The sequence below is a fragment of the Cupriavidus sp. WGlv3 genome, assembly GCF_023952475.1.
Taxonomy (GTDB): Bacteria; Pseudomonadota; Gammaproteobacteria; order Burkholderiales; family Burkholderiaceae; genus Cupriavidus; species Cupriavidus phytorum.
In genome coordinates, this window is sequence record NZ_JALHRX010000006.1 from 1 (window position 1) to 226,444 (window position 226,444).

Below are 226,444 nucleotides of genomic sequence, written 5' to 3' on the forward strand. Positions count from 1 at the left end.
GACGCGGATCCAGCGGCTGCTGCGGTCGTCGGCGCGCTCGCCGCGCTGCCAGTGGAAGCGCACGCGGATCTCGCCGGCGGGGCTGGCGTGGTGTTCGGCGTTGCCATCCGCCTGGGACTGGCCGTCAGGACCGACGACGATCGCGCTATGCACCCCCAGCGGACTGGACCGGCTGTAAAGACGCGGACAATCGACGTCGAGTACGCAGGCACGCCAGGGACGTCGGGCGTCGATGGCGCGGAAGATAGCCGCGTAGCCCTGTTCGCGTGCTGCCGTCTGCAGCGCTTGCGAGGGAGCCAGGCGCACGGGCTCGTGATCCGGCAGCACGCCCAGCAGGCCGGGCGTTGCCTCTGCAGCGTCCGGTGCGGCCGGGGGTGTGTCGAAACACAAGGCCGCCTCGAGCGGCCCCATGCGATCCGCCAGTGCGGCACGCGTGTCGGCCGCCAGGTTGTTGATGCCGCAGTGCTCCACCGCATCTAGCAGCAGCGGATACCCTGCCGCATCGTCTTCCGGCAGCGGCAGGTGCGGGCAGCCAGTGACAGTCAGGCGCATGCCGCTGCGCAGCGTGCGCACGGATGCCCGGCCGGTGAACAGCAGTGCGCGGGCCTCGACGGCTTCGATCACCTGCTCGGCAACACGCTGCGCGCTCGCGGCGTCCGGCGCCAACGACAGGCTGACGGACAGGTACGGATCCGGGCTGACCGCCCGCCCCGCATTGCCAACATAACGTGCCGGCGCGTGGCCGCGGATCGCACGCTTGGCCTCTGGGTCCCATGCCGTCACGGCCACGCCGCCCACAGTCGCGCGGGTCTCGCACGCCAGCTGCTGGATGGCATCGGCCGATTCCTGGCTGTGCGCGCGATGGAAGCGGATGCCGCCACCTGCCGCGGATTCTTCGTCTTCCGGCAATTGCGCGCTGTCGGCAAAGATCACCACGGCATGCCCGCTGGGCGCTTCCTCATCTTCCACGACGGTATAGCCCAGGCCGGCCTCGGCCAGCAGGCGCGACAGGAAGTGGTAGTCGGTCTCGCGGAACTGCGCGACGTGGGCACGCTCGCCGATGGCGGCGATGCGCGCCTCGGCGCCGGCCGCGTAGCGCCAGTGCGCGTGCGGCGCATAGGGCTGCAGCACGGTCTCGATGATGCTGTCGAGCTTGCGGTTCTGGAACACCTGGCTGTTGCGCTGCTGCGTGGTCAGCCACAGCCACGGCACCACGGTCAGGCGATAACGCGCCAGGCTGCCGTCGGCGCCGAGCTTCTCGGCCTGCCGGACCAGGCCGGTGCGGCGCGACTGGCCGCCGCCGGCGAGCGTGGTCAGCAGCGTGACACGTTGGCCAAGCAGGCTGTCCAGTGCGACATCGGCGTTGGCACTGACCGCGACGATGCGCGACTCGGCCAGCGCGGATACGCCGTCGCGGCCGATCCAGGCCTCGACGGCGAGTTCGCCCAGCGCGCCTTCACCTTCCAGCGCATACAGGCGGTGCGCCGCGCTGAAAAGATGTTGGTAAAGAGTGGTTACATCCATTCGCTGTCCGTTCGTGCAGCCGCAACTGCTTCAGGGGCCGACATGCCCGCGGGTCTACCGTTGCCGGTGCCCGCCTTGATTGCAAGCACGGTGTGGCGCATGCCGGGCCGCCACACCGATTCTCTGTAATGCGAACGAACCCGTCGCGGAGATCAGTTGCGCGCCTTGGTGGTAGAGCGCGTGCTCGCCGTCGCCGTGCTGATCGGCTTGCCCTCGGGTTGGGACAGTAGCGCCGCCAGGACTTCGGCGTCTGGGTCAGCCGTTGTGGCGGAGGATTTGCGACGGGTTGTTTTCGACTTGGCCGAGGTGTTGGCCTTGGCGACGGTCTTCTTGTCCTTGCTGTTCGCAGCGGTACTGGCGGTGCCCTTTTCCACCGGCGTCGTCGTCTTCGACGTTGCAGTCTTTTTGGTATTTTTGCTGACTTCAGCGGTCTTGGGCCTGGTCCCGGCTGGCTGGGTACCGAGGGATGTCAGCGCGGCCAGCGTGGTCGCGCCCGCGACGGCACCTGCGGCAACCGCTGCGCCTTCGACCTTGCCGAGCCGATCCAGCGCAGGGTCACTGTTATCGGCATCGACGATGGTTGCGGCCTGCGGCTGGGAATTCTCGGCAACTGATTGGGCGGACTCCGCCAACGCGGCGGAAGTGACCGGCGCCGATGCGGGCGCATTGTCGACCAGCGTCTGCCCGCCGGGCGCAGCTACGCCGGCGGCAGGCTGGGCCGGGACTGCCGGATTGCCCGCCTGGATCGATACGGGCGCATCGGCGCCCGGGTCCAGCCACAGCCAGCCGGCCACAGCCGTCGCGGCAACAGCGACCAGGCCCGCTCCCAGGTAGCGCCCAGTTGGCTTCCTGGCCGGAGCCTTGGCCGCCATCGGCACGCGGCCTTCCAGGCTGGCCAGGATGCGGGTCTGCCCGGCGGCGTCGGCGTCAGGCTCGCTGCCGAAGAGCGTTGGTGGCGCTGACGGCTTCACATCGTCGCTATTGCTCATCTGTCATCAAGAAATTTGAAATAAAATGCGCGGCGGACGCTACCGGCCGGATTTACAATTACCGGCCCGTTGTGTCATATATGGCAGATTCGATCATTTTGGCCTTAGACTCCCGGATTCTACGGCTGGGATCGTTGAAAGACAAACCCGATACGGGGGACATCACCCCGGATTGAGATCAAATCGAATACAGATGTAAAAAATACTGAATATGCTCGGCTCCCTTGCGGAGGCTTCGCCGCCGGGGCGCAGCCCAGCCCGGTCAAGCAGGTAAGCATGGTCTTTGTCGCACTGGTCCTCTATTTCGTGTTGATGGTCGCCGCTGCTGCCGTGCTGCTTCTTCCCGCAGTACGGCAGCGCTGCTTTGCGATGGCGCGCTCGCAGTGGCGCCGCCTGAGCACCGGTGCGGCATCGGCGGGTTCGCAATCGGCCAGTTCGATCCGCCACTCCGTGGGCAGCGCCACCACGACACTGGTTTCAGTCCGTGACTTCCTGGCCAAGCGCCGCGCGCTGGTGCTGGCTGCCGCGGGGGTGGTGACTTTGCCTCCGGTGCTGGCGCTGGCGTTGCGTCACCGGCAGGTCTTCCAGTTCGAGGACGATGACGGTGTGCGCGAACCGGATCCGCAGATCGCCGCACTGCTCAATGGCGAGCGGCTGGTGCCGCCGCCACCGCTGCCGCCAGAGGTGTTCACCACACGCGAAGTGGAGCTGATCCGCCCGGCGATCCGCGAGGCCAGCCGGGATTGGGAGCAGCTGGATGCCGAATTCAGGCAGCGGCTGCTGCTGGTCTACAAGATCATGCGCGACGAGCACGGCTATGAAATGGCGCTGCTGGAGGGCTACCGCAGCCCGGAACGGCAGGCCAAGCTGGCGGCGATGGGCAGCCACGTGACGCAGGCCGGCGCCTACCACAGCTACCACCAGTTCGGGCTGGCCGCGGACAGTGCCTTCTACCGCGACGGCAAGCTGGTGATCAGCGAGAAGGACCCGTGGGCCATGCGCGGCTACGAGCTGTATGGCCGCGCCGCCGAGTCAGCCGGCCTGGTCTGGGGCGGCCGCTGGAAGATGATGGATCTCGGGCACGTCGAGCTGCGTCGTCCGGGTGTGCTGGGCAAGCGGCCGGCACAGCAATAGCGGCACGCTCGTCCCGCATGGCGGGGCTGGCAGGAACATGGATACAGGACCGGCAGCGGTTGGCCGGCGCAATTTGGGGAGAGCGTAGTGGCACGTCCTTTCATTCTGCTGGGCGACAAGACCGACCACGGCGGCGTGGTGATCACCGCCTCGGGCAACACCAGCACCAACGGCAAGGGCATTGCGTGCGTAGGGGATCGTGTCACCTGCCCTCGCTCAGGCCATGGCGGCACCACCGTCATCGTCACCGGCGACCCCAACGTGATCATCGACGGCCGTGCCGCCGCGCGGCACGGCGACAAGACCGCTTGTGGCGCAACCTTGCTGTCCAGCCAGGGCGTGACCGGCAGCGCATGACGTCCCGGCAACGAACGGCCGTTTCAAACGCCCTTCCGCCGCTTCTCGACACGAAACCATGTTTCCAAGACTGATCAAGTCCACGCTGATCCTGTTCGCGGTGTTCGCCGTGGTGTGGGTCGCGACCATTGCCTGGTGGCAGTCGATCAACCGCATGCCGACCACCACGGATATCGTCACGCACCTGGCGCTGATGCCGGCGGGCATGGTGGCCGCCTACCTGGTCATCAAGCGGGCCCTGGACGGGATCCGTACCAATGTCGCGGGCGCCAGCCAAACACCCGCCACTGCGGCGCCCGGAGAAGCCGGCAATGCCATGGAGGGGGCGCAGGCGGAGCCCAACGATCCCACCCGCACGTGGCGTGCGGCGCTGCTTGCCACCGCCGTGCGCACGCCCGCCGGCAACGCACCCGATGCGCTGGCGGAGGCCGCCAAGGCCGGCAACCGGCCCGGCCTGGTTGCGCTGGATGGCTTGCCCGCGCCTGTCTTTGCTGCCCAGGTCGAGTCACTCGATATCGAAAGCCTGCGCACGGAATTCATCGCGCGCACGCCTGATCTGGTCTGGGACGACGAGGCCCTGCGCGCACTCGCGCTGGCGGCCGAGGTCACCGACGAGCTGGCCATGCAGGCGGCCGTCTACGCGCCAGCCGGCCACGACCAGGCCGTGCCGGACAGCACCGCGCCGCTGGTGGCCACCCTGCTGCTGCCGCGTGGCTGGCCGGAACCGCGCCAGGCCGCGGCAGGCGACTGGTTGCGCGAGCGCTTGTCCCAATACTGGCCAGCCGCGCGACTCACGCTCGAAGCCACGGCCGCGCGCGGCGACGGCGATGCCCTGCTGCTGCTGGATCGCGCCACCCAGGCCGTCAACCGCCCGGTCGACGGCCAGCCGGCGCTACGCATGCTGGTGGCCGCCGATTCCCTGATCGGCGCCAATGCCGTCGAAGCGCTGGAACAGGAAGACCAGCTCTTCAGTGCGCGCTGCCCGCATGGCCGGACCCCGGGCGAGGCCGCCGCCGGCGTGCTGCTGGGCGCGCACCACTCTGCCGCCGGCGCGGCCACGACCGGCACGGACGAGGATGCCGACGCCGAAGCCGACAGCGCACCGATTCTCGTTACGCGCACGGCAATGGCCCGCCTGGAAGCGCCTACGGCAGACCGCGGCCAGCCCCGGCTCGAGGCACTGGCCCAGGCTGTCACCCAGGCGCTCGAGACCATTGCCGGCAAGGCCGAAGCCGTGCCCCAGGATGCAGCAGACACCGCGCCGCAGTCCGAAGAAGCTCCGGCGGCCGTGGCAACCATCGTCACAGACACCGGCGTCCACCCGGTGCGCACGGTCGAGATCGCCCAGGTCGTCAGCACCCGTTTCCCCACACTGGACCCCGTTGCCGACCTGCTGGCGCTTGGCCTGCCGTGCGGCTACGCCGGCGCCGCCAGTGCGCTGCTGCCAGTGGTCGTAGCCCATCAGCTGGCGCTCGACGGCGGCCGGCCCGTGCTGGCACTGAGCGCCGGCGACGCGCAGCAGCGTGGCGCCGTCGCAATCCTGCCGGCGTGATCCATCGCCTGACCTGAACCGCGCCCCCGAATCCCGTATTGCTCCCGAGCCAAAGGCAACATGCATCGCATCCTTAACTTCCTGACCCACACACGCACGCTGTCGGTATTCGGCGTGGTCGTGCTGACCGTCTTCCTGTTGCTGATGGCGCAGACTTTAGAAATCGGGCTGGCCTGGGTCGCCATCGTCCTGGGTGTGTTGTTGCTGGCCTGGCTGGCCACCTACCTGTGGAAGCGTTGGCGCGCGCGCCGGGCCAGCGGCAAGCTCGAAGGCATCCTCGAGCAGCAGGCCGACATGGCCGCCAAGGCCGCGCCACCCGACAAACGCGACGAAGTAGAGGCGCTGCGCACGCGCCTCGCCAGCGCCGTGAAGACCATCAAGACCTCCAAGCTGGGCCAGATGTCGGGTAGCGAGGCGCTCTACGAGCTGCCCTGGTACATCGTGATCGGCAACCCGGCGGCGGGCAAGAGCACGGCCGTGCTGAACTCCGGCCTGCAGTTTCCGTTCGCGGACAAGAACAGCGCCGTGATCCACGGCATTGGCGGCACGCGCAACTGCGACTGGTTCTTCACCACCGAAGGCATCCTGCTCGATACCGCGGGCCGCTATGCCGTGCATGAGGAAGACCGGCGCGAATGGCTGGGCTTCCTGGACCTGCTCAAGCGCTACCGGCCCAAGGCGCCGATCAACGGCATCGTGGTCACGGTCAGCATTCCGGAACTGACGCAGAACCGGCCCGAGTTCGCCATCAACCTGGCCAAGAACCTGCGCCAGCGCGTGCAGGAACTGACCGAGCGGCTCGAAGTATTCGCGCCGGTCTACGTGATGTTCACCAAGGCCGACCTGATCACCGGCTTTACCGAATTCTTCGGCGACAACGAGAAGCAGGAGCGCGACCGCGTCTGGGGCGCCACCCTGCCCTTCGCACCCGAAGAGCGCCGCGACGTCGCCTCAGTATTCGACCAGCGCTTCGACGAACTGTGCGACGGCCTGAAGGAGATCAGCGTGGCGCAGATCGCGCAGCACCGCAACGGCAAGCTGTCGCCGGGGCTGCTGAGCTTTCCGCTGGAGTTTGCCTCGGTCAAGCCCACGCTGCGGGCCTTCCTGGTCACGCTGTTCGACGAGAACCCGTTCCAGTACAAACCCGTGTTCCGCGGCTTCTACTTCACCAGCGCGGTGCAGGAGGCCAGCACCACCAGCGTCTCGGCCGAGCGCATCGCGCGCCGTTTCGGGCTGAAGCTGGAAGGCGTGGCCGGCAACCGCGAGGTGTTCTCGAAGAACGGCTTCTTCCTGCGCGACCTGTTCTCGAAGGTGATCTTCGCCGACCGCCGCACCGTGCGCCAGTTCGCCAGCCCCGCCAAGACGCGGCTGCGCTTTGCCACGTTCTTCGGGCTGGTGCTGGTGCTGGGCCTGCTGCTGGGCGGCTGGACCTGGTCGTTCCTCGGCAACCGGCAGCTGACCGCCAACGTGCAGGCGGACCTGGACAAGATCGTCAAGATGCAGCAGAACCGTGTCGACCTGCAGGCGCGGCTGGAAGCGCTGGACATCCTGCAGGACCGCATCGAGCAGCTGGAACGCTTCCGCGCCGACCATCCGCTGGCGCTGTCGCTGGGCCTGTACCAGGGCGACACGCTGCAGCACAAGCTGCTGGACGAGTACTACAACGGCCTGCGCCAGGTGATGCTGAAACCGGTCGGTGGCGCCATCGAGACCTTCCTGGCTGAAGTCAACGCCCATCCCGAGCAGCTTGCGCCGATGGTGCGGCCGCCGGAAACCGGCGCAGTGGCCGCAACGTCGCTGGCGTCGGCAGCACCGGCTTCCGCACCCGCTGCCACCGCCACCACCGCCGCGACAACCGCCGCCGCGCCCGCCGCTGGCAAGCGCTACACCGACGCCTCCCCCACCAACGTGGAAGACGCGTACAACGCGCTCAAGACCTACCTGATGCTGGCCGACAAGCGCCACGTCGAGGTCGCGCACCTGACTGACCAGATGACCCGCTTCTGGCGCGGCTGGCTCGAAGACAACCGCGGCAACATGTCGCGCGAGCAGCTGATCCGTTCGGCGGAGCGCAACCTGTCGTTCTTCCTGGCCCGCGTCAACGACGACAACTGGCCGCTGCTCGAAGGCAACCTGTCGCTGATCGACCAGTCCCGCGAGAACCTGCGCCGCGTGGTTCGCGGTATGCCAGCGCGCGAGCGCGCCTACGCCGAGATCAAGGCCCGCGCCTCCACCCGCTTTGCCCCGATGACCGTGGCCCGCATCGTCGGCGACACCGGCGCCTCCGTGGTCGCCGGCAGCTACGCCGTGCCCGGCACCTTCACGCGCGAGGCCTGGCTCGGCTACGTGCAGCCCGCTATCCGCGAGGCCGCGAGCAAGGAACTGCAGAGCAAGGACTGGGTGCTCAACGTCGCCGCGCGCGACGACCTGACCCTGGAAGGCAGCCCCGAGCAGATCCAGAAGACGCTGGTCACGATGTACAAGACCGAGTACGCACGGGAATGGCAGCGCTTCATGCAGGGGGTGACGATCCAGGACTTCGGCAGCTTCGAGCAGGCCGTGGCCAGCATGAACCTGCTGGGCGATCCGGCCAACTCGCCGATCCGCAAGGTGCTGGACACCGCTTATGAGCAGACCTCGTGGGACAACCCGTCGCTGCTCAATGCCGGCCTGAAGCAGGCCAAGTCCGGCATGCTCGACTGGTTCAAGCGCCTGATCTCGCGCGGCACGCCCTCGCAAGTCAGCGTCAATGTCGATGTCAGCGGCGCCAATACCGCGGCGGGCACCATTCCGATGGGCCCGGTCGGCAAGGAGTTCTCCGGCCTGGCGCGCATCGTCGTCATGCATGACAACAACTCGATGCTGCGCGGTTATATGGAGTCGCTGTCGAAGGTCCGCACGCGTTTCAACCAGCTCAAGAACCAGGGCGATCCCGGCCCCGGCGCGCGCCAGCTGATGCAGCAGACGCTGGACGGCAATGGCTCGGAGCTGGCCGATGCGCTGAAGTATGTCGACGAGCAGATGATGACCGGTCTCACCGACAGCCAGCGCCAGGCGCTGCGGCCGCTGCTGGTGCGCCCGCTGCTGCAGTCTTACGCCGTGGTGATCCGCCCGGCCAGCGTCGAGATCAACAAGGTCTGGAACGCACAGGTGTACCAGCCGTTCAGCCAGACCCTGGCGACCAAGTATCCGTTCGCATCGGATGCCAAGATCGAAGCCAGCGCGGCCGAGATCGGCCAGATCTTCGGGCCTGAGGGCGCCATCGCCAAGTTCACCACCGCCACCATCGGCCCGCTGTCGGTGCGCCGCGGCGACATGCTGGCCGCGCGCACCTGGGGCGACCTGGGCCTGACGCTGGCGCCGGAGTTCACCACCAACTTCACGCGCTGGGTGGCGCCGCTGACGGGCGGTGCCGCGGGCGGTGGTGGCGGCGCCACGGCCGCGGCGGCGCAGCAGACCGTGTTCCAGATCCTGCCGACGCCCGCGACAGGCACCACCGAGTACACCATCGAGATCGACGGGCAGCAGCTGCGCTATCGCAATACGCCGGCGCAGTGGGCCAACTTTGTCTGGCCTAACCCGCAGGGTTCGCCGGGCGCGAAGATCACGGCAACGACCTTCGACGGCCGCTCCGTCGAGCTGCTCAACGAGCCCGGCCGCTTCGGCCTGGAGCGCCTGATTGCGACCGCTGCACGCAAGCGCCGCCCCGATGGCGCCTTCGACCTGACCTGGAGCCGCGACAGCATCGCGGTCAGCGTGGCATTGCGCATCATCAGCAGCCCGCAGACCGCGGGCAACGCCAGCGCATCCGACTCTCCGCAGAGCCAGGGCCTGCGCGGCCTGCGCCTGCCAACCGCGATCGCCGACGCCAATGCGCCGCTCAATACCGCGACGCCGCCGGCCGCTTCACCGTCGACTTCGCCCGCGGCAGCGCCGTCCGCCCCGCCTGTCCCGAACCCGCAGGCCAGCACGCCGGGCAGCGCGCAGGCCTCGGCCCAAGTCAACCAAGGAGGTACGGCGCAATGAGCCAGCCGACCCAACTGCAGCTGTCCTATTTCGGCAAGCTCCCGTCCCGGGGCGACTTCGTCAAGAGTGCCAATAACACCCAGCTGCTCGATACGCTGGACCGCTGGCTTGCGCAAGGCATGGAACTACTGGCCGAAGACCCGGCCTGGAAGGCTTGCTATGACGCGTGGAAGCCGATGCACTTCGCCTTCCTGGGCTCGCAAAGCAAGCTCGCCATCGCGGGTGTGCTGATGGCCAGCAGCGACCTGTCGTCGCGGCGCTTCCCGTTCCTGACGGCAGCGGCGATGGAGGTGGAGCGTCCCCTGCAATTCATCGCCCGCAGCCCGCTGGCGCTGGCCCGCCTGTGGACGCGCGCCGGGCAGCAGATGCATGCGCTCGCACAGGCCCCCGATGCCACCGAAGGCCTGCAGCAGCTGGCCCAGTCCCAACTGGGCGTGGAAACCGGTGCCGGCGCGCAGACCCACGACGCCAGCTTTGCCGACTTCATCGACTTCCAGACCGTGGCCGGCCTGGAGCACATGCTGGCCGGCCAGGGCCAGCATGTACGGTTGCGCCGCACGCTGCTGGCGCTCGGCATCCTGCTGCAGCCGCTGATGTCGTCCGGCTCCTCGCACCTGGAAAAAGGCCTGACCCTGCCGCTGCCCGCCGACCCGCTCTATCGCAGCCTGGTTGCGAGCTTCTGGCTGGAACTGGTATCGCGCTTCCTGCACCGGGCGGATTTCGAACTGTCGATCTTCCTCGGGCAGATCGGCGGCAACGAGCGCCTGGTGATCGGCTTCAACGGCGCCTCGTCCCGCACGCTGCACGGCGTGATCTCGCCGCTGGCCTATGCCGAGCAGAACATCAATATCGATGACCCGGAATGGGTCGAGCAACACGTCAACGGAGACTACGGCATGGCCAAGTTCGTCAGCTACATGGACCAGCCGCAGCTGTCGCTGCGCCTGGCGCTCGACACCTTCCGTGAAGTCTTTGCCGGGGAATAAGCATGGGTGTCAATGCAGTACGCAACCGGATGGCCCACTTCAAGGCTGCCTCCGCCGCCGTTGGAACACGCACGCCCGCACTGGCGGCGGGCTTGCTGGCCGCGTTGGTCATGCTGCCCGGCCATGCCGCGCCCGGCGATCCCGGTACCACCGCCACGCCTGCCGCGTCGGCGGCCGCCCCTTCAGGCCGCGTCGTCGCAGGCGGCGCGGTCCCTGACGAAGCCACCAAGGCCAGTGTGCTGGCGCGCCTGCGCGAGCTGTATGGCAGCGCCAACGTGGTGGACCAGATCGAAGTCGGCAACGTCGTCTCGCCCCCGAACTGGTCGGCCAATGTGCAGAAGATCCTCTCGCCGCAAATCAAGCAGGTCAGTCGCGGCCAGCTGAGCATCGATGGCACGCAGGTATCCGTGCACGGCGACGTGCGCAACGAGGCCCAGCGCCAGCAGATCGCCAGCGACATGGCCACCGGCCTGGGCCAGAGCTATACGGTGAAGAACGGCCTGCGCGTGCCGGCCTCCGAACAGAACCTGCTTGACCAGACCCTGGCCAACCGGATCATCGAATTCGAAACGGGCGCCGCCACGCTGACGCCCAAGGGCCGCGCCATCCTCGATGAAATGGCCGCGGTGCTGCCGCGCCTGAGCGCGCGCAAGATCGAGATTGTAGGCCACACCGACAACTCCGGCAGCCGCGCGCTGAACCTGACGCTAAGCCAGGCACGCGCGGAGACGGTGAAGAACTACCTGATCGGCAAGGGCGGCGAGCCCGGCATGCTGACGGCGGTGGGTGTGGGTCCGGACCAGCCGGTGGCGCCTAATGACAAAGAGGAAGGACGGGCGAAGAACCGGCGGATCGAGTTCCGGGCGGGGCAGTAATCCGGCATTGCTGTGCGTCACGCCGGCGCATCGATACTGCCGGCGTGGCCTGGAATTACGCGTCGTGATCAGCCGAAGGATCCGAGGTAACGCCGAGCAGCTCCTCGATCTGCGACAGCGTGGCATCGTCCTTGACCACCGTGCGCAGCCACGCGTGCAGCGGCATGTCGCCCCACTTGGCAGCGCGCGCCGCCAGGTAAGCCACCGGGCTGTGCGGCTCCGTACGTCGGAAAAAATCCGCGACCTCGCGCAATTGGGCCAGCGCCTGGGCACGCGTGCGAATCGGGCCGGAGTGCACGGCGTCGGCAGCGCCGGCCGGCACGCTTGCATGTCCGCTCTGCGCCGGCGAGGACGATGCGTGGTTCGCCGCTGCGCCGGCGAGCCGTTCCACTGGTTTGCCGACAAAGCGCTCCACCAGCATACGCACCGCCTCCAGCGCCTCTCGCGCCTGCCGGAAGCTGGGCGCATGCTCGCCGGCCCGCTCGTCCAGCACATCGCCGAGGTGCTTCAGCGCCGCTTCGCAGGACACCAGGTCCGCATGCAGTGCCGTATAGAATGCCGCAGGCGTCTTCTTGCGCGCCGCCTCGAATTGCTCCTGGCGGGTCTTGCCCTGTGCCAGTTCGTCCGCCTGCTCCGGATCGCGACGAATCGCTTCCGCGAGGTGCGTCGCTACCTCCCAGTCGACGTAGGTATATTCACCCGCCGATTCATCGACCAGTGGAATCTCGCGAATCAACTGGCTCGACCGCCCCGCCAGCCACGTCACGCTGCCGGTACGGTAATCGACATCATCGGCTTCCATCACCGGATGCAGGTGATCCCAGTATTGGCCACAAAGCTCGGCCGTCAGCTGGTAGCCGTCGCGCAGCCCGGCAAAACCCCTCTCCTTTGACAGCGCCTCCGTCAACCACACCGCCAGGCGGAGATCCTTGGTCCGATCCTGCAGCAGCGAGGTGGCTATTCCGATCACCTCGCGCCAGTCTGCCTCCTTGATATCCGTCACCCAATCGCCCTGGTCCAACGAAGGATCGTCAGCGCGGCGCGCCTCCTGGATGCGGTCGAATTCGGCGGAAAACAGCAGGTCTTCGCCGCAGGGCTGGTCGCCAGGAAGCGGAGCAAGCAGGCGGTCGAATTGGAGGGATGCCATGGTGGTCAGTCAGCCTTGGGAACAAGAGGTAAGTGTACCGTTGGAGGTGCGGTAAGGCCATGGGCGTGGTGCCCAGAGCAGGCATTTGCGACGTACACTCTGCTGGATTCAATATTCCGCCTTGTGCGGTCCAGATCCGCAAAATCACCATTGCCGATGGTCCGCGCTTCCGCCAATGAAAAGTCTGCTTAGAAACCTGTTACTACATGCCACGCTGGTCCTGATCGTTTTACTCATTCCCGTGGCAGTGTATGAACTAGTCTCGCAATCCAGGTTTAGAAATGTGGAACTGTTGGCGTTTGGCGGCGTCGTGACCTACCCCGCATACATTGGACTGTGGATCCGGAAGCTTCGAAGTGAGCGGGCCAGGTTCATTCTGCTTCATTTGCTGCTGGTACTGGTGAGTGCATTCGTTGCGCTTATCGTTGGCGGAAACCAGCCTTCACTGGCCAGGATCGTGACTCCAGCAGCCGTGGCAGCCGCAACGCTGCCCGTTGCAGCTATTGCAGCGCTGCGCGGCGATCGGTGGCTCGCGGTTATGAGCCTGGGCAGTGCCGCCATATCGTTGCCTGTCGGCGCCATCCTATCGTGGGTCATATTCGTCAGTGCGGCGCTGTCCGGTATGCGCGGGGGCATGTAGCTGCTCTGCCGCTGATGACTTGTGCCGATCGGATCAAGCAGCGGCTAAGCCGCTCCCCGCACTCGGCATCGCGTTCCCGAGCCATCTTTACAGCCTGTTCGCGGTGTGCCAGCTACTCCTCGTCTTCATCAGGCCGCCGCTCTTGGCGTTACCGGCATAGGGCTTATCGCGCCATCGCGTCGTTGAGACCTTCGGCGGTTCCCCAGCGCATCATGAAGTCCACCTCATCGGCCTTAGCCAGCTTGCCCTTGGCGCGATACACCATTGCAGTCATCACAGCGCCTGCCTGCACGGGCCTCTCCTCTGGCTCTCCAATGCCAGAATCGCTCTCCCAAACCTTCGGGAATCGCGGCCAATAGCAAGTGGATTGCGCCAGAAACATGTACAGGGGCAGATAGAATGACACTTCCATCTCCAACCTGCATTGTGCTGCGCTTGGCATGCCGCAATAAGTGCTGTAGGCAGGTGGCAGATAGCGCGGCACCTGTCTGAACGACGTCGGGGCATTGGGTGGTATCACATCGATCGAAGGGCCTTCTTCCATATATTGGCGAATGTACTCCCACAGGCCTGCGACTCCTTCCGGGTAGTACGCGCTTGTCGCCGATTCGACAAAAATGACGTCCTCGCCTTCGGCTGCACCATCGTCTGCATTGAATGGCGGGTGGTAAAGAACCAGTGGCTGTGCCTGCTTGTAGCGGACTATTTTTGGCTCCATGCGCGCGGGGAAAGGCTTCAGCACGGCCTCTAGTCGATCCCATGCGAACACCTTGTCGCCGCCACAATAGCCGGGGCGTAATACGTAAACCTGGCGAGTCTTGCGGTTGAACCGGACACGCCCGCGCAACGGGCTGAAGAATGCTGTACGCGCACCCAGGCCAACGAACATCATGCAGACGAGAAACACGAAACCAGCCACAAACAACAACATGACCGTCCAGCCGCCGATCACCAACGGAAGCATCGCCGATTCATAGGGTTCGCTCCAGCCGAGGAAAAACACCCTACCAAACAGCAGAGGGTGAAGGGCTAGGCCATACCAAATCCAAAGCGTGAACAAACAACCAAGTAGTACCAGCAGCGCCCAGGACGTCACCATGCTTTGCACGCCGAAACCAGGGTTGGCGAGTTCCAGGTAAGCATCGTTCTGCGCATAGATGCAACGGCCAGGGACGAACACGCCCTCTGCAGCGCCGCTTTCATTGACGCGCCAACGACGCTGCCCGTTGATGTTCAATAGTCCCCGGCTTTCTGCGACGGATCGGCGCTTGGCGCGTGCGTATTCGTATTCACGACCGAACATAAAAATCCTTAAAAGTCCTTTCCTGCTTATCCGCCCTGCAATTCGGCTTGGGCATTCGCCAGTTGCTGCAAGGTGTCCTTTAAATTATCGTGAATAGGTGCTTTACGGTCCCTGTTGCGCAATTTGTTCAACGGATTGTCCTGCAGCCAGTTTACCCACGGCTCATCGCTCAGTGCCCAAATGGCAATGATGGCGACCACAGCAATCACAGCACCAATCAATCCGAATACTGCAGCTGCGGCCGCCCAACCAGCCGATATGCCGGCTGCCGCGCCGCCAGTCATAAGCGCCACGATACTTGCTCCGGACCCCGCTATGGTGAAAAGGGTTCCGACAGCACTGACAATTTGCGCCAACATCAACCCATATTCCTGCCGCTGCGCCGACTTGATTGCATCCATAGAGTCCAGAACCATGGAGATTACCGCGGCGGGAGCTAAGAACTTGAATGCCGTTACACGCAGGGATTTGAGATGCCGTAGTTGCAGGCCCTCGAACGTACTACGCATTCCTGGCGCCGTGAACAAGTCGTGAGCCTTGACACTCTTATAGATCGTTTCCTCATATGCCTTGGCCCGCCAATCCATGACGCTGCCAATGCCTTGCAAGATGCCACCGACCATGTCGGTCCCGCTTCGAGCATCCAATTTTGCGCCAAACTGAACCCCTTTGATGATACCTTGTGCAACGTCCAACACACCCGCCAGCGCCGAGGCGCGTACGTTGGGAACCGCCTTTGCGGCGTTCGCCGAAAGTCCTCTTCGGACTCGCACCGTTGCGGCGTTGGTCGCATTCCTTAACCGATCCTGGTCTGCGCGCGCCAACTGTACTGCGTAACGATCCGCAGTGCTGCCTACCGTCGCGACTGCGGTCAGCGAAAGAAGGCGCGTTAGTGCCGCTTCGGCCCGCGCCACAGGCATCCCCTGCACGGTCTGCACCATCTTCACACTCATCAGGCTGGCCACATGCGCCGGCCACGCCAACTTCTGCAGTCTGTCGCTCTGACTGATAGACGGAAACTCATCAAGGAAGGCTAAAGCCTTATCACCAAGCGCAACACGTGCTCCAAAAGGCTTGAGCAGGTTGGCTACCTTATCCGCCAGCGGGGTGGTCGGGTCGACGGCCGGGAGCGTTGCACCACTCTCGTCCATGATCGCTTGCATAGCGGCCTTCAACTTGGCATTCCCGCGCGTTAACACCAAAGACAACGGCTTTCCATCGACCAGCTGTGCGTTCTTGATCCATGCGTGGCCGGCCCGGTTGCTCTCCGTCCCCGCAAGCGCTTGGGCGAGTTGCTTTGATAGGGAAGCACCGCCGCCAGGAGAACCGATCCGGTCATCAGTTCCACTGTAGCAATTTGCAGCTGTAAGCAACGCCTGGCTGTTTAACCAAGCGACTTGGTCCTGACCGAGCTTGGATCGACGCTGCGCGTCCAGATCAACTTGCCGGCGCTGCTCCTCAAGGATCTCCTTCCCCTTAGCCTCGTCATAGTACTTGGCGAATTCTTCTTCTCCGGCAGCTGCTGCGCGCGCCCGATCGCGTGCCAACTGTTCCTCGCGTCGACGCAACATCATTTCCTGTTGTTGCCGCCGCGTTGCTTCGTCAGGATAGATCATCGGCGGCATACGCCGAATGACCTCCATGCGTTGTTTGATATCGGCCTCGGTGCGAGCCACGGTACCGTCCTTAATTAACTTTCGGAGGCTCTGGGCTGCGACTGCGGTCTGGCACACCCACTCATTATTGATGCTCTCGTGGAGGCCATTCGCGCTCCTAGCCTGCCAGGCGGTGTACGCCACTTGAGCTTCGGCCTGTAAATGCCCGAGCTCCTGTGTAATCCCGAGCGGGTCTTCGCAAGCAACGACCGCTCCTTTCCCAGACATCAGCATTTCACGCGTGGCCAGTAGCCGGGTCGCATGTGCTAAGCCATAGGTTGGCTGCTTGACGGTCATGGCCACGGTTTCCGTCGCTCCGGTATTGACGGAGTCGATCGAATAGACGGGCATCTCCACGTCTTCCAGATAGTCGCCCCAGCCTCGCTCTTTTGCATTGCTGCCCATCAGCCCGTACAGCAGCGGTTCGCACGCATCGCGGACTTCTAGTTTGTTGGAAAACGCTCCGTAGTCCAGCATATCCGCGTACAACTTCTCTGGCTCCGCAGTGTCCTTCTGCGCATGGTTACCTGAGAACCAGCCCTTTGCGTCGAAGCTCTGCATGTAAGTATCAAGCTTCGGCTCTACCTCGCGCTTGAGGTGCCTGGGATCCAGTAGATCCGGATGAAACATGTACCAGACTCTCGTGACCTCGCTTGGCTTGTCGATCCAGACCAAACTATTGTTTGCCTGGCGTGGCCCGCGGGCGCATGCGATTTTTACCCTCGCCGTGGCGGGTAGCATGACGTCGAACTTGTTCAGAAATCCTTGTGGATGTACGGCATAGCCCTCCCATTCCTTGCCGCCTGCTCGATCTATGCACAAATACAAGTAGCCCGCACGCAGCATCCGCAAATTGTAGACGGCGGTATCCAGCTTAATGCCTCCCGGTCTAGCTTGCAGCTGACCCTTTGGCGTATAGCGACGCAACAGATCCATCGCGGAAGTCTGCGAATGGTAGGCGACACCATACCGACCAAACAGGACCGGCAACCCTGTACGAGAGCAATTGGAACACGGCGTCTTGCAAGGCTGACTAGCGCTCATGGGGTAATCCTCTCCAGTACTGACTCACGAAGCAGACCGCCAAACGATGCTTGAGGGTCCGCCTCCATCCGCTGCAGGATTGCCGCCAGGTTTTCACGCAGTTCTGGTTGATCCCAATTCAGCGGCGCGGATCCTGTGCGAGCCTGCCAGCTCTCTTTCACAAAGACCTCAAGGTTCTTGCCAGTCAGACCCACAGCGATTCCTTGCGCCAGCATGCGATTCATCGTCGGTCCATCCGGTTGCAGCGCTACGTCGACCCCATCGGCTGCCAGCGACTGCCATACCTTCCCTGCGATAGGGGTCGCATCGGCCCAAGACCATTGCCGGTCATCGAGCAGGTGGCTAGAGCACATGGCGTATTCAGCCGACGCCGTGTGCGGCCTGACGATTTTTTGCCACGCCGGCACAGCGATTACTGGCGGGATCCCGTCTATCAGTTCATCGGGCTCCCATGGCTCCCACGGCTGCACCAATGACCACCAAGTGTCGATCGGCCCCATCCAAGCGGTTTGTTGCGCCGTGGAAAGGTGATTCCAGACACGCTGCATAACGCGCGGATCGTGATAGCGGAACAGACGCGCGGCCTCTTCCTTGCGCCGCATCTGGAAACCCAGCCTGAGCAAATGCGCTGCGGTGGCATGGCCAGAAACGCGGCTCAGTAGCAAACCACAGAACGGCTGCGGAACCATCCGCTGCCTCGCGGCGAACCAAGCCATTGCCAGCTGGCTCGTCAGCCAGTGCTGTGCCTTGGCTTCGGCGAGTGAGTCGGGCACTTCGCACTGCATGGTTCGCGGCACAGGAACCAGGCACGGCGCGCTATTTTCTCTACCTTCGAAAAATGGATCGGGCACAGCAACCCTGGCATCTGCATGCTCCGGGAAGTCAACCTCGAGAGCTTCGGCCGTGGGATTGTCTAGCCAGCTGTCGAGCAAGAACCACGCAATCGGTGCCTCACTGCTGTCATCGTTCGCTCGTGCTTCGCAATGTCCGGCGAATGCGCGTACCAGGGCAAGCGTCTGCAAGTACAACGAGGTTCCAGGCTGTGCGAGGTCGGATTGCATGAGTACTGGGTTGGTAACCGGTAGTGTTTTTTGATCAGCGTGCACGCAATTATCGAGAAACTGAAGCCAAGCCAAGATTAGCGGCCTCACCTTCCTGGATATCACATCCCTTCATTGTCCCCTTCGGCAATCCCGCCTGCGCCCCACCACCCCCCGGCCCCACAAACAAATGCTGCGCCCCCTTAAACGTAGTCGTCCCCGGCGCATGCACCTCAATCGTGTTCCCAAGCACCCGGATCTGCGCCCCAGCCGCATTCAACAGCACGTGCTCCTTCGCTTGCACATTGACCGCTCCCTGGGACGAGGACACCGTCACCAGCTTTTCGGCGGCAATGCGTCCCTGCCCCTGCAAGCTGGCAACACCCACCTTCCCGCTCGCCGCATGCATGGCAATCCCCGCTGCGGACTTACCCCCAGCCTTCCCATGCGTAAACAGACTCAGCCCATCCGCCACCGCCACCGAAAAATTCCCCCCCGCGGCCACATTGGCATCCTTTTGCGCCGCCACCGTCAGCTGCGTACCCGCGACCAGCACCGCATCGGCGGGCGTGGTTGCGGCAATGCCCTTGGGTGCTGACACCTGCAGGTGGGGCTCGTTATAGGCAGTGGCGCTGGCCTTGCCATCGGGCCCTGTTTCCGTATGGCGCAGCACTTCGGTGGTGTGCCTCAACTGGGCGATGGCCGGGAGTTCGGCTGGAGGCGGTTCGTCCGGCAAATCTGCCTTCTGCTTGCGCGCGACATCGGCCAGTGAGGTCAGCAGTTCGGTGCTGGCTTGCACCTGCGTTGCAGCGCCCTCGCTGTCGAGCAAGGGCACGCTTGTGCCGGCGCCGTGCGCGGTCAGCAGCATGCCAGCGCCGCCTCGCAAGGCGCCGCTGTCTGCCGTTTCCAGCGCGGCGCCGTGGCCCAGGGCTGACTGGCGAGCGTTGTCGCGTTGTTCAAGGTGGTGGCCCAGCGTCAGGGCCGAGGCCGCTTGCGTGGTGGATAGCAGGGTGCGGCTTTGTCCCGAGGTATCGTCGAAGACGAGCTGGTTGTAACCGCCGGTGCCGTCCTGGCTGTGGCCAAGGGCCTGGGTCTTGATGCCGGACAGCACCGCATTATGGGCGTGGCCTTGCTGGCCGTCCGGGTTGCCGTTGCCGTCCTGTTTGCCATCGGCGGTCTCGTTGCTGCCGGCGAACCACGCTGGTGCGTTGCCGGTAGCGTTGGCAGCGCCAGTCTGGTTCTGGTTGTACTGGGCGCTGGCCTGGCCGCGGCCGTTGTAGGCGGCGCCGATCACGACCGGGCGGTCGATGTCGCCGTGCTGGAATTCCACGACCACTTCCTGGCCGACACGCGGCAGTGCCACGCCGCCCCAGTTCGCGCCAGCAACCGGGGTCGCTACGCGCACCCAGGTGCCCAAACCGGCTTCGGCGCGGGCGTCGTCGTCGCCCGCGGGATGAGCCAGCCGGCTGGCCGAGCGGTCGCCGCGTTGCCAGTGGAACTGGACCTTTACCCGATGGTCGCGGTCGGTATGCACGGGACCGCCGGTGCCGATGACGATGGCGGTCTGTGCGCCGGTGACGGTGGGTCGCGGGTGTAGTTGCCGGCCTTGTCCGTCAAGCTGCTGCGGGCGGTATGGAAGCTTTGCCGGCACTACCGTAAATTGGTTGCGGTAGAACGGCACGTCCGCGGCGGCCGACGTACTTTCGGCTGGCGCCGCAGCAGGCTGGCCTGTCCCGAGCAATTGATCGATGACGCCGCGGAAGCGCTCGTTCAGGTTGTTGCGGGCCGCATGCGCCACCGCCAGGACGACAAAGCGGCGCTCGTCGTCTCCTTGCACGCGCTCGTAGTCGTAATGGCCGGTCAGCATGAAGCGGCTGGCGGGCGCCAGCGTGCGTACGCTGCCCTCGCCAGAGAACGACAGGCGTCGGACTTCCAGCGCCTCCACCAGTTGCCGTGCATGGCGCTGCGCCTGGTCGCCGTCTTCGAACCAGTATTGGCCGGGATAGTCGGTGTCCTGCAGGGCCGGGGCAGCGGAATTGCCCTCGGCCGGCGCACCGGCTTCGGCGCTGCGCACCGCCTTGGCGCGATAGTCCCAGCTGGCGACGGCCACGGCATTGGTCTGCAGCCTGCGCGAGCCTTGCCAGCGGTCGATCACGTCTTCGGCAGCGGTGGCATCGGCGCGGCCGAAGCGGATGCTGTCCTGTTCGTTGTCCTGGAAGACATCGTTCGCATCGGCAATCACCATGCGGTGCGTGCCGAGTGCCTCGCCGTCGGCGGCTTCATGTTCAAAGTAGTAGAACAAGCCTTCTTCGGCGAGCAGGCGCGTCACGAAATCGAAGTCGCTCTCTTCATACTGCGTGACGATGCTGCGGCGCGGATAGGCCGAGGCGTCGCGCAGCGCCCAGCGCCACGCCGGCACCAGCTTGCCCTGGCCGTTGTAGTCGCCGAACACGCTGTCCACCACGTCGACCACCGACATGTCCTGGAACAGGAAGCTGTCGCGGCGGTGGCGCAGGAAGGCCAGCCAGGGTTCCACCACCATCCGATAGCGCGCCAGCCCACCATTGGCGCCCACGCGCTCGAAGCGCGTGACGTGGCCATGGAAGGGCCGCAGCGTGGTGCGGCTGCGCTGGGTCAGCAGGTCGATGCGCACGGCCTGGCCCAGCAGGCTTTGCGCCTCGATGCCGGCGTTATCCGACACCGCCGTCAGTTCGATGCGGAACCCGCCGCCGTCCAGCTGCTCTGCCGCCTGCAGCTGCTCCGGCATCAGCGCGTCTTGCCCAAGGGGCGTCTGCAGGCGCAGCAAGCGGTTGGCCTGCGAGAAAGCGGCGCCAAGCAGTTTGGCCAGGTCGGTCGCTGAAACCATGAATTACTCCCGCGATGTCACGAGTCTGCGCATGCCGATATCAGCTGATGCGGTACTTGAACTCACCGTTCTTGCCCGTGGTGACCTTGATCTTGTCGACACCGCCGCCCTCTGCCATGCGCACCAGCACGGTTTGCGCGATCTCCGGAAGCAGCGTCCCGTTCAGGATATGGTCGACCGCACGCGCACCGGCATCGACTTCGGTGCAGCGCGCCAGCACCGCCTCGACCAGCGCGTTGTCCCACTGGAAATCCGCCTGGTGGTTGGCGGCCACACGGTCGCGGATGCGACCGAGCTTGAGCGTGATGATCTCCACCAGCACGTCGTCCGGAATCGGGTAGTACGGCACTACCTTGGTACGCCCCAGGAAGGCCGGCTTGAAGGCCTTGTACAGTGTCGGTCGCAGCATCTCGGCCAGGGCGTCGGCGTCAGGCAGTTCCTCTGCGGGCTTGTTCAGGCAGGCCTGCATGATCGCCGACGAGCCGACATTCGACGTCAGGATGATGATGGTGTTGCGGAAGTCGATGGGCCGCCCTTCGGCATCGTCCATCTCGCCCTTGTCGAACACCTGGAAGAACATCTCCAGCACATCCGGGTGGGCTTTCTCGATCTCGTCCAGCAGCACCACGCTGTAGGGGTTGCGGCGCACGGCCTCGGTCAGCACGCCGCCCTCCCCGTAACCGACATATCCCGGCGGCGATCCCTTCAGCCCCGACACGCTGTGCGCTTCCTGATACTCGCTCATATTGATGGTGATGAGCTTGCGTTCGCCACCGTAGAGGATGTCTGCCAGCGCCAGCGCGGTTTCGGTCTTGCCCACGCCGGACGGGCCGGCGAACAGGAACACGCCGCGCGGCTTGTTGGGATCTTCCAGGTTCGCGGTGGCGGTGCGCACGCGCTGGGCGATTGCATCCAGCGCATGGTCCTGGCCGATCACGCGCGCGGCCAGCAAGGGCTTCAGGTTCAGCACCGTGCGCAGCTCATCCTTGACCATGCGGCCAAGGGGAATCCCGGTCCATGCCGATACGATCTCCGAAACCACGTGCCCGTCCACCTGCAACGGCACCATCGGCGCTTCACCCTGGAGCGCACGAAGTTCCGCCAGCAGCTGGTCGAGTTCGTCGGGTTCCGCAGCCGCAGCGGCTGCCTTGCGGCTGGCCTTGCGCGGCATTGCCACCACATCGCTGTTGGCGGCCATGGCCGGCGCGGCTGCTTCCGTCTCCGCATCGTTGCCCTGCTCTCGTGCCGTGCGCAGTGACTGGATGCGCGCCACCAGCTCGCGCTCCTGCGCCAGGCGCGCATCGGCGGCGGCCACGCGTTGTTCCAGTTCGGCGCGCTGTGCTTCCAGCGTTGCCAGACGCTCCGCGTGCGCGGCGCCGGCGCGTTGCTCGCGCTGCAACGCGGCCAGCTCCACGGCCAGGCGCTCAAGCGCCTTGCGATCGTCCTCGATCGCGCCTGGCGTGGCGTTCTGCCCCAGCGCCACCTTGGCGCAAGCGGTATCGAGCACGCTGACCGCCTTGTCCGGCAGCTGGCGACCGCTGATGTAGCGATGCGACAGGCGCACCGCCTCGGTGATGGCTTCGTCCAGCACGCGCACGCCGAAATGGCGCTCCATCAGCGGGACCATGCCGCGCAGCATCGCCACGGCCAGCGTCTCACTGGGCTCGTCGACCTTGACCACCTGGAAGCGCCGCGCCAGGGCGGCGTCCTTCTCGAAGTACTTCTTGTACTCGCTCCAGGTGGTCGCGGCGATGGTTCGCAGCTCGCCGCGCGCGAGCGCCGGCTTGAGCAGGTTGGCGGCATCGTTCTGTCCGGCCTGGCCGCCCGCGCCGATGATGGTATGGGCTTCGTCGATAAACAGGATGATGGGCTGCGGGCTTTTGCGGACTTCCTCGATCACGTTCTTCAGGCGATTCTCGAATTCGCCTTTCACGCTGGCACCCGCCTGCAGCAGCCCCATGTCGAGCGTACGCACGGTCACGCCCTGCAACGGCGGCGGCACGTCGCCCAACGCAATACGCTGCGCAAGGCCTTCGACCACCGCGGTCTTGCCGACGCCGGCCTCGCCGGTCAGGATCGGGTTGTTCTGCCGGCGCCGCATCAGGATGTCGATGACCTGGCGGATCTCGGCATCGCGCCCGATCACCGGATCGATGCGGCCATCGCGCGCCGACTGGGTCAGGTCGACGGTGAACTGGCCGAGCGCCGGCGTCGCGGTCAGCGCGGGCGCCGCCGTGGCACCGCCGGCGCTTGCCGTGGTCCCGCTGCCATCGGCGATGTCCACCGCCTGTTCCCGCTCCTCGGAACCGGCGGTCAGCTTGTCGAAATCATGCTTGAGGCGATCCGCATCGAACTCGGCAAAGCGATGCGAGCCGCGTACCGCCAGCGGCGCCAGCGCCGGCTCCGTCAGCAAGGCCAGCAGCAGGTGGCCGGATCGGATGCGGGTGGTCTGGGAGTCGAGCGACGCAATCAGCCACGCATGTTCGAACAGCTTCGGCAGATAAGGCGAAAAGGCCGGCGTGCGCGTGTTGCCATCCTTGAAGCGCGCGATTTCCGCTTCCAGGTCGCGCTGCAGCGCCGAAGGATCGATGCCGCTGGCGCGCACGGCCACCGAGAAATCGCTGCGCGCGTTCTCCAGCAACGCCAGGAACAGGTGCTCCAGGTCGACCTCATAGTTGCCGCGCGCCATGCACAGCGACGCGGCGCGCTCCGCGGCCTGCCGGCAGCTTGCATTCAGTTTGGCGATCAACGTCTTGAGGGGAATGGCCATGGCGGCTTGGGCTCCGGTAGGTGTGAATCGCGTTGGTGGCGCGCGTTAGTAGCGAAATCGGGACGAAAGCAAAGCTGTACTCAATGCACGGGCGCAAGCGTGTAGCGCGCATCGCTGCGGTCCTGGCGCGCGGGCCTGGTGCTGAGGAAAGTATCCCAGCCAAGCCTGCCGCTACCTTCGGCGCCGAGCGCGCAGCCGGACACGTCGCTGGCGCGCAAGATCAAGCCGACTTCGTACTCCAGCGTCGCACCGCACAGCACCGTCACCATCTTGCGCAAGGCCAGGGCGCCTTCGGCACCCGGCAGGAAGTTGCGATACTGTTCGCGGCCCAGCGGCCCCATCCAGATCCGCACGCGCAGGTCCCGCTGCCAGACGCGGGCCCCGGCAAGGGCGGTGGCACCCAACAGGTTGTTGGTGCCGCCAAGCCGCGAATACTGTGACGGCGGCACCTGGTACCAGCCGCCGACGAACTGCTCCACGCGGACTTCAGCCTGGAAGTAGTCGGACAGCACCTGCTGCAAATAAGCGGCCGATACCGGCCGGTGGCGCGCGGCGGTGGCATACCCGGCCAGCGCTTCGTCATGCACGACCCCTGCCGTGGCTGACAGGCCGCGCCGCATGGACTTGTCGGCCATGCCGGCCAGCGACAGCAGCAGTGGCAGGTAGTGCCGGTTGCGGTCGACTTCGTGCTGGAACGGCAGCCGGTACTTTTTCCACGCCTGGTAGAACAGCGCCGTCGCGCGATTGGAAAAGATATCGAAGAAGGCGCGTGCGGCGCGGTCGCGGCGCAGGGTTTCGCGCTCCGCCACGATTTCGGTGTAGTGCAGCGGCAACGCGCCCTGCGCCCCCAGCATCCCGAAGAAGGTGGGCGTGATCGACACCTGGTCCAGCGCACCATCGGCCAGGGCCTGCGCAAAGGCCGCATCGCTATCCAGTTCACCATTCAGCGCGGTTGAGGCCTCGATGGACTGCAGCTCGCTCGGCGGGAATGACAGCGACAGGGTATTGCGGAAGGCGACGCGCGTGGCCAGCACCTGCTCAGGTGTGCCGGCACCTTCGCGCGCATAGTGGAGCTCGAGCAACCGCACCGCCTGGAAGAACTCGTAGCGGTAGGGTTGCCGCAGCAGCGTGCGGATTACACCAGGATCGATTCGCCGCTGCGGGGTGCGCATCTTGCCAGTTCCTTGCCGCCGCGGCGCGATACCGCGACCAGCTGCACAAAGCTGTTCAGGTGGACATAGAGGCCAAAGAAGTGATCCATGACCCGGATAAAGCGATGCAGGCCGGTGCCGACGAAGGCATCCTCGTCCAGCGTCAGCTGGATCTCGAGCCCGCGCACAAAGGTGGCGAACGGCTTGCCGGCCAGCCACTGCGTCGTCGGCTTGTAGTCGAGGCCGACGATGCCTTCTATCTGCCGCGCCGAGATTGCGCTGCGCGGCAGGTCATGCAGGCGCAGCATCTCCTTGAGCGTGGCCAGGCCGTTCTGCACCAGGGACAGGTGATTCAGCGCCAGCAGCGAAACCAGCCGCCACTGCGACGAGCGACCGCTGCTCAGCCGCATCGACGGCGTCGGCTTGCGCAGGAAGCTGATGCGGCGAGCGATCGAGCTACCCTCCATGGTCAGGTCGCCATCGGGCTGCCCGAACGCCAGCAGCGCGGGCAGGTCCCGGTTGGTGCAGGTCACGCTCAGGCTCAGCGTTTCCGTGCGTGGGCTGGCGGGATCGAAGTCCGAATCGACGATGGAGATTTCGGTCTCGAAGCCCGGGCTGCGTTCCGCTACCAGGGCATTGCGGCGGGCGATCCAGTAGTGGCCGGCGCTGCCCGGATCTTCGCCGTGGTGCAGAGAGTAGAACGGCCGGAACTCCACCACATCGTGACTGGCGGCGGTTTCACGCACCAGTTGCACCTGGTCGATCGAATAGATCTCGAAACCATGCGCGCGGCGGCTGTCGGCCACCACCGGATAAGCGGTGGCGGTATGCTCGATGCGGATCGGGTCGGCCTTTTGACGGAACAGGTTCACCACCGGCGTGCAGTGCAGGCGCAGGTGAGCCGCGCCAAGCCCTTCAAGCAGGCGTGCGGTGTTGCTGTCGCTGCGCACTTCGGTCAGTACCAGGTGCAGTGTCACGCGGCGCACGGGGCCACCGGGCAACAGCGCCCGCTGAACCGGATCCAGGTCGAGATCGAAGAAGTTGAATTTCTCGGCAAAGCCAAAATGCTCGCTCAGCAGGCGGTATGCCGGATGCGAGCGCGCGGGTGTGTCAATCAGCGCCTCGTCCGCGCCGAAACCCACTTCGCGCAGCGGCACCCGGTGCAGGCGCTTCCACACACCGGCGCGCTCTTCCACATACGCCGCGGCCACGTGCAGGAACAGTGCGTCGCCCAGGGCCGCCACGAATGACGGCTCGCCGTCCAGGTACACACGTACCGCCTGGCGGCCCAGCCCATCGAAGCCGCCCTGCTCGCCCAGGTACTCCAGTTCGATCGAAATCGCGCCCGTGGCGCCCTTGGGCAGGTTGACCGTCGACGGCGCGGACACCGCCCGCTCAAAGCCGGCCGCGGCAACCCGCAACGGCAGAAAGGTCACGTCATAGGCGGTTCGGAAACGGCACTCCACCTTGCGCACCGGGCGCGTCGTCAGCAACGTGCCGCGCGGCACCGTGACCGGCGCGCTCAACTGCGCGGCCATGCCGGCCACGTCGAAATGCGCAATCGAACAGGACGGAAACGGGCTCAGGTAGTGCGGGTACAGCACCTCCAGCAGCGCCTCGGTGAATTCGGGGTACTCGTCGTCGAGCTTCTTGCTGATGCGCGCGGACAGGAAGGCGAACGATTCGATCATTCGCTCGACGTGGGGGTCGTCGCAGCCATCGGCCGACATTGCCAGGCGCGCCGCAATCTTGGGATAGCGCTCGGCAAAGTCGCGCGAATACCGGCGCAGAAAGGCCAGTTCGCGTTCGTAATATGGCAGCAAGTCTTCCATTCTGTGTGGCCGGTGGTGACACTAGTAAGGCGGGTACGCAGCGATGAGGTCCGTGGCTCCGACGGCCAACCTGACGCGCCGCCGCGCTTCAGCCCCGCCCTCGGGTGACCGAGTACTGCAGCGTCGATGGCTGCAACATGGCATCGAAGCTGACCGGCTCGCGCGCTGGCCCCACCAGCAGCACCGCGCTGATGCCAAAGCACAGCACGCTGGTGGCCCGCTCGTTGACCGACAGCGCGACGTTGACGTTCTGCAAGCGCGGCTCATGGCGCTCGATCGCATTGCGCAACGACTGGCAGATGTACTGGCGGTCATCGAAGCTGGCCAGGCTCAGCCCCGCGAAGTCATTGAGCCCATAGGTCAGCAGCGACCGCCGGCATTCGGGCAAGCCGTTGAAATCGGCATCCTCATGGACGATGCGCGTGTTCAGCAGCGACTCGATGTCGCGGGCAACCGTTGCCTTCAGCTCCTCCAGCGACAATTGCCGCAGCGCGCTGGGCAGCGGCGCGTGCGGCTCGTCGTCGAAGAGCTTGTCGAGCAGGCTGGGCTCAAAGCCTTTCATGGGAGCGAACAAGCAAATGCCGCGGCAACGCTGCCGCGGCAAGGCTTGACTGCAGGAACGTCAAACCGAGTAGGTCTTGTCGTTCTTGGTCAGGCTCCAGGCGCCCTGCGAGTTGCCGCCCTGGTTGCCACCGATCTTCTGCTGCGTGTACTTCCACTGCACGGCAGCGTACTTCAGCGTGAAGCTGTCGCTCGGAATGCCCTCGGCAACCACGTTGGCCGCCACCGCGCCCAGGATGGCGTTCTTCAGCTTGATTTCCAGGTACTTGACCCGCTTGCCTTCACCGTCGGCACGCAGGAAGTCGATGGTGACCTCGTCGAACGTGGTGCCACCCGACACGTGCTGGTACAGCAGCGGGCTGACCACGTCCAGATCCTTGGTGAACACCATCTCGCCATGTTCGCAGCGCTCGGCGGTATGGCCGCCCGCGGTGGACGCGGTAGCCGAACGCGGCTGCGTGATGCTGTGCTTCCAGGTGTTGACCTCGATCCAGTCCTTGTGGTCCTTGTCTTGCGATTCGCCCTTGATTGCCGGGCTGCCGAACTTGACGTAGATATCCTTCATGGAAAGACCCTCGATGAAAATCGCTATTTAGGCTTCTTGCCAGTTTCCTGGCATTGCTAGGTACTGCGCCCGCATTCCCCCGCAGGGATCGCGGTCAGGAGTTTGCCGCTTTCGGCAAATCCGCAACCAGCCGCAGCGAGATCGAAAGTTCATCAAGCTGGAAGTGCGGGCGCAGGAAGGCGACGGAGCGGTAGGTGCCCGGCTTGCCCGGTACCTCCGACACCTGGATCGAGGCTTCCCGCAGGGGGAACTGAGCCTTCTGCTCCTGGCTGGCGTTATCGTCCAGCAGAACGTATTGGGAGATCCAGCGGTTCAGGAAGCTCTCCACGTTCTGCGCTGAAGCAAAGCTGCCGATCTTGTCGCGCATCATGGCCTTCAGGTAATGCGCCACGCGCGACACCGAGAAGATGTACTGCAGCTGAGCCGACAGCACGGCATTGGCGTTGGCGCTGTCGGTGTTGTACTTCTTCGGCTTCTGCACCGACTGGGCGGCGAAGAACGCGGCATAGTCCGAGTTCTTGCAGTGCACCAGCGGGATGAAGCCGAGGTCGCTCAGTTCCTTCTCGCGGCGGTCGGTGATAGCGATCTCGGTGGGGCACTTGAGTGCGATCTCGCCGTCGTCGGTCTTGAAGGTATGGGTCGGCAGGTCCTCGACCAGGCCGCCGCCTTCGACGCCGCGGATGGCTGCGCACCAGCCAAAATCCTCAAAGGCCGCGGTCAGCCGCGCGCCGAAGGCCCAGGCGGCGTTGCACCACAGGTACTTGCCATGGTCGGTGCCATCAACGTCCTCGACGAAATTGAAGCCCTCGACCGTGGTGCCGTCCTTCGGGTTGTACGGCAGGCGCCCCAGGAAGCGCGGCATGGTCAGGCCAACGTAGCGCGAATCCTCGGATTCGCGGAACGACTTCCACTTGGCATATTCGACGGTATCGAAGACCTTGGCCAGATCGCGCGGCTTGCCGAGATCGGCGAAGGTCTCCAGGCCGAGCAGTTCGGGCGACGCCGACGCAATGAACGGTGCGTGCGAGGCCGAGGCCACGTGCGACATCTGCTCGATGAAATACACGTCCTCGGGCTGGCGCGTAATCTCGTAGTCGCCGATAAGTGCGCCGAACGGTGCGCCGCCAAAGGTGCCGAACTCTTCTTCGTAGACCTTCTTGAACAGCGCGCTCTGGTCGAAGTCGATGGCGGTCTTGAAGTCACGCACCAGGTCGCGCTTGGTCGCGTTCAAGGCCTTGATCTTGATCATCGTGCCGGTCTGCGTCTCCTTGACCAGGTACGACAGGCCGCGCCACGTGCTCTCCAGCTTCTGGAACTCCGGCGCATGCATCACGGCGCTGAGCTGGGCCGAGATCAGGCGATCCAGTTCGGCCACGCGCGCATCCAGCGTCGCCGACAGGTTGTCAGACACCACCACGGTGCCGTCCAGCACCTGGCTGACCAGCTCGCCGATGATGTCCTTGGCGCGCGCATGCTCGGAATCCGACTTTGCCACCTTGCTTTGCTCGACGATCTCGTCGAGCAGGTTCAACGTGCCGACAGCCGCGCTGGGCTGGGCAACTGTAGCGGACTGGTTATCAAGCATCGTCGCCACCGTTCCTGGCATTGGCACCGAGCTTTTGCAGCGACTCGGTATTGGTCAGCACTTCCGAGAGCAGGTCTTCCAGCTTGTCGTTGCCTGCCAGTTTGTTGCGCAGGTCGGCCAGCTTGGAGCGGGCTTCAAGCAGCTTGCGCAGCGGCTCGATCTGCTCGACCACGGCTTCCGGATTGAAGTCTTCGAGGGAATGGAACTTCAGGTCCACGCCAAACTTGCCGCCTTCCTCGGAAAGCGTGTTCGGCACCTGGAACGCCGCGCGCGGCTCGATGCCGGCCATCACGTCGTCGAAGTTGTCGCGATCGATATTGACGAACTTGCGGTCGCGCAGCTTGGGCTGCGCCACTTCCGACTGGCCCGACAGGTCAGCCACCACGCCCACGACAAAGGGCAGTTCCTTCTGCTCGATGGCATCGCCCTTCTCGACGTCGTACGTCAGTTGCACACGCGGGGGACGCACCTTCTGCAGGCGCTTCTGGACACTTTCTTTCTTGGCCATCACTACTCTCCGATCTGGCGGAATCCGGTCTGGGAATCAGCGCAGGGCGCCGAACGGGTCTGCGCTGCCGCCGCCCGCAGCCGCGGGCTGTGCCGGCTGCGCCGCGGCGGCGGTCGGCTTGGCCGGCGCGGCACGGCGGCGCGGCACCGGCTTGGCCACGGGCGCGGCATTCTTGTCGCGGGGGAACAGCACTTGCTCGCCCAGGGTGTCGCGCAGCATCTGGGCCAGCAATTGGGCGTCGGAGCGGACGTCGCCAGCCAGGGCGCTGTCGGCGCGCAGTTCCTGCAGCGAGCGGCGCGCCACGCGCAGACCGCTGACCGCCAGCACGCTCTTGGCCTTGCGGTCGGTGGCGTCGCGCTGCAAAGCTTCTTCGGCCGCGACGATCGCCTGCGGATAGTGCTCGGCACCAAACTCGATTTGCGCCATGCGCGACCACGGTTCTTCGCGCGTCGGGTTGTTCTTGGCGATCTGCTCGAACAAGCTGATGGCCTGCTCGCGCTGTCCGCTTGCCAGGGCCGCTTCGGCCTCGGACATGCTCTGCTTGAACGACTCATCGCTCTGCGGCCCCGGGTTGGAGGTTGCGCAGCCGGCGAGCAGCACGGCGGTGCTGGCCAGCATCACCAGGGTGCGATGGATTCCTGACTTGGGCTTGTAGTCGTTCACGGCGAGTCTCTGTGAAAGTTCAAGATTGCGGCGGGGCGATTCGGGCCTGGCCCTGGCAGGATTCCGTCTGGGAAAAGTGCCAAATGCCAATAATGTCAGAACTGTGTTGAACCCGAATTGGCCGGAATAGTACACTCTGCCGCTTACGGCTGACAACAGATCGGCGGATATTGTCAGCATTAGTACTTTTTGGTAGTTCTCTACCGTTTTGTCGGATAAGTCTCCGTCTGCTGAATTAGATAGTTCTTACTTCTGTCATGCGACAAATTGAATTCAGTCGGGAGCCGTACAGCGAGCCCGCCGCTCACGCCCGGCGCCACCACGTCACAGGCCAGCGCGTCAGGCTGAGCGCGGGCCTGGCCGCGGCCGTTTGCATAGTGGCGCTGACAGGCTGCTCGGTCGGCGGCACTCTGCTGGCCGGCGCAGCCAGCGGCGCGCTGGAGGCTGTTGGCCTCAAGCCGTCCAACCTGCCGGAATCACAGAAGCCGCCCCGCGAAGTCCCGCTGAAGCTGTACGCCGGCAACAACCTCAATGCAGCAGCCGATAACCGGCCGGCCGCCATTGTGGTGCGGCTCTACAAGCTGAAAGATCCCACCAGCTTCCTGCAGGCGCCGTTCGATACCTTCATCGACCCGCAACGAGAGCAGAAGACACTCGGCGCTGACCTGGTACAAGTTAGAGAGATGACTCTAATTCCTGGCCAGCGCTATGAAATCGTGGAAAAGATCACGCGCGAGGCGGGCACCTTCGGCGTGGTGGCGCTGTTTCGCAGCCCTGCCCCGCAGCGCTGGAAGTTCGCGTTCGACAGCGCCAGAAGCGAAAAGTCCGGCGTGACCATCGGTCTGCACGCCTGCGCCATGACGCTGACCGTGGGCGATGCCATCACGCCGGCCGGCGCCGCGGCCAGCAGCAATCTGAACCTGGTCTCGGCAGCCGGCTGCCGCACCTGACGTAGCCGACAGGCACCAACAAGGACAACAAAGGCAAACGTGAGTTATTCCGCCAAGATTCTGTGGGGCGAAGGCCTCTTCCTGCGGCCCCAGCATTTCCAGCGGCAGGACGCATATCATGAGTCGCGCCTGCACGCCACCGCGCAAGTGATCCAGCCCTACGGCTGGGGCGTGCGCAATGCCAGTTTTGACACTGATGCGCTCGCCAGCGGGGTGCTACGCGTAACCGAGCTGTCGCTGTTTTTCCCCGACGGCGAGCTGTATTCCGCGCCCCAGGCCGACGAGCTGCCACCGCCGGTGGTACTTGACGCGATTCCCGCCGGCACTTCGGAACTGACCTTCTACCTGACGCTGCAGCCGCTGCACGACGCCGGCGGCAACTACCGCGACGACGTGGAAGGATCGCTGTCGTCCCGCTATGTCGGCCTGCAGACCGAAACGTCGGACCTGTTCACGGAAGCCGAGCCGGCCGCCATCACTTACCTGAAAAAGGCGGTGCGGCTGGTGGCCGAGTCCGAGCCGCGCGACCAGTTCATCTCCCTGCCGGTCGTGCGCATCCGGCGCGCCGCGACCGGCGGCTTTGAACTGGACGAGACTTTTGTCGCCCCCAGCCTGTCGATCAATGCGTCGGCCGTGCTGTACCTGCGCCTGCGGCGGCTGATCGATGCGCTGCAGGCCAAGGTCAATGCGCTGTACGGCTTCCATCGCGAACCCACCAAGAACATTATTGAGTTCCGCTCGGGCGATATCGCGTCGTTCTGGCTGCTGCACACTGCCAACGCCTCCTTCGCTGCGCTGGCGCACCTGTTCCACCATCCCGAACTGCATCCCGAGCGGTTGTTCCAGGAGATGCTGCGCCTGGCCGGCGCGCTGATGACCTTTTCGAAGAGCCACACGCTGGCCGATCTTCCGATCTATGACCACGACAGTCCGGGCCCGGTCTTTGCGCGGTTGGACAGCATCATCCGCGACCTGCTCGATACCGTCATCTCCACGCGCTACTTCTCGATCGCGCTGGACGAGACCCGTCCCTCGTTCCATCTGGGGCGCCTGGATTCCGGCAAGATCGACGACAAGACCAGTTTCTACCTGTCGGTCAGCGCGGACATGCCCGTGGCCGAACTGGTCGAGGCCATCCCCAGCCGCTTCAAGGTTGGCGCCCCGGACGATGTGGACAAGCTGGTGCTGTCGTCGATGCCGGGCGTGCCGTTGACCTACACGCCGCAGGTGCCGCCCGCGATCCCGGTGCGTCCGGGCGCTTGCTATTTCGCGATCGAGGCACGCGGCGCGATTTACGACCGCATGCTGCAGGCACAGACCATCACCATCTACACCCCGGCCGGCATCCGGGAACTCAAACTTGAACTGATAGCGGTGACCTCATGAGCGCTACCTCCACGCCTTCGCTGTTCGGCGCCTCGCCGGCCGGCCAGCCCTCTCCCGCCGCCGCAGGCTCGGCCGACGGCGCCATGCACGCCCGCACGCTGCTGGACCTGCTCTACGATGGCTTTTTCATGCTGTTCCTCCTGCGCAATGGCCAGCAGCCGGGCAGCGCCGAAGAGTTCCTGCAGAAGGTGCGCGACTTCCTCGATGATTTCGAGCGCGGCGCCAAGCGGCTCAACGTGGCGGCCGAAGACATCTTCGATGCCAAGTACGCGTTCTGCGCCGCCATCGACGAGACCATCCTGGCGTCGAACTTCAGCATCCGCAGCACGTGGGAGCGGCGGCCGCTGCAACTGGTACTGTTCGGCGAGCAACTGGCCGGCGAAGGCTTCTTCACCAAGCTGGAAGAACTGCGCGCGCACGGCGCGCCGCGCCTGCAGGCGCTGGAAGTCTTCCACATGTGCCTGCTGCTGGGGTTCCGCGGCAAGTACATCCTCGAAGGGCCCGAGAAACTGGCATACCTGACCGCGCGGCTTGGCGACGAGATCTCGGCGATCAAGGGCAAGCGCGCCGCCTTTGCGCCGCAATGGCCGATCCCGGACAAGATCTCGCACGCACTCAAGCGCGAAACCCCGCTGTGGATTTTCGGCGCGGTCTTTGCACTGATCGCACTGCTGGCCTTCCTGGGGCTGTCGACCACGCTGCGCTCGCAGACCAGCGACACGCTGCAGGGCTACTCGCAGGTGATCAAGCTGGGGCCGCGTTATTCGCACCTGACCATCTCGCTGCCTTGATGCCGCGTTGATGCCATCGAAGGCGGTCCTGCCGTATCCAGGCCCGCATGCCGAATCCTCTAGCGCGACCCTGCTCCGATGAAGCCCTTGTCCTCTTACCCGTCATCCGCGATGGCCGCCCTGTCCGGGCTGCTGGGCCAGCGCACGCGCCAGATCACGCTGGAGACGGCGCTTACCGCCGACGACCTGGTAGTGGAGCGCTTTGTCGCGCGCGAGGGTGTCTGCACACCGTTCCAGCTGCAGATCGATTGCCTTAGCCCGTCGGCACACCTGGACACCGCGCGCCTGGCCACCGAGGAAATCACGCTACGGCTGATGCTGGCCGACGGCACGCGCCGCGCCTGGCACGGCTATGTGCAGAGCTGCGCGGCCATCGGCGGCGACGGCGGCCTGGCTCGCTACCGGCTGACAGTGGGGACCTGGTTCGATCGCCTGCGCGCGCGCACCGATTGCTATGTTTACCAGGACAAGACCGCGCTGGAGATCGTCGAAGACGTGCTGGCCGACTACCCGCTGGCCCAATTCCGCACGGCGGTGAGCCAGCCGCTGCGCATGCGCTCGGTCTGCTGCCAGTACCGCGAAACCGATCTTGCCTTTGTCACGCGGCTGCTGGCGGAAGAAGGCCTGTCTTATCGCTTCGAGCATCAGCAGGACAACGCGGAGGCGTCTGGCCAGGACGACAAGGCCCAGTCCCGCCATTGCCTGGTGATCTTCGACAACCAGGCCGAACGCCCCGCCTGCGCGCAGCCCAGCATCCGCTTCCACCGCAGCGACGCCACCGAGCGCGAAGATGCCATCGACCATTGGTCGCTGCAGGCCGCCACTGGCACCAACGCCGTTACCGTCGCTTCATGGGACTACAAGTCCCTGGCCGCCACCGCCGGCGACGCCGGCAGCGAAAGCCTGGGCGAATGGCCGACGCTGGAGTCCTTCGAATCGCGCGGCACGTACCGCTTCCCCGACGCCGACGCCGCCCGCCGCGCCGCGCAGCTGCGCGCGCAAGCGCATGAAAGCCGCTACCTGCGCTACGAGGGAGAAGGCAGCGTCCGCGCCCTGGGCGCCGGTGAACGCTTCACGCTGACCGGGCACTTCGACACCGCCGCGAACGAATTCGTCACGCTGGCCGTGCGCCATGAAGCGGCCAACAACCTGGGGGCCGAGGTGGCGTTGCTGCTGGGCCTGTCCGACATCGAGGCGGGCAGCTACCGCAACCGCTTCGAAGCCGTGCGCGCCGATGCCCCGATCGTGCCGGTGTACTCGCCCAAGCCCACCGCACCGGAAGGACAGCCTGCCGTCGTCATCGCCGAAGGCGGGGCCCCGCTGACCACCGAGCGCGATCACCGCGTGCGCGTGCGCCTGCCCTGGCTGCGTGCGCCGATGGCCGACCCCAGAGCCGACACCGCCGCCGACCCGGCCCAGGACGACCTGAGCCAGGTCACCGCCTGGGTGCGCGTGGCCACGGCCGCGGCCGGCCCCAACTGGGGCGCGCATCACCTCCCCCGCGCCGGCACCGAGGTCATGCTGACCTACCTCGATGGCGACATCGACCGCCCAATGGTGGTGGCGCAACTGCACAACGAACAGGACGCCCTGCCCTGGCCCACCACCGATGCCCCGCTGAACACAGCGCTGTCCGGCTGGCATTCGCACAACCTTGGCGACGGCGGCTACAACCAGTGGATCGTCGACGACAACACCGGCCAGCTGCGCATGCGCCTGGCCAGTTCGGCCGCCGACACCCAGCTCAACCTTGGCTACGTCATCGCGCAGGCCCCCGCCAGCGGTGAACGCGGCGCCTGGCGCGGCACCGGCGCCGAACTGCGCACCGACGCCTGGGCCATCGTGCGCGCCGGCAACGGCTTGCTGCTGTCGACCACGGTCCAGGCCAGGGCCGCCGGCACCATGCTCGACATCCGCGAAGCCCGCGGACAAATCACCGCCGCCGAGCGTACCGCCCAGCGCCTGTCCGATGCCGCCACCTCGCAGCAGGCGCTGCCGCTGGGAGCCATCGCCGCTTTCGAACCGCTGACCAAGGCCATCGATCCGCAGCAGGACGGCAGCTATCCGGACCGCGTCAACGAGCAGGACGCCACGCGCCCGGATACCGGCACCGCTGCCGAGCACTTCGGGCAACCATGGCTCGTCGCGGAATCGCCCAGCTCGATTGCGCTGGCCACGCAGGCCACCACCAGCATCTTTGCCGGACGCCACCTGTTGGGACTGGCACAGGCAGACTGGCATGTCGGCGCCGGCAACACCGTCGCCGCGGCCGCGGCCAAGGGCGTGAGCCTGTTCAGCCAGCACAATGGGATTCGCGCCATTGCGGCTGGTGGACCGGTTTCCATCCAGGCCCACACCGATGCGCTGGCGGTGATGGCGGACAAGGCGGTGACGGTGACTTCATCGACCGACGGCATCGAGGTGCTGGCGCAGAAGAAAGTGGTGCTGCACGGTGGCTCGTCGCGGATCGTGCTGGACGGGAATGCGATTACGTTTGAGACACCGGGGTTGTTGTCGGTGAAGGGGGCTGGGCATCCGTTGGTGGGGGCTGGGGGGAGTCCGGCGGAGTTGGTGGCGCTGCCGGTGGGGGCGATGTCGCCCTCGACGCTAATGCTCGATCACCGATATCACGACGACGAAGGCCTTGCAGGCGCCCAATACTTTGCGAAGTTGGCTGACGGCTCTCAACGTCAGGGAACACTCGATGCGCAGGGACGCGCCGTCATTGAAGGCATTCCTCCGGGGCCCGTGCAGGTCAGCTTCGGCCCGATGCCAGGCGCCTTCGAACGCAAAGACAAGACACCGACGCCCAATCACGACCCTAATCCCACGGAAACGACGCTTGCCGGCTTGGTGGACAAATATCTGTCCACTCCGTCAGATGCGGAAGAGAAGTCCGTCTAGTTCACCACAGAAAGACGTACGTATGCCTCCAGTTGCTAATACAAGCCCGCCAGGCGGGCTCACATTGAGCCGCTTTCGTGCCATCTGTGCCGATGTCGGAAGCTGGACGTGGGGCACTGTCCAGGGCGCCTTCAATGAGAAGGCAAGCTTTTCGCAGATACTTGTCGATGCCGTCATCGGCATGATTCCACTGGTCGGCGATGTCACTGCTGTCCGCGATATCATCGCCGTCGTTATCGGGTTGGTCGACAAGCCGGAGAAGCGGGAAAGTACCTGGGAATGGGTGCTGCTGGTCGTGCTCATCGTTGCACTGATCCCCGTCTTTGGCGGCGTCGTCAAGGGCGTAGGCCGCATTCTGATCAAAGTGTGCAAGGAAGCCGCTGCCCTGAAGGGCGCTGCGCGAGCCGCGAAGCTGCTTGAAGGCGCCAATGAAATCATTGCCTTCCTGAATCGAATCGGCATCAAGAATGCCGAACGATGGCTGCTGAAGCTGCGCTTCGCTGACCATCAGGCTGCGATTCTGGAAAGGTTTGGCGCCCTGATGAACACACTTTATACCGTGCTTGGCAAGGCTAAGGCCAAGGGTGGTGCCATGCTGCCTTCAGGGTTGGCGCGGAGAGTTGATGCCTTGCGCCACGGCGTTACCCAGCTCAAGGCCAAGGGAAATGAGATGATCCCCAAGGCGATCAAGGAGTTGGATCAGTATCTGCGGGAGATTCAAGCCTACGTTCGCTCAGGGGGTGAGGCGACAAGCAGGAAGACGCTGCATGAAGTGGCGACTGGCGAGCGCATTGTTACTCGGGCGGATGAGGCGCGGCTGATTGAGGACGGAGCCCTGCCTGTGCGATCCGCTAAGGGCGGATGGAAGCAGAACGAGGCAGTCGTGCGCAACCCCGCAACTTGGAGGCACAAATATCAGCCCGCTGCCGGATATCCCAATCTGACCGAGCACAAGTCGCCCGACGGCAAGTTCTATCCAGCCATTCAGGCCTACAGTGGCAGGATGATAAATCGCGAATTGAAGAAAGGTGAAGAAGTCTTCCGGTTCTTTGGCCCCGGAGGCACCACCCATGGTCAGAAAATTGGTGACTCCTATCCGGGTGGTCGATGGTGGGGCCTCGGCTCCCCGCCGAAGACTGCCAGAGCGTGGCGTGAACAGGCAGCAGTACTGGATGAATTCAATCGTGACGGCTATCTTGTAGCCGCCAGGATCAACGGCAAGACTGGTCCCAAGGCGGTTGTCGGAACCGTCTCCGAGCAAACGGGCCAGAAGCTGGCAGGCCAGTACCTTCCTGGTGGCGCGACGCAAGCCTTCTTCGCTCTTGACAAATCTGTGACGGCACAGCTTGAGAGGATTGGCGCTGACGTAATGAAATCCGGCAGGCCGATCACTTGGACTGATGCTTCTAATGGCTTGATTTTCAGAATCTTGCCAACGGGATGGACGGATGCGAACGGTGTGTGGGGGTACTCGAGGAACCCTGGTGCGGGCACTGTACAAGCAGCACGGCTGGGCGCTCGTGAACGAGCAACCAAAGACAATCGGGAAGTTTTAGTAACGCCATGAGCAAAAATCGACATTGCAGGGTCTTGCTCCCCACCGACCACGAGCGCCGCCAGATATTTCACTGGATCAGGCAAATCAGTTCCTACACCGCATGGAAGAGAATTCTCGATTTCTATGAAACTTGGGCAGAAGCTGCCGAAAACTGCAGGCACCTGGCCAGTCTTAGTGGAAAGGAAGAATCCTCAAGTGTTGCCGAGTCGGATCACATAGAATGTCTGAAAGGTCTCGCCCATTGTGAGGACGGGGTACTGCGCCTCAGGCACGGCGACAAACGAATCTTCAAGTATGACGTAAACGGGGAATTCGCAATGGCGGGTCGTCCCCATGCCTATTGGGGCAACTACGTGGTTCGAATCGAATGGGGCGAGCATCCGGTCATTGATGATAATAACACCCCTGGATGGAGTCAATTCCGAACGGCACTCTATGCTCTGGCACAGGCATGGGGGGAATGCTCGGACATCCTTGAAAGCCGATGGGTGGATGAAGCAGCACCGCTCTCCTATGGCAACTGGACGCGGGATTATCTCCAGAAAATGCACTTCCCGACGGACCTACCGGAGATACCCGATCCAGAGGAAAATATTCTGGTACACACGGGGCGGACAATTCCCTGCTCCGGAATTTGGGAACCGGTTGACGCCCCGAAGACAAATAGCTTTACCCTATTTAGGAAGCCACAAAGACCCAAAGGACCGTTTCAAATTACAGGTTGCATGAACTACCTGCATGGGGGCTCACCTGCACCTCAGGCAAGTCAAGACACCGGCGATGACATTGTCCAGACAGCCGTTACATGGCGTCTGCTGTGGCGTGATACACGTTACGAAGATGGCTCCATCCCCGCAGAGGAGCAGGACTACGTCTTCCTGAGACCCGATCCGGCGGAATCCACGTCCAACATGACGTCATCCGCAACAGAGGATCCCTTCCTTTGGTCTGAAACCGGAAGCCCGGCACCGCATTCCGGCCGATGGCTGGCAGAGCACGATTTGCTGACGAGCATTACCGTTGAAGCGGGAGAGCAATTGCCAATGCACCAAGGCCGGGCAACACGTTGGTTGTTAGCGAAAGTGTAATGGCCGCTGGTCCGGGGTCAAACTCACCGAATTGCGATGGGTCTAGGATATCAAGGCGACAGACTGCACCCTGCCCCAGCTAGGGTGCAGCTGTTATTGGAACGGGTGCGGGCCTGCATAAATACTATAGATCAGAGCCGGGATATCCCGATTTAACAGCAAAATTAGATTCTGATGGAAACATGTCGGCAGTTGCCGCATATAGTGGTCGCATGGTAAACCGCAGCCTAAGGCAGGGTGAAAGCATTTTTCGCCTCTTCGGTCCTGAGAGTATGACTCACAACGTCAAGATTGGTAAGAGCTATCCTGGCGGAGCATGGTGGGGACTCGGCTCAGCACCTAAGAGCGCAAAGGAATGGCGGGAACGCGCCGCTGTGCTCGATGAATTTAATCGTGATGGATATGTAGTAGTTGGTCAGATTGGAGAAAAATCTGGACCCAAGGCTGTGGTCGGTACGGTGTCCGAACAGAGGGGAAAAGATCTTCCTCAATATCTACCCGGCGGCGCCACCCAAGCGTTCTTCTTTCTTGATAAATCTACGTTTAAAGTCATGCCAACCGGGTGGAAAGATGCAAACGGGATTTGAGGTTACATCAAAACCCTCGGACTTGGGGCGACACAAACTCTACGACTGGGAGCACGTGAGCGGGCAACGAAGGAAAATCGAGAAGTCGCGATCAGCCAATGACTAGCTACAACAATCTTAATGCATCAGTGATGCTGCCTTCGGACCATGAGCGCAGGCAAATATTCTATTGGCTCAAGCAGGCCAGTTCCTATACTGCATGGAACCGGATTTACTCCTTTTACGAAGCCTGGTGTAATGCGGCGGAAACTGCCGACGCTTAGCTAGCAAGGTGGGAGTGGAAAACTCTACAAGAGTATCCGAATCACACTACCTTCGGATTCTCCACGGCTTTGCTCATTGCGAAGAGGCCGTATTGCGACTAAAGCGCGGCGATAGGCGAGTTTTCAAATACGATGCCAATGGGGAATTCGCAATGGCCAACCAATCTCTCTCACATTGGGTGAATTACCTGATGCGCATCGATTGGGGTGAACATCCACCGATTGATGAGGGCAATACGCCGGGATGGACTGCGTTTCACGATACTCTGACCGAACTTACCGATGCATGGGCAGAATGTGCCCCGGATATTCTCGAAAGCCAGAACCTCGATGACGCTGCATATACGGTGTACGGCGTCTGGCTACAGCAACATCTACCGACAAGGCATTTTCCTTCATTTCTACCAGAGGTTCCGGATCTAAAAGATCCAATTTTGGTGGCAACTGGTAAGCCGGTGCCGCATTCAGGAATCTGGGAGCCAGTCGAAGCACGAAAATCTCAGGTTCTGAGCCATTTTTTTTTTAGCGAAACCGTTACCGGGCCGCCTCTCGCAATCACGGGGTGCATGAACTATCTACACGGCGACTCTATTGCTCCTAAGGCAACGCTGGAAACGAAAGACGACAATCCAGAAGTCAATACGGTTTGGCGCCTGCTCTGGCGTGACAACCGCTATGAAGACGGTACTGTGCCCAATGAAGAGCACAATTATATATTTCTTAAGCCAGATACTCCTATCCGGCGCGAACAAAAGAAGGTCACCGACACATCCGATCCTCTTATCTGGGCCGAAACAGGGCAGCCAGCAACCAAATCCGGTAAATGGCTTGCTGAGCATGATTTGCAGATTAGCATTATGATGGAAGTGGGGGCGCCGCTACCAATGCACGAGGGAAAACCTATACGCTGGCTGTTCGCAAAGACATAATTGTGGGCAGATTGAGGCCGAGTTAAAGGAGCCTTGAATGCGGACTGAGACCAGGTGACCCGACCGGCAGTCAGGCATAGAAGGCGGGTCGACCACGGCGGGCACGGTGAATGACAAGAGCTGCCCGGGACTGACCGGTGCCATCGTGTCGATCGCCGACAAGCTCGATCCCGCCATGGATATCGTGATCAGCGGCCACACCCACCAGGACTATGTCTGCACCCGGCCGGACGGCAAGCTGCTGACGCAGACGGGCTTCTACGGCCGGCTGGCCACGGAAATCGATATCACCATCGATCCGGCCACGCGCCGGGTCGCTTCCAAGCTGGCGAACAACCGCGTGGCGGTCAACGATCTGGTGATCAAGGACAGCCAGGGCAAGCCGATCCCGCTGCCTGCCGGCTATACGGTGCTGCCGAAGGACAGCGTGGTCGATGCGATGGTCAGGCGTTACGTCGAACTGACGGCGCCGATCAAGAACGCGGTGGTGGGCGCCATCACCGCGAGCATCGATCGCACCCAGACTGCGGCGGGCGAGTCGGCACTGGGCGACCTGGTGGCGGATGCCTACCTGGCCGGCACGTCCGATGCGTCGTTCGGGCCGGCGGTGATCGCCTTCACCAATCCGGGCGGGCTGCGCCAGAACCTGACGTACGACACCGCCACCAATGGCCAGACCACGTTCGGGCAGCTCGATGCCGTGATGCCTTTCGGCAACAGCATGGTGACGATGGACCTGACCGGCGCGCAGATCCTGCGCCTGCTGGAACAGCAATGGGAGGCGCCTCAACCTGCGGGTGGTCGCGTGCTGCAGGTTTCCAGCGGCTTTACCTATACCTGGGACGCGAGCAAGCCGGCAGGCGCCGCCGCGGGACAGGGCAATCGCGTCGACCCGGCATCGCTACGGCTCAACGGCGTCGCCATCGACCCGGCCAAGCGCTACCGCGTCACGGTGAACAACTTCATGGCCTCCGGCGGCGACAATTTCACGGTGCTGACGCAAGGCGCGAACCAGCAAGCCGGGCCGGTCGATATCGATGTCTTCGAAAGAAATTTCAGGGCGAAATCCCCGGTCAGTCCGGGCGCACCGAACCGGATCACGCGCCTGAACTGAAGGAGCGAGCGGCGGGCCCGCGCCGCTACGACCGCGGCGCAGCAGCCGCCAGCCGCATCCAGCTGGCCACGGCACCGGCGCCGGCAAACGCCGCGCCCAACGCCAGCGCCAGACCCGGCCCGTGGTCGCCGGCGATGCCGAAGCACAATGCCACCAGCGCCGCCCCCGTGGCCTGCCCCAGCAGCCGGGCCGTGGCCACCACGCCGCTGGCGCCGCCGCTGCGCTCGCGCGGGGCGCTGGTCATCAGGGCCTTGAGATTGGGCGACTGGAAGAAGCCGAAGCCCGCACCGCAGACGCACATGCGGATGCCGATATCGAGCGCGCTGGGATCGGCCGGCAGCATCGCAAGCGACAGCATGCCGGCGCTGAGCACCGCCAGGCCCACGCCGCCGAGCACGGCCGGCGGATAGCGGTCAGACAGGCGCCCGGCCAGCGGCCCGATCAGCGCCACCACCACGGACCATGGCGTCAGCAGGAAGCCGGTCTCCACCGGCCCTCGACCCAGCACGTGCTGGAAGTAGAACGGCAGCGACACAAAGGCCAGGCCCTGCGCCGCGAACGAACACACCGCGGTCAGCGTCGACAGTGCGAACATCGGCCGCCGGAACAGGTCCACCGGCAGCATCGGCGCCGGATGGCCGCGCTCGCGCCACAGCAGCAGCCCGAACGCCACCACGAAGACCCCGGCCGCGGCCAGCGACAAGTGCAGCGGCGCGCGCTGCCCGCCCTCGCCCAGCGCGAGGATCAGCGCGGCGAAGGCAATCACGCTGAGCACCGCTGCCACACGATCGAAACCGTGCGTGCTGCGTGCCGTTTGCGGCAGCGAGCCGCGCCCGATCGCCAGCGCCAGCAGGCCGATAGGCAGGTTGACGGCAAACAGCCACGGCCACGTGCCGAACGACAGGATCACCGACGCCACCGTCGGCCCCACCGCGAACGAAACCCCGACCACCAGCGCATTCAGCCCCAGCCCGCGGCCAAGCCGGTGCGTGGGAAAGATCGCGCTGATCAGCGCCGTGTTGACGCTCATGATGGCCGCCGCGCCGATGCCCTGCAGCACGCGCGCTGCCGCCAGCGTCGGCAGCGACCATGCCAGCGCACACACCACGGACGCGGCCGTGAACAGCAGCACGCCGCCCAGGTAGATGCGGCGATGGCCGACCACGCCGCCCAGCGCGGCGAACGGCAGCAGCGTCGCCACCATCGCCAGCTGGTAGGCGTTAATCACCCACACCGAGGCCGCCGGGGTGGCGCGCAGGTCCGCCGCAATCGATGGCAACGCCGTATTGGCGATGGCGGTATCGAGCGTGGCGAGGGCGACGGCGATCAGGATGGCGGCCATGCCGCGACGCTCGCGCGAGGTCATGGCGTCGGCCGCGGAGGCGGTCTGGAGGGGGGCTGTGCTGGACACTGTCTTTACCGGTTGCCGCCAAGTCCGGGGTCGGCGGTGCGGGGGCGCACCGTTGGCGAATGGCGATCGTCAGGGCAAGACGATACGGGAAAACCCTTCACCCTGCTGAAGAGGCATTCATATGTATGCACATTTAAGTCTTCGACCCTCGATAGATTATGCTCAACATCTATTGAATAAATTATGCCCGTCATCTAAACTTCGCCAAAGCCTGATTCCCCACCGAGGTCCCAGATGGCACGCGCATCACGCGAGCAAACCGACAAGAATCGCGAGGCGATCGAACAAGCGTCGTCGCGGCTGTTCCGCGAGCGCGGCCTGAACGGGGTCAGCGTGGCGGAGCTGATGGCCGGCGCCGGCCTGACCCATGGCGGCTTCTACGGCCACTTTGCCTCGAAGGACGCGCTCGCTGCGCAGGCCTGCAAGCGCGCGTTCGAGGAGTCGACCGCGCGCTGGGAGCGCCGCCTCGCGCGCGCCGGCGGCGACCGCAAGGCCATGCTCGCCAACCTGGTCGAGCCCTACCTGACCGCCGCGCATTGCGCCAACCCAGGCGTCGGCTGCGCGGCCGCCGCGCTGGCCGTCGATGTCGCCCGCGAGCCCGCCGGCAAACCGGTGCGCCAGGCCTATGCCGAAGGGCTGCGAACCATGATCGATGACATGGCGCAGACCGTGGCGTCCGACGATCCGCAGCAACGCCACGACCAGGCGCTGGTGCGCATGGCGTTGCTGGTCGGCGCCCTCACGCTCGCGCGCGCCACCGAAGGCGATCCGCTCTCCGACGAGATGCTGAACGCAGTGCGAACCCATCTGCTGGACGGCAACGCCTAGTAGCGGACTTTTTCCCTGAAGATTGACCGACAACCCGCGGCCGAACGCAGCGGGATGCCCTGCCTTTGCCCTTTCCGACCCGCACCGAAACCGAGACCACGAGAGCCCCATGTTCGCCCAAGCCCTTTCCCGCCGGCTCGACCGGCGCGGCATCCACTACGCGTGGCTGATCGCCGCGCTGACCTTCCTGGTGATGCTCACCACCTCGGCCGCGCTTGGCCTCCCCGGGGCCTTCCTGCAGCCGCTGAGCCGGGAGATGGGCTGGAACACCGACCAGATCTCGTCGATCCTGGCGTTCCGCTTTGCGCTGTTCGGGCTGATGGCGCCGTTTTCGGCACTGCTGATGGACCGCTTCGGCGTGCGCAACGTGGTCTGTGCCGCGCTGGCGCTGATTGCCGGCGGCATGGCGCTGGCCACGGTGTCGACGGAGTTGTGGCAGCTTTTCGTGGCGTGGGGCCTGATGCTCGGCGTCGGCTCAGGGCTGACCGCGCTGGTGCTGGCCGCCGTGGTGGCCAACCGCTGGTTCAGCGCACGGCGCGGCCTGGTCATCGGCATCCTCACGGCCAGCGCCGCAACGGGGCAGCTGGCGTTCCTGCCGGTAGCCGCCTGGCTGATCGAGCATATGGGCTGGCGCGTGGCCGTGATGCCGGTGCTGGCGGCGTGCGCGGTGCTGGCATTGCTGGTGTTCGGGCTGATGCGCAGCCGCCCCGCCGATGTCGGCCTGGCCGCGTTCGGCGAAGTGCCGGCGACCGCGGCCGTGCCACCCACACCGCAGGCTGCTACGCCGTTCACGCTGAGCGGCCCGTTCCGTGTGCTGCGCGACGCGGCGCGCACCCAGGCCTTCTGGGTCTTGGCGGGTACCTTCTTCATCTGCGGCCTCAGCACCAACGGCCTGATCCAGACCCACTTCATCGCACTGTGCGGCGACTTCGGCATGGGTCCGGTGCCGGCGGCGTCGGCGCTGGCCATGATGGGCGCATTCGATTTTGTCGGCACCATCCTGTCGGGCTGGCTCTCCGACCGCTACGACAGCCGCAAGCTGCTGTTCTGGTACTACGCGCTGCGCGGCCTGTCGCTGTTCTGGCTGCCGCACTCCACCTTCACGCTGTACGGGCTGTCGATCTTTGCGATGTTCTACGGTCTCGACTGGATCGCCACCGTGCCGCCGACGGTCAAGCTGGCGGCCACGGCGTTCGGGCGCGAGCGCGCGCCGATGGTGTTCGGCTGGATCTTCGCGGCGCACCAGATCGGCGCGGCCGTGGCGGCGTTCGGTGCGGGGATGAGCCGTACGCTGCTGCTGACCTATACGCCGGCGCTGTATGCCGCGGGCGCGGCGTGCCTGGTGGCCGCGCTGATGGCGCTGATGGTCAGCCGCGCGCGTGCCGCGACGGCGGCAGAGGCGGTGCGCGCCTGATCCACCACCACATTGGGGCTCCGCAACGCATGCTTCACCCTGCAACCCCAAAGCACGGGCTCGGCCCCTTCAGCCCTTGCCCTTCCCCCTGGTCGCGGCCGCTTTCCCCTGGGACCGGCCGACGGTCCGTTTCGGCGCCGCCGCCGCCTTTGTCGCCTGGGCCGACTTCATCAAGTTGCTTTCGCTGGTGGTCACACCCACGATCCGGGCGAGCTGCCGGCTTACGCTAATGTAGGCGTGGCCCATGCGGGCATCGAAATACAACGCATCGCCCCGCGCCAGGTGCAGCTTCTCGCCGTTGTCGAAATGGATTTCGATCTCGCCGCTGAGCACATAGACAAACTCCTCGCCGGGATGGCGCGAGAAGTCACCGGGGCCCTCGATGCGGCGCGCATGCACGGTGCCGACCACCGGGCTCATCTGCTTGCCGACGGCCTCCGTGCCGAGGAATTCATAGGTCAGCGACGATCCCCGGTAGGTCACGCCCTCGCCGGCCCGGGTCACGACAGGTCCGCGGAACGGCGAAGTCTTCGCGCCGGCACCCGCGAACATCGAGCCCATGTCCATCTGCAGCGCCTGGCCCAGCGCAGCAAAATTCTCGTAGCCCAGGGCCAGTTGCCCACGCTCCGCGCGCGAGATGGTGGTGATCGACACGCCCGACAGTTCGGCGAGGTGCGCCAGCGTCCAGCCGAAGGCCTTGCGCGCCGAGCGCAGGCGCTTGCCAAAGGTCTCGCGGTCGAGCGTGTGCGACTCGCCGCCATCGATCCCGATGCCGCTGCCGCGTCCCGGGGCGGTGTGTGTTTTCAAGCCTGCGTCCTTTTTCAGTTGGACGGAATGCTAACAGAGGAGACCGCGCAAAGGCTCCTCCCCTGCCGCACACCTTAGCGCAAGATTTGCGTATCCGCAATTTGCATATCCGCAAATTCTTGCCTACACTCCCTCGCAATTCCGAATGCACGAGCGCCCCCGCAAGTGCGCTTTTTCGATCCGATCCATGTGCCCGACTGACGCCGTCTCACCCATTCCAGCCGACTACCTCATCATCGGAGGCGGCATCGCCGGTGCTTCCGTCGCGTACTGGCTCGCGCCGCATGGCCGGGTCATCGTGCTCGAGCGCGAGGCCCAGCCTGGCTACCACTCGACCGGCCGCTCCGCGGCGCTGTTCATGGAAAGCTACGGCACCACGCAGGTCCGCGCGCTGACGATGGCAAGCCGCGCCTTCCTGCAGGATCCGCCGCCGGGTTTTGCCTCGCACCCGCTGCTCACGCCGCGCGGCGCGCTCATGGTCGCCGGCCCCGGCGAACAGCATCTGCTTGACGCGCACTGGGACGTGGTGCGCGCCGTGGATCCCGACGCCCGCCTGCTGAGCGCCGCGCAAGCGTGCGAGCGCGTACCGGCGCTGCGCGCGGAGCAACTGCTCGGCGGCGTTTATGAGCCCGGAGCCGCGGACATGGATGTGGACGCGATCCACCAGGGCTACCTGCGCGGCATGCGCCAGGCCGGCGGCAAGCTGGTGTGCGATGCCGAAGTCACGGCCATGGCACGCGTGCGGGAGCACTGGCGCGTGGAGGCTGGCGGGACGGTATATGAGGCCCCGGTGGTCCTCAACGCCGCCGGCGCCTGGGCCGACGTCATCGCGCGGCTGGCCGGCGTGCAGCCGCTTGGGATTGAACCCCGCCGCCGCTCTGCCTTTGTCTTCGCGCCGCCCGCGGACATGGACACCAGCGGCTGGCCCATGGTCTTCGGCGCCGACGAGGACTGGTACATCAAGCCCGATGCCGGCATGCTGCTGGGCTCTCCGGCCAATGCCGACCCGGTCGAGCCACAGGACGTCCAGCCCGAGGAAATGGATATCGCGCTCGCCATCGACCGCATCGAGACCGCGACCTCGCTCAGGATCCGCCGTCCCGCGCGCACCTGGGCCGGGCTGCGCTCCTTCGTCGCCGACGGCGACCTGGTGGGCGGGTTCGACGACGCCGTGCCGGGCTTCTTCTGGGTGGCGGGCCAGGGCGGCTACGGCATCCAGACCTCGGCGGCCATGGGCGAGACCTGTGCCGCGCTGGCGCGCGGCCTGCCGGTGCCGGCGCATCCCGCGTCGTTCGGCCTGAGCGCCGAGATGCTTGGGCCCGCGCGCCTGCGCCGCCTGGCCGCTTCGGCCTGAATCGCGCTTTCCCCAACCGTTAATCCCCGACTGACCAGGAGCCAACCATCGTGCGTGTCTTCAGTGCCTCCCTCGCCACCGAAACCAACACCTTTGCGCCGATGCCCACCGGCCTGTCTTCCTTCAGGGATCGCGGCTACTTCGCGGCCGGCCAGCATCCTGACCAGATGACGTTTTTCTCAGGGCCGCTGTGGGCAGCACGGATTCGCGGCAAGGAGCGCGGCTGGCAGCTGTGCGAAGGCATGGTGGCCGGCGCGCAGCCCAGCGGCACCACCACCCGCCATGCCTACGAAACCCTGCGCGACGAACTGCTGGCCGACCTGCGCGCGGCGCTGCCGGTGGACATGGTGCTGCTCGGCCTGCACGGCGCGATGGTGGCCGATGGCTATGACGACTGCGAGGGCGACCTGCTGCAGCGTGTGCGCGCCATCGTCGGCCCCGAGGTGGTGATCGGCGCCGAGCTGGACCCGCACTGCCACCTGACGCCCGAGATGACAGCGTACGCCGACGTGCTGGTCGCCTTCAAGGAATACCCGCATACCGACGTACTGGAACGCGCGCTGGAACTCGTCGACCTGTGCGCGGCCACGGTGGAAGGCAAGGTTCGCCCGGTGGCGGCGGTGGTCGATTGCGAGATGATCGTCACGGTCCACACCTCGCGCGAGCCGGCGCGCGGCTTCATCGACCGCATCCAGTCGCTGGAAGGGCGCGACGGCGTGCTGTCGGTGTCGGTGGCGCATGGGTTTTCATGGGGCGATGTGCCGGAGATGGGCACCAAGGTGCTGGTTTACGCCGACGGCAACCAGGCCAGGGCCGATGCGCTGGCGCGGCAGCTGGCCGACGAACTGATCGCCATGCGCGACGGGCTCATGGTGCGCTACCCGGACATCGACACCTCGCTCGACGAGGCGCTGGCCTGCGACGGCGGCCCGGTGGTGCTGGCCGATGGCGCCGACAATCCCGGCGGCGGCGCGGCGAGCGACTCCACTTTTATCTTGCGCCGGATGATCGAACGCGGCATCGGCAATGCGGCGGTCGGCCCGATGTGGGACCCGATCGCGGTGCGCATCGCCTTCGATGCCGGCGTGGGTGCGCGCCTGCCGATGCGCATCGGCGGCAAGATCAGTCCGCTATCAGGCGACCCGCTGGACCTGGACTGCACGGTCAAGGCCCTGCTGCCCGACATGGTGATGACCGGACTGTCCGACACGCCGGTGCAGATGGGCCACTGCGCGCTGGTGGCAGCCAACGGCATCGACATCGTGCTGATCACGCTGCGCAACCAGGCCATGGGTACGGACATGTTCACCCAGCTGGGCTGTGACCTGGCGCGCAAGCAGATCATCGTGGTCAAGTCCTCGCAGCACTTCTATGCGTCCTTCTCCAAAGTGGCAAGTCACGTGATCTACGCAGGCGCCCCGGGTGCCGTCACGCTTGACCTCACGACCCTGCCCTATCGCAAGATCCAACGGCCCAAGTGGCCCCTGGACAGCGCCGCGGCCTGAGCGCCGGCCGCCTGACTGCGATCACGACAACAACGACAACGAAGAAAACGGAGACTGCACATGACACCAAACCGACCCCTGTCCGCCGCGCTCGCGGCGGGCGCCCTGGTCCTGGCAGGCGCCAGCCTGCCCGTGCTGGCGCAGACCAAGACGCTCAAGGTCGTGGCGCATGCCGACCTGAAGATCCTCGATCCGACCTTCACCACGGCCTACATCACGCGCAACTTCGGCTACATGGTCTACGACACGCTGTTCGCCCAGGATGCCAAGGGCAAACCGCAGCCGCAGATGGTCGAGAAATACAGCAGCTCGAAGGATGGCGCGCAGTGGAGCTTCACGCTGCGTCCCGGCCTGAAGTTCTCGGATGGCAGCGCGGTTACCTCGGCGGACGCAATCGCCTCGCTGCAGCGCTGGGGCGCGCGCGACAGCCTGGGCCGTGCCATGGGCGAAGCCGGCGCCGAATGGAAGGCGGTCGACACGCGCACGTTCACGCTGACGCTCAAAGCGCCCTTTGGCATGGTGCTGGATGCGCTGGCCAAGCCCTCTGGCTTTCCCCCGGTGATCCTGCCGGAGCGCCTGGCCAGGATGCCCGCTACCGCGCCCCTGCCCGAAGTGCTGGGCTCCGGCCCCTTCGTCTTCAAGCGCGACGAATGGGTGCCGGGCAACAAGGCGGTGTTCGTGCGCAACCCGCACTACGTGGCACGCAGCGAGCCCGCGAGCGGACTCGCCGGCAGCAAGCAGCCCCGCGTCGACCGCGTCGAATGGCTCTACCTGCCAGATGCCAACAGCGCGATCGCCGCGCTCAAGCGCGGCGAGGTCGACCTGATCGAACAGGTACCGCCGGACTACATCACCCCGCTGCGCGGCGACGCCAGCATCAAGATCGGCTCGGGTGGCGCCTACCAGGGCGTGCTGGTGATGAACCAGCTGCATCCGCCATTCAACAACCCGAAAGTGCGCCAGGCCTTCCTGCAGGCGGTGAGCCAGGAACGCTTCACCGCGGCCATGGGCTATCCGCTCGACATGCGCATCAACTACTGCGCCACCTTCTTCATCTGCGGCGGCCGCAACGATACCGCTGCCGGCGCCGAGCCGTACCGCAAGGCCGATCCGGCCCGTGCCAGGCAGCTGCTGGGCGCGGCGGGCTACAAGGGCGAAAAGGTGGTGCTGCTGGTGCCGACCGACGTTCCCCAGCTCAACGCTGAAGCCCTGATGGCGGCGCAGACCATGCGCAGCATGGGCATGAACGTCGACATGCAGAACATGGACTGGGCCTCAATCGGCGCGCGCCGCGCCAGGCGGGATGCGCCCGAGGCCGGGGGCTGGAACATGTACGTGACCGTCGCGGGCGAGTTCGATGCCGACTCCCCGATCACCAATGCCTACCTCGGCGCCGCCTGCGGCACCAGCCTGCCAGGCTGGCCCTGCGACAAGCCGCTCGACGAGCTGCGCACGGCCTGGATCCGCGAGACCGTGCCAGCGAAACGCAAGGAACTGCTCGATGCCTTCCAGAAGCGCGCCTATGAGGCCGTGCCCTATGTGAACGCCGGCCAGTACACGGCGGCCTTCGCGGCGCGTGCCAGCCTCAAGGGCATCGACAGGATGTGGGCCGGCATGCCCACGGTCTGGATGCTCGACAAATAACCACGAATCACGAACACCAGGAGAGATACGAGATGGGCTACCTGCTCCGACGCCTGGCCGCGACGCTGCCCGTGATGGCGGTGGTGGCCGTGGTGGTCTTCCTGCTGATCCACCTGTCGCCGGGCGATCCGGCGGCGCTGATCGCTGGCGACCTCGCCACCGTCGACGACATCGCCAGGCTGCGTGGCGTGCTGGGGCTGGACCAGCCGCTGTGGCGGCAATTCTTGCTGTGGCTCGGCCGGCTCGCCAGCGGCGACCTCGGCACCTCCATCTTTACCCAGGTGCCGGTGGCCCAGTTGCTGGCGCAGCGGCTGGAGCCAACCGTCTCCGTCGCCGCGCTGACCATGGTGCTGACCTTGCTCGTCGCGGTGCCGCTGGGAACGCTGGCCGCGTATCGCGCCGGCAGCTGGGTCGACCGGCTGGTGATGCTGTTCGCGGTGCTGGCATTCTCGCTGCCGGTGTTTCTGGTGGGCTACCTGCTGGTCTATGCCTTCGCCATCCAGTTGCCGTGGTTCCCGGTGCAGGGCTACGCGCGCCTGGCCGACGGCGCCGGTGCGTGGCTGCACAGCCTGGTGCTGCCTTGCGTCAACCTGGCGCTGGTCTATATCGCGCTGGTGACCCGCATGACCCGCGCCACCGTGCTGGAAGTCCTGCACGAGGACTACATCCGCACTGCGCGCGCCAAGGGCCTGGGCGTGCTGCCGGTGCTGGGCCACGCGCTGCGCAACGCGGCGATCCCGATCGCCACCACGGTCGGCATGGGCATCGCGCTGCTGATCGGCGGCGTGGTCGTGACCGAGACCGTATTTGCGATCCCGGGCGTCGGCCGCCTGGTGGTCGACTCGGTGCAGCGCCACGACTACCCGGTGATCCAGAGCGTGCTGCTGGTCTCCGCCGGGGTCTACGTGCTGATCAACCTGATGATCGACCTCAGCTACCGGCTGTTCGATCCACGCATCAAGTACTGATGGCTTTCGCCGCGAGACCTGCTGACATGACCCCCTCCCTGCCCGCGACCGAACCTGCCGTACCGGCACCCGACCATGCGCCCTTCGTGCTGCCGCGCTGGCACTGGGCGCGCAAGCACCCCACGCTGGTCCTGGGCGCGCTGCTGCTGGCGCTGATCGCCGCGCTCTCCATCGGCGCGCCCTGGATTGCCACCGTCGACCCGCAGGACATCGACCCGCTGGCGCGCATGCAGCCGCCCTCGGCCGAGCACTGGTTTGGCACCGACGCACTGGGCCGCGACGTGTTCAGCCGCACGGTCTGGGGCGGCCGCGTATCCATGATCGTGGGCCTGTCGGTCGGGCTGCTCGCAACCGTGTCCGGCGTGCTGCTGGGCCTGGTCGCGGGCTTCGTGCGCCGGGCAGACGCCCTGGTGATGCGCGTGATGGACGGCCTGATGGCAATCCCGGGCATCCTGCTGGCGATCGCGCTGATGGCCGTTACGCAGGCCAGCCTGTCCGCGGTGATCATCGCCATCACCATCCCCGAGATCCCGCGCGTGGTGCGGCTGGTGCGCTCGCTGGCGCTGACGCTGCGCGAGCAGCTCTACGTCGAGGCGGCGCATGCCGTCGGCACCCGCCTGCCGGTCATCCTGATGCGCCACGTGGTGCCCAACATGGTCGCGCCGCTGATCGTGCAGGCCACTTTCGTGGCCGCCACCGCCGTGCTGACCGAAGCCGCCCTGTCTTTCCTCGGCGTCGGCGTGCCCGCCCAGACGCCGAGCTGGGGCAACATGATGGCCGAAGGGCGCAATTTCGTGGCCGTGGCCTTCCACATCATCCTGTATCCGGGAATCCTGCTGGCCGCGACCGTGCTGGCCATCAACCTGCTTGGCGACGGCTTGCGCGACGCGCTCGATCCGCGCCTGGCGCGGCAACTCTGAATCCGGGAGCGCAACCATGACCATCACGATGTCGCGCACGATGTCCCATGTCAGGCTGGCCACGGGCGAGCCGCTGCTCGAAGTGGAAAACCTCCATACGCATTTCGACACGCTCACCGGGCCGGCCCGCTCGGTCAACGGCGTCTCGTACACCGTGCGCGCCGGCCAGACCCTGGGCGTGGTGGGCGAGTCAGGCTGCGGCAAGAGCGTGACGGCGCTGTCCATCATGCGGCTGCTGCCCACGCCACCGGCACGCATCCGCGGCGCGGTGCGGCTGCGCGGCACGGACCTGTTGCAGCTCAGCGAACGCGAGATGCGCCGCATCCGCGGCAATCGCGTCTCGATGATCTTCCAGGAGCCGATGACCTCGCTGAACCCGGTGCTGACGATTGGCCGCCAGATTGCCGAAACCGTGCAGCTGCACCAGGGCGCGAGCCGCGCCGACGCACTCAGACGCGCGGTGGAAATGCTGCGGCTGGTGCAGATCCCCGAGCCCGAACGCCGCGTCAACGAGCATCCACACCAGCTTTCGGGCGGCATGCGCCAGCGCGTGATGATCGCGCTGGCGCTGGCCTGCAATCCCGAGGTGCTGATCGCCGACGAACCCACCACGGCGCTCGACGTGACCATCCAGGCCCAGATCCTGGACCTGATCCGCCGCCTGCAGCAGGAACTGGGCATGGGCGTGGTGATGATCACGCACGACCTGGGCGTGGTGGCCGAATGCTGCGACCGCGTGATCGTGATGTACGCCGGGCGCAAAGTCGAGGAGGCCAGCGTCACCGAGCTGTTCGACTGCCCGCTGCACCCCTACACCCGCGCCCTGATGGCATCGATGCCGTCGATGAACACCAGCAGCCGGCGCCTGGCCGAAATCCCCGGCCTGGTGCCATCGCCACAGGAGGCGCGCCGCGGTTGTGACTTCGCGGCGCGCTGCGCGCATGCCGACGCGCGCTGCACGCGCGAAATTCCGCAACTCACGCGCCACGGCGGCGACCATGCAGTGGCCTGCTTCGCGGTCGAGGAAGACCGCCTCGCGTGCAACCCACCCGCCCAGGAAGCCATCGCATGAGCACGACCTCCGCCACGCCAACGCCCCTGCTCAAGGTCGACCGCCTCACGAAACACTACCTCGCATCGCGGCGCTGGCTGGCACCACCCAGGCCGCCGATCCAGGCGGTGGACGGCGTGTCCTTCACCGTGGAGCGCGGCGAGACGCTATCGCTGGTCGGCGAATCCGGCTGCGGCAAGACCACCACTGCCAAGTCGGTGCTGCGCCTGGTCGAGCCGACGTCAGGCTCGGTGCGGCTCGACGGCGAAGAACTGCTGGGCCTGCCGGCAAGCGTCATGCGCCAGCGCCGGCGCGACCTGCAGATCATCTTCCAGGACCCCTACGCCTCGCTCAGCCCGCGGCTGACGGCGGGCGAGATCGTCGGCGAACCGCTGCGCAATTTCGGCCAGCAGTCCCGGGCCGAGCGCAACGAGCGCGTGCAATGGCTGTTCAGCAAGGTCGGCCTGCGGCCTGAAGCCGTGCGCAAGTTCCCGCATGAGTTCTCCGGCGGGCAGCGCCAGCGGCTGGGCATCGCGCGCGCGTTGGCACTCAAGCCAAAGCTGATCGTCTGCGACGAACCGGTGTCGGCGCTCGACGTCTCGGTCCAGGCGCAAGTGGTCAACCTGCTGATGGACCTGCAGGCCGAATTTGGCATCGCCTACCTGTTCGTCGCGCACGACCTGGCCGTGGTGCGCCATATCAGCCACCGGGTCGCGGTGATGTACCTCGGCCAGATCGTCGAACTGGCCGACCGCGACACGCTGTTCGCCGCGCCGCGCCATCCCTATACGGAGATCCTGCTCTCCGCCGTGCCGGTGCCCGATCCGCGCATGCCCGCCCGGCGCCTGCTGCTGCAGGGCGATCCCCCCAGTCCGGCCAATCCGCCACCGGGCTGCCGCTTCCACACGCGCTGCCCGCATGCGCAAGCCCTCTGCAAGGAACAGGCCCCCATGCTTGCCGAACGGCCGTCTGCCACCGGCAGCCACCTGGTGGCCTGCCATTTCCGCTGACCACTACGCTCCAGTCCAGTAAAGGAATCCCATGTCCGACCCCATCGCTGCACACGCCCCGCACTATGACCTGCTGATTGCCGGCGGCACCGTGATCGACGGCAGCAAGGCACCCCGCTTCAGCGCCGATATCGGCGTGCGCGACGGCTGCATCGCGGCGATCGGCGACCTCGCCGGGCACACGGCCGACTGTGTGCTGGACGCAACCGGCCTGGTCGTCGCCCCTGGCTTTATCGACGCGCACACGCATGATGACCAGGCGGTGCTGTCGCAACCCACCATGCCGTTCAAGGTGTCGCAGGGCGTCACCACCGTGATCTCCGGCAACTGCGGCATCAGCGCCGCGCCGCTGCGTGCCGGCATGGACCTGCCGATGCCGCTGAGCCTGATCGACACACCGGCGGAAGGCCGCTTCACCACCTTTGCGGCCTATCTCGACGCGCTGCGCGCCGCGCCGAGTTCGGTCAACCTGGCCGCCATGGTCGGGCATTCGACCTTGCGCGCGGTCACCATGACGGCGCTGGACCGGCCAGCGGATGCCGCAGAGATCGCGGCCATGCAGGCGCTGGTCGAGGAGGCCATGCAAGCCGGCGCGATCGGCCTGTCGACCGGCACCTTCTACCCGCCCGCCGCCATGGCGACGGCCGAGGAGATCATCGAGGTCTGCCGGCCGCTCAGTGCCCGCAAGGCGCTCTATGTCACGCATATGCGCGACGAGTCCGACCATGTCATGGACTCGCTCGACGAGACCTTCCGCATCGGCCGCGAGCTCGGCGTGCCGGTGGTGGTATCGCACCACAAGGTGCAGAGGCAGGCCAATTTTGGCAAGAGCCAGGTGACCCTGCCTTATATCCGCGAGGCCATGAAGCACCAGTGCGTGTCACTCGACTGCTACCCGTACACGGCCGGCTCGACCATGATCCGCACCGATCGTGGCATGCTCGACGGCCGGGTGCTGATCGCCGCCAGCCAGCCGCACCCCGAATGCGCCGGCCGCGATCTTGACGACATCGCCAGGGAATGGGGCGTGCCCAAGGACGAAGCCGCGCGCCGCCTGCAGCCGGGCACCGCGATCTACTTTCAGATGGACGAGGACGACGTCCAGCGCATCCTTGCCTTTGACGAAACGATGATCGGCTCCGACGGCATCCCCGTCGGCGCCAGCCCGCACCCGCGCCTGTGGGGCACCTTCCCGCGCGTGCTGGGGCACTACTGCCGCGAGGTCGGCCTGTTTCCGCTGGAGACGGCGGTCTGGAAAATGACCGGGCTGACGGCGCGCAATTTCGGCCTGCACCGGCGCGGCACGCTCGCCGTGGGCAACCATGCCGACATCGTCATTTTCGACGCGGCCAGCGTGCGCGATGCCGCCAGCTACGAAACCCCCACCCGGCCAGCCGAAGGCATCGACACCGTGATCGTCAACGGCGCCATTACCTGGCGGCACGGCGCGCACAGCGGAGCACGCAACGGCCAGGTCATCACGCGGCCAGCAGATCCCGAAGCGGGAGACGCGGCGGCCGTCCAGAACCCGCATTAAGGGGCCTTGATATGGCGGACCAGGCACCCGCGTCATGGCCCGGCCCGAGGCCGGGCGCGAATCCGCCGGCGGATCAGAACTTCGGGATACGCAACGTCTTGCTGACCATCAGCGTGCCCGACAGCGCGAACAGCAGCACCAGCGGATGCAGCACGGCGGGGCCTAGCACCCATGCGCCGCCAGGCAGTTCGCCGCCCAGCTGGCCTTGCGACGCGCACCAAGTCAGCACGGCAGTCAGCAGCACGCTGGTCGGGATCGGCGTGCCTTCGAAGTACGCCACCTTGCCGCTGTCGCTGCCGGCCGCCAGCGATTCGGCGGTGACATTGAAGCGCGCCAGCCGGCTGACGCCACAGCAGACAAAGTAGATCAGCACCGCCAGGTCCCAGCCGCCGCGCATGCCGGCGGCAAAGGCCAGCGTGGCGGGGCCGACGCCGAACGAGATCACGTCGGCCAGTGAATCCAGTTCGCGCCCCAGCGCGGAATGCGCGTGGCGCCAGCGCGCGATGCGGCCGTCCAGCACGTCGAAGATAAAGGCCAGCGGCGCCAGCGCCGCCGCCGTATAGAAATGCGACAGCTGCTGGTCGGCCACGTAAAACATCGCAAAGAACACCGACCCCATGCCGCAGGCCGCGTTGCCGAGGGTGAAGACGTCGGCCAGCTGCAACTCACGCAGCATCGAGAAATGGCGGGGGCGTTCGGGCCGGGTGTTCATGGCGCGCGCTTACAGGACCTTGGACACGTGGTGCACGTTGGGCGGCGCGGCGAAGGTTTCCGCTACCAGCCCGCGCCATTGCTGGAACTCGGGCGATTCGCGGAACAGGACCATATGGTCGTCCACGGTTTCCCAGTCCACCACCAGCGTGTACTGGTCCGGCTGCTCGATCGAGCGGAACAACTGCACGCCGTGGCAGCCGTGCGAGCGCAGGAACAGCGGCGTGGCCTGGCTCACGCCTTGCTCGAACTGCTTGTCCATGCCGGGCTTGATGGTGATTTGCGCGATTTCCTTGATCATGTCGTCGTGGCGATGAGGTGGATGCCGGCGCCGGTCGGGTACCTGCGGGTCTCTACTACCTTAGCACGATCGCGGCGTCACATGCCTGCGGCAAGCATTCCGTTACAAGCGGGGGTTAGCATCGTCCACCTTGCCACGACCTGCCGAAACCGCCATGCGTCTGCCCCTGCCTGAATGCAGCATTGCGCTGTCCATCCTTTACCTCGCCTGGCTGATGGGCTTGCCCTCCGGCGCGGATGCTGCAATGCAGCCATGCGGCAGCCCAGCAACCGCGCTTGCCGACATCCGCAGCGCCGGCCAGGCTTCGCCGCTGGCGGGGCGCGTGATCGAAATACAGGCCATCGTCACGGCAGACTTCAGCGGCGACGGCGGCCTGCGCGGCTTCTTCCTGCAGACCGCGGACACGCAGCGCGTGCATCGGCCGGGTCTTTCGGAAGGGCTCTTTGTCTACGCACCGCGCGCCCGGGCCAATGTCGGCGACATGGTGCGTGTGTCCGGAAAGATCGAAGAAAAATTCGGACAAAAGCAACTGGTGCTGTCAGGCGCGCCCGTCGTCTGCGCGCGGGGGCTGTCCGTCACGCCGCCAACGCTGACGCTGCCGCTTGCCGGCGAATCCGACCTGGCCGCCCTGGAGGGCATGCTGGTGCGGCTGCCGCAGGTGCTGACCGTCAGCGATACCCATGAACTCGGCCGGTATGGCACCTTGGTGCTGAGCCATGGGCGCCCCATCGCGCCCACGCAACAGGCCCTGCCGGGACCGGCTGCGCAGCAATCCGCGGCGGCCAATGCCCGCAACCGGTTGTTACTTGACGATGGCTCGACGCGCCAGTTTCCCGCCGTGGTGCCCTACCCGCCCCCGCGCCTGTCAGCGGACCATCCGGTACGCGCAGGCGATACCGTCACTGGCGTGCAGGGCGTGCTGGAGCGACGCCACGGACAGTGGCGGCTGCAACCGGTGCATGGTGCCGGCGCACCGGTCTACCAGCGCGCCAACCCGCGCCCCGCGGCGCCGCCGCGGCATCCCGCCACCGCGCTGCGCGTGGCGGCCTTCAACCTGCAGAACTACTTCAATGGCGACGGCCACGGCGGGGGCTTCGATGCATCCGACAACCGCGGCGCGCAGGACAGCGCAGCGCTGGCACGGCAACAGGCCAAGCTGGTGGCCGCGCTACGCGGCCTGGACGCCGACGTGATCGGCCTGATGGAAGTCCAGAACAATGGCTATGGCCCGACCGGCGCGATCCGCCAGTTGGCCGCGCTGCTGGGCCCGGACTGGCGCGTGGCCGACCCAGGCACCCCTGCGCTTGGCGCCGATGCCATCGCGGTCGGGCTGCTGTACAACGCCCGCACCGCGCTGCCCGCCGGGCGGGTGGCCACCACATGGCTGGGCGAGCGCAGCCGCCAGCCGCTCGCGGCCACCTTCCGTGCCGCGGCGGGTGGCGCGCCGGTGACGGTGGTGGTCAACCATTTCAAATCCAAGAACTGTGTCGAAGCCGCCGGCGCGCAAACCGACCAGCGCGACGGCCAGGGCTGCTGGAACCCGGCACGCGTGCAGGCCGCCGACACCCTGGCCCGCTGGCTCGGCACCGCGCCGACCGGCGTCGCCGACGCGGGCGTGCTGGTGATCGGCGACCTGAACAGCTACGCGATGGAGGACCCGATAAGGCTACTGGCACGGCGCGGCTACGCCGACCTGGTCGCGCGCTTTGCCGGCCCGCACGCCTACAGCTACGTCTACGCGGCACAGGCCGGCTACCTGGACCACGTGCTCGCCGACGCTACCGCCGCGGCCCACGTCGTTGCCGTGCATGTATGGCATATCAATGCCGACGAGCCCGCGGCCTTCGCCTATGCCCCGGCCCCGGGCTCCGGCGCCGCCCCCGGCTTCTATGCGCCCGGCCCGTACCGCTCCTCCGATCACGACCCTTTGGTGGTCGATTTCGCCAGCAGCCCGCGCGCCAGGTAAAGCACCACCAGCAGGTTGGCCGCGGCCAGCGCGCCATGCAGCCAGCTGGGATGGACCAGGGCCTCGTACAGTTCCAGCGGGATATAGATGCCCCCCGACCACACCCCGAGCCAGTTGCCCCAGGCCAGCCCGCGCCACAGCCCGTAGGCCTCGGCAAAGCGCAGCAGCGCATAGGCCGCGGCGGATGCGCCGATGGCCCACAGGCGCGCATTGTCGGGATGTTCGAGCAGCGACAGGAAGATGGTGGGATAGCGGCTGGCCGGATTGACATGCCAGCGCTGGATGATGGCTTCGGCCAGGGCCTGGGCATCGCGATGCAGCAGTGCGGCCAGGCCCAGCCCGGCCACGATCACCAGCAGCCCCTTGGCGGCCTCGAACAACGCAATGCTCCTGAGGCCCAGTGCGCCCTGCTTTGCCATGCGGTATCTCCGGTCGATGCAAGATCTGCAAAGCCGGTATTGTGCAATATCGGCAAACGCAAGGGCTCGGCGCGCCGTGCGCGTGCCCGGCTACCGTTTCGACTTCTGGTAAGTGCCGATCAGTTCCGCCTTGGCCAGCATGTGGCCTTGCATCGCCCGCTCCAGGGTTGGCTTGTCCGGCTGGCCAATGTCCGGCAGCGCCACATCCAGCGCGTAGAGCTTGAAGACATAGCGGTGCCGGCCGATCGGCGGACACGGGCCGCCGTAGCCAGTGCGCTGCCAGTCGTTGAGCCCCTGGCGCGTGCCGGCCGGCAGCCCGGCGCTGGCGATATCGGCGGGAAGTGCGGCGGCATCGGCCGGCAGGTTGTAGAGCAGCCAGTGGACCCAGGTCATCTTCGGCGCGGCGGGATCAGGTGCGTCCGGATCGTCGACGATCAGCGCCAGGCTTGCCGTGCCTTGCGGCAGGCCGGTCCAGGCCAGCGGCGGAGAAATATCGGCGCCCTCGCAGGTGTGCTGTGCCGGGATCTCGCCGCCCGGGGCAAATGCGGTCGATTGCAGCTGGAACGGCATACGGGCCTCGCTGGATGCAATGAGGGATGGCTCCAACTTAGGCCGGATCGGTGCCCCGCGCAAGGCAGCACGCGGCGATGGCGGCGGCTCGGTTTCGAGCACGGCCTTGAGCCGGCGCAGGGCTTCGGTGGACTCCGCCTGCAACTGCTCCCGCAGCATCAGCCGGTTGATCAACGCAAACAGCAGCGTCGGCGAACGGTAGCGGAATTCGCGTTCAAAGCGTGTGCGTTCGGCCGCCGGCGTCAGCGAGGGGGTGATGGCAGGCGTCAGCCGGTAGGTGATGGTGCCGACGCGCTGCCCGCCGGCCACGCCCTCGATCGACCACGTGCGCGGCCGCTGGCTTTCGATCACTGTCCAGACCACCACGCCGCCGCGCTGCGCCGCCATGAAGGTCTCGGCGACGCGTTCGCCGCGCTCCAGCGGGTGGTCGGTGGCGCCAGCGACGCCGAGCGAGGCCGGATGCCACGCGGGCCAGTGCCGCGGCGTCGCGACATAGTCGAAGACCTGCGCCAGCGGGCGCGCGATCACCACCTCGACATGGACGGCGGTGCGGTCAGACCATGGCAGCGGCGCCAGCAGCAGGCCCACGGTGACTGCGGCAAAGATAAATCCCCAGAGCAGTTTCCTGTGTCGGAGCATGGCGGCGGGACCGGACGCAACCAGGACGCACCCGTGCATCCCTTGCGCATGGCGCGATGCTTACAGTGTAGTGACTGCCCGGCATCGCGCCAGTCCCGTGCGTGGCCTAGCGCGCCACCGGAGCGGCGGCGCCCTCGGCCGCGGGCGCGGGCGCCGCGGCCACGGTTTCCGGCAGGGGACCCCAGCCCCCGCCCAGCCGGCGCACCAGCGACACCGTGGCAGCCGCGCGCAGGCCGGCAACCTGGTTGGCCTCGCGCTGCGACTGCAGCACGGTGCGGTCGGCATCGATCACCGTCAGGTAGTCGACTGCGCCCGCGTCATAGCGGCTGCGCGAAATCCGCGCCGCGCGCCTGGCGCCACCGAGTGCGCTGTCCAGCGCGCCGGCCTGCTGGCTGAGCCAGCGTACGTCCGCGAGGCTGTCTTCCACCTCACGGAACGCCACCAGCACGGTCTGGCGGTAGCTTGCCACCGTTTCCTCGTGGGCGGCGCGGGCGCCGGCCAGGTTGGCACTGTTGCGGCCGCCGTCGAACACGGTCTGCGCGATGCTGGAGCCGATCAGCGGCCCAAGCATCCAGGTACGCGAGGACCACTTGAACAGGTTGGACAGGTCGGCCGATTCAAAGCCGAACAACCCGGTCAGCGTGATGCGCGGGAAAAACGCCGCCTTGGCCACGCCGATGCGCGCATTGGCCGCCGCCATCTGACGCTCGGCCGCGGCGATGTCCGGGCGCCGCTCCAGCAGCTCGGACGGCAGCCCGGCGGGGATCGCCACCGGTGCGGCATCGAACGGCTTTGCCGGCAGCGAGAACGCCGCCGGCGGCACGCCGGTCAGCACCGCCAGCGCATGCTCCTGGTTGGCGCGGCGGCGCTCGATGCCGGCCAGGTCCGCGCGCGCGGTGCCGAGTTCCGCCTCGGCACGGGCGGGGTCGAGGTCAGTAGTCTCGCCGGCGTCATAGCGCTTCTTCAGCAGCGACAGCGCATCCTCGCGCAGCCTGATGGTGGCGTTGAGCAGGTTGCGCTCGCTGTCCAGCGTGCGCAGCGCGAAATACGCCTGCGCCACGTCGGCCTGCAGCGCCAGCTGCACCGAGCGGTACAGGTCTTCCGCGGCCTCGCCTTCGGCGCGGGCGGCGTTGACGCTGGACGCGACGCGGCCGAACAGGTCCAGCTCATAGCTGGCGAAGGCGCGCGCCTTCAGCACCGTCTGCGGCGGCACGCGGGTGCCGTCGGGCAGGCCCTGCGAGGCCGCCGATGGCTGCGAGCGGGTCGGGTCCAGCCCCACGCTCAGCTGCGGATAGAGGTCCGCCTCGGTGGCACCGGTGAAGGCGCGCGCCTGCTTCAGGCGGGCCGCGGCGATGGCGAGGTCCTGGTTGGACTCGCCGGCGGCTGCGATCAGGCGGTCCAGTTCGGCGTCGCCGAAGATCTTCCACCATTCGCCGCGATGCTGGCCCTCGGCCGGCGTCGCGGTCTTCCATTGCGCGCCTTCGGCCTGGGCCGCCTCGGCTTCCTTGAAGGCCGGCACGGTGGCCGTCTCCGGCACCTTGTAGGTCGGCGCGAGCGAGCAGCCGGCCAGGATCAGCGCGGCGGCCAGCGTCGCCAGTTTCGGCAACCAGTAGTTTGTTGTCGACATTGCAGGGGCATTCATGTTGATCACCATTATTCAGCCGATGCGGTCAGGCGGGCGGAGCCCTGCTCCTGCGTCGCCGCGCGGCGCTGGCCACGCGTGGCCAGCAGTCGCAGCGCCACGTAGAACACCGGCGTCAGGAACAGCCCGAAGAAGGTCACGCCAAGCATGCCGGCGAACACCGCCACGCCCATCGCATGGCGCATCTCGGCGCCGGCGCCGGTGGAGATCACCAGCGGCACCACGCCCATGATGAACGCGAACGACGTCATCAGGATCGGGCGCAGGCGCAGGCGGCTGGCCTCGATCGCGGCCTGCACCACGGTGCGGCCGTGATGCTCCAGCTCGCGCGCAAACTCGACGATCAGGATCGCGTTCTTCGCTGACAAGCCCACCAGCACGATAAAGCCGATCTGCGTGAAGATGTTGTTGTCGCCCTGCGTCAGCCACACCCCGGTCATTGCCGCCAGCAGGCTCATCGGCACGATCAGGATCACCGCCAGCGGCAGCGTCAGGCTCTCGTACTGGGCAGCCAGCACCAGGAACACCAGCAGCACGCACAGCGGGAAGATCCAGATCCCGGCATTGCCGGCCAGGATGTCCTGGTAGGTCAGCTCGGTCCATTCGAACTTGATGCCCTTGGGCAGCGTTTCCGCGGCGATGCGCTCGGCGGCGGCCTGCGCCTGGCCCGACGAGAAGCCCGGCGCGGGCCCGCCGTTCATGTCGGCGGCGGTAAAGCCGTTGTAGCGCACCACGCTGTCCGGACCGAAGCCCTGCCTGACCTGCACCAGCGACGACAGCGGCACCATGTCGCCGGCGGCGTTGCGCGTCTTCAGCTGCAGGATGTCCTCGGCATGGGCGCGGAACGGCGCGTCGGCCTGCACCTTGACCTGGTAGGTCCGGCCGAACTTGTTGAAGTCATTGACGTACGCCGAGCCCAGGTAGGTCTGCAGCGTGTCGAACACATCCGTCACCGGCACGCCCAGCTGCTTGGCCTTGACGCGGTCCAGCCTGACGTCGAGCTGCGGCACGTTGACCTGGTAGTTGCTGAAGATGCCGGTCAGCTCGGGCGTGGCGCGCGCCTTGTTGGCGAACGCATTGGTGGCCTCGAACAGCGCGTCATAGCCCAGCGCGGCACGGTCCTCGATCATCAGCTTGAAGCCGCCGATGGTGCCCAGGCCCTGCACGGGCGGCGGCGGGAACACCGCGATGAAGGCGTCCTGGATCGCCGCGTACTTCTGGTTCAGATCGGCCGCGATGGCCGCGCCACCCAGCTCGGCGCTCTTGCGGTCCTCGAACGGCTTGAGCGTGGCGAACACGATGCCGGCGCTCGGGCTGTTGGTGAAGCCGTTGATCGACAGGCCCGGGAAGGCCACCGCGGATTCCACGCCCGGATGCTTGAGCGCGATGTCGCTCATCTTGCGGATCACGTCTTCGGTGCGGTCCAGCGTGGCACCGTCAGGCAGCTTGGCAAAGCCCACCAGGTACTGCTTGTCCTGCGCCGGCACGAAGCCCTTGGGCACCAGCTGGAACACGCCCCAGGTCAGCGCCAGCATCACCGCATAGACGCCGAACACCGAGCCCTTGCGGCGGATCACGCCCTTCACGCCGCGGCCGTAGCTCTCGGCGCTGCGGCCGAAGAACTTGTTGAAGCGCTTGAAGAAGCCGCCAAAGACGCGGTCCATCCAGCGCGACAGCCAGTCCTTGGGCGCGTCGTGGCTCTTGAGCAGCAGCGCCGACAGCGCCGGCGACAGCGTCAGCGAGTTGAACGCCGAGATGATGGTCGAGATCGAGATGGTCAGCGCGAACTGCTTGTAGAACTGCCCGGTCAGGCCGGTCATGAAGGCCAGCGGCACGAACACGGCGATCAGCGTCAGCGCGATGGCGATGATGGGGCCGCTGACCTCGCGCATGGCCTTGTAGGTGGCCTCCTTCGGCGTCAGCCCTTCCTCGATATTGCGCTCGACGTTCTCCACCACCACGATCGCGTCATCGACCACGATGCCGATCGCCAGCACCAGCCCGAACAAAGACAGCGCATTGATCGAAAAGCCGAACAGGTGCATCAGCCCGAAGGTACCGACGATCGACACCGGCACCGCCAGCAGCGGGATGATCGACGCGCGCCAGGTCTGCAGGAACAGGATCACCACCAGCACCACCAGTGCAATCGCCTCGAACAGCGTGTGCGTCACCGCCTCGATCGAATGGCGCACGAACTGCGTCGGGTCATAGACGATGCTGTAGTCGATGCCGTCGGGGAAGTTCTGCTTCAGCTCTTCCATGGTCTTGCGCACGTCATCCGAGATCTGGATGGCGTTGGAGCCCGGTGCCTGGAAGATCGGAATCGCCACCGCCGGCTTGTTGTCGAGCAGCGAGCGCAATGCGTATTCCGACGCGCCCAGCTCGATCCGGGCGACGTCCTTCAGGTAGGTCACGGCGCCGTCGGCGGAGGTGCGCACGACGATATCGCCGAACTCTTCCACCGTGCTCAGGCGGCCCTGCGCGTTGACCGACAGCTGCAGGTCTGCGCCCGGCAGCGACGGCGACTGGCCGATCACGCCGGCCGCCACCTGCACGTTCTGCTCGCGGATGGCCTTGATCACGTCGCCGGTGGCAAGCTGGCGCTCGGCCATCTTCTCCGGGTTGAGCCACACGCGCATGGCGTAGTCGCCCGAGCCGAACAGCTGCACCTGGCCCACGCCCTGCAGCCGCGCCAGCCGGTCCTTGACGTTGATCACCGCGTAGTTGCGCAGGTAGGTCATGTCATAGCGGTCGTTGGGCGAGACCAGGTGGACCACCATGGTCAGGTCCGGCGAGCTCTTGACCGTGGTGATGCCCAGCCGCCGCACGTCTTCCGGCAGCCGCGGCTCGGCCTGCGAGACGCGGTTCTGCACCAGCTGCTGGGCCTTGTCCGGGTCGGTGCCCAGCTTGAAGGTCACGGTCAGCGTGAGCAGGCCGTCGCTGTTGGACTGCGAAGACATGTACAGCATGTCCTCGACGCCGTTGATCTGCTCTTCCAGCGGCGACGCCACGGTTTCGGCGATCACCTTGGGGTTGGCGCCCGGATACTGCGCGCGCACCACCACCGACGGCGGCACCACTTCCGGGTACTCCGAGATCGGCAGCTTGAACATCGAGATGGCGCCGATCAGGAAGATCAGCACCGACAGCACCCCCGCGAAGATGGGGCGGTCGATAAAGAATTTTGAGAGATTCATGTTGGTCTCTGCTAAAAGCGCTCCCCTGGCGGCCCGCTCGTGGCGGGCACCATCAATAGCCTGGGGACGATGCAAAACTAGGGGCGCAGGGTGTGCGGGCTTAACTCACCGGCTTCACGTCCGCGTCGCCCTTCTCGCTCGCGGCCTGCTTGCGGTCGGGCGCTGCCGGGCGCGGTTCCAGTTCGCTGCGGTAGGCCATGGTCACCGCCTTGGGCTGCACCGTGTCGCCCGGCCGCACGCGCTGCAGCCCGTTGACGACGATGTTCTCGCCCGGCTTCAGCCCCTTGCGGATCACGCGCAGGCCTTCATAGTTGGGCCCCAGCTCGACTTCGCGGTAGACCAGCTTGTTGGCCTTGTCGACCACCAGCACGAACTTCTTGCCCTGATCGGTGCCGACCGCCCGGTCGTTGACCAGCACCGCCGCATGCGGCGCGCCGCCGCCCATCTTGACCTTGGCGTACAGGCCCGGCAGCAGGCGGCCGTCATCGTTATCGAACACCGCGCGCACGCGGATGGTGCCGCTGCGGGTATCGAGCCGGTTATCGACCGACTGGATCTTGCCCTGGTGCGGGTGGCCGTCTTCGTTGGCCAGGCCCAGGAAGACCGGCAGGTTGGCCTGTCCGCCGCCAGCGCCGGGAGCGGTGTAGCGCAGGTAGCTCTGCTCGTCGATCTCGAAGCTGGCATAGATCGGCGACACCGACACCACGGTGGTCAGCGGCGGCGTTGCCACGCCGGGCGCCACCAGGTTGCCGACCGTGATCTCGGCGCGCGACACGCGGCCGGACACCGGCGCGGTGATGCGGGTGTAGGCCAGGTTCAGACGCGCGGTTTCCAGCTGCGCCTGCGCGGCGCGCACGTTGGCGCCGGTTTCGCGCGCGGCATGGATGCGCTCGTCGAACTCGCGCCGCGAGATCGCGTTGTCGTCCAGCAGGCGCTGGGCGCGCTCGCCTTCGCTCTTGGCGTGGGCCGCGCGCACCTGCGCCGCGGCCAGCGCGGCCTCGGCGCGTGCCACCTCCGCGGCATAAGGCCGCGGGTCGATGGTGAAGAGCGGATCGCCCTTCTTCACCAGCGCGCCTTCGCGGAAGTGCACGGCGTCGATGGTGCCGCCCACGCGCGGGCGGATTTCGACCCGGTCCACCGCTTCCAGGCGGCCGGAGAATTCATCCCACTCGGTGATGGTCTGTCCGACCACCGCGGCCACCTCGATGGCCGGCGCCGGCGGCGGCGTGTTGGCGTGGGCTTCGCCGCTGTGCCACGGGCGCAGGATCGAACCGGCCACGCCGGCACCGAGCACCACGACGATGGCGAGGGCAATCAGGGTACGTCGCTTCTGCTGCTGCATTTCTCAAACTCCTGGATCGGGTTTTCTTCAACCGGAAAAGCAAATGGCCGAACGCCGCCTGCCGGTCCGCGCGGGCGGATCGGAACCATGGTCAAACTGATGGTCGGACTTGGGACCGCGCGCATCACGGCGCGCGCTGCGGTCCTGGCTCTGGCCGAAACAGAGCCGGCTGGCGGTTGTCTGGAGCGGCTCAGCCGGCGGGCCTGGCTCCAGGCCGGCTGGCGTTGGCGCCAGCGCAGCGTTCAGTCAAGGTGAGGTAGCGTCGGCCACGGCCAGACATCGCCGCAGGAACCGCGCCCCTTCGTCGACCCATGCCTGACAGCTGTCATGGGCCTCTTCCACGCCGTCGCCGCAGGCGCCGGGCATGATCATGGCTTGGGCGGGCACACCGGCCTTGCCCAGGCGCCCGGCGAAGGCTTCGCCTTCGGCACGCAGCGCGTCGTATTCGGCCACCTGCACCAGCGTGGGCGGCAGCCCGGCCAGGCGCGAGGCCAGCGCCGGCGCGGCATACGGATGCACCGTATCGGCCGGCGTCGGCAGGTAGTCGCGATAGTTGTCGGCCAGCCGGCGCAGCGTTTCCATCGGCACCGTGCCGCCGCCAAAGCCGGCGCAGGAGGCGTGCTGCAGGCACGGATCGGTCACCGGGCGGATCAGCCACTGGCCGCGCGGCTGGGCGGTACCGCGGTCGCGCAGCATCTGCGCCAGCGCGATCGCCAGGTTGCCGCCGGCTTCCTCGCCCACCAGCGCGAAGCGGGTCTTGTCGACCTTCAGGCGCCGGGCATTGCGCAACACCCATTGCACCGTGCTGTGCGCATCCTCGGGCGCTGCCGGGAACGGGTGGTCGGGCGCCAGCGAATACGCCGGCGTAACCACCACCGCGGGCACCGTCGTGGCCAGGTCCTGCACCAGGTGGCAGGCGTGCTCCAGGCCGCCGTCGACGAAGCCGCCGGCGTGCAGGTACACCAGCCACGGCAGCAGCGCGGCGCTGTCGATGCCCGGTGCCGGGTAGCCCGGCGGATAGCACACCCGCACCAGGATCTCGCGGCCGTCGCTGGTCACCGTGTGCTCGGCCACGCGCGCCTGTCCCGGCCCGGCTGCCGCGGGGGCATTGGCGGCGCTGGCGGCTGCGGAGCGTTGGCCTGGCTTCTGTGACATGGCATCGGCGCACGGCATGGACAATGCGCTTGAGTGTTGCGATGCAACGGATTATGGTGATTGACGAGGATGGGATAAAGCGAGAGATCGCCAATGCACTGTTCCGGGATTGGAATAATCGCAAACCGGCCTGTCATCTGTCTGCAAAATGAAATCCCCACGCATGACAAGGTCTTGGATTTTGTGATTCACTCCCGCTCTCGGCACGCGCGGCGGTTGGCCAGGCCGTTGCGCGCCCGGCCCGCGGGCAGGATTCTTGCGGCGCCGGACGCCTGACTGTACCCATGCCGGCATCGCGCCCAGCCAGCGCGCACCCAGTGCCAGCAGCCGGCAGACTCCCCATCACAATAACAAGACAGGCCGCGTGCGCCACGAGCGCCGGCGGCGCGCCGTTTCGGATCTATCGTCGGAACCTCATCATGGACCGTCTCGTATCAATGCAGGCATTCACCCGGGTCGTCGACGTCGGCAGCTTTGCGCGTGCCGCCGAATCGATGGACCTGCCCAAGGCCACGCTGACCCGCCTGATCCAGAACCTGGAGACCCACCTCGGCGTGAAGCTGCTGCACCGGACCACGCGCCGCATCAGCGTGACCAACGACGGCGCCGCGTACTACGAGCGTTGCGTGCGCATCCTGGCCGATGTCGAGGAGGCCGAGCAGTCGCTGACGCGCCAGAACAATTCGCCGCGCGGCACGCTGTCGGTCGACACCACCGCCGGGCTGGCGCAACTGGTGCTGGTGCCGCACCTGCATGAATTCTTCCAGGCCTATCCGGACCTGAAGCTGGAGCTGACCATCAACGGCAAGCCGATCGACCTGCTGCAGGAAGGCGTCGATGTGGTGCTGCGCGTCGGCATTCCGCTGGACGAAGCCATGGTGGCCCGCCGCATCGGCCACGTGCAGCTGGCGTTCTACGCCTCGCCGATCTACCTGAACCGCAGCGGCACGCCGCGCGACCTGGCCGAACTGGCACAGCACAAGGCGGTCAATTTCCTGTCCAACCGCACCGGCCGGGAAATGCCGTGGCCGCTGGCGCGCGGTACCGAGCGCGGCGAGGTGCTGCTGCCCTCCGCCATTTCCACCAATGACGCCGATGTCTACCTCGGCTGCGCGCTGGAAGGCCACGGCATCGCCCGCATCTCGCGCGCCATGGCCGAGCCCTATGTGGCCAGCGGCCGGCTGGTGGAGATCCTGCCCGACTGGCAGACCGATGAACTGCCAATCTCGGCGATGTACCCGCAGAACCGGCACCTGTCGGCCAAGGTGCGGGTGTTCGTGAACTGGGCTGCGGAGCTGTTCTCGCGTCATCCGCATTTTGGTGCGGCACAGCAGCCGCTGCCCGTGGCGGCCTGAATGTTTGCGTGGCCGATCTGCGTGACTAACATGCGCTGGCGCGATCCGCCAGCGGCGCGTATGCCCGGCGGCAGGTAGGACAAAACCGGAAATCGGTTCAGCGGCAGCCGACCTATACTGTTTCTTCCGAAATCACGACAAGAAGAGGATTCCGATGAAACAAGTGCTCCTCCCCCTGGCGGCGTGCATTGCCGCAACCATGGCACTGGCCGGTTGCGCCGGCTCCGGCATGCCTTCGTCGTCCGCGGCCCAGCCGTCCGCCACCGGCGCCACCAGCGGTGCCCGGGCTTCGGCCACGCTGCAGCCCAAGAGCGGCTCCAACACCGCGGGCACCGTTAGCTTCCAGCAGCAGCCCGGCGGCGTGATGATGACCGCCGCGATTACCGGGCTGCCGCCCAATTCGGTCCACGGCTTCCACGTCCACGAGAAGGGCGACTGCTCCGCGCCTGACGCGATGAGCGCGGGCGGCCATTTCAACCCGACCGGCAAGCCCCACGGGCAGATGACCATGCCGGACCACCATGCCGGCGACATGAACAACGTCACCGCCGATGCCAACGGCAACGTGCGCGTCAGCATGCTGCTGCCGTCGCTGTCGGTAGGCACCGGCGCCAACAGCGTGATCGGCCGCGCGGTGGTCGTGCATAAGGATCCGGACGACTACAAGACGCAGCCCACCGGCAATGCCGGCGGGCGCGTTGCCTGCGGCGTGGTGGCGGGGTCCTGAGCAGCGCACGCACGGTCGGCGCGCCCGCGTGCCGGCCTGCGTGAATCGCGACACCCCCGGCGCGGCATGGCAACATGGCGGCATCGCCGCAACCACGGGGTGAGCAACCGGTCCGCCCTGACCCCTGATGCCATTGCCGACAGACGCCGCCTTCGTTCCCCACCGCCGCCTGCGCGCCAGCTCGCTGATGCTATGCTGCGCCGCCCTGCTCGGCGGCTGCGCGCTGCCGCCGCTGCATCCCCGCACCGAATCCTCTGCGCTGACCCCGACCGAAGCCCAGGCCACGCCGCTGGGCCGGGCAGTGGCCGGCGAAGTGGCGCGCCACCCGGGGCTGAGCGGCGTCCACCCGCTGGAAAACGCCTACGCCGCCTTCGCCGCGCGCGTGCACCTGGCCCGTACCGCGCAGCGAACGCTCGACGTGCAGTACTACATCTGGCGCGACGACCTGACCGGCACGCTGCTGCTGGAGGCCCTGCATGAGGCCGCCGACCGTGGCGTGCGCGTGCGCCTGCTGCTCGATGACAACGGCATTGCCGGCATGGACGAACTGCTGGCCGCGATGGACGCACACCCGCAGGTCGAAGTGCGCCTCTTCAACCCATTCGTGATCCGCCACCCCAAGGCACTCAATTTCCTGACGGATTTCCGGCGCCTGAACCGGCGCATGCACAACAAGTCGTTCACCGCCGACGGCGTTGCCACCATCATCGGCGGGCGCAATATCGGCGACGAGTACTTCGGCGCCACCGACGGCGTGCTGTTCGCCGACCTCGACGTGATTGCCGTCGGCCCCGCGGCCGGCGAGGTGGCACAGGATTTCGACCGCTACTGGTCCAGCGCCTCGGCCTACCCGGTGGACCGGCTGCTACCGCCGGTCAGCGTGGAGCGGCTGCAGGCGCTGGTCGGGCACGCCCGCGAGGTCGAGCGCAATCCGGCCGCTGCGGCTTACCTTGCCGCGGTGCGTGAACTGCCCGACGTGCAGCGGATGCTGGACGGCACGCTGCAGTTCCAGTGGGCAAGCACGCGCATGGTCAGCGACAACCCCGCCAAGGCGCTGGGCGAAGCCTCGCACAGCACGCTGGTAGTGCATCAGCTGCGCGAAATCCTGGGCGAGCCGCAGCGCGAACTCGATCTGATCTCGCCCTACTTCGTGCCTTCGAGCGGCGGCACCTCTTTTTTTACCGACATGGCCAGGCGCGGCGTCGCGGTACGCGTGCTGACCAATGCGCTGGAGGCCACCGACGTGGCCGCCGTGCATTCCGGTTATGCCAAGCGGCGCAAGGCGCTGCTCGAGGCGGGTGTGGACCTGTACGAACTGCGGCGCGCGGCCGCGCCGCGCAAGAAGGAAGAGCGCGCCGGCCCTTTCGGCAGTTCGGGCTCCAGCCTGCACGCCAAGACCTTCGGGGTCGACGGCAGCCGGGTCTTCGTGGGCTCGTTCAATTTCGATCCGCGTTCGGCCATGCTCAACACCGAACTCGGCTTTATCATCGACAGCCCCGCGCTGGCGGGCCGGATCGAATCCACCTTCGCCAGCGTGGTCCCGCAAGCGGCCTATCAGGTCAGGCTGGACGAGACCGGCCGGCTCTACTGGCTGGAACGGCGCGGCGACGAAATCATCCGCCACGACACCGAGCCGAACACCAGCTGGTGGCGTCGGCTTGGGATCTGGTTCCTTTCGATCCTGCCGATCGAGTCGATGCTGTAGCGGCGCGGGCGTTCAGATCTGGTCGATCAGGCTGCGTACCACATCGGCCAGCCGGCCGGCCCGCTGGCGCCCCTTCTCGTCCAGCCCCATGCCGCTGCCGCCGGCCAGCGCCTTCAGGCCGAACAGTGCATCGCCCACGTCGCGCCAGGCCGGGAAATCGGCATGGATCTTCTCCAGTGCGGCGGCGCCCGCCGCCACCTGGGCGGGCGCGGGCGTATTGCCGGCCGCCAGGTCCTCCAGCGCCATGGCGGCGTCGACCAGGCCTTTGCGATTCATCTGCTGTCTCCCCGGAAGCTCTTTTGTCATGGCCGCCTGCATGGCGGCCATGACACTGTAGCAGGCCTGCCGCTGGCCTTTGCCGGGATGGGGGAAAGCCCGGGGGCCGGCCCGGTGGCGACGGCTCAGTTGCGGCCAATATCCTGCAGGATCCGCGTCATCAGGTACAGGCGCGGCACGATCGAATCCAGTTCGATGTATTCGTCGCGCGCGTGATAGCCGAAGCCGGCCAGGCCGAAGCTTTCCACCACCGCGGGCTTGCCCGAGCGGGCGGCATAGCTGGCGTCGGTGGCACCGCCGGTGCCTTCGGCCAGCGCCAGCGTGCGGCCGTCGAGTTCGGCATAGATTTCCTGTGCGCGCCTGGCAAGGGCGCGGCCGCGCGCATCGGCGACGAACGGCGGGCGGCCCTCTTCCATCGTCACCGTGGTGTGCGTGTCGGGCACCAGCTGGCTGGTCTTGACCTTGTCCTGCAGCGCCACCTTCAGCTTCTCGGCGGCACCGGCGGCCGTGGTGCGCACGTCGCCATAGGCCACGGCGCTTTCCGGGATCTGGTTGCGCACCGTGCCGGCCTGGGCCTGGGTCCAGTTCAGCTGCGAGCCCGGCACCAGGCTGGCCGCGTCGCGCGTCTGCTGCAGCTGGTGCGCCAGCTCCAGCAGCGCATTGCGGCCGCGCTCGGGCGCTGCGCCGGCGTGGGAGGCGCGGCCCTTGACCTGCATGGTGGCGGTGGCGGTGCCGGAGGCGCCCAGCAGCAGCGCCTCGGCCTTGACCACGTCCTTGGCCGCGGTGGGCTCGCACGACAGCACCACGTCATGCTGCGCGGCCAGCGTGGCAATGGTTTCGGCCGAACCGACCGAGCCGACCTCCTCGTCCGGGTTGAACAGCACCGTGATCTGCGCGTAGTCGCGCCAGCCCTGCTGCTTCAGGATCTCGAGCGAATGCAGGATCACGGCGATGCCGCCCTTGTCGTCGGCAATACCCGGGCCATAGAGCCGGTTGCCTTCCTCGCGGATCGGCTGCGTGGCAAGCGTGTTGTCGGGATAGACGGTGTCGAGGTGGGCAATCAGCATGACGCGGCGCTTGCCGGTGCCGGTCAAGGTGGCCTTGACCATGGTGCCCGGGCCCTTGGCTACGGGCAGCCGCTCCACCTTTGCGCCCAGCGCCTGCAGGCGCTTCTCGGTGTAGCTGGCCATCTGCGCCAGCCCCCGGGCATTGGCGCTGCCGGATTCGATCGACACCATCTCCTTGAGCGACTGCACGACCCTGGGCTGTGCGGCCTGCGCGGCGGACAGCAGCGCGGCATCGGGCTGCGCGGCAATGGCCGGCATGCCGGCCCCGGCAAGCGTCAGGGCAGCGGCAATGGCAACGTGGCGAACGGAAAACGGCATGGAATCTCCTCGGTGTGGTCTTGTTGGCGGTGCCGCGATCATGGCCGTTCGCCGCGGCACAACGGCACGATGCTAGTCCTTGCCAGCCACTATGGGGAGGTTCAATATCGCCAATCCGGATGCCGATCCCGCCACGGCGTTTCGGCATCCGATCCATCTTCAACCATTCGAACGCCTCAAGGCATGCCAGCCCCCACCGCCGCCATCGCGCCATCATCACAGAACGTCCCGCTGCATGTGCGCCTGCTGTGGCTGCCGCAAGCCATGCCCGGCAGCCTGTTCACCACGCTCGACGTGCTGCGCACGGTGGCCGGCGTGGCCAGCCTGCAGCGCCCCGGTGACGCGCCGACGCTGAGCTGGCAACTGTGCCGCGCCAACGGCCGCACACTGGCCACCGAGTTGCCGGGATTGGTATCGTCGACGCGGCGCGCACGCGTGCCAGGCAGCCGTACGCTGCTGGTCATTCCCGCGCTGCTGGCCAGCAATGCGCCGCAGCTGGGCGAACTGGTGCCGCGCGATGCCGCGGCGCTGCGCCTGGTGGAGCGCCATGCGCGCGCCGGCGGCTGGATCGCTGCGTGCGCGTCGGGGATGGTGCTGCCGCTGCAGCTCGGCCTGCTGGATGGCGCCAGCGTGGGGGCGCCGTGGATGTTCCAGAGCTGGATGGCGCGCCAGTACCCGCATTGCGATCTGACCAGCGACGCGGCCATGAGCGTGCACGGGCAGGTGTTTTCGTGCGTGGCGCCCGCGCTGCAGGTGGAATTCATGCTGCGCGTGCTGGGCCATCTGCACGACCCTGACCTGGCGCAGGCGGCGTCGCGGCTGATGCTGTTCCAGCCCGAACGCCAGCGCAGCGTGCCGGCGCTGGTGTCGCAACGCTGGCTCGGCCGCACCGCCGACAGCCCGGTCTACCGCGCCATCCAATGGCTGCGCGACCATGTGTCCGAGCCCTACCGGCTGGCCGCGGTGGCGCAGGCGGCGGCGGTCAGCGAACGCACCCTGCTGCGGCATTTCGGCCAGGTCACCGGCATGACGCCGCTGGATTACCTGCATAAGCTGCGCGTGGAGCGTGCCCGCATGCTGCTTGAGGTCACGCTGCACGGCACCCATGCCATTGCCGAGGCGTGCGGCTACAGCGACGCCGCGGCGTTCCGCCGGCTGTTCCAGCGCGCCACCGGCATGTCGATGTCGGACTACCGCGCCCGCTTTGCGCTGCGGGCGCGGCGGCGCTACTGGCGCATGGAAGATACCGCTGCAAAGCGCGCCGCGCACCGATAGCCGGTGCCGTGCCCGCGCTCAGGGGCGCAGCGAGATGTGGTTGACCACGTCCTCCACGCCCTGCACGTACCAGGCATCGCGCTCGGCCTGGCGGCGCGTGCGCTCGTTGTTGACGCAGCCCTCGAGCGTGACCACGCGGTCCTGCGTATGCGCGCTGACCTGGGCGGCATCGACGAAGGGGTCGGTCTCGAGCACCAGCATCAGCGCCTCGGTGATTTCATCGTCGCGGTCGGTCTCGGCGGGGGCCACCACCAGTTCGTTGACGACGCAGCGGCAGCCGCGCGACCACCACGCCAGCACGCCGGCCAGGCGCATGTGCGACAGGCTGATCACCTGGCCCCACAGCGTCACCACGCCGTCCTGCACCGCGACCTCGATCCAGCCGTTGCGTTCATTGACCGGTTCGCGCATGGCCTCTGGCTTGCCCTTGACGCGTGCGCAAATCTTGCAATTGTGGAATTCGACGGCATTGAGCAGGCGCTCGCACACCGCGTCGCGCAGTTCGCCGTCGCCGACCGGGACGCCGCCGTCGGCCACGCGCAGGTGGTCGATCACGCTGGTGACGCCGTCCACGCGGCGCAGCGTCGCCGCGGCCCGGGTCTTGTCGACGATATCGGCCACCTCGCCCTCGAGGATCAGCGCCCCGTCCGAGAGCCGCAGCTGGATGGTGGGATGGAGGACATGGCCCTGATAGGGCACATGGGCCAGGGCTGCGCGCGCCTGCGTCAGCACCGCTTCGCTACTCTGCATGTTGTCGCCTCGCCGGTTGGTCTGGAGATGGAAGGATGCGCGCCCCTGCCTGCAGGCGCGCGGGAGCGGCGCCGCGGCCTCCTTCACCCCCGGGACCCCGGCAACCGCTTCCTCATTATAGGAAGCGGTCCGCCGCGGGCGCCGACCGCCACCGGCCGGCCCATCCGTGCCGGCAGGGACTCAGGCGCCCGCCGCCTCGCGCGCGCGGGCGACTTCCTGGTTGCGCAGGATAAAGCGCTGGACCTTGCCGCTGGGGGTCTTGGGGAGTTCGGCGACGAACTCGATCTCGCGCGGATAGGCATGCGCGGCCAGGCGCGTGCGCACGTGCAGGCGCAGCGTCTCCGCCAGTTCTGGCGAGCCCTGATGGTGCGGGTCCAGCACCACGAAGGCCTTGATCAGCTCGGTGCGCTCGGGGTCGGGCTTGCCGATCACCGCGGCCTCAACCACCGCCGGGTGCTCGATCAGCGCGCTTTCCACGTCGAACGGCCCCACCCGGTAACCGGAGGTAGTGATGACGTCGTCGGCGCGGCCGATAAAGCTGATGCTGCCGTCGTCATTGAGCTCCGCGGAATCGCCGGTCAGGTAGTAGTCGCCGGCAAAGGCGCTGGTGGGCGTGCCGTGGTAGCCGCCGAACCAGCACATCGGCGAGCGCTTCAGGTCCAGCGCCAGTGTGCCCGGCTGGCCGGGCGGCAGTTCGCGCAGCGCGTCGTCGACCACCACCACGCGGTGCCCGGGGCTGGCAAAGCCAGCCGCACCCATGCGCACCGGGTGGGCCAGGGCGTGGTGGTTGCACAGCACCATGCCCAGCTCGGTCTGGCCATAGTGGTCGTGGATGGTGACGCCCAGTTCGCTGGCGAACCAGCGGATCACTTCCGGATTGAGCGGCTCGCCGGCGCTGCTGACGGCACGCAGCTGCCCGCGCAGCGGCCCGGACACGGCCTCGCCCGCCGCAATCAGCAGCCGGTAGGCCGTGGGCGAGCCGGCCAGGTTGGTGATGCCGTATTTGCGGATGACGCGGCAGGTGCTGTCGACCGTGAACGGGCCGTCGTAGAACGTGGTGGCATGGCCCAGCGACAGCGGCCCGGTGACGGCGTAGTACAGGCCGTAGGCCCAGCCCGGATCGGCCAGGTTCCAGAACGCGTCGTCGTCGCGCAGGTCGACCGCGTCGCGCATATAGCCGGCAAACGCGGCAATGGCCTTGAGCGGCACCAGCAGCGGCTTGGCCGGGCCGGTGGTGCCGGAGGTGAACATCATCAGGAAGGGGTCGTCGCCGCGCCGCATCACGGGCGCGAACGATGCCGGCTGGCGTGCCAGCTCGGCCCGGAAACTGAAGTCGCCCGCGTTCAGAGCGTGTTGCTCCGCGCTCCCCTGGGTGCCGGTCACCGTGACGATGGCGGGACAGCCGGCCACCTCGTCCAGCTTGGGCCGGTTGGCCGTATCGGTGACCACCACCTTTGCCCCCGACGCATTGAGCCGGTGCTCGATGGCCTTGGGGCCGAAGGCGGTAAACAGTGGCTGGTACACGGCCCCGGCGCGCCACGTGCCAAGGATCGTCACCAGCAGTTCCGCGTTGCGCGGCAGCAGGCCCGCGACGCGGTCGCCCGGCTGCACGCCCTGTGCCTTCAGGAAGCCCGCGAACTGTGCCGACAGCACCTGCAGTTCGGCGAAGGTCCAGCTGCGCGCATCGCCGTTGCGCCCTTCCCAGTTCAGCGCAATGCGGCCAGGCTGTGCGTGCCGGTCGCAGCATTCGACGCAGGCGTTGATCGCCGCCAGACTGCCGTGCAGTTGCCGGGCCACGGCGTCGTCATAGGAAAATCCGTCAAAAGCTTGGGCGTAGTCGCGCATGGGGTCTCCTGGATCCGGCTTGTGCCTTGTAGTCGGTGGCCGTGCGCGTTGGCCGCGCCACGGCTGCCGCAAGAGTGTGCGCCACGGCGCGCCGATCGGGCAATAACCGATTCCGCCAGCGCGGCTGACGGTTTTTGCCATCCCTGCCATGCGGATCAACGGACGCCGAAGCGCGCTTGACGCGGCGCCCCCGGCCCCACACGATACGGGCATCACCTTCGGGAGACAGCGCATGTGCACCAACTATGCCCCGGTCCAGCGCCGCATCCTGCGGGAGATCTTCGGCGTGGAGCCACCCGCGGGCGTGTACAAGGCCGAGACCTACCCCGACTATGCGGCGCCGATCGTGCGCGCCGATGACGGCGGTGCACGCAGCGCCGACCTGGCCTCGTTCGGCATGGTGCCGCGCGCGCGCATTCCACCTGGCGCACGGCGTTACGACACCACCAATGCCCGCAGTGAAACCGTGGGCGAGCGGCCCGCCTTTGCGCGCTACTGGCGCCAGGGCCAGCTCTGCCTGATACCGGCCACGGCGTTCTACGAGTTTGCGTACCCCGAAAATGTGGCGGACGGTGCGGCGCCGGGCAAGCCGGTGCGCTGGCGCGTGTGGCTGCCCGGCCAGCCGGCCTTCGGCATTGCCGGGCTGTGGCGCGGCTGGCCGGACCAGGCGCTGTCCTTCACCATGCTGACCGTGAATTCGGCGCAGCACCCGCTGCTGCAGCGCTTCCACAAGCCGGGCGACGAAAAGCGCGCCGTGGTCATCGTGCCGCGCGCACACTGGGACGACTGGCTGGCGTGCCGGGACCCCGAGATCGCGCGCACCTTCCTGAAGCTGTTGCCGGCCGATGCCTTGCACGCCGAGCCGGCGCCCAAAGTGCAGGGAGCGCCCATTCCCGACGCGGATTAGCGCGACCGGCGCGGCGGCGGCTGGGCTCGATCCGCCCCACCCTTGCCATGGCGATTTTCCCGACTACACTCGTTGCTGGGCGCCGACGAGCGTCTGGTTGCTGATCGGGCCCCCGACCACCCCGGCCGGGGGCTCGATTCTTTGCGCCGGCCCAGCTCAGAAGCGATAGGTGACCGTGCCCACCACCGTGCGGCGCGCGCCGAAGTAGCAGTCGCCGCGCGCGAGGCAGGTGGTCAGGAACTGCTTGTCGAACAGGTTGTTGGCGTTCAGCGCGACCCGCAGCGGGCCGCGGTCATAGGCGATCATGGCGTCGTACAGCGTCACGCCCCCCACCCGGTTCTGATCGGTGCCGTCATAGCTGGGCCCGACGTAGCGCAAGCCGCCGCCTGCCACGAAGCCCGGCATCCCGAACAGCTTGAAGCGATAGTTGGCCCACAACGATGCCATGTTCGACGGCGTGCTCGCGAGCTTCTTGCCGACCTCGGCCGGGGTGCCGTCGATCACGCGCGCATCCAGGTAGGTGTAGGTCGCGATCAGGTCGAGCCGGTTCGTCAGCGAAGCCAGTGCCTCCACTTCGATGCCGCGCGTGCGCGCTTCGCCCACCTGCACCGAATCCGGAATGCCGTTGACCACGCCGGCGGTCTTGCGGTTCTTCTCGCGCATGTCGAATGCGGCGATGGTCAGCGTGGCGTTCTTGCCTGGCGGCTGGTACTTGATGCCCGCCTCCCACTGCGAGCCGCGCAGCGGCTTGAAGGCCTGGTTGGCCTTGTTGAACCCGGCCAGCCCCTGGAACGACTCCGAGTAGCTGACGTACGGGTTCAGGCCGATGTCCGAGCGGTACATCAGGCCGGCGCGCTTGGTCAGCTCGCTGTCGTCGCGGCTGGCCGACGGCGTGTTGTCCTGCGCGGCGCGCGACCAGTCATAGCGCAGCCCCAGCATCAGCAGCCATTTGTTCCAGGCCAGCTGGTCCTGCACGTACAGGCCGGTTTGCGCCTGCGTCGCGGGATTCAGGGCGCGCGAGCCCGGTAGCGTGAAATTGCCGTAGACCGGGTTGAACACATCAAGCGGGGCAGCGGTTCCGCCCACCCCGGTGTTGCCGGTGATTTCCGAGTGCTGGTAGTCCACGCCGGTCAGCAGCGTGTGCTGGACCGGGCCGGTGCGGAAGTTGGTCTGCGCCTGCGTGTCAACGGCAAACGAATTCAGCGTCGGCTGGTTGACGTAGACCGTGCGGCGCAGCAGCGAATTGCTGCCCGGCACCCAGCCATGGCCGGCACCGTTGAAGCCGGCGGCATAAATGCTGCGGTAGTCGACCGAGCTGTGCGAGTAGCGCAGGTTCTGCCGCACCGTCACGGTGTCGTTGACCTTGTGCTGGAATTCGTAGCCGACCGACTGCTGCTCCGCGGTGTAGCGGTCAAAGCCTGGTTCGCTGATGAACAGATGGTCTGGAATCTGCCCGCCCGGGTTCGGGGTCAGCGTGCCGCGCCACGGGAAGAAACCGACCGAAGTCCCGCTCACGTCGCGCTGGAAGTTGGCCAGCAGCGTCAGCGAGGTGTCCTGGGTCGGCCGCCAGGTCAGCGACGGCGCGATCAGGTAGCGGTTGTCCTGCACGTAATCCACCTGCGTGTCGCTGTCGCGCGCCAGCGCCACCAGTCGGTACAGCCACTTGCCGTCCGCATCGAGCGGGCCGGTCACGTCCGCCTGCACCTGCTTGCGGTTGTAGTTGCCGAACTGTACCCCGATCTCGCGCGCCGCTTCCGCTTGCGGACGCTTGCTGACCAGGTTGAGGATGCCGCCGACCGCGCCCTGCCCGAACAGCATCGACGACGGCCCGCGCAGCACATCGATGCGCTCGAGTGCGTAAACATCGGGACGCACGTTGTTGTAGAAGCCGACCTGGTTCAGCAAGCCATCGCGATACTGCGTGAAGTCCGTGCCTCGGAACTTGCCCCAATCACCACGCGCGTCATTGCCGTACGGTCCGGCGTAGACACCGGCGCTATAGCCGATGGCCTGCTGCACGGTCTGCGCGCCCTGCGCCTCCATGCGGTCGCGCGTGATGACGGTGATCGACTGGGGCGTCTCCATCACCGGCGTGTCGGTCTTGGTGGCGGTGGCGCTGCGTTTCGCCACAAAGCCATGGACCGGGCCAGTGGCGGTTTCATCGTCGTTGCTGGCGCGCACCGTGACGGCCGGCAATTCCGCCGCGGCTGCGGCCGCCGGCGCGGCAGGCACAGGGCTCTCGCCGGCCTGCGCAAACACGCCGCCTGCCTGCAGGCTCAGCACGAAGGTGGTAAGGGAAAGACGGCAGGGGGTGACAAGCGCGGAGCGGGCAAAGCACGGCTTTGCCCGACGGTTCGGGTGCAGAGGCATCACTCAGGGGTCAAAGTGTGGCGGAGCCGCCGAAGCGGCATCACAATTGGAAAATTCTGATTACGAATAGGAATGATTCGTTATTACGGCAGAATTGTAACCTGAATGTGTCAGAGGCGAGACATATGGTGCGGACTTTTCGTGGGTCTTCGGTGCTGGCGTGACCGATTTTCCGCTTTGTGCGATGTCGCCCACGATTTTTTCGCTGTAGCATAAAAATATTGCCTACCTTATTTTCTGCTGCTACAGTAAATCCGAATGGAAATCGAGTTTGACTTGGCAAAGGACGCCATCAACCAACGTCATCACGGGTTGTCCCTGGCCGCTGCAGGGTTGATGGATTTCAATAACGCCCTCCTGAAAATCGATGACCGCAAGCCGTACGGCGAAACCCGTTACATCGCTTATGGACCGATTGGTGCGCGCCTGTATTGCCTGGTATTCACAATGCGTGGCGACGTACTCAGGGCAATCAGCCTGCGTAAAGCCAATTCAAGAGAGCTGCGAGACTATGAACAGGAAACCTGACCTCATCCGCCCCACCCCGGCAGAGGACGCCGCCATCGCGCGCGGCATTGAGCAAGACCCCGATGCGGCGTCAGTGCCGACAGAGCAGTTCAGGAAGATGCGCCCGGCACGGGAGCTGCTCGGCGACGATAAGACCGATGCACTGGCGAAACGTCGCGGAAGGCCGGCCAAACCGGTCGGCGAGCGCAAGGTCAATCAGACGCTACGCATCGATCCCGACGTGCTGGCGGCCTACAAGGCAACCGGCAGCGGCTGGCAAACGCTGATGAATGAGGCGCTGCGCGACTATGCGGCAGCGCGCCGGATGCTGCCCCGGCGCTAGGCCGGACCATCCCTTCATTCGCCCTGCAAACGGCCAAGGAACCGCCTGCCTGCCTCGATCACCGCGCTGTCCGGCTGCATCTGATAGCGCACGATCATGCCCTCGATGCACAACATCGCCTCCGCAGCCACCGCCTGTGGCTCGCGCAGTCCCAGGCGCGCGGCGATATCAGCGACGAAGGCCTGCAGGTCGGCCTTGTGGGCCGCGGCCTGCTGGTGCGCCTGCACGTCGCCGCCCGCCTCGGCCACCACGTTGATGAAGGCGCAGCCGCGGAAGTCGCGGGCGAACCAGTCGGCCAGGGTGTCGGCAATCACGTCAAGGCGAGGCCGCTCGGTGAGGCGGGCTTCCACGTCCTGGCGGAACCACGCCATCCACTCGTCATGCCGGCGCGCCAGGAACGCCGCGATCAGCGCATTCTTGGAGGCGAAATGCCGGTAGAGCGACATCTTGGCGACGCCGGATTCGGCAATGATCCGGTCGATGCCGGTGGCGCGGTAACCCTCCTGGTAGAACAGGCGGGCAGCGGTGTCGAGGATGCGGTCGCGGGCGGAAGGCGTTGCCATGTGGTGCAAGCTGAGTAGCGAGGACAGGAGAACGCCCGGGGCTGCGTGAAGCGCCGCCCCGGGCCTGTGCTTCGATACTATGACAGACAGACCTGTCTAGCAATCGCCGCGCGATCAGCCTTCCAGCCTGGCGGCGGCATCGCGCAGCGCCGTGCGCAGGCCTTCTTCCACCACCGGGTGGTAGAACGGCATCGTCAGCATCTGCGCGATGGTCAGGCCCTGCTGGTACGACCAGGCCAGCAGGTGGGCGATATTCTCCGCGCGCGGGCCGGTCCATTCGGCGCCCAGGAAGCGGCCCGTGGTCTTGTCGGCATAGACGTGCATCAGCCCCCGGTTTTTCAGCATGACGCGGCTGCGGCCCTGGTCTTCGAAGCTGACCTCACCAGTGACGAAGCTGTCCTCCCCGCGCGCTGCCAGCTCGGCGTAGCGTTGGCCGACCATCGCGATCTGCGGGTCCGTGAACACGACCGCGATCGGCGCGCGGCGCGCCAGCGGCTTCACCTGCGGATAGCTGGCGGCGTTCTCGCCGGCGGCCTTGCCCTCGTCTGCAGCCTCATGCAGCAGCGGCAGGATGTTGTTGGCATCGCCGGCGATAAAGACTGGCGCGTTGCCGCACTGGAGCGTGTGCGCGTCGAACAGCGGCACGCCGCGCGCATCCAGCGCCAGGCCGGTGTTCTCCAGGGCCAGGCCGCGCACATTGGGGGCGCGTCCGGTGGCTGCCAGCGCGTAGTCGAAGCGCTCGGTCACGCTGCGGCCTTCGCGGTCGAGGTAGGTCACCACCACCTGGTCGCCATCGCGGCCCATGTCGGTCACCTGCGCGTCGGGATCGAGATAGAACTCCTGGTTGAAGGTGCGCGCCGCATCGGCGCGGATCACCGGGTCGGTCAGCGGCCCGAGCGAGCCGCTGACGCCGAACACGCGCACCCGCACGCCCAGCCGCGACAGCGCCTGGCCCAGTTCCAGCCCGATCACGCCGGGACCGAACACCACCACGCTGCCGGGCAGGTCCTGCCACGAGAACACATCGTCATTGACGATCAGGCGGTCGCCGAACACCTTGAACGGCGCCGGCAGCACCGGCGTGGAACCGGTGGCGATGACCACGCGGCTGGCGCGCACGGTGGTGTGCCCGTCCACTTCGAGCGTGGTGGTGTCGATAAAGCGGGCATAGCCGCGAATGCGGTCGGCCGGCGCAATATTCTCCACGCCGCGCACCACGAAGCCGACAAAGCGGTCGCGCTCGCTGCGCACGCGCGCCATCACCTCGCGGCCATCGATGCGGACCTCGCCGTCGACATGCACGCCGAACGGCGCGGTGTGGCGCAGTTCATGCGCGGCCTCGGCGGCGGCGATCAGCAGCTTGGAGGGCATGCAGCCCACGCGGGCACAGGTGGTGCCGTAAGGGCCGCCTTCGATGATCACGGCGCGCTTGCCCGCCGCAATCGCGGCGCGGTAGGCGGCAAGGCCGGCGGTGCCTGCGCCGATCACGGCGACGTCGGTCTGGATGGTGGTCATGGCGGTGGTTCCTTTGTGTTCTGAAGCGTCAGGCTGGGTCAATCAGCGGGCTGGATGGCGCTGCCCGGCGCGGATCGGGCAAGGCGGCGCCATCGGGTCCGGCGACTGCCGGCCCCGTGGATCGGGGCAGGAATGGGAATCAGCTGATTGCGGCTCAGGCGGCCAGGTACTGCTGCAGCGCTTCGGCGCCGCCGATCAGCTTGCCGTTGATAAAGACCTGCGGTGCGGTCATCTCGCCCGACACGGCGCCCAGCACCTTGCCGCGCACCTTGTTGTCGAGCGGCACGTCGATGTAGTCGAAGCCGTTGTCGTCGAGCAGCTGCTTGGCCTTGGCGCAGAACGAGCAACCGACCTTGGAGAACACCACCACCTGGTCAGGCTTGCGCGCGCCGGGGGCGATGTGGGCCAGCATGGTGTCGGCATCGGACACCTTGAACGGGTCGCCCGGCTCTTCCGGCTCGATGAACATCTTCTGCACCACGCCGTCCTTGACCAGCATCGCATAGCGCCAGCTGCGCTTGCCGAAGCCCAGGTCGGCCTTGTCCACCAGCATGCCCATGCCTTCGGTGAATTCACCGTTGCCGTCCGGGATCATCGTGATGTTTGCGGATTCCTGGTCCTTGGCCCACTCGTTCATCACGAAGGTGTCGTTCACCGACACGCACAGGATGTCATCGACACCATGCCTGGCGAAGACCGGGGCCAGTTCGTTGTAGCGCGGCAGATGGGTCGACGAACAGGTCGGGGTAAAGGCGCCCGGCAGCGAGAACACCACCACGGTCTTGCCGTCGAACAGCTCGGCGGTGGTGACGGTCTTCCACTCATTGTCTTCACGCACACGGAAAGCGACATTGGGAACGCGTTGGCCTTCGCGGGATTGCAGCATCAGTTCACTCCTGGTTCGGGATTCGGGTTGATTCGGCTGCGGGTTGCAGCGAAGGCCCTATTCTGTAGACCGGGAAGTGATTTGTACAATTCATCATCTCAAAGGCGATGATTACCGAAAACTATGAACGGGACATAGGCACTGCCTATCGGTCCGGCAGCTGTCCCACCCGCGCGGACGAAAAAGCATTTTTTTCGAGAAAACCCCGGGGAGTGCCCTATCATGCGGCATCTGCTCCGACTCCCTTCTTCGCAATGACCCGACCTTGCCGCCTGCCGTACCGCCATCGGTGGGCACCCCTGCTCGCGCTGTCGCTCGCGCTGGCCCTTCCCACGTACGCCCAGACGCTGAAAAAGCCGGCGCTGGAAGCACTGGCCGGCAATAGCCCGGCTGCGGCCAAGGCGGGCCAGGCCGACCTCCCGGCCTTCATGGCGGCGGCGGCCAAGGCCGAGCCGATGGTCGCGCCCGCGGTGGCGGCGTGGCAGTCGAAGGCGCCGCTGTCGGGCGACAACCTGGTCAATGTCGCCCGGCTGCTCGGGGTCTACAACCGGCTGCGCAACGAGGCCGCGGCCATCGACGTGCTCGGCAGGATGGTGGCGCTGCGCACCGTGCGCGAGGAAAAGATCGCGCAGCACGAGAATCCCGCCATCATCGAGTTCGGCAAGATGATCGAGGGCATGGCGCGCGAGTTCGGGCTGGCCTATCGCAATGTCGACAACCGCGTGTTCGAGGTGACCCTGCCCGGCGGCGGCAAGGACACCTTTGGCATCCTGACCCACGCCGACGTGGTGCCGGCGGTGGCCGAGGAATGGGTGCTGGACGACGGCACCAAACTTGACCCGTTCCGGATGACGCGCATCGGCGACCTGCTCTACGGGCGCGGCACCATCGACGACAAAGGCTCGATCGCCGCGGTGCTGTACGCGATGAAGACCGTCAAGGAAAGCGGCGTGCCGCTCGAGCGCAGCATCCGGCTGATGATCGAGACCACCGAGGAAACCGGGGGCGACGGCATGAAGTACTACCGCCAGCACACCACGCTGCCCGAATACAACGTCGTGCTCGACAGCAAGTATCCGGCCGTGGTGGCCGAGAAAGGCGCGGGCACGCTGACCGTCTCGTTCGGCATCAAGGCGGCCGACGACAAGCGCGTGCCCAGCCAGGCCGACAGCAAGGGCCCGGCGATTGTCGCGATGCGCGGCGCGGCCTCGGCCAACGCCATTCCCGAAACCGCGACCGCACGCATCGCCGGCGGCGATCCCGCCGCGGTGGCCACCGCGCTGGAACAGGCGCGCGCCGAGTTCGTGCGCCGCTACACGCCGCGCGGCAAGTTCTCGATCGACGTCAAGCGCGCCGGCAACGATGTCGAGGTCAAGGTCACCGGCGCCTCGGCACACGGCTCGCGGCCCGAAGAAGGCGTGAACCCGCTGCCGCGGCTGGCGCTGTTCCTGCAGGCCAGCGGCGTGCGCTTCGCCGAAAACCACTACCTGAACGCGGTCCGCTACCTGAACGACCTGTATGGCCTGGACTACCTGGGCAACCGCATGGACGTGGCCTACCGCGATCCGTTCATGGGCCCGCTGACCATGTCGCCCACGCTGGTGCGCGAGCGCGGCGAATACGTCGATGTGGTCACCAACGTGCGCATGCCGCGCGGACGCACGCCGGACGAGCTGGGCGGCAAGATCACCAAGCGCATCTTCGGCTGGGCCGCCACCCATGGGCCGGTCGAGATCAAGTACGACCAGGGCAACTGGATGGCGCGCGATCCGAAGGGCGCCTGGCTGTCGACGCTGCTGAACATCTTCGGCGATACCACCGGTCTGGAAGCCAAGCCGGTCGCCACCGCCGGCAGCACCACTGCCAAGCTGATGCCCAACGCCATCAACTTCGGGCCGGCCATGCCGGGCAAGAAGTACACCGCACACAACGCGCGCGAGTACAAGGAAGTGGCCGACCTCAATCTCGATATGCAGATGTTCACCGAGATGCTGGTGCGGATCGGCAACCTGGACAAGATGCAGTAAGCCGGCCACTTGTTTTTGCCCTGCTCCCGCGCGCGGGAGCAGGACAAACCCATTACAACCCCAGCTCGCTCAAGCCCGGATGCCCGTCCGGGCGCCGGCCCAGCGGCCAGTGGAACTTGCGCTCAGCCGCCTGGATCGGCGCATCGTTGATGCAGGCAAAGCGCTTGCGCATCAGCCCCGCCTCATCGAATTCCCAGTTCTCGTTGCCGTATGACCGGTACCAGTTGCCGGAATCGTCGTGCCATTCATAGGCAAAGCGCACGGCGATGCGGTTCTGCTCGTGCACCCATAGTTCCTTGATCAGGCGGTAATCCAGTTCCTTCTGCCATTTGCGCTGCAGGAACGCGACGATATCGGCACGGCCGTTGACGAACTCGGCGCGGTTGCGCCACGCGCTGTCGACGGTATAGGCCAGCGCCACGCGTTCCGGGTCGCGGCTGTTCCAGCCATCCTCGGCGGCGCGGACCTTGGCGATGGCGGTTTCGTGGGTAAAGGGAGGCAGCGGCGGACGGGTTTCAACGGGTGAGGACATGGAAGCTCCATTTAGGGACAGCATTGAACCGAGAAGAACTACGCAGTGATACAGGTCTGTCTCATTATTTGTAGACAGATCTGTCTTGTCAAGGCAGGATGGCGAGAGAATTTGAAAGCAAGACGCGGAGTGCGCCGCGCACCGGCTCGCCCTAAAGTTGGCACCATGCAAGCACAGGATGGGAGATTCGCAGTGGGCACCCGCCAGATTCAGCAGCAGGAAGTGGCAGTTGCAGGGCCGCGCCGCCCGGTTCCGCAGGCACGTGGCGCGGCTGTGGGTCGTCGGCATGAGGTGAGCGTGGCGACCCGGGTCGACGGCATCGACTGGGCCGCGGTCGCGCGCGAGCTCGATGACTTCGGCTGCGCCGCCATCCCCGGCCTCTTGTCCGCCGACGAATGCGATGCGCTGGCGGCCGGGTATGGCAACGACGCGCTGTACCGCTCGCGCATCGAAATGCGCCGGCACGGCTTCGGCCAGGGCGAATACAAATACTTCCGCTATCCCCTGCCCGGCCTGGTCGCCGCACTGCGCTCGGCGCTCTACCCGCACCTGGTGCCAGTAGCCAACCGCTGGCATGCCGCGATGGGCATCGACGTCCGTTATCCCGCAGCGCACCCGGACTTCATCGCGCGCTGCCACCACGCCGGGCAGTCGCGGCCGACGCCCTTGCTGCTGCGTTACGGCCCGGGCGACTACAACTGCCTGCACCAGGACCTGTACGGCGAGCACGTGTTCCCGCTGCAGGTCGCGGTGCTGCTCTCCGAGCCCGGCCGCGACTTTACCGGCGGCGAGTTCGTGCTGACCGAGCAGCGCCCGCGCATGCAGTCGCGGGCCGAGGTGGTGGCGCTGCGCCAGGGCGATGCCGTGGTGTTCGCGGTCAGCCAGCGGCCGGTGCAGGGCAGTCGCGGCAGCTATCGCGTCAATCTGCGGCATGGCGTCAGCCGGTTGCATGCCGGACAGCGCTACACGCTCGGCATCATCTTCCACGACGCTACGTGAGGCATCCATGAACCGATCCATCCGTTCCGCACAAGCAGCCGAAGCCACCCTGGTCGAACAGGATCCGCGCTGGGCGCGCGTGCTGGCGCGCGACCCCGGCGCCGACCGCGACTTCGTCTATGCGGTCCGTACCACCGGCGTGTATTGCCTGCCGAGCAGCCCGTCGCGCCTGCCGCATCCGGCCAATGTCGAGTTCTTCGACAACGCCGCCGCGGCTGAAGCCGCCGGCTACCGCCCCAGCCGACGTGCGGCGACGCCCGCGCTGGCGGCACGGCACGCGGCCATGGTGGCCGAGGCCTGCCGCCGCATCGAGGCCGCCGACGCCGTGCCCACGCTGCCGGAGCTGGCCAGCGCCGCGGGCATCAGCCCCTACCACTTCCACCGCCTGTTCAAGAGCGCCACCGGCCTGACCCCGCGCGCGTACGCCACCGCGCATCGGGCCCGGAAACTGCGCCAGCAACTGGAAACCAGCGACTCCGTGACCGAGGCCATCTACGATGCCGGGTTCGGCTCCAACAGCCGCTTCTACGAGGCCTCAGACGCCGTGCTCGGCATGACCCCGACGCGCTACCGCGCCGGCGGCGCCGACATCGATATCCGCTTTGCCATCGGCCAATGCTCGCTGGGCGCGATCCTGGTGGCGCAGAGCGAGCGCGGCGTGTGCGCGATCCTGCTGGGCGACGATCCGCAAGCGCTGCTGCAAGACTTGCAGGACCGCTTCCCGCGCGCCAACCTGATCGGCGGCGACGCGCAGTTCGAGCAGCTGGTGGCGCAGGTGGTGGGCCTGATCGAAGCGCCTTCGATCGGCCTGGCACTGCCGCTGGACGTGCGCGGCACCGCGTTCCAGCAGCGCGTGTGGCAAGCGCTGCGGGAGATCCCCGCGGGCAGCACCGCCAGCTACGCCGAGATCGCGGCCCGCATTGGCGCGCCGCGCGCGGTGCGCGCAGTGGCGCAGGCCTGCGCGGCCAACCACCTGGCGGTGGCGATTCCCTGCCATCGCGTGGTGCGCAGCGACGGCGATCTGTCGGGCTATCGCTGGGGCGTGGCGCGCAAGCGCGAATTGCTGGAGCGCGAGGCGCAGGGCTGAACCCGCGCGCCGCTCAGCGCAAAGCGGGCGCCTGGATCTTTGCCAGGTAATCGTGGATCTGCGCCACCACCGCCGCGCCTTCGCCGACCGCTGCGGCAACGCGCTTGGTCGAGCCCGCGCGCACGTCGCCGATCGCAAACACCCCCGGCACGCTGGTCTGCAGCGGATATGGCACCGCCGCCGCGCAGCCCAGCGCGCCGCCGCCGGTGCGCACGAAGCCCTTGTCATCGACCTCGACATGGCAGGTGCGCAACCACGCCGCATTGGGATCGGCGCCGATAAACAGGAACAGGTGGCGCACTGCCATGGTGACCGGCGCGGGATGCTCGGCGCGGCAATCGTAGTGCACCGCGCTGAGCCAGCCGTCGCCATCGAGCGCGCTGATCTGGGCGTGGGTATGCAGCGTGACGTTCGGCAGCGCGGCGATGCGGTCGATCAGGTAGCGCGACATGGTGGCCGCCAGCCCGGGGCCGCGCACCAGCATATGCACGTGCGCCGCATGCGAGGCCAGGAACACCGCCGCCTGCCCGGCCGAGTTGCCGCCGCCCACCAGCATCGCCGGCTCGTTCTTGCACAGTTTGGCTTCCACCGGCGAGGCCCAGTAGTAGACCCCGCGGCCTTCGAAATGCTCGAGCGCGGCAATGCCGGGGCGGCGGTACTGCGCGCCGGTGGCGATCACCACGGTATGGGTCGGCACCATGCGGCCGTCGGCCAGCTCCAGCCGGATCGGGTCGGCGCCGCAATGCAGCGCCTTCACCTCCAGCGGAATCGCGATATGCGCGCCGAACTTGAGCGCCTGCACGAACGCCCGTCCGGCCAGCGCCTGTCCGGAGATGCCGGTCGGGAAGCCCAGGTAGTTCTCGATGCGCGCGCTCGCGCCGGCCTGGCCGCCCGGCGAGCGGCAATCGATCACCGCCACCGACAGGCCTTCGGAAGCGGCATAGACTGCCGTCGCCAACCCTGCCGGCCCGGCGCCGACCACCACCACGTCATAGACGTGGTCCGGATCGAACTCGGGCAGCAGGCCGAGGCACGACGCCAGCTGCCCCTCGTCCGGGGCACGCAGCACGCGGCCGTCGGCGCAGATCACCAGCGGAAAGTCGCTCGCGGGCGCGTTGGCGTAGTCGAGCAATAAGGAGCAGTCACGGTCCGCGTCGATATCGATGACGGTATGCGGGTAGCCGTTGCGCCGCAGGAAGGCCTGCAGCGCCAGCAGTTGCGGCTCGGTGCCGTGCCCCACCAGCACCGGCCCGCTGCCGAACTCGATCAGTCCGACGCGGCGCAGGATCAGCGCGCGCATGATGCGCTCGCCCAGTTCGGCCTCGGCCACCAGCAGCGCCCGCAGGCGGTCCGGCATGATCACGTAACCATGGGTCTCGGTGACCGCGACGCCGTCGACCAGGGCGGGCCGGCCGGCCAGGGTGCCGACCTCGGCCAGGAAGTGCCCGGGCCCCTGCTCGGTGATCTGGTGTTCGCGCCCCAGGCCGTCGCGCCGCATCACGCGCACGCGGCCGCTGGTGACCAGGTACATGCCGCGCCCGGACTGGCCGATGGCAAACAGCTTCTCGCCCGCGCGCCAGCTCTGCGGCGTGCCGAAGCGGCGCACGCGCGCCATCTCGTCGGCGCTCAGTTGCGGGAACATCTGGTGCCAGCGTGATTCCAGCGTGGAGTACGGTGCCTCCAGCCCGCCACCGGCCTCTGCGCCCGGCTCCGCCTCGGCCGCCACTGCCTCCGCCTGCAAGTTCGCCATGCTGCCCCCCTTGATGACATCGATACCTGCCGGATCGGCCGTATCCCGGCTGCCGCGGCGCGGCTTATCGATAGTAGACGGCGCGACGGGGAATGCGAGGCCGTGGGCGCCGACAGTTGCGCATTGCGCCGGCTTGGGATTGAATGGTCGCCTTGGCGCTCCGGCAAGCCTGTGCCAGCGTCGCCACTGTCAGAACCCTGAAGACTTGATGCCATCCACCCCTGAATCCGATCCGACCCCGTCCAACGACCGTCCCGCGCGCCCGGCATTGCGCCCGCTCACGCCCGTCGAGGGCCGCGTGCTTGGCGTGCTGGTCGAAAAGCAGCACACCGTGCCCGATACCTACCCGCTGTCGCTCAACGCGCTGGCTTCCGGCTGCAACCAGAAGACCGCGCGCGCGCCGGTGATGAATGTCAGCGAGGCCGAGATCCTGGAGGCGATCGACGGCCTCAAGGGCCTGAGCCTGGTGTTCGAAGGCAGCAGCAGCCGCGTGCCGCGCTTCGAGCACAACATGCAGCGCGCGCTCGGCGTGCCGAGCCAGTCGGTCGCGCTGCTGGCGATGTTGCTGCTGCGCGGCCCGCAGACGGCCGCGGAACTGCGCCTGAATTCCGCGCGCCTGCACAGCTTTGCCGACATCTCCTCGGTCGAGGCCTTCCTCGACGAGTTGGCCAGCCAGACGCCGCCGCGCGTGGTTCGGTTGCCGCGCGCCGCCGGTGCGCGCGAAAACCGCTGGATGCATCTGCTGAGCGGCGAAGCCAGCGCCGCCGCGGCCGCCGAAGACAGCGGGCGTGCCGCCGGCGGCGACGCCGCACCGTCGGCGGAGCTGGAACAGTTGCGCGCCGAGCAGCAGGCCCTGACTGAAAAAGTGGCAAGGCTGCAGGGCCTGGTCGAACACATGGCCGCGCAGCTCGGGATCTCCGCCGACGAGTTTCTCGGCTGATCCCCAGCCCACCACCCCGCCCGGAAGCGCTGCCCCGCCCCTTGCTGGCTCACTTCAATGGGCGGGGTAAATTCATGGCGGTTAATTGCAGTTTTAAGCAAAAAAACACGTCCGCCGCGGTGGCAGACCGAACTGTCGGATGGCCCGTACGTCGCCTATCCTTTTGCACAGGACGCCGACAAGCCAGGGGAGACCGCCGCAGCCATGGACAAGACAGCCTTTGTATTCGCCGGCGGCGGAAGCCTGGGTGCGATCCAGGTGGGGATGCTGCGTGAACTGGCGGCCTGGGGCGTATCGCCGGACATCGTGATCGGCGCGTCGGCCGGGGCCATCAACGGCGCCTACTTTGCCTGCAACCCTGGCGTGGACGGCGCGCAGCGACTCGACGCGCTGTGGCGCGCGATCCGGCGCACGGACATCCTGCCGTGGAGCTGGCGCAGTGTCTGGAACATGTTCGGCGGCGGCCGCGGCCACCTGGTGGAGGCAACGGGTTTGCGCAGCCTGCTGGCGCGGCATTTCGGGCCGCGCAACCTCGAGGCCGCCGAACTGCCGCTGCACGTAGTGGCGACCGACATGCACAGCGGCGATGAAGTGGTGCTGTCCAGCGGCAGCATCGTCGACGCGGTGCTGGCCAGCGCCGCCATTCCCGGCGTGTTCCCGCCGGTGCAGTTGGCGGGCCGTACCCTGATCGACGGCGGCGTGGCCAACAATACGCCGGTGTCGACCGCGATCGGCCTCGGTGCCACCCGCGTGATCGTGCTGCCGGCGGGCTTTACCTGCGCCGAGCGCCGCCCGCCGCGCGGCGCGCTGGAGCATGCGTTCAACGCGCTCTCGCTGCTGGTGGCGCGCCAGCTGGTGCACGACCTGCAGCACTTCGCCAGCCAGGCGCAGATCAGCGTGGTGCCGCCGCTGTGCCCGCTCGATATCTCGCCCTACGACTACTCCCGCTGCGGCGAACTGATCGACCGCGCCGCGGCCACCACGGCCGAGTGGCTGCGCGGCAAGGGCCTCGACACTCCGCGCATCCCCGGCGCCCTCGCCCCGCATTCGCATGACGAGACGGCACCGAGCTGCAGTGCCGACATCCCGGCAGCAGCGCCGCACTGAAGCGCCTGCGCACCGCCGGAATGCAGCGTACGGGCCTGCATTCTCAGGCCGGATCGAAGCGTCGCGGTACCGCAGAGATGGCAGGCCGCCCCCGCGCCGTTGCTACAATTTGGCCCATGCCCAGCCAAGCCGAACGCAGCGCCAGTACCCGCCAGTCCCTGATCGACGCCGCCGCGAGCCTGCTTATCGAGCAAGGCTACGCGGCCTTTTCCGAGGCGCGCGTGTGCGAGCTGGCAGGCACCAGCCGCGGCTCGCTGCGCCACCACTTTCCGGAAGGGCGCTACGACCTGCTGCCGGCCATGTTGAAGTCGCTGCTGGAGCGCGAAGCCGACCGCCTGGCAGCGCTCGGGCCGCTGGGCCCGTCACTACGCATGCACCTGATGCTGCATGTGCTGGCAAACCGGCCGCAACGGCATGCCTCGCTGGCGATCCTGGAGGTGTGGATGGCAACGCGCGGCGACATCCGTCTTGCCCGCGCCGTGCACGAACCGCTGGCGGCGGTGCCGCAGCGGCTGTTCGGCCAGCCGCCGGACGCACCGCCCCAGCCGGAATGGCTGGCGCTGCGTTGCTTCCTGCATGGCGCCACCCTGCACAGCTTTGCGCCGGACTATGACGCGCAGCAGCTGTCCGACGCCGTGCGCTGGCTGATCGCGCAGCTGCCGCGGCCCGACGGCCTGGACGCGATGCTGGCCCGCATGCTGGCTATGCCGCGCTAGCCCGGCCACTGACCTGCGCGATGACCTGCACTCAGGGCAGCCGCGCCAGCAGCCGGTCGTGCAGCGCGGGTGGCAACGCCAGCCGACCCTTGCGGCCCGGCGCGGCCGGATCGAACACCACGGCGTGCCCGTCCCAGCCGAGCCGCACCGGCCCGGTACTGGTGAAGGTGCGATGGGCCAGCACCCGGTCTCGTTCGGCGCCGTAGATCCGCAGCAAGATCCGCTCGCCGCCCAGGTAGCAGTATTCGGCGGCGTAGCGGGCCGCGGCATCGACCGCCGGCACCCGGCGGCAGTTGTGCGCGCCCGCGCGCTCGGTAACGCCGTGGCCGTAGACGATGGCGGTCCAGATCGCGCCGACCGCCAGCACCCGGCCAGCGCTGACCAGCAGCATGCGCCGGGCACGCGCCGGGCGCCCCTGCCGCGATGCCATGACATAAGCCACCGCGCGGAACGCGGCCAGTCCCAGCAACAGCAGCGCCACCGCGGCCAGGTGGAAATAGACCGCCGAATCCGGCATCGACGCCATGATATGGGCCATCCCTGCCCTCCTCCCCGTAAATGCATGAAACCGCTGCCAGAAAGGCCTGGCAGCATCCGGCATTCAACCAGTCCCGAATAAAATTAATCGGCAGGATCTATTCCTGATAATCAATAATTCACGCCTTATTTCCATTCAAGGCACCAGAATAATCAAGCGCCGGGATCGCGCCAATTCGGTGTATTCCCGCTGTGCTATTTTTGGGGGGCGTTATCGGAATGATTTGCGCAAGGCAGGCTGGCCAGCAGCCCGAGCAGCCGTGCCGCCGTTGGCGCCACGATCGCTGCCAGCGCCGCGGCCGTGGCCGCATCGCCATCGCGGGCGGCATGCTCGAGCCGCTGCGCCATCAGCCGCAGCGCATGGCAGCCGACATAGTGGGCGGAGGCCTTGAGCCGGTGCGCGACGCCCCGCACCGCCTCAAGGTCCTGCCCGGCCCGGCGCAGTTGCGCCAGGTCATCGCGGGTCGAGCTCACCAGCGCCTGCAGCAGTTCCCCGGCGAATGCCGGATTGCCGAAGGTCTGGGCGGCAATGGCCCCGGCGATGCCGGCGGCCTCGCGCGCGGACAGCGCCACGTAGTGCTGGCCGGCCAGCATGGCGAGCAACGCCGCTTCGGTGACCGGCGGCACCACCACGGCGCAAACCGCGCCGCGCGCACGCCTTGCGTGTATCCGCGAGGAAGGCACGCCGGCAGCGGCACTCGCCATCACCAGGTCGACATCGGCGGCGATGTCCGCCACCGGAGCGTCCACGTCGATCTGCACCACAAAGCCGAGGTCACGCAGGATCCGCGCGGCATCCGCCAGCCAGCCCGGGTCGCCGGCGGGTGCCAGCAACAAGGCCCTGGGGCGGGACTGCGCTTCGGCCGCGTCCACGCTATCCCACCGCAATATGGTGGCGCCGCGCAAAATCGATGACATCGACAATCGATTTCGCGCCCAGTTTTTCCATCACCCGGGTCTTGTGCGTGCTCACGGTCTTGTTGGATATAAACAGGACCTGCCCGATTTCCTTGTTCGACATGCCCTTGGCCAGCATCTGCATGACCACCAGCTCCTTGTCGGACAGCGAGGCCAGGCGCTCGGCTTCATCAGCCAGCCCGGACTTGCCGTGGTCGATCTCCGGCATCACCGTATAGCCCGCCAGCACCGACTCCGTGCACCGCACGATTTCGGCCAGTTCCTGCGTCTTGCTGACAAAGCCGTGGGCGCCGGCATGGCGCGCGCGCGGGGCGAAAGCGTTCTGGTCCTGGCCCGAGATCACCAGGATGCGCACCGTGGGATGGCTGGCCTTGAGCCGCGGAATCACGTCGAGCCCGTTGATCTTGGGAATATCCAGATCCAGGATGACCACGTCGGGCAGGTATTGCCGCACGATCTCGATGGCTGCCTGGCCATTGTCCGCCTCGAGCACGTGGGTGACGCCCAGCACCTGGGAAAAGTGCGTCTTGAGTACGGCACGCACGGGCGGGTGGTCATCGACGATCAGGATTGTGGTCAAACTGTACTCCGTTGCAAACATCGCGTTTTGCGCGCGACCGGGCACATCATTGTGCTAAGCCTTTGCGCCTTACGAAACCAGAAATTTCCGAGGCACGGGTGGTTTCTTCCGAAAGGCCGTGCTTGCCATAGCGGGGGTGCCGTTCATGTGATGCACCGCAAACGTGCCGGCATTGCAGCGCCGCTGTCATGCTTGCCATCGCGCCGCAAGCGGGCCCAGATTGTGTTCTATATGTGGCGCGGCCGACGGCAAAGTGCCCGCGATTTCGAAATTTCCGTATCAATTTCAGATTCGTCCTAATGAGATGGCGGGCCCGGGCCCCTAGAGTGAAAACACTTCACTGACCTCGCCAACCCGTTTGCCGTTCCGTCCGCCCTCTCCTGCCGCGCCACCCGCCACCACGCACCCGCTTCGTGCTGCTGTCGATTCCACCCAACCCGCCCGGCCACCGACACGTACGGGCCGGAGCGCGCGTGCGCGGCGACTCGCCTGCGCCATGGCCGTGGCCATCGGCCTGTCGCAGGGCATGGTGACCGCGGCACTGGCAGCAACCTTGCCAGCATCCGCCCAGGTGCCTGCGCCGGATTCGCATGCGCAACTGCTGGGCTGGTCCACCGCCGTGCTCTGCGTGCTTACACCATGCCTGCTGGCGTGGATCATCGCGCTGTACCGCGAAGTGCGCCGGCGCCGGGCCGCCGAGATCGCGCTGAAAGACTGCGTCGCAATCCAGACCGCGCTGCTTGACGGCATTCCGCAGCCGGTCTATCTGCGCGATGCCCGTCTGCAGCTCGTCGCCTGCAACCGCAGCTATGAGGAATTGCTGGGCGCCAGCCGCGGCACCCTGGTGGGGCAGCCGCTGGACGCCCTGCAGGCGTCACACCCCCTTGCCGTCGACATGGCGGAACTGGCCCACGACTACCGCCAGGTCATCGAAGACGGCGCGCCGCTGTGCGCGGACCGATGCCTGCGCTTGGGCGACCGCACCCTGCATGTGCTGAACTGGCTGACGCCGCTGCGCGGCGCCGACGGCACCGTCAAGGGCCTGGCCGGCGGCTGCGTCGACCTGACCGAGCGCCACCAGATGCTGGCCGAGCTGGCCCAGGCCAAGACCGAGGCCGAAGCCGCCAACCGCGCCAAGTCTGCGTTCCTGGCGTCGGTCAGCCATGAGATCCGCACGCCGATGAATGCCATCACCGGCATGCTCGAGCTGACGCTGGCGCAAAGCCAGTTGCCCGACGGGCAGCGGCTGCAGCTGGTCACCGCGCACAAGTCGGCACTGGGGCTGCTGGCGCTGATCGATGACATCCTCGACCTGTCCAAGCTGGAGGCGGGCAAGTTCAGCATCCATCCGGCGCCCGCGTCTTTGTCAGCGCTGGTCGACGATACCCTGCTGATCTTCGGACCCGTGGCCGCGCAAAAAAACCTGCCCCTGACCAGCGGCGTCAGCGCCGCGCTGGCGCCCCTGCATCAGGTCGACGCGCTGCGCTTCCGGCAGATCCTGGCCAACCTGGTGTCCAATGCGGTGCGCTTTACCGACAGCGGGACGGTCCACGTCCGCCTGGACGCGCAGGCGCCCTGCGACGGCGTCCAGCACGTGCTGCTGACCGTTTCCGACACCGGCATCGGCATTCCCCTCGAGGTCCAGGCCCGGCTGTTCCAGCCGTTCGAGCAGGTGCACGGCTGCGCGCGCACCCACCCCGGCGGCACCGGGCTGGGGCTGGCGATCTGTCGGCGCCTGGCCACTGCCATGGGCGGTCGCATCACGCTGACCAGCCAGCCGGGCCGGGGCACGCGCGTGGCGGTGTCGCTGCCGCTGGCCATCGCCAGCGCGCCACAGCCGGCCGAACCAGCCGAGCCGGCGCGGCCGTTGCCCATGGCCGGTTGCCCGCGGCGCAACGCCAGCATCCTGGTGATCGACGACCACGCCCCCAACCGCCTGCTGCTGCAGCGCCAGCTGGAACACCTGGGCCACCGCGTGAGCACGGCATGCGATGGCCGCGAAGCCCTGGCCGCGCTGGACCGCGCCAGCTTCGACGTGATCGTGTGCGACTGCGCCATGCCGGTGATGGACGGTCTCGCCTTCACGCGCGCGGTGCGGGCCCGCGGCGACGCCCACTGCCGCGTGCCCATCGTCGGCTGCACCGCCAGTGCCGTGGCCACCGATCATGCCGCAGCGCTGGCGTCGGGCATGAACGCCGTGGTGGTCAAGCCGGTGGGCCTGCAGGCCCTGGATGCCGCCGTGTCGCAGGCGTGCGGCGGCCGGCCTGCGCCGCCGCCCAAGACGCCGGAGCCGGACCCAGCCGGCCCCGTCCAGGGGCAAGATCTGGCGCTGTCCGCCGACACGGCAAGCGGCGCCAGTTCCCGCGGCGCGGCCGCGCCCGGCGCGCGGGCATCGTGGTGTGCGGTCTGCCGCGCGATGAACGTGCAGTGCGACCGCATCGATCTGCCCGAGGACTGACCGGTCCGCTTCAGGGCTCCATCGGCACCGCGCTGGTGCACTTGATCTCGTCCAGGCACACGCTCGACTTCACGCCGCTGACGCCCGGAATGCGCATCAGCGTATCCAGCAAGAAGTCCGACAGCGATTTCAGGTCGCGCGCGACCACCTTCAGCACGTAGTCGATATCGCCCGTCACCGAGAAGCACTCCTGGATCTGCGCCAGTTCGGCCACCAGCCGCTTGAAGTTGGACAGGTCGCGGATATGCCCCCGCTCCATCGTCACGTGGATAAAGGCGACCACGCCGAAGCCCAGCGCCGCGGCGTCCAGCCGCGCCTCATAGCGCTTGACCAGCCCGGCTTCTTCCAGCCGGCGGTGGCGCCGCAAGGTCTGCGCCGGCGACAGCGCGATGGCCTCGGCCAGTTCCAGGTTGGATGCCCGCCCGTTCTCCTGCAGCACCCCGAGCAAGCGGCGATCGGTGCGGTCCAGCTCGATTGATTGCACTTCGGTTTCCTCATCTCAAGAAATCAAGCAATCAAATTTCATAATCTAGGGTTTCCCTGCCTGTTTTACGAAATCCAATTTTGCCGCCCCGAATATACACTGCATCCCAAGCAAGCGCACCGCAAACCCATGCCGTCACGGGTCTGGTGCCGAGCCGGCTGGCCCCGGCGCGACTGCGCAAGCAAGTGCTGAAGCCACAATATTATTTCCCGCCCCTACGTTCTTACCGAGAAAGCCATGGCCGACCTGTTTGACAATCCGATGCAGCTGATGGGCTTCGAATTCGTGGAATTCGCCTCGCCTACCCCCAACCTGCTTGAGCCGCTGTTCGAGCAGATGGGCTTCACGCTGGTGGCAAAGCACCGTTCCAAGGACGTGGTGCTGTACCGCCAGGGCGAAGTGAACTTCATCGTCAACCGCGAGCCGCACAGCCACGCCGCCTACTTTGCCGCCGAGCACGGCCCGAGCGCCTGCGGCATGGCTTTCCGCGTCAAGGATTCGCACAAGGCCTACGCCCGCGCGCTGGCACTGGGCGCGCAGCCGGTCGAGATCCCGACCGGCCCGATGGAGCTGCGCCTGCCGGCGATCAAGGGCATCGGCGGCGCGCCGCTGTACCTGATCGACCGCTTCGAGGAAGGCAAGTCGATCTATGACATCGACTTCGAGTTCATCGAGGGCGTCGACCGCCACCCGGTCGGCCACGGCCTCAAGGTGATCGACCACCTGACCCACAACGTCTACCGTGGCCGCATGGCGTATTGGGCCAATTTCTACGAAAAGCTGTTCAACTTCCGCGAAATCCGCTACTTCGACATCCAGGGCGAATACACCGGCCTGGCCTCCAAGGCCATGACCGCGCCGGATGGTAAAATCCGCATTCCGCTGAACGAGGAATCGTCCAAGGGCGCCGGGCAGATCGAAGAGTTCCTGATGGCCTTCAACGGCGAAGGCATCCAGCACATCGCCTTCCTGACCGACAACCTGATCGAAGTCATCGACCGCCTGCAACTGGCCGGCGTGCCGCTGATGACCGCACCGAACGACTACTACTACGAGGCGCTCGACACCCGCCTGCCCGGCCACGGCCAGCCCGTCGAGCAACTGAAGTCGCGCGGCATCCTGCTGGACGGCACCACCGAAGGCGGCAAGCCCCGTCTGCTGCTGCAGATCTTCTCCAAGACCGCGCTCGGCCCGGTGTTCTTCGAGTTCATCCAGCGCCAGGGCGACGAAGGCTTCGGCGAAGGCAATTTCAAGGCACTGTTCGAGTCGCTGGAACGCGACCAGATCGAACGCGGCACGCTCAAGGTCGAGGCCTGACCGGCATCGACTGCCCCTGACCGGTCGCGGCCGCCTTCGTCGGCGCGCCGGTCAGGCAACGCGCACGCCCCGCGCGGCAGACACCCTGCCGCGCGCGCGGCGACGACCCCCAGGCCCAAGCGTCCGACTCAGACAACAGCCAGAGACGCGGGCCCGCATTCCATGAGAATGGGTAGAGGAAACACTGCATGCATTCCAGCAACAATGACGGCTCGCTCAAGCGCGGGCTGAAGAACCGGCACATCCAGCTGATCGCCCTGGGTGGCGCCATCGGCACCGGACTTTTCCTGGGCATCGCCCAGACCATCAAGATGGCGGGGCCTTCGGTCCTGCTGGGCTATGCCATCGCCGGCATCGTGGCCTTCTTCATCATGCGCCAGCTCGGCGAGATGGTGGTGGACGAGCCCGTCGCCGGTTCGTTCAGCTACTTTGCCGACAAGTACTGCGGCCACTTCGCCGGCTTCCTGTCGGGGTGGAACTACTGGGTGCTGTACATCCTGGTGAGCATGGCGGAACTCTCCGCGGTCGGCATCTACGTGCAGTACTGGTGGCCGGAGATTCCCACCTGGGTCTCGGCGCTGGCGTTCTTCGTCATCATCAACGCGATCAACCTGGCGAGCGTGAAGTCCTTCGGCGAGATGGAATTCTGGTTCTCGATCATCAAGGTCGCGGCGATCATCGGCATGATCGGCTTCGGCGGCTACCTGCTGATGTCCGGCAATGCCGGCCCGCAGGCGAGCGTGGCCAACCTGTGGCAGCACGGCGGCTTCTTCCCCAACGGCATGGGCGGCCTGGTGATGGCGATGGCGGTGATCATGTTCTCGTTCGGCGGCCTGGAGCTGGTGGGTATCACCGCGGCCGAGGCGGACGCGCCCGAGAAGACCATCCCCAAGGCCACCAACCAGGTGATCTACCGCATCCTGATCTTCTACGTGGGCGCGCTGGCGGTGCTGCTGTCGCTGTACCCGTGGGAGAACGTGGTCACCGGCGGCAGCCCGTTCGTGCTGATCTTCCACGCGCTCAACAGCAACTGGGTGGCCAACGTGCTCAACGTGGTGGTGCTGACCGCGGCGCTATCGGTCTACAACAGCGGCGTGTACTGCAACAGCCGCATGCTGTACGGCCTGGCCAAGCAGGGCAACGCGCCCAAGGCGCTGCTCAAGGTCAACCAGCGCGGCATCCCGCTGACGGCACTGGCGTTCTCGGCGGTGGCCACCGCGGCCTGCGTGGTGATCAACTACTTCATGCCGGGCAAGGCCTTCGAGCTGCTGATGGGGCTGGTGGTGTCGGCGCTGATCATCAACTGGGCCATGATCAGCCTGATCCACCTGAAGTTCCGCGCCGACAAGCGCAAGGCGGGCCAGGCCACGGCGTTCCAGAGCTGGGGTTATCCGCTGACCAACTACCTGTGCCTGGTGTTCCTGGCCGGCATCCTGGTGGTGATGTACCTGACCGAAGGCCTGCGCCTCTCGGTGTACCTGATCCCGGTGTGGCTGCTGGTGCTCGGCGTGAGCTACCTGGTGCGCCAGAAGAAGGCCGGCGCCGCGCTGCAAGCCGGCGTGGCCGCGCAGCAGCTGCGCTGACCGGCCCCCAGCCAGGCTGGCGCCTGCAGGCTGCGGGCGCCGCCGGTTAAAATCCCATGCTGCGCGGCGCCTTGCGCCGCGGCAGCCGCCCCCGACCCAACTCCATCGCATCCCATGTTCGCACACATCGAGGCCTTTCCCGGCGATCCGATCCTCTCGCTCAACGAGGACTTCCAGCGCGATCCGCGCACCGACAAGGTCAACCTCAGCATCGGCATCTACTTTGACGACGACGGCCGCCTGCCGGTGATGCAGGCCGTGGCGCAGGCCGAGGCCGCGCTGCTGGCCGACATGGGGCCGCGCCCCTACCTGCCGATGTCGGGCCTGGCGGCCTACCGCAACGCCGTGCAGGCGCTGGTGTTCGGCGAGGATTCGCCGGCGCGCGCAGCCGGCCGCATCGCCACGCTGCAGACGCTGGGCGGCTCGGGCGCGCTGCGCGTGGGTGCCGATTTCCTCAAGCGCTACTATCCGCAAGCGCAGGTGTGGATCAGCGACCCCAGCTGGGAAAACCACCGCGTGGTGTTCGAGCGCGCCGGCTTCACCGTCAATACCTACCCGTACTATGACGATGCCACCGGCGGCCTGAAGTTCGACGCCATGATCGATGCACTGCGTGCGATCCCGGCCGGCAGCATCGTGCTGCTGCATGCCTGCTGCCACAACCCGACCGGTGTCGACCTGAACCAGGACCAGTGGCGCCAGCTGATCGCGCTGCTCAAGGCCAACCAGCTGCTGCCGTTCGTCGACATGGCCTACCAGGGCTTCGGCGCCGGCCTGGAAGACGACGCCTTCGCCATCCGCGAACTGGTGGCGCAGGAGGTGCCCTGCCTGGTGGCCAACTCGTTCTCGAAGAACTTCTCGCTGTACGGCGAGCGCTGCGGTGGCCTGAGCGTGTTCTGCAACACCGCGGCCGAAGCATCCAACGTGCTGGGCCAGCTGACCGGCGCGGTGCGCGCCAACTACAGCAACCCGCCCACGCACGGCGCGCGCGTGGTGTCCAAGGTGCTGACCACGCCCGAACTGCGCCAGTTGTGGGAACAGGAACTGGCCGAGATGTGCGGCCGCATCGCGCGCATGCGCGAGGCCATCCACCACAATCTGCGCGACCATGTCAGCGGCGAGGCGCTGTCGCGCTACCTGACCCAGCGCGGCATGTTCACCTACACCGGCCTGAGCGCCGACCAGGCCGAGCGCCTGCGCGAGCAGCATGGCGTGTACCTGCTGCGCTCGGGCCGCATGTGCGTGGCCGGGCTGAACGAGCGCAATGTCGGCATCGTGGCCAAGGCCATCGGCAGCGTGCTGAAGGGCTGAGCCCGGTCCCACACGGCCTCATGGCGGCGCCTTCGGGCGCCGTTTTTGTTTTCGGGGCCAGGTATCATCGGACATGGCCGCACCCATCGCCACACGTACGGCCCAGCGTAATTTCTACACGCACCGCGTGGCGTTTTTGACGCTTGCTCCGGGGCGTAGCCGTACCGCCCGCGGCGCCATGGCGGGGGCGCTGCCCGGCACTGAACTTGCAGCCTTCCGGTATTCCCGGCGCCTTCTGACGACATGCCGGGACGCCGACAGAAGGCTCGCCCATGTCCGAAGACAACGTTCCGGCCCATTGCAGCACCACCGCCCCGCCAGGCGCGGCCACCCGCGCTGTCACGCTCCATGTCAACGGCAAGCCCTGCACGCTGCAGCTGGAACCGCGCTGCACGCTGCTCGACGCGCTGCGTGAAATCCTCCACCTGACCGGCGCCAAGAAAGGCTGCGACCGCGGCCAGTGCGGCGCGTGCACGGTGCTGGTCGACGGCCGCCGCATCAACGCCTGCCTGACGCTTGCGGTGATGCAGGAAGGCCGCCGCATCACCACCATCGAAGGGCTGGCCAGCGGCGATACGCTGCACCCGATGCAGCAGGCCTTCGTCACCCACGACGCGCTGCAGTGCGGCTTCTGCACCCCCGGCCAGATCTGCTCGGCGGTGGGCATGCTGGCCGAGGCGCAGGCCGGCCATGCCAGCGCGGTGCGGCCGCTGAGCCCGGCTCCCCTGCCGCTCGGTGACGACGAGATCCGCGAGCGCATGAGCGGCAACCTGTGCCGCTGCGGCGCTTACCCCAATATCGTCGCCGCGGTCCGCGCCGTTTGCGGCAAGGGCGACGGCAGCTAGGGCCGGTATGAATCCTTTCGCTTATGAACGGCCGGGCTCGGTCGACGACGCCATGCGCCTGGGGAGCCAGCCGGGCGCGCGCTATGTGGCCGGCGGCACCAACCTGCTGGACCTGGTCAAGGCCGGCGTGGAAGCGCCGCGGCTGCTGGTCGATGTCAGCCGGCTGCCGCTGGACCAGGTCACGGCGCTGCCCGATGGCGGCCTGCGCCTGGGCGCAATGGCCAGCAACACCGATGCGGCCAACCATGCGCTGGTGCGCGAACGCTATCCGCTGCTGGCGCAGGCGCTGCTGTCTGGCGCCTCCGGACAGCTGCGCAATATGGCCACGGTAGGTGGCAACCTGCTGCAGCGCACCCGCTGCCATTACTTCTATGACCTGGGCTTTCCGGCCTGCAACAAGCGCAAGCCCGGCTCGGGCTGCGGCGCGCGCGACGGCATCAACCGCATCCATGCCATCCTCGGCGCCAGCGAGCATTGCATCGCGGTGCATCCTTCCGACATGTGCGTGGCGCTGGCCGCGCTCGAGGCCGTGATCGTGGTGTGCGCCACCACCGGCGAGCGCCGCATCCCGATCGGCGACTTCCATCGCCTGCCCGGCGACACACCGCAATGCGACACCATGCTCGCCCCCGGCGAGCTGATCGTCGCCATCGACCTGCCGCCCTCGCCCTACGCCGCCCACGCGCACTACCTGAAGGTGCGCGACCGCTCCAGCTTTGCCTTCGCGCTGGTCTCGGTCGCCGCGGCGCTGGACCTCGACGGCAAGCTCGTGCGCAGCGCCCGGCTGGCGCTGGGCGGCGTGGCGCACAAGCCCTGGCGCGTGCCCGCGGCGGAACGCGCCCTGGCCGGCCGGCCGCTGAGTGCGCACAGCGCGGCCGACGCGGCGCGGCTGCTGCTCGACGGCGCGCACCCATATGCGCACAACGCGTTCAAGATCGCCCTGGCGCAGCGCGCCGTCGCCCTCGCGCTGAAGGTTGCCAACGGCCCGCCAGGAGCTTCGACATGAGCGTGACCGGCACCCCGCTCGACCGCGTCGACGGCATCCCCAAGGTCACCGGCCGCGCCCGCTACACCGCCGACCACACCCTGCCGGGACTGGTCCACGCGGTGATGGTGACCAGCGCCATCGCCCGCGGCGAGATCGTCGCCATCGACACCGCCGCGTGCGAACGCATGCCGGGCGTGCGGCTGGTGCTGACGCCGTTCAACGCCCCGCACCTGCCCCGGGGCGGCAAGGCGGCCGCGGACATCCCCACCGCCGGCCACGTGATGAGCCTGCTGCAGGACACCACGGTCCACTACAACAATGAGCCCATCGCGGTGGTGGTGGCCGATACGCTCGAGCAGGCCCGCGACGCCGCGCGCTGCCTGCCGGTGCAATACCGGCCGGCCGATGCCGAGCTGGACTTCGCGCAGGCGCGCGCGCGGGCCCGCAAGCCTGACGAGGACGAATCCGCGGACAGCCGCCGCGGCGATCCCGATGCGGGCCGGCGCGGCGCCGCAGCCGTGATCGACGCGGTCTACACCACGCCGATGGAAACCCACAACCCGATGGAGCCGCACGCCACCCTCGCCGCGTGGGATGGCGACCAGCTGACCCTGTACGACGCAACGCAGTACGTCAGCGGCGTGCGCAAGGCGGTCGCGGCCGCGTTCGGCATCGCTGCCGACAAGGTGCGCGTGATCTGCCCGTATGTGGGCGGCGGCTTTGGCTGCAAGGGCTCGGTGTGGTCGCACGTGGTGCTGGCCGCGATGGCGGCGCGGCAGGTCAGCCGCCCGGTCAGGCTGGTGGTGGAACGGACCCAGATGTTCGGCCCGGTGGGCGGCCGGCCTTTTACCGAGCAGCATGTGGTTGCCGCCGCGGCAGCGGATGGCACGCTGCACGCGCTCCGTCATGACGTGACCGCATGCACTGCAGCGATCGAGGAATGGCTCGAATCCGCCGCGCTGATCACGCGCCGGCTCTACGCCTGCGCCAACGTGCAGACCAGCCACCGGCTGGTCGAGCTGGACATCGGCACGCCCACCTTCATGCGTGCGCCGGGCGAAGCCCCGGGCAGCTTTGCGCTGGAATGCGCGCTCGACGAACTGGCCGAGCGGCTGGGCCTCGACCCGGTGGCCCTGCGCCTGCGCAACCACGCCGACACCGATCCGGACAAGCAGCTGCCGTTCTCGAGCAAGTCGCTGCGCGAGTGCTATCGCGATGCCGCCGGGCGCTTCGGCTGGGCTCGCCGCGATCCCGCCCCACGTTCGATGCAGGCCGACGGCAAGCTGGTCGGAATGGGCATGGCCACCGCCACCTACCCCACCTACCGCTCGCCCGCCAGCGCGATGGTGCGCCTGCTGCCGGACGGCACGGCGCTGGTGCGCTCGGGCTCGCAGGACCTCGGCACCGGCACCTATACGGTGATGACGCAGGTCGCCGCCGATGCGCTGGGCCTGCCGCCGGAGCGCGTACGCTTTGAACTGGGCGACACGGCCTTCCCGGAAGCCCCGGTGTCGGGCGGTTCGCAGTCCGTGGCCAGCGTCGCGCCCGCAGTGCAGCAGGCGGCCGAAGCGGCACGGCTGCGCCTGATCCGCCAGGCCGTGGCCGATACCGCCTCGCCGTTGTCTGGCGCGCCGGTGGAGGATATCGAAATCGTCGAAGGCTGGCTGCAACGCCGCTCGGATCCGGCGCAGCGCGAACCGATGACCGCGCCGATCCGGCGTGCGGGCGGGCGAGCCATCGAGGCCCGCGCCAGCACCAAGCCCGGCAAGGAGCGCCAGGCTTATTCCATGCATGCTTTCGGCGCGGTCTTTGCCGAAGTCCGCGTCGACCCGGAACTGGGCGAGATCCGCGTCCACCGCGTGGTTGCCAGCTACGGCGCCGGCCGGCTGCTGAACCGCAAGACCGCGCACAGCCAGCTGATGGGCGGCATCGTCTGGGGCATCGGCATGGCGCTGCACGAAAAGACCGAGCTGGACCTGGCCACCGGGCGCGTCGCCAACGCCAACCTGGCCGAGTACCACGTGCCGGTCAATGCCGACATCGGCACCATCGAGGTCACGGTGGTGGACGAGGACGATCCGCATATCAACGCGCTCGGCACCAAGGGCATCGGCGAGATCGGCATCGTCGGCGTAGCCGCGGCCATTGCCAATGCCGTGTACCACGCCACCGGCCGGCGCGTGCGCGACTTGCCGATCACGCTGGACAAGCTGCTGAACTGAACGCCCCCGGCACCAGGCAGGGATCCGTAGGCGCCGCGCTGGCTGCGGCAGTGGTTGCGCCGGCCGCGATCCGGTGGAAAGATGTCGCCCACGGGCCCCGCGCCCGCAACCTGGCTGCCCGCCATGCGGGCATGGAGGCTGCCGTGACCGAGCGAATTCCACCGCGTACTTCCTCGTGCATCGCCCTGCTGCTGGCCACCGGCGCGCTGCTGGCCGCGGCCCCGGCCAGCGCCCAGACGCCGGCACCGCTGGCGGAATGGCAGTTCTCCGCCGGCATTCCGCTGCAGAAGCTGTTCCAGGACGACATTCCCGACTGGCAGGTCCGGCTTGGCGCCGCCGCGATGCTGCGGCCGCGCTACGACGGTTCGTCCGAGTACATCGTGATCGGCGGCCCCAGCATCGATATCCGCTACCGCGACCTTGCTTTTGCGTCGATTGGCGAAGGGCTGGGCGTGAACCTGCTGCGCGGCAGGAACTGGCGCGCGGGCATCGCGCTCACCTACAACCTGGGCCGGCGTGGGCAGGATGACTCGCCGCACCTGGACGGCATGGGCAATATCAACCCGGCGCCGGAAGGCAAGCTGTTCGCCGAATACGCGGTCTCAAAGGAGTTTCCGCTGGTGCTGCGCATCGACGCGCGCCGCAGCCTGGGCGGCAGCGACGGCTGGGTCGGCGATATCGGTGCCTATATGCCGCTGCCCGGCAGTTCGGAGAAATTCTTCTGGTTCGCCGGCCCCACCGTCACGCTGGCCGACTCGCGCTACATGAACGCCTGGTACGGCGTCAGCGCCGCGCAGGCGCGCGCCGGCCGGCCGCAATACCATGCGCGCGGCGGCATCAAGTCATACGGCTTCGGCGTGACCTCGGTGTGGTACTTCGCCAAACACTGGTTTGCCAGCTCTGACGTGGCCGTGTCGCAGCTAGCCGGCGATGCGGCCGACAGCCCGATCACGCGCAAGCGCACCAACGCGGTGTTCGACCTGTCGGTCAACTACGAATTCTGACGATCGCCGCGGCCAGGCTGGTTCGGCTATCGCACATTGGATGGCCCGCATCCCTGATTCAGCCGCCTGGCGGCGTCAAGCGCCGCCAGCCGCGCCGCGCTTACCAGCGGTGCTGGTACATCGCCGTCAGCGTGATGCCCGCTGCCGGCAGCCGGCTGGTGTTGTTGCTGTTGCGCAGCAGCTGGCTGTACAGCGGGTAGTAGTTGCGGTTGAACAGGTTCTCGATGCCGACCGTGATCGTGTCCGTGCGCGTCAGTTCATAGCGGCTGATCAGGTCGACGGTGGTATAGCTGCCGACCTCGCGCCGGCCGAAGCTGTTCTGGCCGTTGAGCCGGTAATCGCGGCTGGCGTAGTAGCTCAGCTGCACCCGGTTGCTCCACTGGCTCACGGGACGGAACTGCAGGTACGCCGTGACCTTGAGCGGCGGGATGCGGTAACCGGTCATGTCCTGCAGGCCGGCGCTGCCCTGCGGCCGTTCGCGCCCGTTGATCCAGGTGATGGTGCCGCCCGCGCCCCAGCGCTCGTCGTCCGAGCGGTAGTCGGCGGCCGCTTCCACGCCCGCGATGCGCTCTTCGGTGCGGGTCAGGATCAGGCCGTTGTTGAAGCTCTGCACGTCGCCAAGTTTGGAGGTGGTGTAGAACAGCGCCACGCTCGCCAGCGTATTGCCCAGCGCGCCGCGCCAGCCCAGTTCATAGTTGTTGGTCTTGACCGGATCGAGGCTGGACGAATTGATATCGAAGCCGGCGCGCGCATTGCGGATCTGCAGGCCGATGTCCGGCAGCTGGAAGCCCTGGCTGAACGAGGCATAGAACTCCTGGCCCTTGACCGGCGCATAGGCCGCGCCCAGGTTGAACAGCCAGGCGCCATAGTTGACCGTGCCGCCCTTGACCGTGGCCGGGTTGCTCACGCGCGATTGCGACAGCGGCACGAAGTCATCGAAGCTGGCGCTGGCGCGCTCATAGCGCAGGCCGCCCTCGGTTGACCATTGCTCGCTGAACTTGTGCTGCAGCTGGCCGAAGATGCCGCCACTGCGCGTGGTCAGCGGCGGCATGTAGGTGGCCGTGCCGATGCGGTTGAAGACCAGCCCGCCGCTGCTGTCGTAGGCGCGCGGATCGAACAGGTCCAGCGGCATGTCGCTGCGCTCCTGGTTGTAGTCGGCGCCCCACAGCAGCTTGGTGGCCTTGGCCTGGCCCAGCGGCGTGCTGATGGTCAGGCGCCCGCCGAACACGTCGCTGTTCTGGCTGATCTGGTCGACATTGCCGCCGCGCGTGGCCACCGCGCGCGCATCGAAGGGCGGGAAACGCGTGAAGTAGTCGCGGTAATAGAACTGGCTCGATACCGTGCTGCCGAACAGGTCCTGGTGCTGGTAGTCCAGGTTGACCACGGTGTTGCGCAGCTCGTTCTGGTTGTCCAGCTGCAGGCCGCGGATCGCGCGCGCGGCGGTGGAGCCGGCCGGCGCGCGGGCCACCGACGGATCGGAGGCATAGTCGGTGTTCTGCTTGGCCTGGTACCGGCTGACGCTCAGCTGCAGCCGCTGCTGGCCGTCGATGCGCCAGCCCAGCTTGCCGCTCAGGTTGTAGACATTGGAATCGAAGAGATCGCCCTGGCTGGGCTCCGGCGCAATGCGGTTGCCTTCGGCATCGTAGGGGCTGCCGATGCGCTGCGCGCCCAGGTGGAAGGCATAGTCGATCGGTCCCTGGCTGCCGGAGAAATGCTGCTGCACGTTGGCGCTCAGGCCTTCCTTGCTCAGCCGCGTCAGCGGCGTGCCCAGCGTGACCGTGGTGTCCGCGCTCGGCGGCCCGCCGGCCTGGCGCGTGGTGATCGAGATGATGCCGCCGCTGGCACCCGCCCCGTAGAGCGCGCTGCTGCCGCGCAGCACCTCGATGCGCTCGATATTGCTGGGGTCGATGGTCGCCAGGTTGCGCGCCGAATCGCGGTTGGTGTTCAGCGGGATGCCGTCGACCAGCACCAGTGCGCTGCGCCCGCGCAGCGTCTGTCCAAAATCCGTCACCGTGCGGCTGGAATCGGCCATCCCCGGAATGACCTTGCTCAGCATGGTGGCAAGGTTGGTCGACCCCGTGCGCAGCTCGTCCAGTTCCTCGCGCTCGATCACCGTGACCTGCCGCATCGGGTTGACCAGGTCGCTCTTGATGCGGTCGACGCGCACCTCCACGGCATTCAGGCTGCCCGCTTCCACCGACGCGGCCGGTGCCTGGGCCTGGGCCTGGGCCTGGGCCTGGGCCTGGGCCTGGGCCTGGGCCTGGGCCTGGGCCTGTGCGGCGCAGACAAGCGGCAGCGTGCCCGCAATGGCACAGATCAGCAGGGATAACGGACGAGGACGAAGGGCGAAACAGAAGGAGGTGGCCGGAAGGGTTTGCATGGTGGCAGCAGGCGCGCGCGGCTTACTTTAATGATTTGTAACAAAACCGGAAATGATAATGATTCCTGATTGTGTTAGCAAGCGCGGATGCGGCCCTGCTTATGCTTGGCGAGGCACATGGCAGCGCAGATGGGGGGATCGGAACCTGCGCTGGTTGCCGTGATAGAGTCGGTCTTCATTCGCTGTAGCCAGCCTTATGTCGCCCTCCATCGCGTATGGACCAGGCGATCCGGCCCGCCGCCAACCTCGCATGGAAAACCACGCCGGTACGCTCAGCATGACCGATCCCATCCCGCCTATCGTTCCCGCGCAAACCGCCCTGGTAGTCATGCACTACCAGACCGACATCCTGGCGCTCTTTCCCTCCGTCGCCCCCACCTTGCTTGCCAACACGCGCAAGCTGTGCGACGCCGCTCGGTCCCGGGGCGTCAGCGTCTATTTCGCCAAGATCCACTTCAGCCCGGGCTATCCGGAAGTCAGCCCGTTGAACCGCAACGGGCAGGGCATCAGGCGGCTTGGCCTGTTCGTCGACGACCAGATCTCCCCCGGACTCGAGCGGCGGGACCATGAACCGCTGATCGTCGCGCATCGCGCCAGCGTGTTCTTTGGTACCGACCTGCAGGTAAGGCTGTCAGCGCAGGGCATCGATACCCTGTTGATGGTGGGCATCGCCTCGACCGGCGTGGTGCTGTCGTCGGTGGCGTATGCAAGCGATGCGGATTTCCGCCTGTTCACGGTCAAGGATTGCTGCTACGACCCGGACCAGGTCGTGCACGACCATCTGTTCGCCACGGCATTCGATTCGCGCACCACGGTGCTGTCGCTCGCTGATGCCTTGGCTCTGCTGGCCTGAGCGCGACCGGGACGTCGGCACACGGTCTGGCGACGCGACACACCAACCACAGAGGAGAAGCCATGTTCGACCACGTTAAATTCGGCGTCACCGACTATGCCGCGAGCAAGGCGTTTTTCCTGAAGGCCCTGGCACCGCTCGGCGTAACGGTGGCGTCGGAGGGGCCGCCGACATACGGTGTCGAACTCTGCGCGAGAGGCAAGGCTTCGCTGTGCCTGTTCCAGACCGGGGAGAAGCCGGCACACCTGCATCTGGCGTTTACCGCCGAGACCCGGCAGCAGGTCGACGCCTTCTATCGCGCAGCGCTAGCCGCGGGTGCCACAGACAACGGTGGACCGGGACTGCGGCCGCACTACCACGCGAACTACTATGCGGCGTTCGTCATTGGACCTGACGGGCACAATCTCGAGGTGGTTTGCCACGTGCCCGATGCGTGATCGTTCCAACGAGAGAAGGTCCGGAAGGGTCCGCGCATGGCGCATGCCGTCCATCACGCCCCGCTACCCATACCGGCGGCGTACACGCCTAATGCGACATGAACACCGGCAAGCCCGACTGCCGCAGCAACAAACGGGTGGTGCCGCCCAGCACCAGTTCCCGCAGCCGGGAGCGGCCATAGCCGCCGGCGACCAGAAGGTCGGCCTGTATCTCGCTGGCAAGTCCGGGCAGAACTCGGTCGGGGTCGCCCTCGCGGGCCAGCACATTCGCGTGGATGCCATGATCGTGCAGCCAGGCTGCGAGTCGGTCCGCGCTGGCCAGGAAGGCCTCTTTCTCGACCTCGGCGCCGGACTTGCCGGCGCTGACGATCACGACTGAGACGGCACTGGCGTGCGCCAGCCAGGGCAGTGCGTCGGCTACCGCCCGCGCGGCCTCGCGGCCGCCGTTCCATGCGATGGCAACATGGCCGCCAATGGGCGGGGCGGAGTCGCCTGGCACCAGCAGGATGGGCCGGCCGGCGTTGAGCATCGCATACTCGGCAACCGCGGCCAGCAGGCCCGGCACATCGGCCTGCGCCGAGGGCGGTGCCGGCAAGATAAGATCGGCGAAACGTCCTTCGTTGGCCAGCGCCCAGCCGGATTCCGCGGTAACAACGACGTGCCGCGCGGGAATGCCGGGCGCCACTTGCCTGACCAGCGTGTCGAGTGCCTGCCTGTGATCGTCAGCCAGATTCCGCACATGGCTGGCGGCGGACGCGGCGTATTGCCCGGCTCCCTCTCCGGCCCCGCGGAAGGGTTCCAGCTGCGTGCCCGTTGCCGTCAGGCCGATTACGCTGCCATGGGACTTCGCTGCAAGGCGTGCGGCCGTTTCAATGCGCGCCGACCGTGCCGCATCTTCGCTGAGGTCGACCAGGATGGTCCTGAAGTCCATGATGAGGTTCCGATCTTTGGTTTGTCATTCCAGCGGAAAACCGGTGTCGCCGCCCTGGTCGACATCCCCTCCCCTACAGGACAGTCTAGCCAGTGGGACCCGGCGGCGTTCGACGCAGATCAACGGGCCGATTCGCTAAACCAAAGTCTTGTCGCCATCACCCCGCTCCTGGCTGCGATCAAGGACGCTGCCAGCCCTGCCGCTTCAGATTGATGCTGATCAAACGCGGATCCCCGCCGGCATCTACGCTGAAAGGCAACGCCCCGCGGCCTCGATTCCGCACCTCCCTTTGTCAGGAGACTCATCATGTACCAGCGCATCCTACTCGCCGTCGACGGCAGCCGTTCTTCGGACCTGGCAATGAGCCAGGCCATCATCATTGCCAGGGCGACCGGCGCCGAGGTCAAGGCCTTGTTCGTGGCGGACGACACCGATGTCTTCTTCGAAGCCAGCTACTTCAATCCGAAAGAACTGGTCGACAGCATCCTTGCGCATGGCCGCAAGGCGCTGGATGCGGCATCCGTCAGGCTCAGCGAGGCCGGTGTGCGCAATGTGATGCAGCTTGACGAAAAGCCGGTGGCGCCGGGCAGGATCTCGGCGACCATTGTCGCCGAAGCCGATGCCTGGAATGCCGACCTGATCGTGCTTGGCACGCACGGTCGCCGCGGGGTACGGCGCCTGCTGATGGGCAGCGTATCGGAAGGCGTGCTGGCCAAGACGAGCAAGCCCGTGCTGCTGGTCCGTAGCGAAATCGAAGGCTAGCCCTACCCGGCGCAATACCTTATGTCCCGCCCGACCATGCGCGCGATGGTGTTCGAGGGCGCAGGCTTGCCGCTGCACCTTCGTCGCTTGCCGGTTCCAGAGCCCGGTCCCGGCGAACTTCGCATCGCCGTGGCGGCCTGCGGCGTGTGCCGTACCGACCTGCACATCGTCGACGGCGACCTGCGCCATCCCAAACCGGCCCTCATACCAGGACACGAGATCGTCGGACGGGTGGATGCATGCGGCGCCGGCGTCATCGCCTTCACTCCCGGCGAGCGCGTCGGCGTGCCATGGCTCGGGCATGCATGCGGCGCTTGCCGCTACTGCCTGCGTCATCGCGAGAATCTTTGCAGCGCGCCGCTGTTCACCGGCTATACCCGCGACGGTGGCTATGCCGAGTACGCGGTTGCCGACAGCGCATTTTGCTTCCGGCTTCCCCCCGCCTACGATGACGAACACGCCGCGCCACTGCTCTGCGCCGGCCTGATCGGCTATCGCACGCTACGCATGGCGGGCGCAGCCAACCATGCGCGCCGCATCGGCATCTACGGCTTCGGCGCCGCGGCCCACCTCGTCACGCAGATCGCCGTAGCGCAGGGCCGCGAGGTCTACGCTTTCACCCGCACGGGCGATACAAGGGCCCAGCAACTCGCCTATCAGACGGGCGCCTGCTGGGCCGGTTCGAGCGAGCTTCAGTCGCCCGTGCCGCTGGACGCTGCGCTGATTTTTGCTCCGGTGGGTGCATTGATACCCAAAGCGCTACGCGACGTGGACAAGGGCGGCATCGTTGTCTGCGGCGGAATTCACATGAGCGATGTGCCAAGCATGCCTTACCAGGTGCTCTGGGAAGAGCGGCGCCTGTGTTCCGTCGCCAACCTTACGCGCACCGACGGCCTTGCGTTAATGGATATTGCCGAGCGCACGCCGCTGGTGACGCACACCATCGCCTATCCGCTGGAACAAGCCAACGCGGCATTGGCCGACCTGCGCGAAAGCCGCCTTGCCGGTGCCGCCGTACTGAAAATTTCTCCATAGCTCCCAGGCATTGCAATGAGCCGATACCAAACCCGATTCCTGACGCGCGAGCTTGCTGGCTCGGAACTGGCCTCGGCGTTGCGCGCCTATCGGGGAACTGGCGTGCTGGTGCTGGCGATACCGCGCGGCGGCGTCCCGGTCGGGCGCGTCGTGGCCGACGCCTTGTGCGCCGATTTCGACCTCGTGATGGCGCGCAAGATCGACGCGGGCGTGGCGCTGGACGACACGGGCAAGACCTGGCGTACCAACGGCGCGGATGCGAACAGCGGCGCCGGCAGCCTGCGCGGCATCCACTTCGACCAGCTCTGCCGGCAGCGCGCGGTCTATACGCCGGTTCGCAAGCCGGCCGATCCCTGCGGCCGCGTGGTGATCGTCGTGGACGACGGCCTGGTGAGCGGCGCGAGCATGCATGCCGCGCTTGCAAGCCTGCGCAAGCGCGGCCCCGCGCGGCTGATATGCGCCTTGCCGATCGCCAGCAAGGCAGGCCTGGACCAGGTCCGCGCGCTGGCCGATGAAATCGTCTGCCTCGACACGCCGGATCACATCGACAGCCTTGCGCACTTCTATCACGAGTTCCAACTGGTCAGCGATGACCGGGTCCGGCAATTGACAGGGATGGCATCAACTCGATCCCCCCTCCGCCCCCGGGCAAGTGCGGTGGCAGGCGTGCCCTCACTGGCCAAGGCCATGCGGATTCCCTACCGCACGACTTGCCTGCGGGCCATGCTCGAATCCGCGCCCAACCCCATCGGCGTCGTGGTGATGGTGCACGCCGGTGGCGCACAGCGACGCGCTGCCCGAAGCCACTACCTGGCACGCAAGCTGCGTGGAAAGGGATTTGCCACGATGCTGGTCGACCTGCAGCCCGACAGCCGCGCCGACGACGCGCCGGATGCGGATGTCGATGACCTGGCGAGAAGGCTGGACCAGGTCCTGAGCGTCCTGCGTGCCGGCACGCCGTTCGCAAAACTGCCCGTTGGCTTGCTCAGTGCCGGCACCGCCGCCGCGGCCGCCGTGCGCTTGGCAGCGGACGGCGCGCCACAGCCTGGCGCCGTCGCCTGCGTGGCAGGACGAATCGACCTGGCCGGCAGCGCCGCCCTGCAACGGCTGGAGGCGCCGACCTTGCTGATATGTGCAAGCGGTAATCCGGAGAGCATCCGGATCCATCATCTTGCCTTCGAGCAGATGCATTGTCCGCGACAACTCAGGCTGGTCCGGGCGAGCGGGTGCGGTTTCGACGACCGCAAGGCACTGGAGGAGATCGCGACGCTCACAGCGAATTGGTTTGAGCAGCACCTTGCGCAGGCATCGCGTCCATGCCTGAGTTACAGCGGACGCCAATAGCTGACCAGCGGGTACGAAACCTGCAAACGCATGCTGGCATCCGCACTCACACCGCATTCATGCCATGAAACCTGTCACGCTGATTGGAGCCCCCACCGACGTCGGGGCGGGCACGCGCGGCTCGTCGATGGGCCCGGAGGCGCTGCGCGTCGCCGGCCTGGCGCAGGCGCTGTCGCGCAACAAACTGCAGGTCGAGGACGCCGGCAACCTCGACGGCCCCGCCAATCCCTGGGAGCCGCCCCGGGACGGCCTGCGCCACCTCGACGAAGTGCTGGCGTGGAACCGTGCGGTCTATGACGCATGTCTCGGCACCCTGCAAGCCGGTCGGCTGCCGCTGCTGATGGGTGGCGACCATTGCCTGGCGATCGGCTCGATCAGCGCCGCGGCGCGCCATTGCCGTGACACCGGCAAGACCCTGATGGTGCTGTGGCTCGATGCGCACGCCGACGCCAATATCGGCACCACCACGCCCACCGGCAACATGCATGGCATGCCGGTGGCCTGTTTGTGTGGAGACGGGCCGGCACCGCTGACCACGCTGGCCGGGGCGGCGCCAGCAGTGCAGCGCAGCGCGATCCGGCAGATTGGTATCCGCAGCGTCGATGCCGAGGAAAAGCGCCGCCTGCACGAGTTGCACCTGGCGGTGTACGACATGCGCTACATCGACGAGAACGGCATGCGCCACACCATGCAACAGGCGCTGGCGGGCATCGACGCGCAGACGCACCTGCACGTCAGCTTTGACGTGGATTTCCTCGACTGCGTGATCGCGCCCGGCGTGGGCACGACCGTGCCGGGCGGGCCGACCTATCGCGAAACCCAGCTGTGCATGGAGATGATTGCCGATACCGGCCAGCTGGCATCGCTCGACGTGATGGAACTGAACCCGGCCTGCGACGTGCGCAACCAGACCGCGCAACTGGCCGTGGACCTGGTGGAAAGCCTGTTCGGAAAATCCACGCTGTGGCGTCCGCCGCCGGGTTAAAAAGTTGCACGGCGTGCCTGTCGATACTTCAATGCCGTACAGGGACGCCGCCATGACGAAGCGCCGATGAGGTGCTATATTGGGAGCCATCGTTTCCTAATTTGCCGATCTGGCAGCATGACAGCCACCCACCCCCAGGTTCCCACACGCACACGCAGCCGGGGCCGCCCGCGCGAGTTCAACGTCGACCAGGCGCTGGACCGGGCCGTGCGCGTTTTCAGCGAACGCGGTTACCACGGCGCTTCGATCTCCGACCTGACCCGCGCCATGCATCTCGCCCAGGGCAGCCTCTACAAGGCGTTCAAGGACAAGCAGTCGCTGTTCCTGGCGGCGTTCGATCGCTACCACGCCCAGCGGGCGGAGAAGCTGCACCAGGCCATCGACAACGCCGGCACCGGGCTGGAACGCCTGCGCGCCACGCTGGACTTCTATGCCGACTCCGCGCAGGGCGCCGCCGGCCGGCAAGGTTGCCTTGTCGTTGGCAGCGCGGTCGAACTGTCGGCATTCGACAAGCCAATGGCCGGCCACATCGCCGCCGCGATGTCGCGCAACGAGGCGTTACTGGCCGACCTGATCCGCCAGGGCCAGCAAGACGGCTCGATCCCGGCCCATGTGGACGTCGAAGCGACTGCGCGGATGCTGTTATGCCTGACGCAAGGCATGCGGGTCGTCGGCAAGACCGGACGCAGCCGCGAACAGATGCAAGCCGTGGCAACGGCCGCACTCCAGGTATTAGCCTGAAATTTTTTTTCCTATTTAGGAAACAATCGATTCCATTTTGACCGAGGAGAACACCGATGAAGATCGCTTTTCTTGGCCTGGGCACCATGGGCCTGCCAATGGCTGCAAACTTGCTCAAGGCCGGCCATGCAGTGCGCGGCTGGAATCGCTCGCCCACGCCGGTGGCGAAACTGGCAGCGCTCGGCGGGCAAGGCGCGACCACGCCTGTCGAGGCGGTCACCGATGCGGACGTGCTGATCTCGATGCTGGCCGACGATGCGGCCACCCGTGCCGCGATACTGGACGCACGGACACTGTCGGCGCTGAAGCGCGGAGCCATCCATGTCAACATGGCCACGATCTCGGTGGCCCTGGCAGCCGAACTGGCTGCGTTACACCAGGCGCAAGGCGCGGGCTATGTCGCCGCACCGGTACTGGGCCGGGTAAACGTTGCTGAAGCGGGCCAGCTCAACATCCTGGTAGCGGGCAATTCCGACGCCATTGCAACCGTGCAGCCGCTGCTGGATGCAATCGGCCAGAAGACCTGGCGCCTGGGCGCACGGCCAGAACAGGCCAATGCCGCCAAGCTGGCCGTGAACTTCATGATCGCCAGCGCCATCGGTACGATGGGCGAAGCAGTGGCACTGGCGCACGGCCATGGGGTGGACAAGGCCGGTTTTCTGGAACTGGTCACGTCCACGGCCTTCGCTGCTACTGTCTACAAGGGCTATGGGCAGGCCATCGCCGAAGAGCGCTTCGAGCCAGCGGGATTCAAGCTGGCGCTAGGCCTCAAGGACGTGCGCCTGGCGTTGGAAGCGGCGGAACAGGCCAACGTTCCCCTTCCCCTGGCCAGCACCCTGCGCGATACACATATCGAAAGCCTGGCCCATGGCGAAGGCCACCTGGACTGGGCGGCACTGTCGCGCACGTCCGCGCGCCGTGCCGGGCAGGCCTGAACGGCCACCGCACGGTGACTGCTTCGCAGAGGCTGGCACGAACCAAGGCCCGGCGCATGGCCGGCGCCTTTGTCATTTGAGTTGCTGGATCCGGATCATGTTGCCGGCCGGATCGCGCACCGCGAAATCGCGCACGCCGTAAGGCTGGTCTGTCGGCTCCTGCACGATCTCGGCGTCGCGGTCCTGCAGGCGCTGGAAGACGGCGTCCAGGTCCTTCGCGCCAAGCAGCAGGATGGCGAAAGTACCCTTGGCCATCATCTCGGCGATGGTGCGCTTCTCGTCGTCGGTGACGCCCGGGGTCGCGTTTGGCGGGTACAGGACGATGGAGGTGTCGGGCTTGCCCTTCGGGCCAATGGTGATCCAGCGGTGGCCGCCAAAGGCGACATCCTTGCGGATCTCGAAATCCAGGGCGTCCCGGTAGAACGCCAGCGAGACCTCCGGATCGGAATGCGGCAGAAAGGTCGAATGAATGGTGAGGTCCATGATCAGTCTCCGTAAGCAGTGAGGGGTGAGGGGTGATGCATGGACGCCAGTCTAGTCGGACGACGGTTCCGGCGCTTCTCGATTCCTGACCGGACGCGTCACCTGCCTGGCGATGCAGGACGGGATGCCCTCGGCCTCGCGCGCGCAATCGCGCCGGTAAATGCTGGGCGAAACGCCAACCAGTTCGGTGAACCTTGAACTGAAGGACCCCAGGGACGAGCAGCCGACCTCGAAGCAGACCTCGGTGACACTCAGGTCGCCACGCCGCAGCAGCGCCATGGCGCGCTCGATGCGCCGGGTCATCAGGTAGGCGTAGACCGACTCGCCATAGGCCAGCCGGAACTGCCGGCTGAGATGACCCGCGGACATATGCACACCCCGCGCAAGCGCCTCGACGTCCAGCGGCTGGGCGTAGTCGCGGTCAATGCGGTCGCGGACCCGGCGCAGGCGCGCCAGGTCACGCAGGACGGTGTCGGGGGTGGCGGCGGGCATCGGCGTATGGCCGGCCCTCAGGCCCTGGCGGCCGCAGGCGGCGCGCAGGATTCCCGCAACACCAACTGCGTGGCCAGCCGCACTTCCTGCCCCGCCGCCGCCTTGGTATCAGCCCCGGCTTCGTGATCGCCAATGGCTCTCAGCAGGATTTCAGCGGCGGCCGTGCCCACCGCCTCGAGGTCCCAGCTGACTGCGGTGATGGCCGGCGAATACAGCTGCGGCAGGTCGCCGTCGCCGACGCAGATCAGGCTGACATCGAGCGGCACGCGATGGCCGCTTTGTCGCGTTGCCTGCAGCACGCCGGACAGTATCCGCGTGCCCAGGCAAATGAATGCCGTCGGTCGGTCTCTTGCCGACAGCAGGGCGAGCGCGTCGCTGAAGGAAAAATCCATGGCCGAGCGGCTGGAGCGCACGAGTGTCTGGTCCACCGCCACGCCGCGCTCCTGCAGCGCCGCGCGATAGCCGTGGATGCGTTCGCGGCCGGGGCGCAACGCGGCATCGGAGGTCATCAGCGCGATGCGCGTGTGGCCCAGGTCAAGCAGATAGCGGCAGGCTTCGTATGCGCCGCGGAAGTGATCGACGTGGACGCCGGAGCCATTCTCACCAAAATCGCGGTCCATCGCCACGACGGCAAGATCGCGCGAGACCTGGTCGAGGTATTCGGACCGCTCGACTTCGCATGGCCCCAGAATCAGGCCATCGACGCGACGCCGGCGGAACAGGTCCACCATCAGCTCTTCCTGCGCCTTGCTGTTGTGCGTGTTGCCGACCACCATGGCGTAGCCTTCGCGCTGCAGACGGATTTCGACCGCGGTGATGATGCGAGCGTAGAGCGGATTGGCCAGATCGGAAACGAGTAGCCCCACCACGCCGGACGTACCCGTGCGCAGGCTCTGCGCAATCGGGTCGGGCGCATACGCCAGCGCCTTCGCCGCGCGCTCCACCGCCTGCAGGGCCGCGTCGCTGACCGGGCCGCTGCGATTCAGCGCCCGCGATGCCGTACCCAGCGACACGCCGGCCGCCCGCGCCACGTCTCGAATCGTGACGCGTGCAGGTGAGGCGGGGCTGGTAGTGCGCGTTCGGCTGCTCATCGGTGTTCCTGGCGGAAAATAGCGGACGCATGGAAAGGGCGCCGCTGCCGGCTTCTCGGCCTGCGATTATCTCCCAAAAGCCGCGGAGCGCCCCGGCCGTGGCCTCAGTACACGGCGCGCCCGCCACTGATGTCGAAGACGGCGCCCGTGCTGAAACTGCAGCGCGCGGAACACAGCCACGCCGCCATCTCGGCCACCTCCTCGACGCGCACGAAGCGCTTCATCGGCACGCGTTCGAGCAGGCGCGCCCGCAGTTGCGCGCGCTGGCTCTCGTCATATGTCCCAAAGATGTCGGTATCGGCCGCGCTCGGGGTGATGCAGTTGACCAGAACGCCCGCCTCGGCCAGTTCCTTGCCCAGGCTCTTGGTCATCGATATCAGCGCCGCCTTCGATGCCGCATAGGCGCCCGCAAACGGGTTGCCCTCCTTGCCGGCGATCGATGCCACATTGACCACCCGGCCATATCCCTGTTTCACCATCGCGGGCACCAGTGCCTGCGCACATTGCAAGGCGCCGAAGACATTCACATCGAACACGCGCTTCCATTCGTCCATCGATGCCTCGGCCGTGGGGCCATGGCGTCCGAGAATGGCGGCATTGTTGACCAGCGCCGTGGGCGTTCCCAGCGCTTCCGTGGATTGCGCCAGGGCCCGGTCGACCTGCGCGCGCCCGGTAATGTCGACGGCGACATCGAGCACTGTTGCGCCGTGATCCCGCAAGGCCTTTGCGGCCTGTGCAAGCGGCCGGGCATCGCGATCCCACAGCGCGATCGAGAAGCCGTCGGCGGCAAGCCGCGCGCCAATCGCGAGGCCGATGCCCCGTGCCGCGCCGGTCACCACCGCGACGCGTCGCGCCGGCTCCTTGCTTTCGATGGCCGTCATGGCTGCGCTCCGATCCGACGGATCGGGTCGGCGCCGTCCCAGTGCCGCGCTGCTGCGGCGATCATCGCGAAATGGTCGCCCTTGCCGCCGCTCATCTCCGAGATTTCGACGATGTTGCCCGGCAGATCCACATGCACATAGTAGGCAAAGCGTCCGCGCATGCCCATGCGGCCGCCGTGCCCTTCCACGTAACCGCGCGCCCGCAGCCGCTCGGCGAACGCGTCGAAGCGGTCGTCCGTCCAGTAGGCAACGTGCTGCATGCCCTCTCCGGCGTTCTTCAGCGAATCCAGATACAGCGACGGGGCATCGTTGCGTTGCTGGATCAGCTCGATCTGGACGCCGCCCGAATTGGCCAGCGCAATCGACAGATCTGGTAGCGCCGACGCTTCACCGTAGTAGCGGAACTCCGTGGTGCCGACCGCTTCCTTGTAGAACCACGGCCCTACCCCGAGCTCCTCGCTCCAGTGGCGCATGGCCCGCTCGATATCGCGAACGACGTAGCCGACCTGGCAAAGACCACCGAACAGCAAGCTCATCGAATTCCCCTCGGGTTTTATGGAAACGTTTCCATTCCCGCACTCTAAACCAGACTGGGAAATGGTGACCCCTAGCGTTAACCATAATTGCGGCTGTGCGGCGCGATTACGAAACTTGTTGGAAACGTTTCCATATCAAATGGAACAAACCGAAGGCACCCGCGACCAGAATGGGTGATGCCCCCTTGGAGACAACCATGAACAAAGTCCTGGCAGGCGCCCTGCTTGCAGCGGCCACCACTGGAGCGCTGGGTGCCGACGACTCGGGTTATCCGGACCGGCCGGTCCGCATGCTGCTGCCCTTCTCCGCAGGTGGCGGCGGCGACATCCTCGGGCGCCTGCTCGCGGAGCGCTTTGCGGCGCATCTCAGGCAACCCGTGGTCGTGGAAAACAAGCCGGGCGCGGCCGGCACGATCGGCACGCACGCGGTGGCTACCGCGGCGCCTGATGGCTACACGATCATGATCGGCGGCATGTCGACCCATCAGCTTGCGCCGGCCACCTACAACAAGCTGCCCTACGACCCGGTACGCGATTTCCAGAGCCTTGGTGCGATCGGCAATTCGTCGATCGTCATGATTGCGGCCAACCAGTACCCGGCCAACAACGTCAGGGACCTGGTCGCGCAGTCGCGCAAGGACACCGCGCCGATCCAGTACGCAAGCTGGGGGGCGGGATCGACCGGCCACTTCTGCGGCGAGGTGCTGAGCCAGAAAACCGGGATTCCGCTGCAGCATGTGCCATACAAGGGTACTGCGCAGATCGTCACCGACATCATCGGCAACCACATCTCGGTGGGCTTCGTCGACATGGTGACCGCCACGCCTTTCGTCCAGGAGGGCAAGGTCAAGGCGCTCGCCGTCTGCACACGCCGCTCGCCAAGCCTGCCGAATGTCCCCAGCTACCAGGAGCAGGGCGTGGAGTTCGACCGCGAACTGACCTGGGTCATGTATGTGCCCGCCAGGACGCCGAAGCCCGTCGTCGACAAGCTGTCCCGCGTCCTGGAAACCACGCTGAAGGAACCGGAAGTCGCCAGGAAACTGCTGTCACTCGGCATCACTGCCAGGTACGTGCCGGGCCCCGAGCAGCAAGCCGCCAACGCCCGCGATATTCCGATGTGGAAGGCTATCGCCGCGCAGGCTCGCATCAAGCTGGACTAGCCGCGCCAGCGCGGCGCAGGCCTGGCCATTATGCAAATTCCACCATCTCAGCAGGAGCCCCGCCTTCATGTCCCATGCCCTGAACACTGCACGCATCCAGACCGTGCGCGATCACATGGCGCTGGAATGCGTGCATGACTGGGACGCCGTGATCGACACGTTCGCCCATCCGCGCTACGAAATGCACGGCAGTGGTGCCGTGTTCGACGGCGAGACCGCGGTGCGCGGATATTTCGACGCGTCGCGCATCCCCTTCCCCGATCTCAAGAATGAAATCATCGCCATTGCGGCGGCAGGCGACACAGTCCTGGTGGAATTCTGGCTCCAGGGCACGCATCTGGGACCGCTGCAGGCAAACGGCAAGACCTTTGCCCCAACCGGCCGAACCTTCCGTGTGCGCATGGCTGCCGCGTTCGAGTTCGCGCCGGGCTCGGACAAGATCATCTGCGAGCGACCGTACTCGGCACCCGACGCCAAGCTGAGGGCACTTGGGCTGCTCTGAGCTCACCGGGCTTGCGGAAGGCGTGTCGTTGAAACCGTGGCGATGCTGAGCGGGGCGCCGCTTCAACCTTTCAGCGCGTCTCGACACCGGTTTCCGGTATCAACACCGCGGCTGCGCGGCACACTGGCCGCGCGGCAATTCAAGTCCGCGCACCAACAGCCGATATCCGCCTGGAGCCGGCAGCTTCCGAGATCGAATTCCCCGCCGCCGGCAAACCAGGAGAAGTACCACCGTGACGATGATCGAACCGATCGCAGCCAAGCCAGCGGCTGCCGTGTCGACGGATGCGCCCGCGGCAGCTGCCGCGTCCACCAGCGCAAGCGCCAGTGACGCGCCGGGGATCCGCACCCGGCCGGCGGCCAGTACCGAGATCCATATCTCGGCCCCCGGCCATGCGCTCGCTGGCAACCAGGCCGCTTCCGTGCGCGACAACAGCGATGTCGACGACAGCGGCCTGCCCGATCAGGCCAAGGATGCGATCAAGCGCCTGCGCGAACTGCGCGCGCAGCTGGCGCGCAAGCTGCAGGAGCTGGAGGCGGCGAAGAACGCCACCACCGGCACGCCGGACCAGAAGCGCATCCGCATCGCGGTGCTGCAGCAGGAAATCGCCAGCCTGGGCGCCGCCATCACCACCACGACGGCGACACTGAACCAGGCCATTCGCGAGCTCTCGGCAGAACAGCAGATGCTGGCCGGCAGCCTGGCGATGCGTTAGCACGCCAGGCTGCATCGCCCAGTCGCGGCATCGCTTAGTCGCGATACGCCCACAGGTCCACCACGCAGCCACCGTCGTCCGCGATCAGTCGGAACGAGGCCGGCTGGTAGTCGGTATCGATGGCGAGCACACCGCTGGCGCTGGCGCTGGCGGGCAGCGTGCCGCAGGCCGACGTCGACAGCTTCAGGCCCAGCGTATTGGGCATGGCCTGCGCGGCCAGCGTTCCCGATAGCTGGCACGCCGAAGCGCCGGGTGCGATCTTGCCTTCTGCGGTGACGGTGAAGCTGGCACTGGCGCCGCCAGGCAGCACCGTGGTGTAAGTGCCGGCCAAGCTGGCAAGGTCGACGCTCGCGGCGGGCACCGCAGCCTGGCTCAGCAGCTTGACGCTGGCGGACGCGTCCGCGCCCGGTGCGGCGACCCAGCTGCCGCCCTGGTCGCGACGGTAAATAGCGGTGGCCTTGTCTTCTGCATCGGCCAGGGCGAGGTAGCGGCTGCCGTCCGTGCCGGCGTAGTACTTGCCGACGGTGGGGTTGTCGGCATCGCCCACGCTGACGACGTAGGCGCCAGGCTCCAGGTCGGTGACCGACAGGGTCGCGGTGGCGGGCGGTGCGCCGTGGTCGGGCGCGTCGTTGCCGCCGCAAGCGGCCAGCCCCAGCACGGCTGCCAGGGGAAACAGGGAAATGAGGCGTTTCATCGGAACCTGCCTCACTGGCCGAAAAGTTCACCCAGCCGCAGACGCAGCCATTGCTGGCCGGCGGGACGCTGGTCGAAGCCGATCTGCATGGCGGTGACGGCCGTCCTGGTCTTGTAGACCACGGACTCGTCCTCGGCCTGCGCGGCGCTCGGCGTGCCGCTGCCGGCGCCGATGCCGAGCCCGTACGGCGCCGTGCCGCTGAACTTCAGCGCATAGGCGTCGAAGCTGCCATGCCGCGAGAACGCGAACGCCGTGGCAGCGGTCGGCGCGTTCGGGAAGTTGACGTTCAGCGCCAGCCCTGCCGGCAGCAGCGGGCCGCCGTTGGCCTTGGCCTGCAGCGTGCCGAGCAGCTTGATGGTCAGCTGCGCCACCACGCCGGACACCGGGCTCGCCAGGCCGGCATTGTCGACCGAGTCCGTGCCCGCGCTCAGCGCGATGGACGGAATGCCGCGCGCCGCGCCGAATTGCGCATTGCTGACGGTGCCCGAGCTGTTGACGATGCGGCCGACGTTCTGGCCTTCGTTGGGACCGGACAGCACCAGGTCCGGGGCCTTGCCCCAGCGTGCCGGCGCCAGCACGTCCAGGCCGTACATGGTCGCCATCACCGGCGTGCCGTGGGCGTAGTGGTAGTCGCCATTGGTGTAGCCCGCCTTGGTGAAGGGGCCGACCGCCGGCTCGCCGGTCTTGGCCGCGCCGTTGTGGCAACCGCCTTCGGCCTCGACCTGAGTCTTGTCGTTGTCCGGCACGATGACCGTGGTGCTGTACATCACGATGCCGGCGCCGCGGCCGCTCTGGCCGGTGCAGGGTACGCTGACGATGACGTTGTGGCCGGCACCCTTGAGCGCGTCGTACAGCGCCTTCAGGTTGCTGGTCAGGCCGTCGTCGTTGGTCAGCAGGATGTTCAGGGCGAAGGCAGGACTCGCCGTGGCGGCCAGCAAGGCCGCGGCGATCAGGCGGGATTTCATGTCGGTGGCAGGTCTGGGTGGTTCAGGAATGCGGGCGTGGCCCGCGCGGCAGGAAGTTACTGCGGGCAGCCCGGTGAGGCTGGCGGGGCGCACACGCCGGCAGCGCCGATGTAGGTGGCGCGGGCCGGGCGCAGCGCCCTGGGTCGTCCGTGGTGGACGGACGCTACCTTAACCGCGGTTCATGACAGTTGCGTGAACAACGAAGGGCGCGATGCGCGCTGCCGGGGTGCCTTGCGAACGACTGGCCGGATATCGCGGCGCGGTGACGCAGCTGGGAACCGAATCACCACCAGCAACCGCAGCCGGACCAGCGGGTGGAACTTGAGCAGACAGGCCCAGGCTGGCCTAGCCCGCGCCAGCTGGGCGCGCGACAGGGCGATTGCTGTGCGCGCTCGCCGATAGCGTAGAACGTAGATGGTTCTGCGCTGAAGGTGCCAGGCTACGAGCCCACCTTGAGCTGGCCGCCGCGGCCCAACCCGCCCTTCACTTCCTGAGCCTTGTAGTTGCGCAGCGAGACCACCATGTTGTTGTAAGCGTCCATGAATGCCGCCACGGTGGCCTTGCCTTCAGGCGTGCGGGAGAAACCGGAGAGTCCGCCGGCCGCACCACCGCCCAGGGCGCTGAAGGCGGCACCGACGTTGGTTGCCGTGGAGTTTCCTTCCGAGATGGACAGCTGCACGCCGGACCGGATGTCGAACATGGTCAGGGTCACGACCGATGCCTTGCTTTGCATGGCGCCGCCGACGAGTGCGCCGACCGCGCCGAACAGACCGCCTACACCGGCGGCCATCTGACCCGTGGAGTCGTTATCGATGACGATGGAAGGCTCCATGTAGTAATCGGCCGCGACGCGCTGCCCCTTCTGCTGGCGCGAACCGGCCCGAAACTCGCCGGAATTGCGCTGCTTGTCGGTAATGTTCGAAAGCTTGCTTTCGGTGCGGTTATTGCCGATCGAGGTGATCACGAAACAGTTCGACTGCTGCACCGCCAGGCGGATCAGTGGCTCGATGGTAGTGACTTTGGTGGCTGCGCCGAAGCTCGCATACCATTCCTTGCCCCGGCCATCATCGACGGCCAGCGTGCCGAGCGGCTTGTCGCAGCGCTCCAGCGCCGAATTGGCATTCACGCTGGTTGCCCCGCCCGCTGCGCCGGTGGCGGCCGTGGGTGCCGTGCCAGTGCTGATGATGCCGCCACCGGCGGCACAGCCAGCCAGGATCAGGGATGTGGCCAGGCCGGCCACGCGCAGAGAAGTCTTGTTCGGCATGAAAACGCGTTCCTGTTGACGGAAGTAATACGAAAAATCGGGGATGGCAGGGCCTAGCGGGGGTGCCAGCCGGCGCGGTCCCATACCCAGTAGTACGGATAGCTGCTGTACCAGGCCAGCCAGGATTTGCGGTAGGCTTCGCGCACCAGGTACAGGCTCTGTTCGTCCTTCTTGGCTGCTTGCGCTTGCGGCAGCAGGTCTCGTGCCTCCTTGCTGCCTTGCGCTGCTGCGCGCGTCAGCCACGCCTCGGCTTCAGCAGGGTCCGAGCCCATTTCCTCAAAGCCCATCAGGTAGATTCGCCCAAGCGCCAACTGGGCCTGCGTATGGCCGTTGTCGCCGGCCCGGCGCAACCATTGGAGGGCCTGATAGCTATTGCGCTCCACGCCATCGCCACGCACCAGGCGCAAGCCAAGGTCGTAGGCCGCGTTCGGATCGCGCTCAGCCACCGCTGCCAGAGCCTGCATACGGTGGTCGACATCCGCTGGTGTAGCTTGCCCTGTCGCGACACGGCGATCCTGGTCGGTACAGGTGTTGCCGTTGCACAGGCGTACCGTCGGTGACCGGGGTGACAACTGGTCTGCTGGCGTTTGCGCGGCACATGCTGCAAGGCCAGCAGCCATCAAAATCATCAGAAACGTAACACTTCTCATAAACGGAATGCCCTGATACATCTACACTCTCTGCAACCTACAGCTTCTTTGTAACAAAGTGTACGTAGTCTAGCCCCGCCACACTAATGCCGCACCCCTTGAAAATAGCCTTGCCCGACGAAGGAAGGAAAACAACCCACGGCCTCGCCGCGGCAACGAGGCAAGCCGGTTTTCAATGAAAATCCCGCCTCCCCACCAGCAGCCGCCCCAGCATCGGGCTCAGGTCCACCAGTTTCCTGGCCACCAGGTGGCACACGTCGCCCTGGCGCTGCCAGGTGCCGACCACGCCCAGCAGCGCCGGCAAGCGCCTCTCGGATCGTTTGCTCTGTCATCGCCGAACCTCCATTGGCAGTTGCCGATCGCGTCATTGGGGTATCTCCATCGACTCCTTTCGGCTAGCAACTGCACACACATTCGCAGGGTGATCTTGGGCAGCGTCTGTGTTCCCCGGACATCAATGCGGCCAGTGGATACGCTGCGATGCATGATGGCCTGTCGACCGACGCATGACCTGAATTTCCGGCCAGTACGGGATTCGCAGGAACTTGCTACATTGCTGACTGCTGGCGAAAACAGCCCCAGGCAGCTGCCCGGCTCACCGCAAACCGACAGACCAAGGAGACATCGAATGCACACCGCACTTCAACTTCGTTCGCAAATCAAGAGCAGCGGTGAACTCGAGCTATCGCTAGACAGCATCGACACGCCGCATCCTGGCCCGGATGAAGTGCTCATCCGCATTGAAGCCTCTCCTCTCAACCCGTCCGATCTCGGCCTGCTGTTCGGTGCGGCCGACATGAGCACGGCCAAGGCCAGCGGCACGGCCGAGCGCCCCATAGTCACGGCGCGCGTTCCGGAAGGCGCGATGCGCAGCATGGCGGGCCGCCTGGATGTGTCCATGCCGGTTGGCAATGAGGGCGCGGGCGTGGTCGTCGATGCAGGCTCGTCCCCTGCGGCGCAAGCCTTGATGGGAAAGACCGTCGCGGCCATCGGCGGCGCGATGTACTCGCAGTACCGCTGCATGTCCGCGGACCAGTGCCTGGTCTTGCCCGAAGGCGCCACGCCTGCTGACGGCGCGTCGTCATTCGTCAACCCGCTCACCGCACTGGGCATGGTCGAGACCATGCGGCTCGAAGGACATAGCGCCCTGGTGCACACCGCCGCGGCCTCCAACCTGGGCCAGATGCTCAATCAGATCTGTCTCAAGGATGGCATCAAGCTGGTGAACATCGTGCGCAAGCAGGAGCAGGCGGACCTGCTCAAGGCACAAGGTGCGGTCCACGTCTGCAACTCCGCGTCGCCCACGTTCATGCAGGAGCTCACCGAGGCACTCGTCGCCACCGGCGCAACGATCGCGTTCGACGCCACGGGCGGCGGCAAGCTCGCCGGCCAGATCCTCACCTGCATGGAAGCGGCCTTGAGCAAGACGGCCCGCGAATACAGCCGCTATGGCTCGACCACCCACAAGCAGGTCTACCTCTACGGCGGCCTGGACACAAGCCCGACCGAGTTCAACCGCAACTTCGGCATGGCGTGGGGCATGGGCGGCTGGCTGCTGTTCCCGTTCCTGCAGAAGATCGGGCGCGAGCGGGCCAACGCGCTGAAGCAACGCGTGGTGGCGGAGCTGAAGACCACCTTTGCCAGCCACTACTCGAAAGAGATCTCGCTGGCCGAGGTGCTGGACCTGGACGTGATCGCCGTCTACAACAAGCGCGCGACGGGGGAGAAGTACCTGATCAACCCGAACAAGGGCCTGGCCAGATAAATCACCGGGGGCGCCTTGCGCGCCCACGTGTCAAGAACCAGCCGCTGCGCCACAGCCAGCGGCGCGTGGCGGCCGGCAATAAGTGAGCGCTTTCCAGTTCCGCGGCGGTGTGGAAGCTCGCCCGGGTGCTGCCCTGGCAGTCGTCGCGCACGAGCACGCGCAGGGGCAAGTCCAGCGCAACGCTGGGTGCCGCGAGCATCAACGGCGTTCCCTGCTTGGCGTTGCCATGGATCAGAACCCGCGTCGGCGGCATCTGACTGCTGCCAGCGATGCTGCGGCCGTCTGTGATCGACCCTTCTCGGTCATCCGCAGAGCTTACTCCCAATGGCTGCTGCCTCATGGAGCGGACATTAGGCGCACTGGCGATGATAAGTCACCGCTCGAAGCACATCGATCCTTCTGGCGGTTGCGGGTCGGGCGCCATGTAACATATTTTTGATGAACGACGGTGGTAAAACCCTTCATGGTTTCACCCCCGTCGTTCGCTCACCCATCCGACACGGGCAATCTTACTTTGGGCGCCCTGCAGGATAGTGTGATCCCGTGAGGAGCCGGATTGCTAGCGGCGTGCGGCTACTTGGTCGAGCAGAGCGAAGTTTGACCGACGTTGCTTAAACCAATAGCCGACTCCAAGCGCAGCGATCCATACAGGGATGAGGTAGACAGACAAGCGGAGAGACGGCGTGAGGTACATAACCAGTAGAATGCACGCCATGAAAGCCAAGCAAACATAGTTGGTGAGCGGATGGAGGGGACTCTTGAATTGGGTAGTTTCTCCTGCCTCTCGTTTGGCTTTACGGAACTTCAGGTGAATCAAGCTGATCATTGCCCAGTTGATTACGATGGCCGACACGACCAATCCCATCAGAAGCTCAAAGGCTTTGCCTGGCATGAAATAGTTGATGACTACGCAGAACGCGGTTGCTATCGCTGACACGCCGATTGCGACAACCGGAATGCCGCGACGGCTAACCTGAAGTAGCGCACGCGGTGCATTGCCTTGTTGTGCGAGGCCAAACAGCATACGGCTATTGCAGTACACGCCGCTGTTATAGACTGATAGAGCGGCTGTAAGCACAACAACATTCAGCACATGCGCAATGATGTTGCTGTTTAGCGCATGGAAGATCAGTACGAAAGGACTGCCACCGGTCACCACCTTTTCCCAAGGGTAAAGGGAAAGCAACACTGCAAGTGCGCCAACGTAGAAGATCAAGATTCGATAGATGACCTGATTAGTCGCCTTCGGAATGCTTTTCTTTGGATTGTCAGCCTCTGCTGCGGTGATTCCGATGAGTTCGAGACCGCCATACGAAAACATGATGACAGCCATGGACATCACCAGGCCTGACACACCATTCGGGAAGAAGCCGCCGTGTTGCCAAAGGTTGGAAATGGTGGCATCAGGGCCCGCGTGACCGGTAAAAAGTAGCCAGGAACCAAAGCCGATCATGCCAAGAATGGCGGCGACCTTGATAATAGAAAACCAGAATTCCGTCTCGCCGTACGACTTGACACTCGTCAGGTTGATGAGGTTAATCATCACATAGAAGACAAGCGCGGACGCCCATGTCGGAACTTCTGGCCACCAGTATTGAACATAGATTCCTACCGCAGATAGCTCTGCCATGTTCACGAGGATGTACATCACCCAGTAGTTCCAACCGGCGACAAAGCCGGTGAACTGTCCACAGTACTTGTCAGCAAAGTAGCTAAATGAGCCAGCGACCGGCTCTTCCACAACCATTTCGCCGAGTTGTCGCATGATGAAAAATGCAATGACACCCGCAACAGCATAGCCCAGCAATATGGAGGGGCCTGCCATCTTGATAGTTTGGGCGATTCCAAGAAAGAGCCCAGTTCCGATTGCACCCCCAAGCGCGATGAGTTGTATATGGCGGTTTTTTAGTCCGCGCATCAGGCAATCGTTTTCGTGCTTCGATGTCATGTGTTGTCTCCAATCATACCAATGATTCCCGGAATATGAGCCAATGGGTCTTCGGCCATTTTCCGGACGGCTTTATGTCGTTTTTGGTAGCAGCCATGCGGTGCTAAAAAAGTGTTGGATTTCTCTTAATTCTGAAACCATCAACGTATGAGTCGACCTCGCGCATCGCGAGGTCACTCCAGACAGACTCGGGGCCTCTCTTCACACGGAAATCAAGCTGGTAGCAGAAAAAAATGCCGCGAGTGGGGATTGCCTTCCGTGCAATCTCTAGCGGGTAACCAATGCTTTGACAATGTTCAGCAATTAGAACGAGAGCACGCGCCTGTTACGCCCCCGAGTCGTTATCGTTTTCGGACGTTGAATAACGTTCCACGCTAGCCTTTAAAGTGGCACAGCTGAAAGTCGCTTGATTTCGCTCCAAACTTTCCGAGAGTAGTGAGGATCGAATAACGCCTGATATCCGCCCGTGTGCCAGAAGACGACAGGACCTTTCAGTTCCTTTTTCGCGGCCAGATCGATAAGCGCCGCCACAGCCTTTGCGCTGTAGACTGGATCTACGAGTATGCCTTCCGTCGTGGCGAGCAGATCGATCGCCTCCATTACTCCTGGCGCGGGCAGGCCATAGCCGTCTCCAAGGTAGTCTTCGGTGAGGTTGATGTCGCTGCGGGTTAGTTCGACTTCCGCCCCGATTAGTCGTGCGCCGCCTTGGGCATAGGCTAGGTATTGACCTGGAACATCCTCGTAAACGTCTGCGGCGACGACGATTCCCCTTACCGCGCTTTTAGAACCGTGAAGCACGTTTCCGAGCACCAGACCGGAGTGTGTTCCGCCTGAGGAACTGGCATGTACGATGGTGCCGATTTCACGACCGTGCTCAGCCATTTGCGCGCGAAGCTCGGAGTACGCGATCGCAAATCCCAAAGAGCTTCGCTCCGAGGCACAGCCGATTGGCAGTCGATAGACGCTTTCCCCACTATTTTCGAGTTCGGTGGCCACCGCCAGAGCATGCTGAGCGAGTTCTGGCCAGGTCACGTCGCCTACGAATCGTAGATCTGCGCCGAAAAGACCATCCAAAAGCAGATTGCCCACGGGTTCACGCGGTTCGTTGTGGCACAGTACGAGCGTGCAACGAAGACCGGTAGCCGCCGCAGCTGCAGCTACCGCACGAGTTGCATTGGAAAGACGCGATCCTTCCGCAACCAAGTGTTTAGCACCCTGAGCGATAGCATGAGCAAGCTCAACTTCAAGCTTGCGTACCTTGTTTCCCGCAAGCCCCACCGTGCCGATGTCATCGCGCTTGCACCATACCTCGACGCCAAGCTTCGCACTAAAACGCTCCAAGTATTGCACGGGAGATGTAAAGCCTCGGAGGTTAAGCTTTGGAAGTTTGGCGAGCGTATCTAGGGCGTTCATTGTGCTCCTCAAGTGATCTCTATCTAACATGTGACTGGGGGGCCGGAAAACAATGCAGGCACACGGCCCGTTTCGTCGGCCAGGACCGCCCCCCATGGCAGCATTGTGGTGGTGGCCGTCTGCATGGATATAATGAAATTCCGCCAACCCATACGACGTTTCCGACAAGATGCCTGGCGCTGAAATTTCCTATCCGCTCGGAAGGTCCTTGCCGCATGAGCTAGTGTTCCGAACGATGCAACTCAAAGAGGTGACGTCGTATCCAAATGAGAGCCACGACTGGGGCGAATTCGTGTTCTCTTTCAGCGGTGTGATTGAGCTAACTGTGGGAGTACGCACGTACTTGACGCCGCCGCACTATGGGCTATGGCTACCCCCGCGGACCGAGCACGGGGCTAGTACACGGTCAGAGGCTTGCTATTGCGTCTTGGATATCGCTTCAAACCTATGCGATAGATTGCCTACACAGGTGTGTACTTTGGCGACTGGCCCCATAATCAAGGCGATTCTGGCCGACTTGATGGCGAGGCGAGTTGACTATCCTCGCGATGACGACGATGAGCGGCTTATGCGAGTGTTAGTTGACCAGATGAGCCGTGCGCCTCGTCAAGATACATACTTGCCCAACTCGGAAGACCGAGCGCTGGCTCAAATACTTGAGGCCTTGCGCCAGCAACCAAGCGACAATCGTCCACTCGAGGCGTGGGCAAAAGCTGTACACAGTACGGAGCGCACCTTGTCGCGGCGCTGCCAGCGCGATCTTGGCATGTCGTTCCTGGAATGGCGGCAGCGATTGCGACTCGTGCGGGCGCTCTCCATGCTGGAGGAAGGGTTGGCCGTGCAGACGGTGGCACTCGAGTTGGGCTACAGCACTTCATCCGCTTTTATCGCGATGTTCCATCGATTGATGGGCGCAACGCCCGACGAGTTTCGTAAGCGTATCGTGCAGGGAGACGGTGACCCATAAAAGGGAAGTGCCAATGTCGACGAGCTTCTCTTCGGACACTATGGCGTGCATTGCCTTGCATCGTCGGCAAGAGCAAGTCGTAAGCGAGTGTCGTGCGACCGAAGTCAAGGGCACTACAGTCATTCACCGGGCGGGATTCGAATGGCAGAGGCTGGCCGATCGGCCTCCACGCCATGCTTTTGCCGCTCAAGCAACAGCTGGACGAGAGCGCAGATCGCCTGCAGGCACTGGTCTGACCAGGGAGAGCCTGCTTACCCGCCCGACGGATGAGCAGCGCTGAAAAGCAAACGGCGCGAGCCAACTAGTCTCGCGCCGTTTGCATCTCCCTCATTGGCGCCGTGCGTCTCAATGAAAATCCCGGCTCCCCACCAGCAGCCGCCCCAGCATCGGGCTCAGGTCCACCAGTTCCTTGGCCACCAGGTGGCGCACGTCGCCCTGGCGCTGCCAGGTGCCGACCACGCCCAGCAGCGTGGCGCCCAACACCTCCTTGCGCTGGCGCTCGACCAGGTCGGGCCACAGGATCAGGTTGATGCTGCCGGTCTCGTCCTCGATGGTGGCGAAGATGGTGCCGCTGGCGGTGGACGGGCGCTGGCGCACGGTGACGATGCCGCAGGCGCGCACGCGCCGGCCGTTGGCGCAGCGTTCGAGCTGGCTGGCGGTGATAAAGCGCATCGCCGCCAGCTTGTGCCGCAGCAGCGCCAGCGGATGCGACTTTAGCGACAACCCCAGGCTGGCATAGTCCGCGGTCACGTCTTCGCCGAGGCGCGGCGCGGGCAGCGCCAGCGCGGCTTCGGCGGGCGGCGCCTGGTACAGCAGGTCGCGGTGCGCGGCATGCGCGGCCGCGGCGCGCGCCTGCCAGCGGGCCTGGCGGCGATTGCCGGCGAGCGGCGCCAGCGCGTCGGCGGCGGCCAGCACGTCGATGTCGTGGCGGTCCAGGCTGGCGCGCAGCGCCAGGTCTTCGACACTGTCGAAGGCACGCTGCGCGCGCGCGGCCTCGATGCGCAGCGCGGCGGCCTCGCGCATGCCCTTGACCCGGCCCAGGCCCAGGCGCACGCGCGGATGCGGCGGCCGCTCCTGCCGAGTGCTGACCGCACTGGCCGCATCGGACTCCGGCACCGGCTCCAGCGTGCTGTCCCAACGGCTGATGGTGACATCCACCGGCAGCACCTCCACATCATGGCGGCGCGCATCCTGCACCAGCTGCGAGGGCGAATAGAAGCCCATCGGCTGGCTGTTCAACAGCGCGCACAGGAAGGCCGCCGGATGGTGGCACTTGAGCCACGAACTCACGTACACCAGCTTGGCGAAGCTGGCGGCATGGCTTTCGGGGAAGCCGTACTCGCCAAACCCCTCGATCTGCTTGCAGATCGCCAGCGCGAAGGATTCCGGATAGCCCTTGCCGGTCAGCGCGCGCACCAGCGCGTCCTGGTGCTTGCGCAGATCGCCGCGCCGCCGCCACGCGGCCATCGAGCGGCGCAGCTGGTCGGCCTGCCCGGGCGAGAAACCCGCCGCGTCGATGGCCAGCTGCATCACCTGCTCCTGGAAGATCGGCACGCCCAGCGTTCGGCCCAGCACTTTCTCGATCACCTGGTTGAAGTAGACCGGCGGCTTCTGCGTGCGGCGAAAGGCCTCGCGCCGCTTCAGGTACGGATGGACCATGCCGCCCTGGATCGGGCCCGGCCGCACGATCGCCACTTCCACCACCAGGTCGTAGTACTCGCGCGGCTGCAGCCGCGGCAGCATCGATTGCTGCGCGCGCGACTCGATCTGGAACACGCCGATGGTGTCGGCCTTGCAGATCATGTCGTAGGTCGGCTTGTCCTCCTTCGGAATGTCCTCCATGCGCGCCGGCAGCCCCGCGCGCGCCGGATCGCGGCTGGGGTTGGGAATCATCTCCAGCGCGCGCCGGATCGCCGACAGCATGCCCAGCGCCAGCACGTCGACCTTGAGCAGGCCCAGCGACTCCAGGTCGTCCTTGTCCCACTGGATCACGCTGCGGTCGGCCATGGCCGCGTTCTCGATCGGCACCAGCCGCGACAGCTTGTGCCGCGCGATCACGAAGCCGCCGACGTGCTGCGACAGGTGGCGCGGAAAGCCGCGCAGCTGCGCGGTCAGGCTGGCCCACTGCTGCACCGCCGGGGACTCGGGATCGAGCCCGTAGCGGGCGATCTTGTCGACAAAGCCCGGGCCGCCGTCCCACCATGCCTGGCCCTTGACCACCTGCTCGACCACGCTGGCGTCGATGCCGAGCGCGCGGCCCACGTCGCGCAGAGCGCTGCGCGAACGGTACGTGATCAGCGACGCCGCCAGCGCGGCGCGATGGCGGCCGTATTTGTCGTAGATGTACTGGATCACCTCTTCGCGCCGCTGGTGCTCGAAATCCACGTCGATATCGGGCGGCTCATCGCGCTCGCGCGACAGGAAGCGGCCGAACAGCAGGTTGGCCTGCTCGGGGCTGACCTCGGTCACATACAGGCAGAAGCACACCAGCGAATTGGCGGCGGAGCCGCGCCCCTGGCACAGGATGCCGCGCGAGCGCGCAAAGCGCACGATGTCGTGCACTGTGAGGAAGAACGGCTCGTAGTGCTTTGCCTCGATCAGCGCCAGCTCTTCGTCCAGCTGCTTGTCCCACTCCGGCCTGAGGCCGTTGGGAAAGCGCTCGCGCTTGCCCCGCTCGACTTCCTTGCGCAGGTAGGAGATCGGTGTTTCGTTGGGCGGCACCAGTTCCTCGGGGTACTCGTAGCGCAGCGTGGCCAGCGAGAAATCGCAGGTCTCGGCAATCTTCAGCGTCTGCGCCAGCGCCTCGCGCGGGTACAGGCGCGACAGCACCTGGCGCATGCGCAGGTGCTGCTCGGCATTGGGCGCCAGCGCCATGCCGCATTCGGCCAGCGGCTGGCCCAGCCGGATCGCGGTCAGCACGTCGGACAGCGGCTTGCGCGAACGCACATGCATGGTGACCGCGCCGGCCGCGGCCAGCGGCACGCCGCTCTGCGCCGATACCGCTTCCAGGCGCGCGCGGTGCAAGGCATCGGCATGGCCCTGCAACTGTTCCAGCGCGATCCAGGCACGCTCGCCGAACACTGCGCGGCACCACTCGGCCTGCTCCAGCAGCCGTTCAGGCTCGGCGCAATAGTCGGGCAGCAGCAGCGCCACGCAGCCGGGCATGCCGCGCAGGTGGGCGACGTCACCGGCCGGCGCGGCGAGGTCTTCGGGATGCAGCCGGTAGCTGCCCTTCTGCGCGCGCCGGCGGCCCAGCGTGATCAGCTCGCTCAGGTTGCCGAAACCCTCGCGGTGCTGCGCGATCAGCACCAGCCGCAGCGGCGCCTGTTCCGGTCCATCGGCCGGGATCAGGCTGAAGCGGCTGCCGATCAGCAGCGAGAACGCATCGGCGGCACGGGCCAGCGCCTGCAGTCGTTGGTGGCGGCTGGCGTGGAAGCCGGGATCGTCGTCGCCGCTGCCGAAGGCATCGCCGTCGTCGAGCAGCGGTTCATCGATGCCGTCATCGACACCATCGTCGGCATCCTCAGCGATCCGTGCCGCGCTGCGCGCCACCGCGTCGTGCAGGCGCTTGCGCAGGGTCTCGATGGCATCGTGCGCGCGCGCGGTGCCGGCCACCGAGCATTCATCGGTCAGCGCCAGCCCGCGGTAGCCCAGGCCGAAGGCGCGCTCGATCAGTTCGCCCGGGTGCGAGGCGCCGGTCAGGAAGGTGAAGTTGGAGATGCAGTGCAGTTCCACGTAATCCGGCAATGCCGGCAGCAAGCGTGGCAACGACGCTGGCAACGATGGGAGCAAGGGCGGCGCGCTCATGCGAACAACCCATGCAGGAACCAGCGGTATTCGCCGCCATCGTCGTGCGCGGCATGGCCCGGACGCTCGCGGAAGATCCAGCAGCGCAGGCCGTCGGCGCGCTCGGCGATAAAGTAGTCGCGCGTGGCCAGGGCCCCGTCCCACCACCCGGCCTCGATGCGCTCGGGCCGGCTCAGCAGCGCCAGCGGGCCGCCGTGGCAGGGCCGGTGGCGCTGCACCGGCAGCGGCAGCGGTTGCGGCAGCAGCCACAGCGGGCGCTCCGGCGGCGGCGCCGGCAGGCCGGCGGGCTTGCCGGCGGGCTCGTCGACCGGACACCAGCGGTTGGCGCGCTCGGGCCGGTGGTCGGCCAGCGGCCGCGGCTGCAGCACGTTGTCGCGGCCCAGCCGCGCCATCAGCGTATCGAGCAGGCGGCCCAGGTCTTCCGGCGTGCCGCCGGGCTCGGGGAACAGCGCCTCGCTTTGCGGCACGCACGCGGCCATGGCTTCCACGCGCAGCGCCAGGCCGGTCACCGGGGCATGGAAGCTGAGCTGGTCGAGCTTTTCGCGCAGCAGCCGCGACAGGTGCGCGGGATCGCGGCTGGGCTGGGCCAGGCCCAGTGGCACCGGGGTGCCTTCGGTCGCCGCGCCGCGCCGGTAGCGCTCATGCTCCAGCACCAGCACGCAGCGCGTGACGCCGGCCTGCTGCACCGCCAGCCAGCCCGCCAGCGCCAGCAGCAGCCGCTGCGCGCCGGTCAGCACGGCTTCAGCGGATTCGATCCGGCCCGGCAGGTCCATGCGCTGCGCAAACGCGGGCGGCGCCACAAACCAGACAAAGCGCGCCGGCGCCTCGCCATAGGCCTGGTCCAGCCGCGCCAGCAGCGCCGGGCCCAGCCGGCGCGTCAGGCCCGCGCGCGGCAGGCGCCGCACCTCCCCCAGCGTGCGGCAGCCGATGCCGTCCAGCCAGGCCGGATCGGCCAGCGTGTGCAGCGCCTCCACCGGCAGGCGATCGAGCAGCCGGTGCAGGCGCGCCATGCCCACCGCCCGGCGGCCGGGCCGCATCACGCCGCGCCGCGTGCGCCGCAGCGGCTGGCGCGCCAGCCACGCGGCGCCGTGCGCGGTCGGGCCGCATCCCACCTGGGCCACGGTGCCCAGCTGGCGCACGCAGGCCCGCACCGCGCGGCACAGCGCGCGATGGCCGCCGAACAGCCGCAGGCTGGCGCTGACATCGAGCATCAGCGTGGCCGACTCCGGCTCCTCGTCGACGCTCACGCCGGGCGTGAAACGCAGCAGCGCCAGCGCCACCGCTTCCATCAGCGCGGCTTCGGCGGCCGGGTCGCGCTCCAGCTGCACGATATCGGCCGACAGGGCCTGCACGCCGCCGCGGCGCATGCCATAGCGCACGCCCAGCTGCATCGCCGGGCCGTTGGCCAGCACCACCTGCTCGCGCGCCATCACCGCCACCGGCAGCGCATGGTGCAGGGTGGCGGCGGCAGGCGGGCTCGCGGCGGGCGCCAGTTCAGGCCAGTTGGGCTGCAGGGCGTCCAGGGGCAGGCGCGGCAGGTGCACCGCGATCCAGTACGGCATCGGAAGAAAGCTGAGAAGACTGCGCCAGCGGTTCAGGCTCGGCAGGTGCGCCTGCCGGGACCGGCCAGGCGGCCGCGCGGGTGGCCGCCGCCATGCCGTCCAGGCGCAGCAGCAGCGGCGTGTCCCGCACCGGCCCGCGGCGCTTGTGGAAGGTGATCGACAGCACGTTGCCCGGCAGCGGCGCCAGCAGCAGCCGCAGCACCGCGGGCGACGACTCGCGCAGCGCCGCGGCCGGGCGCAATGCCCAGGCCACCGCGTCGCCGGCCTGTGCCAGCACCTGCAGCCGCCGCAGCGCCTCGGGACGCGCCGCCGGCAGCCACACCAGCACGCCGCCAAAGGCCTGGCTGCGCAGCACCTGCTCGGCGGCCCACAGCATGTCGGCCTGCTGCGCGGCCCGGGCCGCTTCGGCCGGAGCACGCACCCAGTAGCACTGCCGCGCCGGCAGCCCGGCCGCGGCCAGCGCCATCGCATTGGGCAGGTAAGGCGGCGCCACCAGCGCAATGCGCCGCCCTGCCCCGGCCAGCGTGCGCAGGGCCGGCAGCAGCAGGCGCATTTCCCCCGCGCCGCCCTGCGTGGTCAGCAGTTCGGTCAGGCCGCCGGCCGGCCAGCCGCCGCCGGGCAGTTCCGCCGACAACGCGTCATACCCGGTCGGGCACACCGCGGCACCGCCGGCGCGGCCCAGCTGGCCGGCCCGCCACAACCCGGGATAGCGCTGCTCGAGCGCCGACAGCGCCTGCTGGCGCTCGGCCGCGGCCGGCCGGACCGGCCCTGAGGCCGCCGGCGCAGGGAAAAGCAGACCCTCCGCCGCCCTTGGCGGGGCTGTGTGCAATGGCGCAGTCATGTGACGTTAAAGTCGCTCGCTGGCAGGGTGAGCATTTAGGATATTTACGATAACTGTATATTTATACAGTATCGGTGACAAGGCAAGGGGTAACGGAATGGGGTGGAGGCAGAGGCACTGCGGCGCGTCTCGACGACGCGCGGGCATTCTCTCCCTTGCATGCCTTTGGCCACGGAAGCTGTCATGCACTATCATTCCATAGAATGATTTTTTGCGAAAAAAGCTTCTATCGAATGACAAGCATGAGGGCAGCGAAGGCAGCTATCATTCTAAAGAATGATTTTTCTCATTGACTAATTCCATGTCATTAATCTCCCAATGTCGCCAGTTGCGGGAAGCCAGGGGCAAGAGCCTTGGCGAACTCGGCCGGATCCTCGGCATGGCAGCGCAAAACCTGTCGGCCATCCTGCTCGGCAAGAAGGACAGCCGCGCTTCCACGCTGGAAGCGCTGGCCGCCGCGCTGGATGCGCAATGGGTCCTGGTGCCCAACGAGCGCCTCGCCGAAGTCCGCCAGGTGCTGGAAGGCAAGGGCAGCGGCCCCGACCGCGGCGCCCGCGCCGCGCTCGACATCTTCCTGGACAAGGAATGAGCTACGCCCTGCATCCCCGCTTCCTGGAAGTCCGGCTATATGACCGGCTCTGCGGCTACCTGTGCGAGGCGGGCGGCAATGTCCGCTTCGTGCCCGCCGATGAATTCCGCGGCGACACCGACCGCCCCACGCTGAGCCTGTCGATCACGGTGCCGACCGAAGCCGGCCGCCGCGCCACCGCCGAGGTACTGGACAACCCCTTCCATCCCGCGGTCTACAACACCGGCCATGAGTTGCCGCCTTACTTTGCCGGGCTGCTGCCCGAAGGCGAACTGCGCAAGCGGCTGGAAGCCACCCGCAGCCACCCCGAAGACAAGGACGACTTCGGCATCCTGGCCTCGGCCGGCAACGACCTGCCCGGAGCCGTGGTGGTGCGGCCGGCGGACATCGGCGCCCTGCCCGCCTATGCCCGCGCCTATGGCGTGACCGGCGGCGCCGACAACCTGGAGATCGCCGTGGTCGAGGGCGCCACGCAAGGGGCCGCGTCGGTGTCCGGGGTGCAGAACAAGCTGGCGCTGTCGACGGTGCAGGACGGCAAGCGCTACATGCTGCCGAGCCACGGCAAGCTGTCCGACATCATCGCCAAGCTGCCGGCCAGGAACGACGACGCGCAGGTGTTCAACGAATCGGTCTCGATGCAGCTCGCGGCAGCCGCCGGCGTGCATGTGGCGGCCACGCGCGTGCTGCCCATGTCGACCATCGCGGTGGAGGGGCTGGCCGAGGCCCTGGGCGAAGACTTGCATTACCTGGCAGTCGACCGTTTCGACCGCACCCCGGCCGGGCGCGTGCATGCCGAGGACGGCTGCCAGATGCTGGGCCGGATGCCGGCCCGCAAGTACGCCAGCATCGACGGCTACGTGCAGCTGGTGGCCACGCTGTACCGCCTGAGCCCGAGCGGAGTCGAGCATGTGCGGCAGTTCTTCCTGCGCCAGGCGGTCAATACGCTGATCGGCAACAGCGACGCGCACCTGAAGAACTTCTCGGTGATCTATCCCAACGGCGTGCTGCCGGTGCTGTCGCCGGCGTACGACATCGTCTGCGTGGCCGCGCTGCCCGGCTTTGCCTCGTACGGCCAGAACGTCGCCATCGACCGGCTGCAGCGCGAGGAAACCCTGGCCATGTACGAGGCGATCGCCGAGAAAGCCGGCGTGCCGCGACGCATCGCCACCGCCGCGGTCAGGGAAGCGGTGGCGCTGGCGCATGCCCGCTGGCCGCGCCTGCTGGACGAGCTCGACGCACCGCCTGCGATCCGCGAGGTCGTCACCGGGCGGCTGGCGACGCTGCCGCTGGCGCGCGCGGGGCGCTCGGGCCGATGAGTGCCCGCGCCGCGTAGCGGCACCGAAAGCATCGCCATCGCGGATAATGCGCCATCCACCCATTCACCACGTCCCATGTCCGCCAGCAGCCCCAGCACCCGACGCATCGACTGGACCACCCTGTTCCTGCTGACCTTTCCGCCGCTGAGCTGGGCCGGCAATGCCATCGTGGGCCGGCTTGCCGCCGGCACGGTGCCGCCGGTCACGCTGAACTGGGTGCGCTGGGTGCTGGCCGGCATGCTGCTGGCACCGTTTGCCTGGCGCGGCGTGGTCGAGCACCGCGCGGTGCTGCGCCGGCACGCGGGCGTGATCACCGCCATGGGCATCCTGTCGATCGCCAGCTATAACGCGCTGCAGTACCTGGCGCTGACCACCTCGACGCCGATCAACGTGACCCTGATCGGCGCCTCCACGCCGCTGTTTCTGATCGTGATCGGCGCGCTGTGCTTCGGCGAGCGGGTCCGGCCCTGGCATGTCGCCGGCGCGCTGCTGTGCATGGTCGGCGTGACCTTCGTGCTGGTGCGCGGCGAACTGGCGCGGCTGGCGCAGCTGGACCTGGTGCCGGGCGACCTGTTCATGCTGGCGGCCACCATCGCCTGGAGCGCCTACACCTGGCTGCTGCGCAAGCAGCGCCCCGCGCTGCCGCTGCCGGTACTGCTGTTCGCGCAGATCGTCACCGGCGTGCTGGCCAGCGCGCCGGTGACGGCATGGGAACTGCTGACGCTGGAGCAGCCGCTGCAATGGAACGGCAAGGTCGCGGGCATCCTGCTCTATGTCGCGACCATCCCGTCGCTGCTGGCCTACTTTGCCTGGGACCGCGCCATCGCGCGCGCGGGCGCGCAGCTGCCGGTGTTCTTCATCACGCTGACGCCGGTCTTCGCCGCGCTGCTGTCGACGGTGCTGCTGGGCGACTGGCCGCGCTGGTACCACGGCGTCGGGCTGGCCGCGATCGCGGCCGGGATCTGGCTGGCGCAGCGGCGCTGACGCGACGGGCTCCGCTCAGCGCGCCCCCTCAGCGCGCCATGACCTTGTCCGGCGTCATCGGCGTGCTGCGCAGCCGCCTGCCGGTGGCGTGATAGATCGCATTGCTGATCGCGGCGGCAACGCCCACCAGCCCGATTTCGCCCACGCCCTTGGCGCCCAGGCTGCTGACCACGCGGTCGTCCTCGTCGACGAAGATCACGTCGAGGTCCTGGATATCGGCATGCGAGGCGATGTGGTACTCGGCGATATTGCGGTTCATGAAGCGGCCGAGCGCATGGTCGCTGTGCGTTTCCTCGTGCAGCGCCTGGCCGATGCCCCACACCATGCCGCCCAGGATCTGGCTGCGCGCGGTCCTGGGGTTGATGATGCGGCCCGCCGCCACCGCGCTGACCACGCGCGTCACACGCACGGTGCCCAGCGCCTCGTCGACGCGCACCTCGCAGAACACGGCGGAGTGCGCGGCGCGCGTGTACTGCTTCTGTTTGAAGATATTGGGCAATTGCAGGAACGATGCCTCGATCTGCTGGCGCCGGGTCGCTGCCAGGATGCCGGTCAGCGGCAACGACACGCCGGGGCTGGCGCGCAGGCTGACCCGGCCGTGCTCGAACACCAGGTCCTCGTAGCGCGCCCGCTCGAAGCCGGCACCCTGCATGCGCCGCGCCATGTGCCACAGCATCCGGCGCAGCTTGTCGCACACGCCGTCGACCGCACTGCCGACCGTGGCCACATGCGCCGAGCCGCCCTCGACGGGCGCCACCGGCAGCTCCGAATCGCCCAGCACGAACGTCACCTGCTCCAGCGGCAGGCCCAGCGACGCGGCGGCGATCTGGCTCATCACCGTCAGCGTGCCGGTGCCGATGTCGGTGGCGGCGCTGGCCACCTCGAGCCGGCCATCGGCGCGGAACACCGCGCGGGCACGGCTGAACATCTGCAGCGCATCCCAGGTGCCGCTGGCCATGCCCCAGCCGATCAGCTCGTGGCCATCGCGCATCGCACGCGGCTGCGGCGGCCGCCCGGCCCAGCCGAACCGTTGCGCGGCCTGCGTGTAGCATTCCCGCAGCGCCTTGCTCGAGAACGGCAGGCCGCTGGCACCGTCGCGCTCGGCGTAGTTTTTCAGTCGCAGCGCCAGCGGGTCCATCCCCACCGCATAGGACAACTCATCCATCGCCACCTCGATCGCATGCACGCCGTGCGCGGCGCCCGGCGCGCGCATGTCGGCCGGCGTGGGCTGGTCCAGGTCGACCAGTTGATAGTCCTGCCGGCTGTTCTCGGACGCATAGAGCTGCGTGGACCAGTTGACCACCACTTCGACGTAGTGCTCCATGCGCGAGGTCTCGGCCACCGCTTCATGGATCAGGCTCACCAGCCTGCCATCGGCGTCGGCGCCCAGCCGCACCCGCTGCCAGGTCTCGGGCCGGTGGCAGAAGGTGAACATCTGCGGCCGCGTCAGCACCACGCGCACCGAGCGTTCCAGCGCCAGCGCCGCCATCACCGCCAGGATCAGCTGGTACTGCGGACGCAGCCCCGAGCCGAAGGCGCCGCCTACGTATTCATTGCGCACCGTGACCTTGCGCTTGGGCAGCCCGAACACCCGCGACACCATCCAGCGCGAGTTCTGCGAGCCCTGGGTCTTGTCGTAGATGGTCAGGTGGCCGTCGCCGCCGCGGATCACCGTGGTGGCGTGCATCTCCATCGGGTTGTGGTGTTCCACGCCGCTGTAGAACTCGGCGTCGACCTGAAAAGCCGCGCGCGCGAAAGCGGCGTCGGCGTCGCCGCGCGCCTTGGGCGGGCTGGAATAGCCCGCCTTCAAGCGCATCGGCTTGCCGGCGCGGCCGAGGTGGTCCAGCAGGCTGGTCTCGTGCTGCCACGCCTGGTAGCGCACGCGCACCAGCGTGGCGGCATGGCGCGCCGCCTCGAAGGTCTCGGCCACCACCAGCGCGACCGGCTGGCCGCTGTACCAGATGCGCGCGTCGTGCAGCGGCTTGAACGGCGAACCGGCGGGCGCGACCATGTCCTTGTAGAACAGGTCGAGCGAACGCATGCGCGGGCGGCGCTCATGGGTCAGCACGTCAAGCACGCCCGGCACCGCCAGCGCCGCGCTGCAATCGATCGACACGATGCGTCCGCGCGCAATGGTGCTGTTCACCACCACACCATGCGCAAGGTCGAAGGCCGGATGCTCGGCGGCATAGCGCGCCGTGCCGGTGACCTTGGCCACGCCATCGAGGCGCGGGACCGGCGTACCGATGCCGACCGGCCCCGTGCCGGGCCGTGCGCGCGGCGTACATTGCGGGATCGGATCGTTCATGGCTGCTCCTCCTCGCTGAAGGCGTCTTCGCCGGTATTGCTCAGCACGCCGGCGACCGCCATTTCCAGCGCGCGCACGATCGCGCGCTCGGCCAGCGCAATCTTGAAGCTGTTGCCGGGCAGGCTCTCGGGCACGGCCGGGCCGCCCCAGGCGCGCGCATCGCGCAGCAGGAAGCGGGCCACGGAGGCAAAGTGCTCGGCGGTGGCGGGCCGGCCCTGCAGGCGCGCCTCTGCCTCGGGATCACGCCACGGCTTGTGGGCCACGCCGCCCAGTGCCAGCCGCGCGGCGCAAACGGTGCCATCGTCGGCAAGGTCCAGCGCGGCAGCCACCGACACCAGCGCGAACGCAAACGACGCGCGCTCGCGGAGCTTCAGGTAGCAGGCATGGCGCGCGAACTCGGCGGCGGGCGGCAGCACGATGTGGGTGATCAGTTCATCCGGGCGCAGCGTGGTGTCGATGTGCGGGCGGTCCTCGGGCAGCCGATGGAATTCATGGAACGGAATCTCGCGGCGGCCGCTGGCCGATGCCACGTGCACCACCGCGCCCAGCGCCGCCAGTGCCACGCACATGTCGGAGGGATGGGTGGCGACGCAATGCTCGCTCGCGCCCAGGATGGCATGCTGGCGCGCCAGCCCGGTCGCCGCCGGGCAGCCGCTGCCGGGCTCGCGCTTGTTGCAGGGCACGCCCGGATCATAGAAGTAATAGCAGCGCGTGCGCTGCAGCAGGTTGCCGCCGTTGGTCGCCATATTGCGGATCTGCGCCGAGGCCCCGGCCAGGATCGCCGCGCGCAGCAGCGGATACTGCGCGCGCACCAGCGGGTGCTGCGCGGTATCGGCATTGCTGGCCAGCGCGCCGAGCCTGAGCCCGCCATCCGCCGTGGCCTCGATCATCCGCAGCGGCAGTTGCCTGACATCGACCAGCGTGGCCGGATGCATCAGGCCGCCCTTCACCAGGTCGATCAGGTTGGTGCCGGAGGCGAGGAAGTGCGGCGCGTGGTCGTCGCCAAGGCTTGGCTCGCCGGCGTCCCGCTGCGCCGCGGCGATCGATTGCAGCGCCGCTTCCACCGTGGCCGCGCGCTCATAGCGGAACGGGTTCATGATGGCTCCTGGTCGCGGTCGGTCAGCCCGGCGACTTCGGCGATCGCCTCGACGATCTGCGCATACGCGCCGCAGCGGCACAGGTTGCCGCTCATGCGCTCGCGGATCTCCTGCCGGCTTGCCGGCGGATGCTCGTTCAGCAGGCCCACCGCCGAGCACAGCTGTCCCGGCGTGCAATAGCCGCACTGGAACGCGTCGTGGTCGATAAAGGCCTGCTGCAGCGGATGCAGCGCGCCCGTGTCGCGCTCGGCCAGCCCCTCCACGGTGGTGATGTCGGCGCCGTCATAGGACACCGCCAGGCACAGGCACGACTTGATGCGCCTGCCGCCGACCAGCACCGTGCAGGCGCCGCATTGGCCGTGGTCGCAGCCCTTCTTGGTGCCGGTGAGTTGCAGTTGCTCGCGCAGCAGGTCCAGCAGGATTACCCACGGGGCCAGCAGCAGTTCATGGGTGATGCCGTTGATGTGCAGCGTGGTGGGGATCTGTTGCAGTGCGCCGGCCTGGGATGCCGGGGGAGCAAGCGGGTCTTCCAGTGCCATGGGCGCCTCCGCTGGGTCACGTTCGTGGGGGAATGGAACGAAGGCAGCAAGCGTCATGCCATCAGGCTTCGCCGGCTTCACCACGTTGCATCGGATGAGCGGCGTGTACCGCTGCGTCGGCCGGCTTTGCACATATTGCCGCCGGCGCCTTGCACGAATTACGCAGTGTCGCCGGCTTCCCCTGTGGCCTTGCCCTGGCTGGCGCGCCTGAACCGCGTTGGCGCATGCCCGGTCCAGCGCTGGAAGGCACGGCGAAAGGCTTCCTCGCTGGCAAAGCCAAGCTGCTCGGCGATCCTGCCGACGCTCCAGGAGGTGGTGCGCAAGCATTGCTCGGCGTATTCCTGCAGGCTGTGCTCGCGCAATTGCCGGTAGCTGCTGCCGTCCGCCGCGAGCCGGCGGCGCAGCGTCGGTTCGCTGACATCGAAGCGCACTGCCAGCTCTGCCAGCGTCGGCAGCCGCGCGCCATGCACCAGCGCCGCGTGCAGCGTGCCGCGCACTTGCTGGCTCAGCGACACCACTTCGACCGGCGCCCCGACCATCCGGTAAGGCAGGTCCTTCAGGAAAGCCTGAAGCTCCGCGGCCTGGCGCACCACCGGCCGGTCGAGCAAGGCCTGGTCGAACTCGAAGCCGTAGGCCGGGTTGCCGGACGTCACCGGCGCATGGAACAGGCCGAGGAACGGCAAGGCGTCCTCGCGCCGCGAGTGCGCCAGGCTGACACCGGTCGGGCGTATCGGCTGGCCCACCAGCCAGCCGAACAGCAGCAGGTAGAAAAACAGCCCGGTCAGGTCTACCAGGCAGGCGGCCGACGATTTCACCCGCCGCAGCGAATCCATCTGAAAGACCGCCTGGCCCGCGCGCTCGCCCAGGCTGAGCGCGCCGGCGCGCGGATACAGCATTGCGCAGAAATCGGCCGCGCAGTGGATCGCCTCGCGCAGTGTCTGGCAACTCAACACGCAGCGGCACAGCAAATCCACTTCCTGCTTGCACATGGGCGGGTGGCCGTCACCTTTGGCGACCAGCGCTTCCAGCCGCTCGATCGCGGCGCGATAGAGCGCGGTGAACTGTGCCGGCCGCGGCGGTTCGACGGCGGCAGCCGGGACCTCGACGCCCTGCCGCTTCAGCTCGTCCAGCAAGCGCTGCACCATGCCGTGCGGAACAGGGACGGGACTCCCCGGGATGTGGGCGTTCATGGGCGCTGGTCGTGATTGCTTCGGTAGCGGTGATTGATCGTCCGGGTAGGGGTGCGTGGCCAACGGGCCTTCCATAATCGTCCCGGCGGCCATGGAGGTTGCCATGCGCGCAACGCCATGCCTATACGGGACAACCCATGAGAGGACGCCACTCAGCCATGATCCACCTACTCGATGAAATCGTGCTCGCGCCCGGCCAGCTGCCCGCGGTGCTTGACCTGCTGGAATCCCGCTACCTGCCAGGCAGCGCCGCCAGGGGCCTGACGCTGCTGCAGCGCTGGGTGTCGCCACCCGTGGCGCTGCAAGATGCGCCCAATACGTTGTGGCTGCTGTGGCAAGTGCCGGATGCGCCAGCCTATTACGCCATGCGCGCCGGCATTGACGGTCCCGCCCTCGCCTTCTGGTCGACGGTCGGCTCCCTGTGCCAATCCCGCCGCCGCCATGTAATGGCCGCCGCAACAAACGTGCTGCCGCAGCCGAAGGAGCATTGCGATGCGCCTTGAGACTGCGCAACTGCGCTTGCACGCCGCCATTTGCGACGGGATGCCCGACCCCGAGCCAGCCCTGCTCGACCGCATTGAAAGGCTGCCCGGCCTGCACCGGGTGGCGCTCGGCCGCAACCTGACGGGAAGCTGGGGCGCCGGCGACTACACGCTCGATCTGCAATTCAAGACCGGCTCGTCCGGCGCACAGGCCGAAGCCGCCGGCCTCGCGGCGGCGCTGGACGGCATCGCAACGGCCGATCACGTCGCCTATCGCGCGATCGCGGGCGGCATGCGTGCGCCGCACCTGCGTGACGGCATCTGGCGCACGCTGATGTTCCGGGTTCGCCCTGAAGCGCCGCCCTGGCAGGTACACGCGCTGGAGCACGATCTGCTGCGGATGCCGGCGTACATGCCCCACATCGGCAACTGGCGGCTGGCCCGCGTGTTGTCGCCCGGCACATGGACCCATGTCTGGCAGCAGGAATTCGCCGGCACGGACGACCTGCTGGGCGAATACCTGATGCACCCGTTCCATTGGGGACGGGTAGACCGCTGGTTCGACCCGGAGTTTCCGGAATGGACGGTCGAGGCGATCTCCCATGCCTTCTGCCCGCTCGCGACCAGCCTGATTGTCAGCCACAACCATAAGGAGGAAACCGCATCATGACCGCACACGGAAAACTCGCAGGAAAGATCGCACTGGTGACCGGCGCCAGCCGCGGCATCGGCCGTGCCATCGCGCAGCGCTTCGCGGCGGAAGGCGCGCTGGTGGTGGCCAGCGCACGGCGCATCGGCAACTCCGGGGAAGATCCTGGTACGCTGGCCGAGACCGTGGCACTGATCAGGCGGCAAGGCGGCCGCGCCATGGCGCTGGCGGCGGATCTGGAGGATCCCGCGCAGCGCGACCGTCTGGTGTTGCAGGCTGCCGAGGCCGCGGGTGGGCTCGACATCCTCGTCAACAATGCCGGCCTGGCCGAATACAGCCCCATCGATGCAATGCCGCTGGACACCTTCGACCGGACCGTGGACCACTACCTGCGCATCCCGTTCGTGTTGAGCCGCGCCGCGATACCGCTGATGCGCGCACGCGGCGCGGGCTGGATTCTGAACCTGGGCTCGGTCACGGCGCTGTCGCCGGCGCGTCCCTACCAGGACTTTGACCGCGCCGGCGGCGTCACCGCCTACGCGGCGGTCAAGGCGGCCATCAACCGGTTTACCGAAGGCCTGGCCGCGGAGCTGGAGGCCGATGGAATCGCCGTCAACTCCGTGGCGCCGAGCACCGCGATCCTCACGCCGGGCAGCGAGCGCTATATCCCGGACGGCTATCCCACCGAGCCCGTGGAATACCTGGTGGAAACCGCGCTGGCGCTATGCAGCGTGCCGGCACGACTGCACACCGGCCAGATCGCCCATAGCCTGCACTTTCCCCTTGCGCGTGGACTGGAGGTCCGCACGCTCGACGGCAAGGGCGTGCTGCCGCCGCCTGTCATCCCGGCCTGGGCCCATCCGGCGCTCGGCCAGCCCGAACTGGCGGCGAGGTAAGCCTCATGGAACAGAACATGCGCGCGGTGCTGATCGACCGTCACGGCGGCCCCGAGGTCATCCGGCTTGGCGAGGTCGCAAGGCCGGAGCCGGCGGCCGGCGAAGTGCTGATCCGCGTCGCCTGCGCCGGCGTGAATCCCGCCGACTGGAAATGCCGCGAGGGTTATCTGAGCGCCTTCATGCGGGCCGACTTTCCCTTCGTGCTTGGCTTCGATGCCAGCGGCGTGGTGGCTGCGGTCGGCGCCGGCGTCACGGGCTTCGTGCGCGGACAGCGGGTGTTTGCGCAAACCGGGGTCGGCGCCGGCCAATGGGGATCGTATGCGGAATACGTTGCCGTCGGCCAGGATTGCGTGGTGCCGATTCCGGACAACGTCGGGTTCGACGAAGCCGCGGCGGTGCCGACCCCGGCGCTGGCGGCCTGGACCGGACTGTTCGATGACGGCGATCTCCGCCCTGGCCAGACCGTACTGGTGCACGGCGGCGCGGGCGCGGTCGGCACGTTCGCCGTGCAGCTGGCCAGGGCTGCCGGCGCCACCGTCGCCGCCACCTGCAGCGCGGCCCGCCGCGACGCACTCATGGCGCTCGGCTGCGACCTGGCTATCGACTACCGCGCAGGCGATATTGGTGGCGCCGTGCGGGCCTGGGCGCCGGCCGGCGTCGACCTGGTGCTCGACGCGGTGGGATGCGGCACCCTGCCGATGGGGCTGGACCTGCTCAGGCCCGGCGGCATCCTCGTCGCCATCCTGACGCTGGTCAGCGGCGACCACGGCCCCGATCCCGCCGAGGCGGCTCGGCGCGGCGTGCGCAGCGCCGTCGCGTTCAGCAAGATGCCAAGCGGCGTGCGGCTCGCGGAAATCGCCGCGCTGATGAACGACGGACGTTTGCGGCCACCTCGCATCGAATGCCTGCCGCTGGCGCAGGCCGGGGACGCGCTCGAGCTGGTGCGGTCGGGCCAGGCGGCGAGCAAACTGGTGCTGCGTGTCGCCGGGCCGTGGAACGCGTAAAGGATCGAGCGGGCGCTCGCTGCCGCTATCCGGTCCGGGCGGGGCTTCGTGCCCGGATTGCGTCCTCGAGCATGTCGAGCCGGTCCTGGCCCCAGAACAATTCGCCTTCGAACACATAGGTGGGCGATCCGAACACGCCGGCGTCGACGGCCTCATCGGTGTAGCGCCGGTACCGCATTCCCGCTTCGCTGGCGCGCGCCAGCTCCATGACGCCGCTGCCGTCCAGGCCGAGGCGTTCGAGGATGGCTTGCAGCGTCGGCTCGGCCGAGATGTCCAGGTCCTCGCACCATTCGGCGCGGAGAATTGCCTTGTACAACGGAAGGACGGGCAAACCCAGCCCATCGGCAGCGATCACGATACGAGAGCCGAGCTCCGCGTCCGGACACATGTACCTGGGCGTGGAGTTCACGTGGATCCCCAGCTTCCTGCACCATCGCTCCAGCTCGACGATCCGATAGCGCTGCCGCTCCGCTGAACGCTGCCCCAGCAGCACCCCTCCCGTCCGTGCATACACCTCCGGGAGATCGACGGGCTTGTGCCGGATTTCCACTCCCGTGCGGCGTGCCAGCGCATCGAGCCTGTCGGCGCCCCGGTACGCCCAGTCGGAATTGAGCCAGAAGTAGTAGTCGATATGCGCACCGGCGTTCATACCCGCTCTCCCTTTGCCAGCGGGACCGCGTGCCTGGCCCCGTTCACATCGCGCATCAGTGCCGTACTGACAAAGGCGATCACGCTGAGCGCGCCCAGGTACCAGACGATGTACGAGGGGTCGCCGCCGCCATGATTCAACAGCGACGTGGCCACGATGGGCGCCAGGCCCCCGCCGATCGCACCGGACACCTGCACCGCGATCGAGATGCCGCTATAGCGGACCTCGGGCGGAAACTGGGCGGAGAACAGGCTGCCTTCCGGTCCGTACAGGCAGGCGTAGACGAGGCCGATCGCGACGGCCATGGCAATCGTGACATTGCCTGCATCGAGCGTTTGCAGCAGCGCGAAGTACTGCGGCGCAAAGACCAGGATCCCCACGGTACCGGCCATGAATACCCACTTGAAGCTGAAGCGGTCACCCAGAATGCCGAACAGCGGCATGGTGAACATCGCCACCGCAGCGCCCCACACCGTGGCATCGAGCATCACGGTCTTGGCAATGCCGAGCGTGCCCGTGGCGTAGGCCAGGGCAAAGGTCACCACGGTGTAGAACCACGTGACTTCCGCCAGGCGGCCACCGACCACGGTCATGACCTGGCGCGGATAGCGGCGCAGCACCACCAGGGCCGGCATCTCGACCTTCTCGCCCGACTTTTTCATCTGCTCGAAGTCCGGGGATTCGCTCACCTTCGCACGGATGAACCAGCCTACCGCCAGCAGCACCACGCTCGCCAGGAACGGCACGCGCCATCCCCACGTCAGCATGTCCTGCTCCGGCAGCGTCGCGACCATGCCCATCGCCAGCGAGGACAGGATCAGGCCCGGTGCCACCCCTGCCTGCGGCAGGCTGCCAAAGAAGCCCTTCTTGCCTTCGGGTGCGTGCTCGACCGCCATCAGCACCGCACCGCCCCACTCGCCCCCGACGGCGACGCCTTGCAGGAAACGCAGCAGCACCAGCGCGACCGCGGCCCAGTAACCGATGCTGTCATAGGACGGGATCAGGCCGATGAGGATGGTCGGGATACCCATCATGAACAGCGTGATCAGCAGCATGGACTTGCGTCCGACCCGGTCGCCGAAGTGGCCAAAGACGATGCCACCCAGCGGGCGCGCGAAGAAGCCGACCGAGTAGGTGGCAAACGCCGCCAGGGTCCCGGTCAGGGGATCGAAAGAAGGAAAGAAAATCTTGTTGAAGATCAGGGCCGCGGCGGTGCCGTAGAGGAAGAAGTCATACCATTCGATGGTCGTGCCCATCATGCTGGCCAGGCCGGCCGTGATGTAGTGGCGGCGCGAGCGCATGCCTTGTTGCGTGGTCATCGTCTTGTCTCCTTGTCTGTCTGATGCGTGCTGCCTGTGCGTCACGGCTTGACGTACGGCGCGATGCCGTGCGTCTGGCGCGCCCAGTACGCGAACGTGGAGTTGACGATGGACGGCTTCAGCAGGTAGTCGTGAGCCTCGCTGGCCAGCTCGTCATCGACCGGCGTGAGCGGGCCGAATGCCTGCGCGCGGATCTGCATGCGGGCAGCGCGCTCGAGATAGACGGACAGGTAGGTCGCCTCTTCACAGGTCTTGCCTGCGGTCAGATAGCCATGGTGCGCGAGGATGATCGCGCGCTTGTCACCGAGCGCTTCCGAGATGATCACGCCCTCCTGGTCTGCAATCGGAACTCCCGGCCAGTCGCCGAGGAACGCGCAGTCGTTATGCAGGGGGGTCATGTCCATCTGCGCGATGACCAGAGGCTGGCGCGCGGCAGCGAGCGCGCTGGCCCACGGCGAATGGGTATGGATGATGGCGTTGACGTCCGGCCGGGCGTCGTAGACCCACAGGTGGAAACGCGTCGCCGGGTTGGCCATGCCGCCGCCGGTCAGCGTGTTGAGATCGCGATCGACCTCGATAAAGTCCGCCGGCGTCGCTTCGTCGAACCCGAGCCCGAAACGCAGCGTCCAGTAAGCGCCCGGCCGTTCGGAACGGACACTGATCTGGCCCGCCAGGCCGGCCTCCTGCTCCGTCATGGCCAGGATGCGGCAGGCATAGGCCATGGTTTCCTGCGTGCTTCGCGACTGCATCGGCAGATGCTTCGCCATGTCGCTGGACGCGCGCTGATCGAAATACGACTTGTCTCTGAGGGGGGCGTTCATACTGGTTTTCTCCGGGTTTTCCCTGCGACAAGAGGTCGAAAGGATCGGGAACCAGTATCGGATCGGGGGCGCCGGCGAGCTACGGAGCCGGCCTCATAGCAGCTATGTCATGGCTTCACGTGTCCAGCGCCCTGGCAACCTGGAGCGCGCAGGAAAGCAGCGCGGCGGCCAGCGGCAAGGGCTGGCGCTCGGGATGCGCCACCGCCACCATGCGCCGTTTCAACAGCGGCGTATGGATCTTCACCTTGCGCAGGCCATACTCGGCCAGCAGCTTGTCTGGCAGCCGGCTCGGCAGGATGCAGGACCCTACCCCGGCGGAAACCAGCTTGAGCATGGCGTCCACCGTTTCCGCCTCCGCGACATAAGCGCCCTTCAGGCCGGCGCTATCGAGCATCCTTCGCAGCGCATAGCCATGCGGGAAGGCAACCAGGCGCAGGTCGCGGCCGCCCAGGTCGACGCCGGGATCGTCCGCAGCCGGGGCCGTGCTGCCCCGTTCCACCAGGCACATCGTATCGTCGAAGAGCGGATAAACCGCCAGCGAGGCCGTGTCCACCGCGGTATCGTAGGCCACGCCCAGATCCGCCTTGCCGCTTTCCACCAGCGCCACCACCTCCGGCGAGCTGCGTCCCATCATCGACAGGTTGACCCCGGGATGCGCACTGACGAAACTCGCCACCACATCGCCGATGAAGTAATAGCTGACGGTGTGGACCAGGGCCAGCCTGACCGTCCCTTCGGTACTGCCATGCGCGTCGCGGATCATGTCCACGGCGTGATCGATGGCGCGATAGGGCCCTTCGATCGCTTCCTGCAGCTTTTGCCCGGCTTCGGTCAGGGCAACGCCGCGCCCCGTTCGCGTAAACAACGCCTTGCCAAGATGGGCCTCGAGCGCGGCCAGTTGCTTGCTGACGCCGGACTGCGTCTGGTTCAGGTCATCCGCGGCCTTCGACAATGACTTCAGCGAGGCGATACGCAAAAAGCTGCGCAGCAGGCGGTCTGGCGTTTCCATGTCGGGGGCAGGTAGTTTTGCTGCCATTCTGCATGGGGCGTGGCTCTGGCCGCAACCGACACGGTGAGGATCAGTCCAGTCCCTGCGTGACGAACAGGTAGAACTGTTTCGCCATGGCCTGTTCCAGCCTGCGATCCGTCAGCGCGTAGCTGCCGGTCCGGTTGATCAGCGTGAATACGAGCGTGCCGATCATAGACTGATAGGCAAAGCGGATGACACTTTCCAGCTCCGGTGACGGGCCGCACGGGTGCATCTTCGCCAGACGGGGTACCAATTGCTCGACATACTCGAGGTTGACCGCCCGGATCGGGTCATGCGTGGAGGCCCGCTCCACCAGCGAGGCGCGCAGCACGCCTTCATTACGGCACACCCACAGCCTCAGGTTGCGCGCCAGCACTTCGGTGACTTCCCGCAGCGTCCAGGGCCTGGCATCGAGTTCAGCCATGCGGGCGGCGGTCGCTTCCCGCAGCTTGGCGATCAGCAATGTCTGCAGTGCCTTGAAATAGGCTTCCTTGCCGTCGAAGCGTTTGTAGAAGGCACCGGTGGTGACGTTGGCACTGGCGCAGATCTCCTGGATCGAGACCTCGTCGAGGAAGCGACGGCGCAGTAGCCGGCGGCCCGCCTCGAGCAGTTGCTGCGTGGTGCGCATGCCGCGCGTGTTACGGGGCACGGAATATCCGCTGTGGCCGGCAAGGGCGGTAAGGCTTTCACTCATGAGGGCGGGCTCAGGGTCAGGGCAAGGCGCTTGACAATTCTAACAGGCCTCCGTAATCTGAAAAGGTAATGGTAATTACCTTTACCGAACAAGAACAAGGAGACAAGCATGACCCTATCCCCCGCGCCGTCCCAAACCGCGCTTCCCCACGTCGATGCCGCGGAGCGCCAGGTCCGCATCGAATACGTCAACCAGACGCGCGTTGCACCAGGCCGCGCACGCCCTGTTTGGACACTACGGCGCCCTGGCCTGGCCGGCACTGCTGCGCAAGCTTGACCTGGGACCCCCTGGCTACGCCGAATAGACGCGGTAGCCACACCACGGCCCGCTAGCGCTGCCGACAGCGCAAGACCACAACTCTACTGGTGGAGACAACATGCATTTCGATCGTCGCACGGCGCTGCAGCGCCTCGGCGCGGGAGCGCTTGCGCTCGCGACCGCGCCCCTTGCGCGCCATGCGCTGGCGCAATCCGGCTATCCCAGCCGCCCGGTGCGCCTGGTCGTGCCGAATCCCCCCGGCGGCGTGCTCGATGTGCTGGCACGCGCGGTGGCCGACCCGCTTGGCAAGCAATGGCAGCGTCCGGTGGTGGTGGAAAACCGCCCCGGGGCGAGCGGCCTGATCGGCGCCGATGTCGTTGCCAAGGCATCGCCCGATGGCCATACGCTGCTGATGACGGTTACCGCCGTGGTACAGACGCCCTACATGTATGCCAAGCCTCCGTTCGACCCGCTGCGGGACCTGGCCGCGGTGACCCAGCTGTGCTCGACCCATATGGTGCTGGCTGCTTCGGCGGCGGGGCCCCGATCCGTTGCCGAGCTAATACGCCAGGCCAGGGAAAAGCCGGGCAAGCTCACGTATGGCACCTATGGCAAGGGCACCGGCTCGCATCTCTACATGGAGGTCTTCGGCAGCGCCAGCGGCGCCGAGCTTACCCATGTTCCCTACAAGGGCGAAGCGCAGATCATCAACGACATGCTGGGTGGACAGATCGCACTCGGTACGCTGTCGCCGATGACCGTGCGCCAGCACCTGAAGGGCGGCAAGATCATCCCGCTCGCCGTCGCGGGAAGCAGCCGTGCCCCGCAACTGCCTGATGTTCCCACCTTCCAGGAACTCGGCTACCAGGGCCTCTCCGGCCCGGCCTGGTTCGGGCTCTTCACCACCGGCGACACCCCGGCGGCTATCGTCGAGAAGATCTCCGCCGATGTCGGCGCCATCGTCAACGCACCGGCCCTGACGCAGCGCATGGCCGATCTGGGCCTGATTGCCAGGACCTCGCAGCCCGCCGCCTTCGCTGCGCTGGCACGCAACGACCAGGCGATCTGGTCAGCGGTGATCCGCAAGTACGACATCCGACTTGATTGAGCGCAGGCCCGGCCGGCTGCAGCGCATACGCGCCGGCCCTGCCCCCGTTGAATGCCCTCGATACCACCGCCGGTATTGAATCCCGTCCGTTCCCTAAAACAAAGGAGACAGCCATGAATACCTCCACCGAAGCCCTTCCGCGTCAGCCTAGCTATGCTACGCCCACGCCTCACCCCAGCCTGGGCGACGACGTCGTCCTGCAATTGCACCCGAAGGGCATCCCGATGTTCGTGATGCCCGCTTCGGAGCGCTTCAAGACCGATTTCCAGGCCTTCCGGCAGTGGTTCGTCGAACACGAGGACACGCTCGACGAACTGCTGCGGACCTATGGCGCACTGCGCTTCCGCGGCTTTCCCATCCGCGAGACCGAGCAGTTCGCTGCCATGACCGCGCACTACCCGCCGGCGCAAATGGGCTATACCGGCGGCGGCACGCCCCGTGCAGCAGTGGCGGGCAAGGTGTTCGAATCGACCCGCGTCGACGAGCGCTACTCGATCCGCCTGCACCAGGAAATGAGCTACCTGCCCCATTTCCCGTACAAGCTGGCCTTCTACAGCAAGGTGCCCGCCACCACCGGCGGCGCGACTTCGATCTGCGACATCCGCAAGGTCGAGGCGCTGGCGCCGCAAGCCTTGCTGGATGACGTCGAACGCAGAGGCGTGATGTACCGACGGAACTTCCGTGACGGCAGCGCTTCGACCGAAGGCTGGCATCCGGTGCTCGTGGATGTGCATCGCTCGTGGCAAGACGCATTCGGCTCCGCCGACAAGGCCGAGGTGCAGTCACAGGTCGAGGCAATGGGGCTGCAAGGTGAATGGCTGCCGGACGGGAGCCTGCAGACCACCTACGTCAACACAGGCTTCGTCGTGCATCCGGTGACACGCGAGCGGCACTGGTTCAATCAGATCAATCAGTACATGCCGACCGACGCCGACGCGATCTGGCCGGCCCTTTGCCAGCAGTACGGCGACGGCAGTCCCAAGTACAGCGAGGTACGCTACGGTGATGGTGAGCCGATTCCGCTGGCCTTGCTGCACGAACTGCGCCGTGCAAACTTCCTGGTCACCGTCGACGAGCCCTGGCTCGAGAACGAAGTGATGATCCTCGACAACATCATTTGCTGCCACGGCCGCCAGCCCTACACCGGCAAGCGCGAAACCCTGGTGCAACTATTCGGGAGCGGAAGCCATGACTGAGCACGCCACCTTTGCTCACATCGGCGAGAGCACGCGCGAGGACTGGGCCATCATCACGGGCGAGTTCCGCCCCTACGCCGCCAAGCTGGCCGAGCGGGTCATCGAACATCTCAAGGTGCTCGACGGCGATTGCGGCGGCTTCCCGGTCGACCGCCTGACCCACTGCCTGCAGACCGCCACGCTGGCGCACCGCGACGGCCGCGACGAGGAGTATGTGGTTTGCGCGCTGCTGCACGACATCGGCGACACGCTCGGCAGCTACAACCATCCCGACATCGCCGCCGCGATGCTCAAGCCCTTCGTCAGCCCCGAGAACCACTGGATGGTGCTGCACCACGGCATCTTCCAGGGCTACCACTTCTTCCACAACCTGGGGCTCGACCCCAACCTGCGCGACCAGTACCGCGACCAGCCCGAGCTGTTCGAGCGTACCGCGGAGTTCTGCGCCAGATACGATGCGCCGGCCTTCCGCAAGGACTACGACACCTTGCCGCTGTCGTTCTTCGAACCCATGCTGCGTCGCGTGTTCTCCCAGCCCCGCCATTCGATGTACGTGAAAAAGGATGCGCAGGCCACGGCATGACCGCCAGCGCGCGGCCGCTCCCGCGCCGCGCGCGTCAGCACCAGACAGATGCTATGACGACCAATAACTTCATCGACACAGAAGCCCTGAGCCGTTCCGTGCCCGACCCGGCACGCGTGGCCATGCTTACCGAAGCCGTCCGGCAAGGTGATCCGCTTGCCGAGGCCGTGATTGCCGAACTCGATGCGCTAGGCGCGGCCGCGCGCGACAAGCTGGCCCACGCCCTGCGCCATGGACTGGATGCGGTCGATGCGCCGCCACCAGCCATCGCGGCCTTCGTGCGCGCGCTGGAGCAGGTGCCGCCCGGTATCGACACCGCGCTGGTGGCAGCCGGCGACCGGGCTTCGATCTCGATTCCGCCGTTCTGGCACTCGATTGCGCTGGCGCTTGCCTCGCTGCTGCCGAACCACACCAACATCCGGGTGGCGAAGGTGCTGGCCAACACCGGCAACCTGGCCTATGCCGCCGGCCGTCGCCTGGCGGAAACCGCGACGTGGCGCATCCACGCAACCTCTCCCGGCGGGCTCGCGCGCGGCCAGGCGGGCTACATCGGCACCATACAGGTCCGCTTGCTGCATGCGCGCGTGCGTACCGCGTTGCTGCGCCGCGGCTGGGATGTGCGGGCCGACGGCGTGCCGATCAATCGCGCCGACACGCTCAATACCTGGCTCGACTTCACCGTGGTGCCCTTCAGCGCGCTGCAGCGCCTGGGCATAGACCTGAGCGCGGATGAGGAAGCCGCGCTGTACCGCTACTGGGGATACGTCGGTCACCTGCTAGGCATCGATCCGGACTGGTGCGCGCAGATCACCAGCCACAAGCAGGGCGCTGCCTGGCGCGAAGCCTCGCTGGCAACCCAGCAGATCGGCCTGGACGACAACGTTCGCGCGATCCAGGGCGCCCTGGTGGACACCGTCGCCGAACGGCTGGCCGCGCTGATGCCCAACGGCCCCGCTTCGGTCGCCCGCGAGCTGGTGTTTGCGCTGGCACGGCGAGTCCTTGGCGATGCTGCGTGCGATGCCATGGAATGCGAGCCCTCCACGCTTGGCGGCGTGGTCGACATGTTCGTTGCGCAGAACGCCGCGTCGCGGCGCGAGTACCGCGAATCCCAGCAAACGTGGGGCCGCTATCTCGAGCGAAACAGCGAGCAGTATCTGCAGATGGCCGCGCACCTGCAGGGACCGACGACTTACCAGAAGTCGCTTGCCGATCCACCGGCAGCGGGTACGACGCCTGTCACGGCGGCCTAGGATGGCAGGGGGCCATCGGCCGGCACTGCAGTTCGAGCCGCCGTCGATCTGGCATGCTTGACAGGGGTACAGGGCTGCTCCCGCAGCGGTCACTAACGCTGACTTACCGTGACCGGCACGATCTTTTCCAGCCGGTCCAGCAATAGCTCCTTTTGCTGCTCGGGCAGTCTGACCAGGCTGGGATACATGTTGATCAATGCCATCCGTTGCGCGGGTGACCGGGTACGCAGCAGCATGAGCAAGCCTGCCTTCTCACGGTCCGACAGCGATGACAGGTGCGGTAGCGCGCCAAGTTGCGCAAGCTCTGGGGAGTCTGCAGCAGGCACGGCAGTTTCGTCAGGCACAGCCGAAGGTGCCGGGATTTCCCGCGCAGGCGGCGTGCCTTGCGCAGCGAACGGACTCTGTCCTGATGACGCTTGCTGCGGAGCGGTCATGGATACCGGAGCCGGATCTCCTCCTCCGCATCCGGCGAGCAGCAGGCTGAACCCCAGCATCCACGGGACCTGCCGGTAGTGGTGCGGCGCAGGTGAGACGGCCCGCACGCAGTCATTGAGGTGAAGGTCTTGTCGCATGGCGAATCATCCAATGATTCAGGAAAAGGCAGGCGTGGTACCGCACGCAATGACGGTACCCGCCGTAGCCGATTGCCGCGTGCCCGCAGTGCTGGCACGCCTTCCCAATGGCTCAGGACGCTCTCGCCGGTGTCGGATGTTCCGGTATCAGTCGAATGTGCCGAAGCCTGTGCCAGGCCGATCAGGGACCAACGATGCTGATATAAGGCTGGGTGAAGCCGGCGAAGGTGACCGTATATACGAAGCTCGTAAGGGTCGGGGTCCCCAGCAGCAGCTTGGTCCAGTTGCCGTTGGGGCAGACAGCCGCGTTCTGTAGTTCCGTGGCGGTCGGCGCCGACGTGCTGAGCGGCGGCACGACCAGTTGCCCGTTCCGGGATGGCCGCAGGGTTCCCGAGGAAGTCGCCTCCGTGGTCTGGGTCTTCACCTCGACGATCTGGCCGCCACGGTTCTGGCACTGCACCGTGCCGGAGTAAGTCGCCGACAGAATCGCTGTCGCATTGGTATTGCCCACGCCTCCGATGGTGGTCCCGGTACAGCTCACATCGAGGGATGAATCCACCGCGCATACGGGCTCGGCAGAGCCGTTGGCATAGTGGGCCCCGTTTGGCCCATTGGCGGCGATGGTGTCGGCCCAGGCTGCGGGGGCGGCCAGCAACGCAGCCAATGAAACCAGGGCTAGATTCTTCATGTTCGTCTCCAGAGAATCTATTGCCCCCGGATGAGAAATAACGGCTTGCTGTTTACGTTGTTGTTCTTTAATCGATCAAGTAGATGCAGGGTTTTCCGGTTCCGCTCCAGTTCTGTAATTGCGTACTACCAAATAAAGTGGCCAAAAATATTCGTGCGCCCGATAACGAGGGGGTTTCGTCCCTGGCGACGTCGAAAATTATAGTTAAAGCGGGGCCTCGAACCGGGGATTTTTTCTTCTCGCTTTGTGTAATTTCGCACCCTATCCTTGCGGGCCGCGCTGCCCCACCACCTATGCTTGATGTTTATGGCCGCGCTGGTCTCAAGCGCCGGCGAACCATTGCCCGGCGGGCCTGGAATCCACGGGGCAAGCGCAAGTCCGTGATCACCGCGCGCCGCTCCTTGCGTGCCTGAGTTTGCGCAGCCTGGCTGCCGTACAGACCCAACTGCATCTTCCACCGACCTGGTCATCCATTGTGGTGGGCGAACTCTTTCGCACCTCCAAAGGCAAAATGGCAAGACCCCGCCACACGCCATACCCAAAATGGATGATGGAACTTCGACGTTGCCAATCTAACCTTCCGGTGTAAATCGACGGAGGGAACAATGATTACTTTTGACCGCACCGAGAAGGGCATCCGAAGCTCTCGTCTGATGGCCATCGCCATGGTATTTGCGCTGGGCCTGAGCGGATGCGGTGGTTACGGTGATGCCAAACCGACTGCTGTTCCGGAGGATTCCATTAACTATTCATTTAATCAGAAAGGAGGTACTGGCTGAATCGAAGGAGCCGCGCCCACGCGTGGCGTGGCGTAACCCGTAAGAGCCGCTGGTGGGTACGTCTCGCCCGAGACAGTGCTGAGCCTGCAGCGGCGCCAAGCGTGTTGTCGCATGACTCAGGCCGGGTACCGGCAACTGGCGGTATTCCGGCGTGGGTGTCGGTATGGAACCAGGGCGCCATCGACACGCTTGGACTTACCATTGACGACTGGATCCACAGGTAAGCATCGCGACGATCCGCACCCAGATCAAGTCGATCTACGCCAAGACCAATATGCAGCGGCACGGCGATCTCGTGCGGCTGGTCCTGTCACTTTGACGCCAGGCGCATGGGCACCGTTCTCTGTGCTCGCAGCCCGGAAAGCGCAGCGGCATGGCAACCCGCCCGCGGCTCGATGCTGCGCGGCGCGCCGTGCGTTGGGCACGGCGCGCCAGGTCTCGCGCGGGCTGCGTCCCCGGTCTGCATTCCCTCAGGCCGCATCCCGCCGCGCCGCCCCCCGATACTGCGCCAGCAGCGTCTCGCGCCGCACCGCCGCCGCGGCCATGCTGGCCTCCTTCACGTGACCGTAGCCACGGATATCGTCCGGCAGCGCGGCCAGGGCCAGCGCGGTGTCGAGGTTGTCCGCGCTCAGTGACCCCGCGAACTCTTCGACCATGGCCAGGTAGTCGCTGACCAGCGCACGCTCGGCGCGGCGCTCGGCGGTCTTGCCGAAAACATCCAGCGCAGTGCCGCGCAGACCCTTCAGGCGCGCCAGCAGGCGGAATGCCGTCATGGTGCGGGGACCGAAGCGACGCTTGAGCAGATGGCCCTTGGCGTCAGTCTTGGCCAGCAGCGGCGGTGCCAGCCAGAAATTGAGCTGGTAGTCGCGGCCGGGCTCGCCTTCGAACTGCGCGCGCAGCTTGTCGAGGAAGGCCGGGTCGGTGTAGAGGCGCGCCACCTCGTACTCGTCCTTGTACGCCATCAGCTTGGCCAGGTTGCGGGCCACGGCCTCGGTCAGCGGCAGTTTGCGGTCGATGCCGAGTTGCTGCTCCGCGGCGCGGATGCGGCCAACGGCGTCGCGATAGCGCGCGGCATAGGCGGCGTTCTGGTAATCGGTCAGCATCGCCTCGCGCTTGCGGATCAGCGCGTCGAGCGTCTGCGGCATCGCCATGACCTGCGCGCTGGCGGCGGCCGGCGCAGCCGGCAGCAGCGCCCTGACCGCGCCCTCGCCGTGGTGGGCGAGGTAACGGCCCCATTCGAAAGCGAGGCGGTTCTTGTCCACCGACACGCCATTGAGTTCGATCGCGCGCACCAGGCTGGCGTGCTGCAACGGGATCCAGCCCTTCTGCCAGGCATAGCCCAGCAGCAGCGGGTTGGAATAGATGGCGTCGGCCAGCAGGGTCACCGCCCAGGCGCTGGCGTCGAAGAAGGCGCAAGCCTCGCCCACGCTGGCGCGCAGGTCCTGCTCGGCGCTGGCGCCGGGGAACTTCCACTTCGGGTTCTTGATGAACTCCGCGGTGGGGGTGTTGGCGCTGTTGACCACGGCGGCGGTCAGGCCGTGCCGGACCTTGGACAGCACTTCGGCCGAGGCCGAAACGATGGCGTCGCCGCCGATCACCAGGCGCGCCTCGCCGGTGGCGATGCGGGTCGCATGCAGGTGCTCCGGAGCGGATGCGATCTGCACGTGGCTGATCACCGCCCCGCCCTTCTGCGCCAGGCCGGCCATGTCGAGCACGGTCACGCCCTTGCGCTCCAGGTGCGACGCCATGCCCAGCAGCCCGCCGATGGTGACCACGCCCGTGCCGCCCACGCCGGTGACCAGCACGCCGTAAGGCCGCTCCAGGGCGGGCAGCCGCGGCTGCGGCAGCGCCGCGAAGTCGGCGCCGCTGCCCTTGCCGGCCGCCGCCGCGGGCTTGCGCACCTGCGCGCCCTCGGCCGTGACGAAACTCGGGCAGAAGCCGTTGACACAGGAGAAGTCCTTGTTGCACGACGACTGGTTGATCCTGCGCTTGGTGCCGAGCTCGGTCTCGAGCGGCTCCACCGACAGGCAGTTGGACTTGGCCGAGCAATCGCCGCAGCCTTCGCACACCGCGTCGTTGATAAAGGCGCGCTTGGCCGGATCCGGATAGGTGCCGCGCTTGCGGCGGCGGCGCTTCTCGGTGGCGCAGGTCTGGTCGTAGATCAGGATGGTGACGCCTTCGGTGTCGCGCAGCTCCAGCTGCACGGCATCGAGCTGGTCGCGATGGAGCACCGCCACGCCGGACGGCAGCATCGCACCATCCCCGTACTTGGCGGGCTCGTCGGTGACCACCACCAGCTTCTTCGCACCCTCGGCCAAGACCTGGTGCGCGATCTGCGGCACCGTCAGCACGCCGTCGATGGGCTGACCGCCGGTCATCGCCACCGCGTCGTTGAACAGGATCTTGTAGGTGATGTTGGCCCGGGCCGCAATCGACGCGCGGATCGCCAGCAGCCCCGAATGGAAGTACGTGCCGTCGCCCAGGTTGGCGAACACGTGCTTGTCGTCGGTGAAGTGCATCTGCCCGGTCCACGCCACGCCCTCGCCCCCCATCTGGCTGAAGGTCTCGGTATTGCGGTCCATCCACAAGGTCATGTAGTGGCAGCCGATGCCGGCCAGTGCGCGCGAGCCCTCCGGCACGCGCGTCGAGGTATTGTGCGGGCAGCCCGAGCAGAACCACGGCTTGCGCTCCACCGCGATGCGCGGCTGCGCCGCTTCGCGCTCCTTGGCCTCGATCAGCGCCACGCGCGCGGCGATGCGCGCGCGCACCTCGGCCGGCAGGTCGAAGCGTTCCAGCCGGCGCGCGATGGCCTTGGCGATCAGCGCCGGCGACAGCTCGTAGTGCGCCGGCAGCAGCCAGTCGCCGCGCGGCACCGACCACTCGCCGCCGTCGTTGCCGCGCTGGTCGAACTTGCCGAAGACCTTGGGGCGCACATCCTCGCGCCAGTTGTACAGCTCTTCCTTCAGCGCGTATTCGAGGATCTGGCGCTTCTCTTCGACCACCAGGATCTCTTCCAGGCCGGTGGCGAATTCGCGCGCGCCGTGCGCCTCCAGCGGCCACACGCAGCCGACCTTGTAGACGCGGATGCCGATGCGGGCGCAGGTGTCGTCATCCAGGCCCAGGTCCACCAGCGCCTGGCGCACGTCCAGGTACGCCTTGCCGGCGGTCATGATGCCGAAGCGCGCGTTGGGCGAATCCAGCACCACGCGGTTCAGGCGGTTGGCGCGCACGTAGGCCAGCGCCGCATACCACTTGTGATCGAGCAGCCGCGCTTCCTGTTCCAGCGGGGAATCGGGCCAGCGGATATTGAGGCCGCCCGCCGGCATGGCAAAGTCCTGCGGCAGCGCGACCTGCACGCGGTTTGGGTCGATCTCGACCGAGGCGGTCGACTCGACCACGTCGGTGACGCACTTCATCGCCACCCACAGCCCCGAATAGCGGCTCATGGCCCAGCCATGCAGGCCGTAGTCCAGGTATTCCTGCACGTTGGCGGGGTACAGCACCGGGATGCCGGCCGCCTGCAGCACGTGCTCGGACTGGTGCGCCACGGTGGAGGACTTGGCGGCATGGTCGTCGCCGGCCAGCAGCAGCACGCCGCCATGGCGCGACGAGCCGGCGGAGTTGGCGTGCTTGAGCACGTCGATGGAGCGGTCCACGCCCGGCCCCTTGCCATACCACATCGAGAACACCCCATCGCGCCTGGCGCCGGGGAACAGGTTGACCTGCTGGCTGCCCCATACCGCGGTGGCGGCCAGGTCTTCGTTGACGCCCGGCTGGAACACCACGTCGCTGGCCGCCAGATGCTGCTTGGCCTTCCACAGCGCCTGGTCGACGCCGCCCAGCGGCGAGCCGCGGTAGCCCGAGATAAAGCCGGCGGTATTGAGCCCGGCGGCGCGGTCGCGCGCTTTCTGCAGCATCGGCAGGCGCACCAGCGCCTGCACGCCGCTCAGGTAGACACGGCCCTGGTCCAGAGTGTACTTGTCGTCGAGGCTGGCGCTGGCCAGGGCTTCGAGCAAGGCGGGATTGAGCGGGGCATTCACGATGTGGGTCTCCGGGCTTCGTTCTGGTTGCTTTATTGCTGTCCGAAGGAGTGTAGAAATCGGCGCGGTCATCGTAAAATCATGAATTCCAACACCTGATATCTGCAAAACGGATACCTCGGAGACATCATGTTCAAGGCGCGCGAAGGTTCGGAAAGACTGGCCAAGGAAGTCACGCTGCGGCAGTTCCGCTATTTCGTCGCGGCGGCGGAAACCGGGCAGTTCTCGATGGCGGCGACCGCCGAGCACGTGTCGCAGTCGGCCGTGACCAATGCCGTGCTGGCGCTGGAGCAGCGCCTGGGCGTGCGCCTGTTCGAGCGCCGGCCGCATGGCGTGACGCTGACCGCCGAAGGCCACCTGTTCTTCCAGCATGCGCGCCAGATCCTGGATTCGGTCGAAGACGCGCTGCGCGAGCCACGCTTCCAGGTGCACGGGCTGCAGGGCAGCGTGCGGCTGGCGGCGTCCTACACCGTGCTGGGATATTTTTTGCCGGGATTGCTGGCGCGCTTCCGCACCAACTATCCGGATATCGAACTGGATCTGCTCGACATGGACCGCCCCGACATCGAGCGCGCCGTGCTGGCGGGCGAAATCGAGTTCGGCATCGCGCTGCTGTCCAACCTGGAGAAGCCGCAGCGCTTCCAGCGCCATACGCTGATGCGGTCGCGGCGCCAGCTATGGACCTCGGCCAGCCATCCGCTGCTGGAGGTGGAGCGGCCTTCGCTGCGCGATATCGCGGCGTATCCGTACCTGCTCATCACCGTCGACGAGGCCGAGGACTCAACGCTGCGCTACTGGCGCAGCCACCGCCTCGCGCCCAATATCGCCTTCCGCACCGGTTCGATGGAAGCCCTGCGCGGGCTGGTGGCGCATGGCTTCGGCGTCACCGTGCTGTCCGACATGGTGTATCGGCCCTGGTCGCTGGAAGGCAAGCAGATCGAGGCCCGGCCGATTGCCAATGCGGTGCCCGACATGGAGGTCGGCATGCTGTGGCAGCCCGGCCGCAAGCTGGGCAAGCCCGCCGATGCGCTGCGCGAATTCCTGATCCACGCTTGCGGCAGCTGAAGCGCGCAAGCGTGTGGCGGGCCGGCTTGCCCCGGCTCGGAGCCTTTAGTTCAGCGTGGCGCCTGCCTGCTTGACGATGCGCGCATGCTTGTCCAGCTCGTTCCTGAAGAACGGCACCGCCGCGTCGGCGCCGGTGCCCGTCACCACCAGCCCTTGCGCCGACAGTTGCTCCTGCACTTCGCGTTCGCGCAGCGTGGCCTGGATCTTCGCCTGGAGGTCCTGCACACCAGGCTTCGGCATGCCCGCGGGGCCGACGATCGCCAGCCACGCATCGAAGCTGTAGCGCGGCACACCCGATTCCGCCAGCGTTGGCACCTCGGGCAGCGCCGGCACCCGCTGCGCGGTGGACACGGCGATCGCCCGCAGCTTGCCCGCCTTGATCAGCGGCAGCACCGCCTGCACGGTGAGGAAGCCCATCTGCACCTGGCCGCCGACGAGGTCGGTGGTGTAGTTGCCGGCCCCTTTGTACGGCACGTGGCGGATATCCACCCTGGCCTCGCTGGCCAGCAGCTGGCCGGCCAGGTGCAGCACCGTGCCGTTGCCGGACGAGCCGTAGTTCAGTTCGCCCGGCTTCGACTTCAGCAGCGCGAGCAGTTCCCGGGTGTTGTGCGCGCTCACCGCCGGATTGACCACCAGCACCAGCGGCAGCGTGCCGATCACGGTGATCGGCGTGATGTCCTGCAGCGCGTCATACGGCAGGCTCTTGTAGATAAACGGGTTGATGACGTGGTTCGACGAGATCAGGCCCAGCGTCGAGCCGTCTTTCGGCGCGCGCACGATCTGCTGGGTGCCGGGCACGCCGCCGGCCCCGGCAATGTTTTCCACCACCACCGACTGGCCCAGCTGCTTGCCCAGCGGCTGGCTCAGCGCGCGGGCCACGGCATCGGCCTGCGAGCCGGGCTGGGTCGGCACGATCAGCCTGAGCGGCTTGCCATCCTGCGCATGGGCTGGAACTGCCTGGCCGCCAAGCATTGCCAGCGTGGTCAGGGCCGCAAGCGCCTTGCACGCCTGTCGAAACAGCGAGATCTGCATGGTTTGTCTCCGTGGGTCGAATCGACCGTGAATCGCACCGTGGACGGTGGCTTTGGCACGGAGTGTAGGGTTGCGACGCGGCGGTGGCCGAGTGCTAATCCGCTGGACCGGGTATCTCAGCCCGGCATAGCGTCAGTTCCAGCCTTTGGCTGCAGCGCCTCGATCATCGCGGCAATCGCCCGCAGCCGCGGCTGCTTGTATGGCGCATAGATGCGCAGCTGGCGCTGGCGCCACGGTTCATCCAGCGGCACGCGCACAAAGCGCCGCGTTCCGGCATAGGCCGCGCCGGCACTGGCCGGCAGCACGGCAATGCCCAGCCCCGCCTCCACCATGCGGCAGGCCGCTTCGAAACTGGAGACCGCCACCCCCTGGTTAAACGGCAGGCGCAGGTTGGCCGCCTGCTCGCGCAGGTCCTGGTCGAGCGCGCCGCCCGGCTGCACCACCACCAGCGGATGCTCCAGCACCTCGGCATAGCGCATGCGCTTGCGCCGGGCCAGCGCATGCGACGACGGCACCACCACATTGAGCGGATCGCTGCCAAAGGCCCATGATTCCAGCCCGCCCGGCGTCTTGGCCGCGACGCCGATGCCGATGTCGGCGCGGTCATCCAGGCAGGCACGTAGCGTTTCCGCGGTGGAGCGCTCGTACAGCGCGATCTCGACCAGCGGATGCGCCGCCTTGAACGCATGCAGGCGCTCCGGCAGGAACCCGATGATTGCCGAGGGGCTGGCCGACACCCGCACCACGCCGGCGACCCGGTCGCCCAGGTCCTGCACCTCGCGCGCAAAGCTGGCGATGTCCTGGTTCAGCTTGCGCCCCAGTTCCAGCGCGCGGGCGCCGGCATCGGTCAGCACCACGCCGGCGGGCGAGCGCACGAACAGCACCACCCCCAGGCTGCGCTCCAGTTCCGCGATGCGCCGGCTCAGCGCCGACTGGGCGATATGCTCGGTTTCGGCCGCGCGCTTGATCGAGCCCTCGCGGGCCGCGGCCAGGAACAGCTGGATGTTGACGGGATCGATGCGGTGCATGGGTCAGTGCGCCCGGGTGGGCAGGCCGGAATGTCGCCCGATACTAACCTTGCGGCGCACACTGAGCATGATCCCCGCGCATGACTATCGGGTTTACCCTGATATGTTTGACGCAGATAGCCGCGATGCCGCATCAGCGCTTCGTTCGCGCGCGCCAGGGCCGGTAGAGTTGCGCCGAAATGCCTTCGGAGACCTGCATGAGCGCCATCGGGGCCACGGCCCGCATCCTGTTCCTTGCCGACTCGGCGTCGGCCATGACGGCACAGCTGCAGGGGCAGCCGATGACGCTGGCCACCGCCGGCGCGTTGCGCGACGACGTTTCGACGGACGAGATCACGCCGGTGCCGATCCTGACGCACTATGACGACGCGCTCGGCCGCTTTCCCTATACCGGCTACAAGGTCGACGGCGCCTGCCCGGTCCCGGCCGGCGCGATCCGCGATGGCGGCTTCACCGTGACCGTCGCCGGCAACCGCTACGGCAAGGGCTCGTCGCGCGAGCATAGTCCGGCGGCGGAGAAGCTGGCCGGCATCCGCCTCGTCATCGCCCGCAGCTTCGAGCGCATCTACCGCCAGAATGCCGACAACATCGGCCTGTTCACCTCGACCGACTTCAGTCTGCTCACCCGGCTGGAGCAAGGCGAACCCATCGACGCGGACACGCTGGTGGCCGGGCGCGACGCCCTCGCCGCGGCCATCCTGCGGCATGGCGGCCTGCTCAGGTTCGGCCAGGCGTACCTGAGCGACGTGGAACCCGCGCCCTCCGGCCACCCCGGCGGCCCGCAGACCCTGTTCCAGAAAATCGTGCAACGCCATCTGCTCACAACGCCGGTGACGCCGGAGCGCCCGGTCGCGGGCGACGGCATTTTCGTGCGGGCCGACTGGCGCTTTATCCACGAGTACTACACCGGCATGTGCGCGCACATGCTGCACGCGGCGTTCGGCAAGCCGCTGCAGCTCAGGGATGCCGACCGCATCGTGGTGTTCGAAGACCACACCTCCTATGTCGGCGAAAGCCCGGCCCATGTGCGCGGCGGGCTGGTCGACAACGTCGCCCGCATGTGCGCGGCGCAACGTGACTTCGTGCGCGACTACCAGCTCCGGTGCCATCGCACGCTGACCGAGGACGAGTCCCGCGGCGCCGCGGTCGCGCGTGCGGCCGGCATCTCGCACGCCATGATGGCCGAGCGCTATGCCCTGCCCGGGCAAGTCGTGGTCGGCACCGATTCCCACACCCCGCACAGCGGCGCGCTGGGCTGCGTGGCATTCGGCGTCGGCACCACCGACATGGCCAATGCCTTCGTCACCGGCGCGGTGCGCATGACCCTGCCGCAATGCCTGCTGGTGCACCTGCACGGCGTGCTGGCGCCGGGCGTCACCGCCAAGGACGTGGTGCTGCACCTGCTGGCCCGGACCGACATCAAGGCCGGCGCCGGCGTCGGCAAGGTGTTCGAGTTCACCGGCCCGGTGGTCGGCGCGATGTCGATCGACGAGCGCGCCACGCTGACCAATATGTGCGCCGAGCTGGGCGGCTTCACCGGCATCGTCGCCCCCGACGCCGAGACCGTGCGCTTCCTGAAGGAACGGCGCGGCATCGATTTCGAGATCGAGCCCTGGATGCGCAGCGACGACGGCGCCGCGTTCGCCGCCACCCTCGACCTCGACTGCGGCACGCTCGAACCCATGGTGGCCCGCCCCGGCGATCCGGGCAACGGCATGCCGCTCGCCGCGCTGACGCAGCGGGTGCCCGTGGACATTGCCTACGGTGGCTCCTGCACGGCCGGCAAGCGCGAGGACTTCGACTGGTATCACCAGGTCCTGCACTGGGCCGTGCAGCGCGGCCTGCGCCTTGCGCCGCAGGTCACGCTCTACCTGCAATTCGGCACCACCGACGTGCGCGACTATTGCATCCGCCAGGGCTACATGGAGACGTTCCACGCCATCGGCGCGCGCATCCTGCAGCCGTCGTGCGGCGCCTGCGCCAACTGCGGCCCGGGGTCGTCGGAGCGGCCGGAGCAGGTGACGGTCAGCTCGATCAACCGCAACTTCCCCGGGCGCTCCGGTCCAGGGCAGGTCTGGCTGGCCAGCCCGCCAACGGTGGCGGCCAGTGCGATATGCGGGGAACTGGTGTCGTTCGAGGAGTTGCGGCGGCGCTATGCCAACGGTACGGCGTAGGCAGCCTGCTGCCGGGCCGCACCGCAGCCGGCATCAGCCGCCCGGACCCGCCTTCGCATAGTCCATGCCGAAGTCCGCCAGGCAGTGCAGGTTTTGCGCCCGGATTGCATCCGTCATAAAGTCGACGAACACGCGGATGCGCGACGGCAGGTGTTGCCGGCTCAGGAAGCAGAGGTAGTGGCCGCGATCGTCCGGCGCATGCCGGCCCAGCGCGGTGACCAGCGCGCCACGGGCGATCAGCTCGCACACCTGGTAGCCCGCCATCTGTGCCAGGCCCATGCCGTCCAGCACTGCCGCCAGCACCAGGTCGGGGTCGTTGAAGGTCAGCCTTGCGGTGGGCAGGACCTTGCGCAGGTGCCCGTCGACCTTGAACTCCCATTCCAGCACGCGCGCGCCACCGACACGGGTATGGATGCATTCATGCCGGGCGAGATCGTCCAGCGTCAGCGGCAGGCCGTGCCGCGCGGCATACGCCGGCGACGCGCACACCGCCATCTGCATCGGGATCAGTTGCCTGGCGATGATGCTGGAGTCCTCGATACGCCCGTTGCGGAACGCCACGTCGATCTTCTCCGCCGCAAAATCCAGCGGGCGGTCGTCCAGCAGCAGGTCGAGCGAGATCTCCGGATAGGCTGCCGAGAACCGCGTCAGCAGCGGCGCCACCACCTTGCGCCCGAAGCCGGTGGCCGCGCTGATGCGCAGCAAGCCGCTCGGCGGGCCCTGGCGCAGCGCCAGCATGTCGTTCATGGCTTCGACGATCTGCGCCACGCCCTGGTGGCAGTTCTCGAAGAAGCGCTCGCCCTCGCGCGTCAGCCTGGTGGAACGCGTGGTGCGCAGGAACAGCCGCGTGCTGAGCTGCGCTTCCAGCTTCTGCACATTGCGGCTGACCGCGGAGCGGCCGATGCCCAGCCGCTCGCCCGCCCTGGAGAAGCTGCCTTCGGTGGCGACCGCCATGAAGGCGATGATGCCGGCGTAGCTGGCCGCGAAACTGGCGGACAGGCCGTCCGCGCGCTCGGGCGCGCGGTCGGTCGCACCCTCGCGCCGGCCGTGCTGCAGCGCCCGTTGCAACAGGCCGGATGTGTCCATGTCCGGGCCGGCGCGCCTGGCGGGGGACGCCGGACGGAGATCGGGAACGACGATGTCCATGTCAATGCCTTTCGGCGCAATGCCAGGGTTCAGGTCCACGCTGGGCGGTGCGTGACCATGCCGGGATCTTAATGACCCGCCGCGGGCCGGGTAAATGCCAGATGCCCCTCGATTTCTGCCAGCCGGCTGCCGCGATACGCAACAATGCAGACATGGCGATGCGCCAGACCCTGGCCGCAGCCGCTTCGTGCCGCAGGCGCCGCACGACGCGCGACAGCCGCCGTCGCGCCTTGCCGCGGATCGCGCGCCTGGCATAACATCGACCGACTTTCGCGATCCTTGCCATGGCCCCTTCCGCATCCGCGCCCGCCGCACACGACTCTGCCCCGCCGTTCGACCACCATCCGCGCGGCCTGCTGTTCGTCGCCTTTCCCGGCATGAGCGTGCTGGACCTCACCGGGCCGCAAACCGCGTTCTGGGCGGCGTCGCGCTACGCGCGCGAACGGGGCCTGGCCGGCTACCAGATTTACCTGGCCAGCGAGCATGGCGGCCTGACCGCCTCGGCAGAAGGCACGTCCGTGGATACTTTGCCGCTTGCGGCCATCGACCTGCGGCGTATCGACACCATTGTCCTGCCCGGCGCACCCGGGATGCTCACCCTGCTGGACAGCGCCACCTCCCTGGTCGCCTGGTTGAAGCAAGCCGCCGCCCAGGTGCCCCGCGTCGCCTCGGTCTGCAGCGGCGCCTTCCTGCTGGCGCAGGCGGGCCTGCTCGACGCCAAGCGCGCAGCCACGCACTGGGCCATGCATGCGGCGTTCCGCGCGCGCTTTCCCGCGGTCACGCTGGACCCGGACGCCATCTTCGTGCGCCAGGACCGGATCTGGACCTCGGCCGGCGTGACCACCGGCATCGACATGGCGCTGGCGCTGGTCGAAGACGACTACGGCCACGATATCTCGCTGAGCGCGGCGCGGGAACTGGCGGTCTTCATCAAGCGCCCCGGCGGCCAGCCCCAGCTCAGTGAAATGCTGCTGACGCAGAGCCGGCAGGTGCCGTTGTTCGAGGCCCTCCATCTCTGGATCGTCGAAAACCTGTCGCGGGAAACGCTCTCGGTCGAGCAGCTAGCCGAGCAGGCCGGCATGAGCCCGCGCAACTTTGCACGGGTGTACAAGCAGCAGACCGGCCGCACGCCCGCCAAGGGGGTGGAGCATTTCCGGCTGGAAGCCGCGCGGCGGCTGCTGCAGGACCCCCACCGTCCGGTCGACCAGATCGCCAGGCAGTGCGGCTTTGGCAGCGAGGAACGGATGCGGCTGACGTTCCAGCGCCACCTTGGCCTCTCGCCGAGCGCGTACCGCGCCGGGGTTACCGGCTGAAAACCTCCTTGCCGCAGCCTGGCGATTGGTGCGGGACGGGAAACAGCGTGCATCCGCCCGCGGCGCTACCGCGTCGATCCTCGCTCACCTAGCATGGGACATGGGTCGACGGCCCATCCCTTCCAACCGAACCGAGGTGCGTGATGAAGATCGTTGTGATTGGCGGTACCGGACTGATCGGCAGCAAGGTCGTGGCCCGGCTTGCCGCGCAGGGCCATGAAGTGGTGGCGGCATCGCCCCAGACGGGCGTGAATGCGCTGACCGGCGAAGGCCTCGGGCAGGCGCTTGCCGGCGCAAAGGTGGTCGTGGACGTGGCCAATTCTCCGTCGTTCGCCGACGATGCCGTGCTGCATTTCTTCGAGACCTCGGGCCGCAACCTGGCGGCGGCGGAGAAAGCCGCAGGGGTCAGGCACCATGTGGCGCTGTCGGTGGTCGGCACCGACAAGCTCGCCCAAAGCGGCTACTTCCGCGGCAAGATCGCGCAGGAAGCGCTGATCCGCAACGCCGGCATCCCCTACACCATTGTCCGTTCCACGCAGTTCCTCGAATTCCTCGGCGGCATCGCCGAAGCGGGCGCCGACGGCGACGCGATCCGCCTGTCGTCCGCGTCGATCCAGCCGATCGCTTCCGACGACGTGGCCGAGGCCGTGGCCGACCAGGCGCTTGCCGATCCCGCCAACGGCATCGTCGATATCGCCGGGCCGCAGCGCTTTGCGCTGAGCGAGCTGGTGCAACGGTATCTCGAAGCCACCGATGATCCGCGCAAGGTGGTCGTCGACGCCCAGGCCCGCTATTTCGGCGCCGAGCTGGACGATGGCACGCTGGTTCCGGAGGGGCCCGCGCGGCTGGGCAAGACCAGCTTCGAGGCATGGCTGCGAAAGCGCCAGCAAACGCGCGCCTGATCCCAGGGCCGGCCCATGGCGAACCGGAAGCTGCAAGCCCCGCCGTTGAGCCTGCTCGACAAATATCGCGGGCCCGGCTTCGATCCGATCTACACCACCACCGTCACCGTCACGGGTGGCGAAACCGGACACGGGCGCGCCTCAGGCGTGGCTCGCTCCGATGACGGCAACCTCGTCATCGACCTGCGGCTGCCGGCCGCGCTGGGAGGGCCGGGCAACGGTACCAACCCCGAACAGCTGTTCGCCGCGGGCTATGCCGCGTGCTTCCACGGCGCCCTGCACCTGCTGGCCAGACGCGCCGGCCTGCACATCGACAACATCGCCGTGGAAGTCGAAGTCGCCTTCGGCCGCGACCCGGTGGACGGCGCCTATGCGCTGTCCGCGGATGTCCGCGTCAGGATGCCGGGCGTGGCCCGGGCGCTGGCCGAAGAACTGGTGCGCAATACCGAGCGCTTCTGCCCCTATGTGAAGATGGCCCGGCAAGGCATTGCCAGCGTCGTGGCGGTGGCGGACTGACGCAGCTGGTCCGATACCTGCCGCCACGACGCGCCGGCAGTACCTTAGTCGGCAATGGCTTCCAGCGCCCTGCCGCGGGTTTCGATGCCGAACCGGAGCACGATTGCCGCCGCGGCAAGGAAACACAGCGCGCCCAGACAGAACACGCCAGCTTGCCCCGCGACGGGCAGCACCAGACCCACCAGCGTCGGCCCCAGCAGCGAGCCGATGCGCCCCACCGTCGAAGCCATGCCACAGCCAGAAGCGCGAGCGCGCGTGGGATAGAGCTCCGGCGTGTAGGTATAGAGAACCGCCCACATGCCGAACATGAAGAACTGCATCATGCCGCCGGAGAGGAATAGCGCCAGCGGCTCCGACGCCGAGCCAGCGACCCGACCATAGATAAAGACCATGCACGCCCCACCGACCAGCGTCGCCACGCAGGCAGGCTTGCGTCCCCAGCGCTCCACCACCCACGCCGCCCAAAGGAAGCCCGGAATCCCGCCGATCGAGATGTACACCGTGTACAACACGGACTTGGTCACATCCAGCCCGGATTGCTGCAGCAGCGCGCCGATCCATGTATTGAGGCCATAGAACCCCAGCAGGGCAAAGAACCACAGCCCCCAGACAGTCAGGGTCCGGCTGCGGTACGCGCGCGACCACAGCACGCGCAATCCCGTCGCCTCCGGCTCCGCCGCCGCAGCCGCCGGAGTGACTTCCGGCAATGCATCAAGCTTCATCCGCCGCATCACCGACTGCTCGATACGGTCGACGATCGCTGCGGCTTCCGCATGGCGCCCCTGCGATTCCAGCCAGCGCGGAGACTCGGGCACGAAGCGCCGAACCACGATCAGGAAGAGCGCCGGCACCGCACCAAGCAGGAACATCGTGCGCCAGGTATAGGCGCTCAGCACGTAGTACGACATCAGGCCAGCGCAGATGAACGCGATCGGCCAGTTGCCGTCCATCAATGCCAGGTACTTGCCGCGCTGCCGCGCCGGAATGAACTCCGACATCAGCGTCTGTGCCAGCGGCAGTTCCATGCCCATGCCGATTCCGAGCAGGAGCCGGTATGCGCCTAGTTCCATGGGGTTGCTCGCGGTCGAACAGAGATAGCTGCCCACGCCCCAGATGATCATGCTGACCTGGAACACGGGCTTGCGTCCGAACCTGTCGGCAAGCATTCCCGAGCTGAGCGCGCCGACGGCCATGCCGACAAAGCTGGCGCTTCCCAGCATGCCCGCTTGCGCAGCGGTCAAGCCAAACTCCGTGCGTATCGAACCCAGCAAATACGTCATCATGGCCAGGTCGAGATTGTCAAAGAAGAAGGCCAGCGCAATGATTGCAAACAGAAGGCGGTGATACCCGCATACGGGCAGCCGTTCCAGGCGGTCGCCGGTGCGCACGCGCATCAGCTCGAGAGGGGTGTGCTTCATCTTGTCTCCAGTCGTTCTAGTGCCAGTGCTCTATGGCACTGGCGGCAAGCGATAACGCGTGGCTGCGCCATCGTTCGCTACTGTCGCTCGCGGGCGAGTGCGCGACGCGCGCCGGAACGCCAAGGTCTGTCTCGCAGGCGCCAAGGCATTGGAGGCGCTCCGAAGCCACCGGACATAAAAAAAGAGGCGCCGAAGCACCTCTTCATGTCATGCGATGGCGAGCCCTACTTCCCCGCAAACCGATGGGGATCGAACGCTTCCGGCGGCAGACCGGACAGCGTCGCACCGGACTGAAACGGATAGCGCAGGTACGGCGCGCGCGGCTGCCCTGGCGGCGAATACTGTCCGTCAGCGAGGATGCGCTTCTTCGCGCTCAACTCGCGGATCTCGCAGCGATAGGCCACGATCTGGCTGGCCGCGCCATCCTCGATCGGCGAGTAGTCCTTCTCGGGCCGGAACTTGTCCAGCGCCTGGTACTGGTGCGCACGCACCTCATCGGTACTGTCACGCAGCCGGACTTCACAGCGCGCAATGACGCTGAAATACTCGAGGCTGGTGTTCTGGCCCTTTGGCGCCTTCAACAAGGCCACCGGCCGATCGATTTCGATCGTGACCAGCGGGTTCGCCCGGATCGCCGTGGCAAGCTTGCCGAACCTGGAACTGTGGATCAGGAACGCGTCTCCGGTAAAGGTAAAGCTCTGCGCGGTGATGTAGGGGTAAGGCTCGTCATGCACCGCAACCCGGCAGATCAGCTCGTTCTTCAGGAAGGCTTCAATGGCCGGCCAGTCGGTCCAGGCGAGGTCGGTCCGGCGCATCTCGCTGCGCAGGTAGGCAGGGGTCGTGCTAGTCATGGTGTGGTCTGCTGGGTGGGTTCAAGAAGCCGCATCTGCGTGCGTTCCGGTCCTAGTCCGATGCCGCGCAAGGGTCGACCGATGGCCTGCGCCAGCCATTCGAGCAGCGCTTCAAGCTGCGGGGGCAGCGGCGAGGCGGGATTCGTCGGTATGGCGTCGTGCGCGAACGCCGGAAACTGCAACACGCGCTGGCTTGCGCTACCGGCCTCGCCAGCGACGACTGGAATGCAACGCTCGGGCGTATGGGAAAAGGCAGCCAGGCTGTCGCATTTGTTGAGATACACCTCGTCGACGCCGGCCTGCTGTATCGCGAGCCGCAGTTGCTCAACGTCAAGCAGGCCCACGCGCCGTGGCCGGCCGGTGCCGGTGCCGTACTCGTTCGCCAGCATCCGGATGGCCACGCCGGTCGAGAACGCATCCGCTTCGGCAAGCAACTTGAGCGGATCGTGGCTGGCCGCTTCGTCGGCGCGGCCGCGGCCCGCGTGTGCCGCCGCGGCGCAGTACGCCTCGGAACGCTGCCCGCCCAGTTCGTTCGGCAGCGGGCCGTTGCCGACCCGGGAGACGATGGCCTTGGCCACGCCGATGGTCTTGCGGTGATACCGGCACGGCAGATCTCCACCTACGTAGGCATAGGCGGGGAGCGTATGGCTGGACGTGACCCACGGCTGGATGCCATGCACCACATCCAGCATCACCGACTGCGCGCCCTCGAACAGTACCCTTGCACCGGCCTCGACCCGCCGCAACAGCGCGACAGCATCATTCGTCACGAACGGCCGAACCACCCTCCACGCGCGGCGCATGCCGTCCACCATCGCCGCTATGGCCTCGTCATCGTCGTCGGCCTGCGATGCCAGCCGGGTCATCAGTTCGAACACGCGGTCCTCGTCACACCACAGGTCGCGCAACTGGAACGCAACGCGCTCGGCGCCCTGTATCCGGGCCGCCATATCGGCGTAGCACGGACCGATGCCGTTGCCGGTGGTGCCGATCCGTGCACCATCGCGGCGGTCCGCCAGCACATGCCGCGGCTGAACCAGCGGACACCTGTCGCTGATTGTCAGCCGTCCCTCCAGGCTGATACCTTGGGCGGCCAGCATCGCAATCTCGGATGCCAGCTGCTGCAACCCGACCACGCAGCCCGAGCCGATGTAAAGCGCAACGCCCGGGTGCAGCACCCCAGAAGGCACTTGCCGCAGCCGCAGCGCACCGGCGGGCGTGGCGATGGTATGTCCGGCGTTGGCCCCGCCATTGAAACGCGCAATCACGTCATACTCGGCAGCGAGGTGATCAACGATTCGGGCCTTGCCCTCGTCGCCATATTGCAGGCCCACCAGGACGTCGGCGTAGCCGGCCCTTGTCGCGGCGCCCATCGCCTAGGCGTCCAGCGCAAAGGTTGCCTCGATCTCGACCGGGGCACCGAACGGAAGGCTCGCCACGCCGAGCGCAAGGCGGGCGTGGCGCCCGCGCTCGGCAAAGATCCGGTTGAGAAGCTCCGACGCGGCGTTGATCACCAGCGGCGCATCGTTGAAACCCGGATCCGTTGCAACGTAGCCGCCTACCCGCACGATGCCCCGGATCCGTTCGAAATCGCCATCGGTTGCGGCGGCCACCCAGCCCAGCAGGTTGGCCAGGCAAAGCCGTGCCGCCGCCTGCGCCGCTTCGACGCTGACCGCGCCGGGAACCTTGCCGACAAACACGGGATTGCCGTCCTGCAGCGGCAGCTGTCCCGATATCGTCAGCAAGCCACGGTGCAGCGTGTACGGGACATAAAGCGCCTTGGGCATTTCGGCGGCAGGCAGGACGATGCCCGCTGCCTGGATACGATCCATCACTGACATACTCACTCCTCGACTTGGACAAATGCCGACGGAGCAAGCACGGTGCTGGCCATCCGGCGGCACCTAGACTGTGCCGCAGGGCCCATGCCTCGATTCGCGCCTTGACGCCAGTTGATGTCGCGCAGATGCCAACCGGCAGCCTGACGCCTACTCGCCGGTCCGGTCGCGGAAATACTCGGTGGGGGTCATGCCAAGCGCTCGTCTGAACATGGCGCTGAATGCGCTTGGACTCTCGTATCCAAGCTGCAGTGCGATGTCCGTGACATGGCACCCCTCGGCAAGCAGGCGAACCGCGGCCATTAGCCGCGCCTGCTGCTTCCAGCGGCTGTATGTCATCCCCGTTTCTTCCGGAAACAGACGGATGATGGTCCGCTCGCTGGCGCCAACCGAGCGGCTCCACGTCTGGACCGAGGTCTCGTCCGAGGGATCGTCGAGAATCTTCGCGCAGATCTTGCCCAGGCGTGGGTCCCGGGGCATTGGCAGATGCAGCGGGACCACCGAAAGCGGACGCAACTCCTGCAGCAGAAGCTGCACCACCAGGCCGTCGCGGCTGCCTTCGTCATAGGCCAGCGGCATGCGCACGGCGGCCGAGATCAGCTCGCGCAGCAGCGGCGGCACCGCGACCACGCAACAGCCGTGCAACTCGCCCGGTACGGCATCTTCGCGGACGTAGATGGTGCGCATCTCGACATCGCCGCACGCCTGCATGGCGTGCTTGATGTTGCAAGGCACCCAGACGGCGCGCTGGGGCGGCACCACCCACGAACCGAAGTCGGTGGTGACCAGGATAGCCCCCACGTAGGCATAGATCAGTTGCGCGCGCGGATGCGAATGCGGGGCGATATAAAACCCATCCTTCAGCTTGCGCGCCATGCCGCCGACCGGCTGCGCTATCGCCTGGTAGTCATCGCGGTTCTCGCTTTTTCCGAACATGGCGTCTTTGCGATAGTGGTTGTCATCCAGCGGCGCGCGCCGCAAAACGCGGATACGTATCTTTGGCCGGACGCGACAAGCGTCGCAACGACCCAATGGTATCGAAGCATCGATCCCAACGTCTGGAGCCAAATTTAATGTCAGTGTATCGAAACTTCAACCAGGAAGAACTGGACCAGCAGTACAACGTCAGGGCTGGAATCCCCGGGTTCCAGGACATCTTCAAGCGATGGGACGACACCAGCGCCACGTTCCGTCGCAACCATCTGGTCAAGCCCGATCTTGCGTATGGTGCACACGCTTTGCAGGCGCTCGACTTCTTCCCGGCAGCCACCGCAAAGCGCCCGCTGCTGGTCTTCATTCATGGCGGTTATTGGCAATCGCTGGACAAGTCCGACTTCAGCTTCGTTGCCGCGCCCTACCTGCAGCGCGATATCAACGTCGCGGTGGTGAACTACCGCCTGGCACCGGATGTGGGCATGGCCGAAATTGTCCGCGACAATCAGGAGGCAGTGGCATGGCTCTACCGGCATGCCGACGAACTGGGATTCGATCCGGATCGCATCTTCTTGTCCGGCCACTCAGCCGGCGGCCATCTCACCGCCACGCTGGCGGCAACGGACTGGGCTGCCTTCGGCGTACCGGCGGATATCCTCAAGGGAGGTTGCGCGATCAGCGGCTTGTATGACCTGGAGCCGATCCGGCTGTGCTACCTCAACCAGGTGGTCGGTCTGACCGAGGCGGACGTTGCCCACTACAGCCCGATCCATCATGTCCCGAAAGCCAAACTGCCCATGATCCTGACCGTCGGCGGCGATGAATCGCCGGAGTACCACCGGCTGCAGCGCGAATACCAGGCGCTGCTGGGCGAATGCGGCTTCGCCGTGCAGGTGGTGGTGCAGGAGCGCGGCCACCATTTCGATGCGGTCGACCTGCTGGGCGAAGCCGAAGGTCCACTGGCCGACGCGGTGTTGCGGATGATTGCGCGCGCCTGAGGCATCGGCCGGAGATCGCGGCACAAGCCAGCAAACGCGCCATCAGCTTTCACGGCTGCGACAGCGCGAACTCGTAATCTGAAGTATCGAGCCTGGAGACGCGGTACTCGACGCGCTCGTTCTGGTAGGACGACGCCACCCGCAGGATCTTCAGCATCGCGGTGCCGACGGGGATGCCCAGCAGTTCATGGTCTTCCGCGTCGGCCAGCGCGGCCCGCAGGCGCTCTTCGGTGCGGATGATGTTGATGCCGAAGACGTCCTGGTAGAAGTTGTAGAGCGTGTTCGGCCGCTCGCGCAGCAGCTTCTCGGTGAGCGCCCGGAAGCGTTCCGCCGGGACGGTGATGGCGTCGATCATGACCGCGCGCCCTTCCAGCGACAGCACGTTGGTGAAGCGGAACACGGCTTCGCCGAGCGGCAGGCCCAGCGCCGCGGCTTCTTCCTTGTCGGCCTTGGCGCGGCGGAACTTTGCCAGCTGTACCGTCGGAAACTCGCGGTACCCGTCCTGGCGCACGATGCGGAAGAAGCGGAAGAAGTGGTCTTCCTGCCGGTGCGTCGCGACGAAGGTTCCCCGCCCCTGGTGGCGGATCATGATGTTCTCGGCCACCAGTTCGTCGATGGCCTTGCGCAGCGTGCCGATGGAGACGCCGAAGCGCTCGATCAGCTTGCGCTCAGACGGAATCGCCTCGCCCGGCTTCCACTCGCCCTCGGCCAGGGCGGCCAGGATGGCGTGCTTGACGTCCTTGTAGAGCACGCCGCCGATGGCTGCGCCGGCTTCGAATCTGGAACCCACGTTAGTGTCCTTTGCAACGCCGCCTGCGGGGCGGCCGGCCGATCCATGACTGACTCATATAGATAAGACGAATCATACTAAAGCCGGCCGCCAGGCCCGCACCCCGGCCTCCCGGGCGCGGCGGCGCGACGCGCCGCTATTCGACCCGGATGTGCTTCTCCTCGATCAGCCGGGCCCAGCGCGTCACCTCGCCGCTGAAGTAGTCGGCAAACGCGGGCCCGCCGGCCGCGGGGCTGAAGCCCGCGCTGACGATGCGCCCGCGCACCGACTCGGCCGCCAGCATGCGTGCGACCGAGGCGGCCACCTTGTCGACGATCGGCCGGGGCGTGCCCGCCGGCATCATCAGGCCGGTCCAGTTCTCGACGATCAGCTCCGGATAGCCGGCCTCGGCCACGGTCGGCACGTCGGGCAGCAGCGGATGGCGCTCGCGCGTGGTCACGGCCAGTGCGCGCAGCTTGCCGCCTTTCACATAGGCGAGCGACTCGGGGAAGTTGGAGAAGACCACGTCGATCTGGCCGCCGATCAGGTCGGTCATCGACGGCGCGCCGCCCTTGTACGGCACATGGGTGAAGCTGGTGCGGGTCTGGCTTTCGAACAGCGCCAGCGTCAGGTGCGGCGGCGTGCCGTTGCCGCTGGAGCCGGCGTTCAGCTTGGACTGCTGCGCCGCCGCGGCGAGATCCCTCATCGACTTGATCGGCGAGCTGGCCGGCACCACCACCATCATCGGCGACGAGGCGATCCGCGCCACCGGCACCAGGTCTTTCTGCATGCTGAACGGCAGCTTGGGGAACAAGGTCACGTTGGACGCGTGCGTCAGCGTCACCGCCAGCCAGGTGTAGCCGTCGGGCGGTGCCTTGGCGACCTGCTCGGCGCCGATATTGGCATTGCCGCCCGGCCGGTTGTCCACCACGATGGGCTTCTTCCACTCTTCGGAGAGCTGGTGGCCGACCATGCGCGCCATGATGTCGGTGAGGCCGCCGGCCGCGAACGGGACCACGTACCGGATCGGCTTGCTCGGAAAGTCCGCGGCGGCGGCATCGCTGCCGCCCTGCGCCGCGGCAGGCCGTGGCGCCAGCGCAGCGAGGGCCGATACAACTGACAAGGCAAGCAGCACGCGGTTCAGGTGCCTGCGCGCGCCGCACATCAAGCGTCGATCCATGATTTGTCTCCGGTAGTTATGGCCGGCCCATCTAAGCGTGGGTCCGTTGTGAGGAAATCAATGCGGGGCGCCAACCTCCTCGCCCGCCAGCAATTGCAGTTCACGCCACAGCGCGTCGGGCACGTCGACGCCGTGCGCTGCCGCCTGCGCCTGCGCGGTTACACGGCGGTCGCCCGGCACGCGTGTGCCTTCGTCGTCCAGCATCGCGGCCAGCAGCGCTTCCACGCGCGCGGCGTAGACCTGCGAGCCGGCGAAGGCGCCGGGGTCCAGCACGAAGAACAACTGGCCGATGCGCGGACGGTTGCCCGCGTCGCTGAAGAAGGAATCGGCCTCGGCGCCGAACTGCGCCCCGGCCAGCGACGTCACCAGCAGCTCCACCAGCAACGCCAGCATCGCGCCCTTGACTCCACCCGCCGGCAGCATCGAGCCGCGCAGCGCGGCCTGGGCGTCGGTGGTCGGCTGGCCGGCCTCATCCAGCGCCCATCCGACCGGTATCGGCTTGCCGTGCTTCGCCGCCACCATGATCTTGCCGCGCGCGACTTCCGACAGCGACAGGTCGATCACCACCGGCGCGTGGCCCTGCCGCGGGAATACCGCCGCAACCGGGTTGGTGCCGAACAGCGGTCGCTTGCCACCCCACGCCGGCATGGCCGCGGGCGAATTGCCCATGGCCATGCCGACCATGCCGGCGCGCGCCACGGCCTCCAGTGGCAGCGCGGCGGCGCCGAAGTGATGGCTGTTGGTGACCGCGGCCACGCCGACGCCGGATGCGCGCGCGCGTGCCACGGCTTCGGCGATGGCCAGGTCGCACGCCGCGAAGGCAAAGCCGCAGCGCGCGTCGACCAGCACCGCGCTGGCGCGCGTGCCCTGTACCGTCGGCTCGGCGTTGCCGTCGACCCGGTCATGGCGCAGGTGCGCCACGTACATCGGCACGCGCGAGACCCCGTGCGACGGCAGCCCCGCTGCATCAGCCCGCACCAGCGCCGCTGCCGTCGCCTGCGCCTGCAGGGCGCTGGCCCCTGCCCGGCGCAGGCCCGCGGCAGCCACGCGCTCCAGTTCCTGCAACGCAATCCGGCTCATGGCATCTGCTCCAGCGATTGCCGCACCTCGCGGGCGATCATCATCGATACGCGCGCATTGGCTTCGCGCGTCACGCCACCGACGTGCGGTGTCAGGATCAGGTTGGGCACGCCCCGCAGCGCGCTGCCCGCGGGCAGCGGCTCGCTGTCGAACACGTCCAGCGCGGCGCCGGCGAGGTGGCCGGCCCGCAGCGCATCGGCAAGCGCCGCCTCGTCCACCACGCCACCGCGCGCGGTATTGACCAGCACCGCGCCGGACTTCATCGCCGCCAGGCGGCCGACATCGATCAGGTTGCGCGTGGCCGCCACCAGCGGCACATGCAGGCTGACCGCGTCCGCCTGCGCCAGCAGCGCGTCGAGCGGCACGCAGGCCACCCCGGTGGCGGACCAGACCGGATCATCGGCCGGCAACATCGGATCGCTGGCAATGACCTCCATGCCGAAGGCGCGCGCCAGCGCAGCGGTCTGCCGGCCGATGTCGCCAAAGCCGATCAGGCCCAGCGTCTTGCCCAGCGCCTCCCGGCCCTCCGACAGCCTGGCCCGCGGCCACTGGCCGTCCGCCACCTCGGCACTGGACAGGTAGGCGCCGCGCAGCAGCACGGCGGCCGTGGTCACCACGTACTCCGCCACCGAACGCGCATTGGCCCCGGCCGCGGGTATCACGCGAATACCGCGTTCGCGGCAGGCGGCGACGTCGATATTGTCCAGCCCCACGCCGAGCCGCCCCACCACCCGCAAGGCCGGCGCGCTGGCGAGCAGCGCTGCGTCCACCTGGGTCCGGTTGCGCACCACCAGCGCGTGCGCCCCGTCAAGGACCTCGAGCAACTCGCCGCGGCGATCGACCCAGCCCGGCTCGTAGCGCAGGTCGAAGCCGGCGCTCAGCGCCTGCACCGCGGCCGGATCCATGAACTCGCTGATGCAGATGCGCTTCATCATGCCGACTCGTGGATGCGGGTCAGCACGAACTCGCGATGGCCGAGCGCCTCGGCCGCGGTCCAGCGGCCGTTGATGGTGGCCAGCATGCATTCCAGCAGCTTGTCGCCGGTCTGGTCCAGCGTCTGCTCGCGCTGCAGCAGGCCCGAGCAATCGACGTCCATGTGCTCGCTCATCAGGCGCACGGTGCGCGGGTTGGCGCACAGCTTGATCACCGGCACGATCGGGTTGCCGATCACGTTGCCCTGCCCGGTCGGGAAGAAATGGACCACGTAGCCGGCGGCCGCGCACAGCGTGACCATCTCGGCCGCGGCGGAAGACGAGTCCATGAACCACAGCCCCGGATGCGTCGGCGCCTCGGCCTTGTCGAGCACGCCGTCGACGGTGCACTTCTTGCCGATTTTCTGGATATTGCCCAGCGCCTTCTCTTCGATGGTAGTCAGGCCGCCGGCGATATTGCCCTTGGTCGGCTGCGACTCGGACAGGTCGGAGGTCTTCCAGCGGTCGATCATGCCCTGGTAGCGCTCGAACATCGCCATGAACTGGTGGCGCACGTCGTCGTTGGCGCAGCGCGCCGCGACGATATGCTCGCCGCCGGTCAGCTCGGAAGTCTCGCCGAACACCAGCGTGGTGCCCAGCGGATGCAGCTTGTCGAAGGCGTTGCCGACGGTCGGGTTGGCGCCGCAGCCCGAGGTGGTGTCCGATTCGCCGCACTTGGTCGACACCCACAGCTCGTTGATCGGACACTCCACGCGGTGCAGCGCGGTGGCGTATTGCACGAACTCGCGCGCGGCCCTGGAGGCGCGCATGATGGTGTCGTGGTCGCCGTGGCCCTCGATGCCGAAGCCGACCACCGGCTTGCCGGTCTGGGCGATGCCATCGACCACTTTCTTGGTCCAGCCCTCCTCGATACCGATCACCACCACCGCGGCGACGTTCGGGTTGCTGCCCGCGCCGATCAGCGTGCGGAAATGCAGGTCCAGGTCCGGCCCGAACTGCAGGCGGCCGTACGGATGGGGAATCGCCATGGTGCCCTTGATCGCGGCGGCGACGGCCTCGGCGGCGGCGTTGGACAGGTCGTCCAGCGGCAGGATGATGACGTGGTTGCGCACGCCGACGCGGCCATTGTCGCGGCGGTAGCCCCAGAAGGTGGTGTTTTGGTCGATCACGGACATGACGTGGATCCTTGGATGCGCGATGGAAGCGGAATTGAAGCGGAATGAAGGCGAATGGAACACAGGCGCGGCGCGCCCGGCTTACCAGCGCTTGGTCTTGATGTTGTGGACGTGGGCGTGCTGGCCGGCCTTGATCGGCGCCACCACCTTGCCGATGTCGATGCCGTACTTGTAGACCGTCTCGTTCACATCCATGTCGCGCAGCGCCACCTTGTGACCGATGGGAATCGGCTGCAGCGCGGTCACGGTCACGATCTTGTCTTCGTCCATGATCCAGGCATTGAGCTGGGTGCCGGGCTGGATCCCTTCCACCACGGCCACCGCGACGGTGTCCTTGGCGTCATGAAGCACTACGTGAATCATCGTTGTCTCCTCTCTCTGTGGGTCGGGCGTGAAATCATGGTAGGCGCTGGATTCATCCATGTCAACCAACTCATATATATGAATTTGGATTGACGTCTTGGTCCGCGTGCCGGGCGCGCCCCGCGGCGCAGTCAGACGGTTTCGGGAATCAGCACCACTTTGCCGGCCGCAACGCGGCCGGCAGCCAGGTCGGCAAAGGCCGCCGGACCCTCGCTCAGCGCGCGCGTCTCGACCCACTCCAGCGTGCCGAAACTGCCGCGCTCCAGCGCCGCCACGGTGGCACGCAGGTCGGCCATGGTGTAGGTATAGGTGCCCAGCAAAGTCAGTTCGGCCAGGGTCAGCTTGCGCATGTCGATCTCGCTGGCCCAGTCCTGCAGGCCGATATGCATGACCACGCCGCCGGGCCGCGCGGCGGCGATGGCGAGCTTGCGCGTCGCGCCCGCGCCCACCGCGTCGATCACCACGTCGAAGGCCGATTCCGGCAGCGGGCCGGCCAAAGGGTCGACCGCATCGCAAGCGAGATGCCGCGTCACCGAGGCCCGGCGTAGCGCATTGGTCTCGGCCACCTGGACCTCGCCGCAGCCATAGGACCGCACCAGCGCTGCGGCCAGCATGCCGATCGCGCCGCCGCCAATGACAAGCACGCTGGATTCGGGCAGCGGCCTGGCCAGCGCTCGCATGGTCAGGTTCACCGCATGCAGCGCGGTAGCCGCGGGCTCGGTCAGTGCCGCGCTGACGCTGGGCAGCGCATCCGGAAGCGGAATCGCACAGCGGATCGGAATCGCCAGGAACTCGGACAACGCGCCGGGCCGGCTCATGCCGACCATGCCCCGGTGCGCGCACAGGTTGTCGCGCCCTTGCAGGCAATAGTCGCAATGCCCGCAGGTCACCAGCGGGTTGGCGGTCACGCGCTGCCCGACGGCCAGCCGGGCCGGGTCGGACGAGGCCACCACCGTGCCCGCGAACTCGTGGCCAAGCACCAGTCCCGGCTTGCGGCGCGGATCGTGGCCGTGATATGCATGCAGGTCGGAGCCGCAGATGCCGCTGGCATCGATGCGCAGCAGGGCTTCGCCGGGGGCCAGGGCTGGCATGTCGCGCTCCAGGACCGCGACGGCGTTGGGTTCGGTATAGACGATCGCTTTCATGGCCTTGCCAGTAGTCAACATGGGAGGGGAACCACAAGGACGGGCGGCGCAGTGGCCGCCCGAAGGAAGGAATCAGGCGCCGGCTTCGGACGGTGCCAGCGCACGCGCGCCGGCCGGGCGCTGGCGCCGGCCGATCCACAGCGTGCAGGCCGCGCTGAGCACGCCGATCGCCAGCACGTAGCCGCACAGGTACCAGGGCTCGCCGCCGCCCCGCGCATTCAGCCAGGTGGCGATGATCGGCGTCAGGCCGCCGGCGAACACGCCCGCGAACTGGTAGACGAAGGAAATCCCGGTATAGCGCACGCGCGCATCGAAGACCTCGGAGAACATCGACGACATGGTGCCGAACACGGCGGCATGGAAGATGCCGAAGGGGATGATGATTGCCGCCCATACCAGCAGCACGTTGCCGCCCGAATGCTGCATCAGCCAGAACGCGGGAAACGCCGACAGGCCCGCCAGCAGCGCGCCGGTGCCATAGACCAGCGGCCGGCCGAGGCGGTCGGACACGGCGCCCCACAGCGGGATGAACAGCGTCATCACGCCGGCACCGAGCAGCACGCCCAGCAAAGCCTCGTTGCGCGACAGCTTCAGGGTCTGAGTCAGGTAGGCGAGCGAAAACACTCCAAATACGTTGAAGAAGACGCCGTCGATAAAGCGCGCGCCCATGCATGCCAGCACCACGCGGGGGTACTGGCGCAGCATGGCCAGGAACGGCAAGGCGCTGGCCTCCGGCTGCTGGCGCGGCGGGTGGCGTTGCGCCGCGGCAAACTCCGGCGATTCTTCGACATGCGTGCGCATGTAGGAGCCGATGAACACCATCACCGCACTGAGCAGGAAGGCGATGCGCCAGCCCCATGCCAGGAAGTCCCGGTCCGACAGCAGCGCCGACAGCAACGCAATCACGCCGCTGGCCAGCACCAGTCCCAGCGACATGCCGGTCTGCGGCAGGCTGGCGAAGAAGCCGCGGCGGCCCGCCGGCGCGCTCTCGAACGTCATCAGCACGGCTCCGCCCCATTCGCCGCCGAGGCCGATGCCCTGCGCGATGCGGCACACCAGCAGCAGCACCGGGGCCCAGATGCCGATCTGGTCGTAGGTCGGGATCAGGCCGATGGCCGTGGTGGCGATGCCCATGATCATCAGCGTCAGCACCAGCATGTGCTTGCGTCCCAGCGTATCGCCGAAATGGCCGAAGATCACGCCGCCCAGTGGGCGCGCGACAAACCCGGCGGCGAAGGTGGCGTAGGCCAGCAGCGTGCCGACCACCGGGTCGGTCGACGGGAAGTACAGCTTGTTGAACACCAGCCCGGCGACCACGCCGTACAGGAAGAAGTCGTACCACTCCACCATCGCGCCGATCGTGCTCGAGGTCACGATCTTTCTCAGCTTGCGTCCGGGGTCTTGTGCCGGCGGCTGCGCCGCTACCTGTCTCGTCATGCTTGTCTCCTGTCGGGTCTGTTCCCGAGGCGGCGCGTATGGCGCTCTGGATATCGATCAACGCGGGGGGCGAATCGATGCGCCCCGCGCGGGGAATCATCTTGCCGTGTAGCCACCGTCGACCATGAAGGTCTGCCCGGTGATATACGCGGCCATGTCGCTGGCCAGGAACGCGGCCAGCCCATGCAGGTCGGGCAACGCGCCGTTGCGGCCGATGCAGGTGCGCCCGGCATGGTGATCGGCCAGCGCGGCATCGGCGAACACGGGCCCGGTCAGCGCGGTGGGGAAAAAGCCCGGGCCGATGGCATTGCAGGTGATGCCGTGCCGCGACCACGCCTCGGCGATGGCTCGCGTCAGCTGCACGATGCCACCCTTCGCCGCGCCGTAGGGCGCGCTGTTGGCGAAGGCGCGGTAAGACTGCAGCGACGCGAGGTTGAGCACCCGCCCCCATCCTTGCGCCTGCATCGCGGGCGCCAGCGCCTGCGTCAGGAAGAACGGCGCGGCCAGGTGCGTGTCCAGCTGCAACCGCCACGACGCCGGCGTGACGCTGTCAAAGGGCTCGCGCAGGTTCATGCCCGCGGCGTTCACCAGGATGTCGATGGTGCCGCAGCGGCGCTGCAAGGCCGCTGCGGCGGCGGGAATCGCATCGAGATCGGACACGTCCAGCGCCTGCGTGTCGACCGCGATGCCCATCGCATCGAGCCGCGACGCCGCGGCATCGAGTTGCGGCTGGCGGCGCGCCGCCAGCACCACCCTGGCGCCGGCCCGGCCGAGTGCCTCGGCAAGGCTTTCGCCGATACCGGAACTGCCGCCGGTCACCAGCGCCTGCCTGCCGCGCAGGTCCGGTCCGGCAACGCCGGCCGCGTTCTGCATGGGCGCCATCGTCACACCTCCACCGCAGCGCCCATCTCGACGCGGGCGTTCGGAAAGTACTTTGCCATGCGGTCGTCCGCGGTGCGCGCGTGCGCCTCCATGCCCTCCAGGCGCGAGATGCGCGCGGTCACCTGCCCGATCTGCCGGGTCGCCTCGCGCGTCATTTTCTGCCAGGTCAGGGTCTTCATGAACTTGTGCACCGAGAGCCCGCCGGAATAGCGCGCCGCGCCCTTGGTCGGCAGTACATGGTTGGGGCCGCTGGCCTTGTCGCCAAAGGCCACCGTGGTCTCTTCGCCAAGAAACAGCGAGCCGTAGCAGGTCAGGTTGGCCAGCCACCAGTCGAGGTCGCGCGCATGCACCTCCAGGTGCTCGGAGGCATAGCGGTCCGAGACCGCGGCCACTTCCTCGCGGCTATCGCACACGATGACCTCGCCATAGTCGCGCCATGCCGCCGTGGCGGCGTCGCGCGCGGTCGGCGGCAACGCGTCGATCAGTGCCGGCACCAGCGCCATGACCTGTTCCGCCAGCGCGCGCGAGGTGGTGAAGAGCCAGGCCGGCGACTCGTGGCCATGCTCGGCCTGGCCCACCAGGTCGCTGGCCACGATGGCGGGGTCGGCGCTGTCGTCGGCGATCACGGCAACTTCGGACGGCCCGGCGAACACGTCGATCCCCACCTGGCCGTACAGCGACCGCTTGGCCTCGGCGACGAACTTGTTGCCGGGGCCGACCACCACATCGGCGGGCTTGCCGCTGAACAGGCCATAGGCCATCGCAGCGATCGCCTGCACCCCGCCGAGCGTCATGATCACGTCCGCGCCGGCGGCCTGGAAGGCATAAAGCACGTGCGGGTGGATGCCCTGGCCGCGGAACGGGCTCGAGCACGCCACCACGGTGCCGACACCCGCGGCCTTCGCCGTCGCCACCCCCATGTAGGCCGAGGCAATATGCGCATAGCGCCCGGCCGGGGCGTAGCAGCCCACCACGTTGACTGGGATCACGCGCTGCCCCGCGGTCACGCCCGGGTGCAGTTCGACCGCGAACTCGCGCAGCGATTCACGCTGCGCCAGCGCGAACTCCCGCACCTGGCGGATCGCGAAATCGATATCGGCGCGCACCGACGCGGGCACGTCGCGGGTCTGCTGCCGGACCTGATCCGGGGTCAGCACGATCTCTCCGTCCCAGCCGTCGAGCTTGCTGGCGTACTGGCGCACGGCAGCCTCGCCATGCGCCTGGATCTGGGCCAGCATATCGGTCACCACTTTCTGCGCGGTGGCGGTCTCCGTCTGCGGTGTTTTCCCAGCTTGCTTCAGGTACGTGATCATTGCGGTTCCTCGGCTTTAATATCGAATGTAAGCGCTATCATTTTTGGTCAGATCAAAACCAGCATGCTCGAATTTATTGCCGATTCTCAAATGAAAGCGCTTTCATAAAAGACTAGTCGGAGAACCGTGAAGTGCAAGGCAGGGTTTTCCCTCGTCAACCGCGCAAGGGAAGCCACCATCCCCGGCGCAGTCGTGTGCAGCGCATAGATCGGTGACAATGGCGCAACGGCAACCAGGACAGCAAACGTGCGGCGGACCAGACTTGAAGACGTGGCGAAGCTTGCGGGAGTATCGATGGCGACGGTGTCGCGCGCATTGTCGTCGCCCGCGTTGGTGCGGGAAGACACCCTGCAGCGGGTGCGCCAGGCGATCGACGCGCTCGGCTATGTCCCGGATGCGTCGGCGCGCACGCTGGCATCCGGGCGCTCGCGTACCGTCGCCGCAGTGGTGCCAACCCTGGACAACGCCATCTTTTCCCATGCGATCCAGGGCATGCAGCAGGTACTGGCGGCCGGTGGCTACCAGTTGCTGCTAGGCTCGCACAACTACGACCCGGACACCGAGACTGACGTGGTGCGGGCCCTGTCCGAGCGCGCGGTCGATGCCATGGTCCTTGTAGGCGCCGATCATGCGCCGGAAACGCTGGCGCTGCTGCGGCAATCAGGCACGCGCACCATCCTGACCTGGTCCCTGTCCAGCCAGTACCCGTGCATTGGTTTCGACAATTTCGAGATTGGCGCGCAGGCCGCGCGCCATCTGTACGACCTGGGCCACCGCCGCTTCGGCATGATTTCCGGCATCGGCGCCCATAACGACCGCGCACGGCTTCGCACCGAGGGCTTCCTCGGCACGCTGCGTGCGCTGCGCGCGCCGCTGCCTCCCGGCGCCGTATGCGAGCAACCCTATACCTTCGCCGGCGGCCGGGCCGGCTTGCGCGCCGTCCTTGCCCATGCCCCGGCAACGCCGACGGCGATCTTCTGCGGCAACGACGTGCTCGCGCTCGGCTGCCTGTTCGAGGCTACGGCCATGGGCCTGGACGTGCCGCGCCAGTTGTCCATCGTCGGCTGCGACGACCTGCCGATTTCCGCCGAAGTCACGCCCGCGCTGACGACCATTGCGCTGGAAAGCAGCGAACTTGGCCGGCAGACCGCGCTCGCGCTGCTGCGCTGGCTGCAGGACGGCATGGAGCCGGGCCGGATGGAAATGCCGGTCGCGCTGGTACAGCGGGGCACCACCGCGCCGCCGGGCGCGCCAGCCTAGGTTGCCTGCAGTTTGGCGGTGGCCACCACTGGACGACGCGGAGCGCCGGCGCCTGGGCGAGATCGTCAAGGCGGCGAAGATGCAGGAGAAGTAGGCGGGGTTGCTGCCTTGCCATGGCCGGGCGGAAGCACATTGCGGCGGCCCCAGTTCTCGGCCTGCCGCTCCAGGTGCTGGCGGATAAAGTCCATCAGCGTGCGCGTGGCCAGGGTCGGAAAGCGGTTGGGCGCGGTCAGCATGTAGACGCTGTCGCCCACGCCTTCCGCTTCGCACTCGGCCAGCACCTCGCGCATCTGTCCCGATTGCAGTTGTCGCCAGACCGCATAGCGCGGCAGCAGCGCCACGCCCAGTCCGCCCATCACCGATTCGAACAGGAACGGATAGTCGCCTGACTGGATCCGCGGCGACACCCGCAACGTCATCGGCGTGCCGGCCAGCCATACCTTCAACGTAAAGCGGCGCCCCAGCGATGCCGGCGCAATCATGTCGCATCGTTCGAGGTCGGCCACGGTGCGCACCGGCCCGTGGCGGTCCAGAAACGATGCCGATGCGCACAGGCACCAGCCCACCTCGCAGATGCGCCGCGCCACATGGTCGTCGGGCGGCTGCGAAGTGATCTTCAGCGCCACGTCGACCTCGGCCGGAATCAGGTCGCCAATGCTGTCGTTGATCACCACGCGCAGCGAAATCTGCGGATAGCTGCGCGCGAATTCCAGCAGCAGCGGCGTCAGGTAGAGGTGGCCCAGCCCGGTCGGCAGGCGGATCCGCACGTCACCGCGCACCACCTTGCCAAGGCTGTCGATGGCGGTATTGGCGGACTGCAGTTCATCCAGCATGCGCAAGCCATGCGCATACAGCAGCTGTCCCGCCTCGGTCAGCTCGACATGGCGCGTGGTGCGGCGCATCAGCTGCGCGCCCAGATGCTGCTCCAGCAGCTTCAGGCGGCGCGACACGTTCGAGCGCGTCATGCCGCTGCGCTGCGCCGCCGCCGTCAGCGTGCGCGACTCGACCATGGTGACGAAGAGCCGCACCAGGTTGAGATCGAAATCATTGTCAATCATCAGTCAACACCATTGGCACAAATCGAGGGATTGTTTCGACGGGAGGCCAACCCTAGCATAAAGCTCCTGTTTATCCCTGCCGACGAGCTCATGCCTCCACCCTCCACCACCAGCCCGTGCGACACCGACCTGCCCTTTGCCGGCCTGCGCGTACTGGACATCAGCCAGGGCATTGCCGGCCCGTATTGCGCCCATATCCTGTGGCAGCAAGGCGCGGAAGTCGTCAAGATCGAGCCGCCCGCGGGCGACTGGGGCCGCAAGGTCGGTGTCGTGCGCGGCGATACCAGCGCGCTGACGCTGGCCTATAACGGCGGCAAGCGCAGCGCCTGCATCGATGCCACCACCGACACTGGCAAGGCCGTGCTGCTTGACCTGGCGCTGCAGGCCGACGTGCTGGTGCAGAACTTCCGCCCGCAGGTGGCCGGACGGCTGGGCGTGGGCTATGCGACGCTGGCCGAGCGACGGCCCGAGCTGGTCTATGTGTCGATCAGCGGGTATGGTCCGGACGGTCCGTATGCCGACTATCCGGCGTCGGACTCTGTCATGCAGGCGGATTCCGGACTGATGTTCGCCAACCGCGACACCGATGGCAGCGCGCGCCGCATCGGCATGCTGCTGGCCGATGCCGCCACCGGCCTTTATGCCGCGCAAGCGTGCGCCGCGGCACTGTGCCGGCGCTATCGCAGCGGGCGCGGCGGCCATGTCGAGCTGAACCTGTTCGAGGCCTGCTGCGCGCTGCAGGCCAACAACCTGCTCGAGCATGCCATCGGCGGCCCGTCCGCAGCGGGGCCAGTCAGCGCGCCCAACGGGGTCTATGCCAGCCGCGACGGCAGCCTGACGCTGCTGGCGCTGAACGACGCGCAGTTTGGCAAGCTGTGCCGGGCGCTGGACCACGCCGACTGGCTCGAAGACCCGCGCTTTGCCGACAACGCCGCGCGCATGGCTCATGCCGCGCTGCTCAACCAGCTGGTGGCGCGCTGCATCGCCAGCCGCACCACCGCGCAATGGCAGGACATACTCAGCCGGCATGACGTGCTGCATGCCCCGGTGCGCACCTATGACGACGTGCTCGCGCATCCGCAGGCCGCGCATCGGCAAACCTTCCAGGCCATCGCGCAGCCCGGGCTGGGGCCGCTGCCCTTTGCCGGCATCCCGGCGCGCGGCTTGCGCCGGGATGCCGGCCCGGCGCCGGCCAACGGCGAACACACCGTCGAGATCCTGCGCGAGGCGGGCTTCAGCCAGCTGGCCATCGACGACTGGCTGCGCCAGGGCGTGGCGCGGCAGGCCCCAGCGGCCAGGGCAGGTGTCCAATGAAGGCGCTGGTGTGCGAACAATTTGGCAGTGTGCACGACGTCTCCGTGCAATCCATTCCCGAGCCGGCGCTGGCTGACCCGCACGCGGTCACGATCGCGGTCGAGTATGCCAGCGTAAGCCACGCCACCGGCCTGATGATTGCCGGGCAGTACCAAAGGCGCCCGCCACTGCCTTTCGTGCCGGGGACCGAGGCCGTCGGCCGGGTGGTCGCCTGCGGCGATGCCGTCACGCGGCTGCGCCCGGGCCACCGCGTGGTGGCGATCGCGGACTGGGGCTGCTTTGCCGAACGGGTCACGGTGCCCGAATACACGGTCTATCGCGTGCCGGACGCGCTGCCCTCGACGGTCGCCCTGCCGGTTCCGATTTCGTACGGCACGGCCTATTGCGGGTTGGTGTGGCGCTGCGCGCTGCGCCCCGGCGATACCGTGCTGGTGCTGGGCGCCGGTGCGGGCGTGGGGCTGGCCGCGGTGGAGATTGCGCGCGAGCTCGGCGCCACCGTGATCGCCTGCGCCAGCACCGAGGCCAAGCGTGCCGACGCGCTGCGGCGCGGCGCCACGCACGCAGTGGCGCCGGCGGGCCTGGCAAGCGCGGTCAAGGCCCTGACCGGCGGCCGCGGTGCCGACGTGGTGGTAGATCCCGTCGGTGGCGAGCTGTTCCAGCAGGCGCTGCGCGCGGCGGCGGCCAACGCCCGCCTCCTCAGCATCGGCTTTGCCAGCGGCACCATCCCGCAGGCACCGGTGAACCTGCTACTGGTCAAGAACCTGACGCTGCACGGCTTCTTCTTTGGCCGCTATATCGGCTGGACGCCCGCCAACGAGCGCGCACAGCACGCCGCGGCGCTGCAGGACGTCATGGCAACGCTGTTCGACTGGGCCGCGCAGGGCAAGCTGGCGCCGACCGTGTCCGCGACGTATCCGATCACCGGCCTGGGCGATGCCCTGGCCGCGCTGGAATCCCGCCAGGTGGTGGGCAAGGTAGCGATAAAAATCAAGGAGACAGAGACGTGAACACCCGATATCCGAAATCACGTGCGATATGGACGCGGCTGCGCGCAGCGCTGGTGCTGTCGGCCGCCAGCGCGCTGCTGCCCGCTGCCGCCGGCGCGGAGGAATTTCCGCAACATCCTGTGCGCATGGTGCTGCCCTACCCGGCCGGCGGGCCCACCGACCTGCTGGCGCGCGTGGTGGCGGTCAAGATGGGCGAAAGCCTGGGCCAGGGCGTGGTGGTCGACAACAAGCCTGGCGCCAGCGGCATGATCGGTGCCGAAGCCGTGGCGCGCGCGGCCCCCGACGGCTACACCATCCTCGCCAATGCCTCGCTGCACGTGATCAACCCCAGCATCCAGCCGAAGATGCGCTATGACGCATTCAAGGATTTCGTGCCAATCACGCAGCTGGCCGATGTACCGCTGGTGCTGGTGGTCGGCAATGCCTCGCCGGTCAAGACCGTGCAGGACCTGATTGCCTATGCCAGGCGCGAGGGCGGCGCGCTCAACTTCGGCTCGGCGGGCAATGCCTCGGCCCAGCACCTGGCGGGCGAATCCTTCAAACTTGCGGCCAGGGTGCCGATGCAGCATGTTCCATACAAGGGCAGCGCGCCGGCGCTGACGGACCTGATGGGCGGCCAGATCCAGCTGATGTTCGATTCCATGCCGTCGGCCATGCCGTTTATCAAGTCCGGCAAGCTACGCGCCATCGCTGTTACCACCCCACGCCGCGCGAGCGCGTTGCCGGACATACCGACCGTTGCGGAGTCCGGCTTGCCCGGCTTTGACATCAGTACCTGGTATGGCTTGTGGGCGCCGCGCGGCACGCCGGCAGCGGTGGTCAAGAAGCTTGCCACGCATGCGGCTGCCGCGCTGAAACGGCCCGATGTGCGCCAGCAATACGCGGACATGGGGGCTGAGCCGGTGGGCTCGTCACCCGCCGACTTTGCCCGCTATAACGCCGCCGAGGGCAGGAAATGGGCGGAAATCGTGCGCCGGTCGGGGGCAAAGGCGGACCAGTAGGGACATCTGCGCTCCTCGCGGCCGGTCATGCCGCCATCGCGTGCCGCCACCCTCACCGCCTGAACCACAGCATCGACAACCCGCACGCCAGCGCCAGCAACACCACCGCCCCTGCGGCGAACAATGCACCCAGCTCGGTTTCCCTGCGCTCCAGCGCAAAGCGCGCGCTGAGCTGGCGGTACACCTGGCTCAGGTCGGCAGCCGAGCCGGCGTGGAAGTATTCGCCGCCGGTAATGTTGGCGACCGCACGCAGCGCCGGTTCGTCCAGCTGCATGAAATACGCAAGGCTGGATTCCGGTGCGCTCGTGACCTGCTGCGAGCCAAAGCCGACGGTGTAGACGCGCACGCCCCGCTGGGCGGCCATGCGCGCGGCGTCGAGCGGATCCGGGCCGGTGGTGCGCCGGCCGTCGCTGAGCAGGATCACCGCGCCGTGCGGGTACGAGCCGGGCTGCGCCGCCTGCTGGTTCTGTTCGCGCCGGCGTGCGGCGTCGGCCGCGGCGGCCTCGTCGAGCGAGGTGCCGCGTCCGGCACGGTCAGCGCGGCTGCCGAACAGGATCACTTCCAGGTCGATGCCACCTTCGGGAAACAGCACCGCCAGCGCCTGGAACAGGCCGCTGCCGGTGGCGGTGCCGCGCTGCAGCTGGAAACGATCGATCGCGTCGAGCATGTCCTGCCGGTTGTCGGTGGGCGGCAGCACCACCGCCGCGGTGCCGGCGAAGGAGACGATGCCCAGCCGCACGCTGGCCGGCAGCCCCACCACGAGATCGCGCGCGGCCTGCTGGGCGGCGCTGATGCGGTTGGGCGGCACGTCGGCGGCCTCCATGCTGCGCGAGGTGTCCATCGCCAGCACCAGGGTCACGGTGTCGGCCGGCAGCGTGATGGTGGCGCTGGGGCGCGCGCAGGCCAGGAATGCCGCGGTCAGCGCGAGGAAGAACAGCAACGGGGGAATGTGGCGCCGCAGGCGTTGGCGCGGGCCGAGCGCGGCGCGCGGCAATGCAAGGCTTGCATACAGCACGGCGGCCTTCTTGCGCCGCGCGAGCAGGTACAGGTAAGCGGCTGCCAGCACCGGAAGCGCAAGCAGCAACCAGAGCATCTGCGGCCAGAGAAACTGCATGCCCTGCTCCTTGGCGCGTGGGTAAGAGGATGGTACTGTATTTTTTAAGGCGGGACGGGACCTCGGGGGCTGCGATGAAACGGGTGACGATCTACGGGTGGGTCTCGGCGGCCGTCGCGCTGGTTCTTGCCGCCGGCGTGGGCTCGGCGTGGCTGTTGCAGCCGAAGGCGCGCGCGCTGACGCAGAAGGACATCGACGCGGCCGTGCTGCACACGCTCGAGACCAAGCCCCTGCCGTCGCGCACCGCCATGGCGGCCGAGGCCGTGCGTGAATCGGTGGTCGAAATCCGCAATTTCCCCGCGCCCGAGAAAACCGCCGATGCGGCTTCCGCGCCGCAGGCCGGGCGTGACGCCCCGGCCACGCCCCCCGAAGCCTCACCCTCGACGCCCCCCGCCCCCACCGCCCCGCCCCTGCCCAACGAACGCCCGCCCGGCAACAGCGCGGAGAACAAGCCGGAATCCCGCCACATCGGCTCGGGCGTGGTGGTGACCGAGCGCGGCGTGATCCTTACCAGCCTCCACGTAATCGCCGGGGCACGCCGCCTGGAGCTGACCTTCCACGACGGGCACACGTCCGAAGCCACCGTGCTGCAGACGATTCCCGAGAAAGACCTGGCGGTGATCCAGGCCAAGTCGATCCCCGATGACCTGCCCGCGGCCACGCTGGGTTCCAGCCGGGACCTGCTGCCCGGCGCCGAGGTGGTGGCGGTGGGCTTTCCGTTCGGCATCGGCCCGTCGGTGTCCGCCGGCGTGGTCTCCGGGCTGGACCGCGAGTTCGTCGCGTCGGACAACAAGCGGACCCTGGACAAGCTGATCCAGTTCGACGCCGCGGTCAATCCGGGCAACTCGGGCGGCCCGCTGGTGAACATGAACGGCGAGGTGGTGGGCATCGTCACCGCCATCCTCAATCCCGGCAACAGCGGCACCTTCATCGGCATCGGCTTCGCCACCACGATCGAAAGCGCCGGCGTATCCATCGGAACTTCTCCTTTCTGACGCGGGGACCTATGAACGACCAAGCCAGGGGCGCAGCCGACAGCGCCAACTTGATGGAACGCCTGCTGTACGAGGTGAAACGCGTGGTGGTCGGGCAGGACCACTTTCTCGAACGCGTGCTGGTGGCCATCCTGTCCGGCGGCCACCTGCTGGTGGAGGGCGTGCCGGGGCTGGCCAAGACCCTGACCGTCAACACGCTGGCGCGGACCATGAGCGGCACCTTCAAGCGCATCCAGTTCACGCCGGACCTGCTGCCCGCCGACCTGGTCGGCACGCGCATGTACAACCAGGGCACGGGCGAGTTCTCCACGGTGCGCGGCCCGGTCTTTGCCAACCTGTTGCTGGCCGACGAGATCAACCGCGCGCCGGCCAAGGTGCAGAGCGCGCTGCTGGAAGTGATGCAGGAAAAGCAGGTCACCATCGCCGGCGAGACCCATCGCGTGCCTGCGCCGTTCCTGGTCATGGCGACGCAGAACCCGATCGAGACCGAAGGCACGTACCCGCTGCCCGAGGCGCAGGTCGACCGCTTCATGATGAAGGTGCTGGTGGGCTATCCGTCGGAAGAGGAAGAGGTGGTGATCGTCAACCGCGTCACCGGCCCGCGCATCAGCGTAAGCCCGGTGGCCACGCCCGAGCACCTGACCGCGCTGCAGGAGGCCTGCCGCAAGGTGTATGTCGATCCCAGCCTGGTCCAGTACGCGGTGCGCGTGGTCGCGGCCACGCGCAAGCCGGGCGACTTCGGCCTGGCGGACCTGGACCGCTACGTGTCGTTCGGCGCCAGCCCGCGCGCCACCATCGGCCTGGTCGAAGGCGCGCGCGCGCTGGCCTACCTGCGCGGCCGCCACTACGCCCTGCCCGAGGACGTGGCCGACCTGGTGCCGGACGTGTTGCGCCATCGCCTGTCGCTCTCGTATGAGGCCATGTCCGACGGCGTCACGGCCGACCAGCTCATCACCCGCATCACACAGGCGCTGCCGGTTCCCGAGCGGCCCATGGAATCCCATGTTCGGGCGGCGGCGGACTAAGCCCCGGGACGCCCCGGACACCGCGCCCGGGGTCGCGTCCGGCGTTGTATCCGGCGTGGCGCTGGGCGGCGCCGGCGCGAACCAGACCGACGCCCTGCTGCGGCGCCTCGAATGGACCGTGGTGCGCCGCCTCGACGGGCTGCTGCAAGGCGACTACCGCACGCTGTTCCGCGGCTTTGGCCTGGACCTTGCCGACCTGCGCGAATACCACCCCGGCGACGACGTGCGCCATATCGACTGGAACGTGACCGCGCGGCTGCAGACGCCGCATGTGCGCGAATACCAGGAAGATCGCGAGGTCGCGGCCTGGTTCTTGCTGGACCTGAGCGGTTCGATCGACTTCGGCTCGGGCAGCGTGCGCAAGCGCGACCTGCTGAGTGACTTCACCACGGTGATGGCGCTGCTGCTGATGCGCTATGGCAACCGGGTGGGTGCCGTGCTCTATGGCGGGGCCATCAACACGGACGCCACGGTGGTGCCGGCGCGCGCCGGACGCCGCCAGCTGCTGCACCTGCTGCACCGCATGCGCGCCACGCCCGCCGCATCGCCGGGCGACACCCGCCTGCGCGACCTGCTCGAACGCGCCCGCGCGGTGGCAAGACGGCGCTCGGTGGTGTTCGTGGTGTCGGATTTCATCAGCGCGCCGGGCTGGCAGGCATCGCTGGGCATGCTGGCGCGGCGGCATGAAGTGGTCGCGGTGCGGCTGGTCGATCCGCTGGAAACCGCGTTGCCAGACCTGGGACTGGTGGTGCTGCAGGATGCGGAGACCGGCGAGCAGTTGTTCGTCGATACGCATGACCCGTCCTTCCGCAAGCGCTTCGCCGCCGCCGCCGAGGCGCGCGAAGCCGAGCTGCGCCAGGCCTTCGCGCGCGCCGGGGTGGCGTGCCTGACGCTGTCGACCTACGCCCGGCTCGACCTGGCGCTGCTTAGCTTCGCGCGCCAGCGCCGGCGCCAGCAAGGCAGCGCCAGGGCCGCCAACATCGCCAGGGGGGCCGCATGATCGACGCGATCAGCCGCTTGCCCGTGTTCAGCTTCCTGTGGCCAGGCATGCTGTGGCTGTTCGCTCTGGTCGGGGGGCTGACGGCGGGCTATGTCTGGCTCGATCGGCGCAGGCGGCACGCTGCCGTGCATTACCCGGCGCTGAAGACCGCGGGCGTTGCCACCCGTAGCGGCAGTGGCTGGCGCCGCCACGTGGCGCCGGTGCTGATCCTGTTGGCGCTGGCCGCGCTGATCGCGGCGATCGCGCGGCCCCAGGCCGTGATGATGCTGCCTTCGCGCATCGAGTCGGTGGTACTGGTGATGGACCTGTCCGGCAGCATGCGGGCCCAGGATGTCAAGCCCAGCCGCCTGGGCGCCGCCCAGCAGGCGGCCACCACCCTGCTGGAGGCGCAGCCCGCCGGCGTCAGCGTCGGCGTGGTTGCCATGGCCGGCACCGCGGCCGTGGCGCAGGCTCCCACCCGCGCCAGGGAGGCCGTGGCCACCGCGATCGAGCGCCTGCAGCCGCAGGGCGGCACCGCGCTGGGCAACGGCATGCTGATTGCGCTGACCACGCTGCTGCCGGAGCTCACGCCTGATGCCGAGCGGCTGATGAACGACGACACGCCGCCGCCAAGACGGCCACGGGCGCTGGCCAATCCGCCCGGCGACAGCGAGCCGGTGCAGCCCGGCTCCTATACCGCCGGCGCGATCGTGCTGTTCTCCGACGGCGAAAGCAACGCCGGCCCGGCCGCGATGCGCGCGGCACAGCTTGCCGCCGAGCACGGCGTGCGCATCTATACCGTGGGCGTGGGCACCCCCCAAGGCGTGGTGCTCTCGGTCGACGGCTGGTCGGCCCGCGTCAGGCTGGACGAGAAGGTGCTGAAGGAAGTCGCCGACGCCACTGGCGCCGAGTACTTCCGGCTGGAGGACACTACCGAACTGAAGCGCGTATACCGCGCGCTCAACGCGCGGCTGGCGTTCGACAAGCGCAGCCAGGTCGAGATCACCGCACTGTTCGCCGCGCTGGGCGCGCTGCTGGCGGCCTGCGCGGGGCTGTTGTCGCTGTGGTGGTTCGGGCGCGTGATGTAGCGAGCGGAGGCCGGCGAATCAGCGCGCATTGCGCGGCGTGACCGAGATCGCGATCGCCTCGGTATAGACCGCCTGCACCTGCTCGCCGGCGCGGACCGCCTTCAGCTGCTTCGGATCCGCGACATGCACGTCCACCATCCGGCCCTGCGGGCCCTTCAGCGTCACCAAGCCGGTCTTGGTGTCGACCGCCACCACGTCCGCGGTGACCGTGACCTCGCGCCCTACCATGCCGCCCGGCTTGGCGCCCGGCGCGGCGCGCTGCGTGATCTCGCGCTCGCTGCTGGAGCGGATGCCGCTCTGGCGGTTCAGGCTGACCGACAAGGCTTGCGTGTATTCCGCCGTAACCGCATCGCCCACGCGCAACTGCCCGAAGTTGCGCACGTCTTCGCCCACCTGCACGTCGGTGAGCTTGCCCTGCTCATCCTTGAGGGTAATGGTGCGTGTGGCCGCATCGATGGCCGCCACCGTGGCCGTGGCCTTGACCGTGCCGGTGGTGCGCGACGCGCCCACGCCGGAAACCGAGTCGACGCGGGTCTCGGGTTGCGCCATCGCCATGGCGGGCGCGAGGGACGCGGCGGCAAGCGCCGCCGCCACCATGAGCTTGCCGGGTTTCATGCCGTTCTCCCTGGTTCCAAGGTTGCCGTGGGCCACCGTGCCAGATGCCGGCAAAGGAGCCGGCGCGCGTGACGGACAGGCCTGTTAACCATAGCAGAGGGAGAAGGAAGCCGTTGGCGGCGTGCAGGACAACTCCATATGCTCACAGCGGCCCCGGCAGCGTCTTCAGCCCCAGCCAAAGCACGCCGATGACAACGTTGACCGGCACGCACAGCGCGCCGGGCACGTAGAACAGCGCCGACAGCGCGGGCGCGGACAACATCAGCTCCACCGCGCCGCCCAGCGCGTAGAAGAACACGCCGCACCAGAGCCAGCGCCGCATGTAGGTCAGCAGCCAATGCGCGCGCGCCTGGTTGAAGTGCCAGGCGCGCGTGCGTTCGGCGCGGTTGCCGCGGCTGGCGTCCCGGAACAGCCAGCCGAAGAAGAAATAGCGGTACAGCAGGTCGCTAAAAGTCAGCTCTTGCATGATCACTCCTTTGGCCGCTGCCAGCCGGGGGAGTGCACAGGTCACCCGCGCTCGGGGCGCAAGCAGCGATGGCAGCGGCAGGCATACCACCAGCGTACCAAAGAAGTTGCGCTAACCCGAGCCACGGATGCCCCGGCATGACCGGCTGCACTGAGACAGTGCAGCCGGTCGCGCGATGATCGCACCCCGATCACTGCAGGCTGATATCGAGCTGCTGCACCACGCGCTTCTCGCGCTCGAACTGTTCGGCCGCGAACCTGGTGTAGTCCGCGCTGTTGAGGTGGACCGGCTCGAGGTCGATGGCCTCGAGCGAGCGCAGGTAGGCCGGGTCCTGCGCGGCGCGGAAGAACGCATCGTGCAGCTTCCTGACCACCGCCGGATCCATGCCGCGCGGGCCGACGATGCCCACCAGCGAGCTGGCGGTGATGTCGTAGCCCCGCTCCTTCAGGGTCGGCACATCCTTGAAGCGCGCAAAGCGCGCGTCGCCGACGATGGCCAGCGGCCGCACCTTGCCGGCGACGGCGAATTGTCCCCAGCCCGGGTCCAGCACCGCATCGATGTCGCCGCCCATCAACGCCATCATTTCCTCGGCGCCGCCCTTGTAGGGCACGAAGGTGAATCTGGCGCCGGCGGCGCGGCCCAGCTTTTCCATCGAGATATGCCCCGAACTGCCGATGCCAACCGCACCGTAGGTCACTTTGCCCGGGTTCGCCTTGGCGTAGGCGAGGAATTCTTCCAGCGTCTTCCAGCGCGCGTCGGCGCGGACCACCAGGCCATAGCGGTAGTTGGTCAGGCCGATGATGTAGGTAAAGTCCTTGAGCGGGTCGTATGGCGTCTTTTGCAGGTGTGGCATGCGGAAGATATTGGCCGCAACCATCGACAGTGTGTAGCCGTTTGGCGCCGCGGTCTGGGACATCACCTGGGCCGCCAGCGTGGCGCCCGCACCGGGCTTGTTGATCGGCACCACGCGCTGGTCCAGCTCCTTGCCGGCGGCCGCCAGCAGCGTGCGCAGCGAGCCGTCGGTGGGACCGCCAGGCGGGAACGGGATCCAGAACTCGATGGGCTTGGCCGGGAAATCGCCCGCCGCCGTCGCGGCCGGCGCTGCCGCCACGCACATCGCTAATGCCGCCATCGTGCTTGCCACGACCGATAGCAAACGCCTGCCCGCTCCACGCCTTGTGATAGCCATTGCGCTGTCTCCTGGTTGTCGTTCTGGTGTTGCCGCCCGGTGTTCCGGCCACGGTCGTTTTCGACAGACGTTAGAGCGTTGCGCCAGGCCGGCCAATTGCCGTTCTGTTCAATGTCATTGGCCGAAACGCCCGGCATGCGGGGTCGGACGCGCGGGCTGCTTCACGGGCCCATCGCTGCAACCACCGTGCCCAGCACGCGCACGCCCTGCTCTATCTGCGCGGTGGTCAGGCTGGCGTAGCCCAGCACCAGGCCGGCCGTGCGGGGCCGGCCCGCCCCATGCGGCCGGGCATACAGCGCCGAAACCGGATACACGCCCACGCCGGCGCCGCGCGCGGCGGCCACCAGCGCCGGCTCGTCCCGCGGCCGCAGCGACGGCAGCCACAGCACCACGTGCAGCCCGGCGGCGGTGCCGCTGACCTCGGCATCCCCAGGCAGGTGGCGCGCAATGCCATCGAGCAGGGCCGCGCGGCGGCGCTCGTTCTCGCGGCGCATGCGGCGCACGTGGCGCTCGTAGGCGCCGCCGTCGATCAGCGCGGCCAGCACGCGCTGCTCAAGCACGGGCGCATGGCGATCGGCCAGTCGCTTGGCCTGCCGGAACACCGGCACCAGTTCCGGCGGCAGCACCAGGTAGCCGAGCCGCAGCTGCGGCGAGAGCGCCTTGGAGAAGGTGCCGACATAGATCACGCGACCATCGGTGTCGATCGCCCGCAGGGTGTCGATCGGGCGCTGGCCGTAGCGGAATTCGCCGTCGTAGTCGTCCTCGACGATCCACGCATCATGGCGCCGCGCCCATTGCAGCAAGGCCTGTCGGCGCCCGATCGGCAGCACGCCGCCCAGCGGGAACTGGTGCGACGGCGTCACGTAAGCCAGCCGGACCCGGTCCGCCGCGGGCAGGCTGGCGGTATCCATGCCATGCCCGTCCACCGGGACCGGCAGGCACGTCGCGCCGGTGGCCTCGAAGCAGCGCCTGGCCATCAGGTAGCCGGGGTCTTCAAAGGCAAAGGCATCGCCATCGTCCAGCAACAGCCGCGCGCACAGGTCGATGCCCTGCTGCGAGCCATGCACCACCACGATCTGCCCGGCATCGCAGGCCAGCCCGCGCGCGCGGCGCAGATAGCCCTGCAGCGCGCGCCGCAGGGCTGCCTCGCCTTCCGGCGCGGCGTAGCACAGGCTGTCGTGCTGGCGCAGCAGCTCGGCCTGCCAGGCGCGCCGCCAGGCCAGCGTCGGGAAGTCGCGCCAGGCCACGGCGCCGTACAGGAAATCGAAGCGCACCGGCGCGGCCGGCGGCGCTGCCGGCAGCCCCAGTGCCGCCACGCGGCGGCCGAACTGCGACAGCGCCGGTACCCTGGCGCGCCGCGCCCCATCGGGCCGGGCCGGCGGGGAAGCCGTCAGCGGGCTGGCGATGCGGGCCGCCCGTCCCCTCGCCGTGACCAGGAAGCCCTCGGCCGCCAGCTGTTCGTAGGCGGCGGTCACGGTGGTGCGCGATACCCCCAGCTCGGCCGCCAGGCTGCGCGTGGACGGCGCCGGCGCGCCCGGCGGCAGCGTGCCGTCGGCGATCTGGCCGCGCAGCAGCTCATAGATGCGGCGTCCCGCGCCCGTGGCGCCGGGCCGGGTGCCGGCGGACGGCTCAAACTGGCCCATTCAAATTCCTGGAAACTGGACCTTCCGATTGTGCCAGTTGTCGGCGACAGTATCGAGCATCCGATCGCCCCGAGCCCCAACGATGTACCTCCCCGAACATTTCGCCGAGACCCGCCCCGAGGCCCTTGCCCGCATCATCCATGCGCACCCGCTGGGCATGCTGGTCACGCACGGCCAGCACGGCCTGGATGCCGACCATCTGCCCTTCGAATTCGACCCTGGTGCGGGTGCCCTCGGCGCGCTCACCGCGCACGTGGCGCGGGCCAACCCGGTCTGGCAGCGGTGCCCGACCGGCACATCGGTGATGGTGGTGTTCCGCGGCGCCGAGGCCTATGTCTCGCCGAACTGGTACCCGAGCAAGCATGAGACGCATCGTCAGGTGCCGACCTGGAACTACGAGGTGGTGCACGTGCACGGCATCCTCACCGTGCGCGACGACGAGCGCTTCGTGCGTGGCCTGGTCGCGCGCCTGACGCGGCGGCACGAGGCCGCCGAGGCCCGGCCGTGGAAGATGGGCGACGCCCCGCCCGACTACCTCGACGCCATGCTGCGCGGCATCGTCGGCCTCGAGATCGCCGTGACATCGCTGGTGGGCAAGCGCAAGCTCAGCCAGAACAAGGACACGCGCGACCGCCTCGGCGCGGCCGACGCGCTGCACGCGCGCGGCTGCGCCGAGCTGGCGCAGTCGATGCGCAACGCGGGCTGATCCGCGTGCATCGGGCATTACGCCTGGAACGGCCTGCCCATCGGCTTGAGCCGGATGCCAGGGGCCAGCCGGGTCCAGGGCAGGTCCGCCGGATCGGCCGTCATCGGGCCCGGTGCCTTGGCCACCAGCACGGCATGCGCGATGCCCTGGAAATCGGCGCGGAAGTGCACCGAGCTCTTGTTGACCAGGATCTTCATCGCCTCGGGCTCGACCCCGCCCACCCGGAACAGGTTGCGGTCGAGCATCTGCGCCTTGCCGGCACTGACCACCACCTGCACATCGTCGATACGCAACAGTGCCACCGGGCCGACATCGGCCTGCATGCCGTGCATCATCGGCCCGCCGTAGCGGCATACGCCATCGGACAGCTTCAGCACCTCGAAGCGGCCCTGCAGCGGCGCGTCGCCGGGCACCCCGGATACGCCGCCCAGCGCGACCTCGATGGTCGCGCCCACGCCGGCGCGGTGCGCCTCGGCCACCACGGCCGGGTCCCAGATCAGCCCGATCGCCGCCTGCCGCGCGCCGTGGCGCAACAGCGCGCGCAGCATGCCCATGGTGTTCGAATCGCCGCCCGCGCCGGGGTTGTCCTGCGTGTCGGCGATGACCACCGGGCGCGTGGCTCCCGCGGCCAGCCGCATCGCTTCGACCACGGCCTCGTCGGGCGAGAGGAACGGCACCTCCCAGGCGGGCTCGTCGGCCAGCATCCGCTCGTACAAGGCCTGCACCGCCGCTTCGGCCGCGCCGGCGTCGTCGCCATAGCCCCAGATCACCGGCCCGCACTCCGGGAAATCGGCGGCCGGAAAGCCCGGCGCGAACGACAGCGACACCACCTCGCCGTGCTCGCGCTGCTGCAACAGCGCGTACATGGCGCGCGCCGGTTCCAGCATCGTGCACATGCCGTTGATCGGGATCAGGAACGGCAGCCGGCGCACCGCGCGGTGCAACGGCCCCTTGCGCGCCAGCAGTCGCTGCAGCAGCGCCGCGGCGCGCGCGCCGGTCTCGGCCATGTCCACATGCGGGTAGGTGCGGTAGGCCACCAGCGCGTCGGCCGCCTGCAGCATGGCCTGCGTGACGTTGGCATGCAGGTCGAGCGAGGCGACCACCGGCACCCCCGGGCCCACCGCCGCGCGGATGCGCGCGAGCAGCGTGCCCTCGCCGTCATCGGTGTGCTCGGCCACCATGGCGCCGTGCAGGTCGAGATAAACCGCGCCGAAGCCGCCCGCGCGGGCCGCGCCGACGATCTCGCCGGCGATGCGCTCGTACGCGTCCTCGGTCACGTGCGCGGACGGGCTGGCGCCGGCCCAGACCACCGGCAGCAGCGTCCAGCCGTGCCGCTCGGCGGCGGCCATGAAGCCGCCGGCCGGGATGTTGACGTCGCGCAGCGCGCGCATGTCGTCGCCGCGCACCATCGCGGGAAAGCCTTCGCCGCGCTCGAAGCTGGCGTAAGTCGCCTTTGACGGGGCAAAGGTATTGGTCTCGTGCTGGAAACCGGCGACCAGGATCCGTGTTGCCAAGGTTCTTCTCCGTGAAACAAAAGTCCGGCGTTCAGGCCGGCGACACCGCGCCCTGCGGCGACGGCATCCGGTTGGCCACCAGCACCGCCGCGCCGGCAAGCAGCAGCGCCACCATCACCAGCAGGCCGGCCTGCATGCTGCCGGTGGCAGTGCGCACCGCGCCGATGATGGTAGGGCTGAGGAAGCCGCCGACCAGGCCGATGGTGTTGATCAGCGCGATGCCGCCGGCCGCGGCATCGCCCTTCAGGTATTGCGACGGGATCGCCCAGAACACGGTATAGGCGGCCCACATCATTGCCGTGGCGATGGTCATGCACAGCAGCGACAGCGGCAGGTTGCCGCTGGACTGCGTGGCCACGGCCAGCGCCACCGCGCCGGTAAAGGCCGGCACCGCGCTGTGCCAGCGGCGCTCGCCGCGGCGGTCGGAGCTGCGCCCGATCACAAGCATGGCGATCGCCGCGGCAATATAGGGAATCATCGAATACAGCCCGATCTGCATGGTGTCGGCGACGCCGTCCGCCTTCAGGATAGACGGCAGCCAGAAACTGACCGCGTAGATGCCGCAGATCATGGTGAAGTAGGCAAAGGCCAGCAGGTACACGCGCGGATCGCGCGCGACCTGGCCGAACGAGTGATGCCCGCCCGCCGGCGCCTGCAGCTCGGCGGCCAGCATGCGCTTTTCCGCGTCGCTGAGCCACTTTGCCTCGGCCGGCCGGTCCGCCAGCACGCGCAGCGCCAGCGCGCCGAGCAGCACGCATGGCAGCCCTTCCACCAGGAACATCCATTGCCATCCCGCCAGGCCGTGCGCGCCGGACAGCGCCGTCATCAGCCAGGTCGACAGCGGCGAGCCGAAGATGCCGCCAATGGGGCCGGCCAGCATCACTACCGCCATCACCCGGGCCATGCGTTGCTGCCCGTACCAGTAGGTCAGGTAGAAGATCATCCCGGGGGCGAAGCCGGCCTCGAACACGCCAAGCAGGAATCGCAGCACGTAGAACGTGGTTGCGTCGCGCACGAACATCATGCCCGCCGAGGTCAGGCCCCACAGCACCAGGATGCGGCTGATAGTCTTGCGCGCACCGATCCGGGGCAGCAGCAGGTTGCTCGGGATCTCGAACAGCACGTAGCCGAAGAAAAAGATGCCGGCGCCCAGCCCGTACACCGCGTCGGAAAAACCCAGGTCGCTCTGCATCTGCAGCTTGGCGAAGCCGATGTTGACGCGGTCCAGGTAGGCGAAGGTGTAGCACAGCAGCAGGAACGGCAACAGGCGCCAGTTCAGCTTGCGGTACAGCGCCTGCTGCGCGGCGCCGGCGGCTTCCGTGAGATGGCGTGGGGGCAGGGTTGCGGACATGTCGATCTCTCCCGTGGTGGTCGGCTCTTGTGGACGCGATGTCTTTTGGTGGCAGGCGTTGATCGTCTGGCATCTGAAAAAACAGAGCAAGAGCAACTTAAGTCGGCTATCGTTGCCCTGCCGGCAACACCAGACACGCCGGCGCCTTCCACGCCAGACAACGAGGTCCGACATGCGCGAACTGAACCAGCGCAGGCTGCGCTATTTCCACGAGGTACTGACGCACGGCTCGATCCGCGGCGCGGCCGACAGCATCAACACCTCGCCGTCGGTGATCACGCGCCAGATCCGCCTGCTGGAAGAAGAAGTGGGCGCGCCGCTGTTCGACCGCCATGCGCGCGGCGTGCAGCCGACCGAAGCGGCGGTGCACCTGCTGGAATACTGGCGCGGCTGCCGCGCCCAGCAGGAACTGTTCGAAGACCGCCTGCAGGCCTTGCGCGGGCTGCAGCATGGCCAGGTGCGCATCGCCACCAGCGAGGGCTATGTCGACGGCCTGATGGATGAGGTGCTGACGGATTTCTGCGCGCGCTATCCCCGGCTGGACGTGACCGTCGACATCCTGCCGGTGAACAACGTGCTGCAGGAGGTGGCGGAAAGCCGTGCCCATATCGGCCTGGCCTACAACCCGCCCGGCCATGCCGACATCGCCTGGGTGGCTACGTCATCGCAGCCGGTGGTGCTGCTGGTGCATGCCGGGCATCCGCTGGCACGCCGCGGCGGCAAGGTCCAGGTGCAGGAGCTGGCGGACTATCCGCTGGCCATGATGCCGCCGGCATTCGGCCTGGGCCAGGTGGTGCAGATGCTGGCGTACGCGGAGAACATCCAGATCCGCCCAACGCTGACCACCAATTCGCTGGCGGTGCTGCGCCACTTCGTCAAGCGCCATGACGGCATCACGCTGATCGGCGGCTTTGCGGCCTACCGCGAATTGCAGTCCGGCGAACTGGTGACCTTGCCGATTGCCCATCCGCTGTTCGAGGCCGCCAAGGCGCGCCTGCTGGTCAAGGCGGGCCGGCCCATGGGAGTGGCCGCCAACACGCTGCTGGACTGCATCCTGCGCGACATGTCGATGTTCGCCGGCGCGCGCCGGCGCAGGAAGCGCTAGCCCTTGCCCGCCCGCGCCACTGCGGGGCTACTCCGGCACGAAGCGAATCGACCGCAGCAGTTCCGCCTGCCGCTCATACGCCGCGCGCGCTTCCTTTGACAGCGCCTCGCTGCCCAGCGGCTGGCCGTTGTCCATGCCCATCTCTTCCACGTGCTTGCGGTAGCCGGGCTGCTGCACGATTGCCAGCGTGGCATTGCGGATCTTTTCCTGTACCGCCGTAGGTACATCCGGCGGCAGCCACACGCCCATCCAGCCGGGCTCCGTCATGGCCGGGAAGCCGACCTCGGCGAAGGTCGGCACCTCGGGCAGCGCCGGGATGCGCTTCGGGTAGGCCACGGCATAGGCCCTGAGCTTGCCGGACTTGATCAGCGGCAATGAGGTCGCCAGGCCGTCGAACATCAGCGGCACGTGGCCGCCCATCACGTCCTGCAGCGCTGGCGGCGAGCCCTTGTAGCCGACGTGGCTCATGTTCACGCCCGCCAGGCGGTTGAACTGGACCCCGAGAGTCTGCCCGCGCATGCCGGCGGCATATGAGGCGTAGTCGATCTGTCCCGGCTTGCTCTTGATGTAGGCCAGCAGCTCGCTGAAGTTCTTCGCCGGCAGCTTTGGGTTGCCGACCAGGACCAGGCCGGTGCGCGCCACCTGGGCAATCGGTTTCAGGTCCTTGAACGGATCGAACGAGACCTTCAGCGCCAGCGGCGTCTCGGAAACAATGCCGCCCTGGATCAGCAGCAGCGTATGCCCGTCGTGCGGCGCCGACAGCAGCGTGCCGACCGCGATCGCACCGGCACCGCCGGGCTTCTGCTCGACGATCACCGGCTTGCCCAGCGACTGCGTCAGCCCCTCGGCCAACAGGCGCGCGAGGATGTCGGCGGTGCCGCCGGCGGGGCCGCCGACCACGATTTTCACGACCTTGGTCGGCCACGCCTGGGCATGGGCGAGCGCGGGGAGCGCAGCCGGCAGCGCCAGGCCGAGCATGCATGACAGCAACGCCCTGCGGCGCGCCGACGGTTGTGCTTGCTTCATGGTTGTCTCTCCGTATATGCGAGGGTTCGGGGCAGCCAGCTGCCGCCCCTGCCCTTCTGCGGGCCGCTTGCCAGTGGCAGCTGGCCCGGTTCAGGCGGCCTTGCGCAGGAAGCCCTGGTTGCCGCCGTTGCGGTTCGGCGCGAAGCCGTTCGCCGCCAGCGTCTCTTCGACCGTCTCGTAGAACACGCCGATCTTCTGGATCTCGCGCGCTTCCTGGGCGGTTGCCACGTTGCGGCCGAATTCGCCGGCGATGCGCACCAGCTGCTCGATCTGCTTCACGGTGCTCATCTTGGCCGTGCGCGACTGGTTCCACAGGCAATCCTCGGTCCCACAGCGCACATGCAGCCCCAGCGCGATGCCCATCATGTTCACCGGCAGCACGTTGCGCACCGAGCTTTCGACGGTCAGCACCGCGCCATCCGGCACCGCACGGACGATGTTGGCCAGGTTGAACACGCTCGGCGCGTCCATGCCGCCGCTGATGGCAACCCAGTTCATCACCAGCGGGCCCTTGTAGATGCCGCGCCGGATCAGCCGCTCGACCGATTCGAAGCTATTGATGTTGTAGCACTGGAATGCGCTCTGGATGCCGGCGGCGGACAGGCGGCGGATATGCTCCTCGACCCAGCCGGGCTGGGCGGGCACCGTCATTTCCTTGTACGCGTTGAAGATGGCGGGGTTCTCGCGCGAGGTGCCCTGGAAATCCGCCAGCTCGGCATGCTCGGTCACGTTCATCTGCGAGGTGTTCACCGTGACCGTGACCTGGTCCGGCACCGGATCGAGTTCGGCCAGCATGTGGCGCGTGTCGTCGGACAGCCACTTCGCTGCATCGCCCTCGTTTTCCGGGGCGAAACTGATCGATCCGCCGACCTGGATGACCATCTCCGGCACCGCCTTGCGCACGCCGGCGATCAGTTCGTTGAACTTGGACAGGCGCTTCGAGCCCTTGCCGTCGAGTTCGCGCACGTGCAGGTGCAGCACCGTCGCACCCGCGTTGTAGCAGTCAACGGCCTTCTGGATCTGGTCTTCCATCGTTACCGGAATGTCCTCCGGAAAATCGGAAGGCAGCCAACCCGGCGCGTAAGGTGCCGCGGTGATGATCAGCGGCTGCTGGTTTTCAGGGAACAGGGACCCATCGAGGTAATGCACGGCATGTCTCCATTTATCGTGGCACTGGCCAGGCCTGCGGCGCTGGCGCGGCTCAGAACGGCTTGTCGCCGATGATGGCGGCGCGCTCCATCTTGCGCGGCGCCGGCCAGTAGTCCTGCACCGCGTAGTGCTGGGTGCAGCGGTTGTCCCAGATCGCCACGCTGTTGGGCTGCCAGCGGAAACGCACCTGGTATTCGGGAATCGCCGCCTGGCTGATCAGGTAGTTCAGCAGATGGCTCGCGCCCGGGGTCTTGTCCTGCCCGTAGCGCACGTTCTCGGGCGTGTGGAAATTGACGAAGTGGGTGGAGAAGCCGCAGACATAAAGCACCTTTTCGCCGGTCTCCGGATGCGTGCGCACCACCGGGTGCTCGACCGCGGGGTACTGCGCCGCCAGCTTGGCGCGGTTCTCCGGGCTCATCGCCGCGCCGAAGGAATGCTCGATGCCGTGCTTGGCGCGCAGGCCGGCGATGCGCTGCCTGATTTCCTCGGGCAGGTGCTCGTACGCCGCGGCCATGTTGACCCAGATGGTGTCGCCGCCGACCGGCGGCGACTCGATGCAGCGCAGCACGCAGCCCATCGGCGGGCATTCGCGCCAGCTGCCGTCGGTGTGGTAGCTGTTCTCGTAGTTCTCGCGCTTGTCGCTGCGATAGATCTGCACCAGGCCGGGATGGTCGGGATCGCTGCCCGCCACCGGATGGTCTTCCAGTTCGCCGAAGCGCCGCGCGAACGCCACGTGGTCCGCGCGCGAGATCTCCTGGTCGCGCAGGAACAGCACCTTGTGCTCCAGCAGCAGCGACCTGATCTCGGCAAACAGCGCCGCATCGCGCGCGGCATCGGCAAGGCTGACGCCGCTCAGTTCGGCGCCGATGCTGCAGGTAAGTTGTTGGACTCGCATGAGGACGCTCCTTTACAGCACGAAGATCGATGAGCCGGTGGTCTTGCGCGACTCCAGGTCGCGGTGGGCCTGGACCGCATCCTGCAGCGCGTAGCGCTGGTTGATGCCGATGCGTAGTCGCCCGGCGGCCACGTGGCCGAAGACTTCCGCGGCCAGTTCCGCCTTCTCGGCGGGGTCGGCAATGTAGTCGGCAAGCGCCGGACGGGTCAGGTAAAGCGAGCCCTTCCGCGCCAGCAATTGCGGATCGAACGGCGGGATCGTGCCCGACGCCGTGCCGACGCAGACCATCAGCCCGCGCCGCTTGAGCGAATCCAGCGAGCCCTGGAAGGTGCTGCGGCCGACGCTGTCGAACACCACCGACACGCCCGTGCCGTCGGTCAGCTCGCGCACCCGCGTTGCCACGTCCTCGCGGCTGTAGTCGATGACGTGGTCGCAGCCATGCGCGCGCGCCAGTTCGGCCTTGGCTTCAGTCGAGACCGTGCCGATCACGGTCAGGCCGAGCAGCTTCGCCCACTGCGAGACGATCAGGCCGACGCCGCCAGCGGCCGCGTGCAGCAGGATGGTCTCGCCGCCGCAGAATGGATAGATGCGGCGCATCAGGTAGGCCGAGGTCAGGCCGCGCATGGTCATCGCCGCGGCGGTCTCGAAGCCGATCGCATCCGGCAGGCGGATCAGCGGCGCGGCGGGCACCAGGCGCTCGGTGCTGTACGCGCCCAGTGTGTTGGTGAAGCCGGTATAGGTGACGCGATCGCCCTCCGCAATGTGGGTCACGCCGGGGCCGACGGCCTGCACCACGCCGGCCGCCTCGACGCCCATGCCGCTGGGCAGCGGCACCGGGTAGGTGCCGTTGCGGAAGTAAGTGTCGGCATAGTTGAGCCCGACCGCGACGTGGCGGATCCGTACCTCGCCCGGGCCCGGATCGCCGACCTCGGCGTCCTCGTAGCGGAGGACTTCGGGGCCTCCGGTCTCATACATGCGAATGGCTTTGGCCAAGGCTGTCTCCTGATTGTGGTGTCCTGCCCGCGCCGCTATCATTGGCGCGGCGCAGTCGATTGTGAGACAGCCGGGGCGCAGCGCCCTTGACCGATCGCGCCACGATTTGCCATTTGACGACGGACACGACCGACGCCCCCACCCACTCTCGCGGCAGCCCCATGACCGTCCTTGTTCGCAGCGCATCGCTGACCAAATACCTGGGAATTGCCCGAGGCGCGGGCCTGGATCCGGTGCGAATGGTGGCCCGGGCAGGGCTGGACCAGGCGTGCCTGTACACGCCCGACCTGCGCATTCCCGAGCCGCGCCTGGCGGAGGTGCTGGAAGCCTCGGCGCGCGAGACGGGCTGTCATTCGCTGGGCCTGATGGTGGGGGAATCGTGGCGACTGTCGGACTTCGGGCCGGTCAGCCTGCTGTTGCAGCACCAGCCCACGCTGCGCGACGCGCTGGCCGAGATCGAGCGCTACCGCCACTGGCTCAGCGACTCGATCGCCATCCTGGTCACCGAGCATCCCGGTGTCGCGGTGCTGCACGTGACGCTGCAGACCGGACGGCAACAGCCCGGCAGGCAGGCGATGGAACTGACAGTGGCCGCATTGCACAGCCTGATCCGCGCCATCCTGGGCGAGTCGTGGATGCCGCACAGCGTGCATTTCGCGCATGCGGCGCCGGCCGACCTGCGCATCCACCGGCGCCTGTTCGGGCCGCGCATCGAATTCGGTTCGGACTTCGACGGGCTGGTGCTTGCCGGCGGCGACCTGGACCGCGTCAATCCGCTGGCCGATGCCAGCCTGGCCGGGTATGCGCGGGGTTTCCTCGACCTGCAGCAGGGGGCTGGCAAACCTTCGATCGTCGCGGACGTGCGGCGCACCCTGAACCAGTTGCTGCCGCGCGGACGCGGTGCGGTGGAACAGGTCGCGCAAAGCCTGGGCACCAGCCCGCGCACCCTGCAGCGCCAGCTGGAACAGGATGGGCTGACGTTTTCCGCGCTGGTCAACGAGGTGCGCCGCGAGCTGGCGCAGCGCCATCTGCAGGATCCGGGGCGGCCGCTGGCGCAGGTTGCCACGCTGCTTGGGTTTTCGGAACCGAGCGCATTCTCGCGCTGGTTCGCGGCGCAGTTCGGCAAGTCGCCGACGCGCTGGCGCCAGGACGGCGCCTGAGGCGGACCGCCTACTTCAGGTACTTCAGGGTGGCGACACCGGTGGCCATCAGCAGCTCGCCATCGAGCCACACCTCGGCCCGCGAAAAGAAGATCGAACGTCCGCGGCGGTCGACCATGCCTTTCGCCGTCAGCAGCTTGCCGGTCCCGTTGCTGAGGAAGTTCGACGTCAGCGACAGCGTGACCGCATGCCGCGGGCTCTCGCCCGGCGCGGAGTAGAGGCCGGCATAGCCGGTGGCGGCATCGAGCAAGGTGCAGATGGTGCCGCCATGCACGACGCGGCTGCGGTTGAGCATATTGGGCGCCAGCGGCAGTTCCAGCTCGACGTAGTCGTCGCGCCAATGGGTGATCCTGACCCCGATGCTTTCCAGTGCAGGATTGTCGAGGCTGTATGCCTCGCCCTTGCCTTCAACGATTGCCGCGTCCATCGCCCGGATTTTCCTTTGCTTGATCAAGCCTCCTTTGTGCGCGATCCGCGTGTTTCCGACAATCTGTATTTCGCAAACCGGACCTTCCGCCCGCATGAATCCACGCATGCGCCGCGGCATGTGCGGCTTTGACTCGGCATGCAGAACGACCTAGGCTAGGTAGGCTTACCGCGCACTCGGCCACGCGCCAGGTGACGTACCGGCGATGTCGCGAGGTCCGCCAGGACCAGGGAGGGGCTCACCATGAACATGCGGCCAGATCCGACGTTTCACGCCTCGCCGGAGCTTGCGATCCACGCGCCAGCGGAATCCTTTGCCTACACGGTGCTGCTCAGCCCCGACGGCGCGCAGCCCGATGCGCTCGCGGTGATCGACGTCAAGCCCGGATCGCCGACCTACAGCCAGGTGGTGCACACCGTGCCGATGACGCACAAGGGCGATGAACTCCATCACTTCGGCTGGAACGCCTGCTCGTCCGCGCTGTCGCCGCTGACCGGCCATGCGTTCCTGGAGCGGCGCTACCTGATCATCCCGGGGATGCGCTCGTCGCGCCTGTATATCGTCGACACCAAGCCGCATCCGACCCAGGCGCGCATCCACAAGATCGTCGAGCCGGAAGAGATCTTCCGCAAGACCGGCTATTCGCGGCCGCATACTGTGCACTGCGGCCCGGAAGGCATCTATGTCAGCACGCTGGGCGGCAGCGGGCCGGATGGCACCGACGGCACGCCCGGCATCTTCATCATGGACTGCGAGACCTTCGAGGTGCTGGGCCGCTGGGAGATCGACCGCGGCGAGCAGCAGAAGCACTACGACTTCTGGTGGAACCTGCCGCGCGACTACATGGTGTCGAGCGAATGGGCCCTGCCCCCGCAGTTCGAGAACGGGCTGGTGCCCGAGGATTTGCTGGGCAACCGCTACGGCCACAAGCTGCATTTCTGGGACCTGCGCGCACGGCGCAACGTGCAGACCATCGACCTGGGCGCCAATCACCAGATGGCGCTGGAAGTCCGGCCCGCGCATGATCCGGTGCGCGAGTACGGCTTCGTCGGCGTGGTGGTCGACACCACCAACCTGGAAGGCTCGATCTGGACCTGGTGGCGCGAAGACGGCAAGTTCCACGCCGAGAAGACGGCGACGATCCCGGCCGAGCCCGCCGACGCCAGCCAGCTGCCGCCGCTGCTGCAAGGCTTCGGCGCGGTGCCGCCGCTGGTGACCGATATCGACCTGTCGCTGGACGACAAATTCCTCTATGTGTCGTGCTGGGGCACGGGCGAGATGCGCCAGTACGACGTCACCGATCCGCGCAAGCCCCGGCTGGCGGGCTCGGTCCATCTCGGCGGCATGGTCCGCCGCACCCCGCATCCCAACGGCAAGCCCTTCGCCGGCGGCCCGCAGATGGTGGAAATCAGCCGCGACGGCGAGCGTGTCTACTGGACCAACTCGCTGTATTCCACCTGGGACCAGCAGTTCTACCCCGACGGCATTCCGGGCGCGCAGGTCATGGCCCGCGCCGGAGCGGACGGCGGCCTGGAGCTGGCCGACGATTACTGGGTCGAGTTTCCCGAAGGCTACCGCGCGCACCAGATCCGGCTGGAAGGCGGCGACTGCTCGACCGATTCGTTTTGTTATCCCTCGGCCAGGGCTTGAGCGGACACGACTGGGAACAGCTTGGCCTGTGGTCGGCGGTGCTGGCCAGCGGGCTCTATCACGGCGTCAACCCGGCGATGGGATGGCCGCTGGCGGTATCGAACGGTCTGCTGGCGCACAGCCGCCGCGCCCTGCTTGCAGCGCTGGGGTATCTGGCGGCCGGGCACGCGCTGGCGGTGCTGGCGGTGACGCTGCCATTCGGCATGCTGGCCGCGCTGGTCGCCTGGCAGGCGCAGATCCGCATCGGCGCCTGCCTGCTGCTGATCGCCGGCGGCATCGCGCTGCTGCTCAGGCGCGGCCATCCGCGCGCACTGGTGCGCATCGCACCGTCGCACCTGGCACTGTGGTCGTTCGCGGTGGCGATCGCGCATGGCGCCGGGCTGATGCTGGTGCCGATCTATCTTGCCCTGTGCCGCACCGACAGCGAGCCGGGGCACCAGGCGGCCGCCACGCTCGCCAGCGCCAACCTGGGCATGGCGCTGGCGGTCGCGCTGCTGCATACGCTGGCCATGTTTGCCATGGGCGGCGGCATGGCGTGGCTGGTCTACCGCTACCTGGGGCTGCAGTTCGTCTCGCGCAGCTGGTTCAACCTGGAGGCGGTCTGGGCCCTCAGCCTCATCCTGGTCGGGATGCTGGCGCTGGGGCTTGAAGCCTTTGGCTAGGCGCCAGGCTCAGCCGGCCAGCCGCGCCGCCAGCCGTCCGCGCGTGATGGCCGCGATCTGCGCCAGCGCCTCGTCCAGTTCCAGCTGCGTGCTGCGCCCGATGCGGCGCTCGAACGCGGCAAAGATGCCTTCGCGGGTGTAGTGGCGCACGCAGATGATGAAGGGGAAGCCGTGGCGCGCCTGGTAATCGGCGTTGAGCTGGTCCAGCGCGGCTTCCTGCTGCACCGACATCGCATCCAGTCCGGCGCTCTTCTGCTCGGCGTTGGAATCCGCCGTCATGGTGCCCGCGCGGATATTGCGCGCCGACAGCTGCGGGTGCAGGTTCAGGAAATCGCACTGGCGCGGCGCATCGAGCTTGCGCACCACGTCCATCATCGCGCCATGCAGCGCCGCCACCGAAGCGAACGGACGCTGCGCCCAGGCGCCTGCCGCGGCCTGCGGAAAGTGTTCGAACACGCTGCCGAAGGCCTCGGCAAAGGCCGCTTCGTCCAGCGCGTTGACCGACGCCAGGTCGAGGGGGTGAGACATGGATGCTGCTCCCGTAGGGATTCCCGCAAGGGCAATCGTTGAATACGGGGCCGAGTATAGGAACGCCCCGCAGCAGCGGCGAGAGCCCCCGCCCTATAGATCGCATAACAGAAACCGATACCGCTAACGATGCATGTCGCGCAGGTCGCGCAGTTCCTGCGAGGCCGCGCTCAGCATGCCGCGCAGCCAGACATGCGCGGCGGAGCGGTGGCGCGACGGGTGCCACAGCTGGTAGAAGCGCATGAAGGGGAACTCGATCGGCGGCTCCAGCACTGCCAGCGGCACATGCTGCGCATGGTAGTTGGCGAAGTGGCGCGCCGTGGTCAGGATCAGGTCGGTGCCGGGGATCAGGCTAGGCGCGAGGTTGAAGTAAGGACAGCTGATCCGGTTGTCGCGGTGCACGCGCATGGTGCTCAGGCCTGCATCCACCAGCCCGCGCTGGTCGCGCGAGTACGGCGTCGGCACGATATGCGACGCGCCCAGGTAGGCCTGCGCGGTGAACTTGCCGGGCTGCGCGTGCACGCTGTCCTGCGCCACCACGCACACCACCTCGTCTTCCAGCAGCACCGACAGGTGCAGGTGCTCGGGCGGATTGGGCCAGTTGCCGATCACGATATCGACCGCGCCCGCCGACAGCGCCTGCTCATAGTCGAAGCTGGTCCCCAGCGGCAGCGCCGACAGCCGCGCATGCGGCGCGGCGCGGCGCACGGCGCGCACCACATGCGCAAAGAACGGCGGCGCCAGGTAGTCCGGCATCGCCACCACGAAGCTCTGCTCGGTGGTGGCCGGGTCGAAGCGCTCATCGGACACCAGCAGGTTGTCGAGCGCGCTGAGCGCGGCCTGCGCGTTGCGCGCCAGCTGCAGCGCGCGCTCGGTCGGCACCATCACGTTCTTCTCACGCGTCAGCAGCGGGTCGTTGAAGATCGCGCGCAGGCGCTTGAGCGCGGCGCTGATGGCCGGCTGCGACTGGTTCAGGCGGATCGCCGTGCGCGACACGCTCTGCTCGGCGATCAGGATGCACAGCACGCGCAGCAGGTAGGTGTCGAACGGGTCGTCGGCGCGAATCATGTTGGGTCCGTGGCTAAGGGAATAAGAAAAGCATGGCGGGTGCGGCTGCCGCCGCTCGCGGCGATGCCGGCATGCCGGGCCATGGCGACTTTGTAGCGTGTCGCGCACCGCACGGCAACCGGTGGAACCCGGGCAAGCGCCGCCATGCCGCGCGCGTGGCATCGCCGCGGCGGGCCGATCAGGGTAATCCATAGGTCCGGCGGCAGCCGCCGTGGAGGCCCGCAAACCCGCGCCAGGCAAGGGATGGCGGCCCATATCGGCGCTGCTATGGGGCCTATACCAGCCCCCTCGTTTCGCATCGGCGGGCCATTCATATACTTGCTCCCAACCCGGCGGACCGCATGCACCGCCACCAGGCTCCGGCCTGGCAGAACACCACAAGACAGGAGACATCATGTCGATCACGAAACAAGGCGTACCGGTCTTCGCCGGCACCGCCGAAGACGCCGAGGACAGCGTCTACCGCAAGGTAACCTGGCGCCTGCTGCCCTTCCTCGGGGTGCTGTGGGTGCTGGCGTGGCTGGACCGCGTCAACATCGGCTTCGCCAAGCTGCAGATGCTGGACGCGCTGCGCTTTAGCGAGGCCGTGTACGGGCTGGGCGCGGGCATCTTCTTCCTGGGCTACTTCTTCTTCGAAGTGCCGTCGAACATGCTGCTGCAGAAGATCGGCGCCAAGAAGACGATCATGCGGATCACCATCTGCTGGGGTGTGATCTGCATGCTGCAGAGCTACGTCACCACGCCCACGCAGTTCTACATCCTGCGCTTCCTGCTGGGCGCGTTCGAGGCCGGCTTCTACCCCGGCGTGATCCTGTACCTGACCTACTGGTACCCGTCGCAGCGCCGCGCGCGCGCCTTCGGCACCTTTATGTCTGCATCGGCCATCGCCGGCGTGCTGGGCGGCCCGCTGGCAGGCTGGATCATGACCGGCATGGCGGGTGTCAACGGCATGCACGGCTGGCAGTGGCTGTTCATCCTGGAGGGCATCCCGTCGGTGCTGGCCGGCATCTTTGCCTGGTTCTACATGACCGACAAGCCCGAGCAGGCACGCTGGCTGTCCGACGCCGAGAAGCGCGTGGTGCAGGACGCGCTCAAGCGCGACCACGCCGCCATGGGCGAGCGCGGCCACGACTGGCGCACGCTCTTCACCAACCCCAAGGTCTGGCTGCTGATCGCGATCTTCTTCTGCCTGCTGTGCGCCAACTCGACGCTGACCTTCTGGATCCCGACCATCATCAAGGACGTGGGCTTCACCACGCCGATGGCGGTGGGCTGGATCGCCGCGGTGGCCTACCTGTGCGGCGCCGCCGGCATGATCCTCAACGGCGCGCATTCCGACCGCCGCAATGAAGTGCGCTGGCATTTCAGCGGCGCGGCGCTGGTCGGGGGCGGTGCCATGGCCGTGCTGGCCGTGCTGCTGGGCGCGCAGGTGCTGTCGCCGGTGATCGCGCTGCTGGCGATGACCGCCGCGCTGGTCGGCACCATGAGCGCGATCCCGGTGTTCTGGCAGCTGCCCAACCGCTACCTGGCCGGCAGCGCCGCCGCGGTGGGCGTGGCGCTGATCAACTCGGTGGCCAACCTGGCCGGCTTCGGCGCGCCGTACGTGATGGGGCTGGTCAAGAACACCACGGGCAAGCTGACCTCCGGGCTGTACCTTGTGGCAGTGATCGAAGTGCTGGCCGCGGTGCTGGTGCTGGTGGGCATCCGCCAGCTGCGCGGCAAGTCTGCCCGTCAAGGAGCCTGAGATGGACGACCATACCTTTGATCCCGCGCGCCGGCGCTTCGCGCTGCAGTCGATGACGCTGGGTGGCGGCGCGCTGCTGGCCGGCACCGGCTGGGGCGCCACGCCGGACGCGCCCAACCAGACCGCGGCGCCGGTGCAGCAAGGCGGCCTGAGCCCGCGCCTGACGCTGCATGCGCTCGACACCTACCACGGCACGCCCGCGGCCGGCATGCGCGTGGAGATGTTCCGCATCGACCATGGCCAGCGCGTGCCGCTGCAGACCGTCACGCTGGCCGCCAACGGCCGCAGCGAGCCGCCGCTGCTGATCGGCGACAGCTACCGCACCGGCACCTATGAACTGATCCTGCACGCCGACGAATACTTCGCCGCGCGCAAGGCCAGCCTGCCGCAACCGTCGTTCCTGTCGAAGATCCCGCTGCGCGTGCGCGTCACCGACGCAGGCCAGCGCATCCACCTGCCCGTGCTGTTCGGGCCGTGGAGCTACAACTACTACCGCGGCAGCTGAGCGCGCGGCCAAACCCGGAGAGATCGCATCATGGCAGGTATCAGCACCCATGTGCTCGACGTATCGCTGGGCCGCCCGGTGGCCGGCATGCAGGTCGAGTTGTTCGACGTCGCGGTGCAGCCGCCCCGGCTGCTCGCGCGCACCCGCACCAACCACGACGGGCGCACCGACGCGCCGATGCTGCCGCCGGCGCAGGCGCGCACCGGCGAGTTCGAGCTGCGCTTCTGGGTGGCGGATTACTTCCGCACCCCCGACGTGTTCGCCGACATCGTGCCGGTGCGCTTCACCATCGCGGATGCCGCGCAGCACTACCATGTGCCGCTGCTGTGTTCGCCGTGGAGCTTCGGCACCTATCGCGGCAGTTGAACGCCAGGGCGCAGGCCCGCGCCTAGCGCGGCTTGCGCACCTCCGCCTCGTCGTGCGACAGCGCCTTGCCGTCGCCGGCGCGCGGCATCATCGGCGGCACCGGCTTGCCGGTGCGCTTTTCCACCAGTTGCGAGCGGCGCTCGCCGCGCGCGAACAGGTGGTGTTCTCCCCACTGGCGCAACGCCACCATGATGGGGAACAGGCTCTCCCCCATTTCCGTCAGCACGTACTCCTGGTAGGCACTGCCGTCCGAGGCGGGCCGCGTCGCCAGGATGCCGGCTTCCACCAGCCGCCGCAGGCGGTCGGACAGGATATTGCGCGCCACTGCCAGGCTGCGCTGGAAATCGCTGAAGCGGTGCATGCCGTCGAAGGCATCGCGCACGATCATCAGCGACCAGCGGTCGCCAACCAGCGCCAGCGCGCGCGCCACGGGGCAGGTGTCTTCGCTCGGGTCCTTGCGGGTGACCATGTCTGGCTAGCCTTGGGCGCATCGCCCGCTGTCAAAGTGGTTGCATTTTAAAACTAGTAGCCTTACGCTTCAACTGGTTTTGATTTGCAACCACTTGGAAGCGATATGGAAACCTGCTCGCGCGCGCCGGACCTGGCATCGCCCACCCCCCACCCCGCGGCCTTGCCCGCACCGCTGCCGCGCGCCGCGGTGCTGCTGTTCGCCTGCGCCAGCGGGCTGAGCGTGGCCAACGTCTATTACGCGCAGCCGCTGCTGGACGCGCTGATGGCGGAATTCCACATCGGTGCCGCCGCCATCGGCGGCGTGGTCACCGCCACCCAGGCCGGCTGCGCACTGGCGCTGCTGTTGCTGGTGCCTCTCGGCGACCTGCTGCCGCGCCGCCGCCTGATGCTGGCGCAGGTGCTGGCGCTGGCCGGCGCGCTGGCCATGGTGGCGCTGGCGCCATCGGTCCCGCTGCTGCTGGCGGGGATGCTGCTGACCGGCCTGCTCGGCACCGCCATGACGCAGGGGCTGATCGCCTATGCGGCCGCCGCGGCAGCGCCGCGGGAACGCGGGCACGTGGTCGGCACCGCGCAGGGCGGCGTGTTTGCCGGCTTGCTGCTGGCGCGCGTGGTCGCCGGCGGCGTCAGCGACCTGGCCGGCTGGCGCAGCGTTTACGTCTGCGCCGCCGCGGCCATGCTGGTGCTGGCCCTGCTGCTGTGGCGCTCGCTGCCGGTGCTGCCCGGCCCCGCGCAGCGGATGCGCTATGCCAGCCTGGTGTGGTCGATGCTCGCGCTGCTGCGCCGCGACCGGGTCCTGCAGATCCGCGGCATGATCGCGCTGCTGATGTTCGCCGCGTTCAATATCTTCTGGAGCGCGCTGGTGCTGCCGCTGAGCGCACCGCCCTACCAGCTGTCGCACACTGCCATCGGCGCATTTGGGCTGGTCGGCGCGGCCGGTGCGCTGGCCGCGGCGCGCGCGGGGCGCTGGGCCGACCAGGGCCTCGGCCAGCGCACCACCTTCGCGGCCCTTGTGCTGCTGGTGGCCGCATGGCTGCCGCTGTCATGGCTTGGCGCCTCGCTGTGGCCGCTCGCGCTTGGCATCGTGCTGCTCGACCTGGGCGGCCAGGCCATCCACGTCACCAACCAGAGCATGATCTTCCGCGCCGACGCCACCGCGCACAGCCGGCTGGTCGGCGCCTACATGCTGTTCTACGCGACCGGCAGCGGCCTGGGCGCGCTTGCCACCACGGCCACCTACGACGTTGCCGGCTGGCGTGGCGTGTGCTTGCTGGGCGCGGGGGTCAGCTTGCTGGCGCTGGGGTTCTGGGCCGGCACGCGGCGTTGGATGCCGGCGCGGGCGACGTCATAGCGTCGCCTCACCCGTTCAGACGAAAACACGCGAAAGCGGGAAAAAATCCGGGCAAGAAGGCCTTAGAATCTCGCATCTAACCCGATTCCATCACGTGAAAGTTCTTACCCGCCTCAAGATGAAGCAGTTTCCCCTGCTCTGCGCCGCACTACTGGCCTCCGTTTCCGTCCACGCCGCAACCAGCGCGGCCCAGCCCGAGCCGGCCGGCAATACCGCGGCGCCGCTGGGCCTGGAACTCGGCAAGGCCAAATGCTCGCGCCTGTCACCGCCGCAGAACCATGCCAGGACCGGCACCTCCGAATGGGCCGGCGGCGATACGGTGGAACTGAAGCACCTCGAGCGCTTCCATCTGCCCGGCCTGTCGCGCGTGGTGCTGAACTGCGATGCGCAGGATGCGGTGGCGCTGGTCACCATGACCTTCGAGCGCCCTGCCATGGAAGAGGTGCGCAGGAAGCTGGACGAGCGCTATGCCGCCGTGCGCAAGACCGAAGGCACGGCGGAGAACGGCTATGCCGAATGGAGCGCCGCCAATGGCAGCCTGGAGTTGCTCTACGGGCGCGACAGCAAGCACTTCACCGTGGCTTACTGGGCCAGGGGCGCCAAGGCGAAGTACTTCGCCTACAGCGGCGGCGGCAGGAAGCCTGCGGCGACTGCCACCGCGGCACCGCCCCAACCTGCGCCACTGTAAGCGACATGTCGGCGACGCGGACTTGCCAGGTCGTGTCGCCAGCGGCTTCCGGGCGCCGAGATCATCACTGCAAGCGCCACATCCGTAGCGCGGGGCATTGCGCAATGCTTCTC

At 67.1% G+C, this 226,444-nt stretch carries 201 protein-coding genes and 1 pseudogene; 98 read left to right on the forward strand and 104 right to left on the reverse strand.

Annotated elements, in window-relative coordinates; translation table 11 throughout:
* Both MKD38_RS12465 and MKD38_RS12470 read right to left on the reverse strand, forming a co-directional pair.
* Positions 1–1,524: type VI secretion system Vgr family protein (locus MKD38_RS12465; protein WP_252677214.1), on the reverse strand; the 1,524-nt coding region annotated here is incomplete at its 3' end.
* Positions 1,525–1,676: 152 nt separating this feature from the next.
* The gene (locus tag MKD38_RS12470; RefSeq protein WP_252677216.1) at positions 1,677–2,513 is read right to left on the reverse strand and encodes a hypothetical protein; all 837 of its coding nucleotides are present in this window, start codon (positions 2,511–2,513) and stop codon (positions 1,677–1,679) included.
* A 276-nt stretch (positions 2,514–2,789) separates the two neighbouring features.
* Here MKD38_RS12470 and MKD38_RS12475 point away from each other — a divergent pair, with 276 nt between their 5' ends.
* From MKD38_RS12475 to MKD38_RS12500, 6 genes are all read left to right on the forward strand, one after another.
* Positions 2,790–3,647, forward strand: a complete 858-nt coding sequence (locus MKD38_RS12475) for a M15 family metallopeptidase (protein WP_252677218.1) — start codon at positions 2,790–2,792, stop codon at positions 3,645–3,647.
* 87 nt (positions 3,648–3,734) lie between these two features.
* The gene (locus MKD38_RS12480) at positions 3,735–4,004 is read left to right on the forward strand and encodes a PAAR domain-containing protein (RefSeq protein WP_018007548.1); all 270 of its coding nucleotides are present in this window, start codon (positions 3,735–3,737) and stop codon (positions 4,002–4,004) included.
* Between the two features lie 58 nt (positions 4,005–4,062).
* Positions 4,063–5,556 carry a hypothetical protein gene (locus tag MKD38_RS12485; protein ID WP_252677220.1) on the forward strand — a complete coding sequence of 498 codons (1,494 nt, stop codon included), beginning with the start codon at positions 4,063–4,065 and terminating at the stop codon, positions 5,554–5,556.
* A 60-nt stretch (positions 5,557–5,616) separates the two neighbouring features.
* Complete coding sequence (gene tssM / locus MKD38_RS12490) at positions 5,617–9,582, forward strand: type VI secretion system membrane subunit TssM (RefSeq protein WP_252677222.1); 3,966 nt, start codon at positions 5,617–5,619, stop codon at positions 9,580–9,582.
* The gene (tagF, locus tag MKD38_RS12495; protein WP_252677224.1) at positions 9,579–10,568 is read left to right on the forward strand and encodes a type VI secretion system-associated protein TagF; all 990 of its coding nucleotides are present in this window, start codon (positions 9,579–9,581) and stop codon (positions 10,566–10,568) included. Before tssM ends, tagF begins: the two co-directional genes overlap by 4 nt.
* 2 nt (positions 10,569–10,570) lie before the next feature.
* On the forward strand, positions 10,571–11,443 hold the full coding sequence (locus MKD38_RS12500; RefSeq protein ID WP_252677226.1) for an OmpA family protein: 873 nt from the start codon (positions 10,571–10,573) through the stop codon (positions 11,441–11,443).
* A 55-nt stretch (positions 11,444–11,498) separates the two neighbouring features.
* On the opposite strand, the gene tssA is transcribed toward MKD38_RS12500, so the two are convergent.
* Positions 11,499–12,590, reverse strand: coding sequence for a type VI secretion system protein TssA (tssA, locus tag MKD38_RS12505; RefSeq protein WP_252677227.1), 1,092 nt, complete (start codon positions 12,588–12,590; stop codon positions 11,499–11,501).
* Between the two features lie 175 nt (positions 12,591–12,765).
* On the opposite strand from tssA, the gene MKD38_RS12510 reads away from it, so the two are divergent.
* Entirely contained in the window at positions 12,766–13,230 is a 465-nt protein-coding gene (locus MKD38_RS12510) for a hypothetical protein (RefSeq protein WP_252677228.1), read from the forward strand.
* Positions 13,231–13,393: 163 nt separating this feature from the next.
* Here the strand turns inward: MKD38_RS12510 and MKD38_RS12515 are convergent, their stop codons facing one another.
* The 12 genes from MKD38_RS12515 to MKD38_RS12570 form a co-directional block, all read right to left on the reverse strand.
* Positions 13,394–14,533: a DUF6708 domain-containing protein gene (locus tag MKD38_RS12515; protein WP_252677229.1), complete on the reverse strand. Its 1,140-nt coding sequence runs from the start codon at positions 14,531–14,533 to the stop codon at positions 13,394–13,396.
* A 26-nt stretch (positions 14,534–14,559) separates the two neighbouring features.
* Positions 14,560–17,232 (reverse strand): T6SS effector BTH_I2691 family protein, encoded by a 2,673-nt coding sequence (locus tag MKD38_RS12520; RefSeq protein ID WP_305882519.1) that lies wholly within the window; start codon positions 17,230–17,232, stop codon positions 14,560–14,562.
* Positions 17,229–18,293 carry a DUF4123 domain-containing protein gene (locus tag MKD38_RS12525; RefSeq protein WP_252677231.1) on the reverse strand — a complete coding sequence of 355 codons (1,065 nt, stop codon included), beginning with the start codon at positions 18,291–18,293 and terminating at the stop codon, positions 17,229–17,231. The genes MKD38_RS12520 and MKD38_RS12525 overlap by 4 nt, the downstream gene beginning before the upstream one ends.
* A 49-nt stretch (positions 18,294–18,342) precedes the next feature.
* A complete protein-coding gene (locus tag MKD38_RS12530) occupies positions 18,343–21,138 on the reverse strand; it encodes a type VI secretion system Vgr family protein (protein WP_252677233.1) in 2,796 nt (931 codons plus the stop codon).
* A gap of 40 nt (positions 21,139–21,178) precedes the next feature.
* Positions 21,179–23,908 (reverse strand): type VI secretion system ATPase TssH, encoded by a 2,730-nt coding sequence (tssH, locus tag MKD38_RS12535; RefSeq protein WP_252677235.1) that lies wholly within the window; start codon positions 23,906–23,908, stop codon positions 21,179–21,181.
* A gap of 80 nt (positions 23,909–23,988) precedes the next feature.
* Positions 23,989–25,080 carry a type VI secretion system baseplate subunit TssG gene (gene tssG, locus MKD38_RS12540; protein ID WP_252677237.1) on the reverse strand — a complete coding sequence of 364 codons (1,092 nt, stop codon included), beginning with the start codon at positions 25,078–25,080 and terminating at the stop codon, positions 23,989–23,991.
* Positions 25,044–26,891 carry a type VI secretion system baseplate subunit TssF gene (gene tssF, locus MKD38_RS12545; RefSeq protein WP_252677239.1) on the reverse strand — a complete coding sequence of 616 codons (1,848 nt, stop codon included), beginning with the start codon at positions 26,889–26,891 and terminating at the stop codon, positions 25,044–25,046. Before tssF ends, tssG begins: the two co-directional genes overlap by 37 nt.
* An 88-nt stretch (positions 26,892–26,979) precedes the next feature.
* On the reverse strand, positions 26,980–27,453 hold the full coding sequence (gene tssE, locus MKD38_RS12550; protein ID WP_012355845.1) for a type VI secretion system baseplate subunit TssE: 474 nt from the start codon (positions 27,451–27,453) through the stop codon (positions 26,980–26,982).
* Between the two features lie 60 nt (positions 27,454–27,513).
* Positions 27,514–28,017 (reverse strand): Hcp family type VI secretion system effector, encoded by a 504-nt coding sequence (locus tag MKD38_RS12555; protein WP_115700237.1) that lies wholly within the window; start codon positions 28,015–28,017, stop codon positions 27,514–27,516.
* A gap of 94 nt (positions 28,018–28,111) precedes the next feature.
* Entirely contained in the window at positions 28,112–29,602 is a 1,491-nt protein-coding gene (tssC, locus tag MKD38_RS12560) for a type VI secretion system contractile sheath large subunit (RefSeq protein WP_252677241.1), read from the reverse strand.
* Positions 29,595–30,110: a type VI secretion system contractile sheath small subunit gene (gene tssB, locus MKD38_RS12565; protein ID WP_012355842.1), complete on the reverse strand. Its 516-nt coding sequence runs from the start codon at positions 30,108–30,110 to the stop codon at positions 29,595–29,597. Before tssB ends, tssC begins: the two co-directional genes overlap by 8 nt.
* Positions 30,111–30,146: 36 nt before the next feature.
* On the reverse strand, positions 30,147–30,728 hold the full coding sequence (locus MKD38_RS12570) for a tetratricopeptide repeat protein (protein ID WP_252677589.1): 582 nt from the start codon (positions 30,726–30,728) through the stop codon (positions 30,147–30,149).
* 302 nt (positions 30,729–31,030) lie between these two features.
* Between MKD38_RS12570 and tssJ the strand changes: the two genes are divergently transcribed.
* From tssJ to MKD38_RS12620, 10 genes are all read left to right on the forward strand, one after another.
* The gene (gene tssJ, locus MKD38_RS12575; protein ID WP_252677243.1) at positions 31,031–31,723 is read left to right on the forward strand and encodes a type VI secretion system lipoprotein TssJ; all 693 of its coding nucleotides are present in this window, start codon (positions 31,031–31,033) and stop codon (positions 31,721–31,723) included.
* A 39-nt stretch (positions 31,724–31,762) separates the two neighbouring features.
* Complete coding sequence (tssK, locus tag MKD38_RS12580; protein WP_252677245.1) at positions 31,763–33,109, forward strand: type VI secretion system baseplate subunit TssK; 1,347 nt, start codon at positions 31,763–31,765, stop codon at positions 33,107–33,109.
* Positions 33,106–33,900, forward strand: a complete 795-nt coding sequence (gene icmH, locus MKD38_RS12585) for a type IVB secretion system protein IcmH/DotU (protein ID WP_018007531.1) — start codon at positions 33,106–33,108, stop codon at positions 33,898–33,900. The genes tssK and icmH overlap by 4 nt, the downstream gene beginning before the upstream one ends.
* A 78-nt stretch (positions 33,901–33,978) precedes the next feature.
* Entirely contained in the window at positions 33,979–36,804 is a 2,826-nt protein-coding gene (locus tag MKD38_RS12590) for a type VI secretion system Vgr family protein (RefSeq protein ID WP_252677246.1), read from the forward strand.
* A gap of 64 nt (positions 36,805–36,868) precedes the next feature.
* Complete coding sequence (locus MKD38_RS12595; protein ID WP_252677248.1) at positions 36,869–38,371, forward strand: hypothetical protein; 1,503 nt, start codon at positions 36,869–36,871, stop codon at positions 38,369–38,371.
* Positions 38,372–38,394: 23 nt separating this feature from the next.
* Entirely contained in the window at positions 38,395–39,450 is a 1,056-nt protein-coding gene (locus tag MKD38_RS12600; protein ID WP_252677250.1) for an Imm71 family immunity protein, read from the forward strand.
* 182 nt (positions 39,451–39,632) lie between these two features.
* A complete protein-coding gene (locus MKD38_RS12605; protein WP_252677252.1) occupies positions 39,633–40,037 on the forward strand; it encodes a hypothetical protein in 405 nt (134 codons plus the stop codon).
* 131 nt (positions 40,038–40,168) lie between these two features.
* Positions 40,169–40,300, forward strand: a complete 132-nt coding sequence (locus MKD38_RS31225; RefSeq protein WP_501985974.1) for an Imm71 family immunity protein — start codon at positions 40,169–40,171, stop codon at positions 40,298–40,300.
* A gap of 14 nt (positions 40,301–40,314) precedes the next feature.
* A complete protein-coding gene (locus tag MKD38_RS31230) occupies positions 40,315–41,229 on the forward strand; it encodes an Imm71 family immunity protein (RefSeq protein WP_501985973.1) in 915 nt (304 codons plus the stop codon).
* 106 nt (positions 41,230–41,335) lie between these two features.
* Positions 41,336–42,343 carry a bifunctional metallophosphatase/5'-nucleotidase gene (locus tag MKD38_RS12620; protein ID WP_252677253.1) on the forward strand — a complete coding sequence of 336 codons (1,008 nt, stop codon included), beginning with the start codon at positions 41,336–41,338 and terminating at the stop codon, positions 42,341–42,343.
* A 25-nt stretch (positions 42,344–42,368) separates the two neighbouring features.
* Here the strand turns inward: MKD38_RS12620 and MKD38_RS12625 are convergent, their stop codons facing one another.
* Complete coding sequence (locus tag MKD38_RS12625; RefSeq protein WP_252677593.1) at positions 42,369–43,709, reverse strand: MFS transporter; 1,341 nt, start codon at positions 43,707–43,709, stop codon at positions 42,369–42,371.
* Between the two features lie 279 nt (positions 43,710–43,988).
* On the opposite strand from MKD38_RS12625, the gene MKD38_RS12630 reads away from it, so the two are divergent.
* Together MKD38_RS12630 and MKD38_RS12635 are read left to right on the forward strand one after the other, a co-directional pair.
* Positions 43,989–44,582, forward strand: coding sequence for a TetR/AcrR family transcriptional regulator (locus MKD38_RS12630; protein ID WP_252677255.1), 594 nt, complete (start codon positions 43,989–43,991; stop codon positions 44,580–44,582).
* 109 nt (positions 44,583–44,691) lie between these two features.
* On the forward strand, positions 44,692–45,996 hold the full coding sequence (locus MKD38_RS12635; protein ID WP_252677257.1) for an MFS transporter: 1,305 nt from the start codon (positions 44,692–44,694) through the stop codon (positions 45,994–45,996).
* A gap of 69 nt (positions 45,997–46,065) precedes the next feature.
* On the opposite strand, the gene MKD38_RS12640 is transcribed toward MKD38_RS12635, so the two are convergent.
* On the reverse strand, positions 46,066–46,803 hold the full coding sequence (locus MKD38_RS12640; RefSeq protein ID WP_252677259.1) for a helix-turn-helix domain-containing protein: 738 nt from the start codon (positions 46,801–46,803) through the stop codon (positions 46,066–46,068).
* Positions 46,804–46,990: 187 nt separating this feature from the next.
* Between MKD38_RS12640 and MKD38_RS12645 the strand changes: the two genes are divergently transcribed.
* The 8 genes from MKD38_RS12645 to MKD38_RS12680 are packed head-to-tail and all read left to right on the forward strand — an operon-like array spanning position 46,991 to position 56,792.
* Positions 46,991–48,157 (forward strand): NAD(P)/FAD-dependent oxidoreductase, encoded by a 1,167-nt coding sequence (locus tag MKD38_RS12645; protein WP_252677261.1) that lies wholly within the window; start codon positions 46,991–46,993, stop codon positions 48,155–48,157.
* A gap of 50 nt (positions 48,158–48,207) precedes the next feature.
* Entirely contained in the window at positions 48,208–49,662 is a 1,455-nt protein-coding gene (locus MKD38_RS12650; RefSeq protein ID WP_252677263.1) for a M81 family metallopeptidase, read from the forward strand.
* A 60-nt stretch (positions 49,663–49,722) separates the two neighbouring features.
* Positions 49,723–51,306 carry an ABC transporter substrate-binding protein gene (locus MKD38_RS12655; RefSeq protein ID WP_252677265.1) on the forward strand — a complete coding sequence of 528 codons (1,584 nt, stop codon included), beginning with the start codon at positions 49,723–49,725 and terminating at the stop codon, positions 51,304–51,306.
* A 32-nt stretch (positions 51,307–51,338) separates the two neighbouring features.
* Complete coding sequence (locus tag MKD38_RS12660) at positions 51,339–52,274, forward strand: ABC transporter permease (protein ID WP_252677267.1); 936 nt, start codon at positions 51,339–51,341, stop codon at positions 52,272–52,274.
* A 26-nt stretch (positions 52,275–52,300) separates the two neighbouring features.
* Positions 52,301–53,194 (forward strand): ABC transporter permease, encoded by an 894-nt coding sequence (locus MKD38_RS12665; RefSeq protein WP_252677269.1) that lies wholly within the window; start codon positions 52,301–52,303, stop codon positions 53,192–53,194.
* 16 nt (positions 53,195–53,210) lie between these two features.
* Entirely contained in the window at positions 53,211–54,266 is a 1,056-nt protein-coding gene (locus MKD38_RS12670) for an ABC transporter ATP-binding protein (RefSeq protein WP_252677271.1), read from the forward strand.
* Positions 54,263–55,255: an ABC transporter ATP-binding protein gene (locus MKD38_RS12675; protein WP_252677273.1), complete on the forward strand. Its 993-nt coding sequence runs from the start codon at positions 54,263–54,265 to the stop codon at positions 55,253–55,255. Before MKD38_RS12670 ends, MKD38_RS12675 begins: the two co-directional genes overlap by 4 nt.
* A 31-nt stretch (positions 55,256–55,286) precedes the next feature.
* Complete coding sequence (locus MKD38_RS12680; protein WP_252677275.1) at positions 55,287–56,792, forward strand: N-acyl-D-amino-acid deacylase family protein; 1,506 nt, start codon at positions 55,287–55,289, stop codon at positions 56,790–56,792.
* A 73-nt stretch (positions 56,793–56,865) separates the two neighbouring features.
* On the opposite strand, the gene MKD38_RS12685 is transcribed toward MKD38_RS12680, so the two are convergent.
* Positions 56,866–57,504 carry a CDP-alcohol phosphatidyltransferase family protein gene (locus tag MKD38_RS12685; RefSeq protein WP_252677278.1) on the reverse strand — a complete coding sequence of 213 codons (639 nt, stop codon included), beginning with the start codon at positions 57,502–57,504 and terminating at the stop codon, positions 56,866–56,868.
* A 9-nt stretch (positions 57,505–57,513) separates the two neighbouring features.
* Positions 57,514–57,804: an antibiotic biosynthesis monooxygenase family protein gene (locus tag MKD38_RS12690; RefSeq protein ID WP_252677280.1), complete on the reverse strand. Its 291-nt coding sequence runs from the start codon at positions 57,802–57,804 to the stop codon at positions 57,514–57,516.
* A 154-nt stretch (positions 57,805–57,958) separates the two neighbouring features.
* On the opposite strand from MKD38_RS12690, the gene MKD38_RS12695 reads away from it, so the two are divergent.
* Positions 57,959–59,770 carry an ExeM/NucH family extracellular endonuclease gene (locus MKD38_RS12695; RefSeq protein ID WP_252677282.1) on the forward strand — a complete coding sequence of 604 codons (1,812 nt, stop codon included), beginning with the start codon at positions 57,959–57,961 and terminating at the stop codon, positions 59,768–59,770.
* Here MKD38_RS12695 and MKD38_RS12700 read toward each other — a convergent pair.
* The 6 genes from MKD38_RS12700 to MKD38_RS12725 all read right to left on the reverse strand — a co-directional run bounded on the left by MKD38_RS12700 (position 59,722) and on the right by MKD38_RS12725 (position 68,737).
* Entirely contained in the window at positions 59,722–60,189 is a 468-nt protein-coding gene (locus MKD38_RS12700; RefSeq protein WP_252677284.1) for a DUF2127 domain-containing protein, read from the reverse strand. The genes MKD38_RS12695 and MKD38_RS12700 overlap by 49 nt on opposite strands.
* A 90-nt stretch (positions 60,190–60,279) precedes the next feature.
* Complete coding sequence (locus MKD38_RS12705; RefSeq protein WP_252677286.1) at positions 60,280–61,398, reverse strand: YbhB/YbcL family Raf kinase inhibitor-like protein; 1,119 nt, start codon at positions 61,396–61,398, stop codon at positions 60,280–60,282.
* 106 nt (positions 61,399–61,504) lie between these two features.
* A complete protein-coding gene (locus MKD38_RS12710) occupies positions 61,505–63,040 on the reverse strand; it encodes an efflux transporter outer membrane subunit (RefSeq protein ID WP_252677288.1) in 1,536 nt (511 codons plus the stop codon).
* 11 nt (positions 63,041–63,051) lie between these two features.
* On the reverse strand, positions 63,052–66,240 hold the full coding sequence (locus MKD38_RS12715) for an efflux RND transporter permease subunit (RefSeq protein WP_252677291.1): 3,189 nt from the start codon (positions 66,238–66,240) through the stop codon (positions 63,052–63,054).
* A gap of 100 nt (positions 66,241–66,340) precedes the next feature.
* The gene (locus tag MKD38_RS12720) at positions 66,341–67,582 is read right to left on the reverse strand and encodes an efflux RND transporter periplasmic adaptor subunit (RefSeq protein ID WP_252677293.1); all 1,242 of its coding nucleotides are present in this window, start codon (positions 67,580–67,582) and stop codon (positions 66,341–66,343) included.
* Between the two features lie 246 nt (positions 67,583–67,828).
* Positions 67,829–68,737, reverse strand: coding sequence for an alpha/beta hydrolase (locus MKD38_RS12725; protein ID WP_252677295.1), 909 nt, complete (start codon positions 68,735–68,737; stop codon positions 67,829–67,831).
* Positions 68,738–69,156: 419 nt separating this feature from the next.
* On the opposite strand from MKD38_RS12725, the gene MKD38_RS12730 reads away from it, so the two are divergent.
* From MKD38_RS12730 to MKD38_RS12740, 3 genes are all read left to right on the forward strand, one after another.
* Complete coding sequence (locus MKD38_RS12730; RefSeq protein WP_252677297.1) at positions 69,157–70,092, forward strand: LysR family transcriptional regulator; 936 nt, start codon at positions 69,157–69,159, stop codon at positions 70,090–70,092.
* A gap of 154 nt (positions 70,093–70,246) precedes the next feature.
* Entirely contained in the window at positions 70,247–70,819 is a 573-nt protein-coding gene (locus tag MKD38_RS12735; protein WP_252677299.1) for a superoxide dismutase family protein, read from the forward strand.
* A gap of 127 nt (positions 70,820–70,946) precedes the next feature.
* Positions 70,947–72,524, forward strand: a complete 1,578-nt coding sequence (locus tag MKD38_RS12740) for a phospholipase D family protein (protein ID WP_252677302.1) — start codon at positions 70,947–70,949, stop codon at positions 72,522–72,524.
* Positions 72,525–72,536: 12 nt separating this feature from the next.
* On the opposite strand, the gene MKD38_RS12745 is transcribed toward MKD38_RS12740, so the two are convergent.
* Positions 72,537–72,800: a hypothetical protein gene (locus tag MKD38_RS12745; RefSeq protein ID WP_115713445.1), complete on the reverse strand. Its 264-nt coding sequence runs from the start codon at positions 72,798–72,800 to the stop codon at positions 72,537–72,539.
* Between the two features lie 125 nt (positions 72,801–72,925).
* Entirely contained in the window at positions 72,926–74,185 is a 1,260-nt protein-coding gene (locus tag MKD38_RS12750; protein WP_252677304.1) for a M20/M25/M40 family metallo-hydrolase, read from the reverse strand.
* A gap of 183 nt (positions 74,186–74,368) precedes the next feature.
* On the opposite strand from MKD38_RS12750, the gene MKD38_RS12755 reads away from it, so the two are divergent.
* Positions 74,369–75,460, forward strand: coding sequence for a GlxA family transcriptional regulator (locus MKD38_RS12755; RefSeq protein WP_252677306.1), 1,092 nt, complete (start codon positions 74,369–74,371; stop codon positions 75,458–75,460).
* 18 nt (positions 75,461–75,478) lie between these two features.
* On the opposite strand, the gene MKD38_RS12760 is transcribed toward MKD38_RS12755, so the two are convergent.
* Both MKD38_RS12760 and MKD38_RS12765 read right to left on the reverse strand, forming a co-directional pair.
* The gene (locus MKD38_RS12760; RefSeq protein ID WP_252677307.1) at positions 75,479–76,210 is read right to left on the reverse strand and encodes a BON domain-containing protein; all 732 of its coding nucleotides are present in this window, start codon (positions 76,208–76,210) and stop codon (positions 75,479–75,481) included.
* Positions 76,211–76,390: 180 nt separating this feature from the next.
* Positions 76,391–78,055, reverse strand: coding sequence for an AMP-binding protein (locus tag MKD38_RS12765; protein WP_252677308.1), 1,665 nt, complete (start codon positions 78,053–78,055; stop codon positions 76,391–76,393).
* 232 nt (positions 78,056–78,287) lie between these two features.
* Here MKD38_RS12765 and MKD38_RS12770 point away from each other — a divergent pair, with 232 nt between their 5' ends.
* Positions 78,288–78,962, forward strand: a complete 675-nt coding sequence (locus tag MKD38_RS12770) for an SOS response-associated peptidase (RefSeq protein WP_252677309.1) — start codon at positions 78,288–78,290, stop codon at positions 78,960–78,962.
* Between the two features lie 156 nt (positions 78,963–79,118).
* Here MKD38_RS12770 and MKD38_RS12775 read toward each other — a convergent pair whose 3' ends face one another.
* A complete protein-coding gene (locus MKD38_RS12775; protein WP_252677310.1) occupies positions 79,119–81,332 on the reverse strand; it encodes a TonB-dependent siderophore receptor in 2,214 nt (737 codons plus the stop codon).
* A 258-nt stretch (positions 81,333–81,590) separates the two neighbouring features.
* On the opposite strand from MKD38_RS12775, the gene MKD38_RS12780 reads away from it, so the two are divergent.
* Together MKD38_RS12780 and MKD38_RS12785 are read left to right on the forward strand one after the other, a co-directional pair.
* On the forward strand, positions 81,591–81,860 hold the full coding sequence (locus MKD38_RS12780; protein WP_252677311.1) for a BrnT family toxin: 270 nt from the start codon (positions 81,591–81,593) through the stop codon (positions 81,858–81,860).
* Positions 81,844–82,182 (forward strand): BrnA antitoxin family protein, encoded by a 339-nt coding sequence (locus MKD38_RS12785; RefSeq protein ID WP_252677312.1) that lies wholly within the window; start codon positions 81,844–81,846, stop codon positions 82,180–82,182. The genes MKD38_RS12780 and MKD38_RS12785 overlap by 17 nt, the downstream gene beginning before the upstream one ends.
* A 14-nt stretch (positions 82,183–82,196) precedes the next feature.
* Here the strand turns inward: MKD38_RS12785 and MKD38_RS12790 are convergent, their stop codons facing one another.
* From MKD38_RS12790 to MKD38_RS12800, 3 genes are all read right to left on the reverse strand, one after another.
* Positions 82,197–82,745 carry a TetR/AcrR family transcriptional regulator gene (locus MKD38_RS12790; protein ID WP_252677315.1) on the reverse strand — a complete coding sequence of 183 codons (549 nt, stop codon included), beginning with the start codon at positions 82,743–82,745 and terminating at the stop codon, positions 82,197–82,199.
* A 114-nt stretch (positions 82,746–82,859) separates the two neighbouring features.
* Positions 82,860–84,260, reverse strand: a complete 1,401-nt coding sequence (locus MKD38_RS12795) for a dihydrolipoyl dehydrogenase (protein ID WP_252677317.1) — start codon at positions 84,258–84,260, stop codon at positions 82,860–82,862.
* A gap of 154 nt (positions 84,261–84,414) precedes the next feature.
* Entirely contained in the window at positions 84,415–85,146 is a 732-nt protein-coding gene (locus MKD38_RS12800) for a glutathione peroxidase (protein WP_252677319.1), read from the reverse strand.
* A 254-nt stretch (positions 85,147–85,400) separates the two neighbouring features.
* On the opposite strand from MKD38_RS12800, the gene MKD38_RS12805 reads away from it, so the two are divergent.
* A complete protein-coding gene (locus MKD38_RS12805) occupies positions 85,401–87,173 on the forward strand; it encodes a dipeptidase (RefSeq protein WP_252677322.1) in 1,773 nt (590 codons plus the stop codon).
* A 52-nt stretch (positions 87,174–87,225) separates the two neighbouring features.
* On the opposite strand, the gene MKD38_RS12810 is transcribed toward MKD38_RS12805, so the two are convergent.
* Positions 87,226–87,705 carry a nuclear transport factor 2 family protein gene (locus MKD38_RS12810; RefSeq protein ID WP_252677324.1) on the reverse strand — a complete coding sequence of 160 codons (480 nt, stop codon included), beginning with the start codon at positions 87,703–87,705 and terminating at the stop codon, positions 87,226–87,228.
* A gap of 192 nt (positions 87,706–87,897) precedes the next feature.
* On the opposite strand from MKD38_RS12810, the gene MKD38_RS12815 reads away from it, so the two are divergent.
* Together MKD38_RS12815 and ada are read left to right on the forward strand one after the other, a co-directional pair.
* Positions 87,898–88,704, forward strand: coding sequence for a 2OG-Fe(II) oxygenase (locus MKD38_RS12815; protein ID WP_252677326.1), 807 nt, complete (start codon positions 87,898–87,900; stop codon positions 88,702–88,704).
* A 7-nt stretch (positions 88,705–88,711) separates the two neighbouring features.
* Complete coding sequence (ada, locus tag MKD38_RS12820; RefSeq protein ID WP_252677328.1) at positions 88,712–89,791, forward strand: bifunctional DNA-binding transcriptional regulator/O6-methylguanine-DNA methyltransferase Ada; 1,080 nt, start codon at positions 88,712–88,714, stop codon at positions 89,789–89,791.
* 13 nt (positions 89,792–89,804) lie between these two features.
* Here the strand turns inward: ada and MKD38_RS12825 are convergent, their stop codons facing one another.
* Positions 89,805–91,541: an FAD-dependent oxidoreductase gene (locus MKD38_RS12825; protein ID WP_252677330.1), complete on the reverse strand. Its 1,737-nt coding sequence runs from the start codon at positions 91,539–91,541 to the stop codon at positions 89,805–89,807.
* Positions 91,542–91,749: 208 nt separating this feature from the next.
* On the opposite strand from MKD38_RS12825, the gene MKD38_RS12830 reads away from it, so the two are divergent.
* The 3 genes from MKD38_RS12830 to MKD38_RS12840 all read left to right on the forward strand — a co-directional run bounded on the left by MKD38_RS12830 (position 91,750) and on the right by MKD38_RS12840 (position 94,304).
* Positions 91,750–92,481 (forward strand): YceH family protein, encoded by a 732-nt coding sequence (locus MKD38_RS12830; RefSeq protein ID WP_252677332.1) that lies wholly within the window; start codon positions 91,750–91,752, stop codon positions 92,479–92,481.
* Positions 92,482–92,685: 204 nt separating this feature from the next.
* Positions 92,686–93,588 carry a patatin-like phospholipase family protein gene (locus MKD38_RS12835; RefSeq protein ID WP_252677334.1) on the forward strand — a complete coding sequence of 301 codons (903 nt, stop codon included), beginning with the start codon at positions 92,686–92,688 and terminating at the stop codon, positions 93,586–93,588.
* A gap of 116 nt (positions 93,589–93,704) precedes the next feature.
* On the forward strand, positions 93,705–94,304 hold the full coding sequence (locus MKD38_RS12840; protein ID WP_252677336.1) for a TetR/AcrR family transcriptional regulator: 600 nt from the start codon (positions 93,705–93,707) through the stop codon (positions 94,302–94,304).
* A gap of 31 nt (positions 94,305–94,335) precedes the next feature.
* Here MKD38_RS12840 and MKD38_RS12845 read toward each other — a convergent pair whose 3' ends face one another.
* The 3 genes from MKD38_RS12845 to MKD38_RS12855 form a co-directional block, all read right to left on the reverse strand.
* The gene (locus MKD38_RS12845) at positions 94,336–94,842 is read right to left on the reverse strand and encodes a hypothetical protein (RefSeq protein WP_252677338.1); all 507 of its coding nucleotides are present in this window, start codon (positions 94,840–94,842) and stop codon (positions 94,336–94,338) included.
* A 194-nt stretch (positions 94,843–95,036) separates the two neighbouring features.
* The gene (locus MKD38_RS12850) at positions 95,037–95,714 is read right to left on the reverse strand and encodes an Hpt domain-containing protein (protein ID WP_252677340.1); all 678 of its coding nucleotides are present in this window, start codon (positions 95,712–95,714) and stop codon (positions 95,037–95,039) included.
* 1 nt (position 95,715) lies between these two features.
* Positions 95,716–96,339, reverse strand: coding sequence for a response regulator transcription factor (locus MKD38_RS12855; protein ID WP_252677342.1), 624 nt, complete (start codon positions 96,337–96,339; stop codon positions 95,716–95,718).
* A 496-nt stretch (positions 96,340–96,835) separates the two neighbouring features.
* On the opposite strand from MKD38_RS12855, the gene MKD38_RS12860 reads away from it, so the two are divergent.
* The gene (locus tag MKD38_RS12860; RefSeq protein ID WP_252677345.1) at positions 96,836–98,797 is read left to right on the forward strand and encodes a PAS domain-containing hybrid sensor histidine kinase/response regulator; all 1,962 of its coding nucleotides are present in this window, start codon (positions 96,836–96,838) and stop codon (positions 98,795–98,797) included.
* A 10-nt stretch (positions 98,798–98,807) separates the two neighbouring features.
* Here MKD38_RS12860 and MKD38_RS12865 read toward each other — a convergent pair whose 3' ends face one another.
* A complete protein-coding gene (locus tag MKD38_RS12865; protein ID WP_025581629.1) occupies positions 98,808–99,281 on the reverse strand; it encodes an Lrp/AsnC family transcriptional regulator in 474 nt (157 codons plus the stop codon).
* Positions 99,282–99,518: 237 nt separating this feature from the next.
* On the opposite strand from MKD38_RS12865, the gene hppD reads away from it, so the two are divergent.
* The 7 genes from hppD to MKD38_RS12900 all read left to right on the forward strand — a co-directional run bounded on the left by hppD (position 99,519) and on the right by MKD38_RS12900 (position 108,551).
* On the forward strand, positions 99,519–100,598 hold the full coding sequence (hppD, locus tag MKD38_RS12870; RefSeq protein WP_252677347.1) for a 4-hydroxyphenylpyruvate dioxygenase: 1,080 nt from the start codon (positions 99,519–99,521) through the stop codon (positions 100,596–100,598).
* Positions 100,599–100,786: 188 nt separating this feature from the next.
* A complete protein-coding gene (locus MKD38_RS12875) occupies positions 100,787–102,181 on the forward strand; it encodes an amino acid permease (protein WP_252677349.1) in 1,395 nt (464 codons plus the stop codon).
* A gap of 114 nt (positions 102,182–102,295) precedes the next feature.
* Positions 102,296–103,492, forward strand: a complete 1,197-nt coding sequence (locus tag MKD38_RS12880) for an amino acid aminotransferase (protein WP_252677351.1) — start codon at positions 102,296–102,298, stop codon at positions 103,490–103,492.
* A 272-nt stretch (positions 103,493–103,764) separates the two neighbouring features.
* A complete protein-coding gene (locus tag MKD38_RS12885) occupies positions 103,765–104,337 on the forward strand; it encodes a 2Fe-2S iron-sulfur cluster-binding protein (protein WP_252677353.1) in 573 nt (190 codons plus the stop codon).
* A 7-nt stretch (positions 104,338–104,344) separates the two neighbouring features.
* Positions 104,345–105,343, forward strand: a complete 999-nt coding sequence (locus tag MKD38_RS12890; RefSeq protein WP_252677354.1) for an FAD binding domain-containing protein — start codon at positions 104,345–104,347, stop codon at positions 105,341–105,343.
* The gene (locus tag MKD38_RS12895) at positions 105,340–107,547 is read left to right on the forward strand and encodes a xanthine dehydrogenase family protein molybdopterin-binding subunit (protein ID WP_252677355.1); all 2,208 of its coding nucleotides are present in this window, start codon (positions 105,340–105,342) and stop codon (positions 107,545–107,547) included. Before MKD38_RS12890 ends, MKD38_RS12895 begins: the two co-directional genes overlap by 4 nt.
* Positions 107,548–107,678: 131 nt before the next feature.
* The gene (locus MKD38_RS12900; RefSeq protein ID WP_256504831.1) at positions 107,679–108,551 is read left to right on the forward strand and encodes a MipA/OmpV family protein; all 873 of its coding nucleotides are present in this window, start codon (positions 107,679–107,681) and stop codon (positions 108,549–108,551) included.
* Between the two features lie 100 nt (positions 108,552–108,651).
* Here the strand turns inward: MKD38_RS12900 and MKD38_RS12905 are convergent, their stop codons facing one another.
* Positions 108,652–110,931 carry a TonB-dependent receptor gene (locus MKD38_RS12905; protein WP_252677357.1) on the reverse strand — a complete coding sequence of 760 codons (2,280 nt, stop codon included), beginning with the start codon at positions 110,929–110,931 and terminating at the stop codon, positions 108,652–108,654.
* A 250-nt stretch (positions 110,932–111,181) separates the two neighbouring features.
* Between MKD38_RS12905 and MKD38_RS12910 the strand changes: the two genes are divergently transcribed.
* Together MKD38_RS12910 and MKD38_RS12915 are read left to right on the forward strand one after the other, a co-directional pair.
* On the forward strand, positions 111,182–111,784 hold the full coding sequence (locus MKD38_RS12910; RefSeq protein WP_252677358.1) for a cysteine hydrolase family protein: 603 nt from the start codon (positions 111,182–111,184) through the stop codon (positions 111,782–111,784).
* A 62-nt stretch (positions 111,785–111,846) separates the two neighbouring features.
* On the forward strand, positions 111,847–112,221 hold the full coding sequence (locus tag MKD38_RS12915; RefSeq protein WP_252677360.1) for a VOC family protein: 375 nt from the start codon (positions 111,847–111,849) through the stop codon (positions 112,219–112,221).
* Positions 112,222–112,309: 88 nt separating this feature from the next.
* Here MKD38_RS12915 and MKD38_RS12920 read toward each other — a convergent pair whose 3' ends face one another.
* Complete coding sequence (locus MKD38_RS12920) at positions 112,310–113,152, reverse strand: universal stress protein (protein WP_252677362.1); 843 nt, start codon at positions 113,150–113,152, stop codon at positions 112,310–112,312.
* A 306-nt stretch (positions 113,153–113,458) separates the two neighbouring features.
* Here MKD38_RS12920 and MKD38_RS12925 point away from each other — a divergent pair, with 306 nt between their 5' ends.
* The 6 genes from MKD38_RS12925 (at position 113,459) to MKD38_RS12950 (ending at position 118,954) form a co-directional block, all read left to right on the forward strand.
* The gene (locus tag MKD38_RS12925) at positions 113,459–113,914 is read left to right on the forward strand and encodes a universal stress protein (protein WP_252677364.1); all 456 of its coding nucleotides are present in this window, start codon (positions 113,459–113,461) and stop codon (positions 113,912–113,914) included.
* A 21-nt stretch (positions 113,915–113,935) separates the two neighbouring features.
* The gene (locus tag MKD38_RS12930) at positions 113,936–114,949 is read left to right on the forward strand and encodes a zinc-dependent alcohol dehydrogenase family protein (RefSeq protein WP_252677366.1); all 1,014 of its coding nucleotides are present in this window, start codon (positions 113,936–113,938) and stop codon (positions 114,947–114,949) included.
* 15 nt (positions 114,950–114,964) lie between these two features.
* Positions 114,965–116,293, forward strand: a complete 1,329-nt coding sequence (locus MKD38_RS12935) for a phosphoribosyltransferase (RefSeq protein ID WP_252677367.1) — start codon at positions 114,965–114,967, stop codon at positions 116,291–116,293.
* Between the two features lie 64 nt (positions 116,294–116,357).
* Positions 116,358–117,278, forward strand: coding sequence for an arginase (gene rocF, locus MKD38_RS12940; RefSeq protein ID WP_252677369.1), 921 nt, complete (start codon positions 116,358–116,360; stop codon positions 117,276–117,278).
* A gap of 117 nt (positions 117,279–117,395) precedes the next feature.
* Complete coding sequence (locus tag MKD38_RS12945; protein ID WP_252677371.1) at positions 117,396–118,019, forward strand: TetR/AcrR family transcriptional regulator; 624 nt, start codon at positions 117,396–117,398, stop codon at positions 118,017–118,019.
* Between the two features lie 56 nt (positions 118,020–118,075).
* Entirely contained in the window at positions 118,076–118,954 is an 879-nt protein-coding gene (locus MKD38_RS12950) for an NAD(P)-dependent oxidoreductase (protein WP_252677373.1), read from the forward strand.
* A 72-nt stretch (positions 118,955–119,026) separates the two neighbouring features.
* On the opposite strand, the gene MKD38_RS12955 is transcribed toward MKD38_RS12950, so the two are convergent.
* From MKD38_RS12955 to MKD38_RS12975, 5 genes are all read right to left on the reverse strand, one after another.
* Complete coding sequence (locus MKD38_RS12955) at positions 119,027–119,437, reverse strand: VOC family protein (RefSeq protein WP_252677374.1); 411 nt, start codon at positions 119,435–119,437, stop codon at positions 119,027–119,029.
* 51 nt (positions 119,438–119,488) lie between these two features.
* Positions 119,489–119,929: a helix-turn-helix transcriptional regulator gene (locus MKD38_RS12960; RefSeq protein ID WP_115683191.1), complete on the reverse strand. Its 441-nt coding sequence runs from the start codon at positions 119,927–119,929 to the stop codon at positions 119,489–119,491.
* A gap of 17 nt (positions 119,930–119,946) precedes the next feature.
* A complete protein-coding gene (locus tag MKD38_RS12965) occupies positions 119,947–121,020 on the reverse strand; it encodes a LacI family DNA-binding transcriptional regulator (protein WP_252677376.1) in 1,074 nt (357 codons plus the stop codon).
* 104 nt (positions 121,021–121,124) lie between these two features.
* Positions 121,125–121,901 (reverse strand): SDR family NAD(P)-dependent oxidoreductase, encoded by a 777-nt coding sequence (locus MKD38_RS12970; protein ID WP_252677378.1) that lies wholly within the window; start codon positions 121,899–121,901, stop codon positions 121,125–121,127.
* Positions 121,898–122,437, reverse strand: a complete 540-nt coding sequence (locus MKD38_RS12975; RefSeq protein WP_252677379.1) for a VOC family protein — start codon at positions 122,435–122,437, stop codon at positions 121,898–121,900. Before MKD38_RS12975 ends, MKD38_RS12970 begins: the two co-directional genes overlap by 4 nt.
* 197 nt (positions 122,438–122,634) lie before the next feature.
* On the opposite strand from MKD38_RS12975, the gene MKD38_RS12980 reads away from it, so the two are divergent.
* The 3 genes from MKD38_RS12980 to MKD38_RS12990 all read left to right on the forward strand — a co-directional run bounded on the left by MKD38_RS12980 (position 122,635) and on the right by MKD38_RS12990 (position 124,814).
* Positions 122,635–123,597 (forward strand): Bug family tripartite tricarboxylate transporter substrate binding protein, encoded by a 963-nt coding sequence (locus MKD38_RS12980; protein WP_252677380.1) that lies wholly within the window; start codon positions 122,635–122,637, stop codon positions 123,595–123,597.
* Between the two features lie 67 nt (positions 123,598–123,664).
* Positions 123,665–124,099: an ester cyclase gene (locus MKD38_RS12985; protein WP_252677381.1), complete on the forward strand. Its 435-nt coding sequence runs from the start codon at positions 123,665–123,667 to the stop codon at positions 124,097–124,099.
* Between the two features lie 238 nt (positions 124,100–124,337).
* Complete coding sequence (locus tag MKD38_RS12990; protein WP_252677594.1) at positions 124,338–124,814, forward strand: hypothetical protein; 477 nt, start codon at positions 124,338–124,340, stop codon at positions 124,812–124,814.
* A gap of 34 nt (positions 124,815–124,848) precedes the next feature.
* On the opposite strand, the gene MKD38_RS12995 is transcribed toward MKD38_RS12990, so the two are convergent.
* The 5 genes and pseudogenes from MKD38_RS12995 to MKD38_RS31020 all read right to left on the reverse strand — a co-directional run.
* Positions 124,849–125,508, reverse strand: coding sequence for a YajG family lipoprotein (locus MKD38_RS12995; RefSeq protein ID WP_252677382.1), 660 nt, complete (start codon positions 125,506–125,508; stop codon positions 124,849–124,851).
* A gap of 11 nt (positions 125,509–125,519) precedes the next feature.
* The gene (locus tag MKD38_RS13000; protein WP_252677383.1) at positions 125,520–126,473 is read right to left on the reverse strand and encodes a 5'/3'-nucleotidase SurE; all 954 of its coding nucleotides are present in this window, start codon (positions 126,471–126,473) and stop codon (positions 125,520–125,522) included.
* Between the two features lie 439 nt (positions 126,474–126,912).
* Positions 126,913–127,737 carry a CsgG/HfaB family protein gene (locus MKD38_RS13005; RefSeq protein ID WP_252677384.1) on the reverse strand — a complete coding sequence of 275 codons (825 nt, stop codon included), beginning with the start codon at positions 127,735–127,737 and terminating at the stop codon, positions 126,913–126,915.
* 53 nt (positions 127,738–127,790) lie between these two features.
* A complete protein-coding gene (locus MKD38_RS13010; RefSeq protein WP_371925684.1) occupies positions 127,791–128,408 on the reverse strand; it encodes a tetratricopeptide repeat protein in 618 nt (205 codons plus the stop codon).
* 151 nt (positions 128,409–128,559) lie between these two features.
* Positions 128,560–128,685, reverse strand: a pseudogene (locus MKD38_RS31020) (error-prone DNA polymerase); the annotation flags it as partial.
* Between the two features lie 330 nt (positions 128,686–129,015).
* Here MKD38_RS31020 and MKD38_RS13015 point away from each other — a divergent pair.
* The gene (locus MKD38_RS13015) at positions 129,016–130,152 is read left to right on the forward strand and encodes a zinc-binding dehydrogenase (protein WP_252677386.1); all 1,137 of its coding nucleotides are present in this window, start codon (positions 129,016–129,018) and stop codon (positions 130,150–130,152) included.
* Position 130,153: 1 nt separating this feature from the next.
* On the opposite strand, the gene MKD38_RS13020 is transcribed toward MKD38_RS13015, so the two are convergent.
* The 3 genes from MKD38_RS13020 to MKD38_RS13030 form a co-directional block, all read right to left on the reverse strand.
* On the reverse strand, positions 130,154–130,492 hold the full coding sequence (locus tag MKD38_RS13020) for a DUF302 domain-containing protein (RefSeq protein ID WP_252677388.1): 339 nt from the start codon (positions 130,490–130,492) through the stop codon (positions 130,154–130,156).
* A 219-nt stretch (positions 130,493–130,711) separates the two neighbouring features.
* Positions 130,712–132,100 carry an amino acid permease gene (locus MKD38_RS13025; protein WP_252677390.1) on the reverse strand — a complete coding sequence of 463 codons (1,389 nt, stop codon included), beginning with the start codon at positions 132,098–132,100 and terminating at the stop codon, positions 130,712–130,714.
* Between the two features lie 381 nt (positions 132,101–132,481).
* Complete coding sequence (locus MKD38_RS13030) at positions 132,482–133,513, reverse strand: 1-aminocyclopropane-1-carboxylate deaminase/D-cysteine desulfhydrase (protein WP_252677392.1); 1,032 nt, start codon at positions 133,511–133,513, stop codon at positions 132,482–132,484.
* A 619-nt stretch (positions 133,514–134,132) separates the two neighbouring features.
* Between MKD38_RS13030 and MKD38_RS13035 the strand changes: the two genes are divergently transcribed.
* Complete coding sequence (locus tag MKD38_RS13035; protein WP_252677394.1) at positions 134,133–134,480, forward strand: helix-turn-helix domain-containing protein; 348 nt, start codon at positions 134,133–134,135, stop codon at positions 134,478–134,480.
* Between the two features lie 345 nt (positions 134,481–134,825).
* On the opposite strand, the gene MKD38_RS13045 is transcribed toward MKD38_RS13035, so the two are convergent.
* The 3 genes from MKD38_RS13045 to imuA are packed head-to-tail and all read right to left on the reverse strand — an operon-like array spanning position 134,826 to position 140,690.
* Positions 134,826–138,287: an error-prone DNA polymerase gene (locus MKD38_RS13045; RefSeq protein ID WP_252677396.1), complete on the reverse strand. Its 3,462-nt coding sequence runs from the start codon at positions 138,285–138,287 to the stop codon at positions 134,826–134,828.
* Positions 138,284–139,849, reverse strand: coding sequence for a Y-family DNA polymerase (locus MKD38_RS13050; RefSeq protein ID WP_252677398.1), 1,566 nt, complete (start codon positions 139,847–139,849; stop codon positions 138,284–138,286). The genes MKD38_RS13045 and MKD38_RS13050 overlap by 4 nt, the downstream gene beginning before the upstream one ends.
* The gene (gene imuA, locus MKD38_RS13055; RefSeq protein WP_252677400.1) at positions 139,782–140,690 is read right to left on the reverse strand and encodes a translesion DNA synthesis-associated protein ImuA; all 909 of its coding nucleotides are present in this window, start codon (positions 140,688–140,690) and stop codon (positions 139,782–139,784) included. Before imuA ends, MKD38_RS13050 begins: the two co-directional genes overlap by 68 nt.
* Before the next feature lie 301 nt (positions 140,691–140,991).
* Between imuA and MKD38_RS13060 the strand changes: the two genes are divergently transcribed.
* From MKD38_RS13060 to MKD38_RS13070, 3 genes are all read left to right on the forward strand, one after another.
* Positions 140,992–141,279, forward strand: coding sequence for a helix-turn-helix domain-containing protein (locus MKD38_RS13060; protein WP_252677401.1), 288 nt, complete (start codon positions 140,992–140,994; stop codon positions 141,277–141,279).
* Complete coding sequence (locus tag MKD38_RS13065; RefSeq protein ID WP_252677402.1) at positions 141,276–142,595, forward strand: type II toxin-antitoxin system HipA family toxin; 1,320 nt, start codon at positions 141,276–141,278, stop codon at positions 142,593–142,595. The genes MKD38_RS13060 and MKD38_RS13065 overlap by 4 nt, the downstream gene beginning before the upstream one ends.
* A 75-nt stretch (positions 142,596–142,670) precedes the next feature.
* Complete coding sequence (locus MKD38_RS13070) at positions 142,671–143,579, forward strand: DMT family transporter (protein ID WP_252677403.1); 909 nt, start codon at positions 142,671–142,673, stop codon at positions 143,577–143,579.
* 28 nt (positions 143,580–143,607) lie between these two features.
* On the opposite strand, the gene MKD38_RS13075 is transcribed toward MKD38_RS13070, so the two are convergent.
* From MKD38_RS13075 to MKD38_RS13090, 4 genes are all read right to left on the reverse strand, one after another.
* Positions 143,608–145,887 carry a xanthine dehydrogenase family protein molybdopterin-binding subunit gene (locus tag MKD38_RS13075; protein WP_252677404.1) on the reverse strand — a complete coding sequence of 760 codons (2,280 nt, stop codon included), beginning with the start codon at positions 145,885–145,887 and terminating at the stop codon, positions 143,608–143,610.
* Positions 145,884–146,984 carry an FAD binding domain-containing protein gene (locus MKD38_RS13080; RefSeq protein ID WP_252677405.1) on the reverse strand — a complete coding sequence of 367 codons (1,101 nt, stop codon included), beginning with the start codon at positions 146,982–146,984 and terminating at the stop codon, positions 145,884–145,886. The genes MKD38_RS13075 and MKD38_RS13080 overlap by 4 nt, the downstream gene beginning before the upstream one ends.
* Positions 146,981–147,523 carry a (2Fe-2S)-binding protein gene (locus MKD38_RS13085; protein ID WP_252677406.1) on the reverse strand — a complete coding sequence of 181 codons (543 nt, stop codon included), beginning with the start codon at positions 147,521–147,523 and terminating at the stop codon, positions 146,981–146,983. The genes MKD38_RS13080 and MKD38_RS13085 overlap by 4 nt, the downstream gene beginning before the upstream one ends.
* A 158-nt stretch (positions 147,524–147,681) precedes the next feature.
* Entirely contained in the window at positions 147,682–148,713 is a 1,032-nt protein-coding gene (locus MKD38_RS13090; protein ID WP_252677408.1) for an AraC family transcriptional regulator, read from the reverse strand.
* Between the two features lie 158 nt (positions 148,714–148,871).
* On the opposite strand from MKD38_RS13090, the gene MKD38_RS13095 reads away from it, so the two are divergent.
* From MKD38_RS13095 to MKD38_RS13110, 4 genes are read left to right on the forward strand one after another with little or no spacing between them, the layout of a single operon-like run.
* The gene (locus tag MKD38_RS13095; protein WP_252677410.1) at positions 148,872–149,216 is read left to right on the forward strand and encodes a hypothetical protein; all 345 of its coding nucleotides are present in this window, start codon (positions 148,872–148,874) and stop codon (positions 149,214–149,216) included.
* Positions 149,206–149,865, forward strand: a complete 660-nt coding sequence (locus MKD38_RS13100; protein WP_252677411.1) for a Dabb family protein — start codon at positions 149,206–149,208, stop codon at positions 149,863–149,865. The genes MKD38_RS13095 and MKD38_RS13100 overlap by 11 nt, the downstream gene beginning before the upstream one ends.
* Positions 149,862–150,740: an SDR family NAD(P)-dependent oxidoreductase gene (locus MKD38_RS13105; RefSeq protein WP_252677413.1), complete on the forward strand. Its 879-nt coding sequence runs from the start codon at positions 149,862–149,864 to the stop codon at positions 150,738–150,740. The genes MKD38_RS13100 and MKD38_RS13105 overlap by 4 nt, the downstream gene beginning before the upstream one ends.
* Before the next feature lie 17 nt (positions 150,741–150,757).
* Positions 150,758–151,744, forward strand: a complete 987-nt coding sequence (locus MKD38_RS13110) for an NADP-dependent oxidoreductase (protein ID WP_252677414.1) — start codon at positions 150,758–150,760, stop codon at positions 151,742–151,744.
* Between the two features lie 25 nt (positions 151,745–151,769).
* On the opposite strand, the gene MKD38_RS13115 is transcribed toward MKD38_RS13110, so the two are convergent.
* The 5 genes from MKD38_RS13115 to MKD38_RS13135 all read right to left on the reverse strand — a co-directional run bounded on the left by MKD38_RS13115 (position 151,770) and on the right by MKD38_RS13135 (position 156,257).
* Positions 151,770–152,393: a 2-hydroxychromene-2-carboxylate isomerase gene (locus MKD38_RS13115; RefSeq protein WP_252677415.1), complete on the reverse strand. Its 624-nt coding sequence runs from the start codon at positions 152,391–152,393 to the stop codon at positions 151,770–151,772.
* On the reverse strand, positions 152,390–153,712 hold the full coding sequence (locus MKD38_RS13120) for an MFS transporter (RefSeq protein WP_252677416.1): 1,323 nt from the start codon (positions 153,710–153,712) through the stop codon (positions 152,390–152,392). The genes MKD38_RS13115 and MKD38_RS13120 overlap by 4 nt, the downstream gene beginning before the upstream one ends.
* 41 nt (positions 153,713–153,753) lie before the next feature.
* Positions 153,754–154,533: an aldolase gene (locus tag MKD38_RS13125; protein WP_252677417.1), complete on the reverse strand. Its 780-nt coding sequence runs from the start codon at positions 154,531–154,533 to the stop codon at positions 153,754–153,756.
* A gap of 115 nt (positions 154,534–154,648) precedes the next feature.
* Complete coding sequence (locus MKD38_RS13130; protein ID WP_252677418.1) at positions 154,649–155,542, reverse strand: LysR family transcriptional regulator; 894 nt, start codon at positions 155,540–155,542, stop codon at positions 154,649–154,651.
* 70 nt (positions 155,543–155,612) lie between these two features.
* Complete coding sequence (locus tag MKD38_RS13135) at positions 155,613–156,257, reverse strand: TetR/AcrR family transcriptional regulator (protein WP_252677419.1); 645 nt, start codon at positions 156,255–156,257, stop codon at positions 155,613–155,615.
* A gap of 376 nt (positions 156,258–156,633) precedes the next feature.
* Here MKD38_RS13135 and MKD38_RS13140 point away from each other — a divergent pair, with 376 nt between their 5' ends.
* The 4 genes from MKD38_RS13140 to MKD38_RS13155 all read left to right on the forward strand — a co-directional run bounded on the left by MKD38_RS13140 (position 156,634) and on the right by MKD38_RS13155 (position 160,652).
* Positions 156,634–157,623 carry a Bug family tripartite tricarboxylate transporter substrate binding protein gene (locus MKD38_RS13140; protein ID WP_252677421.1) on the forward strand — a complete coding sequence of 330 codons (990 nt, stop codon included), beginning with the start codon at positions 156,634–156,636 and terminating at the stop codon, positions 157,621–157,623.
* Between the two features lie 113 nt (positions 157,624–157,736).
* The gene (locus MKD38_RS13145) at positions 157,737–158,819 is read left to right on the forward strand and encodes a TauD/TfdA family dioxygenase (RefSeq protein ID WP_111520411.1); all 1,083 of its coding nucleotides are present in this window, start codon (positions 157,737–157,739) and stop codon (positions 158,817–158,819) included.
* Positions 158,812–159,402 (forward strand): HD domain-containing protein, encoded by a 591-nt coding sequence (locus tag MKD38_RS13150; protein WP_111520412.1) that lies wholly within the window; start codon positions 158,812–158,814, stop codon positions 159,400–159,402. The genes MKD38_RS13145 and MKD38_RS13150 overlap by 8 nt, the downstream gene beginning before the upstream one ends.
* A gap of 53 nt (positions 159,403–159,455) precedes the next feature.
* Positions 159,456–160,652 carry an oxygenase MpaB family protein gene (locus MKD38_RS13155; RefSeq protein WP_252677423.1) on the forward strand — a complete coding sequence of 399 codons (1,197 nt, stop codon included), beginning with the start codon at positions 159,456–159,458 and terminating at the stop codon, positions 160,650–160,652.
* A 92-nt stretch (positions 160,653–160,744) separates the two neighbouring features.
* Here MKD38_RS13155 and MKD38_RS13160 read toward each other — a convergent pair whose 3' ends face one another.
* A complete protein-coding gene (locus MKD38_RS13160) occupies positions 160,745–161,224 on the reverse strand; it encodes a hypothetical protein (protein WP_252677425.1) in 480 nt (159 codons plus the stop codon).
* A 181-nt stretch (positions 161,225–161,405) separates the two neighbouring features.
* The gene (locus MKD38_RS13165; protein WP_252677426.1) at positions 161,406–161,912 is read right to left on the reverse strand and encodes a hypothetical protein; all 507 of its coding nucleotides are present in this window, start codon (positions 161,910–161,912) and stop codon (positions 161,406–161,408) included.
* Between the two features lie 605 nt (positions 161,913–162,517).
* Between MKD38_RS13165 and MKD38_RS13170 the strand changes: the two genes are divergently transcribed.
* Complete coding sequence (locus MKD38_RS13170) at positions 162,518–162,691, forward strand: hypothetical protein (protein WP_252677427.1); 174 nt, start codon at positions 162,518–162,520, stop codon at positions 162,689–162,691.
* A 470-nt stretch (positions 162,692–163,161) separates the two neighbouring features.
* On the opposite strand, the gene MKD38_RS13175 is transcribed toward MKD38_RS13170, so the two are convergent.
* On the reverse strand, positions 163,162–166,731 hold the full coding sequence (locus tag MKD38_RS13175) for an indolepyruvate ferredoxin oxidoreductase family protein (RefSeq protein WP_252677428.1): 3,570 nt from the start codon (positions 166,729–166,731) through the stop codon (positions 163,162–163,164).
* Between the two features lie 129 nt (positions 166,732–166,860).
* On the opposite strand from MKD38_RS13175, the gene MKD38_RS13180 reads away from it, so the two are divergent.
* Complete coding sequence (locus tag MKD38_RS13180) at positions 166,861–167,796, forward strand: LysR substrate-binding domain-containing protein (RefSeq protein ID WP_018007449.1); 936 nt, start codon at positions 166,861–166,863, stop codon at positions 167,794–167,796.
* Positions 167,797–167,841: 45 nt separating this feature from the next.
* Here MKD38_RS13180 and MKD38_RS13185 read toward each other — a convergent pair whose 3' ends face one another.
* Positions 167,842–168,828 (reverse strand): Bug family tripartite tricarboxylate transporter substrate binding protein, encoded by a 987-nt coding sequence (locus MKD38_RS13185; protein WP_252677429.1) that lies wholly within the window; start codon positions 168,826–168,828, stop codon positions 167,842–167,844.
* Between the two features lie 116 nt (positions 168,829–168,944).
* Positions 168,945–169,856 (reverse strand): LysR family transcriptional regulator, encoded by a 912-nt coding sequence (locus tag MKD38_RS13190; protein ID WP_252677430.1) that lies wholly within the window; start codon positions 169,854–169,856, stop codon positions 168,945–168,947.
* Positions 169,857–170,053: 197 nt separating this feature from the next.
* Between MKD38_RS13190 and MKD38_RS13195 the strand changes: the two genes are divergently transcribed.
* Positions 170,054–172,030 carry an aconitase family protein gene (locus tag MKD38_RS13195; protein ID WP_252677431.1) on the forward strand — a complete coding sequence of 659 codons (1,977 nt, stop codon included), beginning with the start codon at positions 170,054–170,056 and terminating at the stop codon, positions 172,028–172,030.
* Between the two features lie 33 nt (positions 172,031–172,063).
* Here the strand turns inward: MKD38_RS13195 and MKD38_RS13200 are convergent, their stop codons facing one another.
* Complete coding sequence (locus MKD38_RS13200) at positions 172,064–173,116, reverse strand: LysR family transcriptional regulator (protein WP_371925689.1); 1,053 nt, start codon at positions 173,114–173,116, stop codon at positions 172,064–172,066.
* Between the two features lie 61 nt (positions 173,117–173,177).
* Positions 173,178–173,462, reverse strand: coding sequence for a hypothetical protein (locus MKD38_RS13205; RefSeq protein ID WP_252677434.1), 285 nt, complete (start codon positions 173,460–173,462; stop codon positions 173,178–173,180).
* Between MKD38_RS13205 and MKD38_RS13210 the strand changes: the two genes are divergently transcribed.
* The 3 genes from MKD38_RS13210 (at position 173,461) to MKD38_RS13220 (ending at position 175,907) form a co-directional block, all read left to right on the forward strand.
* Positions 173,461–174,489: a GlxA family transcriptional regulator gene (locus MKD38_RS13210; protein WP_252677436.1), complete on the forward strand. Its 1,029-nt coding sequence runs from the start codon at positions 173,461–173,463 to the stop codon at positions 174,487–174,489. The genes MKD38_RS13205 and MKD38_RS13210 overlap by 2 nt on opposite strands.
* A gap of 143 nt (positions 174,490–174,632) precedes the next feature.
* The gene (locus MKD38_RS13215) at positions 174,633–175,391 is read left to right on the forward strand and encodes an SDR family oxidoreductase (protein ID WP_252677439.1); all 759 of its coding nucleotides are present in this window, start codon (positions 174,633–174,635) and stop codon (positions 175,389–175,391) included.
* A 15-nt stretch (positions 175,392–175,406) separates the two neighbouring features.
* Positions 175,407–175,907, forward strand: coding sequence for an Ohr family peroxiredoxin (locus MKD38_RS13220; protein ID WP_252677440.1), 501 nt, complete (start codon positions 175,407–175,409; stop codon positions 175,905–175,907).
* Positions 175,908–175,951: 44 nt separating this feature from the next.
* Here the strand turns inward: MKD38_RS13220 and MKD38_RS13225 are convergent, their stop codons facing one another.
* From MKD38_RS13225 to MKD38_RS13245, 5 genes are all read right to left on the reverse strand, one after another.
* Positions 175,952–177,325: an MFS transporter gene (locus tag MKD38_RS13225; RefSeq protein WP_252677441.1), complete on the reverse strand. Its 1,374-nt coding sequence runs from the start codon at positions 177,323–177,325 to the stop codon at positions 175,952–175,954.
* A gap of 224 nt (positions 177,326–177,549) precedes the next feature.
* Complete coding sequence (locus tag MKD38_RS13230; RefSeq protein WP_252677442.1) at positions 177,550–178,176, reverse strand: pyridoxamine 5'-phosphate oxidase family protein; 627 nt, start codon at positions 178,174–178,176, stop codon at positions 177,550–177,552.
* A complete protein-coding gene (locus MKD38_RS13235; RefSeq protein ID WP_252677443.1) occupies positions 178,173–179,549 on the reverse strand; it encodes an adenylosuccinate synthetase in 1,377 nt (458 codons plus the stop codon). The genes MKD38_RS13230 and MKD38_RS13235 overlap by 4 nt, the downstream gene beginning before the upstream one ends.
* 3 nt (positions 179,550–179,552) lie before the next feature.
* Positions 179,553–180,017, reverse strand: coding sequence for a RidA family protein (locus MKD38_RS13240; protein WP_252677444.1), 465 nt, complete (start codon positions 180,015–180,017; stop codon positions 179,553–179,555).
* A gap of 147 nt (positions 180,018–180,164) precedes the next feature.
* Positions 180,165–180,950 carry an AraC family transcriptional regulator gene (locus tag MKD38_RS13245; protein ID WP_252677445.1) on the reverse strand — a complete coding sequence of 262 codons (786 nt, stop codon included), beginning with the start codon at positions 180,948–180,950 and terminating at the stop codon, positions 180,165–180,167.
* 137 nt (positions 180,951–181,087) lie between these two features.
* Here MKD38_RS13245 and MKD38_RS13250 point away from each other — a divergent pair, with 137 nt between their 5' ends.
* Positions 181,088–181,945, forward strand: a complete 858-nt coding sequence (locus MKD38_RS13250; protein ID WP_252677597.1) for an alpha/beta hydrolase — start codon at positions 181,088–181,090, stop codon at positions 181,943–181,945.
* A 49-nt stretch (positions 181,946–181,994) separates the two neighbouring features.
* On the opposite strand, the gene MKD38_RS13255 is transcribed toward MKD38_RS13250, so the two are convergent.
* The 10 genes from MKD38_RS13255 to hpsN form a co-directional block, all read right to left on the reverse strand.
* Positions 181,995–182,735, reverse strand: a complete 741-nt coding sequence (locus tag MKD38_RS13255; RefSeq protein WP_252677446.1) for a GntR family transcriptional regulator — start codon at positions 182,733–182,735, stop codon at positions 181,995–181,997.
* A 136-nt stretch (positions 182,736–182,871) separates the two neighbouring features.
* Positions 182,872–183,894, reverse strand: coding sequence for a Bug family tripartite tricarboxylate transporter substrate binding protein (locus MKD38_RS13260; protein WP_252677448.1), 1,023 nt, complete (start codon positions 183,892–183,894; stop codon positions 182,872–182,874).
* Positions 183,895–183,951: 57 nt separating this feature from the next.
* Complete coding sequence (locus MKD38_RS13265; protein ID WP_252677450.1) at positions 183,952–184,974, reverse strand: Ldh family oxidoreductase; 1,023 nt, start codon at positions 184,972–184,974, stop codon at positions 183,952–183,954.
* Positions 184,971–185,906 carry a hydroxyacid dehydrogenase gene (locus MKD38_RS13270; RefSeq protein ID WP_252677598.1) on the reverse strand — a complete coding sequence of 312 codons (936 nt, stop codon included), beginning with the start codon at positions 185,904–185,906 and terminating at the stop codon, positions 184,971–184,973. Before MKD38_RS13270 ends, MKD38_RS13265 begins: the two co-directional genes overlap by 4 nt.
* The gene (locus MKD38_RS13275; protein ID WP_111520429.1) at positions 185,906–187,081 is read right to left on the reverse strand and encodes a UxaA family hydrolase; all 1,176 of its coding nucleotides are present in this window, start codon (positions 187,079–187,081) and stop codon (positions 185,906–185,908) included. The genes MKD38_RS13270 and MKD38_RS13275 overlap by 1 nt, the downstream gene beginning before the upstream one ends.
* A gap of 81 nt (positions 187,082–187,162) precedes the next feature.
* On the reverse strand, positions 187,163–187,444 hold the full coding sequence (locus MKD38_RS13280) for a UxaA family hydrolase (RefSeq protein ID WP_012355675.1): 282 nt from the start codon (positions 187,442–187,444) through the stop codon (positions 187,163–187,165).
* Positions 187,445–187,575: 131 nt separating this feature from the next.
* Complete coding sequence (locus tag MKD38_RS13285) at positions 187,576–188,589, reverse strand: galactitol-1-phosphate 5-dehydrogenase (protein WP_252677452.1); 1,014 nt, start codon at positions 188,587–188,589, stop codon at positions 187,576–187,578.
* A 72-nt stretch (positions 188,590–188,661) separates the two neighbouring features.
* Positions 188,662–190,026 carry an MFS transporter gene (locus tag MKD38_RS13290; RefSeq protein WP_252677454.1) on the reverse strand — a complete coding sequence of 455 codons (1,365 nt, stop codon included), beginning with the start codon at positions 190,024–190,026 and terminating at the stop codon, positions 188,662–188,664.
* Between the two features lie 96 nt (positions 190,027–190,122).
* Complete coding sequence (gene hpsO / locus MKD38_RS13295; RefSeq protein WP_252677455.1) at positions 190,123–190,908, reverse strand: (S)-sulfopropanediol 2-dehydrogenase HpsO; 786 nt, start codon at positions 190,906–190,908, stop codon at positions 190,123–190,125.
* Between the two features lie 2 nt (positions 190,909–190,910).
* The gene (hpsN, locus tag MKD38_RS13300) at positions 190,911–192,221 is read right to left on the reverse strand and encodes a sulfopropanediol 3-dehydrogenase (RefSeq protein WP_252677456.1); all 1,311 of its coding nucleotides are present in this window, start codon (positions 192,219–192,221) and stop codon (positions 190,911–190,913) included.
* 270 nt (positions 192,222–192,491) lie between these two features.
* Here hpsN and MKD38_RS13305 point away from each other — a divergent pair, with 270 nt between their 5' ends.
* A complete protein-coding gene (locus MKD38_RS13305; protein WP_371925690.1) occupies positions 192,492–193,481 on the forward strand; it encodes a LacI family DNA-binding transcriptional regulator in 990 nt (329 codons plus the stop codon).
* 65 nt (positions 193,482–193,546) lie between these two features.
* On the opposite strand, the gene MKD38_RS13310 is transcribed toward MKD38_RS13305, so the two are convergent.
* Positions 193,547–194,539 carry a LysR family transcriptional regulator gene (locus tag MKD38_RS13310; protein WP_252677458.1) on the reverse strand — a complete coding sequence of 331 codons (993 nt, stop codon included), beginning with the start codon at positions 194,537–194,539 and terminating at the stop codon, positions 193,547–193,549.
* Between the two features lie 90 nt (positions 194,540–194,629).
* Here MKD38_RS13310 and MKD38_RS13315 point away from each other — a divergent pair, with 90 nt between their 5' ends.
* The 3 genes from MKD38_RS13315 to MKD38_RS13325 are packed head-to-tail and all read left to right on the forward strand — an operon-like array spanning position 194,630 to position 197,861.
* Positions 194,630–195,853 (forward strand): CaiB/BaiF CoA transferase family protein, encoded by a 1,224-nt coding sequence (locus tag MKD38_RS13315; protein ID WP_252677459.1) that lies wholly within the window; start codon positions 194,630–194,632, stop codon positions 195,851–195,853.
* Positions 195,850–196,860 (forward strand): NADPH:quinone oxidoreductase family protein, encoded by a 1,011-nt coding sequence (locus tag MKD38_RS13320; RefSeq protein ID WP_252677460.1) that lies wholly within the window; start codon positions 195,850–195,852, stop codon positions 196,858–196,860. The genes MKD38_RS13315 and MKD38_RS13320 overlap by 4 nt, the downstream gene beginning before the upstream one ends.
* The gene (locus tag MKD38_RS13325) at positions 196,857–197,861 is read left to right on the forward strand and encodes a tripartite tricarboxylate transporter substrate binding protein (RefSeq protein WP_252677461.1); all 1,005 of its coding nucleotides are present in this window, start codon (positions 196,857–196,859) and stop codon (positions 197,859–197,861) included. Before MKD38_RS13320 ends, MKD38_RS13325 begins: the two co-directional genes overlap by 4 nt.
* Before the next feature lie 52 nt (positions 197,862–197,913).
* On the opposite strand, the gene MKD38_RS13330 is transcribed toward MKD38_RS13325, so the two are convergent.
* Entirely contained in the window at positions 197,914–198,975 is a 1,062-nt protein-coding gene (locus MKD38_RS13330; RefSeq protein ID WP_252677462.1) for a VWA domain-containing protein, read from the reverse strand.
* Positions 198,976–199,049: 74 nt separating this feature from the next.
* Here MKD38_RS13330 and MKD38_RS13335 point away from each other — a divergent pair, with 74 nt between their 5' ends.
* From MKD38_RS13335 to MKD38_RS13350, 4 genes are read left to right on the forward strand one after another with little or no spacing between them, the layout of a single operon-like run.
* Positions 199,050–199,970 (forward strand): S1C family serine protease, encoded by a 921-nt coding sequence (locus MKD38_RS13335; protein ID WP_252677463.1) that lies wholly within the window; start codon positions 199,050–199,052, stop codon positions 199,968–199,970.
* Positions 199,971–199,981: 11 nt separating this feature from the next.
* Positions 199,982–200,995: an AAA family ATPase gene (locus MKD38_RS13340; protein ID WP_252677464.1), complete on the forward strand. Its 1,014-nt coding sequence runs from the start codon at positions 199,982–199,984 to the stop codon at positions 200,993–200,995.
* Complete coding sequence (locus tag MKD38_RS13345) at positions 200,973–201,995, forward strand: DUF58 domain-containing protein (RefSeq protein ID WP_252677465.1); 1,023 nt, start codon at positions 200,973–200,975, stop codon at positions 201,993–201,995. The genes MKD38_RS13340 and MKD38_RS13345 overlap by 23 nt, the downstream gene beginning before the upstream one ends.
* Complete coding sequence (locus MKD38_RS13350; protein ID WP_252677466.1) at positions 201,992–203,062, forward strand: VWA domain-containing protein; 1,071 nt, start codon at positions 201,992–201,994, stop codon at positions 203,060–203,062. The genes MKD38_RS13345 and MKD38_RS13350 overlap by 4 nt, the downstream gene beginning before the upstream one ends.
* 18 nt (positions 203,063–203,080) lie before the next feature.
* On the opposite strand, the gene MKD38_RS13355 is transcribed toward MKD38_RS13350, so the two are convergent.
* From MKD38_RS13355 to pdxR, 4 genes are all read right to left on the reverse strand, one after another.
* Entirely contained in the window at positions 203,081–203,677 is a 597-nt protein-coding gene (locus MKD38_RS13355) for a hypothetical protein (RefSeq protein WP_252677467.1), read from the reverse strand.
* A gap of 142 nt (positions 203,678–203,819) precedes the next feature.
* Entirely contained in the window at positions 203,820–204,143 is a 324-nt protein-coding gene (locus MKD38_RS13360) for a hypothetical protein (RefSeq protein WP_252677469.1), read from the reverse strand.
* Positions 204,144–204,333: 190 nt separating this feature from the next.
* Positions 204,334–205,275, reverse strand: a complete 942-nt coding sequence (locus MKD38_RS13365; protein ID WP_252677471.1) for a tripartite tricarboxylate transporter substrate binding protein — start codon at positions 205,273–205,275, stop codon at positions 204,334–204,336.
* Positions 205,276–205,493: 218 nt separating this feature from the next.
* Positions 205,494–206,975, reverse strand: a complete 1,482-nt coding sequence (gene pdxR / locus MKD38_RS13370) for a MocR-like pyridoxine biosynthesis transcription factor PdxR (protein WP_252677473.1) — start codon at positions 206,973–206,975, stop codon at positions 205,494–205,496.
* An 82-nt stretch (positions 206,976–207,057) separates the two neighbouring features.
* On the opposite strand from pdxR, the gene MKD38_RS13375 reads away from it, so the two are divergent.
* Positions 207,058–207,681 carry an FMN-binding negative transcriptional regulator gene (locus MKD38_RS13375; RefSeq protein WP_252677475.1) on the forward strand — a complete coding sequence of 208 codons (624 nt, stop codon included), beginning with the start codon at positions 207,058–207,060 and terminating at the stop codon, positions 207,679–207,681.
* Between the two features lie 17 nt (positions 207,682–207,698).
* Here MKD38_RS13375 and MKD38_RS13380 read toward each other — a convergent pair whose 3' ends face one another.
* Together MKD38_RS13380 and MKD38_RS13385 are read right to left on the reverse strand one after the other, a co-directional pair.
* Entirely contained in the window at positions 207,699–209,195 is a 1,497-nt protein-coding gene (locus tag MKD38_RS13380; RefSeq protein ID WP_252677477.1) for a M81 family metallopeptidase, read from the reverse strand.
* A 31-nt stretch (positions 209,196–209,226) separates the two neighbouring features.
* Positions 209,227–210,546 (reverse strand): MFS transporter, encoded by a 1,320-nt coding sequence (locus MKD38_RS13385; protein ID WP_252677479.1) that lies wholly within the window; start codon positions 210,544–210,546, stop codon positions 209,227–209,229.
* Between the two features lie 172 nt (positions 210,547–210,718).
* Between MKD38_RS13385 and MKD38_RS13390 the strand changes: the two genes are divergently transcribed.
* Complete coding sequence (locus MKD38_RS13390) at positions 210,719–211,651, forward strand: LysR family transcriptional regulator (RefSeq protein ID WP_111520454.1); 933 nt, start codon at positions 210,719–210,721, stop codon at positions 211,649–211,651.
* A 27-nt stretch (positions 211,652–211,678) separates the two neighbouring features.
* On the opposite strand, the gene MKD38_RS13395 is transcribed toward MKD38_RS13390, so the two are convergent.
* The 4 genes from MKD38_RS13395 to MKD38_RS13410 all read right to left on the reverse strand — a co-directional run bounded on the left by MKD38_RS13395 (position 211,679) and on the right by MKD38_RS13410 (position 215,714).
* Positions 211,679–212,677, reverse strand: a complete 999-nt coding sequence (locus MKD38_RS13395; RefSeq protein WP_252677481.1) for a tripartite tricarboxylate transporter substrate binding protein — start codon at positions 212,675–212,677, stop codon at positions 211,679–211,681.
* A 90-nt stretch (positions 212,678–212,767) separates the two neighbouring features.
* A complete protein-coding gene (locus tag MKD38_RS13400; protein WP_252677483.1) occupies positions 212,768–213,826 on the reverse strand; it encodes a beta-keto acid cleavage family enzyme in 1,059 nt (352 codons plus the stop codon).
* A 52-nt stretch (positions 213,827–213,878) separates the two neighbouring features.
* A complete protein-coding gene (locus tag MKD38_RS13405; protein ID WP_252677485.1) occupies positions 213,879–214,721 on the reverse strand; it encodes a TauD/TfdA dioxygenase family protein in 843 nt (280 codons plus the stop codon).
* Positions 214,722–214,733: 12 nt separating this feature from the next.
* The gene (locus MKD38_RS13410) at positions 214,734–215,714 is read right to left on the reverse strand and encodes a quinone oxidoreductase family protein (RefSeq protein ID WP_252677486.1); all 981 of its coding nucleotides are present in this window, start codon (positions 215,712–215,714) and stop codon (positions 214,734–214,736) included.
* Between the two features lie 161 nt (positions 215,715–215,875).
* Between MKD38_RS13410 and MKD38_RS13415 the strand changes: the two genes are divergently transcribed.
* Positions 215,876–216,874: an AraC family transcriptional regulator gene (locus tag MKD38_RS13415; RefSeq protein WP_252677487.1), complete on the forward strand. Its 999-nt coding sequence runs from the start codon at positions 215,876–215,878 to the stop codon at positions 216,872–216,874.
* 10 nt (positions 216,875–216,884) lie between these two features.
* Here MKD38_RS13415 and MKD38_RS13420 read toward each other — a convergent pair whose 3' ends face one another.
* On the reverse strand, positions 216,885–217,301 hold the full coding sequence (locus tag MKD38_RS13420) for a PaaI family thioesterase (RefSeq protein WP_252677488.1): 417 nt from the start codon (positions 217,299–217,301) through the stop codon (positions 216,885–216,887).
* A gap of 243 nt (positions 217,302–217,544) precedes the next feature.
* Here MKD38_RS13420 and MKD38_RS13425 point away from each other — a divergent pair, with 243 nt between their 5' ends.
* Positions 217,545–218,951 (forward strand): selenium-binding protein SBP56-related protein, encoded by a 1,407-nt coding sequence (locus tag MKD38_RS13425; protein ID WP_252677489.1) that lies wholly within the window; start codon positions 217,545–217,547, stop codon positions 218,949–218,951.
* Positions 218,948–219,613: a hypothetical protein gene (locus MKD38_RS13430; protein ID WP_252677490.1), complete on the forward strand. Its 666-nt coding sequence runs from the start codon at positions 218,948–218,950 to the stop codon at positions 219,611–219,613. The genes MKD38_RS13425 and MKD38_RS13430 overlap by 4 nt, the downstream gene beginning before the upstream one ends.
* A gap of 9 nt (positions 219,614–219,622) precedes the next feature.
* On the opposite strand, the gene uraD is transcribed toward MKD38_RS13430, so the two are convergent.
* Positions 219,623–220,141 carry a 2-oxo-4-hydroxy-4-carboxy-5-ureidoimidazoline decarboxylase gene (gene uraD, locus MKD38_RS13435; protein ID WP_252677491.1) on the reverse strand — a complete coding sequence of 173 codons (519 nt, stop codon included), beginning with the start codon at positions 220,139–220,141 and terminating at the stop codon, positions 219,623–219,625.
* A gap of 123 nt (positions 220,142–220,264) precedes the next feature.
* Complete coding sequence (locus MKD38_RS13440) at positions 220,265–221,209, reverse strand: LysR family transcriptional regulator (RefSeq protein WP_252677492.1); 945 nt, start codon at positions 221,207–221,209, stop codon at positions 220,265–220,267.
* Between the two features lie 394 nt (positions 221,210–221,603).
* Between MKD38_RS13440 and MKD38_RS13445 the strand changes: the two genes are divergently transcribed.
* The 3 genes from MKD38_RS13445 to uraH are packed head-to-tail and all read left to right on the forward strand — an operon-like array spanning position 221,604 to position 223,824.
* On the forward strand, positions 221,604–222,953 hold the full coding sequence (locus MKD38_RS13445; protein ID WP_252677493.1) for an MFS transporter: 1,350 nt from the start codon (positions 221,604–221,606) through the stop codon (positions 222,951–222,953).
* Between the two features lies 1 nt (position 222,954).
* Positions 222,955–223,458 carry a hydroxyisourate hydrolase gene (locus tag MKD38_RS13450; RefSeq protein WP_252677494.1) on the forward strand — a complete coding sequence of 168 codons (504 nt, stop codon included), beginning with the start codon at positions 222,955–222,957 and terminating at the stop codon, positions 223,456–223,458.
* A 30-nt stretch (positions 223,459–223,488) separates the two neighbouring features.
* Positions 223,489–223,824 (forward strand): hydroxyisourate hydrolase, encoded by a 336-nt coding sequence (gene uraH / locus MKD38_RS13455; RefSeq protein WP_012355646.1) that lies wholly within the window; start codon positions 223,489–223,491, stop codon positions 223,822–223,824.
* Between the two features lie 22 nt (positions 223,825–223,846).
* On the opposite strand, the gene MKD38_RS13460 is transcribed toward uraH, so the two are convergent.
* Entirely contained in the window at positions 223,847–224,293 is a 447-nt protein-coding gene (locus MKD38_RS13460) for a winged helix-turn-helix transcriptional regulator (RefSeq protein ID WP_252677495.1), read from the reverse strand.
* A 105-nt stretch (positions 224,294–224,398) separates the two neighbouring features.
* On the opposite strand from MKD38_RS13460, the gene MKD38_RS13465 reads away from it, so the two are divergent.
* Positions 224,399–225,643, forward strand: coding sequence for an MFS transporter (locus tag MKD38_RS13465; protein ID WP_252677496.1), 1,245 nt, complete (start codon positions 224,399–224,401; stop codon positions 225,641–225,643).
* A gap of 118 nt (positions 225,644–225,761) precedes the next feature.
* Complete coding sequence (locus tag MKD38_RS13470) at positions 225,762–226,331, forward strand: hypothetical protein (RefSeq protein ID WP_252677498.1); 570 nt, start codon at positions 225,762–225,764, stop codon at positions 226,329–226,331.
* Positions 226,332–226,444: the final 113 nt, after the last annotated feature.

Excerpts from the sequence above, each read along its gene's own strand:
- MKD38_RS13045 (WP_252677396.1), bottom strand. The coding sequence starts at position 138,287 with ATGAGCGCGCCGCCCTTGCTCCCATCGTTGCCAGCGTCGTTGCCACGC.
- hpsO (WP_252677455.1), bottom strand. The coding sequence starts at position 190,908 with ATGGCGCCCATGCAGAACGCGGCCGGCGTTGCCGGACCGGACCTGCGC.
- MKD38_RS12980 (WP_252677380.1), top strand. The coding sequence starts at position 122,635 with ATGAACAAAGTCCTGGCAGGCGCCCTGCTTGCAGCGGCCACCACTGGA.
- MKD38_RS13205 (WP_252677434.1), bottom strand. The coding sequence starts at position 173,462 with ATGGCAAGGATCGCGAAAGTCGGTCGATGTTATGCCAGGCGCGCGATC.
- MKD38_RS13005 (WP_252677384.1), bottom strand. The coding sequence starts at position 127,737 with ATGCCGAACAAGACTTCTCTGCGCGTGGCCGGCCTGGCCACATCCCTG.
- MKD38_RS13425 (WP_252677489.1), top strand. The coding sequence starts at position 217,545 with ATGAACATGCGGCCAGATCCGACGTTTCACGCCTCGCCGGAGCTTGCG.
- MKD38_RS12525 (WP_252677231.1), bottom strand. The coding sequence starts at position 18,293 with ATGCAATCCGACCTCGCACAGCCTGGAACCTCGTTGTACTTGCAGACG.
- MKD38_RS12785 (WP_252677312.1), top strand. The coding sequence starts at position 81,844 with ATGAACAGGAAACCTGACCTCATCCGCCCCACCCCGGCAGAGGACGCC.
- MKD38_RS12775 (WP_252677310.1), bottom strand. The coding sequence starts at position 81,332 with ATGCCTCTGCACCCGAACCGTCGGGCAAAGCCGTGCTTTGCCCGCTCC.
- MKD38_RS12715 (WP_252677291.1), bottom strand. The coding sequence starts at position 66,240 with ATGAATCTCTCAAAATTCTTTATCGACCGCCCCATCTTCGCGGGGGTG.
- MKD38_RS13375 (WP_252677475.1), top strand. The coding sequence starts at position 207,058 with ATGTACCTCCCCGAACATTTCGCCGAGACCCGCCCCGAGGCCCTTGCC.
- MKD38_RS13190 (WP_252677430.1), bottom strand. The coding sequence starts at position 169,856 with ATGCACCGCATCGATCCCGTCAACATCCAGCTGTTCCTGGCCGCGGCC.
- MKD38_RS13030 (WP_252677392.1), bottom strand. The coding sequence starts at position 133,513 with ATGAACGCCCTAGATACGCTCGCCAAACTTCCAAAGCTTAACCTCCGA.
- MKD38_RS12805 (WP_252677322.1), top strand. The coding sequence starts at position 85,401 with ATGACCCGACCTTGCCGCCTGCCGTACCGCCATCGGTGGGCACCCCTG.
- MKD38_RS13010 (WP_371925684.1), bottom strand. The coding sequence starts at position 128,408 with ATGTATCAGGGCATTCCGTTTATGAGAAGTGTTACGTTTCTGATGATT.
- MKD38_RS13155 (WP_252677423.1), top strand. The coding sequence starts at position 159,456 with ATGACGACCAATAACTTCATCGACACAGAAGCCCTGAGCCGTTCCGTG.
- MKD38_RS12970 (WP_252677378.1), bottom strand. The coding sequence starts at position 121,901 with ATGACGGCCATCGAAAGCAAGGAGCCGGCGCGACGCGTCGCGGTGGTG.
- MKD38_RS12955 (WP_252677374.1), bottom strand. The coding sequence starts at position 119,437 with ATGGACCTCACCATTCATTCGACCTTTCTGCCGCATTCCGATCCGGAG.
- MKD38_RS13330 (WP_252677462.1), bottom strand. The coding sequence starts at position 198,975 with ATGCAGTTTCTCTGGCCGCAGATGCTCTGGTTGCTGCTTGCGCTTCCG.
- MKD38_RS13075 (WP_252677404.1), bottom strand. The coding sequence starts at position 145,887 with ATGAACGATCCGATCCCGCAATGTACGCCGCGCGCACGGCCCGGCACG.
- MKD38_RS12780 (WP_252677311.1), top strand. The coding sequence starts at position 81,591 with ATGGAAATCGAGTTTGACTTGGCAAAGGACGCCATCAACCAACGTCAT.
- MKD38_RS13015 (WP_252677386.1), top strand. The coding sequence starts at position 129,016 with ATGCACACCGCACTTCAACTTCGTTCGCAAATCAAGAGCAGCGGTGAA.
- MKD38_RS13345 (WP_252677465.1), top strand. The coding sequence starts at position 200,973 with ATGTTCGGGCGGCGGCGGACTAAGCCCCGGGACGCCCCGGACACCGCG.
- MKD38_RS12660 (WP_252677267.1), top strand. The coding sequence starts at position 51,339 with ATGGGCTACCTGCTCCGACGCCTGGCCGCGACGCTGCCCGTGATGGCG.
- MKD38_RS12555 (WP_115700237.1), bottom strand. The coding sequence starts at position 28,017 with ATGAAGGATATCTACGTCAAGTTCGGCAGCCCGGCAATCAAGGGCGAA.
- tagF (WP_252677224.1), top strand. The coding sequence starts at position 9,579 with ATGAGCCAGCCGACCCAACTGCAGCTGTCCTATTTCGGCAAGCTCCCG.
- MKD38_RS12735 (WP_252677299.1), top strand. The coding sequence starts at position 70,247 with ATGAAACAAGTGCTCCTCCCCCTGGCGGCGTGCATTGCCGCAACCATG.
- tssJ (WP_252677243.1), top strand. The coding sequence starts at position 31,031 with ATGCGACAAATTGAATTCAGTCGGGAGCCGTACAGCGAGCCCGCCGCT.
- MKD38_RS12665 (WP_252677269.1), top strand. The coding sequence starts at position 52,301 with ATGACCCCCTCCCTGCCCGCGACCGAACCTGCCGTACCGGCACCCGAC.
- ada (WP_252677328.1), top strand. The coding sequence starts at position 88,712 with ATGAACCGATCCATCCGTTCCGCACAAGCAGCCGAAGCCACCCTGGTC.
- MKD38_RS12510 (WP_252677228.1), top strand. The coding sequence starts at position 12,766 with ATGAAAAGTCTGCTTAGAAACCTGTTACTACATGCCACGCTGGTCCTG.
- MKD38_RS12990 (WP_252677594.1), top strand. The coding sequence starts at position 124,338 with ATGATCGAACCGATCGCAGCCAAGCCAGCGGCTGCCGTGTCGACGGAT.
- tssE (WP_012355845.1), bottom strand. The coding sequence starts at position 27,453 with ATGAAAGGCTTTGAGCCCAGCCTGCTCGACAAGCTCTTCGACGACGAG.
- MKD38_RS13335 (WP_252677463.1), top strand. The coding sequence starts at position 199,050 with ATGAAACGGGTGACGATCTACGGGTGGGTCTCGGCGGCCGTCGCGCTG.
- MKD38_RS13310 (WP_252677458.1), bottom strand. The coding sequence starts at position 194,539 with ATGATTGACAATGATTTCGATCTCAACCTGGTGCGGCTCTTCGTCACC.
- MKD38_RS13235 (WP_252677443.1), bottom strand. The coding sequence starts at position 179,549 with ATGGGCGCCGCGACAAGGGCCGGCTACGCCGACGTCCTGGTGGGCCTG.
- icmH (WP_018007531.1), top strand. The coding sequence starts at position 33,106 with ATGAGCGCTACCTCCACGCCTTCGCTGTTCGGCGCCTCGCCGGCCGGC.
- tssH (WP_252677235.1), bottom strand. The coding sequence starts at position 23,908 with ATGGCCATTCCCCTCAAGACGTTGATCGCCAAACTGAATGCAAGCTGC.
- MKD38_RS12800 (WP_252677319.1), bottom strand. The coding sequence starts at position 85,146 with ATGCTGCAATCCCGCGAAGGCCAACGCGTTCCCAATGTCGCTTTCCGT.
- MKD38_RS13275 (WP_111520429.1), bottom strand. The coding sequence starts at position 187,081 with ATGTCCGTGATCGACCAAAACACCACCTTCTGGGGCTACCGCCGCGAC.
- MKD38_RS13285 (WP_252677452.1), bottom strand. The coding sequence starts at position 188,589 with ATGAAAGCGATCGTCTATACCGAACCCAACGCCGTCGCGGTCCTGGAG.
- MKD38_RS13210 (WP_252677436.1), top strand. The coding sequence starts at position 173,461 with ATGGCCCCTTCCGCATCCGCGCCCGCCGCACACGACTCTGCCCCGCCG.
- MKD38_RS12890 (WP_252677354.1), top strand. The coding sequence starts at position 104,345 with ATGAATCCTTTCGCTTATGAACGGCCGGGCTCGGTCGACGACGCCATG.
- MKD38_RS13100 (WP_252677411.1), top strand. The coding sequence starts at position 149,206 with ATGCGCCTTGAGACTGCGCAACTGCGCTTGCACGCCGCCATTTGCGAC.
- rocF (WP_252677369.1), top strand. The coding sequence starts at position 116,358 with ATGAAACCTGTCACGCTGATTGGAGCCCCCACCGACGTCGGGGCGGGC.
- MKD38_RS13445 (WP_252677493.1), top strand. The coding sequence starts at position 221,604 with ATGTCGATCACGAAACAAGGCGTACCGGTCTTCGCCGGCACCGCCGAA.
- MKD38_RS13105 (WP_252677413.1), top strand. The coding sequence starts at position 149,862 with ATGACCGCACACGGAAAACTCGCAGGAAAGATCGCACTGGTGACCGGC.
- MKD38_RS13315 (WP_252677459.1), top strand. The coding sequence starts at position 194,630 with ATGCCTCCACCCTCCACCACCAGCCCGTGCGACACCGACCTGCCCTTT.
- MKD38_RS12655 (WP_252677265.1), top strand. The coding sequence starts at position 49,723 with ATGACACCAAACCGACCCCTGTCCGCCGCGCTCGCGGCGGGCGCCCTG.
- MKD38_RS13365 (WP_252677471.1), bottom strand. The coding sequence starts at position 205,275 with ATGGCGGCATTAGCGATGTGCGTGGCGGCAGCGCCGGCCGCGACGGCG.
- MKD38_RS13150 (WP_111520412.1), top strand. The coding sequence starts at position 158,812 with ATGACTGAGCACGCCACCTTTGCTCACATCGGCGAGAGCACGCGCGAG.
- tssM (WP_252677222.1), top strand. The coding sequence starts at position 5,617 with ATGCATCGCATCCTTAACTTCCTGACCCACACACGCACGCTGTCGGTA.
- MKD38_RS13140 (WP_252677421.1), top strand. The coding sequence starts at position 156,634 with ATGCATTTCGATCGTCGCACGGCGCTGCAGCGCCTCGGCGCGGGAGCG.
- MKD38_RS13185 (WP_252677429.1), bottom strand. The coding sequence starts at position 168,828 with ATGCAGATCTCGCTGTTTCGACAGGCGTGCAAGGCGCTTGCGGCCCTG.
- MKD38_RS13130 (WP_252677418.1), bottom strand. The coding sequence starts at position 155,542 with ATGGAAACGCCAGACCGCCTGCTGCGCAGCTTTTTGCGTATCGCCTCG.
- MKD38_RS12885 (WP_252677353.1), top strand. The coding sequence starts at position 103,765 with ATGTCCGAAGACAACGTTCCGGCCCATTGCAGCACCACCGCCCCGCCA.
- MKD38_RS13220 (WP_252677440.1), top strand. The coding sequence starts at position 175,407 with ATGGCGAACCGGAAGCTGCAAGCCCCGCCGTTGAGCCTGCTCGACAAA.
- MKD38_RS12995 (WP_252677382.1), bottom strand. The coding sequence starts at position 125,508 with ATGAAACGCCTCATTTCCCTGTTTCCCCTGGCAGCCGTGCTGGGGCTG.
- MKD38_RS13200 (WP_371925689.1), bottom strand. The coding sequence starts at position 173,116 with ATGGACACATCCGGCCTGTTGCAACGGGCGCTGCAGCACGGCCGGCGC.
- MKD38_RS12700 (WP_252677284.1), bottom strand. The coding sequence starts at position 60,189 with ATGGCAAAGCAGGGCGCACTGGGCCTCAGGAGCATTGCGTTGTTCGAG.
- MKD38_RS13250 (WP_252677597.1), top strand. The coding sequence starts at position 181,088 with ATGTCAGTGTATCGAAACTTCAACCAGGAAGAACTGGACCAGCAGTAC.
- MKD38_RS12645 (WP_252677261.1), top strand. The coding sequence starts at position 46,991 with ATGTGCCCGACTGACGCCGTCTCACCCATTCCAGCCGACTACCTCATC.
- MKD38_RS12680 (WP_252677275.1), top strand. The coding sequence starts at position 55,287 with ATGTCCGACCCCATCGCTGCACACGCCCCGCACTATGACCTGCTGATT.
- MKD38_RS12910 (WP_252677358.1), top strand. The coding sequence starts at position 111,182 with ATGGAAAACCACGCCGGTACGCTCAGCATGACCGATCCCATCCCGCCT.
- MKD38_RS12825 (WP_252677330.1), bottom strand. The coding sequence starts at position 91,541 with ATGGCGAACTTGCAGGCGGAGGCAGTGGCGGCCGAGGCGGAGCCGGGC.
- MKD38_RS13080 (WP_252677405.1), bottom strand. The coding sequence starts at position 146,984 with ATGAACCCGTTCCGCTATGAGCGCGCGGCCACGGTGGAAGCGGCGCTG.
- MKD38_RS12900 (WP_256504831.1), top strand. The coding sequence starts at position 107,679 with ATGGAGGCTGCCGTGACCGAGCGAATTCCACCGCGTACTTCCTCGTGC.
- MKD38_RS13120 (WP_252677416.1), bottom strand. The coding sequence starts at position 153,712 with ATGACCACGCAACAAGGCATGCGCTCGCGCCGCCACTACATCACGGCC.
- MKD38_RS13360 (WP_252677469.1), bottom strand. The coding sequence starts at position 204,143 with ATGCAAGAGCTGACTTTTAGCGACCTGCTGTACCGCTATTTCTTCTTC.
- MKD38_RS12710 (WP_252677288.1), bottom strand. The coding sequence starts at position 63,040 with ATGAATGCCCCTGCAATGTCGACAACAAACTACTGGTTGCCGAAACTG.
- MKD38_RS12745 (WP_115713445.1), bottom strand. The coding sequence starts at position 72,800 with ATGAATCGCAAAGGCCTGGTCGACGCCGCCATGGCGCTGGAGGACCTG.
- MKD38_RS13355 (WP_252677467.1), bottom strand. The coding sequence starts at position 203,677 with ATGAAACCCGGCAAGCTCATGGTGGCGGCGGCGCTTGCCGCCGCGTCC.
- MKD38_RS31225 (WP_501985974.1), top strand. The coding sequence starts at position 40,169 with ATGCTGCCTTCGGACCATGAGCGCAGGCAAATATTCTATTGGCTCAAG.
- MKD38_RS12860 (WP_252677345.1), top strand. The coding sequence starts at position 96,836 with ATGGCCGTGGCCATCGGCCTGTCGCAGGGCATGGTGACCGCGGCACTG.
- MKD38_RS12635 (WP_252677257.1), top strand. The coding sequence starts at position 44,692 with ATGTTCGCCCAAGCCCTTTCCCGCCGGCTCGACCGGCGCGGCATCCAC.
- MKD38_RS12830 (WP_252677332.1), top strand. The coding sequence starts at position 91,750 with ATGCCATCCACCCCTGAATCCGATCCGACCCCGTCCAACGACCGTCCC.
- tssA (WP_252677227.1), bottom strand. The coding sequence starts at position 12,590 with ATGGCATCCCTCCAATTCGACCGCCTGCTTGCTCCGCTTCCTGGCGAC.
- MKD38_RS12880 (WP_252677351.1), top strand. The coding sequence starts at position 102,296 with ATGTTCGCACACATCGAGGCCTTTCCCGGCGATCCGATCCTCTCGCTC.
- MKD38_RS12515 (WP_252677229.1), bottom strand. The coding sequence starts at position 14,533 with ATGTTCGGTCGTGAATACGAATACGCACGCGCCAAGCGCCGATCCGTC.
- MKD38_RS12930 (WP_252677366.1), top strand. The coding sequence starts at position 113,936 with ATGTCCCGCCCGACCATGCGCGCGATGGTGTTCGAGGGCGCAGGCTTG.
- MKD38_RS12605 (WP_252677252.1), top strand. The coding sequence starts at position 39,633 with ATGTCGGCAGTTGCCGCATATAGTGGTCGCATGGTAAACCGCAGCCTA.
- MKD38_RS12965 (WP_252677376.1), bottom strand. The coding sequence starts at position 121,020 with ATGAGCAGCCGAACGCGCACTACCAGCCCCGCCTCACCTGCACGCGTC.
- MKD38_RS13060 (WP_252677401.1), top strand. The coding sequence starts at position 140,992 with ATGTCATTAATCTCCCAATGTCGCCAGTTGCGGGAAGCCAGGGGCAAG.
- MKD38_RS12670 (WP_252677271.1), top strand. The coding sequence starts at position 53,211 with ATGACCATCACGATGTCGCGCACGATGTCCCATGTCAGGCTGGCCACG.
- MKD38_RS13050 (WP_252677398.1), bottom strand. The coding sequence starts at position 139,849 with ATGCCGTACTGGATCGCGGTGCACCTGCCGCGCCTGCCCCTGGACGCC.
- imuA (WP_252677400.1), bottom strand. The coding sequence starts at position 140,690 with ATGACTGCGCCATTGCACACAGCCCCGCCAAGGGCGGCGGAGGGTCTG.
- MKD38_RS13405 (WP_252677485.1), bottom strand. The coding sequence starts at position 214,721 with ATGCGAGTCCAACAACTTACCTGCAGCATCGGCGCCGAACTGAGCGGC.
- MKD38_RS13115 (WP_252677415.1), bottom strand. The coding sequence starts at position 152,393 with ATGAACGCCGGTGCGCATATCGACTACTACTTCTGGCTCAATTCCGAC.
- MKD38_RS12945 (WP_252677371.1), top strand. The coding sequence starts at position 117,396 with ATGACAGCCACCCACCCCCAGGTTCCCACACGCACACGCAGCCGGGGC.
- MKD38_RS13070 (WP_252677403.1), top strand. The coding sequence starts at position 142,671 with ATGTCCGCCAGCAGCCCCAGCACCCGACGCATCGACTGGACCACCCTG.
- MKD38_RS13195 (WP_252677431.1), top strand. The coding sequence starts at position 170,054 with ATGAGCGCCATCGGGGCCACGGCCCGCATCCTGTTCCTTGCCGACTCG.
- MKD38_RS12475 (WP_252677218.1), top strand. The coding sequence starts at position 2,790 with ATGGTCTTTGTCGCACTGGTCCTCTATTTCGTGTTGATGGTCGCCGCT.
- hpsN (WP_252677456.1), bottom strand. The coding sequence starts at position 192,221 with ATGATCACGTACCTGAAGCAAGCTGGGAAAACACCGCAGACGGAGACC.
- tssG (WP_252677237.1), bottom strand. The coding sequence starts at position 25,080 with ATGCGCACCCCGCAGCGGCGAATCGATCCTGGTGTAATCCGCACGCTG.
- MKD38_RS13230 (WP_252677442.1), bottom strand. The coding sequence starts at position 178,176 with ATGACTAGCACGACCCCTGCCTACCTGCGCAGCGAGATGCGCCGGACC.
- MKD38_RS13450 (WP_252677494.1), top strand. The coding sequence starts at position 222,955 with ATGGACGACCATACCTTTGATCCCGCGCGCCGGCGCTTCGCGCTGCAG.
- MKD38_RS12810 (WP_252677324.1), bottom strand. The coding sequence starts at position 87,705 with ATGTCCTCACCCGTTGAAACCCGTCCGCCGCTGCCTCCCTTTACCCAC.
- MKD38_RS13135 (WP_252677419.1), bottom strand. The coding sequence starts at position 156,257 with ATGAGTGAAAGCCTTACCGCCCTTGCCGGCCACAGCGGATATTCCGTG.
- MKD38_RS12630 (WP_252677255.1), top strand. The coding sequence starts at position 43,989 with ATGGCACGCGCATCACGCGAGCAAACCGACAAGAATCGCGAGGCGATC.
- MKD38_RS12925 (WP_252677364.1), top strand. The coding sequence starts at position 113,459 with ATGTACCAGCGCATCCTACTCGCCGTCGACGGCAGCCGTTCTTCGGAC.
- hppD (WP_252677347.1), top strand. The coding sequence starts at position 99,519 with ATGGCCGACCTGTTTGACAATCCGATGCAGCTGATGGGCTTCGAATTC.
- MKD38_RS12985 (WP_252677381.1), top strand. The coding sequence starts at position 123,665 with ATGTCCCATGCCCTGAACACTGCACGCATCCAGACCGTGCGCGATCAC.
- MKD38_RS12500 (WP_252677226.1), top strand. The coding sequence starts at position 10,571 with ATGGGTGTCAATGCAGTACGCAACCGGATGGCCCACTTCAAGGCTGCC.
- MKD38_RS12590 (WP_252677246.1), top strand. The coding sequence starts at position 33,979 with ATGAAGCCCTTGTCCTCTTACCCGTCATCCGCGATGGCCGCCCTGTCC.
- MKD38_RS12915 (WP_252677360.1), top strand. The coding sequence starts at position 111,847 with ATGTTCGACCACGTTAAATTCGGCGTCACCGACTATGCCGCGAGCAAG.
- MKD38_RS13465 (WP_252677496.1), top strand. The coding sequence starts at position 224,399 with ATGGAAACCTGCTCGCGCGCGCCGGACCTGGCATCGCCCACCCCCCAC.
- MKD38_RS12875 (WP_252677349.1), top strand. The coding sequence starts at position 100,787 with ATGCATTCCAGCAACAATGACGGCTCGCTCAAGCGCGGGCTGAAGAAC.
- MKD38_RS12790 (WP_252677315.1), bottom strand. The coding sequence starts at position 82,745 with ATGGCAACGCCTTCCGCCCGCGACCGCATCCTCGACACCGCTGCCCGC.
- MKD38_RS13180 (WP_018007449.1), top strand. The coding sequence starts at position 166,861 with ATGTTCAAGGCGCGCGAAGGTTCGGAAAGACTGGCCAAGGAAGTCACG.
- MKD38_RS13020 (WP_252677388.1), bottom strand. The coding sequence starts at position 130,492 with ATGAGGCAGCAGCCATTGGGAGTAAGCTCTGCGGATGACCGAGAAGGG.
- tssB (WP_012355842.1), bottom strand. The coding sequence starts at position 30,110 with ATGGCCAAGAAAGAAAGTGTCCAGAAGCGCCTGCAGAAGGTGCGTCCC.
- MKD38_RS12755 (WP_252677306.1), top strand. The coding sequence starts at position 74,369 with ATGCCAGCCCCCACCGCCGCCATCGCGCCATCATCACAGAACGTCCCG.
- MKD38_RS13415 (WP_252677487.1), top strand. The coding sequence starts at position 215,876 with ATGACCGTCCTTGTTCGCAGCGCATCGCTGACCAAATACCTGGGAATT.
- MKD38_RS13085 (WP_252677406.1), bottom strand. The coding sequence starts at position 147,523 with ATGGCACTGGAAGACCCGCTTGCTCCCCCGGCATCCCAGGCCGGCGCA.
- MKD38_RS12725 (WP_252677295.1), bottom strand. The coding sequence starts at position 68,737 with ATGTCACAGAAGCCAGGCCAACGCTCCGCAGCCGCCAGCGCCGCCAAT.
- MKD38_RS12845 (WP_252677338.1), bottom strand. The coding sequence starts at position 94,842 with ATGGCCCATATCATGGCGTCGATGCCGGATTCGGCGGTCTATTTCCAC.
- MKD38_RS13350 (WP_252677466.1), top strand. The coding sequence starts at position 201,992 with ATGATCGACGCGATCAGCCGCTTGCCCGTGTTCAGCTTCCTGTGGCCA.
- MKD38_RS13245 (WP_252677445.1), bottom strand. The coding sequence starts at position 180,950 with ATGTTCGGAAAAAGCGAGAACCGCGATGACTACCAGGCGATAGCGCAG.
- uraH (WP_012355646.1), top strand. The coding sequence starts at position 223,489 with ATGGCAGGTATCAGCACCCATGTGCTCGACGTATCGCTGGGCCGCCCG.
- MKD38_RS13240 (WP_252677444.1), bottom strand. The coding sequence starts at position 180,017 with ATGTCAGTGATGGATCGTATCCAGGCAGCGGGCATCGTCCTGCCTGCC.
- MKD38_RS13385 (WP_252677479.1), bottom strand. The coding sequence starts at position 210,546 with ATGTCCGCAACCCTGCCCCCACGCCATCTCACGGAAGCCGCCGGCGCC.
- MKD38_RS12695 (WP_252677282.1), top strand. The coding sequence starts at position 57,959 with ATGCGTCTGCCCCTGCCTGAATGCAGCATTGCGCTGTCCATCCTTTAC.
- MKD38_RS13290 (WP_252677454.1), bottom strand. The coding sequence starts at position 190,026 with ATGACGAGACAGGTAGCGGCGCAGCCGCCGGCACAAGACCCCGGACGC.
- MKD38_RS13280 (WP_012355675.1), bottom strand. The coding sequence starts at position 187,444 with ATGATTCACGTAGTGCTTCATGACGCCAAGGACACCGTCGCGGTGGCC.
- MKD38_RS12740 (WP_252677302.1), top strand. The coding sequence starts at position 70,947 with ATGCCATTGCCGACAGACGCCGCCTTCGTTCCCCACCGCCGCCTGCGC.
- MKD38_RS12730 (WP_252677297.1), top strand. The coding sequence starts at position 69,157 with ATGGACCGTCTCGTATCAATGCAGGCATTCACCCGGGTCGTCGACGTC.
- MKD38_RS13170 (WP_252677427.1), top strand. The coding sequence starts at position 162,518 with ATGATTACTTTTGACCGCACCGAGAAGGGCATCCGAAGCTCTCGTCTG.
- MKD38_RS13270 (WP_252677598.1), bottom strand. The coding sequence starts at position 185,906 with ATGAAGCGCATCTGCATCAGCGAGTTCATGGATCCGGCCGCGGTGCAG.
- MKD38_RS13160 (WP_252677425.1), bottom strand. The coding sequence starts at position 161,224 with ATGCGACAAGACCTTCACCTCAATGACTGCGTGCGGGCCGTCTCACCT.
- MKD38_RS12795 (WP_252677317.1), bottom strand. The coding sequence starts at position 84,260 with ATGACCACCATCCAGACCGACGTCGCCGTGATCGGCGCAGGCACCGCC.
- MKD38_RS12760 (WP_252677307.1), bottom strand. The coding sequence starts at position 76,210 with ATGCAGAGTAGCGAAGCGGTGCTGACGCAGGCGCGCGCAGCCCTGGCC.
- MKD38_RS12895 (WP_252677355.1), top strand. The coding sequence starts at position 105,340 with ATGAGCGTGACCGGCACCCCGCTCGACCGCGTCGACGGCATCCCCAAG.
- MKD38_RS13265 (WP_252677450.1), bottom strand. The coding sequence starts at position 184,974 with ATGAGCCGGATTGCGTTGCAGGAACTGGAGCGCGTGGCTGCCGCGGGC.
- MKD38_RS12530 (WP_252677233.1), bottom strand. The coding sequence starts at position 21,138 with ATGGTTTCAGCGACCGACCTGGCCAAACTGCTTGGCGCCGCTTTCTCG.
- MKD38_RS13000 (WP_252677383.1), bottom strand. The coding sequence starts at position 126,473 with ATGAAATCCCGCCTGATCGCCGCGGCCTTGCTGGCCGCCACGGCGAGT.
- MKD38_RS13165 (WP_252677426.1), bottom strand. The coding sequence starts at position 161,912 with ATGAAGAATCTAGCCCTGGTTTCATTGGCTGCGTTGCTGGCCGCCCCC.
- MKD38_RS12835 (WP_252677334.1), top strand. The coding sequence starts at position 92,686 with ATGGACAAGACAGCCTTTGTATTCGCCGGCGGCGGAAGCCTGGGTGCG.
- MKD38_RS12570 (WP_252677589.1), bottom strand. The coding sequence starts at position 30,728 with ATGCTGGCCAGCACCGCCGTGCTGCTCGCCGGCTGCGCAACCTCCAAC.
- MKD38_RS13125 (WP_252677417.1), bottom strand. The coding sequence starts at position 154,533 with ATGAACGCCCCCCTCAGAGACAAGTCGTATTTCGATCAGCGCGCGTCC.
- MKD38_RS12675 (WP_252677273.1), top strand. The coding sequence starts at position 54,263 with ATGAGCACGACCTCCGCCACGCCAACGCCCCTGCTCAAGGTCGACCGC.
- MKD38_RS12520 (WP_305882519.1), bottom strand. The coding sequence starts at position 17,232 with ATGAGCGCTAGTCAGCCTTGCAAGACGCCGTGTTCCAATTGCTCTCGT.
- MKD38_RS12905 (WP_252677357.1), bottom strand. The coding sequence starts at position 110,931 with ATGCAAACCCTTCCGGCCACCTCCTTCTGTTTCGCCCTTCGTCCTCGT.
- MKD38_RS13215 (WP_252677439.1), top strand. The coding sequence starts at position 174,633 with ATGAAGATCGTTGTGATTGGCGGTACCGGACTGATCGGCAGCAAGGTC.
- MKD38_RS13095 (WP_252677410.1), top strand. The coding sequence starts at position 148,872 with ATGATCCACCTACTCGATGAAATCGTGCTCGCGCCCGGCCAGCTGCCC.
- MKD38_RS13460 (WP_252677495.1), bottom strand. The coding sequence starts at position 224,293 with ATGGTCACCCGCAAGGACCCGAGCGAAGACACCTGCCCCGTGGCGCGC.
- MKD38_RS13110 (WP_252677414.1), top strand. The coding sequence starts at position 150,758 with ATGCGCGCGGTGCTGATCGACCGTCACGGCGGCCCCGAGGTCATCCGG.
- MKD38_RS13420 (WP_252677488.1), bottom strand. The coding sequence starts at position 217,301 with ATGGACGCGGCAATCGTTGAAGGCAAGGGCGAGGCATACAGCCTCGAC.
- uraD (WP_252677491.1), bottom strand. The coding sequence starts at position 220,141 with ATGTCTCACCCCCTCGACCTGGCGTCGGTCAACGCGCTGGACGAAGCG.
- MKD38_RS12750 (WP_252677304.1), bottom strand. The coding sequence starts at position 74,185 with ATGCCGTTTTCCGTTCGCCACGTTGCCATTGCCGCTGCCCTGACGCTT.
- MKD38_RS12765 (WP_252677308.1), bottom strand. The coding sequence starts at position 78,055 with ATGCGCGACTACGCCCAAGCTTTTGACGGATTTTCCTATGACGACGCC.
- MKD38_RS13145 (WP_111520411.1), top strand. The coding sequence starts at position 157,737 with ATGAATACCTCCACCGAAGCCCTTCCGCGTCAGCCTAGCTATGCTACG.
- MKD38_RS13225 (WP_252677441.1), bottom strand. The coding sequence starts at position 177,325 with ATGAAGCACACCCCTCTCGAGCTGATGCGCGTGCGCACCGGCGACCGC.
- tssC (WP_252677241.1), bottom strand. The coding sequence starts at position 29,602 with ATGCTTGATAACCAGTCCGCTACAGTTGCCCAGCCCAGCGCGGCTGTC.
- MKD38_RS12485 (WP_252677220.1), top strand. The coding sequence starts at position 4,063 with ATGTTTCCAAGACTGATCAAGTCCACGCTGATCCTGTTCGCGGTGTTC.
- MKD38_RS12975 (WP_252677379.1), bottom strand. The coding sequence starts at position 122,437 with ATGAGCTTGCTGTTCGGTGGTCTTTGCCAGGTCGGCTACGTCGTTCGC.
- MKD38_RS12840 (WP_252677336.1), top strand. The coding sequence starts at position 93,705 with ATGCCCAGCCAAGCCGAACGCAGCGCCAGTACCCGCCAGTCCCTGATC.
- MKD38_RS12625 (WP_252677593.1), bottom strand. The coding sequence starts at position 43,709 with ATGACCTCGCGCGAGCGTCGCGGCATGGCCGCCATCCTGATCGCCGTC.
- tssF (WP_252677239.1), bottom strand. The coding sequence starts at position 26,891 with ATGGAAGACTTGCTGCCATATTACGAACGCGAACTGGCCTTTCTGCGC.
- MKD38_RS12770 (WP_252677309.1), top strand. The coding sequence starts at position 78,288 with ATGTGCACCAACTATGCCCCGGTCCAGCGCCGCATCCTGCGGGAGATC.
- MKD38_RS12950 (WP_252677373.1), top strand. The coding sequence starts at position 118,076 with ATGAAGATCGCTTTTCTTGGCCTGGGCACCATGGGCCTGCCAATGGCT.
- MKD38_RS13090 (WP_252677408.1), bottom strand. The coding sequence starts at position 148,713 with ATGAACGCCCACATCCCGGGGAGTCCCGTCCCTGTTCCGCACGGCATG.
- MKD38_RS13320 (WP_252677460.1), top strand. The coding sequence starts at position 195,850 with ATGAAGGCGCTGGTGTGCGAACAATTTGGCAGTGTGCACGACGTCTCC.
- MKD38_RS12470 (WP_252677216.1), bottom strand. The coding sequence starts at position 2,513 with ATGAGCAATAGCGACGATGTGAAGCCGTCAGCGCCACCAACGCTCTTC.
- MKD38_RS12690 (WP_252677280.1), bottom strand. The coding sequence starts at position 57,804 with ATGATCAAGGAAATCGCGCAAATCACCATCAAGCCCGGCATGGACAAG.
- MKD38_RS12960 (WP_115683191.1), bottom strand. The coding sequence starts at position 119,929 with ATGCCCGCCGCCACCCCCGACACCGTCCTGCGTGACCTGGCGCGCCTG.
- MKD38_RS13340 (WP_252677464.1), top strand. The coding sequence starts at position 199,982 with ATGAACGACCAAGCCAGGGGCGCAGCCGACAGCGCCAACTTGATGGAA.
- MKD38_RS13395 (WP_252677481.1), bottom strand. The coding sequence starts at position 212,677 with ATGAAGCAAGCACAACCGTCGGCGCGCCGCAGGGCGTTGCTGTCATGC.
- pdxR (WP_252677473.1), bottom strand. The coding sequence starts at position 206,975 with ATGGGCCAGTTTGAGCCGTCCGCCGGCACCCGGCCCGGCGCCACGGGC.
- MKD38_RS12705 (WP_252677286.1), bottom strand. The coding sequence starts at position 61,398 with ATGCTCCGACACAGGAAACTGCTCTGGGGATTTATCTTTGCCGCAGTC.
- MKD38_RS13260 (WP_252677448.1), bottom strand. The coding sequence starts at position 183,894 with ATGGATCGACGCTTGATGTGCGGCGCGCGCAGGCACCTGAACCGCGTG.
- MKD38_RS13065 (WP_252677402.1), top strand. The coding sequence starts at position 141,276 with ATGAGCTACGCCCTGCATCCCCGCTTCCTGGAAGTCCGGCTATATGAC.
- MKD38_RS13470 (WP_252677498.1), top strand. The coding sequence starts at position 225,762 with ATGAAGCAGTTTCCCCTGCTCTGCGCCGCACTACTGGCCTCCGTTTCC.
- MKD38_RS12720 (WP_252677293.1), bottom strand. The coding sequence starts at position 67,582 with ATGCAGCAGCAGAAGCGACGTACCCTGATTGCCCTCGCCATCGTCGTG.
- MKD38_RS12935 (WP_252677367.1), top strand. The coding sequence starts at position 114,965 with ATGAGCCGATACCAAACCCGATTCCTGACGCGCGAGCTTGCTGGCTCG.
- MKD38_RS13390 (WP_111520454.1), top strand. The coding sequence starts at position 210,719 with ATGCGCGAACTGAACCAGCGCAGGCTGCGCTATTTCCACGAGGTACTG.
- MKD38_RS12685 (WP_252677278.1), bottom strand. The coding sequence starts at position 57,504 with ATGAACACCCGGCCCGAACGCCCCCGCCATTTCTCGATGCTGCGTGAG.
- MKD38_RS13025 (WP_252677390.1), bottom strand. The coding sequence starts at position 132,100 with ATGACATCGAAGCACGAAAACGATTGCCTGATGCGCGGACTAAAAAAC.
- MKD38_RS12920 (WP_252677362.1), bottom strand. The coding sequence starts at position 113,152 with ATGGACTTCAGGACCATCCTGGTCGACCTCAGCGAAGATGCGGCACGG.
- MKD38_RS13440 (WP_252677492.1), bottom strand. The coding sequence starts at position 221,209 with ATGATTCGCGCCGACGACCCGTTCGACACCTACCTGCTGCGCGTGCTG.